The following is a 230,686-nucleotide window of genomic DNA, read 5'->3' as shown; positions in this document are numbered from 1 at the left end:
ACCACGCCGGCGGCGACCAGGCTCTCGTAGCCGGAGCGGCGCAGCTGGTCCTGCACCATCTCGAAGATTTCCTCGTAACGCGCCTGCACGCTCTGCGCGAGCGATTGCCGTGCCAGCCGGCGCGGCGGACGATCACCAACGCTGGGCACCTGGATGGTTTCCTCGGCATGCGCCAGTCCGGTCTGCGCGCAGGCGTACTTGATCTTGATTTCCTCGGCATGCGCGGTCGGCGTGTGCACGCCATAGGCGATGTCGCTGGTGACCTGGTCACCACCCACCGGCAACGAGGCGGTGTAGCGGATCGAACCCTGGGTGTAGATCGCGATATCGGTAGTGCCTGCGCCGATATCGACCAGGCACACGCCAAGCTCGCGCTCGTCGTCGGTCAGCACGGCCTTGGCACTGGCCAGCGCCGAGGGCACCAGCTCGTCCACCGACAGACCGCAGCGCTGGATGCACTTGGTGATGTTCTGCACCGCCGCAGCCGCTCCGGTGACCAGATGCACATTTGCCTCCAGCCGCACGCCGCTCATGCCTACCGGGAAGCGAATGCCGTCCTGGCCGTCGATGCGGTATTCCTGCGACTCCTTGTAGAGCACCTTGCGGTCGGCCGGGATCGCCACTGCACTGGCCGCCTCCAGCACCTGCTCCAGGTCGCCGGCGGTTACCTCGCGGTCGCGGATCGCCGCGTTGCCATGCGAGTTGCGGGTTTCCAAGTGGCTGCCGGAGATCGAGGCGTACACCGAGCGGATGTCGCAGCCGGCCATCAGCTCGGCCTCTTCCACGGCGCGCTGGATCGAGTGCACGGTCGATTCGATGTCGACCACCGAGCCGCGCTTCATGCCGCGCGATACGTGGGTGCCGATGCCGATCACGGTGATCGGCTCGCCCGGCTCGTATTCGCCGACGATCGCCACCACCTTCGAGGTGCCGATATCGAGCCCCACTACCAATTGCTTGTCGTTGCGGGTCTTCATGTGCGGGGCGAACCTCCAGCGTTGGCGGCGGCCGCTTGTGGCCAGCGCACGGCAAATCCATTGGTGTAGCGAAGATCGGCATAGGCGAAGCCATCGGCATGGCCTGCCACCAGCTGCGGATAGACATCCAGGAAGCGGCGCAGGCGATGGCCAGCCTGCTCGCGATCACCAATCACGATCTGCGCGCCGCTGGCCGTGGTGACGCTCCAGCTGCCACGCTCGGTCAGCGCGACGCCCGTGATCTGCAGATGAGTGCCGGCGAAAGCCTTCTGCGTGTCCGCATAGAAACTCACTACCTCGGCCAGTCGTGCATCCGGCCCGCGCAGGCTCGGCAGGCTGCCGGTGTCATCCGTTGCCGGCGCGTCGAATACCAGGCCCTGGCGGCTGATCAGTTGCTTGTCGTTCCAGCGTGCAAACGGCTGGCGCTCGTAGATGCGCAGCAGCAAGGTGTCCGGCCAGCGCTTGCGCGCCTCGGCCGATTCCACCCACGGCAACGCCGCTACCGCCTTCTGCACGGCATCGAGATCCAGTGCGAAGAAGCCCTTGCCCAGGCGCGGCAGCACGGCCGCACGTACCTCGTCCGGACTGACATGCTTGAACTCGGCCTGCACCGTCAGCTGGGTCACCGGCCACCGGCCAGCGGCAAACCAACCGCGCAGCACGCCCACGATCGGCAGCGCGACCAGCGCGATGGCCAGGCACCAGGCAACAAGACGGACGGCTCCCTTCACGCGCCCTCCCGGAAACTGGTTTCCAGCACGCGCCAGCAAAGTTCCTGATAGTCGATGCCAGCCACCGCGGCAGCCTTCGGCACCAGCGAGTGCGAGGTCATGCCCGGCGCGGTATTCACTTCCAGCAGCCAGTTGCGGCCATTGCGATCGCGCATCACGTCGACCCGACCCCAGCCGGCGCAGCCAAGCGCATCGAACGCGGCCAGCGACAACGCGCGCAGCTCTTCCTCGGCCACGCCTTCCAGGCCCGGGCAGATGTACTGGGTGTCCTCGGCCACGTACTTGGCGTTGTAGTCGTAGAACGCAGCCTTCGGCACGATGTGGATGCTGGGCAATACCTCGCGGCCCAGAATGGCTACAGTGAGTTCGTCACCCTCGATCAGGGTTTCCATCAGCAGGTCGCCCGGGTACTTCGCCGCCAGTGCAACCGCTGCATCCAGGTCCTTTTCGGCGAACACGCGCGTCACGCCGACGCTCGAACCTTCGCAGGCCGGCTTCACGATCAACGGGAAACCAACCCGTTGCGCCGCCGCATGCACATCCGAACCACGCGGCAATGCCACGAAGGTCGGCGTCGAAAGACCCAGCGACTGCCACACGCGCTTGGAACGCGTCTTGTCCATCGAGAGCGCCGAACCCAGCACGCCCGAACCGGTGTAGGGCACGTTGAGCGATTCCAGTGCACCCTGCAGCACGCCATCCTCGCCACCGCCATGCTGGCCGTGCAGGATGTTGAACACGCGGGCGAAGTGACCGGCGCGCAATGCATCCAGCAACGCCGGGATGCCGTCGATCGCGTGGGCATCGATGCCGCGCGCGCGCAGTGCCGCCAGCACGTTGCGGCCAGAGTCGAGTGACACCTCGCGTTCCGCCGAGCTGCCACCCATCACCACGGCGACGCGGCCGAACTGGGCGGGGTCATTGATCTTGTTCACGATGGTACTCACTTGCCTGTCCTCAGATGGCCGGCCTGTGCCAGCTCCACTGCTGCCGTGCCGATATCGCCGGCACCCAGCAGCAACAGCAGATCGCCGTCGCGCAGCAGCGCCGGCAGCGCTTCCTTCAAATCTCGCGGATGCTCGACCAGTACCGGGTCGACCTTGCCGCGTGCACGCACCGCACGCGCCAGCGCGCGGCCGTCGGCACCGGCGATCGGTGCCTCGCCAGCGGGATAGACGTCGGTCAGCACCAGCACATCGGCCTCCGCCAGCACGTTGGCGAAGTCGTCGAGCAGGTCACGCGTGCGGCTGTAGCGATGCGGCTGGAAGCCGACCACCAGGCGCCGATCCGGCCAGCCACCACGGGCAGCGTCGAACACCGCCGCGAGTTCGCGCGGGTGATGGCCGTAGTCGTCGACCAGCAGCGCACTGCCCTGATCGAGCGCAATCTCGCCGCGCCGATGGAAACGGCGGCCGACGCCCTGGAAATGTTCGAGCGCATGCGCCAATGCCTCGGCCTCGACACCGAGCTGCCAGCCAATCGTGGCAGCAGCCAGAGCATTCAAAACGTTGTGCCGGCCCGGCAGATTCAGCTTCACCGGCAACGCGTCATTGCGGTTCGGCAGCAGCAGGTCGAAATGCATCTCGAAGCCATGCTGGGTGAGATTCACTGCGCGCACGTCGGCATCCGCCGTGTCGATGCCATACGTCATCACGCGACGCGTGGTGGATTTCGCCAGCTCGGCGACTTCCGGGTCGTCCACGCACAGCACTGCCAGCCCATAGAACGGCAGCCGGTGCAGGAAGTCGGCGAAAGCCTTTTTCACCTCGGCGAAATCGCCGTGATAGTTCTCCAGGTGGTCGGCATCGATGTTGGTGACTGCAGCGATCACCGGCGACAGCAGCAGGAACGAACCGTCGGATTCATCAGCTTCCGCCACCAGGTACTGACCGGTGCCCAGTCGCGCATTCGCGCCGGCCGCATTCAGCTGACCACCGATCACGAAGGTCGGGTCGTAACCAGCCTCGGCCAGCACGCTGGCGGTGAGGCTGGTGGTGGTGGTCTTGCCATGCGTGCCGGCGATCGCCACGCCGCGGCGGAAGCGCATCAGCTCGCCGAGCATCTCCGCGCGCGGGATTACCGGGATGCGCGCGGTACGAGCGGCGACCAGCTCCGGGTTGTCCTGCTTGATCGCACTGGAAGTCACAACCACGTCGGCATCGCCAATGTGTTCAGCGGCATGTCCGACATGCACGTCGATACCCAACTGCTGCAGACGCTGTGCCGTTGATGAATTCGCACGATCCGAGCCGGACACCGCATAGCCGAGGTTGTGCAGTACCTCGGCGATGCCGCTCATGCCGACGCCACCGATACCGATGAAGTGCACGCGACGGAACGTGCTCATCAGATCCTCGTGCGCATGCAGGCGACGCGGCGTCATGCGGCCACCTCCAGGCAGGCAGCGGCAATCACGTCAGCCGCGTCGGGCTTGGCCAGCGTGCGTGCCGCTTCGGCCATGGCCAGCAGCTGCGTGCGGTTGCCCAGCAGCGATTCCAGCTGCTGAGCCAAATTCTGTACGTCCAGATCTCGCTCCTGAATCACAACGGCGGCGCCTGCGGCCACCAATACTTCTGCATTGCGCGTCTGGTGGTCGTCCACCGCATGCGGGAACGGCACCAGCACGGCGCCAAGTCCAGCCGCGGTCAGCTCGGCCAGGGTCAACGCGCCAGCGCGGCAGATCACCAGATCAGCCCAGCCATAACTGGCGGCCATGTCATCGATGAATGGCACCACCTGTGCCTCGACACCATTTTTCGCGTATGCCTCGCGCGCCTCGTCGAGGCCGCGCGTACCGGACTGGTGTAGCACCTCGGGGCGCTGCTCCGGCGTGAGCTGGGCCAGTGCCTGTGGCAAGGCCAGATTCAGGGCACGCGCACCGAGGCTGCCGCCGAGCACCAGCAAACGCGGCCTGTCATTGCGCGACGCCATGCGCTGTGCCGGCGCGGGCAAGACTGCAATCGCAGCGCGCACCGGATTGCCAACCCACTCGGCCTGCGGCAACGCATCGGTAAAACCAGCCAGCACGCGCTTCGCCAATCCGGCCAGCTTGCGGTTGGTGAAGCCGGCCACGCGATTCTGTTCGTGCACCAGCAACGGACGGCGCAGCAGCCATGCGGCGAGGCCACCGGGACCAGCCACATAGCCACCCATCGACAACACGCTGCGCGGCTTCACCTGGCGCAGCACAGCCAGCGATGCAATCAGCGCGCGCAGCAGCATCAACGGTGCCAGCAATCGGGTCTTCAGGCCCTTGCCGCGCAGACCACCGACCGCCACCGTGTGCAGCTCGATGCGATGCGCGGGCACCACTTTCGTTTCCATGCCACCGGCCGCGCCCAGCCAGACCACGGGCACGCCTTGCGCGCGCAGGCAGTCGGCCACCGCCAGCCCGGGGAAGATGTGGCCGCCGGTACCACCGGCCATGATCAGCACAGGTGCCTGTGTCGTCATGCAGGCACCGCCTCGCGCGGTGGCGCCGCGACATTCGCATCGACCGCGGCCACGGCCGCCGGCATGCGCGTGGTCATCTGCCGCGCATCCAGCGCACGGTTGACCTCGAACGTCGCACGCAGCAGCACGCCGGCCATCGCGCAGGTCAGCACCATCGACGAGCCGCCGTAGCTGATCAGCGGCAGGGTCAGTCCCTTGGTCGGCAGCGCACCGAGATTCACGCCGACCGAGACGATCGCCTGCATCGCCAGCATCAGCGACGTACCGAAGGCGACATAGCCTGCAAAGCGCTGGCCGATCTCGACACCCTTCAGGCCCAGATACAGGCCGCGGCCCACTGCCAGTGCGAACAACCCCATCACCAGCAGCACGCCGGCCAGGCCAAGTTCCTCGCCGATCACCGCGAAGATGAAGTCGGTATGCGCCTCAGGCAGGTAGGACAGTTTCAGCACGCTGGAACCCAGTCCCACGCCGTCCCACTCGCCACGCCCGATCGCCATCAGCGATTGGGTCAGCTGGAAGCCGTCGTTGAACGGATCCTTCCACGGATCCATGAACGAGGTCAGCCGCTTCATGCGGTAGCTCTCGCCGGTCGCCGCGATGTACAGCAGCGGCATCAACGGCAGGCCCATGATGAACAGGAAGATCGGCCGCGCGCCACCGAGCCAGACCATCGCAATGGTCACTGCAATCACCAGCGTGGCCGAGCCGAAGTCCGGCTGCGCCAGCAGCAACAGCACGACGACACCCGCCACCGCGATCGGCTTGATCAGGCCAAGGAACCGCGTTTCCACATTCTCGCGATGGCGCACCAGGTAGCTGGCGATGTACACCACGAGGATCAGCTTTACCGCCTCGACCGGCTGGAAGCTGGTCACCAGCAGGTTCAGCCAGCGCCGGGCGCCATTGATGCGCATGCCCAGGTGCGGCACGAACACCGCCAGCAGCAGCACGAACGCGAGCGCCAGCAACGGGAACGCGTATTTTTCCAGCAGCTTCAACTCGGTGCGCATCGCCATGCCTGCCGCGAACATGCCCAGACCAAGGAAGAGCAGATGCTTCTTGAGAAAATAGAACGCGCCCAGATGCTGGCTGTCGGCCACCGCGATCGAGCTAGACGTCACCATCACCACACCGATGCTGGCCAGCCCGACCAACGCAACCAGCAGCCATAGATCGAAGCTGCCGCGCGGACCCTGCCGGCGTTTTGCCTGGGTGGTGTCGAAGCCGAACATCAGCGCACCTTCAACGTGGCAAGACCGACCAGCACCAGCACCACGCTGATGATCCAGAAGCGCACGATCACCCGCGGCTCCGGCCAGCCTTTCAATTCGAAGTGGTGATGGATCGGCGCCATCCGGAACACGCGCTTGCCGGTGAGCTTGAAGCTGGCGACCTGGATCATCACCGAGGCGGTTTCCATCACGAACACGCCGCCCATCACCAGCAGCACGATTTCCTGGCGCACGATCACCGCAACGCAGCCGAGCGCGGCACCCATCGCCAGCGCACCGACATCACCCATGAACACCTGTGCCGGATAGGTGTTGAACCACAGGAAGCCCAGCCCCGCGCCGGCCAACGCGCCACAGAAGATCGAAAGCTCGCCAGCGCCCGGGATCGAGGGAATACCGAGATACTCCGAAAACAGCTTGTTGCCGGCGAGGTACGCGAACACACCCAGCGCACCGGAGACCAGCACGGTCGGCATGATCGCCAGCCCATCCAGACCGTCGGTTAGGTTCACCGCGTTGGAGAAACCGACAATCATGAAATAGGTCACCACCACGAACAGCAACCCCAGCGGCAGCACCACGTGCTTGAACAGCGGCACGTACAGCGCGGTCTCCGCCACCGGCAGGCCAGCGACCGCCGCCGGCGCGCTGTAGTACAGGAACAGCGCCGCGCCCAGGCCGAACACCGATTGCCAGAAATATTTCCAGCGACTGGCCAGCCCACGGCTGTCCTTCAGCACCAGCTTGCGGTAGTCGTCGTAGAAGCCGATCGCGCCATACGCCAGCATCACCGCCAGCACTACCCATACATAGCGGTTGCGCAAATCGGCCCACAGCAGCGTGGCCACACTGACCGAGAGCAGGATCATCACGCCGCCCATGGTCGGCGTGCCGGCCTTGACCAGATGCGTCTGCGGACCATCGCTGCGCACCACCTGGCCGGCCTTCAGTGCAGCCAGCCGATTGATCAGCCATGGCCCGCACAGCAGCGACATCGCCAGCGCCGTGAGCGCAGCCATGATCGTACGGAAGGTGATGTACTGGAACAGATGCAGCGCAGTGAAATGCCGCGCCATCCAGTCCGCCAGTTCAAGCAGCATCGGCTGCACCTCCCTTGTTCTTGTCGGCGTGACCTGGATGGCCGCCAAGCGCCGCCACGACCTGCTCCATGGCCGCCGAACGCGAGCCCTTCACCAGGCAGGTGACACCACCGCGCAGTTGCGCTTTCAGTGCGGCGATCAACGCCGGCTTGTCCGTGAAATGTTCGCCATGCGCACCAAACGCCTCGACCGTGGCCGCACCCAGCGGGCCGACCGCAAACAGGCGGTCGACGCCACGCTCGCGGGCACGGGCACCGATGCCTGCATGCAGCGCCCGCGCATCCGGGCCCAGCTCGGCCATGTCGCCCAGTACCAACCAGCGTTCGTCGCCCGCCAGCAGCAAGGTATCGATCGCCGCCGCCATCGAACTCGGGTTCGCGTTGTAGCTGTCATCGATCAACGTCCAGCCGCCTGCAGTCACTTCGCGGCGCAACCGGCCGGCCACGCCGGCCGCGGCCTCCAGTCCGGCGACGATGGTGTCCAGCGGCACCTCCAGGGCCAGACCGACCGCCGCTGCCGCCAGTGCGTTGGCAATGTTGTGACGACCCGGCAAGGGCAGCGCCACTTCGGCATCGCCGCCTGGCGTGCTGAGCACGAAGCGTGAACCGTCGACACGCTGCTCGATGATGTCCGCACCGACATCCGCCGAATGATCGAGGCCGAAGCGCAGCCGCTTGCGCGCACCGGCGAGGCCACCGAAGAAACTGGCAAAGCCGTCGTCGGCGTTGATGATCGCGATACCGTCAGCCGGCAGCGCCTGATACAACGCCCCCTTGGTCTCGGCCACGCCCTCGATGCTGCCCATCCGCTCAAGATGCGCCGGCGCAATGAGCGTGACGAGGCCGATATCGGGCCGCGCGATGGCAGCCAGATACTCAATGTCACCCGGTTTGCCTGCGCCCATCTCGAAGACTGCGTATTCGGCGTCCTGCGGCATCGCCAGCAGGCTCAGCGGCAGGCCTAGCTCGTTGTTGTAATTGCCAGCACTGACATGCGTGCGGCCATGCCGCGACAGGATCGATGCGACCAGCGTCTTCACGGTGGTCTTGCCGTTGGAGCCGGTGATGCCGACCACGCGAGTGTCACGCTGTGCACGCACCGCACTGGCCAGATCGCCCAGCGCCAACCCGGTGTCATCCACCAGCACCTGCGGCAATTCGCTGTCGACCTTGCGGGTCACCAGCGCAGCCACTGCGCCATGTGCAGCAGCTTCGGCCAGATAGTCATGGCCATCCACCCGTTCGCCCCTGATGGCCACGAACAAATCGCCAGGCTTCAGCTTGCGGGTGTCGATCCCGACACCGGTGACTTCGACATCACTGCCGTACAACTGCCCGTGAGTCCACACGGCAATGGCGCTCAGCGGCATCATGCGCGCGGCTCCCGGCCGATCCGTTCCAGCGCTGCATGCGCTACTGCCAGATCGTCAAACGGACGCTTGCCGGCCGCGCCTTCCTGATAAGTCTCATGTCCCTTGCCGGCGATCAGCACGACATCGCCTGGCTGCGCGATCTGCAGCGCCTGGCCAATCGCGGTGGCGCGATCGCGCTCGACCGTCATCGCAGGCGATGCCGTCATGCCGGCGACGATCTGCGCCACGATGGCATCACCATCCTCGCCACGCGGGTTGTCGTCGGTGACGATCGCGACGTCCGCCAGCGTTGCGGCGATGGCACCCATCAGCGGGCGCTTGCCGGCATCGCGCTCGCCACCGCAACCGAACACGCAGATCAGCTTGCCCGTGCAATGCGCCCGCACGGCAGTCAACGCCTGCTCCAGCGCGTCCGGCGTATGCGCGTAATCGACCACCACCAGCGGCCGACCCTGCCGTCCGCCGAGCCGGCTCATGCGGCCGCTGACCGGCTGCAGTTGCTCGACCGCGGTCACGATGCGTTCGAATGGCTCACCCAGCGCACCGAGGCAAGCCACCACGACAAGCAGGTTCGCCACGTTGAAGCGACCCAGCAGATGGCTGTTCAGCACTTGCGAACCCCACGGCGTGCGCAGGCGCAACGACAGCCCTTCCGCCGACGTGACGATGGCGCTGGCGGCAATTTCGGCCTCGGCACCACCGGCCGTGCTGAAGCGCAGCGGCTTCACGCCGGACGGCAGCTGCGCTGCCAGTTCACGCCCGAACGCATCGTCGATATTGATCACCGCAGCCTGCAGCCCCGGCCATGCGAACAGCTTCGCCTTGGCCGCGCCATACGCTTCCATGCTGCCGTGATAGTCCAGATGGTCGCGGGTGAGATTGGTGAAGGCTGCCACCTCGAAATCCACCGCCGCCACGCGGCCCTGCTGCAACGCGTGCGACGACACTTCCATCGCCACATGGCTGGCACCGGCCTCGCGGAATTCCGCCAGCAATTCCTGGACCGTCACGGCGTCGGGCGTGGTGCGCTCGCCTTCGCGCAGCTGGCCGTGCAGGCCGGCGCCAAGCGTGCCGATGGTCGCTGCGCGATGACCGAGCAAACTCAGCGCCTGCGCGAGAAGCTGCACGCAGGAAGTCTTGCCATTGGTGCCGGTGATGCCGACCACACGCATGGCCTCGGCGGGGCGATCGTAGAAACGCGCGGCGATTTCGCCGACCTGGGCATGCAGGTCATCGATCCACAGCAAAGGCACGTCGAGCGGCGGCGCCTCGACGACCGGCGCTTCGGCCAGCACCACCTGAGCGCCGCGTAGTACTGCGCCAGCAGCAAACTCGATGCCATGACCCTGCGTACCACGCAGTGCGAAAAAAGCGTCGCCGCGGCGCACGCGGCGCGAGTCGAGCGTCAACCCGGACAACACGATGTGGCCAACGCCCGGCATAGCAGCTATCTGCGCATCGGCAATCCCCAGCAGCAGTTGATCGAGGTGGCCAGTACTCATGGCGTCGCATCCTCGCCCGGCGCATCCTCGATGTTCGGTGCGGTCGGCGGCTTGCTGCCGGTCAGACCGTCCGGGGACTGCAGGGGGCCGCCGACGTACCAGCGACCGATGTTGTCGGGCGGGATGTCGAGCAGGCGCAGCGCACCAGCCATGACCTTGGCGAACACCGGCCCTGACACCAGGCCGCCGTAGTAACTGCCCTTGCGAGGATTGTCGACCACCACCGCCGCGACCAGCTGCGGATTGGTCGCCGGCACCATACCGGCGAACGCGGCGCCGTAGTTGTCCTTCGAATAACCGCCCACGCTCGCCTTGTGCGCAGTGCCGGTCTTGCCGGCCACCGTGTAATTGGCGATCCACGCATACGGCGCCGCGGTGCCGCCCGGCTGGGTGGTGGTCTCCAGCATGCCGACCAGTTCGTGCGCGATCTGCGGATCGATGATCACCTTGGCATCGTTGTCGCCGCCCTTGATGAAGGTCGGCGAATGCATGACACCGCCATCGGCAATCGTCGCGTAGGCGTTGGCCAGCTGCAGCACGGTCACGTTGAGACCGTAGCCGTAGCCCAGGATCGCCTTTTCCAGCGGCCGCCACTTGACCCCGACCTGCATATAGCCGGAGGCCTCACCGGGAAAACCGCTGTTGGTGCTGTTGCCGAACCCGAACGCGCGGTAGGTGTCGTACATCAGATTCGTGTCGAGCGTCATGGCGATGTGCGCGGCGCCGACGTTGCTCGACTTGGTGATCACACCGGTCGGCGACAGCAATCCGTAGTTGTGCGTGTCGTGGATGTCGTGACCCTGGAAAAACCAGTGGCCGCCGGTGGTATCGATCAGCGGGCCAGTCGGCGTGTACTTGCCGCTGGAAAGCGCCGCCGCCATCAGGATCGGCTTGATCGTCGAGCCCGGCTCGAGCACGTCGGTCATCGAGCGGTTGCGCCGCTGGCTGGGCTGGCTGCCGGTGACCGCGTTCGGGTTGTAGGTCGGCAGATTGACCATCGCCAGCACTTCGCCGGTTTTCACGTCGAGGATGACCATCGAACCGGAATCGGCTTGCGACTTCTCCAGCGTGCTCTTCAATTCGTTGTAGGCAAGGAACTGGATGCGTCGGTCTATGCTGAGCGTGAGATTCTGCCCCGGCTTCGGCGCACGCACCTGCTCGACGTCCTCCACCACATGCCCCATGCGATCGCGGATCACGCGCTTGGCACCCGGCTTGCCGGCCAGCCAGTCGTCGTAGGCCAGTTCCAGGCCTTCCTGGCCGTGATCGTCGATATTGGTGAAGCCGAGCACGTGCGCGGTCACCTCACCGGAAGGGTAATAGCGCTTGAACTCGCGCTGGCCGTTGATGCCGGGAACATTCAGGTCCAGCACGGACTGCGCCGCTGCCGGCGACATCTGCCGGCGCAGATAGACGAACTCGCGATCCGTGCGTTGCTCGAGATACTGCTTGATGGTGTCCGGATCAGCACCCAGCGCCTTGGCCAGCGCCGGAATGCGCTCGGCGTTGTCCAGCACCTCGGCCGGATTCGCCCAGATCGACATCACCGGCGTCGATACCGCCAGCGGCTCGCCGTTTCGGTCGAAGATGGTGCCGCGCGACACCTTGATCTCCATCTCGCGCAGGAAACGCGCATCACCCTGGCGCTGGTAAAACTGCTTGCGCACCACTTGCAGGTCGAACGCACGCGCGATCAGACCGAGCGAAGCCAGGCCCAGCAGACCCACCACCACCACCATGCGCTTGCGCGCACTGGGACCGGCATGGTGACGGCGACCTTGCCGCGAGGGCGTGCTGTGATCGCGCCAGCCCATCAGTGCAGCAACCTGATGTCTTGCGGGCGCGGATCGACCATGCCCAGCCGCTGGCGCGCCTCATCGTCGATACGTCGCGGCTCGGCATAGGTGGCCTGCTCCAGTTCGAGTTGGCCGTACTCGATATTCAATTCGTCGCGCTGGTTTTGCAGCGCGGTCAGGTTGACGAACAGCACCCGGCTCTCGTGGCGCGTCCACACCACGCCGAGCGCACTGGCCAGCACGGCCGCCAGCAGGATCAGCATGAACAGGCCGCCGATCACCTTCATGCGAGCCCTCCCTGCGACTGTCCCTGGTCGGCCAACTTTTCCGCCACGCGCAGCACGGCCGAACGCGAGCGCGGATTCACCGCGATCTCCGCATCCGACGGGAACTGCGCCTTGCCGACCGCCACCAGGCGCGCCGGCACCGCTAGCACCGGCGGCCCGCGCCGGCTGTTCTGAACGCGGCCGGAGTGATCGCGGATGAACAGCTTCACCGCGCGGTCTTCCAGCGAATGAAAACTGATCACCGACAAGCGGCCGCCGGGCTTGAGCCGTTCCAGCGCGGCATTCAAACCTTGCTGCAGCGCATCCAGCTCGCCATTCACGCGGATGCGCAGTGCCTGGAAGCTGCGCGTGGCCGGGTGCTTGCCCGGTTCGCGGCGACCCGCCACGCGCTCGATCAGCGCAGCCAGCTGGCCAGTACGGGTGAACGGCGTGGTGGTGCGATCCTCGACGATCGCACGGGCGATGCGCCGGCTGTGGCGCTCCTCGCCATAGGTCCACAACACATCGGCGATTTCGCGCTCGTCGGCGTGCGCCAGGAAATCCGCAGCGCTCTCGCCCTGCGTGGTGTCCATGCGCATGTCCAGCGGCGCATCCGCCATGAAGCTGAAGCCACGCGCGACTTCGTCGAGCTGCGGCGAGGACACGCCGAGATCGAGCAGCACGCCGTCGAGGCCGGCCGCCGTTTCGTCCCACTCGCCCAGCGTGGAAAAATTGGCATGGCGGATCGACACCCGCGGGTCGTCGGCGAATTCGGCCTGCGCGGCGGCAATCGCAGTCGGGTCGCGATCCATCAGCAGCAGCCTGCCGTCGGGGCCGAGGCGCGACAGTACGGCGCGGGCGTGGCCACCGCGTCCGAACGTACCATCGAGATAACGCCCGTCAGACTGCACGGACAGACCCTCCACTGCTTCACCCAGCATCACCGGGATATGCCGCAACTGCTCGGCCATGCTGCACTCCCGCTCCCGTCCCACCGTCAAGGCATCCGCGCCTTACAGGCGCAGATCCGCCATGTCGTCACTGATTTCGTCTTCGCCGATGGTCTGGCGGATCTTGGCCAGATGAGCCTGTTCGCTCCACAGCTCGAACTTGTTGCCCATGCCCAGCAGCACCGCTTTTTTCTCGATGCCCGTGGTCGCACGCTGACTGGCCGGCAGCAGGATGCGCGCCACGCCATCGGGCTCGACCACCGCTGCGGCACCGACGATCTTCATCTGCAAGTCACGATGAACCTTCTTGACCTTGGGCAATGCATTGATCTGATCACGCACCTGCTCCCACTCGGCATGCGGGAACAGCCAGAGGCAGCCCTGCTCGAACGGGTTGTAGGTGATCACCAGACGATTGCCGCACTCGCCCGACACCAACTCGCGATAGGCGGTCGGAATGGCCAGGCGGCCCTTGTCGTCGACGGTGATGGCGGTTTCGCCCTGGAACACGGTCAGATAACTCCACTAAAACCCACGATTTCACACCGGAACCCACGATAATCTCGCCCCATGAGACTGTCAAGGGAAATCGCTTGTGAATCAAAGAGAAAGGCGAAGTTGTGACTGTAATTCCAGCGCTTTCTCATAAACCTCTTCAAGGTGTTTGAAAGCAGGGGATTTTTTATTTCAGCACTTGCGCCAGAAAAGCATCTGACCCGAGGTTTCAGCGGGTTTCGGGCAAGCCGGGGATGAATCTGTGTTCATCCCGCGCATTCCACACATCGCCCCGACGCGGATGTCACCGCGCGGGGGATGTTCGGAATAGGTGGAGTCGGCCTGTAAGCCGGGTTCTGTACGTCTTGCGACGCGACAGTCATTCCTCTCGGCCAGACGTCGCCGTCTGGCTCCAGCAACCTACCCGGGAACAACGCGGGCCGCGTTATCGTTCCCCTATTTGGTCTTGCTCCGAGTGGGGTTTACCGTGCCGTACGACGTTAGCCTCGTACGCGGTGCGCTCTTACCGCACCCTTTCACCCTTACCACGCGCATCCGGAGATGCCGTTCGGCGGTCTGCTCTCTGTTGCACTGGCCGTCAGCTCACGCTGCCCAGGAGTTACCTGGCACTCTGCCCTATGGAGCCCGGACTTTCCTCGATGCACTTGCGTGCGACGCGACTGCCCGGCCGACTCCACTGACGATTGTACCCTACGCAGGCCTCAGCCCTCGTAGAGCAGCTTGCGCGGCGCGCCAGTGATCGCTGCGGCCATCTTGGCCGCCTTGGCCGGCGGCAGTTCCTCGCGCAGGATCGCGAAGATGCGCTGACCTTCGGCAAGCTTGGCATCGGCCTCCTCGCCGCGACCCGCGACCAGGATCACGCATTCGCCGCGCTGCTGGTCCGGATCGGCTGCGACCCGTGCGGCCAGTTCCGCCAGCGGCTCGCCAAGCACTGTCTCGAACATCTTGGTCAGTTCGCGCGCCAGCACGGCTTCACGCTCGGCACCAAAGACATCGCGCATATCGGCCAGACTTTCGGCCACGCGATGCGACGACTCATAGAAGATGACCGTGCGCGCGTCGCCGGCCAGTTCCTGCAAACGGCTGCGCCGTGCCGCCGCCTTCGGCGGCAGGAAACCCTCGAACACAAAGCGGTCGCTGGGCAGCCCCGCCACCGATAGTGCGGCAATTGCCGCACAGGCACCTGGCACGGGAATGCAGCGAACACCGACGACACGCGCGGCACGCACAAGGCGAAAACCCGGGTCACTGATCAGCGGCGTGCCGGCGTCAGAAATCAGCGCGACCGAATCGCCGCCCTGCAGTCGCCTCACAATCGTCTCTACCGCCTCACGCTCGTTGTGCTCGTGCAGGGCGATCAAGGGCGTGTCGATATTGTGATGAACCAGCAAGGGTCGGCTGTGTCGGGTGTCCTCCGCAGCGACCACCGTGACTGCGCGCAAAGTCTCGATGGCGCGCGCAGACAGGTCATCACGATGACCGATCGGTGTGGCAACCACCCACAGACAGCCTGGCTGAACTGATGACATTTCGGGAACTCCTGCACCACGAGGCGACAATCCAATCCGCTATGATCGCGCATTGACGACCATGACGAACAAGGGATCTCCCATGCGCCTCATGCGCACCGCCACGACTGGATTGCTGTTTGCCCTTGTGCTGGCCGCCTGCGTGCCGATGAACGTCCAGCGCTCGCCGGCGGAAATCGCAGCTGCCCAGAATGCCGCCAACCTGATGCAGCAAGGTCAGTTCGACCAAGCCGCGCAGGCTTACCTGACGCTGGCCACGCAATCCTCCAGCCAAGCCGACAGCTATCGCCTGCAGGCTGCCGAAGCGTGGCGTCAGGAAGGCCAGATCGAACGCGCCGGGCCCACCCTGGACAGCATCAAGCGCCAGCGACTGAGTGGCGACGAGCCATTGCAGTTCGACCTGCTGCGCGCCGAGCTGGCGCTCAACCAGCACGATGCGCAAACCGCACTGCAACTCACCACACAACCGAATGTCACGGTGCCGGCCGGCATGCAACTGCGCTTCCTCGAACTGCGCGCCCGCGCCATGCAGGCCAGCGGCGACAACTGGGGCGCGGCACGTACCCGCGTGCAGATGGATGACCAGCTGAATGGCTTCGATCACACCCAGAACCGTCGGCAGATCCTCGACCTGCTCGGCAAGGTGAACGTCGATTCGCTCAAGCAGCGCGCCGCCGCGATGAAACCCGGCGACCGCATGCTGCCGTGGGTCAACGAGGCGCTGAGTCGGCAAGGCGTCGCTGTGGCGAGTCCACAACCGGAACTGCAGCAACCCGTCGGCACCCTGCTGCCCGGTGCCAACGCGAACGTGCGCGAAGGCTACAAGGCGCCTGCCCAACTGGCCCTGTTGCTGCCCAGCGACGGCAATTACGCGGCCGCAAGCACACCGATCCGTGAAGGCTTCTTCGCCGCCTACCTCGATGCAGGACGCAATCATGCACCACGTCCGGTAGTACGCGTGTATGACAGTCAAGGCACTGCCGATGGCGCCGTCAAGGCCTACCAGCAGGCAGTCAGCGACGGCGCCAACCTGGTGGTTGGCCCGCTGACCCGTGGTGAAGTCTCCGCCATCTTCGGCCAGACGCAGCTGCCGGTGCCGCTGCTGGCACTCAATCATCCCGACGACCGCCAGCTGCCCGCCAGTGGCACCAGTGAATTCGGCCTGTTGCCGGAGACCGAAGGCGCCCAGACCGCCGACCACATGATCGAACGCGGCCTGCATCATGCCTACGTACTCGTCTCCAACGACGATTTCGCGCAGCGCGCCGCCACGGCGTTCAAGGCCGAGCTGGCAGCCCGCGGCGGCCAGCTCGACGGCATGGTGACCCTGACCAGCTTCACCAATGCAGTCAGCGGGCTCAACATTCCCCATGGCAATCCCGCCCCCGCTGCCGGCGCCACCGCACCAACACCAGCGGACACGGATACAGGCAACGACACCGGCATCTTCATCAGCATGCGGCCGAACCAGGCACGCATGCTGATACCGCAACTGCAGATCGCGAACATCCACCTGCCGGTATTCGCCACTTCGCATGTCTACGCCGGCAGCGACGACGCCACCGCGAATCGTGATCTCGACGGCGTGGAGTTCTGCGACGCACCGTGGCTGTTTGACGCTCAACCGGGCTTGCCGAACCACGACGACATCGCCGCCCAGTTGCCCTCAGCCAACGGAGGCGCCGCGCGTCTGTTCGCGTTCGGCATGGACGCGTGGAACCTGGTGCCATATCTCGACTGGCTGCGCACTCACCCGGGCAGTTACATGCCCGGCGCCAGCGGCCAACTCACCGCCGACCAGTTCGGCCGCATCCGCCGCGTACTGATCTGGGCGAAATTCCAGGATGGCCTGGCACGACCACTGAGCGGCAGCCTGCAAACGGATGATGTGCCATCCAGCGCACCACCCGCCAACACCGCACCCGAACCAGCCAGCTCTGCGCCGGCAAGCGCTTCGTCGAGCGGCGTCATCCCCAGCTGATGCGCGCCGCCGGCGACGCCTTCGAGCAACGCGCCTGCGTCGAACTCGAACGCGCCGGACTGACCCTGCTGGCACGCAACTACAACACCCGCCACGGCGAACTGGATCTGGTGATGCGTGATGGCGACACCGTCGTGTTCGTCGAAGTACGCTATCGCCGCAGCGCCAGTCACGGCGACGCCATCGCATCGATCACCGCCAGCAAGCAGGCCAGACTGATCCTCGCTGCGCAGCACTGGCTCGCTGCCCATCCGCAACACGCGCGACGCCCCTGCCGCTTCGATGTGATGAGTTATGACGGGCCACCTGATGCGGCGCATGGCGAGTGGTTGCGAAGCGCATTCGACGCGGGTTGATGCAAACTTCCAACGAAGTATCGCTTGTATCAAGGCAACCGCAATCGTCCTGATCGGCCCAACGTTGAAGCGAAAATCCCTGTGGTCCCTGACAACTCTGCCATGCGACCGTTGGCTTACGTTACCCGCCTCGACCACGGATACGCGAGTGACGTCGTCACTCCATCATCAAGCTCGCATGTAGGCATCGGCCTACACTAAACAGCGTACTTCAATCGTCATCTTCGAGTGAGACCCTACTGAAAAACATGAAGGGCTTGCCGTACATTTTCATTTCGAAAATTTGAGACGCGTTTGGCAGAAACTTTCATTTTCTGCATGACACCATCGAGGCAGTCGCCGCGAAGAACGAATGAGCTGGCGGCACAGGGGCACAAGCAAGATGGATGCATGGACTGGAGCACAAGTTTCCGCTTGTACTCCACGTCGTGTCGAATCAAGTTCGGGGGCGCTGTTTGCCGAGCCATCCGGACAAGGAGCGTGAATGGAATCGAGACTTTGGCGTGCGGGAGCCTTCCTTCCCCACCCTGATTGCGATGAAACAGGGAGTTCCGACAGATATCCGGTCGAGCAGATTCGCGCATCCGACTCAGATTTGTTACAGCATTTGTTGCAACACCAAGACACGCGCCCATTCGACACTGCCAATAGCGGCGGTGACCTTGGCCTGCCTGATGACATCGCGGATGTTTCTTTCATCGCGAACCCGGTCATTTCAATTCCTCTCCCGCGGACAAACCAGTGAACAAGGATTCCTTGAACCGAACCCTGGGCGGTGCCCTGATGCTTGCGTCTCTTGCATTGGCAGGCTGCGGGACACCACCGGCGAAGAACTTCGGCGGCCCCTGGAAACCGGTCAATCAATTCCGGGATCAACCTGCCGAAATACCGTTGAATCCGACCTATACGTTTTACGCCTCGCCGATGGACGAGACGCTCAAGACCATGCTCACACGCTGGGCGAAGGACTCCGGCAGAGGCCTGTCCTACCAGCTGGCATTCGACGTCACCCTGTACAAACCGGTTTCCGGAATCCGTACGCCGGATATCCAGTCCGCCGCCGCGCAACTGAACTCCATTTATGCAGCACAAGGTGTTTTCGTCGTCGCCAATGACCGACAGATCCTGGTAGAGCCGGCCTCTGCCATCAGCCCTGCTGCGACGACTGACAACGGCGCATCCGAAACATCGAAACCTGCTACCCCGAAGAGCAGCAAATGAAAAAGACACGAACCCATGGTCTGACAGCCAGTGTGGGCTTTCACTGATGGCCGACAGGAAATCATCCAGCCGCCGCGTTGACGAAACCGTCGGCAAGTCCGTCAACTTCGAGTTGACCATTGCAGATATCGCCAAACGCAGCGAACGCCGTGCATGGTGGGTCGCGTTTTCCGCCATCACCATGGCGTTGATCCTTGCGGGCGGCTATTTCTTCATGCTTCCGCTCAAGCAGAAAGTGCCTTACCTCGTCATGGCCGATGCCTACACCGGCACCAGCACGGTGGCCCAGCTCACGGAAGACATGAGCAACCGCAGGATCAGCTCCAGCGAAGCCATCAATCGCAGCAATGTCGCCCACTTCGTGATGGCACGCGAATCCTACGACGTGGCGATGTTGAATCTGCACGACTGGGCCACGGTGCAGACCATGTCCTCGTCCGGGGTCAAAGCCGCCTATACAAACCTTTACTCACCGCAGAACCCCGACAGCCTCTACAAGACCTACGGCAAGGACAAGGCCATACGTATCAAGCTGCTGAGCATCGTCCTGCTTGGCGGCGGTCCCGGCGTAACTCCCAAGGGCGCCACCGTGCGTTTTCAGCGCAGCCTCTACGACAAGCTGACCGGCGTGACCCATCCCATGGACAACAAGATCGCAACCATGGCATTCACTTACAAGACGAATCTGGAGATGGACGACCAGAGCCGGATCGAGAACCCGCTGGGTTTCTGGGTAACCGATTATCGTGTGGACAATGATTACGCATCGTCTGCGCCGGATGAAATCCAGGGGACGCCGCTTGCTCCGCCAGGCGCGCAGAATCCGGCCCAGCCAGCTCCAGATGGCCCAGCCTCGGCCGCATCTTCAAATGCCGGGCTGCCCCTGTCGAATCCGATTCCCCCATCGCCTGTTCCCGAACAGCAACCCGGCGGCGCCGGCACGGCGCCCGCTGCGCCCGTGGCACGGCCCGCACAGGCGCCAGGAAATTCCGCAATTGGAGTGGGTCACCCATGAACAGACCAAGCCTATGGGGCCTGGCGGCAGTCTTGTGCATGGCGGCAGCCAGCATTCCGACTCCCGTGCACGCGCAGGTCGTGGAGCAATACGAATACCAGCCGGACCGTATCTACCCGGTACGCACTGGTCTCGGCATCACCACACAGATCGAGCTCAGCCCGAACGAGAAAATCCTGGACTACAGCACGGGTTTCAGTGGCGGCTGGGAACTCACCAGGCGCGAGAACGTGTTCTATCTCAAGCCCAAGAACGTCGATGTGGATACCAACATGATGATCCGCACGGCCACCCACTCCTACATCTTCGAGCTGAAGGTCGTGGCCACCGACTGGAAGACCCTGGATCAGGCCAAGCGCGCGGGCGTCGAATACAAGATCGTCTTCACGTATCCGGCCGATGCCAGCTTCTCGAAAGAATTGAAAAAAGAAGCCGACGTGTCTGCGCAGAGCACGGCGCTGGTCGCCGGGCGCAGCTACAACTTCAATTATGACTATGCGACGAAAAGCAAAAACGCACCCTGGCTGGTGCCCGTCAATGTCTATGACGATGGCCGCTTCACCTACATAAAGATGAGCGACATGAAGCAATTCCCGACCGGGGATTTCCCCGCGGTCTTCATGCGCGAGACCGAACATGGCGAGGACTCGCTGGTCAACACGACGGTGGAAGGCAACACGATCATCGTCCATGGCACGTATTCCTATCTGGTCATTCGCCACGGCGACAACGTCGTGGGTCTGCGAAGGAACACCCAAAAGTGAGCACCAACACTCCCAATCACCCTGGCGACGGCACCGATCCACTGGCCAACAATCCTTACTCCACCCAGTATCAGCGCTCAGCTGCGCCCGACCTGGATGCAGCTGCGCCCCAGTTGAGGTCCAACGACCTCAGGCGCATGAACCAGCGTGCATTGCTTCTTCTGGGGGCAGTGGTGGTGCTCCTGCTGTTCGTCGCGTACTGGATGATCAGCAGCGCCGGCAAGCGCAGCGAGGCGCCCAAGCCACGCGAAGAAAAGGTAACCGTGGCCGAAGCTCCTCGCCCAGTGCCACTGCCGCCGTTGCCGCAGCGGCAACCCGAACCCATTCCACTCGCACAGCAGCCCCTGCCTCCGCTGCCAACACAGACACCGCCTCCCGCGCCGACTCCGCAAGTATCACGCGAAGCAAGCCTTCTGCAGCGACGAATTGTCAGCGATGACGCTGCCGCCGTCGGCCAGCAGGAGGCACCTACTGCCCAGCCATCACAACAAGCCAAGGGGCCGCAAGTCGCGGGCATTGATGCATCAAACATCACCAGCGCACAGCCACTGACCCATCCCGATACGTTGATGCAGCGAGGCACCTATATCCGTTGCGTGCTCGAAACACATATCGTGTCGGACGTCCCGGGTTTCACCACGTGTCTGGTTACCGAACCGGTCTATTCATTCAACGGTCACCGCCTGCTTTTGCCCAAAGGCTCCAAAATACTTGGCTCTTACCAGCGCGATGGAGATGTGGCGACTGCACGGCGCGTCGGGGTGGTATGGGACCGCATCATCACCCCAACCGGCATCGACGTGAACATGGCCAGTCCGGGCATCGACAATCTGGGCGGCGCTGGCCTTCCCGGTCATTACGACGCCCACTGGCCCCAGCGCATCAGTTCGGCACTGCTGATCAGCATGCTCAGCGATGCTTTCAAGTACGAGGCCGCCGAGCATGGGCCGAAAAGCACCACCATCACCAATGGTGTGGTGACGCAAGAGCCATTTGAAAGCAACACAGCCCAGACGGTACAGAACCTTTCCAATCAGGCAGTCGCTGCCTCCGCCAACCGCTTGCCGACGATAACGATCAATCAGGGCACGATCATCTACGTCTACGTCGCCAAGGATGTGGACTTCAGTGGTGTCGTGGCCCGTTTCGGATCATGAGCGCCCTGTAAGCCATGGAAGATCTCGTTGCCCAGGTTTCCAACGAATTCCTCGACTACCAGTATGAGGTGCTGGGCGTGCGTGAGTTCATGGCTTCGCCGGATGTCACCGAGATCTGCATCAACCGCCCCGGTGAGCTGTATCTGGAAAGCCGCGGCGCCTGGCGCCGGGTGGAAGTCCCGGCGCTGACGTTCGAGCGCGCCCGCCAGTTCTGTACGGCCGTCGTCAACGAGAGCAACACCGGCCAACGCATCACCGATACCGACCCGGTGGTATCGCTGACCTTCCCTACCGGTCAGCGCGCGCAATTCGTCATTCCGCCGGCCTGCGAAGCGCAGCATGTGTCGATCACCATCCGCCTGCCTTCCAGGCAGATGAAGACACTCGAGCAATATCAGCAGGACGGCTTCTTCGACGAAATTCTCGAGGTCGGTCACGGTATCAGCGAATCCGACCGCGAGCTGCTGGATTTGCGTGCAACCCGTCGTTATGCCGACTTCTTCAGGAAGGCGGTGCTCAACAAGAAGAACATCGTGGTCTCCGGCGCCACTGGCAGCGGCAAGACCACCTTCATGAAATCGCTGGTCCACCATATTCCCGCCGACGAGCGGTTGGTGACCATCGAAGATGCGCGCGAATTGTTCATCGAGCAGCCCAATGTGGTGCACCTCCTCTATTCCAAGGGCGGTCAGAGTGCCAGCAACGTCACCGCCAAGAGCTGCATGGAAGCCTGCCTGCGCATGAAGCCGGACCGCATCATCCTGGCCGAGCTGCGCGGCGACGAATCGTTCTACTTCATCCGCAATTGCGCCTCGGGTCATCCGGGCTCGATCACCAGCTGCCATTCGGGCAGCACGGAACAGACCTGGGACCAGCTCGCGCTGATGGTAAAGGCATCCACCGAAGGCGCCGGGCTGGAGTTCGCCACCATCAAGCGTCTGCTGATGATGACCATCGACATCGTCGTGCACATCAAGGCGCATGCCGGGCGCCGCTGCATCACCGGTATCGATTTCGATCCCGCCCGCAGTTTTTCCGCGGGTTGACCAACACCTTCACGCTACGCGCATACCGATACAGGGGCTCGCAACATGTTTACCGGAATGGAATTGATGGCATGCCAGAACCTTGCCGTATCGGCCGAGGTGATGCAGCACATCGTCCATGTTGAATCCGGTTCCAACCCCTATGCCATCGGCGTGGTCGGTGGTCAGCTGATGCGTCAGCCGCAGAACCTGGGCGAAGCCGTGGCCACCGTGCAGATGCTCGATGCGAAGGGTTACAACTATTCGCTGGGCGTAGCCCAGGTGAACCGTACCAACCTCGGCAGGTACGGGCTCGATTCCTATGAAAAAGCATTCGAGGTCTGCCCCAATCTGGCGGCCGGTGCGCGCATCCTCGCTGCCTGCTACGCCAGCTCGGGTGGCGACTGGGGCAAAGCGTTCAGTTGCTACTACTCGGGCAATTTCGTCACTGGCTACCGCGACGGCTATGTGCAGAAAGTGTACGACTCGATCAATCGCAGCGCGAACGTCGCCGACGGCAACCGTGCCGAGGCGATACCTCTGCTGGCCACGCCGAATGAGCCTCGCAGCGGCAGCAAGGTGAACATGACGATCATGCCGGCAGATAGTTCCGCCTATCGCGTGGCGTTGCGCAGCGTGGTTCTCGATACGGCGCTTGCAGCTACGGTTCCCGTCGCCGCTGCACTGGTACACGGAGCGAATGACACAGCGCAAACCGCGACGCAGCCGCAGGCTGCATCGGCACCCGCCGCAACAACGATACCGGCCCCCATCGCCACCATACCCAAGCCGACTGCGACTGAGGCAGCGAGCGCGACCACTACTGCCGCAGCGGCCGACATCTTCGTGCCGCAAGTACGCGGCCCGAACGATCCACCCTCGACGTCTGCGCCGGCTGCTCCAACCGAGTCGGCGCAAATTGCGGCAACGTCAGGCCCTTCACAACCAGCTGCCGACAAGGCCGATCTGCGCCAGGAGAGTCGCGATGCCGCGTTCGTATTCTGAGAACAGGGCCTGCTATTTGCCGCACACGCGCCCTGTCTCGCTGGCAGGCACCTCCGGCACCTGCCCCCGACGGCCACTTGGCCGCAGCCGTGCCTCGAACCCTTCGAGGCATCCCGAGTGAAACGCACTGCGTTCAACGCAGTCGAGCTTGACGTGGCCATCACCAGATAGCCGCAACCACCAATCAATCGCAACTGTTTCAATCATCCACAAGGAGCCCAAGATGACACCGAACCTGATTACCAACAGCATCTGCAACGCCAGCCGCGCCCGTCTGGGCATGTTCCTGTATCTGGCCGTGCTCCTCGCACTGATCGTTCCCAGCATTGCGTTTGGTCAGGACGCCACTGAGACCATCACTACCACTTGCGGCTTTGCCACCAATATCAAATCGATTCTGAATGCACTTTCGATCGTCGTGGTGACCATCGCGGTGATTTTCGCTGGCTACCAGATCGCCTTTGCACACAAGCGCATTTCCGATGTGGCGCCCGTCTTGATCGGTGGCATCCTCATCGGCGCTGCTGGTCAGATTGCCAGCATGTTCCTGAAGACCAGTGCCGGTAGCGGCGCCTGCTAAACAAGCCCGATGGCACGCACACTAAATCACCATGCATAAAAACGCATTGTTCCGCGGCTGTACCCGCCCGCCTATGTTCCTCGGTGTGCCCTACGTGCCGTTCTTCCTGGTGGCGGGCGGGTGCTTGTTGCTGTCGATGTATTTCAACTTGTTCTACCTGCTGCTCATTCCGCCGGTGATCTTCGTGATGCGCCAGATGGCTCGTCGCGACGAAATGATCTTCCGGTTGCTCGGGCTGCGCCTGCAGTTCCGAACCAGGGTGAGAAACCTGCAGGAAAACGACGGCATGTGGGTGTTCACTCCCAACAGCTATCGCGGCCAGTCAAAAGAAAAGTCGTAAGCCCATCAAGACGCCCTGGCACCCCTGCCAGGGCGTCGATCCGGATCAAGATCATGCCAAAACCCAGTTTCGTTCCCGACACCGCCATTGGCGAATTCATCCCCTTGTCCACCCACGTGTCGCCGACCGTGCTCAAGACAACGGGCGGTGATTTTCTGATGACATGGCGGCTGGGTGGTCTGCCCTTCGTGGGGCGGGAAGAGTGGGACCTCGAGCATCGTCACAACACGTTCAACCGCATGCTGCAGACCCTACGCGCACCGGACTTCGTCAACGTGGCGTTCTGGGTGCATGACGTGCGTCGTCGGCGAAAGCTGAAAGAAAAGAGCCGGTTCGCGCAGACGTTCAACCAGAGCATGTCGGACTCCTACTACGAGGCGTTGTCCGCACAGAAGCTGATGCAAAACGAGCTCTACCTCACCCTGATCTACCGCCCGGTGGTCAGTGGCAAGCGCTTCGCCGAGAAATCGAGCGATATCGCCCGGCTGGAGTCTGAACAATTGCAGGCCATCACCACCATCCTGGAACTGGCCGGCAACGTCGAGGCAGTATTGAAGGATTACGCGCCCTATCGACTGGGCATGTACGAAGCCAGCAACGGCGTCGTGTTCTCCGAGACACTGGAGTTCTTCGGCTACCTGCTCAACCGCATCGACGAGCCGGTACCGGTATTGCCCGCACCGGTCTACAACTACCTGCCCGTGAGCAAGCAGCGCTTCTCTGCCAAGACCGGCGACTTCGTCATCACCACACCAGACGGCATCAACCAGTTCGGCGCCATCCTCAATATCAAGGAATACACCGATGGCACCTACCCAGGCATCCTCAACGGGCTGAAGTACCTGGACTTCGAGTATGTCGTCACCCACTCGTTCAGCCCGATGGGCCGGCAGGATGCGCTCAAGGCGCTGGACCGCACGAAGGGCATGATGATCTCCTCGGGCGACAAGGCGTTCAGCCAGATCGCCGAGCTGGACCAGGCCATGGACCAGCTCGCCTCGGGCAATTTCGTGCTGGGTGAATACCATTTCACCATCGCGGTCTATGCACCCAGCCAGGAAGCACTCTCCCAGCAGATCGCGACGACACGCGCTGAACTCTCCAACGCCGGCTTCGTCTCGGTGAAGGAGGATCTGGCTGTCACCGCCTCGTTCTATTCGCAGCTTCCCGCCAACTGGAAATACCGTACCCGACTGGCCAATGTCAGCTCGCTCAATTTCCTGGGCCTGTCGCCGTTGCATAACTTCGCAACCGGCAAGAAAGAGAACAATCCCTGGGGCGATCATGTCACCACCCTGCAGACCACCAACGGGCAGGCCTACTACTTCAACTTCCACGCCACTCACCCGGCGGAGAACTCGCTCGGCGAAAAAGCCATCGCCAACACCATGGTGATCGGTAAATCCGGCACCGGCAAAACCGCACTGATCAACTTCCTGCTCAGCCAGGTACAAAAACTCACCCCATCGCCCACCATCTTCTTCTTCGACAAGGATCGTGGTGCCGAGATCTTCGTGCGCGCCTGTGGCGGCAACTACCTGGCACTGGAAAACGGCCAACCCACCGGGTTCAACCCGTTCCATTGCGAACGCAACGAAGCCAACACCCAGTTCCTGGCCGAGCTGATCAAGGTGCTTGCCGGCAAGAGCGTCTACAGCTCGCGCGAGGAAGAGGACATCTTCCGCGCCGTCGAGAACATGCTCGACACGCCGATGCGCCTGCGCAACATGACCAACTTCCAGAAGAGCCTGCCCAACATGGGCGATGACGGCCTATTCATCCGCATGCGCAAGTGGACTGCGGGCAACTCGCTGGGCTGGGTGTTCGACAACCCGGTCGACACCATCGACCTGCAAAAAGCCAACATCATCGGCTTCGACTACACCGACATCATCGACAACCCGGAAGTGCGTGTGCCGGTGATCAACTACCTGCTGCACCGGCTGGAGGCACTGATTGACGGTCGTCCGTTGATCTACGTGATGGACGAGTTCTGGAAGATCCTCGATGGCAAGGGCGGCCTGAAGGAATTCGCCAAGAACAAGCAAAAAACCATCCGCAAACAGAACGGCCTGGGCATCTTCGCCACCCAGAGTCCGGAAGACGCCCTGGCCAGCGACATCGCAGCCTCGCTGATCGAGCAGACCGCCACGATGATCCTGCTACCCAACCCCAACGCCAGCCGCGAGGACTACGTCGGTGGGCTGAAGCTGACAGACGCCGAGTACCAAGTCGTTGTAAGTTTGGACGAACGCTCGCGCTGCTTCCTAGTCAAGCAGGGTCATGCCAGTTCGGTATGCCAGCTGAATCTGCGCGGCATGGACGATGCCCTCGCCGTGATCTCCGCCTCTACCGACAACATCGAGATCATGCACGAGGTGATGCGCCATCGCGCAACGGCAGAAGGCGTATCAGTGGACGAGTTGCGACCAGAGCAGTGGATCAACGATTTCTATGAAAACCGCAAGGGCAGCGGAAAGTCCAGACCCAAGCCGCCGTCCATCAGCAGCACCACGCGCACAGCGGCGCGCTAACCCGTTCGTCATACCTACCTACGACAAGTACGAGAGGAATCAGCCATGACCAACTCGCCTATTCGCCCGACGCCCTCATGCACACGCCATATCGCCATTGCACTGGCTCTTTCGGCCGGGCTTTTCACTGGCACCGCCAGCGCCCAAGTCCTTGTTACCGACCAGTCCTCCATTGCTTCCAATCAGGAAGGCTTCAAATCGCAGTTGGCGCAAACCGTGTCGCAATACGTCAAACAGGGCTTGCAGTACGAAAAACAGATCCAACAATATTTACAACAAGTGCAGCAGTACGAGCAGATGCTCACGTCCATCCAAGGCTTGGCCACTGGAGGTATCAATCTCACTGGTGGACAGCTTCAGCAAATCACAGATGCAAGCAATCTCATTCAGCAGTCCTGCCCTGGGGCCGGTGGGGGCGGCATATTGGGCGACATGACATCCATTGTCACATCGTCCTTCAGCCAGTCCATCACTACCACCCAACAAAACATCTGTGCGCAGATCGTGCTGGCCCAAGTCCACAAATACAACGCAACAGTCAAAGTGGTCAACGATACCCAGCAGTTCGGTCAGGAGCTGCAGCAGATCACATCCAAACTAGGCAGTATGACCTCACAAGGTGATTCAGACCGGATCGCTGCAAATGCATCGGCGCATAACGACCAGATTGCCTCGGAGATGGTGGATTGGCAAAGCCAGATGGCAAAAGATGACGCTGTCATTGCTACGTTGCAGCAGCAGCAAGGCATTCTGGCAAAAGTGGCCCTGAATGGTAGCAACACCGTATTGGGCAATGTGGTGCAAGCGTCGGCATTCGCAGCGGCATTCCACTGACACAAACAGCGGATTAGCAGCGGGACAGATCGATAGAGCGTTCCGCGACTTCGCAGGGGATCACGAGCACCATGGTTTACTTCGTCCTTATCTACAATTGGCTTCATAGCAGGATCGACAGCTTCGGGGCCAACCTGATGGGCGCTGTAACGTCCTGGATGACGGCTATCGCCTTGGTGCTGGTCACCATCTGGATCATGATCCAAGGCTATCGCATGATCACCGGCCAGTCGCGCGAATCGATGATGGGGTTGGTGTCCAACATGGTGCGGGTGGTGGTGATCGTCACCGTCGCTACCGCTATAGGCGTGGTCGGTCCCAACCTGCATACACTCGTCACCACCGAGCTGAGCACCGACATCAATCAGCTGTTTACCGGCGACGACACCACGCTGGCCCAAACCATCGATCAGAACCTCGCCGAGACCCAGCTGGCCATGGCCGCTATCGACACTGTGCAGGTGCCCCCAGGCGACAGCGAAAGCGCCGCCAGCAAGGCTCGTGCCCAAGCCTTCGCCACCTTCGGAACTGCCAGCCCGCCCATGGCCGCGGCCGCCATGCTGCTGCTCTACGAGATCACCTTGGCCCTGGTGATCGGCTTGGCCCCGCTGTTCATCATGTGCCTTATCTTCGAGCAGACCAAGGGACTGTTCCAGAAGTGGTTGCTCTACGGTATTGGCACGCTGTTTTCGATGGGCGTACTGGCCTTTATCAGCTCGCTGGTACTGCAACTCACCCTGAAGGTGGCCGAGGCACTGTGGGCATCCAGCATCATCAACGGCATCACCGGTATGGGCGCCGAAGGTTTCACCAACCAGTCGATGCAGCAAGGCGGAATCGGCCTGCTGATGACCGTGCTGATCATCTCCACGCCTCCGATGGCGGCCATGTTCTTCCAAGGCACCGTAGGTCAGTTCATGCATTTCTCGCCCTTTGCCGGTGGCATGATCAGTCGACCGGGGCCACAGGGGCAACCGCCGGGGTCGTATGGGTATGGTGGATATGGTGGGGGGGGATACGCACCACCAGCATCAAGTACGGCGCAGTCCGCCAATCTTGGATCTCGTTCAGGTGGCGATGCCTATGGCAATCCTGGCGCCACCACACGCCTTTCAGGTGCGCCCACCTCTGTTTACGCCGATGCCATCAGACCGGCACCCACACCACCGACAACGGGAGGTGCACGATGAAAGACTACCGCTGCTTATTGTTCGGACTGCTCTTGCTATTGGGCAAGATGGCCCATGCTGAGGGCGGCTGCCCACCCGGAATGATTCCTGCCAGCGGCACGGACATCAATTCATGCGTCCCCATTCCTCCGGGCTATTACAACAACCAACAGCAGGCGCAACCTCAGCCACCGCCACCGCCACCGCAATGGACTAGCCAATGGGGGGCGATTGCAACCGACGGCCCTGGCGGGCATCTCGGAGTAGCCACGAACCTCTCTAGCAAGGACGACGCGGAGCAAGTAGCTATAACTGACTGCCAGGCAAAGGGGGGAGTACCGTGTGCAATCGAGGTTGCGTATGACAATGAATGCGCCGCAATGGTAGTGGGTCACACGGAACATAGCTCAAACGCCGCAGCGTCATTAGATGAAGCAATTCATTTAGGCATGTTGACCTGCAATAACGCCGGAGATACCAACTGCCACGTTTACTACTCCGCCTGCAGCCTGCCGGTGAGAATTCAATAGCCTCACCCTTGGCCCATGCACTCGTTCCGTCCTTGAGGCACGTCACACGCCCATACATCGGAGGTATGCCATGAAACTTCGCGCCCTTTTTGCCACTATTGCCCTCGGCGCAGGTAGTCTGATCTGCGCTCCCACCCATGCCCAGAGCGTCGACCCATGCGCGGTCTACACCTGCATGGCCGGCATCTCAGGTGCAGGTGCCAGCGGCGGCCCCGCCTGCACCCCGGCCACCACCTACTTTTTCAGTCTCCAAATCTGGGATCCCTACTTCGACGCGAGTGCCACCTCTGCGCTGCGCAGGAGTTATCTGATGACCTGCCCTGGTGCCCAGGTCGCTACCAACGCCGCCCTGCTCGACGCCATCATCACTGAGTGGGGCTCGGTGCCCTGACTGATGATCGCACTGCACTGGTCGCATGTGGATTTTGAATCCGTTTGAAGAAGGCCGCGTCGCCTCCCCATCTCGCACCGCGGTTGAACCTCATGACCACAAAAGCACGACGAACACTCAGAAGGCTTTACTGCTCCCCAGCGTCGGTGACTCTGCCGTCATGAAAATTTTTCATTCAAACTGCTTTTTTTCGCTGTGTCTGCTATTCGTCGCACCCCATGCTTTTTCCGCCAGCTTCGACTGCCGCAAGGCCGTGAGCGCCACGGAAAAACTGATCTGCAACGATGCCGGAACGTCCACGCTTGACGACAAACTGAAACAGACCTACACGACGGCACTTGCGATGATCTCCCCGTCCAGCAAGAAGGCACTCATCGAAGAGCAGCATCACTGGATTACGTACACACGGGATGTTTGCCAGGACGAGGCCTGCCTCCAACGGGCTTATACGGCACGCATTACGGTGCTGGGGCGCAACGAGAAGTACGTCATCGACGATTCATCGTGCGAACCATCGGGCGACGGTGGCACATGTGTGAACGTGGTGACTTACCGTGACCCCAGCATCCGGATCGCCTCGTTCAACAAGTCCTTGGTGCAGCAAAAGCAGAGCGGCAAGATCATCAGCTGCAGCCGTCTCATCAACCTGCCGGTGGGTACAGCAAACAGCAACAACAGCTACGGCGGCGTGTGTACTTTGCAGGACGGCACGCAGCGCAAGGCCGTGGAGATCTGCAACGACGATATGTTCGGGCATTTCGCGATGCAGTTATTCAGCACACCGGATGCTTCAAACAAAGCCCTGCTCGGCTTCACTCATGGGCAGTGTTTCGGCGGCTGATGTGCCAGGAACGAATCCAAGGAACACGTCATGCCGAATAACGCCACTATCACGACCCAGCAGCGGCGGTAGCGTCCTGCTTTCCACGGAACTTGGAGAATCGTCGTGCGTCTGATCAATTCTGTGATATTTGCAGTTTTTCTCGCTGCCAGTGCAGCAACGCCGGCACAAAATACTCCATCGCCAAGTCTCACCAACCATGAAGCGCCCGGCAACCTTGAGTCCACACAACCGCTCGGCTGCAATCTGGACAATATAAACCCAAGCTACACACCGGCCGATATCTATCCAGGCGTTGCGGCTTGCATCCAGCAGGGGAAAGACGATGACGGAGTCGCCTTGTACATCATCGCAGGAGCTTACGGCCAATACGATACGTTGCGGGTAACGGACGAAACCGCGCACGATGCTCCCGCGCTCTTGAGGCTCCAGGCTTTCAAGCCCATTGATGTGGAGAGGATGAAGGTTTTTCAGGAGCAGATACTGTCGGAGTTGCAGAAGGAGAAACCACACTCGGACCTATGCAATCTGCTGCTGGATCTGGGGCCGCCGAGATATTACCCGCGCTACATGGTCCAGCACGGCATGGACGCTTTCCTGAAGCCAAAGGCTTCGGACCTGGCGCCAAACTTCGACTCCGCCAGCCACTGGCTTGTTGTCATGAAGGACTACCTGAAATGCGATGTCGTCGTGCAGAAGCCGTGACGCGGACTTCGTTTCGTCGAGTAATTGGGTTCGAATGCATGACCCTTGAAGCCAAGCACTGGAAAGCAAATCCATGAATCCGAACTACGCTACTGCACTAGTCGCCACCCTTCTTGGCATGTATTCGCTGCCATCGTTCGCAGCGGATACAGTCAACACCTTGTGTGCTTCGACGGACAAGGTCGTTTTCTCGTGCCCGCTGGGTAACAACCAAAAGGTCGTGTCAATGTGCGCCTCCGGCGATGCGAAACATTTCTACTATGCCTACGGACGATCCGCCGCACCGGAGTTGGTCTACCCTCCAAGAGGTCAATCATCGGACGGCGCATTCATGCGGTCCCACCTTGTCTACGGCGGGGCCTCGGGCGGAGTCGCCTATTCCTTCGTCAAGCAAGGTTACAAATACATTGTGTACTCGATTTCCGGAACCGGCCTCCAGGATGGTGGTGTCATCGTGCAGCGACTGGGCAATACCGGAGTCGTGAAGAAGATGCAGTGTCAGTCGTCGAAGATCATCGAATCGCAGGACGATGGTGTCATCGACGCGACGCTCAAATGGAAAAGCGATTCACAAATTAAAGTGAACGGCCTGCCCGGCTCGCATTGATCCAACCATTCTTCACAGATTTTGATGGAGGAAGCCAGGTCATGTCATCCAAGGACAATGCTGATTACCTGATGCAGGTCGCCACGGCGAACGGAATCCAGGAGTACCGGGAACTGGGCAATTTCATGGGACAGATGCAAGTCGAGTCCGGTGGTTTTGCGAGCATGAACGAGAATCTCCACTACTCGGGCGAGCGCCTGCTGGCAGTGTTCCCCGGTCGCAACGGCATGAGTGATCTCAAGAAGGCCAATGAGATCGCCGCTGGTGGCCCAGAGGCCATCGCCAACGAAATCTATGGCGGACGGTGGGGCAAGGTGAACCTTGGCAACACCGAGCCCGGCGATGGCTGGAAGTATCACGGCCGTGGCTACGTCCAGCTGACTGGGCGCGCCAACTACGAACAGATCGGCACGGAGATGGGCTTGGATCTGGTCAACCATCCAGAGTTGGCGGAAAACCGCGAGATCGCCGCCAAGATCGCTGTGCACTACTGGGAGGCGCGCGTCGTTGCCAACCACGATCAGTGGAATGTCACCGCAGCATGTCGTGATATCAATGGCGGCACCAACGGCCTGGCTGACCGAGAGACCGCAGCGGCAGCATGGAGCCAGAAGATCGCCCATGGCTACGCGCCCGGCGCTACCGAAACCTCGGTGCATGCCCACGCAAATTCGAACCAGAGCAATCGCCACGTGCAGGAGCTGTTGAATCAACACAGCTATCGCGATGCGTCAGGCCATCCACTGACGGTCGATGGCGATTACGGTGCGCAGACAAAAAAAGCAGTCGAGGCATTCCAGCGAGAACAGCACCTGAAGGTGGACGGTGTGGCAGGCCCCAATACGTTGCATCGATTAGAAGCACTGACCCAAACACAGGCCGGCGCCGCACAACCCGCACCGGCTGCCACGCTGCACACCGCTCCACCTCGATTGAATGATCCGTCGCACCCCGACCATGCGCTGTACCTTCAAGCGCTCGACGGCGTGCACAAGATCGACAACAGCATGGGCCGAACCTCCGACCAGTACAGCGCCAATCTTGCGGCTGCTCTCACCGTGGCTGCCAAGACCCAGGGTTTGACTCGAATCGATGCGGTCGCACTCAGCGAAGACGGCTCGCACACCTTCGCGGCGCAGAACAGTTCTCCACTCAGAAAACTTGCCGACGTGGCAACCGCCCAGGCCGTCAGCACGCCCATCGAACAGAGCAACATCGCTGCGCATACCGTTCAACCCGGGGAGCATCCCATCCTCGTGCCGCACATGCTGCCGATGAATCAACAGCAATCCACGCAGCAGACCGGCCCGAACCTTTAACGACGAGCGTGACCCGTCTTGAATCAATACGCCGCCATCAGTTTTCTCGTTACGTGCTTACCGGCAACGAACAATGTGAACGGTGTCGCTCAATTGAACGATGGAATTCATATAACCATGTACATGTATATGTACGTTAGTGACGGCGATGCCGGCAACCCTGCTTGTTTTCCCCTGTCCCGTCTGCAGCCAGCCGCTGCAGCCTCAAGAACCGAGCAGATCATATGAGCCGAACCACCATGCCGACTCGCCTGACCTCCTCCCTGATCCTGTCCTTGGCTCTGATCACTTCTGCCTGTGGGTCCTCCATGAAAACGCCCGACATCAAACAAAACCCGCATCCCAAAATGCGCTACGAAATCACCATGACGATCGACGGGGCCCCGGGACCATTTGATTCGGTAACCGCCTTCGTGCAGTACAAGGTGTCGAATGATCGGTGCGTACCTCTGCAGCCCATCAGTGGCGCCACCCTTGCACCGGAAGACAGCGTGCCACTTGACCTCACCAAGATCAGCGACAAGGTCTATACCGGACATCTTTATGTCGACCTGTTGCAAGACGAGGACTACTACGGCCTGGGCGTTTGCCATTGGGAAGTGGTGGCTGCCACGGCAGTCCTGCAAGTCAAGAACGTAGGTTTCAGCCCCGGCTTGTTCAAGGCTGATGTCCTGGCACAGAGATCTGCGACTCGTTATTTTTTGGAACGCGACTATTTCGATGCTCACGCGGGCAAAGAAAACATGTTCCCATCTGATCCAGGCGAATCCAGCCCGTCCGTCTACAAAGCCGAATTTCAGGGGCATTTGTTCTCGGCCACACTCGTTGCCAAGGAAGATTTCCTATGAGCATCGACACAGAAACTTATGCCCTGCTGTCCCAAGACTCCTACAACACTCACAAGCCTCATCAAGTCGTCACGATCGCCGGAGTCGATTACAAGGTTCTAGATCAGACAAGCGACCCGGTCACGGGCTATCAGGGTGTCGCGTACAGGCGCGACGATACTGGCGAAGTTGTGATCGCTCATCGTGGCACGGAGCAGATCATTCGCGACGGTGTTCTGACAGATGGTGGCATGGTCTTCACCGGAACCAATCTGCAAACCCATGACGCCATGGCATTCACCCAACGCGTGATCGAAGAGGCAAAAAGAAAATCCGAAGAAAGGGACCAACCACTCAACGTCACCGTCACCGGCCACTCCCTTGGCGGCACGTTGGCCGAGATCACCGCATACAAATACGGGCTGCATGGCGAGACTTTCAATGCCTACGGCGCTGCCGGGCTGATGCAGGGCATCCCCGAAGGTGGCCATCAGGTGATCGACCATGTTCGCGCCACCGATGTGGTCAGCGCGGCCAGTCGGCACTTCGGCACGGTCCATATCTATGCGACGCAGGAAGATATCGATCACTTGCAGAAGGCAGGCTATCGCGACGACGGCACCCTCTTGACCCCGCGCAACCCGCTCAAGGCGGTCGATCTCGGCGCCCACGGGATCGACAATTTCGTGCCCGACAGCAAACTCCTTGGCCACTCGATCATCAGTCCGGAAAACGAGGCGCGCTACCGCGCACATCACGGCATGATCGATCGTTACCGCAGCGATGTGCTGGATTTGCGCACGGGATTATCGGCTACATGGGAAGTGCCCATAACGGTAGGCGAGAAAATCATCGAAGGTGCGCAGGTTATCGAGCATGGGGCCCAGCACGTTACTCACGTGATTGGAGAAAAAGGTTCGCAGGCGGCCCATGCTGCCGAGCGTGCCGCGCAGGCCGTGGTGGTCGAAGCCTCCTATGCCTATGAAGCCACCCGCCAAGGCATCGTGCATGGCACGCAGGCGACCGAGCATGTGATCTCGCAGGGTGTGCACGCCGCAGAACATGCCGTCTCGCAGGGTGTCCACGCCACCGAACATGTAGCACACACCCTGGCCAATGACGCTTCGCAGGCCTGGAACACACTGAGCCATCCGGGCTCGTGGTTCGACAGCAAGCCAGCTGCATCGCCAACCACCTCACCACGCCTGGACCAGACTGCACACCCGGATCACGCGCTCTATGAGCAGGCACGCAGCGCCGTACATCGACTGGACGCCACGCATCAACGCACACCGGATCAGCACAGTGACAATCTGGCTGCAGCCCTGGTCGTGGCCGCCCGACGTGACGGATTGAGCCAGATCCATCATGCGGTACTCAGCGATGATGCCTCTCACACCTTTGCTGTGCAGGGTGAGTTGAACTCACCGCTGCGGCAATTCGCCCATGTGCAAACTGTGCAGGCGATCAATACGCCGATTGAACAGAGCAGCGTTGCCTGGCAACAAGTAGCGTCGTCGAGACAGGAGCACGCGCAGACGCAGCAACCCGTTTCGCACCTCCAGGAACAACAGGCCCAACACACCCATCCCGCGGCGGGCATGTAGGACCTGGTTGCATGGCGACATGTGGCGCGGATCGGGCAACTGAACGCTGGCATGCGGACCATGCCGGATATGCCGCGATCGCATTGCCCAGCCAACCCGTCATCACGATGCGTGGTCCAGGACGTATCGAAAATCGCGTAACTTCTCCAAGATCCGGTTCCCGTTCGGGGACATGAGCACAGGGCAGTGTTCCATGAGCAAAGGTAAATGGTATTGGGTAAGCGGCTCCCTTCTTGCCGCCCTGGTGGCAGGTGAATATTTTTCGGGCTTTCTGAGCCTGCTTTTCCTCAAGTTGAATTCGAATCAACTCGGATGGGATACCTATTGGGATTATCTGCGCGCACTGGATATGCCGCAGGTACAAGCCTATGCCGGCCGGATCAAAGCCGCGGGCTATATCGGCTTCGGCTTGCCTATGGCTGGCTGGCTGGCTTTGCTTTACTTCCTGGCAAGAAAGAAGAAGCCGTCACTGCACGGTGATGCGCGTTTCGCCAGAGCAGCGGACTTGAGCAAGCACGGCATGTTCAAGGCAACCGACAACGGCATCCTGGTCGGCAAGTTCAAGGGCGAGCTGGTCAGGCTGAGTGGGCAGCAGTTCGTGATACTCGCCGCGCCGACACGCTCGGGCAAGGGCGTCGGCGTGGTTGTACCGAACCTGCTCGAATATCAGGAATCGGTCGTCGTCCTGGATATCAAGCAGGAGAATTACGAACTGACCAGCGGCTGGCGCGCCAGCCAGGGGCAGGAGATCTACCTGTTCAACCCGTTTGCCGAGGACCGCCGCACCCATCGCTGGAACCCGCTCAGTTACGTGTCGAAAGACCCCGCGTTCCGGGTTTCGGATCTGATGAGCATCGCGGCCATGCTTTACCCGGATGGAGCGGATGACCAGAAGTTCTGGGTCAGCCAGGCACGCAATGCGTTCATGGCCTTTACGCTGTTTCTGTTCGAGAAGGAGGAATACGACGAGAAGCGGAGCGTGCCTTTGCAACTCCGGGACAAGCCGACGCTCGGGGCCGTCTATCGGCTCTCATCCGGTGACGGTTCCGATCTGAAGCAGTTCTATCAGTTGCTGGCCCAGCAGCCCTTCCTGAGCGGCAACGCACAATCCGCGTTTGCCAATCTGCTGTCGCAGGCGAACGAGACGTTCGCCTCGATCCTCGGCTCGTTCAAGGAACCCCTGAACGCATGGATCAATCCCGTGCTGGATGCGGCCACCAGCGACGACGACTTCCTGCTGACTGATGTGCGCAAGAAGAAGATGACGATCTACATCGGCATCCAGCCGAACAAGCTGGCAGAAAGCCGGCTTATCGTGAACCTTTTCTTCAGCCAGCTGATCAATCTGAACACCAAGGAATTGCCGCAGAACAATCCGGCGCTGAAGCATCAATGCCTGTTGCTGATGGATGAGTTCACCTCGATCGGAAGGGTGGAAATCATCGCCTCGGCGGTGGCGTACATGGCCGGCTACAACATCCGCCTGCTGCCCATCATCCAGAGCATGGCCCAGCTGGACGCCACATACGGGAAAGACGTCTCGCGCACCATGATCACCAATCACGCCCTGCAGATCGTCTTCGCGCCGCGCGAGCAGCAGGATGCCAACGACTACTCCGACATGCTGGGCTACACCACCGTGCGCAAGCAGAACATAACGCGCGGGCGAACCCGTGGAGACGTCTCGCGCAGCCATTCGGAGGAACGTCGCGCCCTGATGCTGCCGCAGGAACTGAAGGCCATGGGGACGGAGAAGGAGGTCTTTCTGTATGAGGGCATACCTCATCCGGTGATGTGCGAAAAGATCCGCTATTACCAGGACAGGTATTTCACGGCGCGCCTTCTGCCAAAGGTCGTGATACCCATGCTGGCCATGCAGGGAACCTCGAAAACCACGTCATGACGTCATTCATGCGAAGACCGGAATCGCTCTGAAATTAATAGAGCGGAGCTGGTTATTCACTGGTACCTCTTCCTGCAACGCGATTCCGGTCTTGACCGGAATGACGACCGGGTTGCGCGAAGTACCCTGTTGGCATGCCCTCATGCATGCAGCGGGCCCACCATCGGTTCGGCGCTAGACTGGTCATATGACGCTGCCATCCGCCCTGCTCGACAACCTTCGCGCCATCTTTGCCGCCGATGCGCTTGCCATCGGCGAAGCCGAACGGATTGCCTACTCGTACGACAACTCGCGCCTGCATGCGTTGCCCGATGCGGTGGCGTTTCCCACCGAACATGCGCAGGTCGAGGCGTTGGTGCAGGCCTGTCGTGCGCACAAGGTGCCGGTGATTGCGCGCGGGCGTGGCAGCAATACCACCGGCGCCACGGTACCGGTGGACGGTGGCGTGGTGGTGAGTTTCGAGCGGATGAATCGCATCCTGCGCATCGATCCGGACAATCGCCTCGCGGTGGTCGAGCCGGGCGTGTTGAATGGCGACCTGCAGCAGGCGCTGGCGCCACACGGTTTTTTCTGGCCGCCCGATCCGTCGTCCGCACCCTGGTGCAGCATTGGCGGCAACCTTGCCTGCAATTCGGCGGGCCCGCGCACGGTGAAATATGGCAGTCCGCGCGAGAACACGCTGGGCCTGCGCGCGGTCGCCGGCAGCGGCGAGGGTTTCCGCTGCGGCACTTACACCAGCAAGGGTGCCACTGGTTACGACCTGACCCGCTTGCTGATCGGTTCGGAAGGCACGCTGGCGCTGATCACCGAGGCCACCCTGAAACTCACGCCGAAACCGTCGGCGGTGCGCACCTTGCGTGCCACCTATCGTGATGTCGGCGCAGCGGCACGCGCGGTGGCGCGGATCATGGCGCAGCCGGTGACGCCGTGCGCGCTGGAGTTCATCGACGACGTGGCGTTGAAGCTGGCGCATGCGCATGGCGGCGACAGCGTGCCGCTGGCCGGCGCGATGCTGATGATCGAAGTCGATGGCGAAGCGGAGACGCTGCCTTCGGCGGTCGCTGCCGTTTCACAGGCTGCGCGTGGTGACGGCCTGGAGGAGCTGCGCATCGCCGAAAGCGCCGCGGAGACCAGCGCGCTGTGGTCGGCACGCAAGGCGCTGTCGCCGGCGCAACGGACGATTTCGCCGAACAAGATCAACGAGGACGTAGTGGTGCCGGTGAGTCACCTGCCCGAGCTGGTCGATGGCATCAAGCAGCTGTCGGCGAAGCATGACGTGCTGATCGTCACCTTTGGCCACGCGGGCAACGGCAACCTGCACGTGAACCTGCTGCCGCGCGACGACGCCGAACGCGATCGGGCGCATGCCTGCCTCGCCGAGGTGTTTGCGCTGGTGATCCGGCTGGAAGGCACGCTTTCCGGCGAGCATGGCATCGGCATGGTCAAGCGCGAATTCATGCCGTTGGCCTTGTCCTCGAACACACTGGGCCTGATGCGCAACATCAAGGCTGCCTTCGATCCGGACGGCATCCTCAATCCGGGCAAATTGCTGCCTTGATCGGGAGTCGACATGTCTGATCGCCTCGGCCCATTGCTCACCGAAATCCGTGCCTGCCGGATCTGCGCGGCGCATCTCCCGTTGGGCCCGCGACCGGTGCTGCAGGCATCGTCGACTGCTAGGTTGCTGATCGTCAGCCAGGCGCCGGGGCACAAGGTGCACGAGACCGGCATCCCGTTCAACGACGTCAGCGGCGAGCGCTTGCGCGAGTGGCTGGGCATCGATCGCGAGACGTTCTACGACGCCAGCCGCATTGCAATCGTGCCGATGGGTTTCTGTTTCCCCGGCACCGGGCGAGGTGGCGACCTGCCGCCGCGGCCGGAATGCGCACCGACCTGGCATCCACGACTGTTGCCGCTGCTGAAACAGGTTCGGCTGACCCTGGTGATCGGGCAGTACGCGCAGGCCGGCATCCTCGGCGTGCCGCGTGGCACGCGCCTCACCGACACCGTGCAGGGATGGCGCGAGCATCTTGCGCACGGCCGGCTGCCACTGCCGCATCCGAGCCCACGCAACCGGTTGTGGCTGGTGCGCAATCCGTGGTTCGAGACGGAGCTGCTGCCGGTGCTGCGCGAGCGCGTAGGCGCTGCCTTGGCTTGAAGCGCCGCGAGTGGAGCGACTTCAGTCGCGGCCAGCCCCATGCAGGCCGTTACCTTGCGGTCGCGGCTGAAGCCGCTCCTACACAGGGCGCACAGCAATCCGGTTTCTTGTGGAACGCGCCCCGTGCGCGATGCTCTTCGCACGATTGACACCAGAGCATCGCGCACGACCGTAGGAAGTCCCCTCTTGTGGACAGGGTGGGCTCCTACCAATAAATTCGGGGTGCTCGCGATGGGAGCGACGGATGATCTTTGCGGCTGGTGACGGATGGTCGCTGCAGCGCGCCTTGCCGGTTCGCCGCAGCTTCCTCTAACCTGCCCCGGCTGGTGGCCACGGGGCAGTTCCCTCGGCTGCGTCAGGGGACATACATGCCGGATACCTGCCCGTGAATCTGAAGCTTCGCCTGATCGTGATGAACTTCATGCAGTACTACATCTGGGGCGCCTGGTTGCTGACCATCGGCACGTGGTGGTTCCAGACCTTGCACTGGTCGGGCACCAGCTTCGGCGCGATCTTCTCGACGATGGGCATCGCCTCGCTGTTCATGCCTTCGCTGGCGGGCATCGTGGCGGACAAGTGGGTCAATGCCGAACGCCTGTACGGGCTGTTCCACATCCTGGGTGCGGCGGTGTTGCTCGCGATTCCGTTTGCAAACGATCCGCAGCAGATGTTCTGGGTGGTGCTGCTGTACATGTGTTTCTACATGCCCACCATCTCGCTCGCCATCGCGGTGGCGTACAACGCGCTGAAGCAGGATGGGCTGGACGTGGTGAGTACCTATCCACCGATCCGCGTGTGGGGCACCGTCGGCTTCATCGCCGCCACCTGGACAACCAGCCTGCTGGGTTTCAAGGCCTCCGCCGCGCAGTTCCACGTGGCCGCGGGCGCTTCGCTGCTGCTGGGCCTGTACGCCTTCACCCTGCCCAAGTGCCCGCCGAAGCTCGATGCTGCGCACAGCCGCAGCGTGATGGATCGGCTCGGCCTCACCTCGTTCGTGCTGTTCAAGAACCGCAACATGGCGGTGTTCTTCATCTTCGCCATGCTGCTGGGTGCGGCGCTGCAGCTCACCAACGCCTACGGTGACGCCTTCCTCAGCGACTTCGTCAAGGTGCCGGCCTACGCCAACCTGCTGACGGTGAAGTACTCCACCATCATCATCTCCATCTCGCAGTTCTCCGAAACCGCGTTCATCCTCACCATCCCGTTCTTCCTCAAGCGCTTCGGCATCAAGGCGGTGATGACGATGAGCATGCTGGCCTGGGTGCTGCGCTTCGGCCTGTTCGGGCTTGGCAATCCGGCCGGCGGCCTGTGGATGATCGTGCTCTCCTGCATCATCTACGGCATGGCGTTCGACTTCTTCAACATCTCGGGCTCGCTGTTCGTGGAGAGCCAGGCCGACCCGAAGATCCGCGCCAGCGCGCAGGGCCTGTTCATGCTGATGACCAATGGCGTAGGCGCGGTGCTGGGCAGCCTGATCGCGGGCTGGATGATCGACCGCTTCTTCACCAACCACGCCTGCGACGACACCGTCGCCATCTGCAAGGACTGGCACGGCATCTGGCTGGCCTTTGCCGGATATTCGCTGGTCATGGCGCTCCTGTTCGTGCCGCTGTTCAGGCACAAGCACCAGGCGCAGCCGCTGCGGCTCCTGCCGACGCATTGACACCGCCGGGCTCGCAGCGGCCCGGCCGGCTACAATGCGCGGATGCGCATCGGCCCTTACCTCATCGACCCGCCCGTGGTACTCGCTCCGATGGCGGGTGTCACCGACAAGCCGTTCCGCCTGCTGTGCAAGCGGCTCGGCGCGGGGCTGGCCGTGTCGGAAATGACCAATGCCGATCCGCGCCTGTGGCATACGCGCAAATCGTTGCAGCGGATGGACCACGTCGGCGAACCCGAACCGGTGAGCGTGCAGATCGCCGGCTATGACCCGGCCATGCTGGCCGAGGCGGCACGTTTCAACGTCGCCAACGGCGCGCAGCTGATCGACATCAACATGGGCTGCCCCGCCAAGAAGGTCTGCAACGTGTGGTCGGGCTCGGCCCTGCTGCAGGACGAACCGCTGGTGGCGCGCATCGTCAAGGCCGTCGTCGATGCCGTCGAGGTGCCGGTGACTTTGAAGATCCGCACCGGCTGGGATCGGCAGAACAAGAACGCACTGAACATCGCGCACATTGCCCAGGACAACGGCATCGCGGCGCTGGCCGTGCATGGGCGCACTCGCGCCGACAAATACGAAGGCGACGCCGAGTACGACACCATCACGGCGGTGAAGGCAGCCGTGCGCATCCCGGTGCTGGCGAACGGTGACGTCAGTACGCCGCAGCAGGCGCGCCACGTACTCGACATCACCGGTGCCGATGCACTGATGATCGGGCGTGGCGCGCAGGGACGACCGTGGATCTTCCGCGAAATCGCGCACTATCTGGCTACCGGTGAGCTGCTGCCCGAACCGGGACCGACCGAGGTCGGCACGATCCTGCTGGGCCATCTCGAACAGCTCTACGCGTTCTATGGCGAACTGGCCGGCGTGCGCATCGCGCGCAAGCACCTGGGCTGGTATGCCAAGGATCGGCCGGAAAATGCCGCATTCCGGCAGGTCGTCAATCGCGCCGAATCGGCCGAGGCGCAGCTGCGCCTGACCCGCGACTACTTCGCCGCACTCGCCGCCGGCGAGCAGCTGGCCGCCTGAGCCACGATCGCCCTGCGTGACCGCCGGTCGATTCGATCGTTAGCGAGCGGTCAATTGGCAGCAAGCCGACTCGCTGCTCCTGCATCACCTGACCCTGGTTTGACTTCGGACGTCCATACGGCTAATTTTCGCCACGCTGATGGTAATTATCTCTTCATGCGAATAAAGAGATAACTCAAGGGAAGCCGGTGTGAATCCGGCGCTGCCCCGCAGCGGTATGTGGAAACGACCTCCGTTACATGCACTGGACGTGATGCGCCCGGGAAGCGACGGACAGTAGGCCGAGCTGTACGTCCACGAGCCCGAATACCTGCCTCAGCCGGAAGCGTGCGTTTGCGCTTCTGTCCGACCTGGCGTTTCCGCGGGGGAACACCGGAGCCAGTGCGCTGCCTGTCGCCATGTGCGGCAGACGCGCTGGTTTCGCTTGCCCTGCGGCAGTGCCGGCTCGCCCGCGGGGGCGAAGGTCAAAGGCACAGCGATCATGCTGGTCACCCTTCGTTCCTCTTTGCCCATTGCAAGAGGAATTTTCATGTCACTCGTTACCTATTCAGGCTTTCCGCGCATCGGCCTCAAGCGCGAACTCAAGCGCTCGCTTGAATCACACTGGCGCGGCGAAATCAGTGCAGAAGCACTCTCCGACACCGCCAGCATGCTGCGTCGACGGCATTGGCAGCTAGCCAGGGACGCTGGCGCCAATGTCGTGCCGTGCAACGATTTCAGTCTGTATGACCATGTACTCGACACGGCCGTGTTGTTTGACGCCATCCCGTCACGCTATCGACCGGTGTTCGCCAAAAATCCCCTGGACTGCTATTTCGCGATGGCTCGCGGACACAAGCGCGACGGCCACGACCTGCATGCGCTGGAAATGACCAAGTGGTTCGATACCAACTACCACTACCTGGTGCCGGAACTGGAGACTGGTCAGCGTTTCGCGCTCAACGGCGACAAGCCACTCGCCGAATTCCGCGAAGCGCAGGCACAAGGGCATCAGGCGCGACCGGTGCTGCTCGGTCCGGTTTCATTCCTGCTGCTCTCCAAGACGGTCGACGGCAGCGACCGCCTGGACTTGCTCGATGCGCTGCTGCCCGTCTACATCGAATTGCTTGGACAACTGGCTGACGCCGGTGCCGACTGGGTGCAACTGGACGAGCCTTGCCTGGTGCTCGATCAGGACGGCGATGACCACGCCGCCTATCGGCACGCCTATGCGGCCCTGGCCCCAGCGCATACGCCACGGCTGCTGCTGGCGAGCTACTTCGGTGCCTTGGGCGACAACCTGAAACTGGCGACTACGCTGCCGGTGGATGGGCTGCACATCGATCTGGTGCGTGCGCCGGAACAGCTCGACAGCGTGCTGGATGCGCTGCCGGCCAGCCACATCCTCAGTGTCGGCGTGGTCGATGGGCGCAACATCTGGCGCAGCCAGCCCGAGCGCGTGTTACCGCTATTGCACAAGGCACAGGCGCGCATCGGCAACGAACGCCTGTGGCTCGCACCCTCCTGCTCGTTGCTGCACGTGCCGATCGATCTCGCGGCGGAAACCGCACTCGATCCATCGCGCCTCGCGCCCATGGCGTTTGCCCGGCAGAAAATCGAGGAGCTGCGGGTATATGCCGACGCACTCGCCGGGCTGCCGGAAGCCGATGCCGCGTTGGCGGCGCAGCAGGCCCTGCTGACCGCACAGGCGCAAGCGCTTGGCGTCATCGACACCGGGGTTCGCAGCCGCCTGCGCACGCTCAACCCGCAAGCGACCTTGCGCCGCTCCGGCTATGCCATACGCCAGCTGACACAGTCCGAGACCTTGGCATTGCCGCCGCTGCCCACCACCACGATCGGCTCCTTCCCGCAAACCGACGAGTTGCGCAAGGCACGGGCCGCCTATCGTGCCGGCAAGCTGGACGATGCCGCCTACAACGCCCTGCTGGAAGCCGAAGTCGAACGTGTGGTGCGTTTCCAGGAACACATCGGTCTGGACGTCCTGGTGCACGGCGAGCCCGAACGCAACGACATGGTCGAATACTTCGGCGAGCAACTGGACGGCTATCTGTTCACCAGGCTTGGCTGGGTGCAGAGCTACGGTTCGCGCTGCGTGAAGCCGCCGGTGATCTATGGCGACATCGCCCGCCGCGCACCGATGACCGTGCACTGGTCGAGCTATGCGCAATCGCTGACCGAAAAGCCGATGAAGGGCATGCTGACCGGCCCGGTGACGATGCTTCAATGGTCGTTCGTGCGCGATGATCTGCCGCGCGAGACCGTCTGCCGGCAGATCGCGCTGGCCTTGCGCGACGAAGTGCATGACCTGGAAGCCGCCGGCATCCGCGTGATCCAGATCGACGAGCCGGCGCTGCGCGAAGGCCTGCCGCTGCGCCGCAACGAATGGCCAAGCTATCTGGCATGGGCGGTGGAATGCTTCCGCATCACCGCCGGCGGCGTGCGCGACGCCACGCAGATCCACACCCATATGTGCTACTCGGAGTTCAACGACATCATCGATGCGGTGGCGGCGATGGATGCCGATGTGATCTCGATCGAGACCAGCCGCTCGCGGATGGAATTGCTCGACGCGTTCGTGCGCTTCCGCTACCCCAACGGCATCGGTCCGGGCGTGTACGACATCCACTCGCCACGCGTGCCTGAATCCGCCGAAATGCTCGACCTGCTGCACAAGGCGCTCGACGTACTGCAACCGGACCAGCTGTGGATCAACCCCGATTGCGGGCTGAAGACCCGTGGCTGGCCCGAGGTGGAACTGGCGCTGCGCCACATGGTTGGCACCGCGCAGCAGTTGCGCAGCGAACTGGCACTCCCCGCGTAACCGATCGAACGCCTCCCTGCCGTGACAGGGAGGTATCGACGGGGAGCGCCACCTCACCCGTTTTCACCAATAGCCGTCAAAGCTGCCGCCCCTGAAAAACCGCACTGTCACATGGATACGGCACCCTGACAGCCGTCCAAACGGCTGAACATGCGCCTAACCTTGCGGGCGCCAGAATCGGCCCGGGCTGCAAAACCGGGCGCGGCGATGTATCATGTCGGGCTTCTTTATCTCTCTATCCGCACGAAAGGATATATACCGCGATGTCCAACTACCTGTTCACCTCCGAATCGGTCTCCGAAGGCCATCCGGACAAAGTCGCCGACCAGATCTCCGACGCCGTGCTCGACGCGATCGTCGCGCAGGATCCGCGTGCCCGTGTTGCCTGCGAAACCATGGTCAAGACCGGCGTGGCGATCGTCGCTGGTGAAATCACCACCGATGCATGGATCGACCTGGAAGCGATCACCCGCAAGGTCATCGTCGACATCGGCTACGACTCCAGCGACGTCGGCTTCGACGGCGCTACCTGCGGCGTGATCAACCTGATCGGCAAGCAGTCGCCGGACATCAACCAGGGCGTGGACCGCAAGAAGCCGGAAGAACAGGGCGCGGGCGACCAGGGCCTGATGTTCGGCTACGCCACCAACGAAACCAAGGACATGATGCCGGCGGCGATCTACTACTCGCACCGCCTGGTCGAGCAGCAGGCCAAGGTCCGCAAGAAGAAGAACTCGCCGCTGCCGTGGCTGCGCCCGGATGCCAAGAGCCAGGTCACTTTGCGCTACGAGAACGGCGTGGCCACCGCCATCGACGCCGTGGTGCTGTCGACCCAGCACGATCCGGACGTGAAGCAGAAAGACCTGATCGAGGCCGTGCGCGAGTACATCCTCAAGCCGGTGCTGCCGGCCAAGTTGCTGCACAAGGGCACCAAGTTCCACATCAACCCGACCGGCAAGTTCGTGATCGGCGGACCGGTGGGCGACTGCGGCCTGACCGGCCGCAAGATCATCGTCGACACCTACGGCGGCTGGGCTCGTCATGGTGGCGGTGCGTTCTCCGGCAAGGATCCATCCAAGGTCGACCGCTCGGCCGCCTATGCCGCACGCTACGTGGCTAAGAACATCGTCGCCGCCGGCATTGCCGACCGCTGCGAGGTGCAGGTCAGCTATGCGATCGGCGTGGCGCATCCGACCTCGATCTCGGTCACCACGTTCGGCACCGGCAAGATCAGCGACGAGAAGATCGAGAAGCTGATCCGCAAGCACTTCGACCTGCGCCCGTACGGCATCCTGCAGATGCTCGACCTGATCCACCCGATGTACCAGCAGACTGCCAGTTACGGTCACTTCGGCCGCACCCCGCACCAGATGAAGGACGCCAACGGCAACGCCTTCACCGCGTTCTCGTGGGAGCTGACCGACCGCGCCGAGGCACTGCGCAAGGACGCCGGGCTGAAGTAAGCCCGCGTTGCTGCGTTACATGGAAACGGGCCGCCTCGAGCGGCCCGTTTCCGTTTGGCGAGAACTCCAGGCGCGGCATCGTACTGGCCGGTCAGCGCTGGCGGGTGTGACCAGTGACGGGTGACATGGGGCGAGTACTCTGCAACCATCGAGCTCTTTTGGCGCAACTGGCGCCCGTACAGGAGCTCTGCATGTCCTCATCCAGTCCGATCCGCCGCGACGTCGGCCCATTCGCCCTGATGCTCACCGGCCTGGGCTCGATCATCGGCTCCGGCTGGCTGTTCGGTGCGTGGAAGGCCGCCGGCCTGGCCGGCCCGGGTGCGGTGTGGGCCTGGGTGCTGGGTGCTGCGATCATCATGACGATCGCGCTGACTTACGCCGAACTGGGCGCGATGTTTCCGGAATCCGGCGGCATGGTGCGCTACAGCCACTACTCGCACGGTTCGCTGGTCGGCTTCATCGGCGCGTGGGCGAACTGGATCGCGATCGTTTCGGTGATCCCGGTCGAGGCCGAGGCTTCGGTGCAGTACATGGCCTCATGGCCCTGGCAATGGGCGCACGATCTGTACATGCACATGCCCGACGGTCACGGCGAGCTGAGCGTGATCGGCCTGTCGATCGCCGCCGTGCTGGTGATCATCTATTTCCTGCTGAATTTCTGGAGCGTGAAGCTGTTCGCGCATTCCAATACGGCAATCACCGTGTTCAAGCTGGTGGTGCCGGCATTCACTGGCGTGGCCTTGATCGCCAGCGGTTTCCATCGCGAAAACTTCTCCGTCGGCATTCATGGCGGCTCGCACGCCACCGATTTCGCGGCGATCCTCACCGCGGTCGCCACCGCCGGCATCGTGTTCAGCTTCAACGGTTTCCAGAGCCCGGTGAATCTGGCGGGCGAGGCGCGCAATCCGGGCAAGAGCATCCCGTTCGCCATCGTCGGCTCGATCCTGCTGGCCACCGTGGTCTACATCATCCTGCAGGTCGCCTATATCGGCGCGGTGCCGCCGGATCTGCTGGCCAAGACCGGCTGGCACGGCATAGACTTCCGCTCGCCGTTCGCCGAGCTGGCGATCATCGTCAACCTGCACTGGCTGGCGATGCTGCTGTACATAGACGCGTTCATCAGCCCCAGCGGCACCGGCATGACCTATACCGCCACCACCGCGCGGATGATCTACGGCATGGAGCGCAACGGCACCTTGCCGAAGATACTCGGCCGCGTGCATCCGAAGTGGGGCGTGCCGCGTCCCGCGATGTGGCTGAACCTCGCGGTGTCGTTCCTGTTCCTGTTCTTCTTCCGCGGCTGGGGTACGCTGGCAGCAGTGATCTCGGTGGCGACGATCATTTCCTACCTGACCGGTCCGGTCAGCGTGATGACGTTGCGCCGCACCGCACCGGGACTGCACCGCCCGCTGCGATTGGCTGGCCTGCCGGTGCTCGCCGGCATCGCCTTCATCATGTCGACCGAGCTGCTGTACTGGGCGAAGTGGCCACTCACCGGCGAGATCATCCTGCTGATGGTAGTGGCACTGCCGGTGTACCTGTACTACCAGGCCAAAAGTGGATGGCACGACTTTGGCCGCCAGATGAAGGGGGCCTGGTGGCTGGTGTGCTATCTACCGACGCTGGCTTTCGTCTCGTGGGCCGGCAGTACCACCTTCGGTGGTCAGGGCTACCTGTCCTACGGCGTGGATCTGGGCGTGGTCGCGGTGATCGGCCTGGCGTTCTATCTGTGGGGCGTGAAGTCCGGCTGGCGCACGCCGTCGGTGGAAGCGGCGCAACTGGAAGCACACATCGATCCGAACGCACCGCTGGTGCCGCCGGATGAGGAAACTTCCGAACGCATCACCGGGCATTGAGTCCCGGCCCGTATCGCGCACCGGGATTTGCCACACGAATTCAGGCCAGCGCGAGCACGTCACCCAGCAAAGCCTGCGCGGTCACTTCCGGCCCTGCGCCTGGTCCCTGGATCACCAGCGGCTGCGTGTTGTAGCGGGTGGTGGTGAGGGCGAACTGGTTGTCGGTGCCATACAGGCGCGCGGCGGGATGGGTCAGCGGCACTTCGACCAGACCGACGCGGGCGCGGCCGCGCTGGTTGAGACGGGCCAGGAAGCGCAATACGTTGCCACGGGATTTCGCTTGGGCATGCAGCTTGGCGAGCGGCTCGTCCAGTTCCTCCAGTCGGGCCAGGAAGGATTCCGTATCCAGCGCACGCAACGGCTCGGGCACCAGTCCCTGCACATCCACCTCGTCGGTGCCCAGCGCGAAACCTGCATTGCGGGCGATGATCAGCAGCTTGCGCGCCACGTCCTCGCCGGAAAGGTCCGAGCGTGGATCGGGCTCGGTATAGCCGAGCTTGCGCGCTTCAGACAGCAGCGCGGAAAACGGGCGGCTGCCGTCGTACTGGTTGAACAGCCATGACAGCGAACCGGAGAACACGCCTTCCAGCGTGAGTAGCGCATCACCGCAGCTGCGCAGGCGACGCAGGGTGGACAGTACCGGCAAGCCGGCACCGACCGTGGCCGAATCGCCGTAACGACCGCCGTTGACGACCGCCGCCTGCAGCGCACGCCAGCCGGGCAGCTCGCCGCCAGCCAGCGCCTTGTTTGCGGTGACCACATGATAACCACGCCCCAGCCACTCGGCGTGACGCGATGCCAGCGGCGCACTGGCGGTGGCATCGACGATGACCTTCACTGCCGCGCCACTGGCATCCAGCGCCGCCAGCAGGCCGGCGTTGTCGCGCGCATCGCCCTGGCTGTTGTTCAATTGCTCGCGCAGGTTGCGGTTGGCGAGGCTGGCCGCAACGGTCTGCTGCCGACGTGAATTGGCCGCGCCTACCAGTCGCACACTGACAGCGGCAGGCGTGTTGAGCAGCTTCAGCAGCGCGCCGCCGACCACGCCGGTACCCAGCAGCACGATCGCGATGGTTGTTGTAGCAGCGGCTTCAGCCGCGACCACCGTACGCAGCGCTGTCGCGACTGAAGTCGCTCCTGCAGTGGCATCAACATCCAGCACCGCGCTCATGCGATCACCCGGCGTTTCGATTTGTCCACGACGCTGGCGCGCAGCAGGGCCGCATCGAGATCACGCAGCAGGTCATCGCCATCCTCGATGCCCACCGACAGCCGCAGCAGGCTGTCGGCGATGCCAGCGGCGCGGCGCGCCTCCACTGCCATCGCCGAATGCGTCATCGATGCCGGATGCGCGATCAGGCTTTCCACACCGCCGAGCGACTCGGCCAGCGAGAAATACTGCAAGCCGTCGACGAAAGCCTCGATCTGGGTCACGTCGCCTTCCAGCTCGAAACTGAGCATGGCGCCAAAGCCTTGCTGCTGGCGCGCGGCCAGGGCATGGCCGGCATGGCTGGCGAGGCCGGGGTAATACACCTTGCGTACGGCCGGATGGGCATCCAGCTGCGCGGCAATGCGTTCGGCATTTTCCTGGTGCTGACGCAGGCGAACCGACAAGGTACGCAAGCCGCGCAAGGTGAGATAGCTGTCGAACGGCGCGCCGGTGAGACCGTTGCAGTTGGCCCACCATTTCAGCTGCTCGAACACGGCCGGCTCGCGCGCCACCACCGCGCCACCGACCACATCACTATGGCCATTGATGTACTTGGTGGTCGAGTGGACCACCACGTCCGCGCCGAGCAGCAACGGCTGCTGCAGTGCCGGCGACAGGAAGGTATTGTCGACCACCACCAGCGCGCCGACCGCATGTGCAGCCTGCGCCACGTGGCGAATGTCGGTGATCCGCAGCAAGGGGTTGGATGGCGTCTCCACCCAGACCAGCGCAGGCTTCTGCGCCAAACCAGTGGCGAGCGACACGCTGTCGGTCAGGTCGGCGAACTCGACGCTGAAACGACCTTTCTTCGCCCACGCATCCAGCAAGCGCCAAGTGCCACCGTAGCAATCGTGCGCAGCCAGCACCTTCGCCCCGGCTGGCACCAGTTCCAGCGCCAGCGCCACCGCCGACATGCCGCTGGAGGTCACCACCGCGCCGGCGCCCTGCTCCAGCTCCGCCAGCGCATTGCCGAGCAGGTCACGGGTGGGATTGCCGCTGCGCGAATAGTCGTACGGCCGCTTCCCGCCCAGGCCTTGAAAGCTGTAATTGGTCGACAGGTGCAGTGGCGGCACCACCGCGCCGTGCTGGGTGTCGCTTTCGATGCCGGCGCGCACGGCGCGGGTACAGGGGGCAGACTCGCTCATGATGGATCTCCGGCTCTTGCTTGCAATGAATGAGGTCGTGAATCAGGCCAGCGCTTCGCGCAACAGCGGCGCGAGCTGCTCGGGTTCCTTGAGGAAGGCGTCGTGGCCGTACGGCGACTCGACCACTTCCAGCGTGGCCGGGCCATGCAGGCGGCGCTGCAACTCGCACAGGTCGGCCAGCGGCACCAGCCGGTCGGACGGGAAACCGATCAGAGTGGCCGGCGTCGGAATCTGCTCCGGCGTCACGTCATGCAGGTCGATCGATTCGGATAACGCAAGGAAGCGATCCGCATCGAAGCGCTCGACGAAGCGCCGCCCCTGGTGCTCCAGATAGTCCTCGACCGGGAAATGGAAGCGCTCGTCGCGCCATTCAGGCCCCCCGGCAAAGCGCCGGCCGAATTCACCGCTACCACGGTAGGTGGTGATCGCCAGCTGGCGCGCCAGCGCCAGCGCCTCGTCGACCCGACCGGTCGACTGGCCGAGCCGCACGATGCCGCGCTGCACGCTGCGCTGCGCGGTAGCCAGCGGATGGGGTCGGTGCGCGCCGGCCAGCAGCAGCAGCCGATCGACGCGGCGCGGATGACGCGCCGCGAAGGCCAGCGCCACCATCGCGCCGTACGAGGAACCGACGAAGGCATGCGCATGCGGGATCGCCAGCGCCTGCAGCAGCGCGGCCAGCGCATCGGCCTGATCCTCGCTGGATACCGAGTCGACGCCCAGCTCGGCCGGGGTCAACCAGTCGATCGCCAGCACGCGCCAGCGATCCAGATCGATCGCCGCACCGGTGCCAACCAGCGTCTGCCACCAGCCCGGAGTGCTGTCGCCGTCCAATGCGGTGATGTCGCGACTCGCCGAGATGCCACCCTGCACGATCAGCGTCGGTGCATCCGGCGCGCCGCACCACAGGTAGCGCACCTCGACCTCGCGCGGGCCGCTGCCGTATTTCGGAGTGAGCTGCAGCCGCCGCGTACTGCGCTGAGCGGTCAGCTGCGGTCGCGCGTGTCGCGACTCCAGACCATCGACAAACCCTGCCTGGCTGGTCTCGATATAGCGTGTTTCGGGCAGGAAGGTCATCTCGCTCTCCGGTAGGCATCGCCCTGCGCAGTACCGGAAAGGTCGCCATATCCGGAATCGGCAGCGGATAGCTGCGTACGGATGACGCCCATCTACCGGTCAGTGCCGAAGCACCTCCGCAGGAGTTGGCACCGTGGCGGAAACGCTCCGCAGGTTGCCCCGGCTTCAAAGGGCCTGTCCCTCAGCCGGTCTCGATGAGTGAAGCGGATATTGAACGTCTCTACATCATGTGTCAATAGACGTCTAAACATCTAAACGTATATATACCCTTTCGTCATATGAATCATGCAGTGGTCACGGATGCGTCACAAACGGCCTCCTGGCTCTTCAAGCCGTCATTCGGGGGATTTCATGAACCCCGAACCCGGCAATACCATCCCGACCTCACCGGCAACCCGTTCATTTCCACGGCTGCGCCGGCAGCCATGGGCAGGGAGCCCAGCTCCCGAAAAGCATGGCCTGGCTTGCCGCGTTCGTTTCGCGCCGGCTACAGACAAATTCGACGGCAGTAACACTCGACTACCCGCCTCATGGACGAACTGACACCATCTGCCTCCTGTCGAACCAGCGCCGCTTCAGCCTAGTCCTGCTAACGTATTCGCATGCCCTCCTCTCCCGATACGTCCACCCTGCACAACCAGCTGCAGCACGATGGCTTTGCCTTCGCCACCGCCGAGCACATGCGTGACCTGCTGCAGGCCCCGTCGGCGCTGAGCGACTGGGCTGTCTTCGCTGCCAGCTGGAATGACCTGGCACCCGACACCTACCTCGCCACGCGCGGCCGCTACCGCCGCCGCCGCCATGCCGTGTTCTCTGCCGACGCCACTGGCGAAATCCGTCGCGAGCCGCACCAGCCGCACTACCAGAGCCTCAACTACAACCCTTTGCAAGGTGACATCCAGCGCTGGTTTGAACCGGTACATCCGACCACCGCTGACGGAACCAGCCTGCATCGCATCCTGGCCTTCAGCCGGGAACTGTTCGGCACCCTGGCGCCGGCAACCCGTCGCTGGCATATCGAAGTGCACCAGTTCCGCATCGAGGCCCGCGCCGACGAAGCCGGTGAACCGACCCCGGAAGGCGTGCACCGCGATGGTGTCGACTATGTGCTGGTGCTGCTGATCGATCGCAGCAACATCGAGAGCGGCACCACCACCATCCACGCCCACGACGGCACCTTGCTGGGCAGCTTCACGCTGACCCATGCACTGGACGCTGCCCTGGTCGACGATGCCCGTGTCTACCACGGCGTTACCGCGGTGACACCGCTCGATCCCACCAAGCCGGCACACCGCGACGTGCTGGTGGTGACGTTCAAGGCGGCGAACTAACCCGCGCCGCCAGCACCAGCTTCTCACTGGTGCCAGCAGGCAGGCCCGCTTTCGCGACGGCGGCCAACATTCCTGTTACCTACGATCACGTAAGATGAATGTCTGATCATTCGCCAGGCCATGTCATGTCCCTCGATTCATCACATCGCGGGGACTCCTCTGCCGACTCGCTACCAGCTGATGCCCATGCTGATCGATTGGGTGAGCGGCTGAAGTTCAGCGGTGACAATTCGTTCCATCGCGAACTGCGGCGCCGCGTCGATGCCGAGTTCAAGCACAGCGGCACCCGCCAGCGCGACAGCGCACAGATGTATCTGAAGACGACAGTCATCCTCGCCACGTTCGCGCTGGCCTATGTCGCGCTGGTGTTCTTTGCCGGGACGTGGTGGCAGGCACTGCCGTTGGCTCTCGTGCTGGGCGCGGCAATGGCCGGAATCGGCTTCAACATCATGCACGACGGTGGCCATCAGGCGTATTCGGAGCGCCGCTGGATCAATCGGCTGATGGCGATGACGCTGGATCTGGTCGGCGGCAGCTCGTACATCTGGCAGTGGAAGCACGCACGCTTCCACCATACCTGGGTCAACGTCGCCGGCCACGACAGCGACATTGACCTTGGCGTGCTTGGACGCCTCTCGCCCCAACAGCCGCGGCGGACCTGGCACCGCTGGCAGCATATCTATCTGTGGGTGCTGTACGGCGTCACCGCGATCCGCTGGCATCTGTATGGTGACTTCCGCGACATGATCACCGGCACCATCGGCGAACGTCCGTTCGCGCGCCCGCGCGGCGGGGATCTGGTTGTGTTCTTGGTCGGCAAGCTGGCGTTCTTCACCCTTGCGTTCGGACTGCCGCTGGTCTTCCATTCGATCGGCGCCGTGCTGCTGTTCTACACGGTGACCGCCGCCGTCGCCGGCGTGCTGCTGGCGCTGGTGTTCCAGATGGCGCACGTGGTGGAAGAAGCCGCATTTCCCGTACCCAAGGAAGGCGGCCAGCAGATGGACACGCCATGGGCGATCCATCAGCTGGAAACCACGGTGGATTTCGCACGCGGCAACCGCGTACTCGGCTGGCTGATCGGCGGCCTGAATTTTCAGGTGGAGCACCACCTGTTTCCGCGCATCTCGCACGTGCACTACCCACAGGTCGCGCGCGTGGTGGAGGACACCTGCCGCGAGTACGGTGTGACCTATCGCGAGCATCGCACGTTCGCTGCCGGCATCGCCTCGCACTATCGCTGGCTGCGGCAATTGGGCAGGCCGGTTGTCGCCGCCACGATTACTCCCACGCTGACACCCGCATCTGTGCTGCGCGGTTGAACGTGTCACAAACACCTCGCAAGCGACAAATCGCATATCCGCGCTAGCAACCGCGCCAGCGTTTGCGATGCATCGAAACGGCTGCGACACTTCACGGCACGACGCCGGAGCACCTGGCGTTGCCACTCGCCTTCCTGGGGAACCTGCGTCATGTCCATCGCCGCCAATGTCGTGATCGCCCTGATTGCCCTGATGCACGTGTGGTTCCTGATCCTGGAAATGTTCCTGTGGACCAGGCCCTCCGGTCGTCGCGCATTTGGCCTTACCGCGGAATTTGCCGAACAGTCGAAGGCGCTGGCTGCCAACCAGGGGCTCTACAATGGCTTCCTTGCCGCAGGACTGGTCTGGGGCCTGTACCTCGGCAGCACCGGCTTCGGCGTGAAAGTGTTCTTCCTCGGCTGTGTGCTGGTGGCCGGCATCTTCGGCGGCCTGACCGCGAGTCGGAAGATCCTGTGGATTCAGGCGCTGCCGGCGGCGCTCGGGTTGGCGCTGGTCCTGCTGGCCTGAGCCTGCGCGGCGCCGCACCCTCAAGATTCGGACTGCGCATGACGACCAACCCGCGCGAAGCTGTCGGCACCCGTTTCGACCCCATCCTGATGCAGCGAGCCCGCGAGCGTAGCTGGGCTGCCCTGCAAGGCATCCGCGAGTACATGCAGCCGGGCATCAGCGAGGACGAGGCAAAAGCCGCCGCGGACGAGGTGTTTCGCCGGCTAGGCTTCGAGCGTTTGTGGCATCCGACGTATATCCGCATCGGATCGAACACCACCAAGACCTATCGTCAGCGCTCTGACCCGAACGTGCGGCTGGGCGAGAATGACAGTTACTTCATCGACCTCGGACTGGTGTTCGACGGGCATGAGGGTGACGTCGGTGACACTTTCGTCATCGGCCACGCACCGGAACGCCAGGCTTGCGCAGACGCGGCGCGGGCACTGCTCCGGGAAGTCGCTGCGGCATGGCGCACACAGGGGCTGAGCGGCCAGGCGCTCTATGCGCTGGCCGGTGAACGTGCCCACGCGATGGGCTGGCGACTCAACCACGCGATCAAGGGCCATCGGGTCAGCGACTTTCCGCACGCCGTGCACAAGGCCGGCGACCTGGGCGACCTGGATGGGCCTCCAGCCAGCGGGCTGTGGATCCTGGAGATCCAGATCGCGCACCCAAGCGAGCCGTTCGGCGCATTCCATGAGGACATGTTGAGCCTGGACACCCCGGACTGACGCCATCACCCGGCAGAATGTGACGCCACGGGTCCGCATGGCGCTCCCGGCGGACGATCGCCCCCGACCAGACTCCGACTTGCCCAACACCGAACCAGCCCCGCAACCTCACCGTTTCACCGGGAAAGTCGCGCGTCCGACGCAATTTCCGCATGGCTGGCACCGCTCTTGCTCGGACTTTCGTCAACGGGCAGCGGATCGACGCATTCCGCGGAGGATTGGCACATGCTGGCGAATACAGAGATTCCGTACAAGGCAGTGGACCGGTTTGCATCCACCTTGCGGACGTTTCACGAACACGCCGGCGCCATCGCCTCAGGCAGGGCCGAAGGCGATGCTTTCACCTGGTTTCTCGCCTCCGAGTACGAGTGGGAAATGGAAATGGCCTGCACGTGGCTGGTCGAATCACCGGAAAGCCGCCTGTCCGATGCCGAGAAGGCCACACTGAGCCACTTCCTCGGGATCATGCCCGAGGTGAGGGACGCGATCGTTGCCGGCCGGAAGCAGGCTTCAGACCGGGGCCTGCAGTCCGCGGAGCCCGAGTGGGCCGACTGGCTGGAAATCGCCGCCCTGCCGAGCTGGAACAACTTCACCGTGCGTACCGCCATCCTGCTGAGCCAGCTGGGCAGCCCGGCCTGGAACGACACCCACTTCGACGCCGATCAGGGCTGAGGCGGCCGCCGACGCCCTGAAACCGCGCGCAACAGCCGGCAGGACAATCCGGCCACGAATGGCCGCGCGAACAAGGCCATTCGCACCAGCTAGCCGATGGCCATGTCGAAACCGCGCGAATCGATGGGGCATCTCCGCGCGCCGTCACTGCCGTGCGCCGTGCCCGGCACGGGAGTCTGACGGCTTTATCGGTTATCTTGTCACGCCTTTCGCACCCTGCCTGCCCGGACTGACGTCACTCGCCCCCGGCCGCCGGCACATTGAAAAACACCTCAATGGACAGCATTTGTGCTGCCCATCTCACGTTTGCCTGACACGACAACTCTCCGGAATCCAGACTGTGGCCCGCCAAAAACCCCTGAACCTCTACCGCAACATCGGCATCATTGCGCACATCGACGCCGGCAAGACCACCACCACCGAGCGCGTGCTGTATTACACGGGCAAGAAGCACCAGATCATCGACGTGCATGACACCAAGGACGGCAAGGGCTCGACCACCACCGACTACATGGAGCAGGAGCGCAAGCGCGGCATCACCATCCAGTCGGCCGCCGTGTCCGCCGAATGGAAGGGTCACCAGATCAACGTGATCGACACCCCGGGACACGTCGACTTCACCATCGAAGTGAACCGTTCGCTGCGCGTGCTCGACGGCGCCGTGGTGGTATTCGACGGTGTGGCCGGTGTGGAGCCGCAGACCGAAACCAACTGGCGCCTGGCCGACCAGTACAACGTGCCTCGCGTGTGCTACATCAACAAGATGGATCGCATCGGCGCCAGCTTCGCGCATTGCGTGAAAGGCATCCGCGAGCGCCTGAATGCGCCGGCCCTGCTGTGCCAGGTTCCGCTGGGCAGCAGCGACGAGTTCTGCGGCATGGCCGACCTGGTCGCCAACGTGGCCTACATCTGGCACTCCGACGACAAGGACAGCAAGTGGGAAACCGTCTCCTTCGAGGAGGCGAAGAACCGCCTGAAGTTCGGCTCCACCGTGGATAACGACTGGGTCGCCCAGCTGCCGAAGCTGCGCGAGGAAATGATCGAGCACGCGCTGGCGATGGACGACGCAGCCTTCGAGCACCTGATCGAGACCGGCGAACACGACCCCGCGAAGCTGAAGGAATGCATCCGCAAGGGTTGCGTCACCGGCAAGCTGGTGCCGGTGTTCTGCGGCTCCTCGTACAAGAACAAGGGCGTGCAGCAGCTGCTCGACGCCGTGGTCGACTACATGCCGTATCCGGGCGAGAACGGCGGCATCGCGATGGTCGACGAGGACGGCAACGTCATCGGCGAACAGGCCGTGACCGACGACGCGCCGGCGCGCGCGCTGGCGTTCAAGGTGATCAACGACCAGTTCGGCACGCTGACCTTCTGCCGCATCTATTCGGGCGTGATCAAGAAGGGGGACACGCTGCAGAACGTCACCCGCGGCAAGAAGGAGCGTGTGGGCCGCATCGTGGAAGTGCAGGCCAACGCCACCAAGGAAATCGACGAGGTTCGCGCCGGCGACATCTGCGCCTTCGTCTCGATGAAGGACACCGAGACAGGCGATTCGCTGAGCGACCCGGCGCACCCGGCCCTGCTCGAGCGCATGCGCTTCCCGGATCCCGTCATCAGCGTGTCGGTCGAGCCGAAGAGCCGCAACGACGTCGACAAGATGTCGACCGCGCTCTACAAGATGGTCAAGGCCGATCCGTCGCTGCGCATGGAAGTGGATCAGGAAACCGGCCAGACCGTGCTCAAGGGCATGGGCGAGCTGCATCTGGAAATCACCATCGACCGCATGCGCACCGAGCTGGGCGTGGAAGCCAACATGGGCAAGCCCAAGGTCAGCTTCCGCGAGGCGTTCGGCAAGACCGTCGAACACACCTACACGCACAAGAAGCAGACCGGCGGCACGGGTCAGTTCGCCGAAGTGAAGATCATCTTCGAGCCGGGCGAACCGGGCAGCGGCGTGGTGTTCTCCGACGAAGTGGTCGGTGGTCGCGTGCCGCGCGAGTACATCCCGGCGGTGGAGCAGGCCATCACGAAGGAGTCCCGCCAGGGCCAGGTCGCCGGCTACCAGGTGCTGGACTTCAAGGCACGCCTGATCGACGGCAAGTTCCACGACGTTGACTCCTCGGCGCTCGCCTTCGAAATCGCCACTCGCGCCTGCTTCCGCGAGGCGCAGAAGATGTCCAAGCCGAAGCTGCTCGAACCGGTGATGAAGCTGGAAGTGGTCACCGAAGCGACCTACCTCGGCGACGTGATCGGCGACATGAACCGTCGTCGCGGCTCGATCACCGAACAGGGCCAGAAAGGTGCGAATGCCTTCGTGCAGGGCTTCGTGCCGCTGGCCGAAATGTTCGGTTACATCAACTTCCTGCGCTCGGCCACCAGCGGCCGCGGCAACTTCACGATGATCTTCGATCATTACGAGGAAGTGCCGGCCAGCATGGTCGAGAAGTTGATGGAGAAGGAGGCGAAGTAACCCTTCGCTTTCATGTTCGCGCTGGCCTGACGGTCGGCGCGAAACCAACGGAACCCGGGGAGCGATCTCCGGGTTCCTTTTGGGCAGTTCGCGACCGGTCCGGCCGTGCAGCAGAGGTGGGCGATCCGAATCTCGATTACGATCCTCTGCGGGGACTGCACCGACACTTTCTTGAGCGATCCATGACGATGCCGAATACGATCTATCCGCGACCGCCACGCAAGCGCCCGACATTTGCCCATTGGCTCGCTCCGTTCCTGGTCGGCTGGACGTGTGCCCTCGCCTGCTCCATCGGCCTGGCGCAGAAAGCAATGGCACCGGTCGAAGTGCGCAATCCCTGGCCACCCGAAATCGTCATGGGGAGCGATGGGCACGCACACCTCGCCTACGAACTCCACGTCAGCAACTTCTACGGCGACACCGGCGTGCTGCGCTTGCGCCAGCTGACCGTGTTTGCCGACGACTCGACGACGCCACTGGCAACGTTCGACGGCGCTGCACTCGGGGATATGGTTTCCCCGCATCTCGCCGAAGGCGCCAAGGCCGGGGACAACCTCGCCATCAAGGCTGGCGCACGCGCAATCGTCTTTGTCTGGCTTACATTGTCCGACCGCCGGTCGCCGGCGAGATTGCTGCGCCACCGTCTCGAATTCGAGAATGCGCAGGGTGGTACTGAGCTGGTCGATGGCGCACGCGTTGCCGTCGATGCCACGCCGGCAGTCGTCATCGGGCCACCGCTGCGCGGTCTCTGGCTAGCCACTGAAGGACCGGGCAACTCGAATTCGCATCACTGGGGCAGCTTGGTGGCCGTCAACGGACAGCTGACCATCCCACAGCGCTACGCACTCGACCTGATCGGCGTGGATGTTCGCGGTCATGCGCTCCACGCTGGAGTCGCCGATTATCGGCAATCGCAGCTCACCGACTGGATCGGCTTCGGCACGGACGTGCTGGCGGTGGCTGATGGCATCGTGCTCGGCGCACGTGACGGCGAGGCGGACCACAAACCGCTGGCGCCACAGCCGGAACCTTCGTCGCTCACTGCCAACGGGCTTTACGGCAACTATGTGGTATTGCAAATCGCGCCGAACCGTTTCGTTCATTACGCGCACCTGCAGCGTGGCAGCGTGACCGTCAAACCCGGCGACAAGGTGCATCGCGGCGATGTGCTGGGACACGTCGGCCAGTCCGGCATGTCCGGCGGCCCTCACCTGCATTTCCAGGTTTCCAACGCACCCACCTTCGAGGGTTCCGAGGGGGTGCCCTTCGTCTTCGACACCTTCTCGTCACCGGGCGCCTGGTCGGTCAGTCAGGCGATCGACCCGGACGCGAAACTGCCACCGACCGATGCAGCAAGCGACCGGCGTCGACAGGCCATGCCGCTGGACAACGACCTGGTCGGATTTCCAGCCGCGACGCCATCCACGCCTAAATCTTGAAGTTGGAGTGGAATCGGGCCGTGCTCATCCTGATCCCGCACGGAGCCGCAAATCGGCTGAACCAAGTAACCGGTTGATCCAAGCTATAATTATCGGTTCGCGTCCCAGCCGATCTGTTTCCATGTCCACCCATCTGTCCACCCATCTGCAAGAAACCCGCCGCCGCCGTACCTTCGCCATCGTCAGCCATCCCGACGCAGGCAAGACCACGCTGACCGAAAAGCTGCTGCTGTTCGGTGGCGCGATCCAGATGGCCGGCTCGGTGAAGGGGCGCAAGGCGGCGCGACATGCGACGTCCGACTGGATGGCGCTGGAAAAAGAGCGCGGTATCTCGGTGACCTCGTCGGTGATGCAGTTCCCGTACGAGGGCAAGATCATCAACCTGCTCGACACACCGGGACATGCGGACTTCTCCGAGGACACCTACCGCGTGCTCACCGCAGTGGATTCCGCGCTGATGGTGATCGACTGCGCCAAGGGCGTGGAGGAGCGCACGATCAAGCTGATGGAAGTCTGCCGGCTGCGCGACACCCCGATCATGACCTTCATCAACAAGCTCGACCGTGAAGGCCGCTCACCGATCGAGTTGCTGGACGAAGTGGAGTCGGTGCTCGGCATCGCCTGCGCGCCGGTGACCTGGCCGATCGGCATGGGCAAGCGACTTAAGGGCGTGTACCACCTGGTGCTGGACGAAGTGCACATCTTCGAGCCGGGCAAGAATTTCACCCGCCAGGATTCGACCATCTTCAAGGGCCTCGATGCGCCCGGCCTGCTGGAAAAAGTCGGCGACGAGGCGATGCGCGAACTGCGGGAGGAACTGGAACTGGTGCAAGGCGCAGCGCCCGCGTTCGACATGGACGAGTACCTCGCCGGCCGGCAGACGCCGGTGTTCTTCGGCTCGGCGGTGAACAATTTCGGTGTGCAGCTGCTGCTGGACTTCTTCGTCGAGCATGCGCCCTCGCCACGCCCACGCGGCACGCTGGGGCGCGAGGTGCAACCTGAGGAAGAGAAACTGACCGGTTTCGTGTTCAAGATCCAGGCGAACATGGACCCGGCGCACCGCGATCGCGTGGCGTTCATGCGCGTGTGCTCGGGCACCTATAGTGCCGGCATGAAGATGGTGCAGACACGCACCGGCAAGGACATCCGCATTGCCAACGCGCTGACCTTCATGGCCAGCGATCGCGAGATCGTGGAGACCGCCTACCCCGGTGACGTGATCGGCCTGCACAACCACGGCACGATCACCATCGGCGACACCTTCACCGAGGGCGAGTTGGTCAACTTCACCGGCATCCCGAACTTCGCCCCGGAACTGTTCCGTCGCGCGCGGCTGCGCGATCCGCTGAAGATGAAGGCGCTGCAGAAGGGTCTGGCCCAGCTGTCCGAGGAAGGTGCCACCCAGTTCTTCCGTCCGCTGATGTCGAACGACCTGATCCTCGGCGCGGTCGGCGTGCTGCAGTTCGATGTGGTGGCGTACCGACTCAAGGACGAATACAACGTCGATGCCAGCTTCGAGCCGGTGACGGTGACTACCGCGCGCTGGGTGCACTGCGACGATGAAAAGAAGATGGCCGAGTTCCGCGAGAAGAATGCGATGAACCTGGCGATCGACGGTGCCGGTGAGCTGGTCTACATTGCCCCGACGCGGGTGAACCTGCAGCTGGCGCAGGAGCGTTGGCCACAGGTGCGCTTTTCCAACACGCGCGAGCACGCGGCCTCGGTCGAACTTTAGCGCCCGGACGCGTGACTTGTGGCCTTGGGGACAGGGCGATGGCACTGCTAGCCTGTCGGCCTCACCTCGCACGGATTGACGCATGCAGACCGGACAGCTCGCCTTCGCCACACCCTCGAGCGTGCCGGGCTGGCAGCGCTGGCTGGTGCTCTCGCCCGCCGCACGGATCATCTTCTTCGCCGCGATGCTGATCGGCTCCGGCATGATCACGCGCGCTGCCGTGGTCGCGTTGGGCTGGACCCTGAAAACCGCCGATCCGCTGCACCATGCGCTGGCAACCCTGAGCATGCAACTGCTGCCGGTGCTGTTCGGCTACGCGATCCTGGTTCGCCTGATCGAACGGCGACCAATGCAGGAACTGTCGCCACGCGCCATCCCGACATGGGGTCTGGCTGGCCTCGCCACCGGCACCGTGCTGTTCAGCGTGGTGGTCGGCGTGCTGTGGCTGGCCGGCAGTTACCACGTCACCGGCACGGATCCGCAGGTGGACTGGCTGCCGGGCGTGCTGGTGGCCGGCATCGGTGCCGGCATCGGCGAGGAGATCATCGCCCGCGGCGTGATCTTCCGCATTGTCGAGGAAGGACTCGGCACCTGGTGGGCGCTGGTGATCTCCGCGTTGTTCTTCGGCGCTGCGCACATCTTCAACCCCGGCGCCACGTTGTGGAGCTCGGCGGCGATCGCGATCGAGGCCGGCCTGCTGCTGGCCATGATCTATCACGTCACCCGTTCGCTGTGGGCCTGCATCGGCCTGCACGCGGCATGGAACATCATGCAGGGCACGGTCTACGGCATCCCCGTTTCCGGGGGTGCCAGCAAGGGTTGGCTGATCTCCCACCGCACCGGGCCGGACTGGCTGAGCGGCGGCGTGTTCGGTGCGGAGGCCTCGGTGGTCGCACTTGCCGTCTGCTCGCTGCTTACGGTGGCCCTGCTGATCGTCGCATGGCGCCGCGGCTCGATGCTGCCATGCGCACCCTGGCAACGACTGCGGCAGGGGTCACACCACCGCTGAACCACTCCCCTGGCAACCGGCACTGCGGCCCGGCGGTTGCGCCAACCACCCTGTCAAGGACAGGATGACCTTCTGGCGCTCCCGAGACATATCGCCCCTCGAACCGCGATGGCCGTGCATGCAACCGACTCATTCGAAATTCTCCTGGCTCGCCGACCAGCCACTGCAGCGCAAGATCCTGCTTGCGATTGTGCTGCTGCTTGGCCTGTTCCTGCTCACCAGCGTGATAACGCTGCACTCGCTCCGCCGGCAGGAAAGCGACCGCTATTGGACAGTCCACACTTACCAGGTGCTGCTTGAGCTGGATCAGGTGCAGCATGCCTTGCAGACCAGCCAGCTCGGCGCACGCGGCTACGTGCTGACGCAACGGGCGGACCAGCGCGCCATGTTCGACAGCGGTGCCAGCGACCTGCATGACCGCATGATCCAGTTGCGCCAGCTGACCGTGGACAATGCGCTGCAGCAGTCGCGCATCGACAACCTGGAGATCCTGGCCGCGCAATGGCGGCGCGAAGTCATCACGAATGCGCTCGACCCGATCAGCCGGGTGAAGACTGGCGATCCGGCGGCCATGGCACTCGAGCTCCAGCGCATCCAGTCGAACTACCTGGAAAAGCGCACGGTTCGCGTCGAAGATCTGAACGACGCGATCGACCAGATGATCGGCGAGGAACATCAACTGCTCGCCACGCGCAGCCAGGAGCTGAGCAGCACACTGGGCAGAACCCAGGCCATCAATGTCATCTCGGCCCTGCTGTGCATCCTGCTCGGGCTCGCGATCATCGCGCTGACCGCACGCCTGGTCACACGACCGCTGCGGCGCCTGACCGACCTGATGACCCGACTGGCCAATCACGATCACGAATTCGACATCGGTCAACTCGACCGGCGCGACGAGGTCGGTAAAATCGCCCGGGCGCTGCAGGTATTCAAGCAGATGGTGATGGATACCGAGACGCAGACCTGGATCAAGACCCAGGTCTCGGGTATTTCCCATCTGCTGCAACAAGCCACCACCCACAAGGAATTCGCGCAGTGGCTGACCAGCGAACTGGTACCGCTGTTCAAGTCAGGGGTCGGGCTGTTCTATTCATTTGACGACGCACGCCACCGGCTCGACCTGCTGGGCAGCTACGGTCTGCGCCTGAGCAACCGTACCGCCGAGCACTATATGCCGGGCGAAGGCCTGGTGGGTCAATGCGCGATCGAGCGCAAGCCGATCATGCTCGATGACGTACCGGAAAATTACCTGCACATCGATTCCGGCTCCGGCGAAGCGCTGCCCCGCCACGTCGCGATCCTGCCGGTGCTCTATCGCGACACGCTGATCGGCGTGCTTGAGCTCGCCAGCTTCAGGGCACTCGGTCCGCTTCAGCTGATGCTGCTGGAAGAGCTGCTGCCGATCGTCGGGCTGGCGCTGGAGAACCTCAACCGTGCCACCAGCACGCAGAACCTTCTGCTGCAGACTCAGGAACAGGCCGACGAACTGCGCGTGTCTGAACTGGTGATGCGGCAACAGAAGGAGGTGCTCCGCGACAACAACGAGGCTCTGCAGGCCAAGACCGCGGAGCTGGAGGAACAGTCCGAACGGCTGGTCGCCTCGGAGGAGGAATTGCGCTTGCAGGCCGAGGAGCTGCAGGCATCCAACGAGGAACTGCGCGAGAAGACCGACAGCCTGAACCGCCAGAAGCACGTGCTGGAGGAGTTGCAGCAGGAGACGGCGGACAAGGCCGCCGAACTCGCGCGGGCCAGTCAATACAAGTCCGAATTCCTCGCCAACATGTCGCATGAACTGCGCACGCCACTGAACAGCCTGCTGATCCTCTCGCGCAACCTGGCCGACAACGACAGCGGCAATCTCGACGAGGAGCAGATCGAATCGGCGCACATCATCCATGATGCCGGTACCAGCCTGCTGCATCTGATCAACGACATCCTCGACCTGTCGAAGATCGAGGCGGGCAAGATGGAGCTGGTGATCGACGAGCTGCTGCTGGCCAGCCTGGAACAACGACTGAGACGCACGTTTGCGCACGTCGCCGAAGAAAAGAAGCTCGGCTTCACGCTGGACATCGAGCCCGGTCTGCCCGACATGCTGCGGACCGACAGCACCAAGCTCGAGCAGATCGCCAACAACCTGCTCAGCAATGCATTCAAGTTCACCGCGCGCGGCAGCGTCAGCGTGCACATCGGCCGCCCTACCAGCGAAATCATGGTGCCCCTCGCGCTGCAGGAGCAGTCGCTGATCGCGTTGACGATCACCGATACCGGCATCGGCATCCCGGCCGACAAGTTCCAGCGCATCTTCAATGCGTTCGAGCAGGTCGATGCCGGCACCAGCCGGCAGTTTGGCGGCACCGGGCTCGGGCTGGCGATTTCGCGACGGATGGCCATGCTGCTGGGTGGCGACATCACCTTGCATAGCGAGAGCGGCCATGGCAGCCGCTTTACCGTACTGTTGCCCGAAGTACCACCCGAGCCGACGCGCGATGCAAATGAAAGCGCACCGTCCATCCAACCGAAACCACTTGCACGGCCGGCATCCCCATACCTGCTGCCGGATGCCATCGACGACGATCGAGGCTCGTTGCTGCCGGGCCAGACCACGATCCTGGTGATCGAGGACGACCCGGCCTTCGCGCGCATCCTGATCGACATGATCCATCGCAAGGGTTATCGCGCACTGGCGGCAGGCGATGGCGAGACCGGCCTGCTGCTGGCCCGCGAACACCATCCCACCGGCATCCTGCTCGACGTGATGCTGCCGACAATGGATGGCTGGACGGTAATCGACCAGTTGAAGGCCGACGAGGTCACACGGGCGATTCCGGTGCATTTCATTTCCGCAACCGACGATGCCACACGAGGGCTCGAACACGGTGCAGTCGGCTTCCTGACCAAGCCGGTCAGCCGCGCTGCGATCGACACCGCGTTCAAGCGCCTGCTGCATTTTGCCGAAGGCCATCAGCGGCATCTGCTGATCGTCGATGATGAGGCCGACGCGCGTACCGCGGTGCGCACCATGCTGTCCGCCGACAATGTGCTGATCGACGAGGCTGGCACGGCCGAGGATGCACTGCAGAAAACCTCGCATACCCGCTATGACTGCATCGTGCTCGACCTGGGCCTGCCTGGCATGTCCGGCCTGGAGCTGCTTGAGCAGCTGTCGAAGCAGCCTGGTGGCGTGCCACCGGTGGTGGTGTACTCCGGTCGCGATCTGAGTCGCGAGGAAAACCTGTTGCTGCGCCAGTACACCGATTCGATCGTCGTGAAAGGCGCACGCTCGCCGGAACGACTGCTCGACGAGGTCAGCTTGTTCCTGCACAGCATCCAGCACGCACCACGCCGCACCACTGCGACGGCGCCGACCGCCGAACTGGCCGGCCGCAGGGTTCTGCTGGTGGACGACGACATGCGCAACCTGTTTGCACTGTCCCGGGTGCTGCGCGGCTGGGGGCTGGTCGTCGGCATGGCACAGGATGGCCACAAGGCGCTCAAGGCGCTGGCGGATGACGAGGCGCCGGAACTGGTGCTGATGGACATCATGATGCCGGGGATGGACGGTTACGAGACGATCCGGGCGATCCGCGCACAGCCGTGCTTCGCCGCGCTGCCGATCATCGCACTGACCGCCAAGGCGATGCGCGGCGACCGCGAGAAATGCCTGGAGATGGGCGCCAGCGATTACCTGTCCAAGCCGATCGACATCGACAAACTGGCGTCGATGATGCGCGTCTGGCTGCATCGCTGATCACCATGCCGGCACCGTCGCTCAATGTCGAACTGGAACGCGCCGAATTGGAACGGGCCGAACTGGAACAGATTGAGCTGGACCTGTTCGTGCAGGCGCTCAAGCGCCGCCATGGCCATGACTTCAGCCAGTATGCCCCGGCGTCGCTGACCCGACGCGTGCGTCAGCTGGTGCATGCCCACCATTGCAGCAGCATCACTGGACTCACCGCGCGCCTGCTGCACGAGCCGGATTTCCTGCCGCTGGTGATCAAGGGGCTCTCGGTGCCGGTGTCGGAGATGTTCCGCGACCCGCAGGTATTTCTCGCCTTGCGCGAACACGTGCTGCCGGTGCTGGCGTCGTATCCGCAGATCACCGTGTGGCAGGCCGGCTGTGCGCAGGGACAGGAGGTTTATTCACTGGCGATCATGCTGGAGGAAGCCGGGTTGTACGAGCGCAGCCATATCTTCGCGACCGACTTCAATCCCGATGCACTGCAGCGCGCACAGGAGGGCATCTATCCGGCCAGAGACGCCCAGCTGTGGTCACGCAACTACCTGCTGGCCGGCGGCAGCCAGTCATTGGCCAGCTATTACAGTGCCCGCTACGACTTCATCAAGCTGGACCAGCGATTGCGCCGGAACATCACGTTCGCCAACCATAACCTGGTGACCGACAAGGTGTTCTGCGAAGCACACCTGGTGCTTTGCCGCAATGTGCTGATCTATTTCTCCAACCCGCTGCAGAACCACACGTTGACTCTTTTTCGCGACAGCCTGGTGCGAGGTGGCCATCTCTGCCTGGGATTGCGCGAATCGCTGGATTTTGCCCCCGTGGCGGCTGATTTCAGTGCCGTCGATGCGAACCTGCGACTGTATCGACGCAGCAGTCAGCTTATGGCGGAGGCACGTGATGGCGCAGCCTGAGGCGATCGCGATCGGCTGTTCGAAGGGTGGCTTCAACGCACTCAAGCTGCTGCTGGGCGCGCTGGACCCGCGGCTGCCGCAGACCGTACTGGTGTGCTGCCATACCGCCAGCGGTACTGGCGTGCTGTCCGGCCTGCTCGCCAGCCATTCGGCGCTTCCCGTCGTCGAAGCGGTCGAAAGACAGCCGGCCGCTGCCGGCACCGTCCATATTGCACCGGGTGGTTATCACCTGCTGCTGGAGCATGACCAGCACTTCGCGCTGTCGGTGGATGAGCCAGTGTGCTTTTCGCGGCCATCCATCGACGTCTTGTTCAGCTCCGCAGCCGATGTCTATCACACAGGATTGATCGGCGTGGTGTTAACTGGTGCCAATCGCGACGGTGCCCATGGCCTCGCGCAGATCCGCGACCACGGCGGCATCGCGGTGGTGCAAGCGCCTGCGAATGCCGAAGCGGCAACGATGCCACAAGCCGCACTCGACATTTCTGGCGCCGACTACTGCCTGCCGCTGGAAAAAATTGCTCAGTTGCTCAACCACCTTTGCCTGACATGAACACGATGCTGCCGAAAATCCTGGTCGTCGACGATACCCACGCCAACCTGGTCGCGATGCGTCGCCTGCTGGCGCAGAGCGGCTCACAGATCCTCGAGGCTCGCAACGGCAACGAGGCACTGGCACTGTGCCTGGATCATCAATTCGCGCTGATCCTGCTCGACGTCAACATGCCCGACATGGACGGTTTCGAAGTGGCGCAGTTGCTCGGCGAAGCCGAGCAACTGCGCGAGACGCCGATCATCTTCGTCACCGCCGCCTATGCCGACGATCTGAATCGGCTGAGAGGTTACCGCTCCGGCGCCGTGGACTACATTGCCAAACCCATCAACGACGTGATCCTGCAGTCCAAGGTGCGCGTGTTCCTGGAGTTGCATGCGGCACGCACCGAACTGCAGCTGACCATGGCCGAGCTGGCCGAACGCAATCAGCAGCTGATCCGGGAGATGGCCGAACGCGAACTGGTCGAAGCGAAGGTCCGCCATCAGGCCAGTCATGACATGCTGACCGGGCTGCCCAACCGCATGCTGTTCCATGACCGGCTGCTCGGTGCGATCCAGCGTGCGCATCGCCATCACGACCACTTCGCGCTGGCCTGCATCGACATCGACGGCTTCAAGGGCGTCAACGATACCCATGGCCATCCTGCCGGCGACGCGCTGCTGCAGGAAATCGCCGCGCGGCTGTCGGCACACCTGCGCAGCAACGACACGGTAGCCCGGCTGGGCGGTGACGAATTCGCATTGATCCTCGAGGAGATCGGAGATGCGCAGCTGGCCATGCAGCTGTGCCAGAAGCTGTGCTCGGCGCTCGGCGAGCCTTATACATTGCGCGTCAACGAGCGTTTGATCGATGTCCGGATCGGCGCAAGCATCGGCATCGCGCCCTACCTGCCCAACGATCGCTCCGATGCCGACGAGCAGCTGATCCAGACCGCCGACCACGCCATGTACGAGGCCAAGCGTGCTGGCAAGAACTGCTGCGTGCTGGCCGGCTGATCATGGCACTACAGCCATGCAGCACGTTCAGTCGCGTTTGCGCGGCGATACCCACATCATCACGCGAGCGCGGAACACCGCTTCGCCGGCCACATCGGTGACCTGCACTGCGACCGGCCATTCATAGCCATCATTCGAAGTTCGCGCTGCAGTCTCCGGCGTGGCAACTCCGTGCAGGGCACCAACCGCCTTTTTCAGGTACTCGACACTCATGCCCTTGGGAATCCAGCGCATGTCGGACGGAATCGTCGCGTCGGTCATCACGCCGGCACTGAGCTCGGCCAGGTTGCACAGCGCGATCGCATGCACGGTGCCGATGTGATTGTGCACACGGCGGCGATCACGGATGCGCACCTCGCAGCGGCCCGGCTCCAGTGCCACGAAGCGCGGCGCGATGGTGGCGAAGTACGGCGCCTTCAGGCAGATCAGGCGCGAGAAGATCCAGTGCCCCGCCGGCCAGCGCGTGATACGGCGGTATAGCGACAACACCGATGCACTCATCGACCCATCCTCGAAAAAAGCCCGGCCCGCAGAACGGGCCGGATTGTCCAGTTCGATTACACCGCGTTGGCTGAGCCTGTCGCATCGGCTCGCGTCTTGAACGCACGCAGCTCATCGGTATCGAAGTCGTCCACCGAGATGAACTCGAACACGCCTTCGCGCACGCGCCTGAGCAGGTCGGCCTCGGCCGCGGAAATCACCCCGGCCTGCTGCGCCTCGGCGAGCTGGCCGAGGTAGTCGTGCGACTTGAACTGGCCGGACTTCAGCGCCTTGCCGAACTTGCGGTCGACCGGCTCGGCGGCGATCACGTCGGGCAACAGCGCTTTCATGCGGCCGATCGTGTTGTTCGCCGTCGGCGTGGTGTAGACCCAGTCAGTGAGACGATCGAGCGCATCATTCGGTGCCGTGAGCAGCGCGGCGACGCGCCGGCCGAGACGGTCGGATGGCGGCACTTCGCGACGACCCAGCGGGAACACCAGCGCACGCAACAGCCACGCCACGGGACGCACGGGGAAATTGCGGATGGCGCCGTCCAGCGCGTTCTGGATCAGCCACATGCACTCGTGGAAGCCCCACGCCAGGAACGGACGATCCGCTTCCGGCCGGCCGGTGTCCTCGTAGCGCTTGAGCATGCTGCTGGCAATGTACAGATAGCTCAGCACATCACCCAGACGCGCCGACAACTTCTCCTTGAACTTCAGCTTGCCGCCGAGCACACCCATGAACACGTCGGCACACAACGCCAGTGCGGCGGAATAGCGGTCAAGCTTGCGGTAGTAGCGACGGGTATAGGCATCGCCAGCAGTCTCGCCGATGCGCGCACCGGTCAGGCCCATCGTGAGACTGCGCACCGCGTTGGAGATACCGAAACCGATATGGCCGAACAGCAGGCGGTCGAATGTCTTCAGCTGCTCGCCGCGGTCGGCGATCGACAATGCCTGCATTTCCTTCAGCACGTACGGATGGCAGCGGATCGCACCCTGGCCGAAGATCATCAGGCTGCGCGTCATGATGTTCGCGCCTTCCACCGTGATCGCGATCGGCACACTGGACCAGCCGCGGCCGGCGTAGTTCTTCGGCCCCAGCTGCACCGCCTTGCCGCCGTGCACATCCATGGTGTCGCTGGCGATCTGCCGCGCCCATTCGGTGGCGTGATACTTGGCGATCGCCGACGGCACCGCCGGCTTCTCGCCGCGGTCGACTGCCGCCGCCGTGGCGCGCGATAGCGCCGCAGTGGCGTAAGTGAGGCCGCCGATGCGCGCCAGCGCCTCCTCGACGCCTTCGAAGCGAGCCACTGCCAAACCGAATTGCTTGCGCATGCGCGCATACGTGCCGGTGGCCAGCGCCGAGGCGCGCATGCCGCCGGTGGCGTTGGACGGCAGCGAGATCGCGCGTCCCACCGACAGGCACTCGACCAGCATGCGCCAGCCGTGGCCGGCCATCTGCGGGCCGCCGATCAGCACCGACAGCGGCGCAAAGACATCCTTGCCGTGAATCGGGCCATTCTGGAACGGGATGTTCAGCGGGAAGTGACGACGGCCGATCTGCAGCCCCGGAGTGGAACGTGGCAGCAGCGCCAGGGTAATGCCGAGATCCTCCTTGTCGCCGAGCAGGTGCTCGGGGTCGTACATGCGGAAGGCCAGCCCGACTACCGTGGCGACCGGCGCCAGCGTGATATAGCGCTTGTCGAAGGTCAGCTTGATGCCGAGCGTCTCGACGCCATCGACGACCCGCCTGCAGACGATGCCGATGTCGGGGATCGAGGTGGCGTCGGAGCCGGCATACGGGCCGGTCAGCGCAAAGCAGGGAATTTCCTCGCCCACGGCCAGGCGCGGCAGGTAGTGGCTCTTCTGCTCGTCGCTGCCGTAGTGCAGCAGCAGCTCGGCCGGCCCGAGCGAGTTCGGCACCGCCACCGTCGAGGCCACCGTGGCCGACATGCTGTTGAGTTTCTGCAGCACCGCCGAATGCGCCAGCGCGGAGAATTGCAGGCCGCCGTACTGCTTCGGGATGATCATGCCGAAGAAGCGATTTTTCTTGATGAAGTCCCACACGTTCGGCGGCAGGTCGGCCAGCTCGTGGGTGATCTGCCAATCGTCGATCATCCCGCACAGCTCTTCCACCGGACCATCGAGAAAGGCCTGTTCCTCCACGCTCAGCTCGGGCTTCGGCTGCTTCAGCAGCTCGTGCCAGTCCGGCTTGCCGGAGAACAGCTCACCCTCGAAACCGACCGTGCCCGCCTCCAGGGCGGTCTGCTCGGTCTCCGACAGCTTCGGCGTGACCTTGGCAAACATTTTCAGCAGGGGCGCGCTGATCTGGCGGCGACGGAAATCCGGCAGCAGCAGCGGAACGGCAATCGCCGCCTCGACGATCAGCAGGATGAGCATTGTCCATATCGCTCCGGCCAGCAGGCCGACCACCAGCGTGGCTGCGATCGTGGCGATCGCCCAGATGCGCAGGCTGGTGCGGTGGTAGGCACAGGCACCGGTGGCTATCAGCGCCGCCAGCAGGGTCAGTATCACGGACATCTCAGCACCTCATCACGGTTGAACAGCGCCGGCACGCAACCGGTCAGCTGATGGATCCAGACTTTGCACGAAGCGCACGACTTCGCGCGTGAACGCATCATTCGCATCGCCCGCCACCATGTGGGTGGCATGCGACAGTTCCACATGCTGCGCATGCGGCACCAATTGCAGGAATTCGTCGACGGTGGTGCGCGACACCACATCGCTGCGCGCGCCAGACAGCAGCAGCACGGGCACATCGATTTTCGCCGCCGCCGCCTGCAGGAGCGGCTGGTAACGTTCGCTCTCCTGCACCAGGTCGCCGGCCAGCAGGGCCGGGTCCCAGTGCCAGCGCAGGCGGCCATCGGCGCCTTCGCGCAGCAGCGGGCGCAATTGTTCCTCGCTCTTGCGCTCACGCCGCTGTGGCAGATAGGCCGCAATCTGTTCGGAAGCCTCGGCGTAATCGGCAAAGCCGTCCGGATGCGCCTGCATGAAGGCAAGGATGCGTTCCACCCCGGCGGTTTCCCAGCGCGGCGTGATGTCGACCAGTACCAGCGCTCTGAATGGTGCCGGGCGCACCTCGCCGGCGATCACGATCCCGAGCAGGCCACCCATCGAGGCACCGACCAGGATCGGCGGCTCCGGCTGCGCCGCGGCCAGCCGTTGCAAGTCGTCGGCAAACTGATCCATGTGGTAACCGCTGTGAGGATCCGCGCCACCAGGTACACGGTCGCTTTCGCCATGACCGCGGCTGTCGAACGTCACGCAGCGGCAGCCTGCGGCAGCCAGCGCCGTGGCTGCACCATTCCAGGCACCACGGGTCTGGCCGAAACCATGCGCAAACAGCAGTGTCGGGCTGCCGTCCGGGCGACGCGTCTCCACCGCCAGATTCAGGTCGGCAACTGGGAAACGGCTGAGGACAGCCGAGGCGTGAGTCGGGTTAACCATACGGTTGAGTATGGATCGCCCCGGCAAGCGCCGTCAATACGTGCGCGTCGCGACCACCTTGTTCGCGGCAAATAGCCATGTATTTCAAACACCTTGCCCTGTGCAGATTACAAACCCGCAGGGTATCGCTACCATACGCAAATGAATGTCAGCAGCAAGCCAGAACGCACCCGCCTGTCGGCCGAAGATTGGGAACTCGCCGCCCTCAACCTGATCGCCGAACAAGGCGTGGGCGCCTTGGCCGTGGAGGCCCTGGCACGCCAACTGGGCGTGACCAAGGGCAGCTTCTACTGGCACTTCCGCACCCGCGAAGCCCTGCTGCAAGCCGCGCTGGAACGCTGGGAGCAATACGGTGAACGCGAGGTACTCGGCCAGATCGAACAGATCGCCGATCCGCGCAAGCGCCTGCCCGAATTGTTCCGCCGCGTTGCGCACGAGCTACAGCCACATCGAGTCTATGCCGCGCTATTGAAGGCGCTGGATCATCCGCAGGTGGTGCCGGTGATGGCGCGCGTGTCGCAACGGCGCATGGAGTTTCTGGATACCGCTTACCGCGAGGCTGGCCTGCCCGCAGCCCAGGCACTGAACCGGGCACGGCTGACCTATGCCGCCTATGTCGGCTTCCTGCAGTTGAACTTCACGCTGGGGCTGCCGCGGATCAACCACGAGGAATTCGACGCCTACGTCGAGCACATGATCGCGACCCTGATCCCAGCCTGATAGCGACACTTCCGCGATTGCATCCGAACGGCGCCAGATGGCGCCGTTTTTGCGACCTCCACCCCCGACCGCCGCCTTTCGAGCCTTCGCCGGCACGATGTCAAAAATCGCTCCCGGCGATTTTTGTTGCGTGGAACCTTGCAATACCAGTTGCTGTAAACTACCGTTCCAGTTCTTTTTTTTCCTAAGACCTTAGAGGAATACGATGGCGAGCAAGCTGGAAGCACTTGAGCACTGGGTGAATGAGGTGGCGGCTCTGACGCGCCCCAAGGAGATTCATTGGTGCGATGGCTCGGATGCCGAATACCGGTCGCTCGTGCAGCAGATGCTGGCCGATGGCACCCTGATCGAGCTGAACCAGCAAACCCATCCGGGCTGCTATCTGCATCGTTCCCATTCCACCGACGTTGCTCGCGTCGAACACCTCACCCTGGTCTGTCACCCGCAACAGGAAGATGCCGGCCCGAACAACCACTGGATGGATCCGATCGAGGCGCACGCGAAGATCGACGCACTATTCGACGGTTGCATGGAAGGCCGCACGATGTACGTGATCCCCTACTGCATGGGGCCGATCGATTCACCGCTGGCCCGCTGCGGCGTGGAGATCACCGACAGCCCGTACGTGGTCGCCAACATGAAGATCATGACGCGCATGGGCGCTGCCGCGCAGGCGCGCATCGAGCGCGAGGGACTGCTCTCGAGCGGCACGTTCATCAAGGGCCTGCATTCCACCGGCGAACTCGATCCCGAACGCCGCTTCATCATGCACTTCCCGGCCGAACTCTCGATCAAGTCCTACGGTTCCGGCTACGGCGGCAACGCGCTGCTGGGCAAGAAATGCCATGCACTGCGCATCGCCAGCCACCAGGCGCGCAGCGAAGGCTGGTTGGCCGAACACATGCTTATCGTCGGTATCGAAAACCCGCAAGGCGAAACGCATTACATCGCCGCCGCCTTCCCGTCCGCCTGCGGCAAGACCAACCTCGCCATGCTGATACCGCCGGAAGGCTATCGCGAGGACGGCTGGAAGGTCTGGACGGTCGGCGACGACATCTGCTGGATGCGCCCCGGAGCGGATGGACGGCTATACGCGATCAACCCGGAGGCCGGCTTCTTCGGTGTGGCACCGGGTACCAGCGATGGCACCAATCCGAACGCGCTGAAAAGCATCTCGCACGACACCATCTTCACCAATGTCGCCGTCACCGCCGACAACCAGCCGTGGTGGGAAGGCCTGCCCGGCACCCCGGTCACCGACTGGCAGGGCCGTGCGTACGATCCGGCCCATGGCCCGGCTGCGCATCCGAATTCCCGCTTTACCGTCAGCGCGAAGCAGTGCCCGACCTGGTCGGAACAGGCCGAAGCACCGCAGGGTGTGCCGATCAGCGCGATCGTGTTCGGTGGCCGCCGCCCGTCTTTGCTGCCGCTGGTGATGGAGGCCCGCGACTGGACGCATGGCGTGCTGATGGGCGCCGCGATGGGTTCGGAAACCACTGCCGCCGCCACCGGTGCAGTCGGCGTGCTGCGCCGCGACTCGATGGCGATGAAGCCGTTCTGCGGCTATCACTACGGCGACTACTTCGCCCACTGGCTGTCGTTTGACCAACCCGGCGCCAAGCTGCCGAAGGTGTTCCACGTCAACTGGTTCCGCAAGGGCAAGGACGGCAAGTTCCTGTGGCCGGGTTTCGGCGACAACCTGCGCGTGCTGGAGTGGATGATCAACCGCGTCGAGGATCGCGTGACCGGCGTCGAAACGCCGATCGGCACCCTGCCGGCCGCTGCCGAACTGAAGCTGGACGGAGTCACGCTCGATCGCGCCCACCTCGGCGAATTGCTCGATGTGGACAATGCCGGCTGGCAGGCCGAACTTGCTGCCATCGGCTCCTATCTCGACAGCTTCACGCCGCAGCTGCCCGAACGCCTGCGCAAGGAGCAGCAGCGGGTGGCCAGTGCGCTCGCCAACGACGTGCAACCGCAGCGCGAAACCGCAGCCTCCTGATCGAACGCCGGCACGGCGCGGGTTCCCGCGACCCGCACGTGCCGGCGTGATGACATCGCCCCGCGGCCACGATGCAAACCCTTTCGCGCAACGGCGCATCCAAGCTGGCAAGATGATCACCGCCTGCCCTGCCATTGGAAGCTCCATGTCGCCTGCCCCGCCGGGAGCCAACGACACCGATGACGTGCACGCCGCGGCTGCCGGTGATCGCCACGCGTTCCAGCGACTGTACCGGCTGCACGTCGGTCGTGTGCATGGTGCGGTCTACCGGCTGGCCGGCTACGACCATGCCCGCGCCGAGGACCTGACCCAGGACGCCTTCATCCGGGCGTGGCAGAAGCTGCCGGGATTTCGTCACGAGAGCGCGTTCGGCACGTGGCTGTACCGGCTTGCGGTGAACGTGGCACTGATGGACATCCGTGCGCGCGGCGCCGATCCGGTCAGCATGCTCGACGACGAACAGCTGCCGGACCCCGGCGAAACCCCGTTCTGCGCTGCCGAGCGCGAAGAACTGGAGCGTGCGATCAGCCGACTGCCGCCGCGCGCGCGCGCCGTGCTGGTACTGCACGATATCGAGGGTTGGCGACATGAGGATATCGGCAGCGAACTGGACATGGCGGTCGGCACGTCGAAGGCGCAACTGCACCGCGCCCGTGGCCTGCTGCGCAAGGCATTGGGAGAAAGCTCATGAACGAATTCGAATGGCACCGGCAATTGCGCGACCTGCGCCAGCCACTCGCGCCACAGCACGACCTGTGGGCCGCGATCGAGACCGCACTGGATGACGTCAACGCCACCAGGTCACCCGCTACACCCGTACATCCGCGTGCACGCCCGGCGCGCTGGGTGGTGGCCGCCAGCCTTGCGGCGTCGCTGCTGCTGGCCGGCAGCATCGGCTGGCATCTGCGACATGCACCGGCGGCAACCCCGCTGGCCGATGCCGCAGCGACACCCTGGAAGCCTGCAGATCCGCGTTTTGCGGGTGCCGCGGTCGAGCTGGACGCTGCACGCATGGAATTGCAGCTCGCGATCCAGCAGGCCCCCGACTCACCCGCATTGCAGCGCCTGCTCGACCGTACCGAACATCAGCAGACACAACTGCGCCAACTGGCCGGACAGGCCGGCTGAACCCCAGGAATGATCATGAAGACCGCCCGCTACGCTCCCCTGCTGCTCTGCCTTTGCGTCGGCCACGCTCTGGCCGGCACGCCGATCCAACTGAACCACGACGCCACACCGAACGTCCAGGTCAGTGTCAGCAATATCGCCGGTACCGTGACCGTGACTGCATGGGATCGCAACGAGGTGCAGGTTGGCGGTCAGCTCGGCGAAGGCGCCAAGCCGCTGGCAATCACCGGCAACAACGGAAACCTCACCATCAAGGTCGAACCGCAGGGCGGCTCCGGCTGGTTCAACTGGAGCGGCGACAACCGCATGGGACCCACCACGCTGGAATTGCACGTGCCCCGGGGCGCCTCGCTCGACATTGGTGTGATCAGCGCACCACTGGTGATCGACGGCATCGATGGCGGCACGATCAAGGTCAACACAGTCAGCGGCAGGGCGCGCATCAATGCACGCACGCCAGCACTGAAAGTCGACAGCGTCAGCGGTGGTATCGAGCTGGCCGGGCATGCCGAGCAGGCCGACCTGCAGACCGTCAGTGGCGACATCCTGGCGCCTGCACTCGGCAGCGACGTGAAATTGCAGACCATTTCCGGTCGCATCCAGGCCGATGGCGGCCCGTGGAAGAAACTCACGCTCAGCACGGTATCCGGCAATGTGCAGCTGAGCGGTGCGATCACTGCCGGTGGCACGCTGGGCATCGACAGCATGAGCGGCAACGTGCAACTGCAACTGCCTGCAAACACCTCCGGCAGCCTGCACGCCAGCAGTTTCAGTGGCGACCTGCGCAGTGATTTCGGTACGCTGGAGAAACCCGAGCACGGCCCCGGCAGCAGCCTGGATGCACGCCTCGGCGATGGCCGCGGCACCATCAACGTCGAAACCTTCAGTGGTGACTTGCGCATCCGCAGGCAGGACTAGGCACAAGCCTAGTCAGGCATCACAAACGAAAACGCCGTCGCGGCAGCGACGGCGTCAGCAAACCGGCAGCCCGGCAATCCGTGGATCAGAGATCCTGGTGATATTGCACGTAGGGTGTACGCGACTGATCCGGCTCGGGGCCTGCAGGCGTGTTGGCAGGCGTGCCGGAAGACCACAGGTTCTGCGCACCGACGCTCAGCGAACCGCGCCACGGCAGGCGCCAGGTCACACCGAGATCAATGCTGTTCCAGCGCCGATCTGCATTCAGGCTGCCTGGAATGCTGGCATCCGGCTGCACGGTGCGACCAATCAGGACCCCGCTCAATGAGCCATGATCGACGCCAAAACTCAGCGCCTTCTGATCCAGCGTATTGACGCCGAGCAGGTTGCCCGGCAGCAGATGGATGCGACCGACGCTGGCACCCAGATCGATTCCGCTGCTGCTGTCCAGAGCAAGCCGACCACGTGCATTCAATTGCGAACTGTTGTCGAAACCGCTCAGGCCGTCGACACCTGGAACGACGCCGGGCAGTACCCGCGGCAGCAACGCGCTGCCGTTGTCAGGCGTGCTGTTGGCGCCGACGCTCACGCCAAGGCTGTAACGCCCGGCCGCATAGGTAGCGCCCACTTCGCTGCTGATGATGCGTAACGGCTGGTTGACCCACGAATGCTGGCTGACTTCGGCATGAGCCTGCAGATTCGGAGCCAATCCGTACTGCAGCCCCGTCGTCGTGACCGTTGCCGCATCAACGGCGCGCAGCGCCAGCGGTGCATTCTGGATCTGGGCATCCGCACCGAGGCTGCGGTCAGCCTTCAGCGTCAGCAGGCGACCATCCGTACCACGCCACAGTGGCACCGTGCCGGGCGCGACTTTCGACGGTTGCGTCAGTAGTTGTTGCGCCACCGCGTTATCGCCGCCCACGGACTGCCCGGCCGCAACAAGCGGCAACAGGAAGATCAGCAGGGCGCAGAGACGACGCATGACTTGGAAGAGCCACTCATTCAAGAACGGAAACAGGCACGCAGTATATCTCGTTTTACATTTTACTAACACCCCCAAATCGGCCCCAACGCACAAAAAAAGGTCCTTGTACGATGCTTCGACCAGTACGACCTTGCGCAGGTTCCTGATCCTGGTGCCGGATCGCTGGCGACAGGGTCGACTTACACGTTATAAAGGCTTTTGACATCGATCCTGCCGGATTGTCCCGGAAACGACCACAGCCCGATGAGCGCCACTCCGACGATACGCCCATCTCAGCCCCCTCCGGTGGCGCGGGATCTTGCGGCCTTGTACGGAGCTGTCGAACAACTGTTCGAGGCAGCCGATGCTGCCAGCGTGATGGAAATCTGCGAGCAGATGCTCGGCAATCTCGGCATCCACGGCCGGCTGCACTGGCGTCGCATGGATGAACAAGCTGACCACCTGCCCGGCGGCAGCCAGCTCGACCTGGCAGAGGATCCCCAGGGGCCGCGGATGCTTTCGCTGGAAACCACCGCCGGGCTGCCGCTGCCTGACGGTGTGCGTGGCCCGCTGTCCTGGCTGGGGCGCCTGGCTGATACCCGGCTGCGCCAGCTTGCCGAGACCAGCCGTCTGTACGAGGCCATTTCGCGTCTGGCGCTGGCCGAGCGGTTGCAGCGCGCTCTCTATGCGATTGCCGAACAGGCTGGCGCCGGGCACGACACGCCCGAGATGATGCATTCGCTGCACGCCATCGTCAGCAGCCTGATGTATGCCGAAAATTTCTACATCGTGCTGTACGACACGGCCACCGACAGCATCCGCTTTCCCTATTACGTCGACATCGCCGACACCGACCCGCCGCCGCCTGATCAGGATCTGCCGCTGCGCGACATGCTGCACAGCCTGACCTGGAACCTGCTGAAGGAAGGTCGGCCGCTGCTGGGCTCGATCGACGAGTTGAGGCAGCAGCTCGGCGACCATTTCATGCTGGTCGGCCCGAGCTGCGAACACTGGCTGGGCGTGCCGCTGTTGCGCGGCGGCAGCGTGGTGGGTGGCATCGTGGTGCAAAGCTATCGCGCCGACACCCATTATTCGCAGCAGGATCTGGAGCTGCTGAACTACGTCGCCCAGCACGTGCAGACTGCGCTGGAACGGCGCGAGGCACATATCGAGCTGGGCCGCCGGGTGACTGATCGCACTGCAGCGCTGCGCGAGGCCAATCGTGTGCTGCGCCAGCAGGTCCTGCAACGCCAGCGCGGCGAGCGGCTGCAGGCTGCGTTGTTCCGCATTGCCGAGCTGGCCAACACTTCGGAGAGCCTGGAAAAATTCTACGCGACCATGCACCAGGTGATCAGCGGCCTGCTGTACGCGCGCAATTTCTACATCGCGCTGCTCGATGAGGAAAGCGGACAACTGACCTTCCCCTACTCGGTGGACGATGTCGACAGCGTGCGGCCGCCACGCGCGCACGGTCGCGGCGCCACCGAATATGTGCTGCGCCACGCCAGGCCCTTGCTGGCCCACCCGCAGGACATTGCCCGTCTGGTGGCGGCAGGTGAGATCAGCCATTTCGGCTCGCCCTCGGTGTGCTGGCTGGGCGTGCCGCTGGTATGGGGCGGCAAGGCAATGGGCGTGCTGGCGTTGCAGAGCTATTCGCCCGAGCACACCTACAGCGAGCGCGACCAGGAACTGCTGACTTTCGTCAGTTACCACATCGCCAATGCACTGCAGCGCAAACAGGCGGCGTCATCGCTGCGGCAGGCCTATGCCGGTCTGGAGCGCCGCGTCACCGAACGCACCCGCGCACTGGCGTTGGCCAATCGCGACCTGCGCGAACAGATCGCCGAGCGCGAGCGCGTCGAGCGCCGGCTGAAATACGAGACGCTGCATGACTCGCTGACCGGACTGCCCAATCGCACCCTGCTGCTGCAGCGACTGGAACACGCCATGCAGCGCTGTGTCGCTAACCCGGGCGAGCAGTTCGCCGTGCTGTTCATCGACCTGGACCGTTTCAAGGTGATCAACGATTCAGTGGGACACCTGGTCGGCGATGATCTGCTGTTCCAGGTCGGCGGCCGCATCCGCGCCTGCCTGAAGACCCGCGATGTGGTCGCGCGCCTGGGCGGCGACGAATTCGCGGTGCTGCTTGAAGGCATCAGTAACACCGGCAAGGCCACGCTGATTGCCGAACGCATCATCAACGAGCTGCAGACGCCGTTCCGGCTTGGCACCAAGGAGATCTTCACCTCCGCATCGATAGGCATTGCGCTGTCCGGCGCGCACTACCGGCAACCGGAGGAACTGCTGCGCGATGCGGATGCGGCGATGTACAACGCGAAGGATGGCGGCCGTCATCGCGCGGCACTGTTCGACGATCGCCTTCGTCGCGAGGCACTATCGTTGCTCGACATGGAGAGTGATCTTCGCCATGCGCTCAGTCGCAACGAATTCGAACCGTTCTACCAGCCCATCGTCGAGCTCGACGACCGTCGCGTCGTCGGCTACGAGGCATTGCTGCGCTGGCATCATCCCGAACGCGGCCTGCTGACACCGCACGACTTCCTGCTGATCGCCGAGGAATGTGGCTGTGCCGAGGCCATCGACTGGCAGATCTTCGAACAGGTCTGCACCCAAGCCGTACGTCTGATCGGCACCGAGGGCTTCATCAGCATCAACGTCTCCGGCCGGCATTTTCGCTCGGTCGACCTCGACCAGCGGCTGCTTGCCTTGTTCGAGCAATACGCCGTGCCGCCCCATTGCATCCGCATCGAGGTCACCGAGCACGCCCTGCTTGAGAACCCCACCCAGGTCAAGCAGATGCTGAAAAACCTGCGCAGCCACGGCATCGGCATCGCGCTCGACGATTTCGGCACGGGCTATTCCTCGCTCAGCTATCTGCATCAGTACCCGTTCGAGACGCTGAAGATCGACCGATCTTTCATCACCGAGCTGCCGCAAGGCGACGAGGAAACCCAGGGACTGGCGCTGGTACGTGCCATCCAGGTATTGGCCGACTCGTTGCAGATGAAAGTGATCGCCGAAGGCATCGAGGAGGAATCGCAGCGACAAGCCCTGCTACGGGTCGGCTGTCGCTATGGTCAGGGCTTCCTGTTTGCCACACCCCAGCCGGCCCGAACCTGGCTGGGCAAGGACAACCCGCTACTGCGAGCCTGAGCGTCGGTGAATCCGGTCGTCGGAGCACCTTACTGCGATCACTGCGTGGTATCCGGCACGACTGGCGTCACGCCCTCTCCAAGCAGAAGCTCGGCATCGATGCGATCGAAGTGATAACGCTGCGCGCAGAATTCGCAGACCACCTCGATCTCGTCACCACGCGCTGCCAGCGCTGCCTCGACTTCGTCGCGACCGAGCGAACGCAGCATCCCGGCCACCCGTTCGCGGCTGCAGCTGCAGCCGAATGCCAGTACGCGCGGCTCGAACAGGCGCACCGACTCCTCATGATAGAGCCGGTACAGCAGTTGCTCCGGCGCACTGGCCAGCAGCTCGTCGCGACCCAGCGTGGCAGTCAGATGCACGACGCGACTCCAGGCATCGTCGTCCTGCGCGGCGGCATGGCCACCTTCGTCCGGCAGCTTCTGCAACATCAGGCCGACGGCATGTTCGCCGTCGGCCGCAAGCAGGATGCGTGCAGGCAGCTGTTCGGACTGGATGAAGTAATTCTCCAGCGCCGCGGCCACGTCCGCATGGCACAGGTCGACCAGGCCCTGGTAGCGCTGACCACGCTCCACGTTGCCGATGGTGATTGCCATGCTGGCGTCGGGCAGCCCGTCCAGCATCAGTGGCGCGGGCAACGGATCGTTCCAGCGTGCCAGACCACGCAGGCGGCCCTGATCGCTGCATTCGGCAAACAGCAGGCGCAGCGCACCGCTGCTCTTCACTTCCACCGACAGCGCGCCGTCCAGCTTGATGTTGCCGGTCAGCAGCGCGCTGGCCGCCAGCGTCTCGCCCAGCATCGCCTGCAATGCCGGCGGATACTCCGCGCGGCCGGCCACTTCACGCCACGCCGGACCCAGCCGCACCAGCACACCGCGCACGCCGGCGCGTTCAAGCAGGAATCGGTGCAGCACATCGTCGACGGGCAGGTTTTCCACGGCTAGTGTCCTCTTGGGGTCAGCCGGCACAGATGGGGGCGTAATGCGGCCGGGACAACACTCTTATACTGCCGGCATCCCTCTTCGCGTACCGCCATGCCGCTGCCATTTCGTCGACCGTTGCTGAATCGCCTGCTGCGCCCGCTGGCGATCCTTGCGCTGGCGTGGCTGGCACTCAGCTGGCTGGCGGTGATCGTGCTGCGCTTCGTGCCGCCGTGGACGTCGGCGATGATGCTCGAGCGCCAGCTCGGCGCGTGGATCCACGGCGAGAAGGATTTCCACCTGCAGCAGCACTGGGTGCCGTGGCCGCAGGTATCGCCTTACGTGCCGCTGGCGATGGTGGCCGGCGAGGACCAGAAGTTTCCGTATCACCACGGCTTCGACTTCGATTCCATCCAGAGTGCAGTGGATGCGGCCGACGACGGCAAACGCCTGCGCGGCGCCAGCACGATCAGCCAGCAGACCGCCAAGAACCTGTTCCTGTGGAACGGTCGCAGCTTCGTGCGCAAGGGGCTGGAAGCATATTTCACCGTGCTGATCGAACTGACCTGGCCGAAGCAGCGCATTCTCGAGGTCTACATGAACATCGCCGAGCTGGGCAACGGCATCTATGGCGTGGGCGCAGCCAGCGACGTCTATTTCCATGCCTCACCGGCACGACTCGATCCGGCACAGGCGGCACGGCTGGCGGCGGTGCTGCCCAACCCGCGGCGGCTGCGCGCGGATCGCCCCAGCGCCTATGTGCTGCGGCGCGCCGGCTGGATCCAGCAGCAGATGAATCAGCTTGGCGGCCCGGCGTATATCGAGGGTCATGCGCCACCACGCCGGCCGCATTGAACGACGCCCTCGCCCCGACACGGGCAGTTGGTTAGCATGAAGTCCAATCTCGCGGGTCCTGCCCATGCCGCAACTCACCGTCGTTGTTCCCGCCTATAACGAATCCGCCGTACTGGCGCTGTTCCATCAGCGGCTGCGCAAGGTACTCGATGCGTTGCCGCTCGATGCCCGCGTGCTCTATGTCGACGACGGCAGTCGCGACGACACCTGGTCGATCATCGAATCGCTGGTCGCGACCGATCCGCGCACCGGCGCACTCAAGCTGTCGCGCAACTTCGGCAAGGAGGCCGCACTGACCGCCGGCCTCGACGCCGTCACCGCCGATGCGGCCGTGGTGATAGACGCCGATCTGCAGGACCCGCCCGAGCTGATCCCCGCGCTGGTCGAGCAATGGCAGGCCGGGTACGACGTGGTGTATGCCACCCGCAGTGCGCGCCAGGGCGAGAGCGGCTTCAAGCGATTCACCGCCGCGGCGTTCTATCGCAGCATGGAGCGACTGTCCGATACGACGATACCGCGCGATACCGGCGATTTCCGCCTGCTCTCGCGGCGCGCGCTGGACGCACTGGGCCAGTTGCGCGAACGCCAGCGCTTCATGAAAGGTCTGTTCAGCTGGATCGGGTATCGGCAAACCTCCGTGCAATATCTGCGCGATCCGCGTCTTGCCGGCCAGACAAAATGGAACTACTGGCGGCTGGGCCAACTGGCGATCGAGGGCATTACTTCATTCTCCACGGCGCCGCTGCGGCTGGCCACCTGGGTCGGGCTGGCCTCCGCCATGCTCGCCTTCGTCTATGGCGCCTGGGTACTGATTCATGCGCTGCGGTACGGCGACCAGGTACGCGGCTATCCCACCTTGATGCTGGTGATCCTGTTCCTCGGTGGCGTGCAGTTGCTGGCGCTCGGCGTGATCGGCGAATACCTCGGCCGCAACTACGCCGAGAGCAAGCAGCGACCACTGTATTTCGTCGAGGAACAACGGTTGCCGCGCGACCCGCGCTGAGCGTCGCATTCGCGCCACGGCTTCACGGCTTTACTACACCCCGGGCCGATGCCCGCGCTAGACTCGCCACAGACGGCCCGCCCGGGGGCCGGCGGAGATCCAGGCATGAGTCAGGTCAAGCATCTGCTGGAAAGCAAGGGCAGCACGATCTTCAGCATTGCGCCGGAAGCACCGGTACTCGAAGCCATCAAGCGCATGGCGGAACACCGGGTGGGTGCCTTGCTGGTGATGCGTGGCGAGCGACTGGTCGGCGTGGTGTCGGAACGCGACTATGCACGCAAGGTGATCCTGCAGGGTCGATCGTCATCGCAGACCGCCGTATCCGACATCATGAGCAGCGAACCGGTGACCGTCGGCCCGGATACCGATGTGTTCGACTGCATGCGCCTGTGCACCGACAGTCGAATTCGCCATCTGCCGGTCGTGCAGGGCAATGCAGTAGTCGGGGTGATCTCGATCGGCGACCTGGTCAAGGCGGTGATCGACGCGCAAGCCGAACAGATCGAGCATTTGCAGCGGTATATCACCAGTTGAAGCGCTACGGGGGACTCTGGTTCACTGAGCCGCCGGGAAAGCAGCGACTCAAACCGGTGCCTTCGCACCCTTGCCGACGTGCGTGTGTTCGTCCGGCGCCAGATCCGGCGACCAGCCGGCGCGCCGTGCTACCACGGCCGCCAGCGCAGCGACACCGGCGCCCAGCAACGCCAACCCACCAACGCCCCAACCCAGCGTGCGCAAGCCACTGACGGCGCTGGTGACCACCACATCGCCAAACCGCCATACCGCGGTTTCGACGAAATTCTTGCCCTTGTAGCGCGTCTCGCGCGGTACCCGCGTATACAGCGCATCCACGGCTGGTTTGGTCATGCCATAGGCGAAGCCACGCGTGATCACCAGCATCACCGCCAGCAGCAGTGGCACGCTGTAACCGAAGAAGCTGACGTTGCCACCACCGATCAGCGCCACCACGGCCAACAGGGCCAGATTCACCAGCGATGGCAGGACCAGTCCCCAGCCGGCGCCGCGACGCACCAATAACCACGGCGTCACGCTCAGCTGCAGCGCCGCGCCAAGCAAGTTGGTCGCCAGATCCAGGTCGTTGTAGAACGAAGTGCGCGCGACCGTGCTGATGAAATGCGCCTTGGCATAGTCGGCCACCAGCGCATAAGCCAGCGTGCCGATGCCGTCGCCGAACAACATCAGCAAAGCCATGTAGCGCAGGAACGGGCGCGACCACAGCTCCCTGATGCCGGCCCACAGCGAGCCGCCGATCGCCTCGTCACCACGACTGCCCGCCTGCCGATCGTGCTGCGCGGAAAGTCGCAGCAGCAGCACCAGTGCCAGCGTCAACGCCAATGCCGATACCACCAGCAGCGGTGCCACGCCGATCAGCTGCACCAGCAGCTTGGTCACCAGCGGGCCGAAGATCGCCCCGGCCATGCCGCCCAAGGCGATCAGTGAAAACACCCGCCGCGCCTGGCCGCTGTTGAAGATGTCGGCCATGAAGCTCCAGAACAGCGACACCACGAACAGGTTGAACACGCTGACCCAGACAAAGAACACCACACCCAGCTCGCGCGCGCCGATGCGGTCCTGCGCAACGAACGCGGGCACGAAGGCGAACAGGCAGACGATGAAGAAGCTGTAGCTCCAGCCCAGCAGCTGCTTTCGCGGAAAGCGCGCGACCAGCAGGCCGAACACTGGCGTCAGCAGCAACATCACCGCGAAGACCGCGCCATAGAACAGCGGCAGCGATTGCGAACCGACCGCGCCGCTCAACTGATCCCTTACCGGGCGCACGATGTAGTAGGAAGTCATCACGAAAAAAAACGCCAGCGCGGACAGCGTCGGCGCGGCAGCTTGTTCCACAACGGCTTGGCGGGGCAGACTCACGGGCACATCCAGCGTAGGGCGCGGCAAGCCTAGCATGCGTCTGCTGCATGGCGTGGCGAGCCTGCACGTGGTCGATGCCTCGGTGATGCCACACCGCCTGCCGGCAACACCAGCGTGCCACCATGATCGCTGAGCGAGCGGATTGATCCTCGGCGAAAATCGAGCTCGTCTACAGGAGTGCGCCCTGTGCGCGATGCTCTTGGGCCAGATCAGCTTCAAGGCAATCGCACCCAGAGTGAGCTCCTACGGAGTTGTCGTGAAGGGTAGCGGCGCGAATCCGGGGCAGCTGCCGCCGGTGCCGGGCGACAGTGCCTGCATCCAGTCGAGCAATGGCGGAAATAGGCGATCGGTGCGCATCGGCAAGTCCAAATGTCCCTGCTCCGACACTTCCACATAGCTCGCACGCGGCGAGCGCCGGGCCAGCTCGCGCAATGCATCACCCGCGATAAGGTTGTCCTCGGCGCCGCGCAGGATCAATGCGCATGACGGCGTGTGCGCCAGCGCATCGCCCGGATCAATCTGAGTCAGGTCAACGCCCAGCTGTCGGCTCGCACGCTGGATCGCATGATCCATTTCACGCGGGCGGATCCATGAGGCCAGCCAGCGATAACCGAACAGACCGCTGGCCGGTGCACGACGGATGACCGCCGCCGCATTGGCGTAAGGCTCGAGCGCGATCACTCCATGCACGTCCGCCAGCTTCGGCGAGGCGAACAGCGCGACCGTGCCACCGTAGGAAACCCCGAACAGATACAGCGGCCCCGGTAGCCGGTTTGCTGCACGCAGATCGTGCACCAGATCGACGATATCATCCGCCTCGCGCGGACCATAGCCCACCGGCGCATCGTCCGACTCGCCATGGCTGCGCAGGTCGGGCATCACCACCGTATAGCCGGCGCTGGCGAACAGCAGCGCCCAGGTCGTCAGCGCCGAGCCTTCCATGCCCCAGGGATGCAGCAGGATTACGCTGCCGCGCGCAGGCAAGAAGGGCGCCTTGGCTGGCTCGCCACCGAACTTGTAATCGAACTTGAGGCTGTAGTGATGATCCTTGCGCTGCTCCTGCACGTTGGCACTGAAGTCATACGCGCGCGGCTGGCCGTACCAGTAGGCCATGCGCACAGCTTGCCGTGTGTGCATGGCGTCGAACTGGAAATCGGCTCGCTTCAGCTCCTGTCGGAACCACGCCAACTGCGCCCGGTTGTCGTGCCCCGGTCGCTCGATCTGACGCGCCACAAACGTTGTGCAACCGCCCAACGCGAACACCAGCAACACCATCAGCCATCGTCCCTGACGCATCCCTGCCTCCTGCAACGTTCAACCCATGTCGATCATAACTCGCGCAACGCCGTAGTCACCGGCAACCGTGCCGCACGCACGGCGGGAAACAGGCCCCCGACGAAACCGATCGTGAGCGCCCACAACAGGCCGACCCACAACAGCTCCGCGGAAACCTTGAGTTCGAAACTGAGCTTGCCGACCGTGCCAGCCGCCAGCGTGGAGGCGCTGTAGCCATTGAAGACCAGCCACGCGAGTACGCCGCCGATCAAGCCACCGAGCAACGCCAGCAGCATGGTTTCCAGCATCACCGCCACCACCACCGGCAGCCCGCGGAAACCGATCGCGCGCAGCGTGGCGATCTCGCGCGCACGTGCCGCGACTGCGGCAAACATGCAGTTGAGTGCGCCGAAGATCGCGCCGATCGCCATGATCGAGCCCACCACGATACCGATCACGGTGAGGAAGGTGCTCATGCCTTCGGACTGCTTGCTGAAATAGTCCAGCGTGGTGCTGACATCCACCTTGAGTTGCGGATTCGCTTCCAGCTCGGTCTTGAAGGCATCGAACGCCTTGGGATCGGCCAGCTTCACGGTCACCGACGCGCGGCTGCTGCCGCGGCGATACGTGTCGGCCACCACGCCCGCGTCACCCCATACCTCGGAATCCATCGCGTCGCCGGAGGCGAACACGCCGACCACGGTCCACATCTGGCTGCCGAGACGGATCTCGTGACCCGGCTCCAGTCCGGCAAACTGCTTCGCCGCGCCCTTGCCGACAATCAACTCGCGCATGCCGGGAGTGAACTTGCGGCCCTCGATGATCTTCAGGTTCGGTCGCACCGCCCAGGCCTGCTCACCGACACCACGCAACTGCACGCTGCCCTCGTCGTCCGCGCTGCCTCCTTTCAGCGGCAGGTTGGCCGCGACCACCAGCTCGGGCGAGGCGATCGGCTGCCCCTTCGCATCCTTCGCGATGCCGACGGCCTGCGGGATCAGGGTGACGCTGTCGTGATCAAGTACCGACATCACTTCGGAGGCGGAGGCGCCACGCATCACGATGGCGGTATCGGCACTGCCGGTCTTGTTCAGTGTCTCGCGGTAGCCGTCGCTCATCGCCAGCAACGCGACCAAGACGGCTACCACGCCGGCGATACCCACCACGATCACCGACGACATGCCGAGTCGCTGCCTGAGCGTGCTGATGCCGACCGACGTGATCGAAACTGCCTGCCTGCCCTGCCGGGTCAGCAGCATCCAGATCGCCAGGAAAACCGCCGACACCAGCGCGAGGGTGGAAAACAACAACATCAGAAAGTGCAGGAACATGCTCGTTCTCCTCAGCGGCCGGCCAGTGCATCGACGATATTCAGACGCATCGCGCGGATCGCCGGCAACGCGCCGACCAGCAGGCCGACCGCGATCATCAGCAGCAACCCGTGCATCCAGATGCCCGCATCCAGCGGTGCCATCGGTATCGCGCCACCCATCTTCGACTGGATACCGCCCACCATCAGCATCGCCAGGCCAAGGCCCAGCACGCCGCCGAGCAACAGCAGCAGCACCGATTCGGCCAGCACCATCGCCAGCACGCTTTGGCTGGAAAAGCCGATCGTCTTCAGCACCGCCAGTTCGGAGGTACGCTCGCGTACCGCCTGCATCATGGTGTTGCCCGACAGCAGCAGCAGGGTGAAGAACACCGCGCCCATGATCGAGCTGACAATCAGGCCGATGTCGGCCAGCTGCTTCATCCATGATGCGGTAGCCGCGGCCTCGGTCTGCGTGCGCGTCTCGTGATCGGAGTTGGCCGAAATCGCATCGATCGCCTTGGCCACCCGATCGGCCTGATTCACGTCGGTAACACGCGTAACATACCAGCCCACGGTGCCGCGGTTGTATGGCGTGGTCTCGTCGAAGTACTTCCAGTTCAGCAGGAACATCTGGTCGTAGAAACCGCCGGCCTTCTTGTCCTTCGAATGCAGGATGCCGACGATGTCGAACGTCCAGTTCTTGCTGCCCTCGTGGTTCGGAAAGATCGTCGACTGCATCGGGATCTTGTCACCCACCTTCCAGTGGAATCGCTCAGCCAGCTTTTCGCCGACCAGTGCACCGGTACGGGTATCGTCGAACGCCTTGCGCTCGGCAGGGCTCACTTCCATCTCCGGATAAAGATCGAGATAGTTCGGCTCCACCGCAAAGCTGAAGACCTGGTTGTGCGGGTCCTGGTAGGCACCCCCGAACCAGTTCGCATAGGTCACCATCTTCACACCCGGCACCTTGGCAATCTGCGCCTCCAGCGACTGCGGCAAGGTCTGGATGAAGGAGAGCCGGGAGCCGGTCTGCAGCCGTTCGGCGCCATTCGCGCTGTTGCCGGCCTGGTCGAATCCCGTGCGCACTGCATCGAGCATGCCGAACAGCAGGAACGCCGCAATGATCGACACCAAGGTGAGTATCGTGCGGGTCTTGCGCCGGAACAGCGCCGCCCAGATCAGATGAAGGTATTTCATCGTCGTCTCCTCACGCCGTTGTCTGTTCGACCAAAGTACCCTTGTCCAGATGCAGTGTATGGCTGGCGTATTCTGCTGCCTTCGGATCGTGGGTGACCATCACGATGGTCTTGCCGTGATCTCGATTGAGCTGCTGCAGCAGGCCGAGTACGTCCTCGGCGGACTGGCGATCCAGATCACCGGTCGGCTCGTCGCAGACCAGCAGGGTGGGATCGGAGACGATCGCGCGGGCAATCGCCACACGCTGCTGTTGACCGCCCGACAGCTCGCTCGGCTTGTGCGAGGCACGATCGGCCAGTCCCACCAGTTGCAGCGCGATCGACGCGTTCTTCCTGCGCTGGGCGCCGGAGAGCTTGGTCAGCAGGAGGGGAAGTTCCACATTGCGCTGCGCCGAAAGCATCGGCATCAGGTTGTAGAATTGGAAGACGAAGCCGACATTCGATGCACGCCATTTCGCCAGCGCGCCACCACCGAGCTGGTCGATGCGCTGGCTGCCCACGGTGATGCTGCCGGCACTTGGCGTATCGAGGCCACCGATCAGGTTCAGCAAGGTGGTCTTGCCGGAGCCGGATGGCCCCATCAACGCCAGGAAATCGCCTTCGGCAATTGCGAGGTTGACGTGGTGGAGCACCTCGACTTTCTGCTTGCCGCGCTCATAGGTCTTGGCGAGGTTCTGGATATCGATCAGTGTGCCCATCATGTTTCTCCAATGAAGATAGAAATCTGTTGACTCGACCAGATATCGACGAATGAGACGCCGACTGATCGACGAGGCGTCATGATTTGCCTTGTTCGACCTGGACGTCCGAACCGTCGTGCAACCCTGCCGGTGGCGACACCACCACGCTGTCACCCGGTTTCACCGCCATCGGCAGCAGACGCAGCTCGCCATAGGCTTGCGCCGCCGGATTCACGACACGCTGCTGCACGTGGCCACCTTCGACCACGAACACCACGCTGTGACCATCCCTCTGCACGATCGCTGACGCCGGTACCAGTACACCCTGCGGTGCCTGCGCACCGGCCTGCGGTTTCACTTCAAGAAACGACACCCGCACACCCATGTCGGGCACGATGCGCGCGTCCTTCTGCTCCAGCGCCACGCGCACCTTGATGGTGGCCTTGCCGCGATCGGCGGTCGGCACGATGGCGATCACGTGGGCCGGAATCTTCCAGTCCGGATAGGCGTCCAGCACCGCCTCGGCCGACATGTCCGGCTTGACCCGGCCGATATATGCCTCATTGACGTCGACGTCGACTTCCAGCGAATCCATGTCGACGATCGTGCCCACGCCGGTGCGGGTGAAGCCGCCACCGGCGGAGAACGGCGAAATGATCTCGCCGACCTGCGCATCCTTGGTCGTGATCACGCCGGTGAACGGCGCGCGCACCACGCAGTAATCGAAATTGACCTGGGCCTCGGTGACCTGCGCATCGGCGGATAGGGCGTTCTTCTGCTGCGAAACGAGCATCGCGCGCGTGCTGTCGGCCAGCGTGACCGCCTGCTCGGCGGACTGCTTCGATACCAGCCCCTGCGCAGCCAGCGACTGCTGGCGCGTTGCGTCGCGCAGGTTCTGCGCCAGCTGGGCCTGATATTGCGTCACCAGCGCATGGGCGGCGGCGGCCTGCGCCTTGGCTGTGTCTAGCGCCGCCTTGTAGGCACTGTCGTCCAGCCGCGCCAGCACCTGATCCTGCTTGACGTGATCACCTTCCTCGATCAGCACCGCGGTCAGTGTGCCGGTGATCTGTGCGGAGACGGTTGCCTGGCGCCGTGCGGTGACGTAACCGGTGGCCTGCAGTACCGCGCCCGCGTCCCTGTCCGACGCGGATGTGACCGCGACAGCGGTCTGCACCGGCAACGGTCGATGTCCCAGCAGCATCCAGCCGGCGCCAGCCAGCAGCAACAGGACCACGACGATCGCGCCGACGATCCACGGCCAGCGGCCACCACCGCCATCGTGGTCGTCGCGCTGATGGCGCTCGATGCGCAGTTCCTTCAACAGATCGGCGTTGCTCACCCTGACTCCCTGCCCGGCCTGGCCGGCTGCTCGACAAGTACAAGAATGGCGGATCGGCTGCAGCGTCCATCAGGGTGCAGCATCAGCCATCGTCAATGACAGCTGTCACCCGCGCAAGCCCCGTCACCCTCATGATCAGTTTGGTACGCTTGCCGGCATGACCTACACGATTGCGCCACCTGCCCTTCCCAGCCTGCCGATCATCGGCAGCGACCAGCGCTTCCCGATCCGCAGGGTATTCTGCATCGGCCGCAACTATGCCGAGCATGCCCGCGAAATGGGCGCCAGCGTGGACAAGTCCGCGCCAATGTTCTTCTGCAAGCCAGCCGACGCCGTGATCAGTGACGGCGCCGATGTGCCCTACCCCTCGGCCACCAGCGACCTGCATCACGAAGTGGAAATGGTGGTCGCACTTGGCCGCGGTGGCCATGACCTTGCCCCTGAGCAGGCTGGCTCACTGGTATGGGGTTATGGCGTGGGCCTCGACCTGACCCGCCGCGACCTGCAGGCGCAGGCCAAGGCCAAGGGCCATCCATGGGATGTGGCCAAGGCGTTCGATCATTCCGCCCCGGTTTCCGCGCTACGCCCCGCAACTGACGTGAGCCTGACTGCAGACACCGTGCTGCGCCTGAGCGTCAACGACGCGCTGCGCCAGCAGACCGCGCTGAGTGAAATGGTTCACGACGTGCCGCACATTCTTGCGGCGCTGTCCACGTTGTTCGAGCTGAAAGCAGGCGATCTGGTGTTCACCGGCACCCCCGCCGGCGTTGCTGCACTAAAGCGCGGCGACCGCTTCCACGCCGAGCTAGTGGGAGTCGCCACGCTGGATGGCCGGATCGTCTGAATTCAGCGGTTTCCCACTGTGCGCATCGACATGCCTGCGTTAAAGTCCATGGGCCATTCGGCACAATCTGGGAGGAAAAGGCATGAGCATGCTGCAGGAATTCAAGGCTTTCGCCATGCGCGGCAGCGTCGTTGACTTGGCGGTCGGTGTCGTCATCGGTGGTGCCTTTGGCAAGATCGTCAGCTCGCTGGTCGACAAGATCATCATGCCGCCGATCGGCATGCTCACCGGCGGCATCGATTTCAGTCAGCTGAAATGGGTACTCAAGCCGGGCGATGACAGCGATCCCAAACACAAGATCGCGGAAGTGGCGATTGGTTATGGCGACTTCATCAATACCGTGATCACTTTCCTCATCATTGCTGCGGCGATCTTCATCGTAGTCAAGGGCATCAACAGCATGCAGAAGAAGCAGGAAGAAGCGCCGGCAGCGCCACCAGCCGATGTGGCACTGCTTACCGAGATCCGCGACCTGCTGAAGAACAAAGCGTAAGGCGACACCGCGCTCAAGGGCTGGACCATTCCCGGATGGTCCGGACCTTGTCGCTTCCACGACAGACATGACTTCCGGCCTAAGCGATACCTGACTTCAGCGCCATAATCGGGGTTTACCCTGCGGAGTCCCCCCGATGCGCCGTCTTCCCCTTACCCTCCTCGCTGCCAGCCTGCTGCTGGCCACCGGCATGGCCAGCGCCACCAGCCCCACCGCCATTCCTGCTGCAGCCGTAAAGACGGCCGAACAATTGCGTGACAAGGCGATGCGGGACGATACCGGCTACCGGATCGTCGAATCGCTGACCACCAAGATCGGTCCGCGCATGGCCGGCAGCGATGCCGACCAGCGCGCGCGCGACTGGGCAGTCGCCAAGTTCAAGGCACTCGGCTATGACAAGGTCTATACCGAGGCGGTCACCTTCCCGCTGTGGGAGCGTCACAGCGAACACGGCGCGATCGTGACGCCGTTCCCGCAATCGCTGGTGCTGACCGCACTGGGCTATTCACCCGGCACGCCGAAAGGTGGCCTCACCGCACAGATCGTGCAATTCGCCAGCCTCGACGCACTGAAGGCTGCCGACCCGGCCAGCGTGAAGGGCAAGATCGTCTACATCGGCTACCGCATGCAGCGCCACAAGGATGGCCACGACTACGGCATGGGCTCGGCGGTGCGTACCGCCGGCCCGGTGATCGCCGAAGCGAAGGGCGCCGCCGGTTACCTGCTGCGTTCGGCCGGCACCGATGCGAACCAGCGCATCGCGCATACCGGCGTGACCGGCTTTCATGGGAGCGACAAAGGCATTCCTGCCGCTGCGTTGTCCAACCCCGATGCCGACCAGCTCGAGCGCGTGCTGGCCTACGGCAAACCGGTCAGCGTGAAGCTCGATCTGGATTGCGGCATCGTCGGCCAGTACACCGGCGCGAACGTGATCGGCGAGATCACCGGGCGCAAGCACCCCGACCAGGTGGTCGCGATCGGCGGCCATCTGGATTCCTGGGACCCGGGCACCGGCGCGATCGACGACGGCGCCGGCGTGGCGATCGCGATGGCTGCCGGCAAGCTGATCCACGACCTGCCGCAACGCCCCGACCGCACGATCCGCGTGATCGCGTTCGCCAACGAGGAAATGGGCCTGTGGGGCGGCAAGGCCTACGCCGAGAAACACGCGGCCGAAGTCGGCAAGTTCCAGCTCGGTACCGAATCCGATTTCGGCGCCGGCCCGGTCTGGCGCATGAGCGCCAGCGTGAAGCCCGAGGCACGCGACGCGATCGGCCAGATCGCCAAGGTGCTCGCGCCGATCGGTGTGGCCTACGACCCGCAGCATCCGGGTGGCGGCGGTTCGGATCTGTCGCAGATGCACGGCAAGGGCATGGCCGCATTGTCGCTGACCCAGGACGGCACCTATTACTTCGACTGGCACCACACGTCCAACGACACGCTGGACAAGATCGACCCGAAGCAGCTGGCGCAGAACGTGGCGGTGTACGCCACGTTCTCGTACATGGCGGCTCAGGCGGACGGCGACTTCGGTTCCGCACCTGGCGCGTTTGCCGGCGACGGAGCCGGTGAATGATCGTTGGCGCATGAGCCTATGACGAAGAAGGCGGCCCGTGGACCGCCTTCTTCGTCTCGGATCACGTCAAGCCTCTATCGCGTAGTCAGTCAGCAGGCGCCGCCAGCGGCTTGCCGTGATGGCTGGCAAAACGCCGCTGCAGGCGATCCATGTAAATGTAGATCACCGGCGTCAGGTACAGCGTGAGCACCTGCGAAACGACCAGTCCGCCGACCACCGCCAGACCCAGCGAACGCCGCGTATCGGCACCGGCGCCGATGCCCAGCGCGATCGGCAAGGTGCCGGCGAAGGCAGCCATGGTGGTCATCATGATCGGGCGGAAACGCACCTTGCAGGCTTCAAAGATCGCCTCGGCCGGTGCCATGTTCTCGACATTCTGCCGTTCCAGCGCGAAGTCGATCAACATGATCGCGTTCTTCTTGACGATGCCGACCAGCATCACGATGCCGACGAAAGCGAACAGATCCAGCGACGCGTGGAACAACACCAGGGTGAGCAGCGCCCCCACGCCGGCGGCCGGCAGGCCGGAAAGAATGGTCAGCGGATGGATGAAGCTTTCATACAGGATGCCCAGCACCAGGTAGATCACGAACACCGCCAGCAGCAGCAACAGCCCCATGCCCTGCATGGACTGCTGGAAGGCCTGGGCGGTGCCCTGCACGCTGCCGGTGATCGTCGCCGGCAATCCGATCCCGGTCATCGCGGCATTCATGCTGGCTACTGCATCACTCAGCGAGACACCCGCGGCGAGATTGAACGATACCGTCACCGCTGGCAACTGGCCCTGATGGTTTACCGTGAGTACCTGCGCTTCACGATCGAACGTGGCCACCGTGGACAAAGGCACTAGCGTGCCGCTGCTCGACGTCACATAGAGTTTCGACAGCACGGCCGGATCGTTCTGCATCGGCCGGTCGACCTGCATGATCACCCAGTACTGGGTCGCCGAGCCGTAGATGGTGGAAATCTGGTTGGCGCCAAAGGCAATGCCGAGTGCCGACTGCACCTGCGCCATGGTCAGGCCCAGCGGCGCCAGCTTCTCGCGGTTCACCTTGACGTCGATCGACGGACTGTTGATGTCCAGATCGCTGGTGACGTCCCGGAACCCCGGCAGCTGCTGGAACGCCGTCGTCACCTTGCCGCTCCAGCTGTTCAGCGCATCCAGATCGGTCGATTGCAGCGTGTACTGGTACTGCGAATTGGACTGGCGGCCGCCGATCTGGATTGCCGGCGGATTCTGGATGTACGCCTTGATGCCGGGTACCTGGGCGAACTTCTTGCGCAGCTCGCTGATGATCTCGTCCGGCGTCAGCCGCTCGCTGGCCGGCTTGAGTACCAGCAACAGCGAGCCGTTGTTGACCGTCGCACGCGAACCGCCGGCACCGATCGACGACATGTACGAATCGACGTTCGGATCCTTGCTGGCGATCTCCGCCAGCCGCTGCTGCAACACCACCATCTCGTCGAACGAGGCGCCATCCGCGGCCTGCGTGTTCACGCGAAGCTGGCCGCTGTCGCCGGCCGGAATGAAATCCATCGGCGTCACATAGAACAACAGCACCGTCACGCCGATGCTCAGCGCAAACAGCACCAGGACCGCACGTGGCCGTTGCATGCTCCAGCGCAGGCTGCGCGTATAGCCGGTCTGCACGGCATTGAAGCCGCGATCGAAGCGGGCGATCAACCAGTTCTTTTTCTCATGGTCGTGCGCCTTGACGAAACGGCTGCACAGCATCGGCGTCAGTGTCACCGCCACCACGCCGGAAACCAGAATGGACACGCTGATGGTCACCGCAAACTCGTGGAACAGGCGTCCCACGATGCCGCCCATGAACATCACCGGGATGAACACCGCGATCAGTGACAAGGTCATCGAGATGATCGTGAAGCCGATCTCGTTGGCTCCCTTCACCGATGCCTCGAACGGCGTCAGGCCGGTCTCCATGTGTCGGACGATGTTCTCCAGCATCACGATCGCATCGTCCACCACGAAGCCCACCGCCAGCGTCAAAGCCAGCAGGGAAAGATTGTCGAGGCTGTAACCCAGCGCAAACATCACGCCGAACGTGCCGATCACCGAGATCGGCAGCGCCACCGCCGGAATCAGCATGGCGGAGAGATTGCCCAGGAACAGGTAGATCACCAGCACCACCAGCACACCAGCCAGCAGCAGGGTGAACTGCACGTCGTCCACCGAGGCGCGGATCGACTGCGAGCGGTCATACAGCACGTCGAGTTTGACCGAGGGCGGCAAGGTGGCCGCGAAGCCGGGCAGCAACGTCTTGATCCGATCCACCGTGTCCACCGTGTTTGCCCCCGGCTGGCGCTGTATCGCCAGCAGGATCGAGCGCTGTCCGTTGTACCAGCTGGCCACCTGATCGTTCTGCACGCTGTCGTCTGCATGCCCGACGTTGCCCAGCCGCACCGGAGCGCCGTTGCGATAGGACACGACCACGTTGTTGTATGCCGCCGCGCGCATCAACTGGCCGTCGCTGCTGACCGGCAGCTGCTGCCGCGTGCCATACAGCGAACCGGTCGACTGGTTGACGTTGGCTGCCGCAATCGCGTTCTGCACCTGATCGATGCCGATGCCTGCCGCCGCGAGCTTGTCCGGATTGACGTTGATGCGCACGGCGTATTTCTGCGAACCGTAGACGCTCACCTGGGCCACGCCGTTGACCATCGACAGTTGCTGGGCAAGCTCGGTCTCGCCGTAGTCGTCCACCGTCGAAAGCGGCAGCGTCGACGAGGTCACCGCGATGTACAGGATCGGTGCATCGGCCGGGTTCACCTTGCGGAACGTCGGCGGTGTCGGCATCTGCGTAGGCAGCTGGCGTTGCGCCGCAGAGATGGCCGCCTGCACGTCCTGCGCCGCACCGTCGATGCTGCGGTCCAGCTCGAACGTGAGCGTGATCGTGGTGGAACCCAATGCGCTGGTCGAGCTCATCGAGCTGATGCCGGCAATCGTCGACAGCTGCGATTCCAGCGGTGTCGCCACGGCCGATGCCATGGTCTGCGGCGAAGCACCTGGAAGGCTGGCCGAAATGCTGATGGTGGGAAAGTCGACGTTCGGCAGTTCGTTGACCGGCAGCTGCGGATACGACACCACGCCGAACACCAGCAGTGCTGCCATCAGCAGCGTGGTCATCACCGGGCGGCGGATACAAAGTTCCGGCAGATTCACGGGCGCCCCTCAGTTGGCGCTGATGCGCGCATGGCTGCCGTCGACCAGCAGCATCTGGCCCTCGACGACCACCTGCTCGCCTGCAGCGACGCCCTTGTCGATGACGGTTCGCTCAACCGTCGTGGTGCCCACGGTCACCGGGCGCTGCTTGATCGTGCCATCGGGCTTGTAGACGAACACGAACGTACCCGTGCTCGAATTCTGCAAGGCAATGACCGGGACCGAGACGGCGTTGGCGATGCGGGCTGTAGGCAGGGTCACGTTGACGAACTGGCCGGGAATCAGCTGATCGTCCTTGTTGTCGAAACGCGCCTTGAGCGTGATCGTGCTGGTCGTGGTGTCGACGGCATTGTTGATGAACTCCAGCGTGCCGTTGATCGGCTTGCTGCCGGCGCCATCCGGTTGTGCCTGCACGCTGATGGCACCACGCGCCTGCGCCTGCCTTACCGCAGGCAGACTGTCCTGCGGCAAGGCGAACGTCACCCGGACCGGTTCGATCTGGTTGAGCACCACGATGCCGGTGGAGTTGGCGGTGACGACCGCGCCGGGGTACACCAGCGGCGCGCCGAGCACGCCGTCGAACGGCGCCACGATCCGCGTGTAATTGAGCTGGGTTTGCGCCAGCTCCCGCGCGGCGCGATCGGATTGCAGCGCTGCCTGGGCCACACCGAGATTGGCCTTGTAGGTATCGATGTCACTCTGCGCGACATAGCCCTGGGCGAGCAACGGCGAATAACGCCCCAGGTCGGCCTTGGCCTTGACCAGGTTGGCCTCGTCGCGCGCCACGTTGCCTATGGCTTGGTCCAACTGCGCCTGCAGCGGCCGCGGATCGATCCGGGCCAGCAGGTCGCCCTTGCGCACGTGGGCGCCCGGTACGAAGGCCAGCGACTGGATCTGGCCATCCACCTGCGAACTTACCGTGACCGTCGAATAGGCCTCGACGCTGCCTATCTGCCTGAGCGAGACATCGACATCGCCCTGTGTGGCGGTAGCCACCTTGACCGGCACCACGGCCGCCGTCGCCGCATGTTTGCCAGCGGACTCGTGATGATGCCTGTACCAGGACACGGACAACGCAGACAGGCCAAGCACAACGACAACCAGCAAAAGTTTTTTCAGTGGCATGCGACAGGTACTCGTCGTTCCGTTCCGCGAATCCGCGGAGCATCAAGCGATGTGCTGAATCCATGGAGCGTGACCGCCGACGCTGACGTTCGGCAACCCAACGAGGTCAAATACCGCAGCAACGTTGCGGTTTACCTGTCACGACATGATCCGCACTATGCCTTCTCGATGCCCTGCGTGGACCGGGACCGATGGCACTGGTCATCCGGGATCTGGCGATTCAGAGCCAGCCGCTCCGGCGTCATCCGGCATCTGCTCCAGCGCCAGCAGGTTGTCCTTCATCCGGCTGATCACCGCCAGCGCCTGCTGCAGCTCGTCATAGCCGATGCCGCGGGTGGCGTCCTTGCGCAGGTCGCGCGCGATCAGCTCCATGTCGCCGACGATCACCCGCGCCTGCTCGGTGGTATGCAGCCGCCATGCGCGGCGGTCCTTCGGATCGGGGCGACGCTCGACGAAGCCGGCAGCCTGCAGCCGATCAATCACGCGCCCCACGGCGATCGGCTCCATTTCCAGAAATTCGGCCAGCTCGGTTTGCCGCAGACCCTCGCGGTGGTACAACACCTTCGTCGCGCGCCACTGTGCGCGGGTCAGCCCGAATTTCACCGCTCGCCGGTCGAAGTGCTTGCGAAACAGCAAGGTCACGTCGCTGAGCAGATAGCCGAAGGAAATGTCTTCCGTTTTCGCCATGATCCGTTGAAACCTCGTCGCCCATAGGGCGTCGCCTGAAAGCATACGGCGCCGCCAGCACCGAAGCCATGCCCATCCAGGCCATCACCGCCGATATCACCCGATTACGGGTAGACGCCATCGTCAACGCAGCCAATCCCGGCTTGCTGGGCGGCGGCGGCGTGGATGGGGCGATCCATCGCACCGCCGGACCGGCGCTGCTGGAAGCCTGCCGCCAGTTGCCCGAATCCGCCCCCGGCGTGCGCTGCCCGACCGGCGAGGCGTGCATCACACCCGGTTTCGCGCTACCCGCGCGTTACGTGATCCACACGGTCGGACCGGTCTGGCACGGCGGCGGCCAAGGCGAGGTGTTGCTGCTGGAGCGGTGCTACCACAACGCCATGCGCATGCTGCGGAGATACGGACTGCACACAATTGCGTTCCCGGCGATCAGTTGCGGTGTATACGGCTACCCGCCTGCGCAGGCCGCCAGGGTGGCCGTGGACACGTTGCGGGATGAGCTGGCCGATGACGCCTCGATCGACGTCACCTTGTGCTGCTTCAGTGACGCCATGCATGCCGTGTTCCAGCACGCGCTCACCGCCGCCTGACGTGATCAGTGCAGCTTGAACGGATACAGCGGCGGCAGGCCTGCATCCGCGTCGCTGGCACCGACGGATCGCCACACGAAGCCGCCGCGAAATGCCTCGACCAGTGACACGCCACCCCCAGTAATTGGCGCACTCGCGTAATGGCGCTGCTGCAGGGTGGCGATCGCTTCACGCTGCGGTTCGTCGCCCAGCGCGGCAGCCAGTTCGCCCAGATGCTGGATCGCGGGACGTTCGGCGCGGGCCCATGCCAGCAGGCTGCGTACCTGGGCTGCTGAGTCGCTGCCGCGGGCAGCTGCGAGGAAGGCCAGCTGGCATTGTCGCGCCGAGGTGCGCGCCACTACCGGCACAGTGGCCACCACCGTCACCGCGCGTCGTCGCCACAGCCACCACGCGAGTACGCTGAGCAGCCACAGGCCGATGCTGGCCAGGGCAATCCAGCGCCATGGTACGGTCAGTGCCTTGCTCCCCGGCATCGCTGTTGCCGGCGCAATGTTCGCGGCAGCCGCCGCGGTTGATGCTGTTGCAGCCGGGGAAGCCACGGCAGCGCCAAGTGCCGGCAGGATCGTGATGCTGTGTGCCGGAATCTCTGCCGTCTCCAGGCGGTCAGTCAGCACGTTCCACCATTTCAGGGTGGTGGCGGGGATGGTCAGCGTGCCGGCACGCTCCGGCACGATCGCAAACGCCTGCTGTCGCCAGCCGTTGATCCACTGGCCATCCTGGCGATTGCCGGTAGCCGGCTTGTCCGGATACACCGTGGCACCATCCAGCGGCGGCAGGCTCAACGCCGGCAGCACCTCATAAGACAGGCCAGCCGCTTCCATGCGCATGGTGAGATTCAACGGCTGACCCACGCGCGGTGAATCCTGTGCCGTCGGCAGGCCATCCAGAGTCAGCGTCAACTGGCGCGCCGGCAGCCACGCGCTCTGGCCCCAGTCGGCGGGGGCTGCCTGCACATCGACCGTCAGTGCCGGCGCACTGGCCGAGACCGGCAGGCTGGCACCGAAGAAACTGTTGGGATCGTTGGGATCGATCGCTGCGCCCTGAAAAGCCACCGCGGGAATCTCGAGATGTCCGGCGTGCTGAGGGATCAACGCATAGCGTTGTTCGAGCACATGGTAATTGCGGCCATCGCGCTCGGCATCGTAGTTCAGGCCGTTGCCGAGCGGGTTGACCTGCGCGCCATCGACCTGCGGCGGCGCGGGCGCATCGCCAGTGATGCGATTCGCGTAGTAAAGCCGCACCACGTAACTCAGTTGCTGGCCGACGTAGCCATGCGCCGGCTCGACCTGCGCCTCCATGAAGACGTCCTTGCGCTCGGCCGCAGCGGTCGCGGGGGCGGGGGCGGCTACCTGCAATTGCAGCGGCGCGGTCTGGCTGCCGGCTACGGTCAGCGCCGGAATCTGCAGAGTGCCGACATGCCTGGGGCGCAGCGCGATGCCAAACGTCATCGATGATGTCGCCGCGCCGTTGACGATGCTGAGGCTGCTGTTCTGTGAACTGCCGAGTATCTCGAAGTCCTTGTTCAAGGCCCCCAGATCGGGGGCGTCGACGTTGCCGGCATGACCATCGACGCGCAGGTTCAGCGTCACGGTCTCGCCCAGTTGCACGCTGTTGCGATCCAGGCTCGCCGTCACGTCGGCAGCACGGCCGAGCGTGGGAATCAGCACCAGCACCAGCAAGCAATGGGCAATGAGTCGTCGGAACATCACGGCTGATCATCCTCGTTCGGTGCACCGCCGTGGCGCTGCAGGTATTCCAGTTCGAACTTGCGCCGCAGCAGCGCACCGGGATCGTCCGGCACCCGCTGCAGGGCCTGGCGCAGATCGGCGGGCAGCTTCGATTGCGGATCGTCCTGCGCCATCGCGCCGAGCTGATGAGTCTCTTGGCCCGGCTGATCCTTCGGCTTGCCGGCCAGGGCCCGATCCATCTGTTGCTGCAAGGCCTTCTGCGCCTGTTCGGCCTGCGCCTTCTGTTCGGCCTGCTGCTGTGGCGTCAATGGCTTGGGCTGGCCGCCTGCCTGGTCCTTGCCGGAACGATCCTTGCCCTGCTGATCCTGCGCCTGCGATGGATCGTCCTTGCCACCTTGGTCGGACGGCTTGCCGGCATCTTGCTTCGACTGTTGATCCTGCGGCTTGCCTGTCTTGTTGTCCTTGTCCTGCCCATCGGACGAGGACTTGTCCTTGTCGCCGTTCTGACCCGACTGCTGCTCCTGCTGTTGTTGCTTGTCCTGTGGCTGCTTCTGCTGTTGCTGGCGCAGCCAGTCCTCGACTGCCTGGCGATTCGCCTTGGCGTCGGCATTGCCCGGATCGAGTTTCAGTGCACGATCGTAGGCAGCGATGGCCTGTTGATACTGGGTTTGTTTGGCCAGCGCATTGCCGAGGTTGTATGCCGCATCGCTGCCGGGCGCTTGCTGCAGGGCCTGCGCCGCACTGGGGTAATCGCCGGCACGGTACGCTGCCGCACCACGCAAGACCGGATCATGGGCGAGCTGTTGTGCCTGCTTCGCATCGCCATTGCGCAACGCCTGCGCCGCCTGCTGATCGGGGCGTTGCCACAGGTCGTGCCAGCTCATCGCCTCGGCGGTCGCAGGCATCAGTGGTAGCAACACCAACGGCAACAGCAATAACCAGCCACGTCGGAACGCCAACGCCACGATCGGCAGCAAGGGCAACAGCAGCCACGGGCCGCGATCCTGCCATTCGTCACTGGCCTGTCCGTTTGCGCTGGCGACCGACCCGGCGCGCAGCTGCGCATGCAGCGCGTCGATATCTCCGTGACCCGCCTGCATCGGCACGTAGCTACCGCCGCCGGCTGCTGCCAGCGTGGCGAGCGCGCTGTCATCGCGACGGGCCAATGTCATCTGCCCTTGCGCATCGTGCAGGAAGCCGCCATCGGGCAGTGGCACCGGGCCACCCTGTGGCGTGCCGATGCCAAGCACCGATACGCGCACGCCGGCAGCGCTCGCCTTGCGTGCCGCGGCGTCCGCAGCGGCATCGGCCTGATCGGTGATCAGCACCAGCGAGCCGCCATGGACCTTGGCGTCGTGGATCAATGCAGCGCCGCGCTCGATCGCCCGTGCCGCATTGTTGCCATCCACCGGCATGGTATCCGGCGCCATCGCATCGAGCAGGTCGTCCAGGCTGTTCGCGTCGGAGGTCAGCGGCGCCACCACGAAGGCTTCCCCGGCATAGCCGATCAACGCATTGAGCCCGTCGTGATTGCTGGCCAGCAAATCGTGCGCCTTGTAGCGTGCGCGATCGAGCCGGCTCGGCGCCATGTCACGTGCCAGCATGTGCTGCGACAACGAAATGGCCACCACCTGCGCTGCGCGGCTCGCGTACAACGGCTGCATGACACGGTTCCAGCTCGGACCGGCCAGCGCGAACGTGCATAGCGTCCAGCCCACAGCAAACAACCATAGCGGCAAGGTTCGATGGCCGGCATGGCCACGCAACAGATGCGGCAGCAGACTGGCATCGACCAGCCGCAGCAGCTCCCGTTGCGCCACATCGCGTCGCGTGCCAAGCCAACCAAGCAACGGCAGCAACACCAGTCCAAGCAGCCACCACGGCCGCAGGAAATGAAACTGTTGCAGCGCCTCGCTCATGCGGGCTGCTCCGCTGCACCACCGAACCGGCGCGGCACGATGACCAGCATCAACAGCACGATCGCGGCCAACAACGGCCAGTGGAACAGCTCATGCCGCGGCCGCAGTGTCGGTCCGTGCTGTGGCATCGGTTCCAGTGCGTCGATCGCACGATAGGCATCGGCCAGTTCATTGCTGTCGGTGGCGCGAAAGAACTGGCCGCCGGTTTCCCTGGCGATGGCGGTGAGCATGTCCGCATCCAGATCCGCCGAGGGATTGATCAGCTGGCTGCCGAAGAATCCCGGCACGCGCATCCGGGTGGCGCCGATGCCGATGGTGTAGATGCGCACGCCGGCAGCCTTCGCTGCACGGGCTGCCTCACGCGGCGAGATGCTGCCGGCGTTGTTGACTCCGTCGGTCAGCAGCACCAGCACGCGCTCCGGTTCCGGCAGCGCCGACAACCGCTTCACTGCCACCGCAATGGCATCGCCGATCGCGGTCTCGGTGCCGGCCAGCCCCACCACCGCGCCCTGCAATTGCGCACGCACGGCAGACAGATCGTAGGTCAGCGGAGTCACCAGGAAGGCCTGACTACCGAACAGGACCAGGCCCATCTCGTCGCCGCTGCGGCGATCGATGAAGTCACCGGCAATCGCCTCGACCGCACCGAACCGACTGATCGGATGCCCTGCCAGTTCCATATCCTCGGTGTGCATGCTGCCGGACAGATCCACTGCCAGCATCACGGCGCGTCCGCTGCGTTGTTGCGCCTGCGGCGGACCGACCCATTGCGGGCGGGCGGCAGCGGCCAGCAGGCACAGCCATGCCAGCGCCAGCAACCATGGCACGATGCCATGCGTGGCGTTGCCACTCACCGTGGTCAGTTGCAATCCCGGCTGCGGCAGATGCAGTGCCTGCCCCGGTGCCGCCGGTCGCAGCCAGCGCCGCAGCAGCCACGGCAGCGGCAGGAGCACGATTACCCAGGGCCACGCAAACTCAGGCATGGGTTCCCTCCGTCACTGCCGCCTTCCATGTCGCCGGCTTCAATGCCAGAGAGAGCCATTGCCGCACGGCCGCCACGGCGGCTGCGTGATCGAACGAAGGCAGCGGGTGATAGATCGCCTGTTCCAGCGCCAGCAGCCGGTCCAGCGTGCCCGCATTGACAGGCACCCGCGCCAACGTCTGCCGCCATGCGGTGCCGCGTTGCTGTGCGGCCCTGACATCGTGCTGTCGCGCCACTCGCCGCAACAACTGGTGCAGGCCGCTCGCCAGCGCCGGCTGATCGCCATCACGCTGGTATTGGAGTGCCAATCCATCGAGCTCATGCAGCACCTGTTCGCGCTGACGAATTCCGTGGCGATGCCGTCGCCACCACCAGGTACCCAGCAGCAAGGCCAGCAGCAACAAGGCAGCCAGCCCCCACCAGCCTGGTGCCGGCGGCCACCATGGAGGTGCGGGTGGCAGATGGATATCACGCAAATTCGGACCCGTGGGCGCGGCAGGCGCTGTGGCCGGGATGGGCAAGGCGCTCATCGCGCCAACCTCGCAACACCGAACAGGCCGGTGACCGATGACAACGGATCGGCCACGGTATCGATCTGGCTGCAGCGCAGGTTCAGCGATTGCGCCAGTTCGCCCAGTCGCGCCGGACCAGCGCCGAGTGCGCGCTGGAATTCACGGCGCTGACGCTCGGACTGCAGCACGACTTCGCTGCGTTCGCCCGCGTATTCCAGCGGATAACGCCCGGGTGGCACCAGTGCGAGCTCCAGCGCGTCGGCGACCACCAGCACAGTGACGCTGGCGTGGCGGGTGAGATCGAGCAGTCGCTGTCGGGCCGACGCATCGCAACTGAAGCCGTCGCTGATCAGCAGCACGCGGCTGGCGCCATGCAGCACGCGGCTGGCGCGGATCAACGCATCGGCCAGTGCCTCGACCTTGTTCGATGCAGGCAGTGCATCCCACTCGGCCAGCGCACCGCATACCGCCAGCGCACCGTGAGAGCCGGCTTGCGGACGCAGCAACTGCTCCGCGTGGCCGAACGCCATTACCCCAACCCGCTCGCCAGCACGCGCGGCATACCAGGCAGCGCAGGCTGCTGCTCGCGCGGCCTGCACCGACTTGAAGCGCACCTGCGTGCCAAAGCGCATGCTGGCGTGGGTATCCAGCAGGATCAGCAGGCTGCCCTCGCGATCCTCCTGGAACAACTTGGTATGCAGCCTGCCGCTGCGCGCCGTCAGTCGCCAGTCGAGCCGGCGCACATCATCGCCGGCCATGTAGACGCGCGACTCGGCGTAATCCATCCCACGCCCATATAGACGGCTGGACTGCTGACCGCTGTGCGCGGAACGACTTGGCAGCGGTGCCATGCGGACACGACCAACCCGCGCACGCAGCGCAATCAGTTCGGCCAGCGACACCTGGCCTCGGCCATCGCCATCCACCCGAGGTTGCTCGAAAGCGTTCACGGCAGCGGCACGAGATCCAGCAGGCGGTCGATCACCCGATCCGGCCGCACACCCTCGGCTTCCGCCTCGTAACTGAGCAGCACTCGATGGCGCAAGACTTCGTGGACGATGGCATGCACGTCCTCCGGCAACACGTAGTCGCGTCCGGACAGCCATGCCTTCGCACGTGCGCAACGATCCAGCGCAATGGTTGCGCGCGGGCTGCCGCCCCAGGCGATCCAGCGCTTGAGTTCGGCCCCGTAGCGACCGGCATCACGCGTGGCCAACACCAACTGGGTCAGGTATTCCTCCAGCGCCGGTGCCATGTGCACCGCCATCGCCGCGTCGCGCGCGGCAAACACATCGGCCTGACTCAGCAGGGCCTGCGGTGCAGCCAGCGGATGCACTCGTTGGCTGGCCTGCTCGCGCGCCAACCGGAGTATCGCCAGTTCGGCGACCGCATCGGGATAGCCGATCGTCACGTGCATCAGGAAACGATCGAGCTGGGCTTCCGGCAGCGCGAACGTGCCTTCCTGCTCGATCGGATTCTGCGTCGCCATGACCATGAACAACTCGGGCAGTTGCCAGGTGCTGCGGCCTACCGTGATCTGCCGCTCGGCCATCGCCTCCAGCAGCGCCGACTGCACTTTCGCCGGCGCACGATTGATCTCGTCGGCCAGCACGATGTTGTGGAACAACGGGCCACGTTCGAATTCGAAACTGCCGGACTGCGGGCGGAACACATCGGTGCCGGTGAGATCCGCCGGCAGCAGGTCCGGGGTGAACTGCACCCGGTGGAAATCCGCCCTGATCCGTGCTGCCAATGCCTTCACTGCCGTGGTCTTGGCCAGACCGGGGGCGCCCTCGACCAGCAGATGGCCATCGGCCAGAAGCGCCACCAGCAGGCATTCGATCAGGTGTGGCTGACCGATGACGCAGGCTTGCAGCTCATCGCGCAATCGCGCAAAGGCCTGTTGCAAGCTGCTCTGGGAGGGGATGTCAGGCATATCCATGTTCGGTTTCCGTGGTCGACGTGGTGCTGACCGGATTCGGTGTGTCATTCGGGCGCAGGATCCGGCCGCGTGCTACTGACCATAATCTGCGCCGGAAGTTTAGCCGGCAGGCCATGACCTTCGACACAGCAAAAAAAGAGGCGGCCGAAGCCGCCTCTTTTTCATCGCAAACTTTGGCGTTTACTGCAACGTGTCGCTGAGCACGCGCGGCGTCACGAAGATGAGCAGTTCGGCCTTGGTATCGCCACGTTGCGTCTGCCGGAACAGGATGCCGATACCGGGGATATCGCCCAGACCAGGTACCTTCGTGATCGTGTTGGTCTTGTCGATCTCGTAGATGCCGCCAAGCACCACAGTCTGTCCGTTGTCCACCAGCACCGAGGTATTGATCGAGCGAGTGTCGATATTCGGCACCTGACCGCTGCCGGGCACCTGGGTGTAGCCTGCCAGCGCATCCTTGGTCACGTTGATCGCGAGATACACGCGACCATCGGCCGTGATCGTCGGCGTCACCTTCAGTTCCAGTACCGCGTCCTTGAAAGCCACCGTGGCGGTACCGCTGCCAGCACTGCCACTGGTGTTCTGGAACGTGACGTAGCCGATTTCCTGACCCTGGCGGATCACGGCCTCGACATTGTTGGCGGTGATCACACGCGGGCTGGAGATCACCTCACTGCGACCTTCGGTCTGTGCCGCGGACAGCTCCAGATCCAGCGAGTAGTTCGCACCAAGAAGGGCCAGGCCGAAACTTCCGCTTGGCGTTGTAGCGGGAAGATTCACGTTGAGCCCGGTGGTCCCAGTTCCTGCAGCGTTGAGACCGCCGCCGATGGAAACGACGTTGCCACCGCCAACCCCTGTGGCCAAGCTGCTTGCAGCCGTAGTGGAATTCTGGAACTGAGTGTTGTTCTTGCTGCCACTGACACCGAACTTTGCACCCAGTTCGCGGGTGAAATCATCGGTGGCGATCACGATGCGCGACTCGATCAGCACCTGCTGTACCGGTTTGTCCAGCACCGCGATCAGAGCACGCAGCTGCTTGATCTTGTCCGGCGTGTCGTTCAGCAGCAACGTGTTGGTACGCACATCGTAGGAGGCGCTGCCACGTGTCGACAGGAAACCGCGCTGGACATTGGCACCGCTACCACCGCCGGCGCTCTGCGCTTGCAGGCTGCCCGTGGTCAGCAGTTTGGCGATATCCGCGGCCTTGCCATAGCTGACCGGAACATACGCAGTCTCCAGCTCGGCGGTGTCCTGCGCCTTCAGCTTGGCGTCGGCAATATCCTGCTCGTACTTGGCCAGTTCGGCCTGCGGCGCAACCCAGATCACGTTGCCGTTGCGACGCTTGTCCAGGGTCTTGGCGCGCAGGATCACGTCCAGCGCCTGATCCCACGGAACGTTGACCAACCGCAGGGTAACGCTGCCGCCAACGCTGTCCGAAGCGACCAGGTTGAGCTTGGATACGTCGGCAATCAGCTGCAACGCCGAGCGCACCGGGATGTCCTGGAAATTGAAAGTGACGCGCGAGCCGCTGTAGCTCGGCTCCTGGCCAAGCTTGGCCAGCATCGCCGCCTTGGAGGTGTCGGCTTTCTTTGGCGCCACTTCGACCACGTATTGATCAGGAGTCTGATAGGCCGAAGTATCGACATCACCCTTGATCGCGATTTCCATGCGTGCACCACCGCCCACCCCGGCATGGGTGACGATGGATTGCACCGGGGTGGCGAAGTCCAGCGTATCAAGTCGTTGTGCGAGATTGGGTGGCAGGTTCGCGTGATCGATCGTGACCAGCACCTTGTCACCGTTGCGGGTCATTTCGGCATTCGCGCCGCTGCCACTGAAGCTGATCAGCACGCGGCCTTCGCCGTTCGTACCACGGCGGAAATCGATATTGGAGATTGATGGGCCATTCGAAGCCGAGGGCAATGCCTTGCTCGGGTCGACGGTGGCGGCCGTGGTCAGGGACTGGTCCGACGAGCCGTTGTTGATGGTCAGCACCAGGCTGTTGCCCTCGACCCGGGAACGGTAACTGGACTCACGCATCAGCTCGACCACCACGCGGGTGCGGCCGCCCGCAGCAACCGCAGAGACACCGGAAGTCGAACCCTGGCCGATATCCAGATGGCGCGCGGCCGCATTGTCGGTATCGGTAAAATCGATCGCGATGCGCGGTGGATTGCCGGTGGTGAATATTCGCGGCTGTGGCACCGGGCCGCTGCCGAAATCCATGCGCAGCTGAACCTGGCCACCTGGCGAGGTGTCGAAGCTGATGTTCTTGAGCGTGCTGCTGGCCGCCATCGCAGCGCTGCTCCAGGTGGCAGCAGCGAGCAACAGGCCCATCAGCATGTAACGGCTTGCATGGCGCATGACACGGCCCCGGACGGATTGGATTTGGTTGGTCATTGCATCAGCCCCTGTCTACCTATTTCGCGTCAAGCGCGATGCTGGCCGGACGTTCCATCCAGCCGCCATTACCGTTGGATACCAGCTCGACCAGATCGATATGGTCATCGCTGATGGCCGTGACGTGGCCGTAGTTCAAGCCCATGTATTCACCGACGCGGACGCGATGGATCACGCCCCCCGGATCCTTCACCAGCACCTCCAGGCCCGACCCCGCACCAAGCGTTCCGACCATCTTCAAGGTGTCGAGCGCGAACATTTCCAGTGGCTGCTTTGCCCGGTTGGCATCGGGTCGCGGACCGCTGTTGCTGGTACTCGCCTGCAGTTCGGCCGTACTTGGACTGAACGGGTCGCGCCGATCCTGATCGTCGTACTTGAACGTCTCGAACGTCTTGATCACCGGCAATGGAGGAATGGGGGCGCCTCTCTTGGCCTTTTCCTGGGCGACCCAGTCGCGCAGATCGGACATGCCGCGGGTACATCCACCCAAAACCAGGGCGGCTCCCAAGATCAGCAGCGCACGCATCACGTGGGCAGGCCTGATGGCAGCAAACTTGTTCATTTCTGCCCCCCTGCCTTGACCTTGGCATTCTTCTTGGTCGCGGCGGCGCTCTCTTCGTCGTCCAGATAACGATAAGTCTTCACCGTACCTTGCAGCACCAGTTGTCCATCATCCGGAGCAGCACTGCCCTTGGCGGGTTTCGCTGGAGTGAGGGATACGTCATGCAAAGTCAGGATCACGACCCGTGGCAGCGAGGCCACGCCGCTGATGAAGGTGCCGAACTGGTGATAGGTGCCAGTCATGCGCAAGGTGATGGGTTTCTCCGCATAGAAGTCCTTGGGCACTTCCGGGCCGGGCTGGAACAGTCCGGTGTCAAGCCCGGCCGCCTGGGCGGTCTGCGAGATGTCGGTCAGTAATTCCGGCATCTCGGTCTTGCTGGGCAGCTGGCGCAGCAGCTGGCGCAGCATGTCCTGCATCTCGTCGAGCTGCTGCTGCAGGGCCTCCAGGTTGACCGACTTGGCCTGCTTGGTGGAGAACTCCTGCTTGAGGCTCTCTTCCTTGCTGGCCAGCGAAGTCAGACTGTCCTGCTGGTCACTCACGAAGAAGTACCAGCCGATCAGCAGGACAACCGCAAATACCAGTACGGTGAAGAAGATCTTGACCGATTGCGGCCAGCCGCCGACGTTGTTTCTATCCAGACTGCGGATATCGTCGAGGAACTTCATGGCGTGGTCCCTCCCGCAGCAGGCACGCTTCTTGGCGTGATTTCGGGCTTGGCTTCCGACTTGACGGCTGCAGGCACGCTGGCCGATTTCGCGGGAGTGCCTGTAACGGCCTTGGCCGCCGCCCCAATTACAGTCGGTACGGAGGCCGCGGATGGACCTGATGCACTGCCGGCTGCGGCGGGAGCCGCACCGTCTTCACCCATTGCATCGTCCGTCTTCGGACGGCTCAGCGATACGTCCAGACCGAAGGTATAAGGCATGCGGGAAGCGTCATGGCTGTTTTCGGTCTTGCGCAGGTCGGCGTGCCCCATCCAGGGTGATACCTCGATGTTGCGCATGTATTCGGCGACGCTGGCATTGGACTGCGCCACGCCATCGAGCGACATCGACTGACCATTCTGCTTGAGCCCGGTCAGACGCGCGCTGGTAGGGATCGTCTTCACCAGCTCATCGAACAGATGCACCATCTGCGAGCGGTCCGCCTGCAGCTGCTCGATGATCTGCTTGCGTGCCAGCAGGTGCGAACGGACCGTCTCCAGATCCTTGATCTTGGCGATGCGCACGTCGAGCTGCTTGATCTCGGTCTGCAGGTAGGTGTTGCGCTCGTTCTGGTTGTCGATGCGCTGGTTCATCCAGAACACCCACAGCAGCAACACGCCGACTGACGCCAGAAAAGCGGCACCCAGCTGCATGTAGAACTCGCGTTCGCGCTGCTTGCGCCGTTCGGCGCGCCACGGAAGTAGGTTGACGTGTGCCATCAGTCGAAGCTCCTCATGGCGAGGCCGACCGCGATCATCAAGGCGGGCGCATCCTGGGCCAGCGACTGCGCCTGCACCCTTGGTGAAAGCGACATGCGGGCCAGCGGGTTGGCGACGACGCAGGGAACGCCGAGCTGCTCTTCCAGCATCGGACCGAGCCCCTCGATCGAGGCGCAACCACCCGCCAGCACCACCTGATCAACCTTGCTGTATTCACTGCCAGCAAAGAAGAACTGCAGCAGGCGGCTGATCTGCTGGATCAGCGACTCCTTGAACGGCTCCAGCGCTTCGGTTTCGTACGACTCGGGCAGGCCACCCTTGCGCTTGGCGCGACCGGCCTCCTCATAGGAAAGACCGAAGCGGCGCATGATCTCGTCGGTCAGCTGCTTGCCGCCGAAAACCTGTTCGCGTGAATAGATGGTGCGCTGGTTGCGCAGCACCGACAGCGTGGTCATGGTGGCGCCGATGTCGACCACCGCCACCAGGGCGTCACGCCCGACGTTGAGCTGATCGGCGACCATCGCGAAGGCGTTCTCCATCGCGAACGCCTCGACGTCGATCACGCTGGCGGTGAGTCCGCCCAGATCCAGCGCCGCCACGCGCATGTCGACGTTCTCGGTACGCGAGGCCGCCAGCAGCACGTTGTTCATGTCGGGGTTGTCGCGTACCGGCCCGATCACCTCGTAGTCCAGGCTGACTTCGTCGATCGGATACGGGATGTACTGGTTCGCCTCGACCTGGATCTGGCCCTCCAGATCGTCGTCGGAAAGCTCGCTGGTCATCGGAATGATGCGGGTGATCACCGCCGACCCGGCCACCGCGGCGGATGCGTGTTTGAGCTTGGAGCCCGAACGCGCCAGCGCGCGGCGGATCGCATCGCCGACTGCCTCGACCTCGACGATGTTCTTTTCGACCACGGCATTGGGTGGCAATGGCTCGACCGCGTAATGCTCCACGCGATAGCGGCCACCCGCTTGGCTTAGCTGCAGCAGCTTGACGGCAGTCGAACTGATGTCGACACCAATCAGCGCCGGCTTCTTGGGTGTAAAGAGCCCCACGGTGTTTCCCCCTTGCCGCTGACGCCCTGACCAGAATCCTGGCGGGATGCGCAGTGGCATTAAATCGAAAAATTAACGCAATGGCAACGGTCTACGGAAACTTTCTCAAGTAATTGGCGTGATGTCCAACACATTTACGGAAGCGCTCTATTTGGCGCAACCCTTGCTTTGGTCGACCACGCCGCATGCAGCAGATACTGCTACATCTATACTCTGGCATGTTTTGACTCAGGTCTCGCTATCCCCCACACCATGCGAATTTTCAAGCGTTTGTTGCGCTGGGCATTGATCCTGGCCTTTAGCGGTTTGCTGCTGGCAGTCATTGCCGTTGGTGTAGCGTACTGGCTGGTCGCTCCAAGACTCCCGTCGGTGGCCGTCCTCAAGGACTACCACATGCAGGTACCGCTGCGCGTACTGAGCGCCGATGGCAAGCTGATTGCCAGCTTTGGCGAGACGCGGCGCATCCCGGTGGCCATCAACGATGTACCGGACCTGCTCAAGCATGCCGTGCTGTCGGCCGAGGATGCAGAGTTCTACCATCATCCCGGCGTGGATTGGCGCGGCATCGTCCGCGCCGGCTGGCACGTTGTGGTGACCGGTGGCGACAAGGGCCCTGGCGGTTCGACGATCACCCAGCAGGTCGCGCGGAACATCTTCCTCAGCCCTGAAAAGCTGTACTCGCGCAAACTTACCGAGATCTTCATCGCCTTGCGCATCGAGCACGAGCTCAGCAAGGACCAGATTCTCGAGCTGTATCTCAACAAGATGTTCCTCGGCCATCGCTCCTATGGCGTGGCCGCTGCCGCCGAGTATTACTACGGCAAGACGCTCGACCAGCTGACCGTGGCCGAGTGTGCACTGATTGCCTCGACCTTCCAGCTGCCCTCGGTGGCCAATCCGCTCAACAGCCCGAAGCGCGCCATTGCCCGACGCAACTGGGTACTCGGCGAGATGCTGAGGCATGGCTACATCACCAGACCGGTTTACGAGCAGGCGATCGTCGAACCGAACCATGCCATTCCGCACGAACAGCCGATCGAGGTGGACGCGCCGTATATGGCGGAAATGGTGCGCCGGCAGGTGCTTGATCGACTGGGCAATGAGGCGCTTACCGAGGGCTACGTGGTCAAGACCACGCTGCAGAGCAGCCGCCAGCAGATCGCGGTGGAAGCGTTGCGCAATGGCCTGATCACCTACGATCACCGGCATGGCTGGCGTGGCCCGGAAGCGCATCAGGATCTCCCCGCGCAGGCCAGTGACCAGGTTTGTGACGACGTGCTGTCCGGCTACGTCACCATCTCGGGCCTGCAGCCGGGTGTGGTCACCGCCAGCAGTGCGCAGGAAGCCACGATCTATCTGGCCAGCCACGAAAGCGTGAAGCTCGATCTTGCTGCACTCAGCTGGGCTCGTCCGCATATCGACGAAAACCGCGTCGGCGCAGTTCCGCGCAGTGTCGACAGTGTGCTGAAGCGTGGCGATATCGTGCGGCTGTCGCGCAACGACAAGGGTGACTGGCAACTCGACCAGATTCCGGCCGCCCAGGCAGCGCTGGCCTCGATCAGTCCGGAGGATGGTTCGATCCAGGCGCTGGTCGGCGGCTTCAATTTCGGCCGCAGCAAGTTCAACCGCGCCGTGATGGCGGCGCGCCAGCCGGGCTCCAGCTTCAAGCCGTACCTGTATTCGGCGGCCTTCGAACGTGGCTTCACGCCGTCCTCGATCATCAACGACGCACCACTGGCTCTGCCCGATCCATCGAGCCCCGGCGGCTTGTGGACACCATCCAATGACGACGGCAAGTTCGCCGGACCCATGCGCCTGCGCGAGGCCCTGCTGCAGTCGAAGAACCTGGTCTCGGTGCGCCTGCTCGATGCCATGGGTCTGCGCTTCGCGCGCCAGTACGTCACCCGTTTCGGCTTCCCGCTGGATGCGCTGCCACCCAACCTTTCGCTGGCTCTCGGTACGGCCTCGGTTTCGCCGATGGGTATGGCGCGCGGTTACGCCGTGTTCGCCAACGGTGGCTATCTGGTCACACCGTATTTCATCAGCGAGATCGACGACCGCAACGGCAAGCCGGTGTACCTGGCCAATCCCGCCCGAGCCTGCAGCGACTGCCAGGAACGCCTGCTCGACACGAGTCCCCCGGGCCCACCACCGGCCGACATGCTGAAGACCCCGGCCAATGACATCGCCGTGACCGGCACCACCCAGGCGCCAGCCGAAGCCAGCAGCATCGATGGCGCGGGCGTCGCAGCGCTGCCTGCGGATATCCATGGCGAAAAAAGCCACCCGCCCGTACTCGCCCCACGCGTAATCGATCCGCGCAACGACTATCTGGTCACCTCGCTGATGAAGGACGTGATCGCCAGTCCCCGCGGTACCGGCTACGCCGCCAAGGCACTGAATCGTGCCGACCTGGCGGGCAAGACCGGCTCCACCAACGATCATCGCGATGCCTGGTTCGTCGGCTTCAATGGCGACGTTTCGACCGCGGTATGGGTCGGCTTCGACGATTTCAGTGCACTAGGCAAATCCAACGGCGTCGGCGAATTCGGTGCCCAGGCCGCGTTGCCGATCTGGATGGATTACATGGGCGCCGTGCTGAAGGGGTTGCCGGAGAACACCTTGCCAATGCCGCCCGGCATCAGCACGGTCCTGATCAATCGCGAGAGCGGCCTGCCTACCTCGGCAGACGATCCCGACAGCATGAACGAAATCTTCAAGGTGGAGGACGTCGATCGCCTGCGCACCCAGGCCAGCCAGCAGAAAGAGCAGGACCAGCAGCACGCCTACGATATCTTCTGACCACGGATCGTCCGACCCGGATCTGCCGCCCCATGACCGGCTGCTTCAGGTAAGGTGGAGGCCGCCGGTTACCGAACGACGAGGAACACGCCATGTCGCGAGGCGAACATCACCGTATCCATGCGCATGACCGCGTACAGCGCAATCGACTGCGCATCGCCCAGGAGGCTGCACGCCTGATGAGCGAGCACGGCATCCGCGACTTTCATCACGCCAAGCTGAAGGCTGCAGAACGGCTAGGCATCCTCGACACCCAGGCGTTGCCGCGCAACCTGGAAATCGAACAGGCGCTGCGCGAGCACCAGCGCCTGTTTCATGCCGACAGCCAGCCCCAGCTGTTGCGCCAGCGACGGGAGGCCGCGGTCGGGGCCATGCGCTTTCTCGCCCGATTCGAACCACGTCTGGTCGGTGCCGTGCTCGAGGGCACCGCCGACACACATTCGGCCGTATGCCTGCATGTATTCAGCGACGATCCTGCCGCAGTCGAGTTGTACCTGCGCGAACACGGTGTGCCGGTCGAGACCCAGGTGCGGCGGCTGCGCTACAACCGCGACGAGCAGCCTGAGTACCCAGTGCTGCTGTTTGCAGCCGACGAGTTGCCATTCGACCTGACCGTGTTGCCACGTGACGCCCTGCGCCGGGCACCCATGGACCGGACCGACGACCGCCCCATGCGCCGCGCTGCGCTGGCCCAGGTTGAAATCCTGCTGGCGGAAGATGACAACGACGAATTCGAGCAGTGCCTTTCTGCCGCGTTGCGCTGATTCGACAATCACTACCCCATAAACAAGAACGCCCCGGTAACCGGGGCGTTCTTGTTGCATCAGATGGAACAGTCGATCAGCGCTTGTCGCCAGGCGTGTAATTGCGCACATCGGCACCGGTATAGATCTGGCGCGGACGACCAATGCGCGATCCCGGCGTTTCGTGCTGCTCGATCCAGTGCGCGATCCAGCCGGAGGTACGTGCAATCGCGAACATCACGGTGAACATCTCGGTCGGGATGCCCAGCGCCTTGTAGATGATGCCGGAATAGAAATCGACGTTCGGGTACAGCTTGCGCTCGACGAAGTAGTCGTCCTTCAGCGCCGCCTCTTCCAGCTTCATCGCTACATCGAGCAGCGGATCGTTGACGCCCAGCTCGGCGAGCACCTTGTGGCACATCTCGCGGATGATCTTCGCGCGCGGGTCGAAATTCTTGTACACGCGATGACCGAAGCCCATCAGGCGGAAGCTGTCGTTCTTGTCCTTCGCGCGCTTGACCGCGGTCTCGACATTGTCGGGCGTCCCGATTTCCTTGAGCTGCTTGAGCACCGCCTCGTTGGCACCGCCGTGGGCAGGGCCCCACAGCGCGGTGATGCCCGCGGCGATCGACGCGTACGGATTGGCACCGGTGGAACCAACCAGGCGCACGGTCGAGGTGGATGCATTCTGCTCGTGATCGGCGTGCAGGATGAACAGCAGGTCCAGCGCCTTGGCCGCCACCGGATTCAGCTGCAGCGGCTCACTTGGCACCTCGAACATCATGTGCAGGAAACGATCGACGTATTCGAGGTTGTTGCGCGGGTAGCGCATCGGCCAGCCGATCGAATAGCGGAAGCAGGCGGCAGCAATCGTGGGCATCTTCGCGATCAGGCGGATCGCCGCCATCTTGCGGTCAGCCGGATTCTCCACGTCGAGATCGTCGTGATAGAACGCCGACAACGAAGCCACCGCCGCGGCGAGCATCGCCATCGGGTGTGCGTCGTGGTGGAAGCCCTGGAAGAAGTTCTTCTGCGCCTCGTGCATCATCGTGTGATGCGTGATGTCGTGCTCGAACGTGGCGAACTCGGCCGGCTTCGGCAGTTCGCCATTGAGCAGCAGATAGGCCACCTCGAGGAAACTGGATTTCTCCGCCAGCTGCTCGATCGGGTAACCGCGATACAGCAGCACGCCCTCATCACCATCGATGTAGGTGATCGCACTCTTGGTGCTGGCGGTGCTGCCGTAGCCGGGGTCGTAGGTGAAGTGGCCGGTGTCCTTGTACAGCGTGCCGATGTCGATGCAGGCCGGTCCGAGCGTGCCGCTGATCAGTGGCAGCTCGCTGCTGCGGTTGCTCGACTCATCCACGAGTTTGACGATCTTGGAATCGGACACGGAAACCTCCTTACATGTGGGTCACTACCGGCGACAACCGTCATGACGGTGCCGTCCGGCGGGGGAGTGCTGGCATCGCACGCCGGGGAAACATGCAATGCAACGGACGCCAAAGGCGTCTTGCTTTCACCATTATCGCATAAGGCCTCATGTGCATTCGATGGCGAATGGTCGAATGGCGGCCACGAAAAGACACGGGGCGAGCCTAGGCTCGCCCCGTGTCTTGAATCGGGTCCGGCCAGCCATCAAGAGAAGATGGCTGGCCGGACAGCCGCTTATTCCTTGGCAGCGCCCGCGTAACGACGACGGAACTTGTCGACGCGACCGCCGACATCCAGCGACTTCTGCTTGCCGGTATAGAACGGGTGCGAATGGCTGGAGATATCCACCTTGATCAGCGGGTACTCATTGCCGTCTTCCCACTTGATGGTTTCCTTGCTGGACATGGTCGACTTGGTCAGGAACGAGAAGTCGGACGACAGGTCCTGGAACACCACCGGGTTGTAGTTCGGATGGATATCAGGCTTCATGACAGGCTCTAAAGCGGTGGTGAAAAGAGCGGCATTGTACCGAGTAACCAGCCGCCACCGCAAGTCTGGTCAGTCAGGCACGGAACGACCCTCGGGCGGCAAGCCTGCGACGGATCAGCTTTCCGCGCCCAACGCACGCCGCACCATCGCGGCAAAGCGGGCCTGATCCACTTCCAGCACGATGTTCGCCTGTGCCGGGCGGCCCAGCCGCGCCGCCCAATCGACCACCGTTGCGCCGCGGGTAAGCCGGCCATCCAACTCGACTGCCACCGCACGCGTCTCACTGCGAGTGACGATCGAGGGGTCGAGCGCCACAGCCATCGCCAGCGCGTCGGCCGCAATCACCCCACTGCGATCATGCTTGGCGTTATAGCGCCGCGCGGTGGCAACGATCTGCCCGAAAAACTCCGCACGCCGGTCACCGGCCGCCAGCCAGCGATCGAATTCGACATCGTCGAACGCATGCCGCAAGGTGACCTCCCAGTCGACCAGATCGAACGACGGGAAGGCCTCGAACACCACGTGTGCCGCCTCCGGATCAAAACCGACGTTGAATTCCGCCGGGACCCGCCCGGTATTGCCATGGCCGGTCACCGCACCACCCATCACCACCAGCCGTGCCACCCGCTCGGGCAGCGTGGGATCCAGCCGCAACGCCAATGCCAGATTGGTCAGGGGTGCCAGCGCCACCAGGGTCAGCTCGCCGGGACGCTCGCGGGTCAGCCGCAGCAAGGCCAGCGCGGCCGACTCGTCCATCAGCTTGGCCTTCGGTTCGGGAAAACCGATATCGCCGAAACCGTCCTCACCATGCACGAACGCGGCATCCTCATCCGGCGCACGCACCAGTGGCGTGGTACAGCCGGCAAATACCGGCGTGCCGGCACCAAGCACATCGACCAGGGTGCGAGCATTGCGCACGGTATGGCCGAGTCCCACGTTGCCGGCAGCAATGCTCAGACCTGCGATATCGGCATGTGCATGCGCCATGAGGATCGCCAGCGCGTCGTCGACGCCGGGGTCGGTATCAATCAGGAGTTGCGGTCGAGTCATGGCGTATCGTCGTTGTCCAATCGCCCAGTGTATGGGACGGGAATGCGGAATCGCAAAGCCTGAAGCACCACGTGATGACGCGCCCATTCTCAACGTCAACTCGCTGCACTCAGGCATTCACGTAGCGTGCGGCACCCCCAATCCAGCGTTCGATCAGTCGTTCGGTGTGCTGCGGATGCTTGCCCAGCATCTGCTCGCCAACCTGCTGCACGGCCGGAAGCAGGTGCGCGTCGCGGGCCAGGTCGGCAATGCGGAAAGCGAGTTGGCCAGTCTGACGGGTACCCAGCACCTCGCCGGGACCGCGCAACTCCAGATCCTTTTCGGCAATACGGAAACCGTCATTGGTGTCGCGCATCACCTGCAGCCGTTCGCGCGCCAGCTGACCCAGCGGTGGCTGGTACAGCAGCAAGCAGTTCGACGCTAACGCACCACGACCGACCCGGCCGCGCAGCTGATGCAGTTGGGCCAGTCCGAGCCGCTCGCTGTTCTCGATCACCATCAGGCTGGCCCTGGGCACGTCCACGCCGACTTCGATGACGGTGGTCGCCACCAGCACCGACAACTCGCCAGCCTTGAACGCATCCATCACCGCCTGCTTTTCCTTCGGCTTCATGCGGCCGTGAATCAGGCCAATCCTGAAATCCGCCAACGCGGCGGAAAGTTCGGCATGCGCCACTTCGGCCGCCTGTGCGCGCAACTGCTCGGACTCCTCGATCAAGGTACAGACCCAGTACACTTGCCGCCCTTCGCCGCAAGCCGCGCGAATGCGCTCGATCACCTCGAGCCGCCGCGCATTCGATATCGCGATGGTCTGCACTGGCGTACGCCCCGGCGGCAGTTCATCGATGGATGACACGTCCAGATCGGCATAAGCACTCATTGCCAGCGTGCGCGGAATCGGCGTCGCCGTCAGCACCAGCTGGTGTGGCACCAACTCACCGTCCCGACCCTTGTCGCGCAAAGCCAGTCGCTGTTGCACGCCGAAGCGGTGCTGCTCGTCGACGATCACCAGTCCGAGCCGCGCAAACACGACGCCCTCCTGCATCAAGGCATGCGTGCCGATCACCACAGGCGCGTCAGCAGCAACCCTTTCCAGCGCCAGCTTGCGCGTCTTGCCGGTCAGCTTGCCGGCGAGCCACTCCACTTCGATGCCGAGCGGCTGCAGCCAGTGCCGGAAATTGCGCAGGTGCTGTTCGGCCAGCAGTTCGGTCGGCGCCATCAACGCGACCTGATAGCCCGACTCGACTGCGGCCAGCGCCGCCAGCGCCGCCACCACCGTCTTGCCACTGCCAACATCGCCCTGCACCAGCCGCAACATCGGCTTGGACTGTGCCAGATCCCATGCGACTTCTGCACTGACGCGCTGCTGTGCCGCAGTCAACTCGAACGACAAGCCGGCAAGCAATCGCCGCTGCAAATTCCCCGTGCCGCCCAGCGCCGGCGCATGCCGACGGCGCACTGCCGCACGCATGCGCTTAAGACTCAGGTGCTGGGTCAGCAGCTCTTCGAACGCCAGTCGTTGCTGCGCCGGGTGGTGGCCGAGCGTGAGCTGGCCGAGATGCGCATCCGGTGGTGGCCGATGCACGTACAGCAACGCATCTCGCAGCGAGGTGAGTCCGTGCTCGGCGCATAATTCAGGCGGGATCAATTCCAGCTGTTCCGCGGGTGGCAACAGCGCCAACGCCTTGCCGATCACACCAGCCAGCCGCTTCTGGCCCAGACCCTCGGTGGTCGGGTAAATCGGACTGAGCAGCTCATCGACGACCACCTCATCGTCGCCACTCAGGCGCTGATACTGCGGATGCACCATCTCCAGCCCCTGCGTGCCGTGGCGCACCTCGCCAAAACAGAGCAGGCGGGTACCGGGATGCAGTTGCTCGGCCTGCGCGCGGTTGAAATGGAAAAAGCGCAGCAGCAGGGTCTGCCGGCTGGCATCGCCGATCGCCACCTTCAATTGCGGGCGATAGCGGAATCCGCGCTCGACCGCCTCGACCATGCCTTCGACCTGCGCCCGCTCCCCCACATGCAGATCCGCGATGGCGGTGACCCGGGTCTTGTCCTCGTAGCGCAGCGGCAGGTGGAACCACAGATCCTGCACCCGTTCCAGCCCGAGCCGTGCCAGCGATGCGACCAGTGCGGGACCGACACCGGGCAACGTACTGACCGGGGCGATACCCGGATCAGTGTCAGCGACGGGAATGGGGCGAGGGGTGCGAACGGCCATGACATGCAAGCCTAACCGAGCACCGCCTCGCATCGTAAGCCGGACACCAATGCAGACTGTCGGCGCAGGCCGCGCGGAGAATCAGCCCATCCCCATCAAAGCAGCCCCATCACGACAACACCATCACCGCGTCGACCTCGACCTGTGCCGCCTTCGGCAGGCCGGACACCTCGATGGTGGAGCGCGCCGGATACGGTGGCTGGAAGTATTCCGCCATCACCGCGTTGACCGCGGCAAAGTTTGCCAGGTCGGTGACATAGATGCCCACGCGCACCACCTGCGCCAGCGAACCACCAGCGGCCTGCGCCACGGCGGCAAGGTTGTCGAACACCCGCCGCGTCTGCATCGTTATGTCACCATCGACCAGCGACGCGGTGACCGGATCGAGCGGGATCTGACCCGAGAAGTAAACGGTATTGCCGGCACGCACGGCTTGCGAATACGGGCCGATCGCGGCTGGCGCCAGCTCAGTGGTGATGATGCTGCGGGGCATGGAAAACCTCGTACGGGCAAAGACGTGATTGTAGGAGCGCACCCTGTGCGCGAATAGCCGACAGAACGGAGACGACGTGTCTTTATCGTGCACGATCGAACGGAATCCCCTGTGGACAACGTGCACTCCTACAGCGGGTAGCGGTATGCCCCACTGACCACACCAGTGCGGCGCACGCGACGGATCACGTCGGCCAGATGCTTGCGGTTTCTCACTTCCAGGGCAAACAATAGGGTCGCCGCCGCCGCATCGCGTTCGACGTATTCCACATTCTCGATATTCGAGTCGGCCGCGGCGATCGCAGCCGCCACGGTAGCCAGCACGCCGGGCCGATTGACGACCTCGATGCGCAGCTCGGCACGGTAATCGCCTTCCACGTCATGGTCCCACTCGATCGCCACGCAGCGCTCCGGCGACTTGCGCAGCTCGATCACGTTCGGGCACTCCTCGCGATGCACCACGATGCCCTTGCCCGAGGACAGATAGCCGATGATGTCGTCCCCTGGCAATGGATGGCAGCAGTTGGCGAAACTCAGCACGCCGCGTTCGGCGCCGGTGATGCGGATCTTCTCATGCACATGCGGAGATGCCTGTGTCGGGATACCACCCCGTCGTTTGCCGCGTGACGCCAGCAATTGACTGGCCACCACGTCGGGCATGCGATTACCCAGTGCAATGTCGGACAGCAGTTCTTCCAGCCGCTTCAGCTTGGAAGCCTCCAGGAAACGATCCAGTACGGCGGCCGGAATGGCATCCAGGCTGCTGCCCTGTGCATCCAGTGCGCGGTCGAGCATGCGATGGCCGAAATCGACCGCATCCTCGTGCTGCAGGTGCTTCAGGTACTGACGAATGGCGGTGCGCGCCTTGCCGGTAACCACCACCTCGAGCCACGCCGGGTTCGGCACCGCCGACGGCGCCGTGATGATTTCCACCAGCTGGCCCGACTCCAGCCGCGTGCGCAGTGGCAGCAGCTTCTTGTCGACACGTGCCGCCACGGCATGATCGCCGACATCGGTATGCACGGCGTAGGCGAAGTCCAGCGCGGTGGCGTTGCGCGGCAGCGACAGGATGTCGCCGCGCGGAGTGAACAGATAGACCTCGTCGGGGAACAGGTCGATCTTGACGTTCTCGATGAACTCCGACGACGAGGCCGTGTTCGCCGAACTGTCGACCAGCGACGACAGCCATTCCCGCGCACGTGCCTGTGCGCTGTTGGCCGGACCGCTGTCCGTCTTGTACGCCCAGTGTGCGGCGACTCCGCTTTCGGCCACCGAATCCATCTCGGCGGTACGGATCTGTACCTCGATCGGCGCACCGAACGGCCCCAGCAGCACGGTGTGCAGCGACTGGTAGCCGTTGGCCTTCGGGATCGCGATGAAATCCTTGAACCGCTTGTCCACCGGTTTGTACAGCGCATGGACCGCGCCCAACGCCATGTAGCAGCTCATGGCGTTGTCGACGACCACGCGGAAGCCGTAGACATCCATCAACTGGGTGAAGCTCTTGTGCTCGCCACGCATCTTCGAATAGATGCTCCACGGCGATTTGATCCGGCCAACTACGCGCGAGGCCAGGTGATCGGTCGCCAGCCGTGCGGTCAGCGCTGTCTCGATCCTGCCCATCGCCTCGCGGCGGTTGCCCAGCGCGGCGCGGATGCGCTCGCTGATCACCCGGTAGCGATCCGGGTACAACGCGCGGAAGCCCAGATCCTGCAACTCCGCCTTGATCTTGTTCATGCCCAGGCGTTGCGCGATCGGTGCGTAGATCTCCAGCGTTTCACGCGCGATGCGGCGACGCGAGGGTGCGTCCTTGGCACCCAGTGTACGCATGTTGTGCAAACGGTCGGCCAGCTTGATCAGGATCACGCGCAGGTCGCGCGCCATCGCCAACAGCATCTTGCGGAAACTTTCCGCATCGGCTTCCTGGCGGCTGCCGAAGCGCATCTTGTCGAGTTTGGTGACGCCATCGACCAGCTCGGCCACGACTTCGCCGAATTCGAGCGCGAGTGCCTCGCGCGTGAGTTCAGTGTCTTCCAGCGTGTCGTGCAGGATCGCGGCAATGATCGTTTCGGCATCCAGCCGAAGTTCGGCCAGAATCCCGGCCACCGCCACCGGATGGGTGATGTACGGTTCGCCGCTCTTGCGTTCCTGCCCCGCATGCGCCTTGGCACCGATCAGGAAGGCGCGCAGCACGCGCTCGACCTGCAGCTCCGGCAGATAGGCAATGCGCTCCTTGAGTGCCAGTACATACGGCGGCAACACGGAGAGGTCGACGGAGCTGGCGGACGCGACTACGGTCATCGATGCCGGCGCCGTTTCAGGCGCACACCCCATCGGCGGGAGAACAGTCAGCGACTGGGCACGCGCATCCTCTCACCCCGGACACGCCGGTGTGATGGATACGCGTCATACAGCCGCCGCCATCCATATCAGTCGTCGCCACCCTTGGAAAGGTCGTCGTCCACTTCGGCAGCGGCCCATTCCAGCGCCTCGCGCTCGGCGCGCTCGCGCTCGGCCTTGTCGATCTGGTCGATCGTGGCCTGGTCGATGCGGCGCGCGGCGATTTCGCGCAATGCCAGCACGGTCGGCTTGTCATGGTCGGGATTGACAGCCGGTTCGGCACCCTTTTCCAGCTGACGTGCGCGCTTGGTCGCCATCAGCACCAGCTCGAAACGGTTGTCGACTACCTCGAGGCAGTCTTCCACGGTAATGCGTGCCATGCGAAATCCTTAGGGAATAAATAACTTATATGGTCTGACAGTGTAGCCAGCAGGTGCTTGGCTGGCAATGCGAGGGGCGCGTATGATGGCCGGCTGCGATACCCTCGGCATCCTGCCTGCGAAAGCGCACCGAAAGTCGTGCAAGATATAAAACCAGACAGTACAATTATACTGCTCCCGTCCCCGCCGCGAACTTCCTGCATCCCATGCCCCCATTGCCGCGCCTCCCCGCACTGAGCCGTTGCCTGCCCCTGCTCGCCATGGCGTTGCTGGCCGGCTGCACGATCGCCAAGCCGCGCACCGACGATCCGCTGCAGAAGTACAACCGTCAGGCCTACAAATTCACCAACACCGTGGACAAGGCAGTGATCCGCCCGGTCGCAGTGGGCTACCGCGATGTGACCAATGCCCCGGTGCGCCGTTCGATCAGCGACTTCTTCACCAATATCCGCATGCCGATCACGGTCGCCAACGACCTGCTGCAGGCGCGCCCGAAGCAGGCCCTGCAGAGCAGTGGCCGCTTCCTGGTCAACCTGACCCTGGGTATCGGCGGCTTCTTCGACCCGGCCAGCCAGCTCGGCCTGCCTCTGGAGGACAACGACTTTGGCATCACGCTGGCCCGCTGGGGTGCGCCCGAGGGCGATTACCTGTTCGTCCCGCTGGTCGGCCCGAGCACGATGCGCGATATCTGGCACCTGCCGGTTGACAGCTATTTCTTCGACCCGTTGAGCATTTATGCCAGCAGCCACAGCTACCACGGCCTGGAATACCTGCCCGAGGTGATGTATCTGGTGACCTTGCGTTCGCGCGCGATCGACGCGGAAAGCTTCCTGCAGTCGGCCTACGATCCTTACGTTTTCATCCGTGACGCCTACCGGCAACAGCGCCTGTACGCCATCTACGACGGCAACCCGCCCACCGAGGTCATCCAGCAGATGCAGGGGCTGGACGACAAGAACTTCGACCCTGACGAGTTGCTGGACCAGCAACACCAGTGGGAAAACAAGCATCCGGACCAGTCCAACCCGAAGCAATGAAGACGACGGCAGGCTGAGATCAATCACATGAAGAAGGGGCCGCAGGGGCCCCTTCTTTGTTGCGGACACCACGAAACCTGATCGATCAGCCTATCAACTGATCCACCTCGCAGACGCTGGCCAGCGCCTGCATGTCCGCCGGCATGTGGATGACCTGCAATTTCCGGCCATGCCTCGCAGCTTCGGCAACAGCCGCCACCACGCAGGCGAGCCCCGCACTGTCGCAACGGCTGACGCCAGCCAGGTCGAGTCGGGTCGACTGACTGGCGGCCAGCGCGGACCGGATCGCCTGCAGGGCCGGCGCCGCCGTTTCAAAGTCCAGCAGACCGGCCACGCCAAGCGTCGCCGGTGCGTCGTTCAACAACCGGAATCCGTTGTCCGGGCCGGTCGTCACTGCGCGCCCTTGCTGTCCTGGTCCATCGCCTTCAGCGCATTCTCGCCCTGGGTCTCGAGATTCTTGATCAGCTGCTCGATGCCAACCTTGCGGATTTCCGCATCCACCTGGTTGCGGTAGTTGGTGATGTAGGAAATGCCCTCGATGATCACGTCGTAGGCCTTCCAGTCGCCGCTGCGACTCTTGCGGAACGCGTAGTCGATCGAGACCAGCTTGCCATCATCCAGCACGACCTGGGTGCGCACCACGGTGCGCTTGTCGTTGAGGTCGCCGTTGAACGGCAGCACCTTGACGCGACCGCGCGTGTAGTCGAGCAACCCCTGCGCATAACGATGGGTAATCGAGTTGTAGAACGCCTTGGCGAAACGCTCGCGCTGTTCGGGCGTCGCTTCGCGGGCGTGCTGGCCTAGCACCAGGATCGAGGCGTAATCGATATCGAAGTGCGGCAGGAACACCTCGTCGATGATGCTGATCAATTTGTCCTGGTTGCGCTTCAGCTCGTCGCGATGGCCATCGATGTCGTTGGCCAGCTGATCGGCAATACCTTGCACGATCTGTTCCGGTGCCTGCCCGGCAGCGGCCGCCGGCGCGGCCGCCTGGGCGAAAGTCGGGGCGGCCACGATGGTGCCGAACGCAAGGGCGGTGGCAAGAGCCAGTCTGCGCAACATGGGTAACTCCTTGAGCTGAACCGGCTCAGTGCTTGCCGGCGGGGGGAATGTCTGATTTGCCGTTGCCGGCAGACTTGGTGTCGCTGGACGAACCGTTGACCAGGAACTTGCCGATCAGGTCTTCCAGCTGCATCGCAGACTGGGTCAGGACCATCTCGTCACCGTCCTTGAGCGCGTCGGGCGAACCGCCGGGCTGGATCGCAACATACTGGCTGCCGATCAAACCGCTGGTGAACACTGCCGCGGAGGAATCGTCCGGAATCGCGTTGTAGCGCTTGTCGATCGCCAGCGTGACCTTCGCATCCAGCTTGACCGGATCGGCGACCACCGTCTGCACCGTGCCGATCGCCACGCCGGCCATCTTCACCGGTGCGCCCACGGATAGCGTGCCGACATTGCTGAAGTCCGCCTTCACCGTATAGGTGCCGCCGATGTTGTCCGACACGCCACCGGCGCCAAAGAATTTACCCAGCATCTCCTCCAGCGGCTGCGAGGACTTGGTCCGCGCCAGCGTGCCACCGTTCGCCACAAACTGCTGCGAGCTGCCGTAATCGATGCCGACGTACTGGTCGCCGAGCAGGCCGCTGGTGAAGATGGTCACGACCGAATCCTGCGGAATCCGGTCGTAGCTCTTGTCGATCGTCAGCTTCACATCGGCCACCTCCTGTCCTGGCGGCAACGTGATCGACTGCACCTGGCCAATGCGAACGCCGGCGATCTTCACCGGTGCGCGCTCCTTCAGCGCGCCAATGTTGGTGAAGTGCGCGTCGACGGTATAGCTGGCGCCCTGATGCACGTTCGCGACCGAACTGGTCTGCGTCGCCAGATAGGCCAGCGCGGCAAAACCAAGCACGATGAACAGACCGGTGCCGACGGCATAGGAACTTCTCTGTTGGCTCACGGCACAATCCTCAATGGGTGGTACGGCTATTCGAAATGGAATGCATGACAGTCACATCAGGAAGGCGGTCAGCACGAAGTCCAGCGCCAGGATGGCAATCGACGAAGCGACCACGGTACGGGTGGTGGCATAGGCCACGCCCTCGCTGGTCGGCGGGGTGGTAAAGCCCTGGAATACCGCGATCAGCGACACCACCGCACCGAACACCAGGCTCTTGAACAGCACGCCGTTGACGATGTCGGTGTGCACGACCACCACGGCGGTCATGTTCGACCAGAACGTGCCGTTGTCGATGCCGAGCCAGGTCACGCCGACCAGATGGCCGCCGAAGATCGCCATCGCGCAGAACACGCAGCACAGCAGCGGCATCGCGATCAGTCCGGCCAGGAAACGCGGCGTGGCGACGTAGGCAATCGGGTCGACCGCCATCATCTCCATCGCGTCGATCTGGTCGGTGGCGCGCATCAGGCCGATTTCGGCGGTGATCGAGGTGCCCGCGCGTCCGGCGAACAACAGCGCGGTCACCACCGGCCCCAGTTCCCGATAGACCGCCAGCGCCACCACCATGCCGCTGGCCGAGGTGCTGCCGAAGATCGACAGCACGTTGTACAGCTGCAGCATCAGCACCATGCCGATGAACAGGCCGCAGACCATGATGATGGTCAGGCTCATCGCACCGACGAACCACAGCTGGCGGATCGTCTCGCGCACGTGGCGGAAGCTGCGCGGAATCGCCACCAGCAGGGTCAGCAGGAACAGGCCGCAGTTGCCGATCTGCGCCAGCGACTGGACCACCACGTTGTTGTGCTGGGATGCGCGCACGTTCATTTCGCCGCTCCGGCAAAGCCAAGCGCCTGCGCGTAATCGCCGGCGGGATACTGAAACGGCACCGGGCCATCCGCTTCACCGCCGAAGAACTGCCGCGTCCACGGCGAACCGTCGTTCGCGATGGTCTTCGGGTCACCCTGCGCCACCACCTTGCCATTCGCGATCAGGAAGACATGGTCAGCGACCTGCTTGACCGCCTCCAGCTCGTGCGCCACCAGCACACTGGTGATGCCAAGTGTCTGGTTGAGCGTGCGGATCAGTTTCAATACCTGGTTCAGGGCCACCGGATCTAGCCCGACGAACGGCTCGTCGTACAGGATCAGCATCGGGTCGAACACGATCGCGCGTGCCAGCGCCACACGCCGCGCCATGCCGCCGGACAGCTCGTTCGGCATCAACCGCGCGGCACCGCGCAAACCCACCGCCTGCAGCTTCAGCAGTACCAGGTTGCGGATCAGCACTTCCGGCAGCTTCGTGTGCTGGCGCAGCGGAAACGCCACGTTCTCGAACACGTCGAAGTCGGTCAGCAGCGCCGAATTCTGGAACAGGTAGCCGATCCCCTCGCGCAGCTTGTAAAGCTGTTCGCGTGACAACTCCGGCACGTTCTGACCGTTGACATGGATCTTGCCCGCATCGGGACGCATCTGCCCGGTGATGTGCTTGAGCAGGGTGGTCTTGCCGGTACCGCTGGGACCCATGATCGCGGTGACCTTGCCGCGCGGAATATCCAGATCCAACGCATCGAAGATGGTCTTGCCATTGAGTACCGTGGTCAGCCCACGGATCTGTACCAGGGTGCTGTCATCGGGCGTGGCGCGAACGGTGTCGGTCATGGGCAGAAGCAGCAACTCTGGATAAGCAAACAAGGTAGCCCAAGCACGCCGCGAAGGCCATGCGCGGGCAACGTCCGGCTCAAGTCCCGGCGGCCAGCAATTCGGTAATCAAGGCTTCATGCCGTTGCCACTGCAGCGAGCTGCGCAGGCGCACGGCACGCACGATCGCCTGCAGGTCAGCCAGCGCATCCTCGAACGCGTCGTTGACCAGGATGTAGTCGAATTCATGCGCATGTGCGATCTCGCCACGCGAATTGCGCAAACGGCGCTCGATCACCTCGGCGCTGTCCGAACCTCGACCACGCAGCCGGCGTTCAAGTTCCGTCCGCGACGGTGGCAGGATGAACACGCTGATGCAATCGGGCTTGCTTCGGCGGATCTGTTCCGCACCTTGCCAGTCGATCTCCAGCAGTACGTCCCGACCTTGCGTCAGCAGGGTTTGCACCGTGGTGCGCGAGGTGCCGTACAGGTTGCCATGCACTTCGGCATGCTCGAGAAAAATGCCCTCGGCTATCTCCCGCTCGAACTCGCCTCGCTCGACGAAATAATAATGCCGTCCGTACAACTCGCCTGTACGCGGCGGTCGTGTCGTATGCGATACCGACAACGAGATCGTCGGCTCGCGCTCGAGCAAGGCATTGACCAAGGTCGATTTTCCCGCACCCGAAGGCGCGGCCACCACGAACAGGGTGCCCTCAAGGTGGGTATTCATTCCATTGCATCCGGACGCGCGACGCGGCCGACAAATCGTGCCATGCCCATTTTCTGCCGATGCACTTTGGCGTACAGGCATGAGCATGGGTGCAACAAATAGGGTGGACCAGCTTCCATCTGCAGAAGTATAGCGGGTGACCACCGCCAGACTGCATGGATGCCACGACAATGCACGCATGGAACACGGAGCCAAGACAAGGGGAACCCCTTGCGCGGTCGCCGCGGGGTTTGCACGGAGAATGGCATCGCGCAGTCGACCGATCCCTCGGACAGCTCCTGACTCTCGTGATCATCTTCCGATGTCGGCGAGGAAGGATCTTGCGAAGGACCCATGGAAACCGTGATCAGGACTCGATTGCCGCGTGGGCCGGACCCTCAGGCTCTGGTCTCCGGGCTGCTCTCCCGCAAGCTCGGCGAGCGTGAATTGCGTCGCCCGTCATTAGATCTATCGAACCCTTGGAGAGTTCGATTCGCACCCCAAGTCTCGGGTGCCGTGGCATGCCTTGAATTGCCCTTCAGGCGGCCACGGCACTTTCCCGAGCCGCAGGCTTGGCATACCTCGCCAGAAGGGTCATGCCAACAGGGCAGATCATCACGACAAGGACTGCGATCCCCGTGTCATCGTGTGTCGCACGACCCAGGCCCCGTGCTGTCCGTATGGCAGAACCCAAGCTCAATTGCGTCACCACGGGATCGGCATCACGGCACACATTCCATGATCCGTCAGCCCCTTCCTTGACCTTGATTACGATACTCACGTCGACGACTCCTTCGCTTGATCGGACCAGTGCATCCTTCGCAGACCTGTGCTTGCACCATCCGGGCCGCACCGTCAGATGGGGATGCCTTCAAACGAGGCCCTAATGTGGTATGCCTGTTGATTCTGTCTCTGGAAGCTGGAGCGCGCGCCGTGTCTGATCATCCAACTCGATCCACAAGGCCAGCACAGGCTCGCCATCGATCAACTGCGGTGGTCCGACACGGTGCGCATGCATGCCGATGCTTCTGAGAATCCTTTCCACACCCATGGCCGTGAAGGTGATCAACCGGGAAGCGCCCTGCTCTATGGCCGCCTCGACCACTGCAGCAAACAATGCGCAGAAGCGCCTTCTGGCCTCCTCGCGGGGAGGGGTGCCTTCTTCAGCGATGGCCTTCGTGGAAAACCGCGACAACTCCCAGGCATCCGGTGCGTGAGGTGCAGGTGCACCGTTCATGAGACCTGGAAAGACTTCATCAAGTAGATATGGCCGGGTCGTGGGCAACAACCGGGCACATCCGCATACCGATCCACGCGCGTCCCGTGCAATGACGTACAACGTATCCGGCCGATCGAATTGATCGCGTTCCAGTCCATTTTCAACCGGCAACTGCCAGTGCAGCGTCTCTATAAACACTTCGTATCTGTAAGTGGCGAGCGCCACCTCGAGGTCAGGTGAAAGTTGACTCCCCCTGCCAGCCGTCATCGTCAACATTTGCCGTAGCTCCGCCAATTCGGAATAACGGCATTGAAGGATGATTTTTACCGGACGATAACTGTAGGCTTCTACAGTTGTGACTATAGAAAGTTCAGCGTACGGAACTTCCCGGACGAAATCGGGCGGCGTACTGCAATGGTCGGCAACGTCATCGACAATGCCTGCCCAAGAGGAGCTATCGCATGGCTCGGAAGCCATGCTCGATTTCGTCGTTTTGCCAGCTTTCGCCAGACAACCATGCACGCAACAGTTCATCGGTCCTGTGCGTGCCAAGGTCGTAACTGGCCTGCGTTACGAGCATGACATTGCTGCTTATCCCGCCGGGCGCAATAAACCGTCGCCCATCGGCTACCCCGAACCAGGCCCATCCGATGCTGACCGGAAGCGCGCCATCGGTCGCCCACTCGCAATACCCCGCGCAGGAGGCAGGAACATCCTCTACGATAAGGTCCTGCTGAAGATCCTTGTCTTCCCATGCCAGCTTCCGCCGGAAATGCAGACTCGAAAACGCATCAAACGTAAGGCGTATATAGCCATCAAGCGAGTTTTCCGGAGAAATAGCACACGAAAATAATGAGCTCACGGCACTTCCTATAAAGATTTCAGTGACCCCCGAGGCCTACCGTAACCCCAGCCTCGCAAGACGACCAACTGTCAGTTTTTGCAGATGACACAGGGCTATAAAAGTGAATGCTTGGCGCGAAGATTGCCTGAATCGACTCACTTCATCGGCGGGATCATCCGCCGATGTTCTGAGAGAACTTGCTGTCATCGTCAACGACCTGGGCTTCGAATATTGCTCTTACGTCCTGCGCGTACCCTTTCCCTTGTCACGTCCAGGTGTCACATGGGCCAGCACATATCCTGCGCATTGGCTGGAGCACTATTTCGCGAATCAATATCTTGAAATCGACCCGCTCATCCAACGGGCATCGCAGGAGCTGTCTCCTGTAGTTTGGAAGGCCGATCTCTTCGATAGCCAACCAGCCTTCTGGGAAGAGGCACGTGCCCATGGAATACGGCACGGCTGGGCGCTGGCCACTCACGGCAAGCACATGACGACCGGGATGCTTTCTCTGGCACGATCACATGAGACAGTGACCTCATCCGAACTGGCCGAGACGGAAATGCAACTGGTCTGGCTATCGCATGTCATCCATGGATTGATCGGGACTGCAGAAATCCAAAAACTCGTGCCTGAACACGGCTGCGAGCTGACAGCCCGTGAAAGCGAAGTGCTGCGATGGAGTGCCGCGGGGAAAACGGCCGATGCGATCGGGCAGATCTTGGGCATCTCCGAACGCACGGTAACGTTCCATATCGCAAGCAGCCTGACCAAACTCAACGTCGCCAACAAGACGCAGGCCGTTGCGAAAGCCCTGCTGCTGGGAATCCTCTGATCAGTTCGATGTGTACTGGCAAATCCCGGCTCAGCAAATCAACTGGTAGATCCTACAGGTTTACCTGAGGAACCATCCCGATAACCTTCTCATCAGGTTGCTCAAGCCGGCTGGATGCCCCGGCAGCATGGCCAGTGCGGCGTGCCGCGTGGAATGGAGACACCGGGCAACCTCGTGCGTATCACCGAAAGGACTCACCTTGGCGCCCATACGGGCGCCATTTTCTTTTTCATCTTCCTGCCGACGTTGCGCGTATCAACCGGAAGTAGGCAGCCTGACGGCAGCGACCTGCGACATCATTCGATGTTCTGCACCTGTTCGCGCATCTGCTCGATCAGCACCTTCAACTCGACCGCGGCATTGGTGCTGCGCGCATCGACCGACTTGGATCCGAGGGTGTTAGCCTCGCGGTTGAATTCCTGCATCAGGAAATCCAGCCGGCGGCCGACCGGCTCCTTCAACCCCAGTACCCGCCGCGTTTCGCCAATATGCGTGGTGAGGCGATCCAGCTCTTCGTCCACATCGGTGCGCGTGATCTGCAATACCAGTTCCTGCTCCAACCGACCCGGCTCTACCGGTTGCTTGAGGTCGGCGAGGCGCGTGTCCAGCCGCGTGCGCAATGCGGCGCGGATCTCCGGCATCCAGCTGCGCACGTCGGCGACCACGCGCTCGATGGCATCCAGCTTGTCGCGCAGGATCTCGCCCAGCTTCTCGCCCTCGCGTTCGCGGGTGGCGGTAAGTGCATCGAGAGCGCGATCGAGAACATCGAACAAGGCGGCCTGTTGCGCTTCCGGATCCAGTTCGGCCTGCTGCATTACGCCGGGGAAACGCAGCAACTCCGTGAATTGCACCTGCATGCCGGGAAAGCGCGCAAGCATGTCCAGATTCAGTTCCGACAAGCGGGACAGCAGCGCGTTGTTGATCTGCAGCGATTCGCTGCGCGCATCGCCGGTGCGGCGCACCGTGATGTCGAGCTTGCCGCGCGACAGCTTCGCCGCGATCCGCTCGCGCAACTGCGACTCGAAACTGCGCAGATCATCCGGCAGGCGCGGGCTCAGCTCCAGATAACGGTGGTTGACCGTGCGCAGCTCGCAGCTGAGCGTGCCGGCGGGACCGGTGGTTTCGGCACTGGCATAAGCCGTCATGCTGCGGATCATTGTGGCGCCGTCCGGACGTGGGGAAAGAGCGCAATGGTAAACTCTCCCGTCCCGCCTTGCCCAATCCGGCCAAGCGACGCCAGGAACCACCCCCATGAATTCCGTCACCCGCCCCAGTGGTCGCGCCAGCGACCAACTGCGCACCGTCAGCATCGAACGCCATTACACCCGCCACGCCGAAGGTTCGGTGCTGGTGAGCTTCGGCGACACTCGCGTGCTGTGCACGGCCAGCATCGAGGATCGCGCGCCGGCATGGCTGCGCGGCAAGGGTGAAGGCTGGGTTACCGCCGAATACGGCATGCTGCCACGGGCCACCAACACCCGCATGCAGCGTGAAGCCGCGCGCGGCGGCCAGGGCGGCCGCACGATGGAAATCCAGCGCCTGATCGGCCGCAGCCTGCGTGCCTGCGTCAACCGTCAGGCATTGGGCGAACGCGTGATCACGCTGGATTGCGATGTGCTGCAGGCCGACGGCGGCACCCGTACCGCAGCGATCACCGGCGCCTATGTGGCCCTGGCCGATGCGGTGAGCCTGCTGATGAAGCGCGAGAACCTCAAGCGCAACCCGATCATCGGCGCGGTGGCCGCGGTCTCGGTCGGCATCTATCAGGGCATGCCGGTGCTCGACCTGGATTACGTCGAAGACTCCGGCTGCGACACCGACATGAACGTGGTGATGAACGACGGCGGCGGTTTCATCGAGGTGCAGGGCACCGCCGAGGGCCACGCCTTCCGCCGCGACGAGATGGATGCCCTGCTGGCACTGGCCGAGAAAGGCATCGGCGAACTGGTGGTGGCACAGCGCGCAGCACTGGCGCAGGGCTGAGCACGATGCCGCGCATCGTCCTAGCCAGCAGCAACCCGGGCAAGCTCAAGGAATTCGGCGCCCTACTGGCCGACAGTGGCCTCGAAGTCATTCCCCAGGCCAGCCTGGGCATAGAAGACGCCGAGGAAACCGGCCTGACCTTCGTCGAGAACGCCCTGCTCAAGGCACGCCACGCCGCGCAGGCCAGCGGCCTGCCTGCGCTGGCGGATGACTCGGGCCTGTGCGTGGACCATTTGCACGGCGCGCCGGGGCTGTACTCGGCGCGCTACAACGGCGGCCACGGCGATGCGGCGGCAAACAACGCCAAGTTGCTGCGCGAACTCGATGGCGTGCCAACGGCACAGCGCGGCGCGTTCTTCATCTGCGTGCTGGTGTTGCTGCAACACGCCAACGACCCGGCCCCGCTGATCGCCGAAGCACGCTGGCACGGCCGTATCCTCGCCGAAGGACGCGGCAGCGGCGGCTTCGGCTACAACCCGGTGTTCCTGCCCGAAGGCTGCGCACAGAGCGTGGCCGAGATGGACGACGCGCTGAAGAACAAGCTCAGCCATCGCGGACAGGCCCTCGCCTTGCTGCACGCTCGGCTGCGCGAACTGCGCGCATGAGCCTCGTCGCGCCACCGCTGTCGCTGTACATCCACATGCCATGGTGCGTGAAGAAGTGTCCGTACTGCGATTTCAATTCGCACGGCCTGCGCAGCGAGCCGCCACCGTACGCCGATTACATCGATCACCTGCTCGCCGATCTGGATGCCGACCGCGCCGACTTTGGCGCGGCGCTCGTAGGGCGACCGATTGTCAGTATCTTCTTCGGCGGCGGCACACCGAGCCTGTTCGCGCCCGAACTGATCGCGCGCCTGCTCGATGGCGTGCGCGAGCGCCTGCCGCTGGCTGATGACGCCGAGATCACCCTGGAGACCAACCCGGGCACGATCGAGCACGGTCGTTTCGACGGTTACCTGGCTGCGGGCGTCAACCGCATCTCGTTCGGCGTGCAGAGCTTCGACGACGACAAGCTGAGGCGACTCGGCCGCATTCATTCGTCTGGCGAAGCCGAGGCCGCGGTGAAGTCGGCGCAGGACGCCGGCTACGCCAACATCAACCTCGACCTGATGTACGCGCTGCCGCAGCAGACGCTGGATGGCGCGCTGGCGGACGTGGAACGCGCGGTCGCGCTCAAGCCCACGCACATCTCGCACTACCAGCTGACGGTGGAGCCGAACACCGCGTTCGCCGCCAACCCACCGCCACTACCGGACGACGATCACGCCTGGGCCATGCAGGAAGCCTGCGAAGCCCGCCTCGCCACCGCCGGCTACGGCCAGTACGAAATCTCCGCGTATGCCCTGCCTGGCCGGCGCTGCACGCACAACCTCAATTACTGGCGCTTCGGGGATTACCTCGGCATCGGTGCCGGTGCACACGGCAAGCTGAGCGATGCCACCAGCGGCCAGGTGCACCGGCGCTGGAAAGCCCGCCATCCGCGCGCTTACCTGGATGCGGCTGGCGGTGCGGCACGCATCGGGGGTGACAGCGTGGTCAGCGCGGCCGAGTTGCCGTTCGAGTACATGCTCAATGCCTTGCGCCTGATCGACGGCGTGCCGACGGCGGACTTCGCAGAGCGCACCGGCTTGGCGCCGGATCACATCGCCGCATCACTGGCTGCAGGCCGGCAGCGCGGCTGGCTGCACGACAATCCGCAGCAACTGCGCACCACCGCACTGGGCCAGCGTTTTCTCAACGACGTGATCGCCAGTTTTCTCGATTGAGCCCACCGCGAGCGGCGATGGCATACCCGTGGCAACCGGCATAGACTTGCGACATCGGGGGATATAGACGGGTTCTTTCATGGATGTCGGACAGGATCGACGCGGCTCGCCTGCGTCCCATCAGGTTGCCCGCCTGACCAGCGGACACTGGCCTGCGCGTGCGCAGCGGCTGCTCGAGGAAAGCTTCAAGCTCTGCGTGGATGGCCTGCACGAGCCGTTGCGGCGCTGCCTGGGCGATTTCGAACAACAGCTGTTCGCGCAGGCCGAACGTGCGCGCCAGCATGTCCAGCAGCAGGACTTCTACGGCAGCCGGCAACGCGTGCTGCAGGACCGAACCCAGTTCGAACAGCGATTCCTCGTCAGGCTCGCTGCGGCCTTCAACGCACTGGAGGAGGCCCATGCTGCAGTGCCAGCCTCCTCGGACGCTGCCAGCAAGAAGTCCTGGCAGTCGCTCGAGTTGCTCGATCCAGTCGAACAGGAGCTGACGATGGCGGTGGATCAGCTGGGTGCGCGTGGCGAAGCGCGCCACAGCAGCGTGCTGTACGAACTCGGTTATCGACTGGCCGTGCTGGTCGGCACGCCGCCACTGGAAGGAGCCAAGCTGCCACTGGGGCCGCATGCGCTGAGCCTGGCGTTTCACGAGGCCAGTGCCGAGCTGCAGTTGCCGCCGGCACATCAGTTACTGCTGCTGCAAAGTTTTGACCAGTGGTTGATCCAGCCGTTGATCCCCCTTTACGACAACATCAATGCGCAACTGCAGGCCGATGGCATCCTGCCGCAACTGCGCAGCATCCCCATTCCACGAAGCATCACCAAACGGACAGGCCCTCGGACTGCTCCCACGGAAACAGAGGCCACAGTCGAAACGGCACATACCACCAGCGGAGCTGGCAGCAGCAGCGGCTCCGGCGGCTCGATCGAAGTACTGGAGTCATTGCGCGACCTGCTGGCGCAGCAGCGCGCCAATCAGGGCAACCTCGCCGGGCAACTTGGCGGACAGCTCGCCAGCCCGGACGAACTGCAATCCGCGCTGGGGGCATTGCAGCAACATCTGGCCCAGGTCACCGGTCAGGCCAGTCGCGAGCTGCGCAGTGCCCAGCGCCTGCGCGAGGAACTGCTGATCCAGCTCAATCTCGGCAAGCCCAGCGGCGCCCCGCATACCCAGCTGACCGGCGAACAGGGCGATACCGTGGAACTGGTCGCAATGTTGTTCGAGCAGCTCGGCCAGCAACTCCAGCAAGGTGGCAATGCGCACAACCTGCTCGGCGACTTGCAGTTGCCGGTGCTGCGCATGGCGGTTGCCGACAAGGGCTTCTTCGAAAAGCGCGAGCATCCGGCACGCAAGTTGCTGGACACGGTGACCGCCGCCGCCAACGACTGGCTCGACGGCAGCGACGACGAAAGCAATCGGCCGCTGGCGAACAAGCTCGAGCAGCTGGTCGCCCGCGCCAGCCAGGAACCGCCGAGCGCCGGCCTGTACACCACCTTGCTCGCCGACATCGAGCACCATCTGGCCCTGCTCGCGCGCAAGGCGCAGGCAGCAGAACGCCGCCATGTCGAAGCCGCACAAGGGCGCGAGCGACTGGACCAGGCACGCCATCGTGCTGGCGAACTGATGGCCGAACGCTTCGCGCTGGCGCCGCCACGCGGCTTGCTGCGTGCCCTGCTGGACCGCGCCTGGTCGGACGTGTTGGCACTGACCCTGCTGCGCCATGGCGAGGACAGCGAGGCCTTCGGCAAGCAGCTCGTGATCACCGACCAGCTGCTCGGCCGCCTGCCAACAGGTGACCGGCTGCAGTTGCAGCAGAACGTGGAGAACGGTCTGCAGCAGATCGGCATGCACGCCGAGGAAGCGGAACAGGTAGCGCAACGGCTGCTCGGGACGGAGAAGCCCGATCCGCCGACCGACCTGCCCAGCGCCACCGATCTTGCGCTCCGTCTGAAGCAGCACCAGCGCCTCGGCGAGCAGCATTCGACCCAGCAACCCGCACCACATCCAGACCCGCACCCCGGCTCATCGGCGCCCCCGACCGAATCCAAGCACTCCGCTCCGCATGAGGCAGCCACTGCCCATCCTGCAAGAACACCGGAACCGAGTCCGCGCGATCGCCGCATCGAGAAGCGTCTCAGCGAATTGCCGTTCGGCAGCTGGTTTGAATTCGTCGACCCAGTCAGCGGCCAGCTCGCAAGACGCAAGCTGGCCTGGTATTCGAAGATGTCCGGTCGCTGCTTGCTGGTCAGCCGACGCGGCCAGCGTGGCGAGGAAATGAGCCTGTCCGAGCTGGCCCACCAGATAGCCATCGGCCAAGCCTGCGAAGTACCCGTGCAGCGCGAAGGCCTGCTCGACCGCGCCTGGCGCAGCCTGACCGGCAACCTGCGCCAGTCGGCCAGCGCACATCATCCCGTTCCGCAGGAGCCCGGCCAACGATGAGTCCGCCGAACAACATCAGCAACCAACGCCGTGCCGAGCGCAAACATGCCGCCGTCACAGCCATCGTGACCGACGTGATCAGTGGCCTGCCGATCGGCCACCTGGGCAATCTCTCCAGCACCGGCATGCTGCTGATCTGTGCGCAGGCACCGCGCAGCGAGGCGATCTACCAAGTCAGCATGAGTCTGCCCGGATCAGGCCGGATGCTGACGCAATCGCAGCCGATCGAAGCCGGCATCCAGGAACAATGGCATGAGGCCGCTGCCAGTTCCGGACAGATCTGGGCCGGCTACCGCATCGTGGCGATCAGCGACAGCGACGCCGCCCGGCTCGAGAGCTGGCTGGCACAGAACTGACACTGGCAGTGACAACGACGGCGCGCGATCATGAACGCCGTCGCCCCCATCCCACACCATTAGAGGCAGTCCGGGCACGGCGTGAGAGTGCCTGCACGGCAGATGTCCCTGCCGCTGCCCCCGCATCCACGACCAGCACCGCCACTGCTGCAGGAACCCGCATGCACGATCAGCTCGCCGCGTCTTATCCCTCGCATCTGGCCACTCTGCGCGAACGCGCCGACCGCACACTCGTGCTTGGCGGTTTCGACCATCTGCTGATCGCCGCCGGTACCCCGCTACGCAAATTTCTGGATGACCAGGACTACCCGTTCGTCGCCAATCCGCATTTCAGGCACTGGCTGCCGCTGACCGACGCGCCGGGCAGCTGGATTGCCTACACGCCAGGCCAGAAACCGCGGCTGATTTTCGTGCAGCCGCGCGACTATTGGCACGTGGTACCGGCCGCGCCACATGGTTACTGGGTCGAACACTTCGACATCACCATCGTGCGCAGCGCAGCGGAAGCCATCGTGCTATTGCCAGACGGCAGTCGCGCGGTAATCGCCGCGGCCTGCCCCGGCATCGACAGCCTGGAGACCAGCAACCCGCAACCGGTGCTCGACTATCTGCACTGGCATCGAAGCTACAAGACACCTTACGAACTGGCACTGATGCGCGAGGCCAGCCGCATCGGTGCGCGCGCGCATCGTGCAGCCGAAGCTGCCTTCCGTGCCGGCCGCAGCGAGTTCGGCATCCACCTGACCTATCTTGCCGCCGCGCGCCAGACCGATGCCGAATTGCCGTACTCGAGCATCGTCGCGCTCAACCAACACGGCGCGGTGCTGCACTACACGCATTTCGACCGCACGCCGCCGGCACATAGCCGCTCGTTCCTGATCGATGCCGGCGCCAGCGCAGCCGGTTACGCCAGCGACATCACGCGTACTTACGCCGCGCCGCAGGCGGCGGAATTCCAGGCACTGATCGACAGCGTCGATGCCGCCCAGCAAGGCTTCGTCGCCATGGTGCGCGCCGGGCAGAGCTATCCCGAACTGCACATCCACGCTCACCACGTGCTCGCCGGGGTGCTGCGCGAGCACGGCTTCATCCGCATGAGTGCAGAGAGCGCGGTGGAGTCAGGCGTGAGCAGCGCGTTCTTCCCGCACGGCCTCGGCCATCCGATCGGCCTGCAGGTGCACGACGTCGCCGGCTTCCAGCAGAGCGAGCACGGTGGCAGCATTGCACGCCCGGAGGGTCACCCATACCTGCGCATGACCCGCGTGCTGGAACCGGGCATGGTGGTGACGATCGAACCGGGCCTGTACTTCATCGACATGCTGCTGGCCGAACTGCGCGACAAGCCGGTATCGGCCGACATCGACTGGGCGAAAGTCGATGCGTTCCGCCAGTACGGCGGCATCCGCATCGAGGACGATGTGGTGTGTACCGGTGGCGCGCCGGAGAACCTTACCCGTGATGCGTTCGCCCATCACGGCTGACCGGGCCTGGCGACCTCAGGATCAACGATCCTCCTGACCGACGAGCCACTACTTCAGGTAGGCGAGGACACGCTGCTGGTGCGGGTCGGCCATGCATCCGACCAGGCCGTCTGGCATGGGCTGCGTCGCGGGATTGCGCAGATTGACGCAGGCTGCGGCATTACTGCGCACGACAGTGACGCAAGCTGAGCGTATTCTCGGTAAACATGTGATGCACGGGGTCGCCGCATGTCCATATCGTCTATCGAACCGGATCGCCACGTTCTGCCGCGCCGCCCGTTACCCCGGCTAACGCTGGAGCTGTTTGGCGTCATTGCACTGAAGATCGCCTTGCTGATGCTGATCTGGTGGGTGGCGTTCGCACCGCAACCGAAACCCGACACCAGTCCGGACGCGATCGCGCACCGGCTGGCACCCACCGCGCAAACACCATATGCAGGTCACCCATGATCATCGATACCGATGTCGTCACGCTGTCGCGCCTGCAGTTCGCGCTGACCGCGCTGTACCACTTCCTGTTCGTGCCGCTGACGCTGGGCCTGGTGTGGATGCTCGCCATCATGGAGAGCATCTACGTGATGACCGGGCGCGAGGTGTGGAAGCGCATGGTGCAGTTCTGGGGCGTGCTGTTCGGCATCAACTTCGCGATGGGCGTGGCCACCGGCGTGACGATGGAGTTCCAGTTCGGCATGAACTGGGCGTACTACTCGCATTACGTCGGCGACGTGTTTGGTGCGCCTCTGGCGATCGAAGGGCTGATGGCGTTCTTCCTCGAAGCGACCCTGGTCGGCGTGTTCTTCATGGGCTGGGAGCGCATCTCGCGGATCAAGCATCTGCTGGTGACCTGGTTCCTCGCACTGGGCACCAGCCTATCGGCGCTGTGGATCCTGGTCGCGAACGCGTGGATGCAGCATCCGGTCGGCGCAGCATTCAACCCACAGACGATGCGGATGGAAGTGACCTCGTTCTCCGATGTGCTGTTCAACCCGGTGGCGCAGGACAAGTTCGTGCACACGGTGAGCGCCGGCTACGTGATGGGCGCGATGTTCGTGCTGTCAATCAGCGCCTGGTATCTGCTGCGTGGGCGCAACGTGGATTTCGCCAAACGCTCGATGACGGTGGCAGCGAGTTTCGGCCTGGCGGCGGCGCTGTCGGTGGTGGTGCTGGGCGACGCATCCGGCTACACCGTGTCGCTGAACCAGAAGATGAAGATGGCCGCGATCGAGGCGATGTGGCACACCGAGCCGGCGCCGGCGTCGTTCACCCTGGTCGGCATCCCTGACGTGCAGCAACGCACTACCCACTTTGCGGTGAAGATTCCCTGGGTGATGGGCCTGATCGGCACCCATTCGACCGACCAGACGATGCCCGGTATCGCAGAGCTGGTGGATACCGCCAAAGACCGTATCGGCAACGGCATCCAGGCCTACGACGCGATGCTGATGCTGCGCCAGGACAAGGACAACGCGCAGGCCAAGGCCACTCTCGCCGCTCATGATCAGGACCTGGGCTACGCCCTGCTGCTGAAGAAGTACGTCGACGACCCGCGACAGGCGACGTTAGCGGATATCCAGCAGGCGGCCGACAGCACCATCCCGAATGTGCCGGTGTTGTTCTGGTCGTTCCGCATCATGGTCGGCTGCGGTTTCTATTTCATCGCGCTGTTCGCGTTCTCGTTCTGGAAGGCGAGCAAGCGCCAGCTGGACAGCCAGCGCTGGTATCTGCGCTTGGCGCTGTGGAGCCTGCCGCTGCCATGGCTGGCGGTCGAGCTGGGCTGGATCGTCGCCGAATACGGCCGCCAGCCGTGGGCGATTGAAGGTGTCTTGCCGACCGCGCTCGGCGTGTCCTCGGTCAGTGCCGGTCAGGTACTCACTTCGCTGGGCGGCTTCGTGCTGTTTTACACCGCACTGGCGATCGTCGACGTGATGCTGATTCGGAAATTCATCCGCAAGGGGCCGGACGGCCTGGGCATCTGGCCGCCCATCGTCCCACCCACCGTTACCGCCCATTGAGGACACCACCATGCTCGACTACACCACGCTGCGGGTGATCTGGTGGGCGCTGCTCGGCACCCTGCTGATCGGCTTCGCGATCATGGACGGCTTCGATTTCGGCGTCGCCGGCCTGCTCAAGGTCCTGGGTCGCGACAACGAGGAACGGCTGGTGCTGCTGGAAGGCATCGAGCCGACCTGGGAAGGCAACCAGGTGTGGTTCATCCTGGCCGGCGGTGCGACGTTCGCGGCGTGGCCGATGCTTTATGCGGTGTCGTTTTCAGGCATGTATCTGGCAATCGCGCTGGTGCTGCTGGCCTTCATCCTGCGCCCGGTCGGCTTCAATTTCCGCGGCAAGATCCACGACCCGCGCTGGGCATCGTTGTGGGACTGGGTGCTCACCGGCTCCGGCGTGGTCGTCATGCTGATTGCGGGTGTCGCATTCGGCAACCTGTTCCTCGGCGTGCCGTTCCAGTTCGACGACGACCTGCGCATGAGCTGGCATGGCGGTTTCTTCGAGCTATTGCATCCATTCGCGCTGCTGTGCGGTCTGGTCTCGCTGAGCATGCTGCTGGCGCACGGCGCCTGCTGGGCGGCGTTGAAGGCCGACCACGCGATCGCGGCGCGCGCGGTGAAGATCTCCCGCTGGATGACGCTGATCTATGCCGTCCTCTACGTGCTGGCCGGCGTGTGGGTGGCTTATGACCTTCCCGGCTACGCGATCGCCGGCCCGGCGCTGACCGACGGTGCCTCCAACCCGCTGTGCAAGCAGGTGGCCGTCGGCGGCAGCTGGTTTGCCAGCTACATGCTCTATCCGTGGTTCTGGATCGCGCCGGTGCTGGCGCTGGTTTCGGCTGTCGGCGTACAGGCGTTGATCGGCCGGCGCAGCGTTGCCGGCTTCATCGCCAGCAGCCTGATGGTGGGCAGCACGATCGCGTCGGCCGGCTTCGCGCTGTTCCCGTTCCTGCTGCCGTCCAGCCTCGATCCGCGTTCCAGCCTCACCGTGTGGGACGCTTCCTCCAGCCACGGCACCTTGCAGCTGATGCTGATCGTCACTGCCGTGTTGCTGCCAATCGTGATGCTCTATACCAGCTGGGTGTACCGCGTGATGCGCGGACGCGTCACCCTGGAACAGGTGCGCAAGGTGCACGGTGGCTATTGAATTGTCACAACTCGTATGACTGGGGAATCGCGGCTGAAGCCGCTCCTACAACAGCTGGCACGATTGGAGGTTTGCTGACATGTGGTATTTCTCTTGGATTCTTGGATTGGGACTGGCCTGTGCCTTCGCCATCCTCAATGCGATGTGGTACGAGGTGCATGCCACCGATGAGGCGAATCGGCAACGCGGCGATGCCGAGTTGCCGGATGAGCTGAGCTAGCGCGCGGCCAGCAGCGCCTCGATCGCTTCGGCCTGTTTCGGCATCGCTTCGGTGAGTACCTCGTTGCCGTCGCGAGTCACCGCCACATCGTCCTCGATGCGGATGCCGATGCCGCGCCAGCGCTCGGCCACGCTTCGATCGTCCGGCGCCACATACAGGCCCGGTTCCACCGTCAGCACCATGTCCGGTTCGAGCAGGCGCGACTCGCCGTCGACACGGTAATCACCGACATCATGCACGTCCAGCCCGAGCCAGTGACCGGTCTTGGCTGGAAAGAAACGCTGGTAGCTGCCTTCGGCGATCACCGTGTCGGCATCGCCCCTGAGCAGGCCAAGCTGGCACAGGCCTTCGGCCAGCACCCGCACCGCCGCCGTGTGCGCGGCACTGAATGGGCGACCGGGCCGCACCTCGTCGATCGCCGCCAGCTGCGCGGTCAACACGACGTCATACAACGCGCGCTGCTCGCGACTGTAGCGTCCTTTCACCGGAAACGTGCGGCTGATGTCGGACGCATAGCAGTCCAGCTCGGCACCGGCATCGATCAGCAGCAGATCACCGTCCCTGAGCAACGCGCGATTGGCCTGGTAATGCATCACACAGGCATTCGCGCCGCTGGCAACGATCGGCGCAAACGCCGGCACCGCGCCGCGGCCGCGCATCACCCGCAGCAATTCGGCCTCGACCTCGTATTCATGGCGCCCGGGTGTGGCCGCCTGCAGTGCTGCCAGATGCGCCTCGACCGCGATCGCGGCGGACGCGCGCATCAGCTTCAGTTCGGCGCGCGATTTGTACAGTCGCAGATCGTGCAGCAGATGCCCCAGCGCGACGAACTCCTTCGGCACCACGCCGCCGCCACGCAACTGGCGCAGCTTGCGCATCCACCCAAGCAGCTGTGCATCGAATTCCGGTTCACGACCGAAGTGGCAGTAAACGCGACCGCGGCCCTCGATCATCCCGGGCAGGATGTCGTCGATGTCCTCGATCGGGAACGCGTCATCCATGCCGTATTCGGCCACCGCGCGTTCGGTACCGATCGTCTGGCCGTGCCAGCGTTCTCGTGCTGGATCACGTTCACGGCAAAACAGCACCGCCTCACCGTGCTTGCGGCCAGGCAGCAGCGCCAGCACCGCATCGGCTTCGGGAAAACCACCGAGATAGTGGAAGTCCGAGTCCTGTCGATACGGCCACGCCGCGTCGGCATTGCGCATGCGCTCGGTCGCCGCAGCGATCAGCACCACTGCGTCCTCGCCAGCCATCTGCATCAGCTGACGCCGGCGACGCGCGAACTCGTCCGGCGCGATCGCCAGCGCAGCCAGCCCGAGTGCGGTCGGAATCAATGCACGGTGTCGCTGGCAGACCCATCATGCGCGGTACATTCCGTATGCAGCAGCATGGCACCGACCCGCACGAACTCCTGCACCTCGATCAGCGAATCCTCATCTTCCTCTTCGCTGCCGAAGTCGAACGACGAGCCGGCAATGGTGCCCAGGTCACGCAGGATCTCCTGTGCCTCCTCCGACAGTTGCGCATGTGCTGATGTGCCAGCCAGGCCGAAGCCGCCGAGAAACCCCCGGCACCAGTCGACCATCGCCTCGGCCCGTTCGGCCAGCGGGCGATCATCCTCCGGCAGCAGCGGCTCGAAGCCGAGCTCGGGATCAGCCAGCTCGGTCGCGCATTGCCGGGCGAGGCGCTCCAGCAGCGCCTCGTCGCTCGCCGACGGCTCGGTGACCTCGCCGTCGAGCTGCAGCGCGGCCAGCACGGAGGTCCCGTGCAGGGAGCCGCCGCCGGCCAGATAGCCGCACAGCGAACCATGCAGTTCGCTGGCCTCGGTACCCAGCTGCAAGCGCATGATCAGCGCATCGATATCGTCGTGGCCGACAGGCCCGGTAGCCGTCATGGCGGTGCTCCTTCAAGGAATGTCCGCCAGTTTAATGCAGCCACCATGCCTCTCACCCGACCATGTCACCGACCGGCTGACTTCCGTCGGCGTCCTGTTATAGTTTCGTGCATGAGCACGCCCGATCACGTCCAGTCCGGCCAGGTCCATCAGGAGCTGGCTACCTTGAGTCAGCAGCTTGACCGGCTGCTCGATGCCGTGCGGCGCCTTACCGAGGAAAACCGCAGCCTGCGCCAGAGCCAGGAGCAATTGTCCGGTGAACGCGCAGGCCTGCTGGCGCGCAACGAGCAGGCACGCAGCCGCGTCGAAGCCATGATCCAGCGGCTGAAATCGCTAGAGAGCAACGGTTGATGAACACACCTGTCAGTGAACCTGTCGCGCTGCGGCTGATCGATCGTGAATTCCTGATTGCCTGCGCACCCGAAGAGCGCGAAGGGCTACTCGAGGCAGCCGGTTTTCTCGACCGCAAGATGCGCGAACTGCGTGCGAACGCCAGGGCGCCCAGTTTCGAGCGCCTCGCCGTGCTGACCGCGATCAGCGTCACCCATGAATTCCTGGCCCTGCGCAAGCAGCACGATGGCCAGGAACAACGCCTCAGCGAAGGCCTTGCGACATTGCGACGCAAGCTGGACGCCGCACTCGACAGCGAACGCTGAGTCGCTGAACAGACGACACGATGGAGTGACCACGACACATCCATCAGTGGCGCATTTCAGGCCAAGAGCCTAGAATGATCTCCGGCGTTTTCTGTGATGTGCGCCAGCACACTCTTACATTTGCCTTGTTCCTAAATACGGCCCCGGGTCGGCTTCACATCGGTTGTTGTGCATGTCCGCCACGTGCGGAAAGCCTTGAGACCATGTAGCTCTCCCACCTGATCCATCTTGGATCAAGGTCGTTTGGTGGGCAGCGGCATCGCGGTTGACGCCACTCATTCCCCGCCCCGTTCGTCCCGCGATGAACGGGGCGGCTTTTCGATGGAGACGCGCGAAACGTGGACGCCACCGCCCAACGACGCGAGCTTCGCCAGCGCCTGGCCGACCAGCGTCGCGCCCTCAAGCCGCCCGAGCGCATCGCCGCCGCCCAGGGCCTGCGCCGCAGCCTTGAACAGCTGCCTGAATACCTCACCGATGCCCGTGTGGCGGGCTACTGGGCCAGCCATGGCGAGCTGCCGCTGAACCTGGTGATCCCGCCGCTGGCCACGCGCGGCCAGCAGTTCCTGCTGCCGGTGATCGGCAAGGGGAAGCGCCTGCGCTTCGCGCCGTGGCAGTCCGGCGAGGAGGTGCAGCCAAACCGTTACGGCATCCCCGAGCCGGTCGCGCCACGCGAACTGCTGGAGCCGTTTCAGCTCGATCTGGTGCTGGTGCCTCTGCTCGGCTTCGACCGGCTCGGCAACCGGCTCGGCCACGGCGGTGGCTATTACGACCGCAGCTTCGCGTTTCTCAACGAGCAGGTGCGCCCGACCGAGCCGCTGCTGGTCGGTATCGCCTACGCGTTCCAGGAATTGCCGCAAGTCGAAGAAGAAGCCTGGGACGTCCCGCTCGATTTCGTCGCCACCGAACGCGAACTGATCGACTGCACCCTCGCCCGTCAAAACAGTGAGACCAAACCATGAACCACTGGCTGATGAAATCCGAGCCCGATGCGTTCTCTATCGACGACCTGAAGCGCAAAAAGCGCGAAGCCTGGGACGGCGTGCGCAACTACCAGGCGCGCAACTACATGCGCGACGGCATGCGTCCCGGCGACAAGGTGTTCTTCTACCACTCCAACTGCGCCACGCCCGGCATCGTCGGCATCGCCGAGGTCGCCACCGATGCATACCCCGATCCCAGCCAGTTCGATCCCAAGAGCAAGTACTTCGATCCGGGCAGCTCGCGCGACAATCCGCGCTGGATGCTGGTCGACGTGAAATTCGTCAAGAAACTCAAGCGCACGATCAGCCTGGACGAACTCAAGGGCCACGATGCACTGGTCGAGATGCCACTGTTGCGCAAGGGCAACCGGCTGTCGGTGATGCCGGTCGACGCCGCCGACTGGACATACATCCTCGCGCTGGAATAAGCAGAACCTGCTGCCGCGTCCTGCACAAAACCACCTTACGGAACCGATCTCATGAGCAACCCGAACGAAAAACGCCAGGCCGGTGAGGCTGCGATCCGCTACGTCGAGGACGGCGCCATCGTCGGCGTCGGTACCGGTTCCACCGTGGCGTTCTTCATCGAGGCGCTGGCCGACCTGAAGGATCGCATCCAGGGCGCGGTATCCAGCTCGGAGCAGTCCACCGCGCAGCTGAAGCGGCTGGGCATTCCGGTGCTCGACCTCAACAGCGCCGGCCCGCTGACGATCTACATCGACGGCGCCGACGAGTGCGACCCGTACAAGCGCCTGATCAAGGGCGGCGGTGCCGCGCTGACCCGCGAGAAGATCGTCGCCGCGGCGAGCGAGAAATTCGTCTGCATCATCGACTCCAGCAAGCGGGTCGACCTGCTCGGCAAGTTCCCGGTACCGATCGAGGTGATCCCGATGGCGCGCAGCCTGATCGGCCGCGAGATCGTCAAGCGCGGCGGCCAGCCGGTATGGCGCGACGGCGTGGTCACCGACAACGGTAACTGGATCATCGACGTGCACGGCTGGCAGATCGCCGATCCGGCCGCGCTGGAGAGCGAGCTCAACCAGCTGCCCGGCATCGTCACCGTGGGCCTGTTTGCGCGCCGACCGGCCGATGTGGTGCTGATCGGCGACCAGGTGATGTAAGCCGGCGGCCGCGCGCCGCCATCACGAAAAACGGCCCATATGGGCCGTTTTTCATTTCTGCTGGATAGCTCTCGCGGAATTACGCCACGGGACGCGGCTTCAGGCCATCGCGGAAGCGCAGATGACGGGAAGACTTGCGTGCCTCGCGCAGACGACGGCCATGCGCGGACAGCAGGTCACCGCGGGTGATGATGCCGATCAGCGTATGCGGCTCGTCCTTGCTCAGCACGACCAGTCGGCCCACGCTCTCGGCCACCATGTGGTCGGCCGCCTCGCGCAATGAATGGCTCTCGTTCACCGCAATCAACGGCCGCGTCATCAACTCGCCCAGGGTCAAGGTGTAATGCCATTGCGGATCTAGCAGGGTCCGACGGGTCAGCACACCTTGCACGCGATCATTCTCGTCCAGCACCGGATAGCCTTGGTGCTGCGTCTCCGGCGCCTCTTCGGCCAGCCAGCGGCGCACTTCGGCCAACGCCTGGGTGGAGCGCAGGGTCACCACATCGCGCGTGCAGGCCTCGCCCACGCCGACCTGGTCGAGGTAGTCGGCCACATATTCGGACGGCACGCGCACCCCACGACGAACGATCTTCTCGGTCATGATGGTGTTGCGCATCATCAGTGCCGAGATCAGGTAGGCCGCGGTGCAGCCGCCGAGCAGTGGCAGCAGACCGGCCGGCTGGCCGGTGGTCTCAAACGCGAACACCACGGCGGTAAGCAGCGCCCGCGAGGCACCGGCGAAAATCGCCGCCATGCCGACCAGCGCAGCAATGCGCGGATCCACGCCAAACTGCGGTGCCACCGCCACGATGCCGAGGCCGATCAAGGCACCCAGCGCACCGCCAATGGTGAACAGCGGCGCCAGCGTACCGCCCGAGGTACCGCTGCCCAGCGCGATCGACCACGACACAAACTTCATCATGCACAGGAAGGCCAGTGTCGCCAGGGTCAGCCGGCCATTGATGATGTTCTCGATATTGGTATAGCCCACGCCCAGCGTCAGCGGCGCGTAGTAACCGATCAGGCCCACCACCAGGCCGCCGAGCGCCGGCCACCACATCCAATGGATCGGCAGTTTCTCGAACAGGTCCTCGATGCCGTACACGACTCGCGTGGTCCACACGCTGACCACGCCGATGATCGCGCCAATGATCACGTAGAGCAGCAACGCCATGCCGCCGGGCGCGGCCAGTACCGGCATCTGGAACACCGGCGCCGATCCCTGCAGCGCGTAACGTACGCCGGTGGCAGCCACACAGGCCAGCGCCACCGGGATCAGCGAGCGCGGGCGCAGCTCGAACAGCAGCAACTCGACCGCCAGCACCACCGCCGCGATCGGCGCGGAGAACACCGCTGCCATACCGGCCGCCGCACCGGCCGCCAAAAGCACCTTGCGCTCGCTGCCGGTCACCTTCAGCACTTGGCCGACGAACGAGCCCAGCGCACCGCCAGTGGCGATGATCGGGCCCTCGGCACCAAACGGACCACCGGTGCCGATCGCGATCGCCGAGGAGATCGGCTTCAGGAAGGTGATCCGCGGCGGGATCTTCGATTCGTTGAGCAACACCTGCTCCATCGCCTCGGGGATGCCGTGGCCGCGGATCGCGCGCGAGCCCCAGCGCGCCATCACGCCCACGATCACGCCACCGACCGCCGGAATGACCACCACCCACCAACCCAGGTGCGGCACCGCATCGGCCGGCGACGAGAATGCGGTGGACCAGCGGCCGTAGAACGCCAGGTTCGTCACCAGCCCGATCAATGCGGTCAGCAGTTTCGCGATCAGCGCCGCCAGTGCACCCAACACCACCGATACGGCGGTGATCCGCAACACGCGCCTGTCCACCAGGGTCGAGCGGCGCGGCATGCGTGCCGCCTCCAGGCTTGCGCTCATCGAAGGTGCCAGCGGCAGTGCGTCCGTGCTGCCCTCGGTGCGCACCTCCGGATGACCGGGTTCGTTCTCGTTCGCAGCAGCCATCCGTCCACTCGACGCGTCAAAGGTGGAAATTTTACGCTGCTGCGCTGCAGAACCGAAGGGCAGAAACCCCTGATTCAGCGCGAAATATCTTGCAACCGCATGCCATCGACAGAAACGAAAAAGCCCGCCGGAAGGCGGGCTTTTTGCCGTATCACCATGCATCACTGCGTGGTGTCGGGATCGGGATGTGGCAGCCCCGGATGGATTCGAACCACCGATGCCTGAGTCAGAGTCAGGTGCCTTACCGCTTGGCGACGGGGCTATGAAGCTGAGTTTAGCGCTTCGAGAACTGCGTGGCGCGACGTGCCTTGTGCAGACCGACCTTCTTGCGCTCGACTTCACGAGCGTCACGGGTCACGAAACCGGCCTTGCGCAGCGGCGACTTCAGGCTTTCGTCGTACTCGATCAGCGCGCGGGCGATACCCAGGCGGATTGCGCCGGCCTGACCGGTGATGCCGCCACCGGCGACCGTCACCTTGATGTCGAACTTGCCGGTGCTCTCGGTCAGCTCGAGCGGCTGGCGCACGATCATGCACGAGGTCTCGCGACCAAAGAACTGCTCGAGCGACTTGCCGTTGACTTCAATTGCGCCGGTGCCCTTGCGCAGGAACACGCGTGCGGCGGAGGTCTTGCGGCGGCCGGTGCCGTAATTCTGCTGGATCGTCATGATGATTCCTTAGAGTTCCAGCGCCTGCGGCTGCTGTGCGGTATGCGGATGCTCGGCACCGCCGTAGACCTTGAGCTTGCGGTACATCTCGCGGCCCAGCGGGTTCTTCGGCAGCATGCCCTTGACGGCGATCTCGATCACACGCTCCGGGTAGGTCGCCAGCAGGTCCTTCAGACTGGTGGTCTTCAGGTTGCCGATGTAACCGGTGAAGCGGTGGTACTTCTTGTCGTCCAGCTTGGCACCGGTGACGGCCACCTTCTGCGCGTTGATCACCACGATATAATCGCCGGTGTCGCAATGCGGGGTGTATTCCGGCTTGTGCTTGCCGCGCAGACGACGAGCGATTTCAGTCGACAGGCGACCGAGCGTCTTGTTCGTGGCATCAACCACGAACCAGTCGCGCTTGACGTTGTCTGCATTGGCGCTAAACGTTTTCATTTCAGAATACCTGTCTGCCGCCGTGAGGCGGTACGCATGGTTCAAGTGAGCATGCTTCGGTGGAACAAAGGCGCGAGATGATAGCGGAGCTGTCACCCATGGCGCAAGCCCACCGACCGGCGGGCTGTGAGCTGGCAATGATAGCATGATGACCATGCCGCTTGAAAAGTCCCCCATGCACGGACCCGCCGGCCGCGTTGCCATACTGGCCGATCAATGCGTGCAGTGCGGGCTGTGCCTGCCCGTTTGCCCCACCTATGCGCTGGACCGGAACGAAGCGGAGTCGCCGCGCGGCCGCATCGCGATCGCCTCCGCGCTGGCACGTGGACTGGCTGAACCGACGCGGGAACTGCGCGAGCACCTGGATCACTGCCTGGGCTGCCTGAACTGCGAAAAGGCATGTCCTGCCAACGTGAAGTATGGCGAACTGCTGATCGAAACTCGCGCCCTGCTGGGACCAGCACCACAACGCCCCCGCCAATTACTGAACCTGGCCGTGCGCCCCGTCCTGATGCGCATCTTGCGCCGGATCGCTGGATGGCTGGCACTGCCTCGCTGGAAAGGCTGGCTGGCGCGGCAACTGCCGGAAGCCTCGCCCTGGCATGCAGCCCTGTTGATCATGTCGGCCGACGCGCCGGCACCACCGGTGCAATCCGACAACCGGAACACGGGCCAGCCACGGCTGGCCCTGTTCCCCGGTTGCGTAGCCAGCGTCGATGATGCCGAGGCGCAGCAGGCAGCGGTCACCCTGCTGCAGGCCGTCGGCTTTCAGGTCAGCGTGCTGCCGGCCTTCTGCTGTGGCGCGATGGACCTGCACGGCGGCGCAACGCAGGGCGCCGAACAGGCCGCACGACGCGTGCGCCAGGCATGGGACACCAGCAGCGCGACCCAGCTGGTGTCGGTGACACCCGGCTGCCTCGGCACGCTGCGACGCGCGCTGCCGGGCGTGCCCGTGGCCGATCCGCTGGCGTTGCTGGCCACGCGCACCGAATCGCTGCAGTTCCGGCCATTGGCACAACGGGTCGCCGTGCATCTGCCCTGCACCCAGATCAACGTGGCGCGCAGTGACAGCACCCTGCTGCAGCTGCTGCGACGCGTACCCGAACTTGACGTGATGCCCATGCCACGACCGCCACACTGTTGCGGCGCAGCCGGCAGCCATCTGCTGGAATTTCCCGAGCGCGCCGCGCAATTGCGCGGCGCGACGCTGCAACAGGCCAGCACGCTGGATCCGCAGCAACTGTTGTCGTCCAATATTGGTTGTCGCCTGCATCTGGCCGCCGGCATCGAGGAACACGGCCTGCCTTGGCCTACCCGGCACCCGCTGAGCTTGCTGGCCCAGCAGCTGATCACCACCGAACCGAAACAGGAAAGCCCATGAATGTGCGTACGCTGACCCCGCTCGACCGCCTGCTGGCCGGCTGCGAACGTGCGCTGGAGGCGATTGCCGGGGCACCGCCGGCACAGCGCCCCTCGCCCGCCGCCGGCATCGCCGAAGTGGAGCTGGACGATGCCGAGCGCCGGCATGCCGCCGGCCTGATGCGGATCAACCACACCGGCGAGGTCTGCGCGCAGGCGCTGTATTTCGGCCAGGCCGCGCTGGCGCGCAACGCCGACAATCGCGAGCACCTGCTGCACGCCGCTGCTGAGGAAACCGACCACCTTGCCTGGTGCATGCAACGCCTGCAGCAGCTGGACAGCCGCCCCAGCCTGCTCAACCCGCTGTGGTACCTCGGCAGCTATGTGATCGGCGCGGCCGCCGCACTGGCCGGCGATCCGGTCAGCCTCGGCTTCGTGGTGGAAACCGAGCGTCAGGTGGAAGCGCACCTGGCCGAACACCTGGAAAAACTGCCCGCGCAGGACGAACGCTCGCGCGCCGTGCTGAGCCAGATGCAGGTCGATGAAATACGCCATGCGCAGGCGGCGCAGCAACGTGGTGGCACCGAACTGCCGTTCCCGCTGCCGCAGCTGATGCACTTCAGTTCGACGGTCATGAAGACGGTTGCATATCGCGTGTAGGAGCGCACCCTGTGCGCGATGCTCTGATGTTGATCGGAGCAAACAGCATCGCGCGCAAGGTGCGCTCCTATAAAAAAGGTCCAAGAAAAACCCGCCTTTCGGCGGGTTTTTCGTTACATCAGGTTGCGGCCGTGGAACAGTTCCTCGATCTCGCGTCGCAACAGCGACTCGATGCGCTGGCGCTCCTTGAACGACAGGTCATCGGCGTGCGAGTCGAACAGGTACGTATCCAGGTCGAAGTCCTTGATATGCATCTTCGTGTGGAACATGTTTTCCTGGTACACGTTGACGTCGAACATCTCGTACTTCTGGCGGATGTGCTTGGCCAGATAGTCCTGTACCGAATTGATCTTGTGGTCGATGAAATGCTTCTTGCCCTTGACGTCGCGGGTGAAGCCGCGCACGCGGTAGTCGCACACCACGATGTCCGACTCGAAGCTGTCGATCAGGTAGTTCAGGGCCTTCAGCGGCGAGATCACGCCGCAGGTGGCCACGTCGATATCCGCACGAAAGGTGGCGATGCCGTTGTGCGGATGCGTTTCCGGATAGGTGTGGACGGTGATGTGGCTCTTGTCCATGTGGGCAACCACGGCACCGGAGATGGTGTCGCGGCCGAGCTTCTCCAGCACCGGCTCCTCGGAGATCAGCATCGTCACCGAGGCGCCCTGCGGATCGTAGTCCTGGCGAGCGATGTTCAGGATGTTCGCGCCGATGATCTCGGCCACGTCGGTGAGGATCTGGGTCAGGCGGTCGGCGTCGTACTGGTCATCGATGTACTCGATGTAGTTGCGGCGCTGGTCTTCCGACACCGCGTAGCAGATGTCGTAGATGTTGAAGCTCAACGCCTTGGTCAGGTTGTTGAAACCCTGCAGGCGCAGACGGGGAAGCGGTTTGACCACGGCGGCTCTCCATGACCGGGCATCCGGTCAGCAGTAGAGGCGGGTTAGCGACAAGGGTCCCCGCAGAATGGTGTGAAGCACAGGCAGGTAGCCTGCACGACCCTTGTGAACGGCATGCGACAGATTCATCGCCGCCGGAAGACTGCGTAGTATGCGGCAAAACAATATGAAATTGAACCTTCGGTGAGCCGTCCGGGTTTGCCATAATGCCTCACTACAGGGGGGTTCACTGAGGCGTCTGCTGCGATTGCGGTGATCGCGGCGGTCAAGACAACCAATTCGGGGATAATCGTGGCGCAACTCAAATACCAGCTCCAACAGGCTTTCGAGCGTTCGCAGGCACCACTCGGTTTTGCGCCCGACCCAGCCTCGATGGAGCGATTTCTGGCGCTTTGCCATCGCCGCCGCTATCCCGGCAAGACCGCGATCATCCGCCCTGGCGACCCGGCCAATACGCTGTATTACGTCATCGAAGGCTCGCTGGCGGTATGCACCGAGGACGAACAGGGACGCGAGCTGATCCTTGCCTACATCAGCCGCGGCCAGTTCATCGGCGAGATGGGCCTGTTCGTGGAGCAGGCGCAGCGTGAATCGATGGTGCGCACGCGCACGGCCTGTGAAATGGCCGAAGTCAGCTACGAACGCCTGTTCCAGCTGATGGAGGGCCCGCTGCGCGAGGAGTGCCCGAAGATCCTGTTCGCGATCGGCTCGCAGCTCACCAACCGCCTGCTGCGCACCTCACGCCAAGTCAGCCGAATGGCGTTCATGGACGTCACCAACCGCATCTCGCGCACCCTGCTCGACCTGTGCCAGGAGCCGGACGCCATGACCCATCCGGACGGCACCCAGATCCGCATCTCGCGCCAGGAAGTGAGCCGCATCGTCGGCTGCTCGCGCGAAATGGTCGGCCGCGTGCTCAAGCAGCTGGAAGAGCAGCGGATGATCGATGTCTCCGGCAAGACCATCGTGGTACGCGGTACCCGCTAGAGATGCCCTGGCCTCACTGGGGTTGACGCGCCGGCGCAGCATCCTGTCCCGGCGCGTAGACCATGTAGACGTCCGCACGCGCATAGTGCGAACCGGCGCGCACCGTCGGTTGCAGCACGAAGCCGGCCTGCTCGTACATGTGCAGTGCCGTCTTCAGGCTGCTGTTGGACTCAAGGAACAGGGTATGACCGCAGCGCTGGTGGAATTCGGCGATCGCCGCATGCAGCAGCAGCCGGCCAGCACCCAGGCCACGAAACGACTCGTCCACGCCCATCTTGGAAAGTTCGTAGACGCCTGGCGCCTCGTGCAGCAGTGCGCAGGTGCCGATCACTGCGTCGCGCAGCCGGGCGAAGAAGATCGCCCCGCCGGGTGCCAGCACCGCATGCTCCGGATCGCGCAATACCTGCTCGTCGATCGGTTCGATCACGAAGTGCTTCTGCAGCCACGCTGCATTGAGCGTGTAGAAATACTCGCGCAGGCTCGGCTCGAACGGCACGATCTCGATCTGTGACGGCATCAACGTGGTGTGCATGGCCGGAATCTTCGGATGCAGCGGCAATGAACCTCAGAACCACTCGACGCGGGTGACCGCACGGCCGAGCGCCTTCTCGATCTTCTTGCACAACGTGGGCGTACCGTTGACCAGCACGGCTTCGGCGGCCAGCTTCAGCATCGGTGCGTCGTACATCGAATCGCCGTACGCCACCTGCCAGGCCGTGAGTCCGTGCTGCGCCAGCTTCTCGACCTTGCGCCGCCCCACGTTGTGCCACTGCGGCCGCATGCCAAGCCATCCACGACGCAACTGCGAGGCGAGCACTTCCAGGTCGACCAGCCCCAGCTGCTGCAGGATGCCGCTCACCAGTGCGTGCTCGCAACCAGTCACCACGATCACCCGGTCCCCGGCCACCTGATGACGGCGCAACGCCTGCAGGCCGTCACGGCAGAATTGCCGCGACCGTTGCACCAGGATGGCAGCGAACGCATTCGCGGCAGCCTGATAACGTTTCTCGCCCATCCCGAGCAGTGCAATGCGCACCAGTGTACGCAGCGGCAGGCGACGAGAGAGCGGCAGCTGCAGCAGCAATAGCGGTGAGCACAGCACGGCCAGCAATACTCGCCACGGCGCGCGCTTGTAACGCTCGCGCACGAACAGGTAGAACGCATCGCCGTGGATCAGCACGCCGTCGAAATCGAACAACACCACCCGCTGCGTCACCACTTCTGCGGTCACCACCTCCATCTCCCCCGTTGGCATGATGGTCACGGCGTGGCGAACAACCGTCGCAGCTCGCTGCCGGGATCCTCGGCACGCATGAACGCCTCGCCGATCAGGAACGCCTGGATGCCGCCTTCGCGCAGGCGCGCCACGTCTTCCGGTGTGTGGATGCCCGATTCGGCGACCAGCACGCGGTCGTACTCGATCATGGCCTGCAGTGCCAGCGAGGTTTCCAGCGAGGTCTCGAAGTTGCGCAGGTTGCGGTTGTTGACGCCGATCAGCGGCACCGGCAACGCCAGCGCGCGCTCCATCTCTTCCTCGTTGTGCACTTCGCACAGCACGTCCAGATCGAGTTCGGCCGCCAGCAGCGACAGCTGCAGCAGCGCATCGTCTTCCAGTGCGGCAACGATCAGCAGGATGCAGTCGGCACCAATCGCGCGCGCCTCGTACACCTGGTACGGATCGATGATGAAGTCCTTGCGCAGCAGCGGCAGCGAACACGCCGCGTGTGCCTGCTGCAGGAAGGCCTCGCTGCCCTGGAAGAAATCACTGTCGGTCAGCACCGACAGGCAGGCGGCACCAGCGGCCTCATAGCTCTTCGCGATGGCGGTGGGGTCGAAGTCTGCACGGATCACCCCCTTGCTCGGGCTGGCTTTCTTCACCTCGGCGATCACGGCCGGCAAGCCTGCAGCGATCTTCGCCTCGATCGCCGCAGCGAAACCACGGGTATCGGGCTGCTCGGCAATGCGCGCCATCAGTTCGGTCAACGGCAGCTTGGCCTGGCGTTCGGCAATCTCTTCCGCCTTGCGGGCAAGAATGCGATTGAGGATGTCGGTCATGGCATCTCGCTCGTTCGTGTAGAAGCGCATCCTATGCGCGATTGCGATGTCGTGTCGTCAACGCGATGAACACGCCCTCTTCAGCGTGCCGTCACTTCGATCCGGCAAGCCGCCGGGTGACCGCCACAAAGGCCTGCATTTTCGCATGCGCGGCGCCGCTGGCAATCGTGACACGGGCAAGCTCGATGCCATCGTCAATGGACGGCACGACATCGGCTGCATAAAGTGCTGCACCGGCGTTCAGGCAGACGATGTCGTGAGGTATGCCGCGGCGGCCTTCCAGCGCTTCCAGCAGCATCGCCTTCGACTCGTCCACGTTCTCCACCCGCAGGTTGCGGCTGGAGGCCATTGCCAGCCCGAAATCCTCCGGCTCGAGCTCGTACTCATGCACCACGCCATGGCGCAGCTCGCCGACCAGGGTGGCCGCACCCAGCGAAACCTCGTCCATGCCGTCGCGCCCCCACACCACCAGCGCATGTTGTGCGCCAAGCTGCTGCAACACGCGCACCTGGATGCCGACCAGGTCGGGGTGGAACACGCCCATCAGGATGTTCGGTGCATTGGCCGGGTTGGTCAGCGGGCCGAGGATGTTGAACAGCGTGCGCACGCCCATTTCCTTGCGCACGGGTGCCACCACCTTCATCGCCGGATGATGGTTCGGCGCGAACATGAAGCCGATCCCGGTCTCGGCCATGCATTCGGCCACCTGCGCCGGCTTCAGGTCGATCGACGCACCGAGCACCTCCAGCACGTCCGCACTGCCGGACTTCGACGACACGCTGCGGCCGCCATGTTTGGCGACGCGCGCCCCCGCCGCCGCCGCGACAAACATCGACGCGGTCGAGATGTTGAAGCTGGAGGCTCCGTCACCGCCGGTGCCGACGATATCCAGCAGATGCTCGTTGCTACCGGTGACCGGCACCTTCTCGGACAGCTCGCGCATCACGCGCGCCGCGCCGGTGATCTCGCCCACGGTTTCCTTCTTCACGCGCAGGCCGGTCATGATCGCCGCGGTCATCAGCGGGCTCACCTCACCGCGCATGATCTGACGCATCAGCGCGATCATCTCGTCGTGGAAGATCTCGCGGTGCTCGATCGTGCGCTGCAGGGCTTCCTGCGGCGTGATCGTGATGTCACGGCCGCCTTTGCCAGTCACATCCGCGCTCATGCTGCCAGCTTCAGCGGCAGGCCGAGGAAATTGCGCAGCAAGTCGTGGCCATGCTGGGTGAGGATCGATTCGGGATGGAACTGCACGCCCTCGACCGGCAACGCCTTGTGGCGCAGGCCCATGATCTCGTCGATCGAGCCGTCCGGATTCTCCGTCCAGGCGGTAACCTCAAGACAGTCCGGCAGCGACGACTGCTCGACCACCAGCGAGTGGTAGCGCGTCGCCTCGAACGGATCCGGCAAGCCGGTAAACACACCCTGCCCGCGATGACGCACCGGCGAGGTTTTGCCGTGCATGATCTGCTTGGCGCGAATCACCTTGCCGCCGAAGACCTGGCCGATCGCCTGGTGGCCGAGGCATACGCCGAACACCGGAATCTCGCCGGCCAGCTCGCTCAGCACACTCAGCGACACGCCCGAGTCGTCCGGTGTGCCCGGCCCCGGCGAGATCATGATGTGCGAGGGCTTCAGCGCACGGATGCCCGCTATATCCAGCGCATCATTGCGCACCACCTTCACCTGCTGCCCCAGTTCACCCAGGTACTGCACGAGGTTGAAGGTGAAGCTGTCGTAGTTGTCGATCATTAGCAGCATTTGCGATGCATCCAATTGACTTATATAGTTATTTATCTTCGGATATCACACCAATACCCGCACGGATACCCTCAAATTCTGTTGATACCGCGAGCAGATCCCAGGAACGCGCTAGGCGCCCATTTTTGCATGTATCGATGCCTTGTCGAACAAAGCAGCAGTTGGTCGCATCGCCAAGCAGGTCCCTTCATTCACCTATGAAATCGGGCCACTACCAGAACGCCGAGCGATGCAGCAGCAGCGGGCCAGCGACCTGCGCCGCACACCGCCCAGCACTGGTGCATCTTCGACAACACGGCGCTGGGGCATGCGACGTCCAATGCGCTGGACATGATCGATTACTTGTGGAACGACGAACCGACGGCCTGACGTTCACCTCGCATCGGCGCCACGGGTCGCACAGTTCTTCCCACGACGTCGGAGAGAGTCATGCCGGAAGGCCCGTCCATATGGATTCTGCGTGAAGAAGCGGCGGCATTCGCCGGTCAGACCATCCGTCGCGCGTTGAACCAAGATCCACCCTAGAACTCGGCCCTTGCTCACAGCCGAAAGATGTCAACTTCAGAGCCGACCACATTGGCACCGCACTAACGCGCGGTGCGGAAGCCGTTGGATAGAGGGCGCCCCTTGAACGACTCATCGGCCAACAAATCCAAGCCATCTCTACTGCGAAAATTGAGCGCGGGCTTGATCACAGGGGCAGCGGACGATGATCCAAGCGGGATTGCCACTTACTCGCAAGTCGGTGCTGCCTTCGGCTATGCCACGATCTGGAGCCTCTTCCTTGCGATGCCGCTGATGATCGCCATTCAGGCGATCAGCGCGCGGATTGGCTGCGCCACGGGCAAGGGATTGTCCAGCAGCATGCGCAAGTACTACCCACGCCCTTGGGCGTATGGGCTGGTGTTCTCTGTATTGGTCGCCAATGTGATCAACCTGGCCGCCGACATCGGTGCGATGGGAGCGGCGCTGAAACTGCTGATCGGCGGCCCGGCCGTGTTGTATGCGGCAGGTTTCGCGATTGTGTCTTTGCTGCTGCAGATGTATGTGCCGTTCTCCCGGTATTCGCCCATCCTCAAAGTTCTCACACTTAGTCTTTTCGCCTATGTGGCGACCGTCTTCGTCATCCATGTGCCCTGGGGTGACGTGGTGAAAGGTATCGTTGTGCCGAAGGTGCGACTCAACGCCAAGTACGCCGTCGCTATCGTTGCCGTGCTCGGCACAACCATCAGCCCCTATCTTTTCTTCTGGCAAGCGGCTCAGGAGGCCGAGGAAATCCGCGATGACGATGACCGCCATTCATTAAAGGCGGATCCATCGAAAGGCCCCGAACAAATCGAACGTATTACCGTCGACACGACGATCGGGATGGTGTTCTCCAACATCGTGGCTATTTTCATCATCTTGACGGCCTCCGTCGTACTGCATGCGCACGGAAAGACGGACATTCAGTCAGCATCGGACGCTGCCCAAGCACTGCGCCCCCTCGCCGGGCGATTTGCCTTTGGACTGTTTGCTGCGGGCATTATTGGCACAGGCCTCCTTGCCGTGCCCGTCCTTGCGGGATCTTCCGCCTTCGCGGCCGCAGGTGCTCTGGGGTACCGCAGTGGGCTTGAGTACAAGCCACATGAAGCCAAGTTCTTTTATGGCGTTCTCGTCTTCGCTAGCCTCGTGGGTATCGCGCTCAATTTCACGCCCATAGATCCCATCAAGGCGCTCTATTGGTGCGCCGTGATCAATGGCGTCGCGGCCGTGCCGATGATGATCATGATCATGCTGCTGGCCATGAATAAAAAGGTGATGGGCCAATTCACCCTCAACACATCGCTCAAAGTGTGGGGGTGGATCGCCACGGGAGTGATGACAGCGGCCGCAGTCGTGATGTTCGTCACGTGGGGCCAATGAGTGAATCGATACGCAACAATGATTGTTGCGACAGTTGTTGTATCCGCCTGCATGAGCGATGCGTCTGCCGACGACGTCACGTATTTTGTGCCGCAGTTGCTCGGCGCGCAGTACACGTTCATCACACAGATCCAAAACAGCTTGCACTCTCCCTATAGCGGTCCCCTCAGCCTCAATCCGCGAGGAGATCATGCTCGTTCCCACACGTTTGGCGCCTACTTTGGGGTGCCAATGACCTCGCGTTTCGCGGCGTACCTGGACGTTGAAATGTTCCGGGGTGAAGCTGTCAGCCACAGCACAGGACTGGCCGGCTTGACCAATGGCGATGTGATCCGCGGTGGTGGTGGCACTCTCGGGCGCGGGGCTTACGTTGCGCGTGCCTTCCTTACGTACGACATCCCACTTGGGGATAAAACCACGAAGGTCAAACGGAAGATGGATCAATTACCGGGCGATCAGGCTGACGATCGCCTGAGCTTCAAGTTGGGGCTCATGGCGGTAAACGACGACTTCGACCAAAGCCGATATGGAAATTCGACGCGAACCCAGTTCATGAACTGGAGCCTGTTTAACAGTCCAGCTTGGGATTTCGCGGCTGACACGCGTGGTTACACCGTCGGTGGTCTCGTGACTTACGTGACCGGCCCCTGGACTTGGCGCTACGGCGTGTATCAGATGCCCACGCAGGCCAACGGGCCAAACTTGGAAGGTCCCATCGGTCGGGCAAATGGCCAGAACGCGCAGGTGACTTGGCAGCATGATCCCAAAAGTGCCAGCGTGTGGCTGCTCGCATTTCAAAATAAGGCACGGATGGGCATCTACGACGACGCTTTGCTTCGAGCTGAAGAAACGGGCAGCGTTCCAAACATCCGCGCGGATGACCAAAACGGTCGGTATAAATACGGAGCAGCGGCCGGCATTGATGTTCCACTCGCCGACGATGGAGACACGGGTCTGTTCGGACGTGTCGCGTGGAACGACGGAAAGACGGAGTCATTCGCCTTCACCGAAGCGGACCGCAGTGCCAGCATGGGCGTACAGCTTGCCGGAACAGAGTGGGATCGTCCAAAGGATCGAGTTGCGATTGCCTTTGCGGTGAACGGGCTTTCGCCGGAGCATCGAAACTACCTGGCAGCAGGTGGATCCGGCTTCACCTTGGGAGACGGGCGATTGAACTACAGCACCGAGCAGATCGGAGAGGCGTACTACGATCTTGCAGTCACATCCTTTGCGTTCGTGACGGCAGATATCCAACTTATTCACAATCCCGGATACAACCGAGACCGAGGACCAGCGCGGGTTGTGGGTTTGCGTGTCCATTTGGAGTACTGATCGATCGAAACGACGGTATGAATCCCTGACTACATAGGCCGACTTTCACCCGCACGTTGCGCGACAGAATGGCCTCCTACTCTTCGCAAGGAGACTTCTGCAGTTGAACTGATGGCTACGGCACACTGTCATAGCAGTCTCCGAGACTAGGGCTGTTCAAGGCGTAGCGTAGCTCAGCCGTCCGCGCACGATGCGTGCAGGTGATGTCATGGGATGTATGACCTCATGTCTTGCGTCAAGGATGTGCACGACCGCAATACCGCGCACGCATAGCGCGTCGGCGATCATCGAGCGATGACAGCGCCACCAGACCGCTTCCGCACACATGACGGCGCTGCGCGCGTGGCTCGCCAACTCCAGCAACTGCATCAGGCCCTGCGCGAATTCGGGACTGGCCATGTAGTCGGCATAGCCGCGAAACGACGCATTTCGCCAAGCTGTATTGAGCGAGTCGGCCGATGCACCTCGACGGCCGCCAAGCGCCTCTAGCCAGTGATAACCGATCGCGTGTTCCGCGAGCGTCAGCGCGAGCGCCTGATTGCCATATTGCGGATTTTTCCTCGAACCGGGGAAGCGACGCACGTCGACGATAGTCTCGATGCGGTATTCGTCGAGCAAACATAGAAACTCATCGATCGGCCGCGTTGAATGCCCAATCGTCCAGATCGTCGCGACGGCCGCCATCTTCGTAGCTGCTTTTTTCCGCACGACTGTGCGTTTGATGGGTGTGATCGCCTTCGAGCGAGCAGTCATTTTCCCGACGGCCGATCTCTGTCCGGAAACAGCCTTTTTCCTGACGGAAGACACCCCGCTGGCGTTGTCCTGTTGGCTGATCGAACGCAACATGGGCTCTCAGCTGATCTTGTGCAGTGCCGCGCCCTTATGCATGGCAATGTGTTCGGTCTTGTCGCTCTTGATCTCGTACTGCGGTTCGTCGACGCTGGCGTGATGCGTATAACCCTTGTAGTCAGTGTCCTTCGTGTGGACGTTGATGATTTTTCCGCTCACGTGCCCCGTTTCCGAATTCCAGCGTACGTGGTTACCTACCTTGAATGTCGTGGCCATTCGAATGAATCCTCCTCAGGTTATTCAAGACTTGAAACGGACGCTTGCATCGTAGGACCCCGCGTTACGCGCATGCCAAGATAGGCCTTGATCGCAGCGATCGACAGCGGTACGGCGCCGAAGATGATGAACACCAGGTCGCCCGGGAGACGCAGCCATTCGATCAGGCGTGCCGTGTCGGTGCCGGTATAGGCGAGGCTGCGTGCGTGCCAGTAACCGTGTTGCACCACATCCCACACCTGCAGCACGCCGCCGGGGAACATGCTCAGCGCCACCATCAGCAACAGGCCGATATTGGTGCCCCAGAAGCCGACCTTGATGTATTTCTCGATGCCGGGCCAGCGAGTGTCATCGGTGGTCTGGCGAAGCACGAACACCATCAGGGCGATCGCCAGCATGCCGAACACGCCCATCATCGCGGCGTGGCCATGGTTGGGCGTGAGGATGGTGCCGACTTCGTAATAGCTGATGATCGGCAGGTTGATCAGGAAGCCGAACACGCCGGCACCGAGGAAATTCCAGAAACCCACCGCAATAAGGAAATAAAACGTCCATTTGTGCGGCACGGCGATCGACCGGTCGCAGATGTCGCAGTCGCCGCGAGTGGTGCGCACGAAATCCCAGGCATCCAATGTCAGTAAGGTCAGCGGCACCACTTCGAGTACCGAGAACATCGCCGACATCGCCATGTTGATCTGGCTCTGGCCGGTGAAGTACCAGTGGTGGCCGGTACCGATGAGACCGCCACCGAAATACAGGATGGCATCCAGGTAAATCACCCGAAGCGCGGTGTTGCGCCGGGTCAGGCCGAGCTGGAAGAACGTCAGTGCGACTACCGTAGTGGCGAAGAACTCGAAGAAGCCTTCCACCCATAGATGGATGATCCAGAAGCGCCAGGTGTCGACCACCGTGAAGTTGGTCTTGGCACCAAAGAACAGCGCCGGCAGATAGAACATCGGAATTGCCAGTGCCGCGTAGAGGAACATCCGCGCCAGCGGTCTTGCCTCTGGATTGGCTACCGTGCGTGGCCGTGCCAGCCACCACAGCATGGCGAACCAGCCGAGTAGCCCGACCACCATGAGGTATTGCCAGAAGCGGCCGATTTCCAGGTATTCCCAGCCCTGATTGCCGAACCAGAACCACCAGTTGCCCAACCATCCGGACAGGCCGGCCCATTCTCCAAGCAGGCTGGCGCCAATGACCAGCACAAACGCGGCAAACAGCACGTGGATGGCGGGCGCCAGCCAGCGTGGCTCATCGGCGCGCAGCGAACGCCCCAGAAATAGTGCAGCTGCGACGTAGGCCGTGGCGATCCAGAAAATGGCCGTCTGCAGATGCCAGATGCGCAACAGATTGCTGGGGAAGATCTTCTCCAGTTGGAAGCCATAGAAGCTGACTGGGTCGGCGCGAAAATGCGCGACCGCTCCGCCCACCAAGGTCTGCATCAGGAACAGCAGCATCACCACCACGAAAAACTTCACCAGCGCCCGTTGACCGTGACTGGCCTGTCCCGGAATCACCTGTGGGTGCACATGATGGCCACGGGTAACCCAGCCCAGATAATCGAATTTGCCGAAGGCCAGCAGTACCGCACCAATGCCACCCAGCAGCACCACGAGACTCAATGCGCTCCACAGCAAAGCCCCCGGTGGTGGCCGATTGCCGACCTCGGGGTCATAGGGAAAGTTATTGGTATAGGAGTAGTTGCTACCCGGCCGATCGGCGACCGAGGCCCATGCCGCCCAGGTAATGAACGCAGTGAGCTGGTGCAACTCGACCGGATCGGTGATCAGGTCAGGCTTAAGTCCACCATTCCCTGCCGGATCGTGAAAATAGTCCTTCCAGTGGGCGATCTGCTGGCGATAGGCGGCTGCTTCCGCTGCGGTTACCTGCAGCGTGTCGCTGGCAGCGTCAAAGCGGTTGGTCTTCAGCGTCACCGCGACTTGCGCGCGGGTCGCTGCGGTCTGCATCGGCGTCAACTCGGCCAGCGGCTTGCCATATTGCTGCTGCGCCAGCGCGGTGGCGGTGTCGTCACCGATCTCGTGCAGTGCCTCGGCAGAATAGTCGGGCCCGAGATAGGCACCGTGCCCCCAGATCGTGCCGTTGTCCATCAAACCGTAGCGCAGGAACAGCGCCTGGCCGTTGCTGATGTCATTGCCGGTGAACAGTGTGGTGCCGCTGGGATCCTTTACCTGACCGGGTACCGGCGGTGCGTTGCGATAAGCCAGTAGGGTGATTGCAAGCAAGGCAGCAAAGCCGAACACCAGCACGATCAATACCGAACGAACCCACCAGGGCGATAGTGGGGATTCTTCGGGTTCGTTCTTCGGCTGCGCGGCTTCGGCCATGGCCATGATCATTCCCCCAGACGGATTGGAAGTATCGTGGCGTGTCGAGTCTGACTCGCTTGGCGATGCTGCAACCTGTTGAGGTTACTTCGGAACTATGTGACGACGGCGTGCAGCCTATAGGTTACATCAGCGATCGACGAACTTAAGGTCAGCTCGGCAGTGATGCGTTGGACTCACGTCTATTGTACGGCCTAGTTGCGTATGACGAATTGCTTAAGTACGCGAACACATAGATCTCAGCAATTGATGTATCAAGTGACTACATCTGCGCCTCCATGTCCTTAGGGAGAGATGTGCAAGGACAGTCCTGCCGATCGAATGCAATTTCAGACCTATCAGCGCATGGAGAGTAGCGAAAAGTCCTCTCGATAGAGCTGATGCCTTCATTCTCAGAATAGTCGTTGCAGTGATGCATTGAGAAGGTTTCAACGTAGATCTCGCGCATCCGTCTTAGGTATCGCGCTGCTCGGTCGAGTTGCTCCATGGATTCACGTGGGCTCCTGCGTGGTGACAGCCTGTAGACTGCAATCCCGCATTCTTTGCTCTAAACCCAGAAAGGACCATTGATGGCAATCGATCTAAAGTCGCTGTCGCCGAAAGAACTCCAAGCCCTCATCGCAGGCGCGCACGCCCAGATGCAGGAAGCCCGCGGCAATATGATTCAAGATGTTCGAAAAAAAATTGATGCTCTGCTAAAGCTCAGTGGCTTGAGCCTAGCCGAGGTTTATCCAACCCTTGGTGGCAAGAAAACGTCCAGCAAGAAAGGGATCGGCTCGGTTGCACCAAAGTATCGCAACCCTTCTGGTCCTTCCGAGACCTGGTCTGGTCGAGGTCGGCAACCACTCTGGTTTGCCGAGGCCATCAAGAAACGGGGTGTGACGGCAGAAAGCTTACTGATAGGCAGCGCACCGAAGGCTGCCCCAACCGCAAAGGCCTCCAAAAAGATGGCCAAAAAGTCTGCTCGAAAGAAAGTCTCGAAAGGCTAACGACCAAGTCTAACCGTGATCAACAAGCCCCCAGGAACCTTTCCTTGTGGGGCTTTTCTTTGACCTATGTCGGAGACGCTGTTCATAGCGCTCCATAGCCATCGTCTTCAGTGACGTTCAGAGCGAACCCTTGTTCGACCGGCGCGAGGATCTGACGGCGCAATCGGTGACCCTCTGCATTGAGCATGAAGCAGGCGTTGGCGCACAACAGCCAAGACCTGAAGAGTCTGTGTGCCGCTCCACTTGGCCAGGTCGCCTCAGTTAACAGAATACTCTGGCGCGTAATCGCACCCGCTTCTGCACTGACAGCTCGACGAAAAGCTCGACACCGCCGTTCTGCCGCAGGTCGAGGATGAGTGCGTTGGTTCCGGCCAGCAGCGACACGACCGAGTCATATGCAGCGCCGACCACTTCCGCGTGACCGAAGCCACGAAGATCCAGATAGCTCACGTGCGGCTGATTCCAAAACTCTCGCTGGCCATGGCTGGCCGTAGCTCCGCAATATGTTTGACGAGTGCTACTTTGTCTTCCTGTCGCGGCGCAAGCGGAAAACCCGGTGCGAAGTTAACCCGAAGATGCCGGTCTTTGCCGATGGACTCCAAGTCCATGCTCAACGCCTCGGCAAATGCCGTCATAGTGTTGGCTCTGCGGTAATCGCCGTGCGCATCCTTGGCCGCGAGCGCAGCAGCTGTACGGGTGGCGACGTCCGGGAAGCGTGGCGGTGGGTCATATTCGCCGCGCTGAGCCAACAGCAGGGAGCGAGCTTCTTCACTCCTCACCCCTCCACCCGCAAAAACCTACCCCTTCGGTTCTTCAAACCGCCAGCGTAAAATCCCCGCTTTCACCTCGCGATAAACCAATGACCTCCGAAACTGACAAGCCGGCGGCCCCTCCGGGCGTGCGCCTAGAAGGCAGCACCGATGCCTTACCACTGTCACCTTCGCTGGGCGTGACGCTCGACGCCACGCGCATGCCACGCCGCTCCACCCTGGTGGATCGTCGCGTATTGCGCATCACCGTGGTGGCCGTGCTGCTGGGCATCGCCGCTGCCTTCATCGCACGACTCCTCACTTCGCTGATCGGGCTGGTAACGAACCTGGCGTTCTACGGCCGGCTGTCGACGACATTCAGCTCGCCAGCCGATAACCATCTGGGACTGTGGGTGATCGCGGTGCCGGTGATCGGTGGCCTGATCGTCGGCGTGATGGCGCGCTGGGGTTCGCGTGCGATCCGCGGCCACGGCATCCCGGAGGCGATGGAGCAGGTGCTGCTGAATGAGTCGAAGATCCCGCCGCGGATCACGTTCCTGAAGCCGATTTCCTCGGCGATCGCGATCGGTACCGGCGGCCCGTTCGGTGCGGAAGGCCCGATTATCGCCACCGGTGGCGCGCTTGGTTCGTTCGTCGGCCAGTTGTTGCATGTGACTGGCGCCGAACGCAAGGTGCTACTGGCCGCCGGTGCGGCGGCGGGCATGGCGGCGGTGTTCGGTTCGCCGATTGCGGCGGTGGTGCTGGCCATTGAATTGCTGCTGTTCGAGCTGCGTCCGCGCTCGCTGATCCCGGTGGCGCTGGCTTGTGTTGCCGCTACTGGCGTGCGCTATGCCACGGTAGGTTCGGCACCGGTATTCGCGATGCCCACACTGGCTGCACCGGGTCTCATGGCGTTGCTTTCCTATGTTGTCATCGGCGCGTTGCTGGGTCTTATCAGCGTGGGCGTGACGCGGATCGTCTACGGCATCGAGGATGTGTTCGAGAAGCTGCCGATCCACTGGATGTGGTGGCCGGCGATCGGTGGTGTCGCGGTGGGCGTGATCGGCTATTTCGCGCCGCTGACGCTGGGTGTGGGCTACAGCAACATCGAGGACATCGTGTCCGGCCAACTCACCCTGCATGCGCTGGCATTTCTGTGCGTGATGAAGTTCCTGTCGTGGTCGATTGCGCTGGGCAGCGGCACCTCCGGCGGAACGTTGGCGCCGTTATTCACCATCGGCGGTGCGCTGGGTGCGCTGATCGGCATGGGTCTCGCCGTGCTGGCGCCGCAGTTCGGCGTCGACCCGCGCATCGCCGCCCTGGTCGGCATGGCGGCGATCTTCGCCGGCTCCGCGCGTGCGCTGCTCACCGCGGTGGTGTTCGCGTTCGAGACCACCGGCCAGCCGGCGGGCCTGCTGCCGCTGCTCGGCGGCTGCACCGCGGCCTACCTGATCTCCGCGTTGCTGATGCGCAATACCATCATGACCGAGAAAATCGCCCGTCGCGGTGTGCGCGTGCCGGCCGAATATGCGGCCGATTATCTCGATCAGGTGGTGGTTCGCGATGCCTGCACGCACGAGGTGGTGACTCTGAGTACCACGCAGACGCTGGCCGAGGTGCGCCGCTGGTTCAACGAAGGCCTGCCCGACATGCAGCACCAAGGCTATCCGGTCATCGACGACAAGGGTCATGTGCGTGGCGTGCTGACCCGTCGCACGCTGCTGGATCCGCAGTGGCACTACACGTTGTCGCTGGGCGAGCTGGTGCTGCGCGAACCGATCGTGGTGAAGGAAAACCATTCGCTGCGCGAGGCCGCCGATCACATGGTGGCGCACAACGTCGGCCGCCTGATCGTGGTGGGCGACGAGGCGCCGCACGCGCTGGTCGGCATCCTCACCCGTGGCGATATTCTCACGGCGCATGGGCAACGCCTGCAGGAAGCACGCAAGTCTGGGCGCTATCTGCATTTCCGCAAGGGGCGTGTGGTGAAGCGTCCGGTCAAGCCGGCAGGCGTCTGAGCGTTTACAGGCGGCGTCGGTCGTTGACTGACGCCGCGGTGATCACATCTCGCGGTCGCCGATCAGCACCACATCGGCCGGCCGCCGCGCGAACAGGCCGACGGTGACAATGCCGGGCAGCTGGTTGAGTTCGCTTTCCAGTGCGGCCGGGTCGACGATCTGCCAGCCGTGCACGTCGATTGTCGCTTCGCGGCTCGGCTAAATTCAGCCGATGAAACTCGCCCGGCAGAGGGAACGAACTGTCGCGCCGATCCTTTTCGAGGGATTCCAGACGATCGACGTATTCGGTCCACTGGATGCTTTCGATGCGGCCAACTCACTGGTGCCCGGCAGTTACCGCTTTCAGTTATGGAGCCTCGGACGAGGTCGTGCGTGCCGAGAACGGCGTACGCGCAATGGCCGATCGTTGCGTGCACGCCATGCTTGAGTTCGCGCTTCGCGCCGATCGAAAAGAATCTGAGATCTATATCACCAGAGGGAGAGCAGAAGGCTGTTCTCGCGAAAGGGCCGATGTCGTCGACCCTGTCACTCATCCCATGGAGATCGTCTTGATGTACAACTATCCTGTGCTCGAAAGCCTTGTGGCGTTTGCGATCGTATTCCTGATCGGCTTTCTGGTTGCCAATAACAGCCGTCGCGGAGATGCCGTCGCATCGAAAAGCGGGGTGGCTCGCACATGACCACCTCATGCCCCCGTTGCCACACGGCGTTCGTCGTCCCTCGACGTCGCGCGCAAACCGCGGCAGCCGCCATCGGTGGTGTCGCTGGTGCTATTCAGGGCGCCTCAAGCGCAATGGCGGACGCGAAGCACAACTGTGATGATCCGCTGGGTGTCATTGCTAGCGCGATCCTCGGCGGCTTGCTCAGCGGTGCAGCAGGCTGCGTGGCCGGTTCGGCTATCGGCGCACCCATTGACCAGGCCCTTCCCGGCAGCTTCCGTTGCCAGGCCTGCGGGTATGTCTTTAATAGCGACCGCATTGATCCCTGTCTGACGTAGCGCCGCACGAGTCAGCTGTACCGAACCTTCCCTGTTCCATATCCCTCGTTTTTTCATCTTTCCTCGCGACTTCGCAAGAGCCCGGCCTTACCGCCGGGCTCTATGCGCTTGCGTCGCCCAAAAGGAGTTTGTCATGAAGGTTCATCGAACATTGGCCTATGCCCGCTACAAGCTTGGCAGCGACGCATCAGAGCAAGATGTACTCGCCGCAGCCGAAGGTATCTTGAAGGAAAGGCTAGAACGACAAGGCAGCATTGGCAGCCCGACCGATGCCTCGGAGTTCCTTCGCGTGCGCCTTGGCGCCCTACTTCACGAAGAATTTCACGTCTTGTGGCTGGACAACCGACACCGCATTCTCGACTGTCAGAAGCTCTTCACCGGCACGATAGACGGCGCCAGCATCTACCCTCGCGAGGTTGTGCGGGCAGCCTTAAGAATTAATGCCAGCGCAGCCATCCTTGCGCATAACCACCCCAGCGGAGTCGCGGAGCCCAGTGCCGCAGACCGGGCCATCACCAACGAACTCCGCAACGCCCTCGGGCTGATTGGTGTCCGGATTCTTGACCACATCGTTGTAGGCGAGGAGTGCGTCAGCATGGTTGGACGAGGACTTCTTTAGGCAAACAAGTTACGAAGCTACCAGCGCCCTGCCGATATCCGTAAAGCAAAAAGCGGACGCCAGCGTCAGAAGCCGCCGACAGACACGTTATGCCTATCATGAGATAAAGGACTCGTTGGGAAGTCCAGGCGCCGCAAGGATGCCGACGCTCAACCAGGCCGCACCCACCAGGGCGGCCTGTTTTATTTCTTAGCCTGCAACTTTCGCTTCATCAAGGCACTCGCCGGCTTCATGCCCGCTGCGATCCGTCTGTCAAGCTCAGAGATGACGGCTGGCCAGTCTGCACCGTAGGCGATCACGAGATCCCGCACGACGAGCAGATCCAGGCCACGCGCGCCGGTTTCCATCTTTGACACCCCGGCTTGGGCGATGCCGACGTGAGTGGCCGCCTCTACCTGGGTCAGGTTGGCTGCCAGCCTCAACTCTCGCAGCAGCTGTGCCAGCACCGCATGTTCCGGACGGTGAACGGACGTGGGCTTCGGCTTGGGCTTTGCAGGTGGTTTGGCCATGCCCGCCAAGCTATGCGCCGAACGTGGTTATTCGGTTTCCTTATATTCATGCGTTTTTCGTATATTAGAGCCGACTCAGGCCTCCCGCCTGCGACAGGGGAAATCTCATGGCGCAACGACTCGGCTTTGGCGTGGCATCGCATCCCGGATGAGGCCTGTGTTCGCCCTCGCAATTTCGATTTCTGCCGGCTCCGCCGGCGCAAACGTCCGCGGCTCGACCATGAGCGCTTAGCTAACTCACTCACAGAATTTATGCATCTGAAGGCTAGCAGCCGAAGGCCGCTCGAACTGGCTCAGACGGGTCCGATTGCTTCCGGCCTTCAGAAGACACGTGTTGCTTCGACGTTCGATTGGAGTGCACGCCATTCACCATTTCACACACCACGACTAGGGAGCACCGATGAACGTAGCTAAAGGGACTTTGTGGGCACCACTGATCGCAGCTGTTGCACTGTGCCTACATGGATGCAGCCGTCCAGTACTGGATTACCGAAACGTCCAGATCGTCAATGGCAAGATCTTCGCAGGTGATGCCGACAAGCCGTTCTCCGGGACCGTTACAAACTTCCCGGACAACGAGCTTCTCGCCCCGCAGCGTGGATTTAATGCGTTCGCCTACGCGATCACGCATGTAAATACGGCCCCCGCGACCGCGGTGACTCAGAACTTGGGCTTTGGTGCGGCAATGATGTTCAGCCAGACGAGCTCGTACTGCACTGTTGTTGTAGACGATGGGCTGCCAGACGGTGCTGCGAAATGTGCCCCAGCCAATTCAGACGTTTCAGGCACCGAGATGAAATTCTCGAAGGGCGCCCTCGACGGGGATATTACCTATTTCAATTTCGACCACAGTCAATACCCCATCTCAGAAGGATCGTTCGATGGTGGCAGGCCCAATGGCAAGCAGAAGATCTACAGCATGAAGACCGGGAAGCTCGTCCACACACTCAATTGGGATGATGGAGCGGTCTCGGGCACCGAGGAGGGGTACGACGAACAGACAGATAAATTGATTGTTCGCGCCAACAATGAGAAAGGCCGCCTTGACGGTGACGTGGATAGCTACGACGGACAAACCGGCGAACACACCTATCACGGCCAATACGTCGATGGAAAGCCAGATGGCATGCACCAGTGGTGGGACGCGTCCGGAAAATTGACCGAACAGAGACTCTTCAAAGACGGAGTCTTGGTGAGGGAAGTGTCTCCAAACGTTGCTCAGGTGGATACACCTGCGACGCCGCCCACGAACAATGCCGCCGCCGAAACGCCCACAACACAGGCTGCAGCCGCGACTCCACCCCCGCTCCCCGCCCCGCCGTCTACGGTCGCTATTGCCGCGCCGGCGCAGAGTGTGGCCCCACCTGTAGTCACACCGGCATCAACAAATGTAGGAAATGCGGGCGAAGTCAGTCCCACCAAAGTCGCTCACACCTACCAGCCTGGCTTCGATTGTGCCAAGGCTCAGAGTGCGGCAGAACTGACGATTTGCGCCGACCCGTTGCTAAGCGCTCTTGATTCCGATGTCGCTGCTCAGTACCACGCCCTGGCTCAACAGGCTGATCCTTCGCAGAAGAGTGCCCTCTTGTCGACACAACGTGAATACATTGGCGCTCGCAGCATCTGTGGAAGCGACCGTGCCTGCGTGGAGCGACAGACTCGTAGTCGACTCCATGACCTACGTCAGCAAGCTGCGCGAACGCCTGGAGTTCTGATTGCAACACTAAAAAGCGATCACTTGTCAGAACCGTGAAGGGAAATCTGCTTAACCACCACCGGTTCGAGCGAGCCGTTAGACGGCATGCGTGCACACGATTGGGCAGACTCAGCAGCGCCGGCCTTGTGGGTATTCCGTGATATGAAAAGCAACTTAGACAGGATCTACTTCGTTCAGGCGGCTTCGGTGGAAATGCTAGTGCGCGTTGCAGGATCCAAAAGCTTCGGCAGTCCAAAAGATCCCTGATCCGCTTCACAACTGGTTAGACCCACAAGGCCCGGCATGTCCGGGCCTTGTGCATTTGTGCCCCCAACCAACGAGGAAACGACAATGCATCTGGTTGAAACGATGGCCTATGCCGGCGAAAAGCCATGGCACGGTCTTGGCAACAAATTGGCCCCGCAGCAACCCATCGACACTTGGAAGCAGCAGGCGGGTATGGACTGGCAAATCGAGGCCTCCGAGGTCCGTTACATCTCCGGCAACGGCCATGTGGGTGTTATCAATGCCTTTCCGGAGCAAAAGGTGCTGTACCGATCGGATACCAAGGCACCACTGGCCGTTGTGAGCAAGCGATTCCAAGTAGTTCAGCCAGGCGAGATCCTGGAGTTCTACCGCGACTTGACCGCCTGCAACGGCTTCGAGCTGGAAACGGCTGGCGTGCTGCGTGAAGGTCGCAAGTTCTGGGCGTTGGCACGCACCGGCCAGAGCACCTCGCTCAAAGGTCGAGACCGCGTCGATGGCTATTTGCTACTGGCCACCGCTTGTGACGGCACGCTGGCGACTACGGCACAGTTCACCTCGGTGCGTGTGGTCTGCAACAACACCCTGTCCATTGCGCTGGGGAACGCCAGTGGTGCGATCAAGGTGCCGCACCGCAGTCGGTTTGATCCGGATGCGGTCAAGCGCCAGTTGGGCATCACCGTGTCTTCGTGGGATGGCTTCGTTGCCAGCATGAGGGCGCTGGTGGAGCGGCCGTTCGACCCCGATACGGTCGAATGCATGTTGCGTCGGGTACTTACCTACGCCGCGCCAGACGGTAAGGCCATGGTGGTCAACGAGCAGGCGCTCGCCACTGTCCGCTCACTGTACGAAGGGGGTGGCCGCGGTGCATTGATGGCATCCAGCCGAGGTACGGCGTGGGGTTTGGTCAACAGCGTGACCGAGTACGTCGACCACCACCGTCGTGCGCGTAGTGACGACCATCGTCGCGATGCGGCGTGGTTCGGCCAAGGGGCGCAGATCAAACGGCGTGCCTGGGACGAAGCGATGAACCTGGTGGCCTGACGGAGACCCGTGATGTAACGGGCCCGCGCACATACCGGGGATAAACAGCAATAGCACACCAAACAGCCTTCCAGGGCGGCCAGAGGAGAAAATCGATCGGCTTGGGACTGCTCGAACAGACAGATGCATGCGCGGAGGTGGGCGAATGCCCCTGCCGCGCGTGTGATCTTTTTTGGCATTCGAAAAGAAATGTGGCCGCGACGACGTCGCACCAACGGTGCACATCCGCCCCGTTAGGTGGCTAGCTAACTGTAAGAGGGCAACATGGCCTCTAAGCTAGAAGAAGTCGGGGTTATGCTCGCCACCGGCCCTAAGGAGACCGTTTCCATTTCGCTGATTTGGGTAGATCATAGAAGTTGATCCGGTGTGCGCCGAAACGACGCAACCGAGGAATGTGACGTACACGTCCGCAATGGGTGCGTAGGGGGAGTCATGTTCACTAAGACAAGAGGCTTTGTCGCGCCAATCGTTCTGTCGATGGCCATCCTGCAATGCCTAATGGGTTGCTCACGTGTCCTTCCACGCGCGGCGTCGTTGGCCAGCCCACCCACGTTGTATGTTTGGCCCGAAACCACCTGCCCGGCCAACGGGGGTAACGCTGGGGAGTTCGGCTCCTCGCTCATCAATCTGATCGGCGGGGATACCATCGGCACGATCGCCGGGCTATTCGCATCGTCTCTGACCGCCGCCGCTGCTGCTGACAAGTCCGGCTTCCAGGCGACCGGAAACCGTGCCGAGTTCTACGCGTACGCACAATGGGATAGGGATAAAAAAAGCTACAGCATTAGCGAGCCAATGTGCTATGTCATTGCGCTGACGCGGCCGATCGAGTCCGGTGACCCGGGCGTCAGAGATGCGGCGGGGAACACGATCACAGACTGGTGCGGCGATCCGGAATTTGCTGCATCGGTGGGCGCGAGCTGTACCGATGGTCGAGCTATCGTGACGCGGATCAGTCAGTCGAGCGGGCCGCCGGAGACCCCGACAGGCAGGTTGACATTGGTCAAACCGAGCTTCTATGCGGAAATCGAGCTACAAAGCTCGCAGTTCGCGGGCAATGCCACCAGCTATACCGTCGTGCTGCCGACCGTGGCTTCGATCTACTATCCCAAGTCACTTCTCGGCGGGTGGTTCGAAAACAGCAAGAGCAAGCATCTCTCGCTGGCAATCACCTTTACCAACCCTGCCCCAGTGAGCGGGAGTGTCGATTATTTCAAAGCGGCCGCTGTCGCTGTGGATATCTTCGACATCACGCCCGGTGCAACCGTCGACCTAGCCGTGGTGAACCGCCACCTGCAGACTTATTGGACACTGGTACCCATCGAATCGATGCCGCTCCATGTCGTCTACAACGAAACGGGACAGAAGGACCCGATATCGGGTCCTTTCCGCCCGATCAACATTACATCCAGCCTGCATGAAGTTGGCGACCCCAGCGCTTTCCTGCAGTCGCTGGCCGCAGCGTTTGCATCGTCCAGTTCAACGCAGGCGCTGTCAACGGCAGTGAGCAATGCAGTGTTGCCACAAGGCCAGCTCTTGAGCGCCCAAAATGAGAGCGCGTTCCAGAGCGCCGTCGGGAAATACTATTCAGCCATGGCCACGTACCAGACGGACTGCGAAACCCTCAAGACCGACTTGGGTTCCCCTGCTAGCGCAGCAAAGCTGCCGGCCGATCGAGCCAACCTCACCGGGGCCAAGTTCGCGGCGCAATCGGCGTTCACGGCGATCGAAGCAGCCCAACTGCAAAGTCCCGGCAACGCGATGCCGACGAACCAAACACTGTCATGCCCCGGGACTTGAGTGTGCGCTGGTGTCCATCGCAGACAGGTGGTCGGTGCAGCAACGCGCTGATTGCTGCACGGGTGTGCCTGCTTGTGTTGGCGCTACCCGTTTTCGGACAGTCGATCGATACCACTTCATCGTCCAAAGCCCAGACGGCGGCCCAGCAAGCGCTGAAAGAATCCGCTCGACTGTTTCCAAAGGACTCTCCGGCGTTTACGGCAGCCTTGCGCAGCAGTATGAAAAAGGCAGCTGAAACAGCGGCTCCGAAATCCAAAAATACGTCCCTCCAGCTGGATCCGTCTACCATCGCTCCCACTAAACTGGATCAGGATCCACGATACCGATCGGCCCTGATATCGATCTTTGAATCCGCGGCGCATGGTGTATCGGTTGCAGCCCAAACTGTCTACCACGGCAGGTTCGATATACTCAATCAGTATCCAGATGTCGTCCTGCTGCTCGGCCCCAAAGACCAAATCTGTTCGGGTGTGATCATTGCCAGCGGCGTCGTTCTGACGGCACTGCATTGCATCTGCGACGGCTTCGACACCAAGGTCGGCGTGCCGAACAATGCCGGCGACCTCGATGTGAAGCCGACGGTCAACGTGCCCCTCCAAATGAAGGTGTGCAACAAGGTAGGTCCGGCCGATATCGGCATCGTTTTCGTGCCGCCGTCGTTGCACCCTACGGCAGGTCAGCCGCGATTTGCCACATCGGCACAGTTGAGCGCGGCTAAGATGGGCATCATTGTCGGGTTTGGTAACACCGACGTCGGTCGAACAGGAGCTAGTCACGGTAAACGTGGCTATGGTGGTGTTGCCATCGTCACGCCGCGTTGTTCGGCCACCGATATTCAGTTCGGTTGTAATCCGGCCTACGAATTCTTCGCTGGTCCAACCAGCGACGCCAAAAGCAGCCTGTCGAGCGACGAATGTCATGGCGACAGCGGCGGCCCGATGTATATCGACACTGCCGACGGCTCGGCAATCGCGGGCATCGCGTCACGCCCAGACGCCCAGTCCTTTGCTGCTGGCTGTGGGCAGGGTGGCATCTACGAAAGAATTGATGGCGACGCGGGAGCTTGGATTGCAAGCGTCATCGCGCAAAAGCGCTCGTAAATAGCGCCTCGGGTTGAAGACTTTTTCCGAATTTAACCTGTAGCTCCTGACAGCAATAGGCCATTCGCACCTGGTCAGCACCAACAGAGTGTTCAACGTTCGCCAGAAGCGATGTTCAACCTGACCGGAATCTGCACGTGAGAGGGCTTGCCCGCATCGAGCGTCGCTTCGGCTAGCACCTGAAGGAATCGTCTTCGCCAAACCGCACATGCAGCCAGACGAGATACCAGAAAGGCCCGGAGATCAGCTGTGGTTTAAGCATCCCGGGCGCAGATCAGATTCACTAGCCAGGTTTCGAACGGATGCGCTCTGTTATGTGGATTGTGATAGCTCCAATCGACGTGGCCTCTGAAGGTAAAGTCCTTGCGATTTTCCATGGTTCAATCCAACCCCATGAGTCCACGTTGAAGACTGATCTACCGGTAACTGTCCGCCGCTCCGTCCGCGAAAGCCTTCGCCTTCAACTCACGCAGGTAATCAGCCAGCATCTCGCTATAGGCCGCGTCATTACCACGCTCCTTCCAGGATGCGGTTTTTTTTAATGATGAAGCCAACGGCTGCAAGTCATACCACGCCATGGAAATTCTCACGGACCTGTCCATCGTCTCAAGTGTCAACGTGTCAACTGGGAGCAAGGTACGGAAACCCGGGATATAGCTGCCCCGGATATCTTTGAGCTGGCCCCAAGAGTAAAACCGGCCGTAGTGCATGCCCTCACGATAAATGCCGATGCGGCTGCGCGTAAGAGCAAACACAGCCAACCGCTTGCGCTTTATTTCGTAAAGAAGTTGATCCATACGCATCGCATCCCTGAGAACGGGAACCATGAGACCGCGATCGAAGCAGTACCGTCAAGCTGAAATAGCGGCGGAGGAAGTATCAATCAATTCGGTGTCAATCCCTCATGCCTTCGCACCACTGGTGCAGCATACGCGACCCCACCTGGCCTTGATGGGGTTTCCATGTCAGAGGCTGCCTAGATAGGGGTGCCGATTTCCCGCATTGCCGCGCGTCAATCAAGATACGAGTGCAGGCGTATTGAGCTCTGCACATTGTTGCTCGACTTTCACCTGCAAACGATCACGCTGCAGCAGCAGAGCGCAAGCCAGTGATCTGGATTCCAAAAGCCCCCATTGTCGTGACAGACCTGAGGCGGTCTTCGATGATTTTCTGGATGTCGGTGTTGCTCGATTCTCCAACAACGTAGATGTCGCAATCCTCGCGTGTCGCGGCAGCGAAATCGGCGGCGAAGTTCCCTCCCTCCGGATCGATGAGCGCTACAAGCAGGCTGAAGTTTCCTGGCACACTCAGCCGCTTTTCGGCTTCCGCGAGTAAAAGATCATGCCAAACCACTAGAGAGCCAGACTCAGACTCTGAAGACGTACCCTGTTTGCAGGGAAGCTCGACGTCATCCAACCGAACAACTCGAAACACACCATTGCCTGATCTCGGTAAAGCGTCGGCATGGAAAGTTTGTTCGATATGCTCGGCAAGCGCGCTTTGAAACTCAATAGGCGTGCCTGCGGCGGCTAGTTTCGAGAAGAGGTCGAGAACGCTTGAAGTTTTCATATTGCTCCAGTGTAGCGCTGAGCATCAGCGCCAAGCCTAGCAGGCCGTTGAGAAGCACGCTCCCGCATCGACCTTCATAGCTTTGGCCTATGCATCCGTTGTCGAGTGTGAGTCACAGGGCGCAATTTTCAGCCCTGCGGACGCACGTCTCCCGTGGTCGCTCACGTCGGCGATGGATCCCACCACTCGCCGATGCCGCCCAACCTGGATCAGGTTGCAGGCAGCAAAGGTCCAGGTGACCCAGCCACGCACGGCGGCCATGCCGACCAACGGCAGCCTGCGGTGCCCACCGATCGTCTTGATCCATCCGAAGCCCTGTTCGATGCGTTTGCGCACCCGTGGCTGATGCCATGCCACGGGTGCAGCCGGTACGACGCTCTTGCGGCCATTGCCAGTGTTACGCGCGATGTGTGGTGCGATCCGCCGAGAAGGAAAAGGTGTCAGGGACAATTTGGGGTAGCCGCTGTAGTGTTGATTTCCGCCGAAAACTGAGCCGGGATTTTCATCGAAAAGTGAGCCACCGGTTCGTGCTTCAGGTTAGCTCAGATCGGGGTTGAGGTCGGGGTCTTGGTCTCCTTCTTGATGTCAGTGCCATGGTTCCGGAAGCGGTAGCTGTCGTTTCCGGTTTCCAGGATGTGGCAGCGATGCGTGAGCCGATCGAGCAGCGCCATGGTCATCTTGGCATCACCAAAGACAGCCGCCCATTCGGCAAGCTAACCGAGTCAGAGTCACTTATTCTAGGTCGAGGCAACATAGCAGGCGGGATTGTTCGGCTCATCCATGAGCCTCACCCCTTCGCGCTGCGCGCTACGGGGCCAGCCTGCGGCTGTCCAAATTCGTTCCAGACGAATTTGTCGAACCGGTGGGTTCTCATCCCAGTCGTCACCATCAGAAAAGCAAAACGCCCCACATGGGGGCGTTTTGCTTTTCTGGCGGGAGAGTGACATCCATATCGAAGCTGCCAAGCCACAGTACACAAGGGCTTTGTAGATATGGCGAATATTGATACCAACAGATGTGCCAACGGTTTCTACCACCACTCAGCTCAGTGCAACATGATTTCATCGGTGAACAACCACGCGTTGTGGCCAGCACCCGCACTGTCGGGCGGCAGGGGGCCATAGTTCTCCGCCTTGACGCGGACATAGCGTGCACTGATCGGTACGGGACTGCTGAACTCGATGCGTTGCACCAGCGGATGCGCATCCCCGGCGTCGACCTTGAGCGTCCTTGCATAGAGTTGCGACCAGTGCTGGCCGTCGGACGACACGTAGAACGTCACCTGCTTTGGCAACAGCACCCATGAGCCACTCTGCTGAATGAAATCCACCGCGATGCCGTGCAGTCGGGTCGGCTGCTGCAGGTCGATGCTGGCATCCAGATCGCCACCTTCCCAGCCGACCCATTGGCCGTCGTGGAAGTTGTCGCTGCCGAGCAGTCCATCGTCCAGCGTGTTGGCCGCACCGCTGTAGTGCGGGCTCGGTGGCCGTGCGTAGGTGATCGGCTTGCCTGCCGCCAGGTTGCCGACCGTGGTAAAGCGGGTCGCCAGGTCCATCGCGCGGCCGTGGCGGAACGGCATCACCTGCAGCGTGCCGGCATGTTGGATCGCCAGCGTGTCGGTGAATTCGGGAGAACCCTGCGTCGGGTCGCTGCCGTCAGTGGTGTAGTGGAAGACCAGACCAGGCAGCCCGCTGGTGGTCTGCAGCAGCCAACCACCGTGCAAACCGGGCGCAATATGGAACGTGGCCAGATCCTGGTCTTCCTGGCCATAGTTCACTTCCCGGGCATCGAGCCAGGGGTATTGCGCCTGCAGGCGGCGCTCGAAATCGGCATAGTTGCGCGGGCCGTCGTTCCAGGTGATTTCGGCGAACGCCAGCATGCGCGGATACAGTTTGCTTTCCGCGTTCAGCGGCGTGGCACGCTCGCTCCACAACGGCGCCTCGGCACCGAGGAACAACCCGGTCGGTGCATCGGCATAACCCTGGCGGGGATCGGTCGCGTAGATCTTCTTCACGCCGAGCCCTGCAGTGGGCGAGTCCAGATAGAACGGTCCGGCGTTGATGATGCGGTTGCCACTGGCGAGCGCCTTGCGGCCCTCGGCCTCGCCGCGCCAGATCTCGATGATGGCGTTCCTGTCGGCACCGCCTTCGAGGATCTCGTCCCAGCCGATCAGGGTACGATGCTTGCCGGCGAGGTATTTCTGAATGCGTTTGATGAAGTAGCTCTGCAGTCCGTCCTCGTCGGCCAGTCCCTGCGCGTGCATCAACGTCTGACAGGAATCACAAGCCTTCCAGCGGTCCTTCGGCGTCTCGTCGCCACCAATGTGCACGTAGGGCGCAGGAAACAGGCCAACCACCTCGTCGAGCACGTGCTGCAGGAAAGTGAAGGTGGCCTCGTTGCCGACGCAATAGATATCCTTGAACACGCCCCAGGTGATCGCGACCTGCACGGGCTGCCTAGTGCATGAGAGTTGTGGATAGGCGGCCAATGCCGCCGAGCTGTGGCCCGGCATCTCGATTTCCGGTACCACGGTGATGTTGCGCAAGCGCGCGTATTCGACCACCTCGCGGATCTGCTGCTGCGTATAGAAGCCGCCATAACGGCTGCCATCGGCTTCGGTGCGCCAAGCTCCCACGGCGGTGAGCCGAGGATAGCGCTCGATGGCGATACGCCAGCCCTGGTCCTCGGTGAGATGCCAGTGGAAGGTGTTGATCTTGTAGTAGCTGAGCAGGTCGAGCTGCTTCTCGATGAAGGACACCGGATAGAAGTGCCGGCCGACGTCCAGCATCATCCCGCGCCACGCCATGCTCGGTGCATCCTCGATATGCAACGCCGGAATATCCGCCATGCCCGCATGCCGCAGTGGCAGCAACTGGCGTAGTGTTTGCACGCCCCAGAACAGGCCCTGATCAGTAGCAGCACTGATCGTGATGCCCTTCGCCGTCACCACGAGTCGATACGCTTCGTCGCCGTGGACGGACGGATCCAGCTTCAGCCCGATGCCTTGCGCGGATCCGCCGCGGGACAGCTGGATGCCGGTCTGCGCATGCACCGCCTCGCGCAGGAAGGCGACAATCTCGCGCGCACGCGCATCGCCCGGAGCGTCAACCGTCGTATGCGCATCCAGCCGATAGCTGCCCTGATCGATCACCAGCTGCTGCGGTTTCGGAATGATCGCGATGGCGCTCGCAGCGCAGACTCCCGGCAGCACAAGCAGCAGGGAAAGACAGCACCGCGCGGAAAACTTTGGCATCAGGCAGACTCCAGCGGATGAATCGTGCACTGCCTGAGGGGCAGGCCTGAAGGGTTGCGCAGCAACCCTGGTTATCCGTGCGCGGCCGATCCACGGCCCGCGCGATGGCCCAGCGCACGCGACATCCAAACCGTGTGCGCCGGATGAACGAGGTGGCTTCGACGATCACCGAAGCCACCTCGGCGCAGCGATGGATCAGTCGAACTTGTAGTCGAACGTCAGGAACAATTCGCGGCCGTTGTATTCACTGCCGGTCTGCCCCGTCGTGACGAATTCGAAGCCGCCGGCGTAGTACGGGATCGAAGAGACCCTGTTGAAGATGTTGGACACGGTGAAGCTCAGCTTGGTGTCCGGGTTGATCTGCCAGCCAATCGAGCCGTTCCAGGTGATCCACGTCGGCACATGGCCGTAGTACACGGTGTCGGCGACGTTTGCCCCGCCGATCTGGCAGACGCCGGTATCGACCGTCGTCCCGTCGGGGCTGACGATAGTCACCGGGCTCGGCTGGATGCCATTGGGCAGTGTGTTGCAGTTGCCGTAGCCTGGCGCGCGCATGCGGCCATCGCGCACACCGGAGAGCGACGCGTTCCAGTCGCCCTTCTGCCAGGTGCCGATCCAGGTGACCCTGCTCGCCACATTGTTGTAGCGAGTGTTCAGCAACGGGTCGGAAGCCAGCACGCGCTGCTTGTACGCGAGGTTGTCGGTGTAGTTGACGCTGGTGGTGAAATTGCCGTAATCCTCGGTATTCAGCCTGTACTGCAGCGAGGCATCGATACCGCTCACGTACAGCGAGGCCTCGTTGATCGGTCCGGATTGCACTGAGGTGATTTGGCCTGCCGCATTGCGCTGCACATCCGCTATCACCATCTGGCAATACGCCGATCCCGCTGCGTGCGCGGTGTACGGCGACAAACCCGTTGAGCCGTCCGCCTGATAGCCGGTAAGGCAGCCAGCCTCGTCCTGGAGCACGGTACTCTGGTTGATGTACTCGATGGCGTTGTCCACGCCCATGTGCCAGTAGTCGGCAGACACCGACAGACCCTCCACGCCCGGAACCTGCCACACGAAACCATAGGTCCAGGAGTGGCCGGTCTCCGGCACCAGGTCCGGGCCGCCGACCGTTCTTTGCTGGTACCACTGCGACTGGGGACGTTGAATAACGCCGTTGCACCAGGTGCTCGAAGTGTTGCCCGCCTTGATGGCGTTGATGCACTGCAGATTATCCTCGTAAATGCCTTGTGGTACGACGGAGCCGCCTTGGTAGATCGCCGCCATGTCCGGCGCCTTGAAATTGGTGCCGTAGCTGCCGCGGATCAGCAGGCTGTCGAACGGACGCCATTCGAGGCCGGTGCCCCAGGTGCGGGCAATGTCGGCGCTGCTGGCGTCGTGGTACTTGTCGAGGCGGCCGGAGATGGTCCAGGTCAGTGAGTTCACGATCGGCACGCGGAACTCGGTGCCCAGCGAAAAGCGCTGGCGGCTGCCGCCGCCAAAGTTGTCGTTATAGAACGGATCCACGAAGGTGGCGGAGTTGGCCTCGCGCGGATCCGGCGACAGCAGGAAATCGTTGTCTGCAGCTTCCAGCACGGCTGCCCAACCTACCGACTCGTCCACCCACGGGAACTTGAACAGGTCGCCGTTGACGCGGAACTGCGCCTGGTTCAGCGACGACTCCGCCGTGTTCTCGCCATTGACCGCGAACTGGGTGTATTGCTGCTGCGTGATGGGGTTCCAGAAGCGCTGCCAGTTGATGGCATAGATGGGCAGCCCACCGGCGGTGGTTCCCGTCTGCTGGCCGAGGAAGAAGTTGTTCATGGCCGCCTGGTCCATGCCCGTAAAGTCCTCGCGTACGATGTACTTCTGGCTATTGAGGCTGAAGTCCCAGTTGAATTTGCCGTCGAACATGGTGCCACGCAGGCCGGCCGTGATGTTCCAGTTCTGCTCGCGGTCATGGGTATTGGCGGACGTGCCGATTTCCTGCGCGGTCAGCTGGCGGTCGAGCGCATTGATGGTTTGCCCCGTGGTCGAGTCATAGAACGGGCTGCCGTAGCCAAAGAAGGGCAACTGGGTCTGGGAGATACCCACCGAGTCGTACAGGGCCGCCGAGCCGTAGAGTTGCAGGCCATTGCTGAAATCGTATTCGCCGGCCAGGTAACCGTTGTTGGTGCGGCTGCCCGGCGTCAGCACCCAGTTCTGGAACAGGTTGGGCTGCGAGCAGAAGGAACCGTTGTCGGTCGTCCCGGTGATCTGGGTGCCGCTGGTGCTGACGCTGTGCGACTGGCTCAACTGCGAGTTGCTGAACTTGCCGCAGGTGCCCGTCGGCGGCGTGATGTACTGGCCATTGCCGTTCGTCGCGGAGAGGGCGATGGCGCCGGACGCATCGTACTGGTAGCCGAACATGCGGTCGGCCGGGTTCCAGGCACCGTAGCCTGCATCGGACACCGAATCCTGGTACGGACGATCGCTGCCCCACAAGGCCGTGCGGTTGGACTTCTCCACGTTGTAGAGAATGTGCCAGTTTTCGCCGGACTTGCCGCCGAAGAAGTTGATGTCGCCATAGGAACGGCCGCCACGGGTGGCGCCGCCGCCAGTCACCTGCAGATCGTCACCCTGATAGTTCTTCTTCAGGATCACGTTGACCACGCCCGCCACCGCATCCGAACCGTAGATCGACGAGGCACCGGAGGCCAGGATCTCGACATGGTCGATCATGCCGCTAGGCAGGTTTGCGTAGTTCTGGAAGCTGCTCTGCGCGCCCAGCGGCTGCGGGTAATCCACCACGCGCACGCCGTTAATCAGCAGCAGGCTGAAGCCCGCACCCAGGTTGCGCAGATTCACCGGGCGCGCATTCACCGCGGTGGCCCCCCAACTGGCCGGATCCTGCGGCGGCTGGCCCATCTGCGGCAGCGAATCCAGGAATTCCCACAGCGTGGTGAAGCCCTGCTGCTTGATCTGCAAGCCGGTAATGGAAATCACGGGGGTCGGCCCTTCGATCTCCACGCGTGGAATCATCGAGCCGGTGACGGTGACTGCCTGTAGTTTAGTGGCCTTCTTTGACGATTCGTCCCGCTGGCCTTGTTGCGTATTCGATGGTGGCGTAGTCGACGCATCCTGCGTCGATGTCTGCGCGTATGCCTGCGGCCCGAACAGTGCCAGTGCCAGTGCACTGGCCAATATGCTTCGATGAAAACGGATCTTGCTCATGGTTGCCCTCTCCCCGTTGAAACTGATCTGTGATGTGAAACCCCGGGTCCCCAAACCCGGAGCCGATAAACCACCTGCTGCCACCTTCCACTCGACGCATCCGGATCTTCGACGGAAGGCCTCATGAACATCTGCATCGATCCAAATCAAACGCCGCCTTCAACCCTCCTCCACGCCCTCGGTTACTGCTGTCTGGATGAAGATGCCGAACTGGCCTGAGACGAACGACGCCGGGTTGCAGGTAATTCATCCCAAATCTGCGGATCTTCCGCTCCCAGTACCCAGGAACAGAATCCCTGCAGGTCGTACTGCTTCACCACTGCATAGCGATCGCGGAAAGCATGCGCATCGGGTAAGAAGACCCATTCGCGCATCTGGTCGCGATAGAAGTAGAACCAGGATTCGTGTTCGACCGGATCCCACTGCACCGTGGCGCCGTATTGTTTGGCCAGCGGCAGTGATTCATCGGCGTCGATGTAGTCGGCCGAAATGTTCGACGACTCCTTGCCATCCGCGCGGACCGGGTCGCCGGCGTACCAGTGGTAGCCATACAGCGGGATGCCCAGCGAGAGCTTGTCCTTCGGCACCACCGCAAGTGCGTACTCCAGGTGCTGCATGGTCCATGGCATGCCGGCCACCGGGCCGGGCGTGGTCCAGCGCGTGTGCTGGTCGTAGGTCATCAGGCAGACCAGGTCCAGCACCTTGGCAAGCGCCTTCAGATCGTAGGCACCACGCCAGTATTCCCACATCCATTTGCTGAAGGCGCCGCGACCGGCGTAGCCAGGTGCATTGGGCACCACCGCCATCGACAACTGCAGGCCGTCCTTGTGCAGTGCCTCGGCCGTCTGTTTCGTCAACAACGTCAGCGCGTCGCGATCAGTCCAGGCGATGTTCTCGAAATCGAACTGGAAGCCGCTGAAGCCGTGTAGTGTGGCCTGCTCGATCAGCGAGGCGATCATCGCCTGCTTGGCCTTCTCGTCGCCCAGCAATTGATGAAACTTCGCACGATCGCCGCCCCCAGAAACGATCGGCATAACCGTCACACCGTTCGTTTTGGCGACCTGCATCACGTAGGGATTGGGCTGTCCGGAGACCAGACCGTTCTCGTCCACGTTGTACCAGGTCGGCGCCAGCACATCGATCTTGTCGGCGTGATGCACGAACGAGTCGATCGATTTCTGCGAGTCCAGCATGTAGAACAGCGCACTCGGCGCCTGTGCGGATGCGCCGAACGGCAGGATCAGGCACAGCAGGACGAACAGGTGTTTCATCATGGTCGTAAGTATCCGCATCAGAGACTTTCCATTCCGATGCGATACACATAGGCATGCACGCCGGCCGGCTGTGCCGGCAAATCGAGGCGCAGGCCGTCGGGCTGTTGTTTGAATACGACTGGCTTGCCGGTCGCCAACGATGTCACCGAGGCGACCTTCATCGCCGGGCCGATCGAATGGATCAGCGCATGGCCCGTCGCCGGCCACGCCATCTCGATGGCGTACAGTTGCGAGCCTTTCGTGGTGAAGCGGAAATCCTCCGCGGTGTACGGCTTGGTCTTGGTGTCCTCCATCGTGCCGGCAACCACCTGGGTCGGACCTTCGCCGAAGCGCCGCCACGGCCGTGTTCCGTAGATCGCGTCGCCGTTGGCGCGCAGCCACTGGCCGACCGCCTCCAGGATGTGCGTTGCCTGCGGCGGGATGGTGCCGTCGGCCTTGGGACCGATGTTGAGCAGCAGGTTGCCGTTCTTGCTGACCACATCGGCGAGCAACTGCACGATCTCGTCAGGCGACTTGTAGGTATCGCCTTCGGCGTATCCCCACGAATCGGGACTGACCGAGGTTTCGGTCTGCCACGGCTCCTGGCGGATATCCGCCGCCTGCCCGCGCTCGATGTTCATCGTGCCGGTGCCGGGACGCATGTCGTCGAGCTTGTAGAACTGCACGACCGGCTGCTTCCGCGCTGCCGCCTGGTTGTAGTAGAACGCGACGAACTCGGTCAGGGCCCCGCGAAAACGCGGCTGGCCGACCCACCAGTCGAAGTACATCAGGTCCGGGTGATAGTCCTGCACGATCTCGGACGAACGAGCCAGCCAGTCGTCGAGATAGGCGTCGGACACAAACGTCCAATCCACATCCTGACCGTCTTCGCCCTTGGCCGATTCCGACGGATGCGCCGGACCGTACAGCGCGGCGTAGCGCGGATCGTTGACGTCGGAATTGAAGGTGCGTCCGTATTCGTAGAACCAGTCGTGCTCGGCCCGATGCGATGACAGACCCAGTTTCATGCCCTGCGCGCGGATCGCCTTGGCCAGTTCGCCGATCACGTCGCGGTGCGGCCCCATCTTCACTGCGGTCCAGTCGGATAGTTTCGAGTCGTACATGGCGAAGCCATCGTGGTGCTCGGCAACCGGCACCACGTAGCGCGCACCGGCCTCACGGAACAACTTTGCCCAGGCCTGCGGATCGAAATGCTCGGCCTTGAAGCGCGGGATCAGATCCTTGTAGCCGACCTGGGGCATCGGCCCATAGGTAGCCACCTGATGCTGGTAATAGTTGGCGTACTCGCCGGTGCGCTCGTAGGCATGGCGCGGATACCACTCGCCTTTGTAAGCCGCCACCGAATACACGCCCCAGTGGATGAAGATGCCGAACTTGGCGTCCCGATACCATTCGGGCGTGCTGTATCCGGTCAGGCTCTGCCAATCCGGTTGCATCGGCCCTTGCCAGGCAATCTTGTGCGTCTGTGCAAGGATGGCCTGGCGTGCATTGTCGTAGGGACGGTTGGCCGCCACCCATTGGTGTTCGATCGTCGCCGCATCCGGTGGGGTCACGGCATGCGTGCCATCGGCAGCCACGGCGACCGTCATGCCGCAGCACGCAACAACGAAGCCTAGGCATAGGCCGACACGGCGCAGCTTGCGCACATGCGTAGTCATCGATATTCCCGAAAGCTTCTTGCTCATGCGGTTTTGCCCTCTGCTTCGCGAATCATCAGCCAACTCGCCGCGCCGATGACACCGAGCTGCGCGTGATCCACCACGTGGACGGGAATGGTTTGCAGAAACGGGCGCATCACGCCCTTGTCGAGAAAACGACTGGTGAACGTGCTCTTTTCAACAAACGCGGTCATGCGCGAAAGAAACCCTCCCGCGAGGTAGATGCCGCCGGTGGCGCCATACAGCATCGCCAAATCGCCGAGGAAAGAACCGAGCCATCCACAGAACAGCTGCAAGGTCTCCACCGCCACCGCATTCGTGCCGGCACATGCCGCGGCAGTGATCGCGGCGGGTTCGTGGAACACGACGGGTAATTGCTTGATACGGCATAACGCGCCATACAGGCGCAACAGCCCGGGACCGGACAACACATGGTCATAGGGGACATGCGTGTCGTCTTGCGTCAGCTCGGCCAGCACCCGCTGCTCGCGTCCCACGCGAGCAGCCAGCTGGATATGCCCCGCTTCTGTCGCCAACACCTTCAGCTGTGCACCGGGCAAACGCACCGCTACGCCCAGCCCGGTACCGGGGCCGACGATGACCACAGAACCTGTGGCTGTTTCTTCTTCCCGGCGCGGGTTATGCAGCGGGGTGACACTGCCCGCATCCAGGTAGGCCGTACCGTAGGCCAGCGCTTCAAAATCGTTGAGCACTATGATGTCACGCAGACCCGCCGCCTTTTCGAGCGCAGCGGGTACGATCGGCCACTGCAGGTTGCTGTTGACCACGTTGCCTTCATGCAAAAAGCCCGCGCAAGCGAGCACAAGGCGGTACGCCTTGGCCGCCGTCTCATCGCAGAACACGCGCACGATGGCTTCCAGGCCCGCGTATTCGGCACACTTGTACACGTGGTAGGCAAGCACAACGGGCGTGGATTGACCCGGCCGAAACGCCATTAGCCCTATGCGCGCGTGGGTCCCGCCTACGTCGGCGGCAAGGAAGGGTTCGCCGGAAAACGAAACCGTCGTTCCCAATGACTTTGCTGCTTCCTGCGTAGCGCCGAACGACATGGAATAGGCATCCCCGGCCGGGCTATAACGCTGGCAGCAGCGTTTCATGCGCAATGCGTTCCGCTGCCGTGACATGACAGAACCGTTGCATCGTGACCCAGCTTGATCAGGCTCTGCATTTCCTCTCCCGGTGGTCCCAACGGCTGCCTGGGGTCATCCCCAGCGCACGCTCCTATTTCATAGGTGAATATCTAATTCATATTTAGGTGGAAAGAGCTTATAGGCCGAATTTAGATCGAGGCAAGTCGCACCGCAACAGAAATTTTCAAATCACGGCCCATTGCGCCGCGATTGTCTGTAAGTCATTGTTTTAAAGAGGCGCTTCGAGATCCCCGCGCCCGACTTAATTAAGGGTCAGTGCGGGTGCAGAAGAGCTTCAGCAGGCCGTCGTGATCGTCGCGTCCTGCAAGTCAAAAGAGGAGACACAACCGATACGAATCATAGTTCGTGGGGATCCAGAACCACGTGTGCAATGCGCAACCGCTTCCACGTGTAAGTAATGTGCACTATCCCGGCACTGGTCTGGATGATCGCCGGATAGGAAAACTCGGCCCGGGAATTCGTTTCCAGTGTCAGTACACGCTTCCAATGCTCGCCATCGCTGGAGATGGCGACAGCAAGCACACCCCGTCCATCCCACCAATTTTTCCCGTGCGTGGTGGGGTTGTAGACAAGCAGTGCGCGACCGTCGGCCAGCAGCACGGCATCGATGCCTGAATTTGGATTCGGCACATCCAGCAGCTTCAGCACAGACCACGTGTGCCCGTTATCTTTAGAGCGTGTCGTGAAAAGACTGTCCTGCCGGGTACGACCTATCGCTTGAAGATCGCCATCATGCCATGGCAGCAAGCTCGGCTGGATGGCTTCGATGCCATCGGGATTGTCGATCGGCAGATTGCGCAACCACGCTTTACCCAGATCAGTCGAACGCTCGAAATGAATGCGCCAATCACCCTGCTCCGTGCTCGATGGACTGACGATGCTGCCATCGGCAAGTTGCACAGGCTTGTTCTTGATCGGGCCCAGCACATCGTGCGGAAGCCGTTGTGCGTTGGACCAATGTACTCCGTTATCGGTCGATGTCATGAGCATGCCCCACCAATGCTGTGGATCGGGGCCGACCTTGTAAAAGAGCATCAATGGCCCGCTGTGGGGGCGGAATAAGACGGGATTCCAGGCAGGCTCGCGTCGTCCCGCGGGTTGTTGGCCGTCGGCCACTTCGACTGGCACGCTCCAACGCCCCTTCGTTTGTCGTGCGATCCAGACACCAACGCCTGGGTCGCGCTCCTGCTCGCCACCAAACCATGCCACGACAAGCCCTTCAGGCGTTTCGACAATCGTCGATGCATGGCTCTGTCGGGTTGGTGGAGATGTGCTGATGAACTCGCGAAGAAGAACAGGATCGGAATTTGCTGCAAACCCAAACGCGGGAATTCCGAGCATTCCCAAACCGAATTGAATGACCCTTCGGGATACCTTCATGTGCCTAACTCGCTGGCTTCGACCAAAGCGGCTGCACGAGGCCGCGCAGCACGGGACGTCGCAGCGCGCGCAGGTCGAAAACCACTACGGTGTTATCGCCTCGTTTGAGCCATGGTGCTGGAAGATACAGTGAGCGCTGCGGACCGATGTCCCAGGTACGGCCGAGGTTATGCCCGTTAACCCATATGAATCCCTTGCTGAAGGCGGAGACATCCAGATAGGTATCGGCGAGAACCACCTCACTGAAACGACCACGATGAAATGCAGGGCCATCCACTGCTTGAGTTTTCCATCCGCGAAGCGCGTCAGGTGAGCGCATCGGCAGCGGATAAACTTGCCAGCCATGCAGTACGTTGCCATTTAATAACACCGGATCGACAAGACCGGCACGGCCGTCTTCAAGGTGCGGTCCGTAGTTGACGCGGCCCGTGTTTTCGACCAGCACATCGATCGTATGCGGGCCGGCGCCAATCGTGGTCTCCACGGCGACTTGCTTGAGACGCCGATCGACGGTGCCGATCAGTTTCTGATCGACATAGACCGTAGCGTAGTCGCGCACCTCACCAAGATAGAGCTGTCCGGTAACTGGGCCACTGATCTGCGTGCGATAAAGGATGTAACCGTAATCCTGGCCGAAGTGCTCCATCGACTGTGGCTGGTCAGCTGCCAGCGGCGCCGGGAGGTTGTCCCATAGTGATGCCGACTCCTCCAGCGTGAATTCGGGCACCTGCATGAAGGGTATGGGCGGCGGTAGCGGTGGTGGCGTGATGCCCGTAACCTTGGAGATGAGGTCGCGGAATTGCGCGAACTTCGGCGTAGGCCGCCCTGCCTCGTCCAGCGCCGCGTCATAGTCGTAACTAGTGGTCTGCGGCGCGTAGTGATCGGCAGGATCACTCTGGAAGTTGGCGCCATTCATAAAGCCGAAGGTGGTACCGCCTTCGAACATATAGATGTTTACCGAATAGCCATGCCCAAGCATCCAGGCCAGTTCTTTGGCCTGTATTTCAGCATCCGTGTGTGTATGTGTCCCTCCCCAGTGATCGAACCAGCCGGCCCAATATTCACCGGCCATCATCGGTTGACCTGGGCGAAATTTCTCAAGCTTCGGGAACTCGTTTTTGGCCTCACCCGTACCGAAGTTGATCACGGCCAGCACACCCGGCAGCGCATCGTTACTCAGTTCGTCGGCACCGTCGGAGGTAAACATCAGATCACCGCCCAGACCAGCGCGGATCAATGCGTGACGAATATCCTCCATGTAAAGCCGATCGTTGCCATATGAGCCATATTCGTTTTCAATCTGCACGGCGATGATCGGTCCGCCATGGATGGCCAACCATGGTGCGACTTCCCTGCCAAGGCGCTGGAAGTAATTGTCGACTGCTTTCAAGAACGCCGGGGCCTGTGTACGCACATGAAGGTGCGGATCGGCGAATAGCCATGACGGAAATCCGCCCGCCTCCCACTCTGCACAGACATACGGACCAGGGCGAAGAATGACATCCAGACCCTGTTCCTGCGCCAGGCGAATAAAGGCCACGATGTCATTGCGTCCACTGAAATCGAATTGCCCCGGCTGCTGCTCGATCGCATTCCAGTACACGTACGTAGTGATCGTGTTCAAGCCCATGGCTCGCGCTTTTTGAAGGCGGTCGCGCCAATACGCACGCGGTATGCGCTGGAAATCCATCGATCCGGAAATGATCTGGTGCGGTTTTTCCGCCTGCACAAAATGATTGCCTTCGATGGTGACGGGTGTCGTGGCCATCGCGATGACCGGTATGTCCGGCAAAACCACCACGCCAAAAATCCATGCGCCCATCACACAGGCCGTCTTGCGCACGTTCTCCCAAGCAACATGCTCGACGTTCAATGGGAGACTGCCTCATGGCCAGTCACGGTAAATGCAGTAGCGACGCCCTGGCCATCCCCAGGTTGGCTGCCACCGACAAACAGACGGTAATGGCCAGCCTCCACGGCACGGTCACCCTTTGCATCGACACTGCTTAGCTGGCGTGGGGCAAGCTCGAAGCTCACACGCTGGCTTTCACCAGCAGCCAGGTGTACGCGACGAAAGCCCACCAGGGCGTGGCGAGGGGCCAGCGCGGAATCCACTGCACCCAGATAAACCTGCACGACTTCGTCGCCAGCGTGCATGCCTTCATTGCGAACAGTCGCGCTGACTGTCAGCGATGCGCCCGCACGCAATTCGGTGGTCGACACCTCGGGCTTGCCATACGTGAAGTGCGTGTAGCTCAAGCCGTAACCGAACGGATAAAGCGGCGTGCCCGTGAAGTAGCGGTAAGTGCGCCCCTGCATGGCATAGCTGACGAATGGCGGCAGATCGTTGGTCGAACGGTAGAACGTCACCGGCAAGCGACCGCCCGGGTTGTAGTCGCCAGCCAGAGTCTGGGCAACCGCAAGGCCACCCGATTCACCGGGATACCAGGCGACGAGGATCGCATCGGCGTGGGCTTTCGCCCAATTCAGTGCCACCGCGCTGCCCGACATCAAGACCACCACCAACGGCTTGCCACTGGCAGCCACCTGCTCAAGCAGGTTCCGCTGAAGTACTGGCAAGGCAATGTCGGTACGGTCACCGCCGCTGAAGCCCGGCGCGTCGATCTTCAGCTCCTCGCCTTCGACATCCGGCGAGAGCCCGACAAAGGCGACGACGGCATCCGCACGTTGCACGACGGCTTCTGCTTCGGCCAGTTGCGCCTGGGCAGGCGCCAGCCATTGCAGGCGTATGCCCTGGTCCTGTCCGCTATGCACGAGTTCCAGGCGAACAGCGTGGGGATGGGTGTCGGCGAAATGCAGCGTCGCCTGCATGTGTTTGTCGTCACCGGCATCATCGATCGCCAGGCGGCCATCGATATACAGACGTACGGGATCGTGCCCTGTGCAATCAAAGCAACGATCGACGTGCACCGCCAAGGTGTAATCGCCGGATCCCGGAGGAGCCAGTTCACCACTCCAGCGTACGGCGTAGCGATCGGCACGCATGCCGTCCGCGGGCGCCACATGGTCCCAATCGAAATCGATGACACGATCGGTACGGGTCACCTGTGGCGTACCGCTGAAATCAAGGCGGTCGAAGTACTCGCCCAGCAGACCGGTTTCCGCGTGCGCCGTCGTGCGTAACGCGGTTTCTGGAATCGGCACCGGTACGCCATCGGCGATCGGGGCACCCTGCGCGTAGCCGATGTACTGCGCGCCGAAGCGCTGGCGCAAACCCTGCAGCGGTGTCATGGGCGCGCGCGAGGTGCCGTGGTAATTCGCCTCGAGGGTCTCCAGGGTGTCGGCGTTGGGGCCGATCACGGCCAGATGCACCCCATCGCGTAACGGCAACGTGCCATGCGCATTTTTCAGCAACACCATCGATTCGAGTGCCGCCTGCAAGGCGAGCTGGCGATGTGCCGAACTGTCCACCTGACCGGGACCGATACTCGCATACGGATCGATGCCGTTCGCACCCCACTCACCCAGTTTGTAGCGTGCGGCAAACAACCGTGTGAGTGCCGTGTCGATGACCGACTCCTTGACGTAGCCCCTGGATACGGCGTCAAGCAGTTCGGCATAGGCGCTACCGCAATCGAGATCGGTACCGGCCTGGATGGCGGCCGCGGACGACTCGGCGTTGTCGGATTTGAAATAGTGAAACCTGGTCATGTCGTCGACTGCATCGCAGTCGGATACGACATAACCCTTGAAGCCCCAATCGTGGCGCAACAGTGTGCTCAACAGCATGTCGTCGGCGCACACGGGAACGCCGTGCAAAGCGTTGTACGCGCACATGACGGAACCCGCATGTCCCTCGGTCATCGCTGCACGAAAGGCGGGTGTATACGTCGACGCGAAATCGTAGGGCGAAACATCGACGTCGAAGCCGTGACGACCGGATTCCGGCCCACTGTGCACGACCAGGTGCTTGGGTGTGGCGATCGCGCGCGGATGGTCTGGATCATCGCCCTGGATTCCGCGAATGAACCCTGCGGCAAGCTGGCCGGTGAGATACGGATCCTCGCCGTACGTCTCCTGCCCCCGGCCCCAACGCGGATCGCGAAAGATATTGATGTTGGGCGACCAGATGGTCAGGCCCTGGTAGCGGGCATGGTCGCGCATCGCACCCACCGCATTGAATTTGGCCCGTGCCTCGACAGAAATCGTGGCCCCGACCTGATTCAGAAGACTGGAATCCCAACTCGCGGCGAGGCCAATCGCCTGCGGAAATACAGTGGCATAGCCGTTGCGAGCGATACCGTGCAAACCCTCGCTCCACCAATCGTAGGCCGCGACGCCAAGTCGAGGTATGGCAGGTGCGCTGCTCTGCGTTTGCGAAATCTTTTCCGCCAAAGTCATCTTTGCGATCAGTGCTTCGGCCTGCGCATGACCATCCTCGACCAAAGGAAATGCATGCGTACCGAACACTGCCACGCCACCTGTCCCCAGCAGCACGCGCAAGATCAAGGTGACACGGAAAGTTTTCATGGTCAGTACTGTGCCACAGGCAGTTCGTCCCAGACTTTCGGATCTAATGCGCAAAAAAACACCGATCGCGACCAATAGCGAGGGAGCTGATCGGCCGCGATCGGCAGGGGGAACTAAAGCCTGAAACCATCGACATCGACTCGGTTATCGAGATGCCAGCTGGCGGCACCGATGACACCGTGTCGACCGCGCTCCATGACGCGAATAGGTACCTTTTGCAAAAACGGGCGCATCACACCCTTGTCGAGGAACCGATCGGTGAAGGGACTCCCTTGCAAGAAATCGATCATTTGCGAAAGAAGACCACCAACCAGACAGATGCCACCCGTCGCGCCGTAGAGCATGGCCAGATCCGCCGCAAAGGACCCGAGCCAACCACAAAACAAAGTGAGTGCCTCGCGGGCGATGTCGTCGCCACCGGCGAGTGCTGCGGATGTAACGGCAACGGGTTCGTCAATGGACGGGTAGCGGTCGCGTATAGCGCACAGTGCGACATAGATGCGATGCAGGCCTGGACCAGAAAGCACCGCTTCGTAGGACACGTGACTGTCAGCCTGCGCCAATTGCGCCAGCACCTGCTGTTCGATACCCACTCGCGCAGCCAGTTGGATCTGACCAGCCTCGGTCGTCATTACGCGCGGCGGTTGCCCTGGAAACCATACGGCAGCGCCAAGCCCGGTACCCGGGCCAAGGATGACGATGGGACCCGCTTCCCGCACGGACATCATCGGTGCCTTCAGAGTCGTCGCGCCGCGGCAATCAATGTGCCCAACTGCGTAAGCAAGTGCTTCGAGATCGTTGATGAGGGTGACGCTATCGAGCTCCAGCGCCTCTTTCATCATCCGAGGCATTACGGGCCATGGGAGATTCTTGTTGATCACGGACCCGGCATGCATATAGCCAGCGCATGCGAGCACCAGTACTCGTGGCTGCACGCCAAATTCTTCGCAGAAGCAGCGGGCGATGTCCTCCATGTGCGGATGGTCGTTGCAGCGATAGGTCCGATAGGCAAGGATCTCGGGCTTGCCCTCCTTCGCATTTGGCGCGACAAGCCCCAGGCGCGCATGCGTGCCTCCCACGTCCGCCGCAAGAAACGCTCTTTCGCGGGTAGATGCGGATGGGCCCATCGAAGCGCCATCCAGATCGTCCGATCCATGGTCAAAGGGACCCGCGAGCGGCGGCATGGCCGCAGACATCTCAAGCATGCGGCTGAACCCCTGACCGATCTGAACCCTGGACGGATGGGACTCTCCCGGTTGGTCCGGCTTTTTCATTGGTAATGACATGTGCGCGCACCTGTATCTGCTGCGAGTCAAACCGCTCGAACCGACGGATCTGGTCTAGATGACCTAGCCAGTGTTCATCAGCGAAATCATATTTCATATATGTTTTAGATCGTGATAAATCAAAATGCAATCTTTTTTTCGATGCGTCTTGCAGCCTCGCAAACGGCACCTGTGAATTCAATGTTTATATATACACAGCAAAGCAGATGCGCGATCATGTGCAAATACGTCTTGACAGGAGATGGGAAGCCACCTCAAAAGGCGGCTTCCGAGGTCAGCGCGAGGGCGGCATGACGCAAGCGACAACCAGGCCGGATCCGGACACCGCCAGAGATCGACGGCGGGGTGAACTGTGGTCACCGTTGTCATTCGGCGGTGCGCCAGTCGGCAACCTGTACGAGTCGATGAACGACGATGTGGCCGTGGCGACCATTGCGCATGCATGGCAACGAGGCATCCGACACTTCGATACCGCACCCTACTACGGCTACGGCCTGAGCGAGAGCCGGCTAGGAGCTGCGCTGGGTCGTCTGCCGCGCGACAGCTTTACGCTGTCAACCAAGGTCGGCCGCATCATCGACATCGATCACCGCCATACAAGCCACGCCGATGGCTTCATCGTCGATGGTCGAAACGCCCATTTCGATTACAGCAGTGACGGCATCCTGCGTTCGCTCGAGGCAAGCCTGAGTCGTCTGCGCACCGATCATGTCGACGTCCTGCTGCTTCACGATATCGGCGTGCTGACGCACGGAGCGAATCATGCTTGCGTGCTGCGTCAGGCACTGGATGAAGCACTGCCAGCGATGGCGGAATTGCGTGCGCAAGGCGTCTGTGATGCCATCGGCATCGGCGTCAACGAAGAGGCGGTGTGCCTTGAGGTGATGCCGCGATTCCCGCTGGACACCATCATGCTGGCCGGACGTTACACGCTGTTCGAACAGCAACACAGCGAAGGCGTGATGACGCAAGCGCAGGCGCGCGGTGTCGCCATTCTCGCCGCAGGCCCTTACAACTCGGGCCTGCTTGGCGGAACGGATGGTCCGGGCAATTTCTACAACTACGCGCTCGCCGATGACGCCACTCTCGAAAAAGCACAACGCTTCTACGAAATCCTTGCCCGCACCCATACCGAGGTGGGTGCAGCGGCGTTGCAATTTCCGCTGGCACATCCTGCCGTGGCGAGTGTGGTATGCGGCTTGCGCTCCGTGGCGGAAGTCGACAGCGCCAGTGCCCGCATGCAAGCCACTGTGCCTGCCGAAGCATGGCGCGCCTTGCGCGAGGCCGGCTTGATCCTGAGTGGCAGTCCCACGCCATGACCAACGCCATGACGGTTGTCGATGCGCATCAACACTATTGGCAGCCAGCACGCGGCGATTACGCCTGGCTGGCGCAGGCGCCAATGGCATTGCGCCAGGCTTTTCTGCCGGTCGACCTATGCGCGCAACGGGAAGCTGCAGGCGTCAAGTTCAGCGTGCTCATGCAAGCCGCACCCACCGAAGAAGAAACACGCTACCTGTTTGAATTGGCGCGTCTCGACCCCGCCGTCGCCGGCGTTGTCGGCTGGGTCGATCTGGAAGCTCCCGACGTAGGCGCTCGCATCGATGCCCTGATTCGTGACGGTGACGGACTGTTATGTGGATTGCGCCCGATGACCCAGGACATCGCCGATCCGGACTGGCTGGCAAAGCCGTCGCTCGATCGCGCTTTCGATTGCATGCAGGATCGCGGCCTGGCCTTCGATGCACTGGTCGGCATACCACAATTGCCCGCGCTTCGTCGCCGACTGCAACGAAACCCGCAATTGAGTGTCGTACTCGACCACGCAGGCAAGCCAGCCATTGCCAGCGGCGGATTCGATCCGTGGGTCCGCTGGATCGATGAGTTGGCCCAGCACCCTCAGCTTCACTGCAAGCTATCGGGCCTGCTCACGCTTCTGGACGAACACATCCATGACGACGCGATAGAACCGTATGTAGACGCTCTGTTTGCGCACTTCGGCTCGAAACGCCTGATCTGGGGCAGCGACTGGCCTGTGCTCACCACGCGTGCCGACTTTGGCCACTGGCTTCATATGGCCTTGATGCTGACCGAGCGCCACGCACCGGGCTCGCAGGCGGATGTCTTCGCCGCCAACGCCGTGCGTTTTTACGCACTGGATATCGACTCTCCCGTTCCGGACCACATGTAGGAGTACCGCCATGATCTTGCCTGCCACATCGTTTCGCATCCGGGATAAAAGCGATGCCAAAGGAGATGCCGCATGAGTGGGCGTCTATCCGGCAAGCACGCACTTGTCACGGCGGCGGGCGCCGGCATCGGTCGTGCAACTGCCCTCGCCTTTGCGCAGGCCGGCGCCCAGGTTCTCGCCACTGATATCGATACGAACGCGCTCGCCAGCCTGATGGCAGAGCATCCATCGCTCGCCACCAAGGTATTGGACGTGACCCATGCGGACAGCGTCGAAGCATTGGTCAATACATCCGGTCCATTCGATGTGTTGTTCAACTGTGCCGGCTACGTACACGCGGGAAGCATCCTGGATACCGACGAGGCAAGCTGGCGTCGCTCGTTCACGATCAATGTCGACAGCATGTTCCATCTGTGCAAAGCCGTGCTTCCGGGCATGCTCGGGCGCAGCAAGGGCAGCATCATCAACATGGCATCGGTCGCCTCCAGCGTCAAAGGCGTACCGAACCGTTTTGCCTATGGCGCCACCAAGGGCGCCGTGATCGGCCTGACCCGTTCAATCGCTGCGGATTTCGTCGCGCGCGGCGTGCGCTGCAATGCGATTTGTCCGGGCACGGTGAAAACACCGTCGCTGGCCGGGCGCGTTCGCGCGCTCGGCGGCGACGAAGCGGCTCACTGGCGAAGCTTCGCCGAACGCCAACCAATGGGACGTCTGGGTGAACCCGAGGAAATCGCTGCACTGGCGTTGTATCTGGCATCCGACGAATCCGCCTTCACCACCGGCACCATCCACGTCGTAGACGGTGGCTGGTCCAACTGAGCACAAGAGGCACATGCATGAAACTGGTACGTTACGGTGCTCCCCGCGAGGAAAAGCCCGGCCTCATTGACGAAGCAGGCACGCTTCGGGATCTCTCATCCATCATCAACGATATCGATGGGCAGGCACTCGGCCGCGATGTGCTGACGCGCATCGCGGCAATTGATCCGCATACGCTGCCGCCTGTCGCCGGACAACCTCGCTACGGCACGCCCATCGCACATGTCGGCAAGATGATCTGCGTCGGCATGAACTACGCCGAACATGCTGCGGAAACCAACACGCCCGTGCCCGAGCAGCCCGTGCTTTTCATGAAAGCCACCAGCGCGATCATCGGCCCCAACGACGACGTGATCATTCCGCAAGGCTCCGCCAAGACCGACTGGGAAGTGGAGCTGGGTGTTGTCATCGGCGAGACAGCCCGCAGCGTCTCGGTCGAGAACGCACTCGCGCATGTCGCCGGCTATCTCGTGGTGAACGACTTATCCGAGCGCACGTTCCAATTCGATCATGGCGGCCAATGGGTCAAAGGCAAAAGCTGCGATACCTTCGGGCCGCTCGGCCCATGCCTGGTGACTACCGATGAGGTTCCCGATCCGCAGAATCTCCACCTTTGGCTGGAGGTCAACGGGCACCGTTATCAGAACGGGCATACACGTACGATGATCTTCAACGTGGCCACACTGGTGAGCCACATCAGCCGCTATATGACGTTGTTGCCTGGTGATGTCATCAGCACCGGTACGCCGTCAGGCGTGGGTCTTGGACAAAAGCCGCAAATCTATCTGCGTCCCGGCGACGTGATCGAACTCGGCATCGACGGACTCGGCCGACAGCGTCAGCAGGTTCGAGCGCATATCGGCGACGACCATGCGGCATGACCGTCGTGACGTCGCACCATTTTTATTCGAGAAAGGTCATGGCATGACAAAGATCACAGCATTTGAGACTTACGATGTCCGCTTTCCGACCTCACGGGAGCTGGATGGCTCGGATGCGATGAATCCCGACCCGGACTACTCGGCTGCCTACGTCGTCATGCGCACCGATCAACCCGGCATGGACGGTTACGGCTTTGCGTTCACCATCGGCCGCGGCAACGATGTACAGAAAGTAGCCATCGACGCGCTGGCTCATCATGTTCTGGGGCTCGACCTCGACGTAGTCATCGGCGATCTGGGCGGCTTCGCAAAGCGCCTGGTCGGCGACTCCCAATTGCGCTGGCTCGGCCCTGAAAAGGGCGTGATGCACATGGCCATCGGTGCCGTGATCAACGCCGCCTGGGATCTCGCCGCGCGCATGGCAGGCAAGCCGCTATGGCGCTTCATCGCGGACATGACGCCCGAGCAGTTGGTCGCGACCATCGATTTCCGATATCTCACCGACGCGCTCACGCCGGATGAGGCACTGGCCATGCTCCACGCCGCGGCCACCAGCAAGACACAACGCATTGCGCAGTTGCTTGCCGAAGGCTATCCGGCCTACACCACCTCGCCGGGCTGGTTGGGTTATGCCGACGAAAAAATGCAGCGCCTCGCACGCGAGGCGGTTGCCGCGGGCTTTCGTACCATCAAGCTCAAGGTAGGCATGAGTGTGGAAGACGACGTGCGCCGTTGCCGGCTCGCGCGCGAAACGGTTGGGCCCGACATTGGCATCGCCATCGACGCCAACCAGCGCTGGGATGTGCGTGACGCCATTGCGTGGCTGCAACGCCTGTCGGACGTGCGCATCGCATGGGCCGAGGAGCCGACCAGCCCGGACGACATACTCGGCCATGCCGCGATCCGCCGCACCGTCGCGTCGGTACCGATTTCGACCGGCGAGCATACCCACAACCGTGTCATGTTCAAGCAGCTGTTCCAGGCCGGCGCAGTCGACCTCGTGCAGATCGACGCCGCCCGCGTCGGTGGTGTCAACGAAAACCTGGCCATCCTGCTGCTGGCCGCCAAATTCGGCGTGCGCGTGTTCCCGCACGCTGGCGGCGTCGGCTTGTGCGAACTGGTGCAACACCTGGCGATGGCCGACTTCGTAGCGATCAGCGGCAAAAAGGACGATCGCGCGATCGAGTTCGTCGATCATCTGCACGAGCATTTCGTCGACCCTGTGGTCATTCGCCATGGCTGTTATATCGCACCTGAGTCGCCGGGCTTTTCCGCGAAAATGCATGCGAGCACGCTGGCGCACTATCGTTACCCGGATGGTCCTGCGTGGCGCGAACCGATCGATGTGTCGAGGGCACAATGACGACTCCCATCACCAGCGTTGCCGATTTGCGTGAACTGGCCAGGCGCCGCGTTCCGCGTGCCTTCTTCGAGTACGCCGATCGCGGCTCGTACGAAGAAACCACCTTGCGGGCAAATCACGCAGCACTGGCACTGATAAGCCTGCGGCAACGGGTAATGCACAACGTCGATAACCGGTCTCTGACGACCGACATTGTCGGCCAGCCGGTATCGATGCCGCTGGCGATCGCCCCGACCGGCCTCACCGGCCTGCAACGCGGTGGCGGCGAGATCCTCGGCGCACGCGCCGCTGCGAAGGCCGGCATCCCGTTTTGCCTGAGTACGGTGTCGATCTGCTCGATCGAACAAGTGCATGACGCGGTGAAGACCCCGTTCTGGTTCCAGGTGTACGTCATGCGCGATCGCGGCTTTACGCGCGAATTGATCGAGCGCGCCAAGGCCGCCGGTTGCAGTGCGCTGATGCTGACCGTGGACCTTACCGTGCAAGGCCAACGTCATCGCGAGATCAAGAACGGCTTGTCGGTGCCACCGCGGATTACCTTGCGCAATCTGTTCGACATGCTCAGCAAGCCACGCTGGGCCTGGAGCATGTTGCACGCGCCCAGTCGTTCGTTCGGCAACTTGAAGGGGCGTATTGAGAATACCGACAGCCTTTCCACGCTGGCGCAATGGATCGCCAAGCAGTTCGATCCGACTCTGACCTGGGAAGACCTCGAATGGATCCGCGCGCTGTGGCCCGGCAAGTTGATCATCAAAGGCATACTCGATCCGGAAGATGCCCGTATCGCAGCGGGCCATGGCGTCGATGCCATCGTCGTGTCCAATCACGGCGGCCGCCAGCTGGATGGTGCGCCGGCCAGCATCGAGGTGCTGCCCTACATCGTGCAGGCGGTCGGCGATCGCCTGCAGGTGCTGTTCGATGGCGGCATCCTCAGCGGCCAGGACTTGCTCAAGGCTTTGGCCTGCGGGGCGCATGCCGGGTTGATCGGCAAAGCCTTTCTTTATGGCCTGGGTGCGAACGGTGAGGCCGGCGTGACGCAGGCGATCGAACTGATTCGCCGCGAGTTGAGCGTGAGCATGGCCTTGACCGGGCAGACCGATGTACGTGCCATTTCGGCCGACGTGATCTGGCGCGGCGATGCAGGAATGCGCTGAAATCGGCCGTATCCGCAGCTGAGCGGCGAATTTCCAATCATTCCTGGGAAGCCGGAAGGACGACGAAACCCGGTTGAATCTCGACGCGAATCAGCACGAGATATGCCTGCCAACCATGTCGGGATTCGCTGTGCTCATTCCATCGACATCAGCGAAAAAATGCGCGTCATGGGCACCCACTTCTGCCCTGCCTCAGCCCACGGCAAGCGCTGCTGATAGCGATCCATCAGCCCCTCCCACGCTTGCGTTTTCGAATCGTCCGCATCGCGCGTGGCCGATGCGTCGTAGCCATCCGCTACCTGCACCACCATCACCAACCGATTCCCGGTACGAAAGATTTCCATCTCCTCAATCCCCGACGCACGGATCGAAGCGATGATCTCCGGCCAGACATTTTCCGGTCGATGCAAGCGCTCGTATTCGGCTATGGCGGCGGCATCGTCGCGCAAATCCAGCGCATAGTAATGACGTAGCATCAGCCGCTTCCCTCCATGGGATGGAGACGTCGCTGCCAGGCGAACAACAGCACCACAATGAAACTGCACGCCGGCACGGTCATCGCCCACGCCATGCTGCTCAGGTCGGATACCGCCCCCATCAGCGCGGTAAGCACAGCACCGCCAATAATGGTCATGACGAGCAACGCCGAACCGAGTTTGCGCTCGTCGTCGCCGCGTCCTTCCACGCCCAGGGCAAACACCGTCGGGTACATCACCGACATGAAAAAGCTGCACGCCACCAGCGCATAGGCGCCGTGGCTGCCCGGCTGGAACACGGCAAACAGAGTCAGTGCGATGTTCACTGCGGCGAACGCCATCAACAACCGCACCGGGGCCAGATACTTCATCAGCGCGGTACCCGCAAAACGCCCCACCATGAAACACACCAGCCCCGCGGTGAGGAAATTGGCGGCATCCCTGGATGACGTACCCGGCATCGTGGCCTGCACATAACGAATGGTGTAACTCCACACACCTACCTGCGCGCCGACGTAGAAGAACTGCGCGAACAACGCACCGACGAAACGTCGGTCGCGCAGCAACGTGCGCAGCACCCCGCCCCCGCCCGCCGCTGCTGACGCGCCGTGGGTCGCCGTCGTCCTTGGAAAGCGTGTGAGCAGGATCAGCATCGCCCAACCCAACACCACGACACCGATGACCAGATACGGCCATTGCACGGCTCGCGTCTCGGTGGCGTAGTAGGCCGTACGCGCCGCGACGTTCATCGCCGCCAGCTGTGCAGACGAATGATCGACCCCCGAAAAGATGAAATGCTGGCCGATCAGGATGCCCGCGATCGAACCCAGCGGGTTGAAGGCCTGGGCCAGGTTGAGCCGACGCGTCGCCGTTTCTCGCGGGCCGAGCAAGGTGACGAAGGGATTGGCCGATGTCTCCAGAAAGGCCAGTCCACCGGCAATCACGAACAAGGCGACCAGAAACAGGCCATAGATGGACGACGCCGCGGCCGGCCAGAACAACAGCGCACCCACACCGTAAAGCGCGAGCCCGAATACCACGGCGCTTTTGTAGCCGAAGCGACGCATGTACATGCCCGCCGGCATCGCGACCAGGAAGTAGCCGAGGTAGAACGCGCTCTGCACCAGCCCGGCACGAAAATCACTGAGTACGAACGCTTTCTTGAATTGCGCGATTAGCACATCGTTGAGATTGTTCGCGCCACCCCAGAGAAAGAACAGGCTGACGACCAGGATCAGTGGCAACCAGGATGGGCGGTCGGTTGGCGCAGCGCCGGCCATCGGCATGGTGTGGTCTTCTGAAAACGTCTGCACAGCCACCCTCTTCTCCCATCGGCGCGCACGAGCGCGAATTGCGGAACCAGCGTGACGGCATGACCGACATGTGCAAATATGAAATGATTATTCACCTGCAAGACAAGACGCGCCGCAACATATTCGCCTGATCGTCAAGGCAAGATACGTGAAGGCGTCGTACTACAGGCGGCAAGCTGCCGCTACAACGGAAGGAAAGTCATGCCGACTGAGACCCCCAAATACCGCGCGCCCGCGCTCGACAAAGGGCTGGACATACTCGAGCTATTGGCGGGTGCCCACAAGCCGCTAAGCATCGCCGAGATTTCCGAAGGTGTCGGTCGCTCGCGCGGCGAAATTTTTCGCATGCTGCTGGTACTCGAAGAGCGTGACTACATCACGCGTGGCGAGGGCGACTCCGGCTATTCGGTCACCACGCGGCTGTTCCGCCTGGGCATGGAGCAGCCACCAGTAAAAAGCATGATCGAAGCGGCGCTGCCAGTCATGCACCAATTGGCGGACATCAGTGGACAGGCATGCCATCTGGTCGTGCCCTCGCACGAACAGATCGTGGTGATCACCCGTGTGGACCCGCCGGGCGAGATCGCCCTGGTCGTGCGTGTCGGGCACCGTCGGCCCATGTCCCAATCCACGTCGGGTCACGTGTTGCTCGCCTTCCAGGACGATGCGGTGCGTGAGCGCTGGCTGGACATGATCGTCAAATACGAGCCGACGCTGGACCGCAAGAAGCTGACCAAGCTGCTGGTCAAACTGCGCGAACGTGGTTACGCCAGCGAGCCGAGCCAAGTCGTCGATGCGGTTACCGATCTTTCCGCGCCGGTGCTGCAACATGGGCGCGCTGTGTGCGCGCTCACCATTCCATTCATCGCGCGGCTAACCGAAGCGCGGACCACCATGGACGACGTGATCGCCGAACTCCACCGCGCGACAAAGGAAATTTCCGACGCAATGCACTTCGGGGCCGCCGCTCGTCCCGACTGAGCGATGGCCCGCCACGAATCAGCCATGCCAAGTGCCTGATGCCTTGGCTGAGGTTCGACATCAACCAGGGAAACATCAACGCAGGACCAGAAAACATGCGGATAGGTTTACGCATCATCTTCGCCTTCGCGGCCGGTATCACATGTGTCACCAGCGCTTCCTTGGCGCAGAATTTCGTCGATATCAAGCCATCGCCGCAGCAGGTGCATTGGCAGGATCTGGAATTCGGCGTGATCGTGCATTTTGGCACCAACACCTTCCTCGACCGTGAATGGGGCGATGGCACGGCCAGTCCCAAGGTATTCAATCCCGACCATGTCGATCCGGCGCAATGGGCTCGCGCCGCCAAGTCCGCTGGCGCCACGTATCTCGTGCTGGTCGCCAAACATCACGACGGTTTTGCATTGTGGCCGACGGAGCAAAGCGACTACTCCGTCAAAAACAGCCCGTGGATGGATGGCAAGGGCAATCTGGTGCAAATGACGGAGCAAGCCGTCCGCAAGGAAGGCATGGGGTTCGGCATCTATTTGTCGCCGTGGGACCGTCATGAGCCGCGCTATGCCGATGCAGCGGCCTACGATAAATATTATCTCGCGCAGATGGATGAGCTGGTCCAGAGCTATGGACCACTGACCGAATGGTGGCTGGACGGTGCCGGCAGCGCAGGCCATGTCTACGATTTCAAGAAATATATCGAAGAGCTGAGGACCTACCAGTCGAACACGATGGTTTTCGCCGATGTGGCCCTGTTCGACTACGGCGACATTCGCTGGGTCGGAAGCGAAGACGGCCATATCCACGACGAAAACTGGAATGCGATCGACCGCCACGGCGAGTTGCGCTGGCGTCCGGTGGAAGTGGATACACCGTTGCACACACTGCAATGGTTCTGGCATCCGGATAGCGACAAGACCTTGAAAAGCGTCGATGAGCTGGTCGACATCTGGGAAAACAGCGTTGGACGCGGTGGCCAGCTGATGCTGGGCATCGCACCGAATCGACACGGCGTACTGCCCGATGCCGACGTGGCGCGCCTCAAGGAATTCGGTGCAGCGCTTCAAGCACGCTACGGCATCGACAAGGATCTGGCCCGGCAGCATGCCGCCACCGACACGAATGCCTCGGCGGCCCTGGATGGCAATCCCGATACCTTCTGGTCAGCAGCGGAAGGCTCGCATCACGCGACGCTTGAAGTCGATTTCGCGAAACCCGTCACCATCGATCATGCCCTCACCATGGAGTGGCTTAACGACGGTCAATGCGTGCAGAAGTACGCGATCGAAGTATGGGCCCACGATACATGGACGCCCGTGGCCAAAGCCGAAGCCATCGGTCACATGAAGATCGATCGCTTCGCGCCGGCGACCACCACCAAGGTTCGCCTGAATATTCTGTCCAGTGTTTGCACGGCGCGCATTCGCGAATTTCAGCTATTCAACGTGGCCGGTGGCTGATCTTCCAAAAGATGAGCCAGCCAGGTCACCTGCCGCTAGGGAACTGGCTGGACAGCCACGGAAGCACGTGGCAATGCGCTCAGGCGGAATGACGGCTCTCTGAGACGGCGATGCTCGCCGTCTCAGAGAAGCACGCATGATCCTGTATCCGCGCCGGCATCACTTCGTCGCCGTCGAGTCGAAACTCGCGTACCTGTCTGCGTGGTACTTATGCCGCGTCAACGGAAACCGCCGCAGTAGCCGGCATGCCGAAGGCGGGCGGACGATCCGCCGGATCGGCGCCAAATTGCCGGTTCGGTGTAGCACCCATGTGGAACTCCAGCGTGCCGCCAGCAACCAGTTCGGAGTGACTGATCCAGCTGCGCGTCCATGGCTTGCCGTTCCACGTCATGGACTGGATATACGGATGGTCCGGGCCATTGTTGATGGTACGGATCTCCAACTTGCGGCCGCCGGCCAGGTCGATCTCCGCCTTGTCCAGCAACGGGCTGCCGAAGACATAGTTGGTGCTGACCGGATCGACCGAATACAAGCCCAGTGCGCTCATGATGTACCACGCGCTCATCTGGCCGCAGTCTTCGTTGCCGGCCAGGCCATCGGGTTCCGGCGGATACATGGTGACGGTCAGCATGCGCACGCGCGCCTGCGTCTTGTAGTGCGAGCCCGTGTACGCATAGAGATACGCCATGTGATGGCCAGGCTCATTGCCGTGCGAATACTGGCCAACCATGCCGGCGATATCCGGTGGCGCATCCGACGGCAACTTGGAGCTGGTGGTGAACAGCTCATCCAGCTTGCGCTCGAACGCGTCCTGGCCCCCAAACAAATCCATATAGGCGTACAGGTCGTGCTGGTTGAGGAAGGTGGCTTCCCAGGAATTGGATTCGGTAAAGTCGCGCCACTGTTTTGAATGGCCCATGCCGCGTGGATCGAACGGTTCCAGCCACTCACCATTCACACCGCGCGGGCGCACGAAGTTCATCTTCTTGTCGAACACATTGCGATAGTTGCGCGAGCGCTGGCGCAGTGTTTCGGCCAATTGCTTTTCGCCCGCCGCATCGGCCAGATGCGCGACCGCCCAATCGTCATAGGCGTATTCCAACGTCTTGCTGACCGCTTCCCAATCCTTGTCGCTGGGGATGTAGCCGAGCTTGCGGTAATGAGGCAGGCCGCGATAGTCGTCATCCATCGCGCGCTTGCGATAGATCGGCCAGGCCTTGTCGTAATCAATGCCGGTAAAACCCTTGGCCTGCGCTTCCGCAATAAGCACCACGGAGTGGTAGCCGATCATACAGCCCGTTTCGACGCCTTGCAGCGGCCACACCGGCGGGCCTTCCGGGCTTTCCTCGGCCATGCGCACCAGGCAATTGACGAAATCCGGCACGCGCTCGGATTGATACAGCGTCAGCAGCGGCGCTTGCGCGCGATAGATATCCCACAGCGAATAGGTGCTGTAGTTGTTCTGGCCTTCCGGCACCTGGTGGATCTTCAGATCCATGCCCCGATAGCGGCCATCGACATCACTGAACAACGTCGGCGCCAGCATCGTGTGGTACAGCGAGGTATAGAACACACGCATGTCGCGGCTCGAGGACGTTTCGACGCGAATGCGGCTGAGTTCGCGCTCCCACGTTTCAGCTACTGTTTGCTGCAGCTGGTCGAAATCCCAGGCGGGCATTTCCGTTTCCAGATTGCGCAGGGCGCCGTCGATGTCCACGGCGGAAATGCCGACCTTCACCAGCACCGGCTCGCGCGCGACATCGTCGATATGCAACGCTGCCTTCAGATGCGTGCCCTTCAGTTCGCTAGTGCCATTGGGCGCCGCGGCGTCTTCCGAATACAGCGTCGCCTGCGAGAACGGACGCGACACCTTCATCGCGAAATAGATATGCCGACCATCCGCCCATTGATGCACGTGGCGGCTGCCCACCAAGGTGTCATTGCCGATTACGCGCAGTTGCGCATCGGTGACTTTGCAGGGCGTTTTATAGTCGTCATGGAAACCGTGCGCCAGATCCACCAGCAGATGGCCATCGCCCTTGCCATGGAACGTGTAGCGATGCATGCCGGCGCGCATGCTGGTAGTCAGTTCCGCAAGAATATCGTGATCGGTCAGGCGTACCGTGTAATAGCCGGGCCGTGCGTGCTCAGACGCGCGATCGAAGCGTGAACGGTAACCGTTGCCAGGCTGCGCCTTGCTGTTCGCCGTAAGCTGCGGCCCGGGACCCGGCGCACCGTCGAACTGCGAGTGGTAATTCACATCCGGCAAGCCGCGCGCGCCTGGCTGCAGCAAGACCGGACCCTGCGCCGGCATTACCAGCACATCGAGCATGTCGGCCGCACCGGTACCGCTCAGATGCGTATGCGAGAAGCCCATGATCGAGCCGTCGGCTTGGTGATAGCCCGACGATGCATCCCAGCCCGCGTCATTCGTATCGGGGCTCAGCTGCACCATGCCGAATGGCATCGATGCACCCGGATAGGTGTGACCGTGACCACCGGTGCCGATAAACAGATCGACATATTGCGATACACCACCGGCTAGCGGTGACAATCCACCCGCATGTTTCTGTACGCCCGTGGCATCTGCAAACCGCGTGGCAAAGGCCGGTAGCGGACTACCCAGCACGGCAAGCGCACCCATGCCTTGCAGGAATTGTCGGCGGGACACCATGCGGGCTTCTCCGTGAATTGAACGCTGTGATTGATGGAGGCGGAAGCGCCCGCGACAGGCTCGGGGTGAGTGGTCGTCCCGATCATGTGCTGAGCGCACCCAACCGTTGTGGCGAAACTGGGTCAGAGATCCATACCGCGACTGTAATCGAAAATTTGTCACGATCCAAATTTATTTTCAAGACACACAACATATTGATTAACTTATATTTATTTAGAATTTCCGTTGCGTCGCGAAAAGTACGTTGGTGCACTCGAAATCGCTCCCGGTATCGCTGCCGCAGGCTGCGGATGCCGCTTGCGCATTCAGCCGCGCAGCAGCTCGGGATGCTTGCGATACACATCGACGATGAGTTCCCCGAACAAGGTGTTCGCCCAGGCGAACCAGCCGCGGGTGAAGCGCGATGGATCGTCCTGATCGAACGCCTCGTGCATGAAGCCGGTTCCCGCATCGGTGTCGCGCAACCATGTCAGGCACTGACGGATCTGCGTCTGATCGTCGCTGCTTTGCGCGTACATCATGATGGACATCGGCCAGATCATGCGCAGGCCTTCATGCGGACCGCCGATGCCTTCGGCGGCCCTGCCCTTGAAGAAATATGGATTGCGCGCGCTCCACACGAGCTCGCGGGTATGGCGATATGCGGGATCCTCGCGATCGCAGCAGCCGAGGTAAGCCAAGCTGAGCAGGCCTGGCGCATTGGCGTCGTCCATGAACAGCTGATTGCCGAAGCCGTCTATTTCATAGGCCCAGTACGCGCGACCGTCGGCATCGTGCATGCGACCATCCCGGTGTACGGCCTGCTCGACTTCAGTCGCCAGCGCCTCGCAGTCCGAGGCAAACGCATCGTCGTGATGGAGCGCGCGGCTCATCTGCGCGAGCTGGCGCAGGCTGACCACAGCGAACAGGTTGGCCGGCACGAACAGCGGGTACACGCATGCGTCGTCCGACGGACGGAACATCGAATGGATCATGCCGTTCGGACGCGTCGGGTTGCCATAACCGTCGAGGAATTGGGTCTCGGTCGGCACTTCGGACGTGCGCTGAAAATGATAAGGCCCGCGATCGCGCTTGCGCTGCTGCTCGCGGAAAGTCTGGAGCACGAGCCGCATCGCCGTGCGCCAGTCGTCGTCGAACGGCTCGGTATCCACCGTGGCTTGCCAGTAGGCATGGGCCATGCGGATCGGATAGCACAGCGAATCGATTTCCCATTTGCGCTCACCGATACCGGGCTTCATGTCGGTGCTGTCATGCTGCGCCCAGATCAGTGGCGGCGCATGCGGATCGGGCATGAAGGCGTTGGCATACGGATCGATCCGGATGCAGCGTGCCTGCCGCCGTATCAGGCCACGGAACAGTCGCTGCAAGGCGGGATCGTTCTTCGCCAACGGAATATAGGAAACTACCTGCGCCGACGAATCGCGCAGCCACATGGCGTCGATGTCGCCAGTGATGACAAACGTGTCCGGCTTGCCGTCGAGTCTCCCGAGTTCGACGGTCGTATCCAGCGTGTTCGGATAGCAATTCTCGAACATCCAGGCGAGCTTCGGATCAGCGATGGCCGACTTCACCGTTGCCAGCTGGCGTTCCACTGCGGCGCTGACAAACTTGCGCTTGCCCACCGGCGGACGTTTGCTGACATACGGCGGCGACAACGTGGCCGCCGTAGCCATGTTCGGCATGTGGGCCGCCACCACGCCCCAGGCCACCGCCGCACCAGACCATTTCAGGATGTCGCGACGCGTCGGCATGGCGAGGGAGATGTCGTCCGATGGTACTGGCATCAGTTCACTGCCCTCCGCATCACATCCGCCAGGTTCTGTACTTGCAGCGCATGCTGCAGTTCGTCGAGCGTGGCCTTGCTGCGTACCACCAGGGTCACACTCTGCCCTGGCAGGATATCGAAAGCGTTGTCGGATACCTCGGCATCGTGATCGCCAAATGAAACCCACACGTCACGCGCCAGCTTGCCTGCCGTCAGCGTCAGCGCGTAGCCCTGCCCAGCTATCTGGAGCTGCGTGCGAATCTGCGGCGCGGGCAGCTGCAGATTCTTCGCTTCGTCGAAGAACACCCTATTGCGTGAGACGACTTTATCGCCGTCGACAAGCTCGAACACGGCGAATGACGTATGCGGGTCAGCACTCTGCAGAAGCTGCGCATCGGTGTAGCTGGCAACCTTGGTGCTCGTCAACGCCAGCAAGGTGGCAGCTTGCTCATGCTCACTCAGCACGTTGCCGGCGAAATCCATCACACGCATGCGCCAATGTGCAGCCAGCGACGTCGTGCGATCGGAGACCAGCGAAACGGTGGTAGTGCCACCGTTCCGCAGTGCGGCGATCAGCAATGGCGCATAGAAACGACGGGCATGGAACTGCAACGCCTTCCAGCGACCGTAGTAGTCGATGCTGGACCAGGACGCGCCGGGCCAGACATCGTTGAGCTGCCAGTACAGCGAGCCCATCGATTGCGGGCGCGATGCACGCAGGTGCTCGGCAGCCAACTGGATGCCATCGGCCTGCATGATCTCGCTGAGATAGACAAAGGCCGGGAAGTCGCGGGGCTCGCCATAACTACGCGTGATGTAGAGCAACAGGCGTTTGTTGCCGTTGCCGCTGTCGTATTTCTGATGGGCGCGCATCACCGGCGATTCCGACTCCAGATCGCCCTGTCCGGCAAACGCGCGGATGGTGCGCATCACCGGAAATGACTGCAGGCCGTATTCGGACTGGAAACGCGGCGTGACATTGAGGTACTCGGTAACCGGCTTGGCGTCACCCGACCACACGTCCCAATAGTGATAGTCGCCGTCGCCGAGCACATTGGCCGGTCCGTCGTAATCGGTGCTCGGCGAACTGGCCCAATACGGTACGTCGACGTCGTAGCGAGTCACCACATTGCGCAGCACATTGCCGAACAGATTGACCATGCCTGCGGCGATGCGCTCGCGCTCGTCTGCCGAAATCGCTTTCTTGAAAGCTTCGCGATCGGACCAGGTTTCCCAACCCGTCTGCACCTCGTTGTTGCCACACCACAGCACGATGCTGGGATGGTCGCGCAGCCGTTTGACCTGCTCGATCGCTTCCTGCCGCACGTTCTCGGTATAGGCCACGTCGTTCGGCGGTATCGCACCACCGAACATGAATTCCTGCCAGATCATGATGCCCAGGCGATCAGCCATCTCGTAGAATCGATCCGACTCGTAATAGCCGCCACCCCACATGCGCAGCATGTTCATGTTGGCGTCCCGCGCGGACGCCAGGACATGACGCATCTGCGCATCCGTGACGCGCGTCGGGAAGCTGTCGAACGGAATCAGGTTGGCTCCCTTGGCGAAAACCGGGATGCCGTTGATGACAAACTCGAAGCTCCTGCCCCACTGATCCTTCTGCCGGCGCAATTCGATGGTGCGCAAGCCAGTAGCCTGCCGGGCTTCGTACAGTTCACCAGCGGCGTCATGAATGCTGGCCTTGAAGGTATACATGTCCTGTGCGCCATACCCGGATGGATACCACAGCTTAGGGGCAGCGATGCGCAGCGGCAGGCTGACCTGGTTGCTGCCGGGATTAACATGGATATCGCGCTCGATGCGACCCACCGGCTTGCCATCCGGCCCGATCACATCAACGCTCACGTAAAGCGACTCCCTGACGTCGGCCTCCATGTCGAACTGTGCGCTGACCTGCGCAGCCGACTTGGTAATGTGCGTCTGCTCCACATGGAAATCGGCGACACGCGTCGCATCCCAACTGTCCAGGTGGACGCCCTTCCAGATACCTTCGGTAACGATACGCGGACCCCAATCCCAACCGTACTGGTAGTTGGCCTTGCGTATGTAATTGGCCGTCTGTTTGCCCTTGGGCTCGTCGCCGAACGCCGAATCGAACTCGCCCGGCAGCGCGTAGGGCTGTTTGAGCAGCCACGGTTGCAGCCGCTTGATCGGCGAGTACAACCGCACCTCCAGCGTATTCGCGCCTTCCTGAAGCAGCGATGCCACCGGCACCCGCCAGCGACGAAACATGTTGTCGGCGGCGATCAGCTTCTTGCCGTTCAAATAAACGTCGGCAAAGGTATCCAGGCCATCCAGCACCAGCTCGACGTGTTGGCGCGTGAGCGTGGCATGGTCGACGTTGAAGGACGTTCGATACTGCCAGTCAGATAGGCCGACCCACTGGATCTGCGTTTCGTTATCGCGGTAGAACGGATCGGCGACCAGCTTCGCCGCCATCAGATCGGTCTGCACCGTCCCCGGCACCGTAGCGAGTTGCCACAAAGCGGCTTTCGGGTAAACCGTGGCATGACTGTCGCCGGGGGCGAGGCGGAACTGCCAGCCGCTGTCCAGCATTTGCGTCGTCAATGGCGCCGCCGTACCCAACATCGGTAGCATGAGTGTCAGCAGCAGGCCGACCGACTGGACCAGGTAGCGCTTCGTACTTGATCGATGCGTATCTGATCGATTCGCAAGTGATCTGGCCAAGCTGATCGGTGCAGTCATGTGGATACCTGTATGCGGCGGTATGGATTCGTGGTGACGCAGCAGACGGGTATTCAAGTGCCGGGTTCAGAACATGAAACATGCGCGCAACAGTGACTTCCACCGGAGCGGCGTTGTCATGTGTCTTGTTCCGCCCCAAACATCACCGGCAGGCTCCGGACCGCCAGTGCGAGCGATACGGAATGTTTCACTACTCCCCAGGATTTAGATCGATCCATATCACACGTTAGCATTCGCCTCGTGACGATGCATGCCGCGTTGCAATATGCCATTACACGTTCCAATTTCGGTTACATTTGGATCGTTCCAATCCCAGATTCGACCATGGCTATGGAAAGCACTGCCCCTGTCCATCGCAAGACCACACTCAGCGATATCGCCGCTGGATGTGGCGTGTCACGGGCCACCGTCTCACTGGTACTACGCGGCAGCCCGCTGGTGAACAAACTCACCCAGGCCAAGGTAGAAAAAGAACTGCGTCGGCAGGACTACGTCTACAACCGCGCCGCGGCCAACCTACGCCGGCGCACCTCATCCAGCATCGCGTTGATCTTGAACGACCTGGCCAATCCTTTCTTCGCCGAATTCGCATCCGGGGTCGATGAGAAGCTGGGCGAGGCCGGTTACGTCACACTGCTTGGCAGCACCGGCGAATCGAGCGAGCGCGAGCAGGCGGTGCTTCGATCGCTGATAGAACATGGGCCGGCAGGCATCATCCTGTCGCCCGCCGAAGGTAGCGATGTCACGCACGTTCTGGCGGCGGTGGGCGCACAGACGCCGTTGCTGCTGTTCAACCGCGAATTGGGCGGCAACGCACCAAAAAGTGCGCATTGGGATCGGCTGATGCTGGACAACCGGCGCGGCGCCCGGCTCGCCACCGAACACCTGATCACGCTGGGCCATCGGCATATCGCCTTCTTCGGCGGCCATCGCGACTCCAGTTCCTGCCGCGAGCGCTTCGCCGGTTACACCGAGGCGATGCGGGTGGCTGGCTTGCGCATCAAGCCTCACTGGCGCGTCGAGTGCGCACCGAACCGAGTGGATGCAGTAGTGCAATGCCCCGCCTTGTTTGCCGGCAGCCCCGCACCGACGGCAGCGGTCTGCTACAACGACGCGGTAGCGCTCGGCCTGATGCTTGGCTTGTGTCAACGCGGCATGCAACCAGGCCACGACTTCGCGCTTACCGGCTTCGACAACATCGCCGAAGCCGCGCTGGGTATGCCTCCGTTGACCACGCTGGCGGTCGCTCCACGCGAACGTGGGCGACAAGCAGCGGAGCTGATCCTGCAACGACTGCACGAACCGCTGTCGGCAGCACGCTACATCATCAGCCCGGTCCAACTGGTGGTGCGCGCTAGCAGTGGCGCGCTAGCGACGACCTGACTACACATGGGAATCGGCATGGCTGTTGCTGTGCCGCTTATCGTCGAGGCAAACATAAGTGGGTCAGAGCAACTTACTTAAGTTATAGGCCCGCGCGGCAGCATGGCAGGCGGGATTGCTTGGCTCATCCTGAGCCTCACCCCTTCGCGCTGCGCGCTACGAGGCCAGCTTTTGGCTGTCCAATTTTGTTCCGGACAAAATTGTCGAACCCGGGTGGGTTCTCACCCAGTCATCACCACTAGAAAAGCAAAACGCCCCACTCGGGGGCGTTTTGCTTTTCTGGCGGAGAGAGTGTCTGTCTACCCAGAGTTCAGCCGTGTCCAATCGAGTACAATGAAATGGCTTAGCTACGCCATCTAAGGCGGATACGTGTACAAACGTGTCCATACCCATCCAATCAAATCCAGCGTATTATCATGGGTAGAACCATGGGTAGCTTATGGCACGCGCATTCGAAAAATTGTCCGATCTGAAGGTCCGCAAGGTCAAAACCGCAGGCTACCTAGGTGATGGCGGCGGGCTCTACCTGCAAGTGTCCCCTTCTCTCTCCAAATCATGGGTGTTCCGCTACCAAGTCAACGGTCGCACCCGAGAAATGGGCTTGGGGAGCTTCAACACCTTCGGGCTACGTGACGCACGCGACCGTGCGACCGGTTGCCGAAAGCTCCTGGCAGACGGAATCGATCCGATCGAGCAGCGAAACGCAGCCCATCAGAGGAAGCAGCTCTCTGACGCGCGCGTAATGACGTTTGGCCAATGCTGCGAGAAGTACATAGAGGCGCATCGCAGCGGCTGGAAAAACGTCAAACATGCTAGCCAATGGGATGCCACCCTACGTACATACTGCACTCTGCTGTGGCCGCTGGACGTCGCCGCGATAGATACCGTCCTAGTGATGAAGAGCCTGGAACCGATCTGGAAAGTGAAGACCGAAACCGCAAGCCGAGTGCGCGGTCGCATTGAGTCGGTTCTTGCTTGGGCAACGGTCCGGAAATTCCGGACTGGCGACAATCCCGCAGCATGGCGCAACCATCTCGATCAACTGTTGCCCAAACGCAGCAAGGTTCAGAAGGTGGAACACCGCGCCGCCCTTCCCTACTCCGACATCCCACAGTTCATGACGAAGTTGCGTCTACGCCAAGGTCTATCTGCGCGGGCGCTTGAACTGCAGATTCTCACCGCGACGCGGCCAGGTGAGGCGGCCGGTGCGCAATGGGAAGAATTCAACGTACCCGCCGCCACGTGGATCATTCCCGCCGAGCGCATGAAAGCGGGTAAAGAGCACCGCGTACCGCTGTCGCAGACCGCGGTGGGGCTGCTACGGTCGCTCATTCCAAGCGCACCGACGGGAAAGCTATTGCACGTCGTCGGCCACGTGTTTCCGGGTGTGAAAGATCGCCCTCTGACCACTGCCGCAGCGATGAATCTGCTCAAAGATTTGCACCCTGACATCACTGCCCATGGTTTTCGGTCGACGTTCCGCGACTGGGCCGCGGAAACCACGAAGCACCCGCGTGAAGTGATCGAGGCGGCGATGGCGCACCGACTCAAGGACAAGTCAGAGGCTGCGTATCAACGTGGTGACCTACTAATTCGGCGCGCCAGGTTGATGAACGATTGGGATCGCCACTGTAGGTCCGCGGGGTAATCCATTTGCTACCTATTTCGGAGAAGGACGGCCTACAGGTCGGCGCGCCTGCAGCTAATTGGCTACTCGGTCCTATAGATGCAAGATGACCAGGCCCCGCAAGTCTGGCCCATTCGGCAGGTGTCAGGCGTTTGCCGACGCTGCAACGTCTGGTGGAACCGACGATACGGGGAATTTCTAAACACCCCGATGCGACATGCTTGGCTCCGATCTCCTGTATTTCCGAGGAATGTTGCGAACCAAGATCAGTCACGCTAAGCCATTGGGAGCTTCGGATCTGGCCCTCAAGGCTTCGTAAAGCTGCGCTGGCCCCAGCAGGATGTCCTTCAACCCGTCGCGCACCCGCTCTGAGCCCAGCGCCTGGGTGCTCATGGTCGAGTGTGCTTCCAGGGCATCCATAATCGCGTGCATCAACGCATCTTTCAGATCCGGTGAATTGGCAAACTGCTCCTTGCTGTTGCTGCTGGCTTGTTGCATCAGTGTTTCGTTTTCCAGCAGCTTGCCCTTGATGGCACCATTGACGTAGTGCAGCTGATCGCCGTCGGTAAGCTGCCCCTCGAACAAGCCGTTGACCTTCTGGATGATCTCAGCCAGCAAGGCCTGCTGCTTGTCCTGTACCGCACCGCTTCCCACGGCATCCAGCGGCGGCAGTTTGTAGCTGCCTTTGCCGTCATCCTTGAGATTGATCGGCTGGCGTCCTGCACTGCGCAGGGTGTGGTGGGTCAGCACGACTTTGGACAGATCGACCGTGTCCCGCTCGCGCCCGAACTCCAGCAACGGGATCAGCCGCTTGTAGAAAATGAAGCGCTTCTCGATGTCGGTGTTGCCGTAGTCGAATACCTGCGACAGGAACGCATACAACCGCACGTAGGCGCCCATGTCGTTCTTGAACAATACCAGCGCATCCAGCACGTCCTTGTTGGCCTCGGCTGCCTTGTCGTCGCCATCGGCCAGCGCGCTGGAGCGTGCCTGCTGCGCTGCCTTGTAGCGCTTGAGCAGGCGATCCGCGACGGGAGCGATGGCGCTGCTGAGCTGCGCTTGCGTGCCGCTCGGGTCAGTCTCCACCTTGGCGACGCGCTCCACCTCGAAGTCGTCGTAGTGCCCACTGGCGTCCAGCTTCTGGCGCAGGTCGAAGACTAGGTGCGGATCGGTGGTCGCCTCCAACTCGGCAGTGGCATAGTAGGTCTTGAACGCCGTAAGGATTTCCGCGGCGTCGTTGACGAAGTCGAGGATGTAGGTCGTGTCCTTGCCCGGATGGGCGCGATTCAATCGCGACAGCGTCTGCACTGCCTGGATGCCGCCGAGCTTCTTGTCGACGTACATGCCGCACAGCAGCGGCTGGTCGAAGCCGGTCTGGAACTTGTTGGCGACCAGCAGCAGGTGATACTCGGGTCTGGCGAATGCATCGCGGATGTCGCGGCCCTTCAAACCGGGATTGAGGTCCGCACTTGTCTCGCTCACCGCCCGCGGGTAGCTGTCCGGATCATTCACCTCGCCGGAGAACGCCACCAGCACACCCAGCGCATAATTCTGCCGGGCGATGTAGTCACGTATGGCCATTTGCCAGCGCACCGCCTCCTTGCGGCTGGCGACCACCACCATCGCCTTGGCCTTGCCGGCCAGCAGTGACTGCACGTTCTCGCGGTAGTGCTCCACCACGATCTGCACCTTGGCGGCAATGTTGTACGGGTGCAGGCGAACCCACTGCATGATCCCCTTCATCGCCGCGCTGCGTTCCACCTCGGTCTCGTCGTAATCCTTGCCGTCGTGGGCCAGACGGAAGGCGAGCTTATACGGCGTGTAGTTCTCCAGTACGTCGAGGATGAATCCTTCCTCGATCGCTTGGCGCATCGAGTACACATGGAACGGCTGCGGCAAGCCGTCTTCACCGGGCCGCCCGAAAAGCTCCAGCGTCTTCTGCTTGGGTGTGGCGGTGAACGCCACATAAGTCAGACCCTTGTTGCCACCGGCGCGTGCAGCCATGCCGGCGGCCAGCAAGGCCTCGGTGTCGATCTCGCCGCCATCCTGCAGCTCGGCCCATTCCTCCGCACTCAGCAGTTGCTTGAGCTTGGCCGCGGCCTCGCCCGTCTGCGAGCTGTGCGCCTCATCGGCGATCACCGCGAAACACTTGCCCTCGGTCGCGGCCAGTTCCTGCACTGCCTGCAGCGCGAACGGAAAGGTCTGGATGGTGCAGACGATAATCTTCTTCCCGTCCTTCAGCGCCTGACCCAGCTGCGCGCTCTTGCTGCCGTGCTCACTGGTGATCGTCTCCACCACGCCGGTGGTGCGCTCGAAGTCGAAGATCGCTTCCTGCAGCTGCGCATCGAGCACGTTGCGGTCGGACACCACCAGCACGCTGTCGAACAACTTCTTGTGCCTAGCGTCGTGCAAGTCGGCCAGGAAGTGCGCGCTCCAGGCGATCGAGTTGGTCTTGCCCGAGCCGGCAGAATGCTGGATCAGATAGCGCTGGCCCGCGCCCTGCGCCAGCACGTCGGCCACCAGCTTCCGCGTCGCGTCGAGCTGGTGATAGCGTGGAAAGATCACTTGGGTCAGCCGCTTCTTGTCATCGCGCTTGCCGATCAGGTAGCGCCCCAGAATTTCCAGCCAGCTGTCGCGTGCCCATACCTCTTCCCACAGATAGGCCGTGGCAAAACCGTACGGATTGGGTGCGTTGCCCGCTGCACCGTGGTTGCCGCGATTGAACGGCAGGAAGCGTGTGGCCGGCCCCGCCAGCCGCGTGGTCATCATCACCTCGGACTGGCTCACCGCAAAATGCACCAGCGCCCCGCTGGGAAAGCTCAGCAGCGGCTCGACATGCCCGCCCTTGGGCTGCGGGTGGCGGTCGAAACGGTACTGGTCCACCGCATCACCGACGCTCTGGGTGAAGTCGGACTTCAGCTCCGACGTGGCCACCGCGATGCCGTTGACGAACAGCACCAGGTCCAGCGCGTCCTTGGGGTTGTTCGGCGAGTGCCGCACCTGTCGCACCACGCGCAGCCGGTTGGCCGCATAGTGCTGCTGGATCACCGGGTTGATCGCCAGCGCCGGCTTGAACTGCACCAGCGACAGCGGTTCCTTCAACCCCAGCATCTCCACACCGCGGCGCAGCACCTCCAGCGTGCCGCGCTCGTTGAGGTTCTTGCGCACCCGCTCGGCGATACGTTCGCCAACGGTCGGGCCGTGAGTCTTGGTGAGGCGCTGCCAGCTGTCCGGCTGGGTCGCTTCGATCCAGGCCAGTAGGTCGGGCATATACAGGCCGTGGCTGCGGTCGTAGTGCTCGGCGTCGCTTTCGGCGTAGAGCCAGCCGTGAGCGGCGAGGTAGTCGCAGATCTCGCGCTCAAAATGATGCTCGCGATGAAGATTCATTCGCACCCTTCCCTTTTTGATGTGCGTATCGCGTCCATATCAACCGCCATCGCGTGCAGAGTCATTGATCGCACGCCAGTCCGGAGACATCGCCAACATCGCATCCTCGGCACCACCGCATCGATAGGCAGGATAGCCATCCCTCAGGCGCGTCAAGTTGAGATACGCATGCAACCCGAAGTTGCCATCGGACTGCTTCACATAAACCCCGTAACGCAGCCCATCCGTCACGATCAATCGAAGGCAGCCTTCCCGTTGATCCGCATAACCGGTTGCCTGAAGGCGTGCGGCAAGGCATGCGCGCCCCAACTTCTTGGCCTCAACAACGACAGACATATTGTCACCAGCACGAGGCAGCGATTCAAACAGGGCAACATCCACCTTGTTCCACTCCACTGCCATGCGCTGCGGGGTCCACCCCAACGCACGAAGCAGCGGAACAACCAGATAAGCCACTGTCTCGTGTTCGGAAGGCCGATTAGGATGTTGGTCGCCGTCGGAGCCATCCTTGCTTGAACGCTCGTACCATCTCGCAATGCGCGTCAGCTCCCCAATCTCAGTCATTAAATACGCAATGGATGCACTGGCCACTCCGCGGTCGAACAAAAAGTCCGATATTCGATCAAACCCGATCTCCCCTGCATCTTTTTGGCTTGGCAATTCAGGCAGGTCCAGCGGTTTCAGCTCATCTACTTTCAAGCTTGCCACCCAGTCCCATACCTCACCGGGGTTGAGACGCTGCGTGGTATCACCCCACTTGATTGCGTAGGCGTCAAACTCCTTTGGCTGCTCTCCAACCCAGGCCCACCTCACTCTTCGGACATGCTCCAGATCCCAGCCGTCCACATCACCAAAAGCATCATTCCATTCGTAATCGCCGACGATCACGCCTACCGCCGGAACCAGCTTTGTGCCGAGACGAAGAACCACCACGTCGCCGGCGCGCATGTCTTCACAGAAACGCCGAAGATCACTCAGTTTCTTGGGCCGTCTGTTCTTTCCCACGACCTCATCCATCTGCGCAGGCCACGGTCCAGCGCGGCCCGGGCCATTAAGAATGACGCCATTCTGGATGCAGACATCTACGTAGTCGCGATCCGTATCACCAGCAGCGTGCTGCCAGATAGTCCGTCCGTTCAAGTTCATCCCCCCCTCAGCTCTCGCCGTAGCTGCGTTCAATCAGCGGCTTTGCTCGTTCAAAATCAGCCACCGTTCGCAGGCAGAGTTCGAGATCGCCCGTGCCCCAGGTACCGATGTTGCGCACGTCGCGGCTGAAGCCTGCTTCCAGCGCAACCGTATCGGGGTTCAGCTTGAGCATGACCAACAGCTTGTCCTTGTACGGAATCACGCAGGCGAAGTTCTTCAGCCGGCGGAATGCGACATACAGTTTCAGGTGCTTTTCCTGCACGTCGTCGCCCAGCGCCAGCAACTGGCTGGACAGCACTTCGTAAAGGGCGCGAATTTCTGGTTGTGCATGTTCCAGCTGTTCCTCGGCCGTCTTGTCCTTGCCCACCGGCTTGGCCTTGGCTGGCGACGTGCCATCCACCACCTTGTCCTTGACCGTCGTGGCGTCATCCACCGTCACCGCATTGACCAGATCAAGCAGCAACAAGTCGTCACCGAACAGCTTGTAACGGATCAGTTCGATGTTGCGCGGAATCTGCTGCACGGCGTGCTGGTCGTAGCGGGTGAAGTCGGCCGCGATGCAGAGCAGCCGGGTGCCGGTCCAGTCGATCTCATTGGCCACGTCCTTGCCCAGCTTTTCCATCACCAGCCATTGGAACTCGGCGCGGTGATCGAGCAGCCAGTCCAGGTAGAACAGACCCTGGCTCATCACGTTCTCGTTGCTGTGGCGCTTGTATTCGATGATGACCGGGCAGCCGTTCTCGTCCAGGCCCAGCGAATCGATACGGCCACGATGCGTCTTGCCGGTGGCGTATTCGCTGGCGAGGAAACGCACGCCGAGGAAGGTCGGCATCTGCGCCTCGATCAGCGACTGCAGATCCTTCTCGATGGCCGCAGCGCGGCTGGACAGTTCCACCGCATCGCCGCCGGTCAGGCGGAACAACTGGATATCGCTCATTCCCTTCCCCACCCAAAGTCCTGAAGTAAAAATGAAAGTGCACTCACTGCCAGATCAGCGTCCAAACGCGAGACTGGTCGCGTTCCACGACTAGCTGCGGCGTTAGCTTTTGCCCGACTGTGAAGGCGGTTGATCAGGTTGCCGGCGGAGCTACACGACAACTTTTTATTTAGCGTGAGCCAGTCCACCAGCTTGCCGAGATCCTCCTTGCCATCCGGGTTGGACACAGGAAACTTCGCGCTGATCAGATGGCAGGCCGCATTCCTGCAGGCATCAATGACGGACTGAGGCGCCTGAATTGAAGCCGCATCGACAACAGCATCCAACGAGCTCAGGGCATCGCGCCTGTTGGATTCCGGAATTTGATCTGGAAGTAGTTCAGGAAGCACACCGAACAACGTTTTCGACTTGATGGTGACATAGTGCCCCTCAAGGCCCGTTCTTTCTGATAGAACAACGATCCAGCGTGACGTTGCGCCGTTGTCTCCGAGTTCAATTTCATCCCCAGGCCCGATCTGGACATCCGCCGTCTTGTACGAACGGTTGACGTTGAAGAGATCTGCCGCGTTCTGTAGGTCACGATTAGGGAAACGCGAAACGACACTAGCAGGCCAACTGTTGCGATCGTCCTTCTCAAACAACCGTCCTCGGCGAATGCGTGTCGCAGAGTTGAAATAGTCTTCGAGGAACAACAGCTCTCGACCTGCAGATTTTCCCATGACTGCGAAGGGAAGAACCATTGGATGGCCTTGAATCCGGCGCAACCACGATTGGCTTCCTTCGTACCAGAGTCCTTGGGCTTCGGCGATGTACTGGATCATGCGATGTCCGTCACGTCGATCTTGCCCGTGACGATGGCAGCGATCAGGGCGCTGCGGCGATCTTTGAGGAGCGCAATGCCGATTTCTGCCTCTTCCTTTAGGACATCGAACTTGCTGAGCTTGGCGTCGACAAAGGTAATGATTTCAGACTGCTCATGCAAAGGTGGGAGCGCGACTTTTCTTGACGCCATCACACCAAGAGGCATTCGAGAGCGCGTAGTACCTGTTGCCATTATTCCTGCATCAAAAGCGGCTCCGGCGCTCAACTGCATTGCAACGAAATGAGGTAACGCCTTTTCTTCGCGAAGCCGGAATCTAAAGCAGTCTGCCTTGACCAGGGCAGCTCCCAGCCCATCTGGAGCGACGCACGCGCGACCGAGGAGGTTATTTTCGTCGCCTAAACCGGCAACAAGTAAATCGCCTCCGACAACTTCATGCCCTCTTAGCGATGTCTCGAAATATCCCCGATCCAAGTACACGGGCTCGCCGATATTGAAGGCATACGCGCGAATGTTTTGAAGTCGTACAACAAGGGCGCCTTCTTCGGTGTAATGATCAGACTTGATGCCGGAACCGAATGGGCCATCGCATCGACTTACAGAAATGCGCCCCAAAGAAGTAATTTCCCAATGCGCCGGCACTTCGCCCAGCCACCGCACGCCGGAGTCTTTCATCGGAGCGTTGGGACTGAGGCCGCGGGTGACGGCGTGGGAGATGGTGGCCTGGCGCTTTTCGGCCAGCAGGGTCAGCAGCTTTTCCTGCTCGGCAATCAGCGCATCGATCTTGCCGGTTTCGCGGTCGAGGAATGCGGCGATGGCGGATTGCTCACTCCGACTTGGCAGCACTAACGGAAAAATCCCTATCTGTCCCTCGTTCAAAGACGGAACGGCACCTGGATTTGCGATCAGATCGAACCGAACAAGATTGAGCGCATAACTGACAAATGCGACATCCACGTCATCGTTATTGACGACCAATCCCATCATGTTGTTGTCGATGCACGCTGCTTCACCAAGAATTCGAATTCTTCCGAGCAAGAGCGCAGCACCGACTTTCGCGAAAACCAAAGCGTGCGCGGGGAAAATGTAGGCTCCAAGTCGCTCAGCAGTCACGCGGGAGATATTGTTTTCGCTTCCCCGCAACACACCATCGCTACCAGCACGACCTAGCGCATTGACCTTGTGGAACGGCAGTTCTTCTGTTTCATGTCCCTGCTCGACGTGCGGAAATCCTGCACCACCCTTCAGCTTTCCCAAATGCTTAACGGGTGTAACAAGCCAATGCGAAGGCACGTCGCCCAACCAAGCCACCCCACTGTCTTTGTACTCCGCATACCTAGGCAAACTCATTCCGCCAACTCCCCCAGCATCGCCATGATCCGAGCCGACACACCCTTCAACTCCTCGTCGATGGTGTGTAGATCACGCGGCGGCTCGAACACGTAGAAGTGGCGGTTGAACGGGATCTCGTAGCCGACCTTGCTCTTGGCTTCGTCGATCCATGCGTCGGATGCGTGCGGCAGCACTTCGCGCTTGAAGTAGGCCTTGATGTCCTCGCCCAGCGGGACGTTCTCGGTGTCGCGCAGTGAGCTGTCCGGCTGCGGCTTGCCCTTGAGTTTGCCTTTCTGGCCCAGCACCAGCTTGCCCTGATCGTCGCGCAGCGGGCGTTCGACGGTGAGGGTGGTGTAGCCGAAGTCCTCGTTCTTGAAGATGCGCGCGATCGGCGCGATCTTCACCTTGCCGCCTTCAGGCGGTTCGGGCGCGAACTCGGCGGCGGCGATCACCTGGCGGCTAACTTCCTTGCCTGCGGCATCAAACACGGTGGCCTGTTCGGCTTCGGCGAAGTCGCCGAACAATCGGGTGATGGTGGCGATGTGTTCGTCGCTCATCTGCTTGCGCTTGCTGCCGAGGCTCTTGCGCATCTTCTGCCAGAAGCTGCCGGCGTCGATCAGTTGCAGGTAGCCCTTGCGGTCGGCGGGTTTCTTGTTGGAGATGATCCACACGTAGGTGGCGATGCCGGTGTTGTAGAACATGTCGGTGGGCAGGCCGATGATGGCTTCCACCAGGTCGTTCTCCAGCACGTAGCGGCGGATCTCGCTTTCGCCACTGCCCGCGCCGCCGGTAAACAGCGGCGAGCCGTTGAGCACGATGCCGAATCGGCTGCCACCGTCTACCGCCGGGCGCATCTTGGCGATCAGGTGCATGAGAAAAAGCATGGAGCCATCGGATACGCGCGGCAGGCCGGGGCCGAAGCGGCCGTCGAAGCCTTTCTCCTCGTGCTCCTTGCGCACCACCTTCTCGACCTTTTTCCACTCCACGCCGAACGGTGGATTGGACAGCATGTAGTCGAACTTGCGTCCGCTGTGGCCGTCCTCGCTGAGCGTGTTGCCGGCGACCATGTTGCCTACGTCCTGCCCGCGGATCAGCATGTCGGCCTTGCAGATGGCGTAGGACTCGTCGTTCAACTCCTGTCCGTACAGGGTGAGCCGTGCATCGGGATTGTGCAGCAGCAGGTGCTCGGCCGAGACCGAAAGCATGCCGCCGGTGCCGGCGGTCGGATCGTAGATGGTGCGCACCACGGCATTGCCGGGCGCCAGCACGTCATCGTCTTCGATGAAGATGAGGTTGACCATCAGCCGGATCACCTCGCGCGGGGTGAAGTGCTCACCGGCGGTTTCGTTGGAGATTTCCGCGAACTTGCGGATCAGCTCCTCGAACACCAGACCCATCTGCGCGTTGTCGACCGTGTCCGGATGCAGGTCAATGTTGGCGAACTTCTCGGTAACCAGAAACAGCAAATCGGCCTTGGCCAGCCGCTCGACCTGGGTATAGAAATCGAAGCGCTCGAAGATGTCGCGCGCTTCCGGCGAGAAACCCTGCACATAGGCGTAGAGGTTCTGACGGATATGGTCCTGGTCCCCCAGCAAGCGCGGCAGATCGAGTGGCGATGCGTTGAAGAACGACTTGTTGCCCGCCTTGCGCAGAAGAAACGGCTCGGGATTGAGGCCAGCCTTGGTCTTGGCCTCGAACTCGGCCAGCACGGCCTTCTTGGTCGGTTCCAGCACGCAGTCCAGACGGCGCAGCACGGTGAACGGAAGGATCACGCGGCCGTATTCGGACTGCTTGTAGTCACCGCGCAGCAGATCGGCAACGGACCAGATCAGGGCGGACAGGGAAGCTTGATTCATAACTACCAGTGGATCCTTGATGGAGGGTTCTGGCCCTGCGAACTGGCGCGAAACCGCGAAGGGAAGAACCCTGGCGCCTGCGCACTTTACAGGGCGCAGTCGCCGTCTATTGAAAACAATTTCAGCTCTATATCACTCCATAGAGAGCAGTGGATAGCTCTCGCAGAAGGGCCGATTTCGTCGGCACCAACACTTACCCTGTGGAGAATACCGCGATGTACAACTTTCCAGCTCTAGAATGCCTTGTAGCTTTTGCCATCGTCTTCTCGATCGGCTACCTGGTCGCCGACAATGGTGGCCGGAAGGTTAGCGTGGCTCCCCGCACCGGGGTAGCGCGCACATGACCCTGTCGTGCCCACGCTGCCATACCGCATTCGTCGTCCCTCGACGCCGCGCGCAAACCACGGCGACCGCCATCGGTGGCGTCGCTGGCGCTATCCAGGGGGCCTCCAGCGCCATGACGGAGGCAAAGGGCGGTGATCCCATGGGTGTCATTGCCAGTGCGATCTTCGGCGGATTGCTCGGCGGTGCTGCGGGCTGTGCGGCAGGTGCGGTGATCGGTGCGCCGATTGACCAAGTTCTGCCCGATAGCTTTCGCTGCCAAGCCTGCGGCTATGTCTTTGATGCCAGTCGGACGGATCCGGCGCTGACATAGCTCCACACGACTCAGCTGTACCGAGCCTTCCCGGCTCGAATTAGCTCGTTTTCTTCATCTTTTCTCGCGACAGCGCATAGCGCCCGGCCTCACGGCCGGGCGCTATGCGTTTGTGCCGCTCACAAGGACTACTCATGAAAGTTATTCGATCAACGGCCTACACCCGCTACAAACTCGACAGCGAAACGTCGGAGCAAGACGTGCTCGCCGCGGCCGAAGGCATTCTCAAAGGAAGGCTTGAACGTCAGGGCAGCCTCCACAGTCCGACCGATGCCACCAGCTTCCTGCGCATACGTCTAGGTACGCTGTTACACGAAGAATTTCACGTCCTGTGGCTGGACAACCGGCATCGCATCATCGACTGCCAAAAACTCTTCACCGGCACCGTCGATGGCGCCAACATCTATCCCCGGGAAGTCGTGCGGGCCGCGTTGAGCATTAATGCCAGCGCCGCCATTCTCGCGCACAACCACCCCAGCGGCGTTGCGGAACCTAGTGCCGCAGACCGTGCAATTACCCACGAGCTCCGCGACGCATTGAGGCTGGTCGGCGTGCGCATTCTGGACCACATCGTGGTGGGTGCCGAGTGCGTCAGCATGGCCGGCAGAGGGCTGATGTGATGCAGATGCTCACTGCTGCCCTACCCTTTGCTGGGTTCTACGGTTCCCAGCACGATGCTGAGCTGGACTACGCCATGACGGC

The 230,686-nt window shown here is 62.5% G+C and carries 197 protein-coding genes, 1 tRNA gene, 2 other RNA genes, 2 pseudogenes and 2 riboswitches (1 of these 204 cut by a window edge); of the genes and pseudogenes, 101 read left to right on the top strand and 101 right to left on the bottom strand.

From position 1 onward, the window contains the following. The 15 genes from ftsA to rsmI form a co-directional block, all read right to left on the bottom strand. Positions 1-977, bottom strand: the 5' portion of a protein-coding gene (ftsA, locus tag B0E50_RS10240) for a cell division protein FtsA (RefSeq protein WP_077441097.1). Its footprint begins 256 nt before the window's first position; the window shows 977 of its 1,233 coding nt (coding positions 1-977); it begins with the start codon at positions 975-977; its stop codon lies beyond the left edge, outside the window. Continuing rightward, positions 974-1,708 (bottom strand): cell division protein FtsQ/DivIB, encoded by a 735-nt coding sequence (locus tag B0E50_RS10235; protein WP_077441096.1) that lies wholly within the window; start codon positions 1,706-1,708, stop codon positions 974-976. The genes ftsA and B0E50_RS10235 overlap by 4 nt, the downstream gene beginning before the upstream one ends. After that, on the bottom strand, positions 1,705-2,646 hold the full coding sequence (locus B0E50_RS10230; protein WP_139350846.1) for a D-alanine--D-alanine ligase: 942 nt from the start codon (positions 2,644-2,646) through the stop codon (positions 1,705-1,707). Before B0E50_RS10230 ends, B0E50_RS10235 begins: the two co-directional genes overlap by 4 nt. A gap of 5 nt (positions 2,647-2,651) precedes the next feature. Then, positions 2,652-4,091, bottom strand: a complete 1,440-nt coding sequence (murC, locus tag B0E50_RS10225) for a UDP-N-acetylmuramate--L-alanine ligase (protein WP_077441095.1) — start codon at positions 4,089-4,091, stop codon at positions 2,652-2,654. Continuing rightward, the gene (gene murG / locus B0E50_RS10220) at positions 4,088-5,161 is read right to left on the bottom strand and encodes an undecaprenyldiphospho-muramoylpentapeptide beta-N-acetylglucosaminyltransferase (RefSeq protein ID WP_077441094.1); all 1,074 of its coding nucleotides are present in this window, start codon (positions 5,159-5,161) and stop codon (positions 4,088-4,090) included. The genes murC and murG overlap by 4 nt, the downstream gene beginning before the upstream one ends. After that, on the bottom strand, positions 5,158-6,396 hold the full coding sequence (ftsW, locus tag B0E50_RS10215; protein ID WP_077441093.1) for a putative lipid II flippase FtsW: 1,239 nt from the start codon (positions 6,394-6,396) through the stop codon (positions 5,158-5,160). Before ftsW ends, murG begins: the two co-directional genes overlap by 4 nt. Then, entirely contained in the window at positions 6,396-7,496 is a 1,101-nt protein-coding gene (mraY, locus tag B0E50_RS10210; protein ID WP_077441353.1) for a phospho-N-acetylmuramoyl-pentapeptide-transferase, read from the bottom strand. The genes ftsW and mraY overlap by 1 nt, the downstream gene beginning before the upstream one ends. Continuing rightward, a complete protein-coding gene (gene murF / locus B0E50_RS10205; protein ID WP_077441092.1) occupies positions 7,486-8,868 on the bottom strand; it encodes a UDP-N-acetylmuramoyl-tripeptide--D-alanyl-D-alanine ligase in 1,383 nt (460 codons plus the stop codon). Before murF ends, mraY begins: the two co-directional genes overlap by 11 nt. Next, the gene (locus B0E50_RS10200; RefSeq protein WP_077441091.1) at positions 8,865-10,370 is read right to left on the bottom strand and encodes a UDP-N-acetylmuramoyl-L-alanyl-D-glutamate--2,6-diaminopimelate ligase; all 1,506 of its coding nucleotides are present in this window, start codon (positions 10,368-10,370) and stop codon (positions 8,865-8,867) included. Before B0E50_RS10200 ends, murF begins: the two co-directional genes overlap by 4 nt. Continuing rightward, the gene (locus B0E50_RS10195; protein ID WP_077441090.1) at positions 10,367-12,184 is read right to left on the bottom strand and encodes a penicillin-binding protein 2; all 1,818 of its coding nucleotides are present in this window, start codon (positions 12,182-12,184) and stop codon (positions 10,367-10,369) included. Before B0E50_RS10195 ends, B0E50_RS10200 begins: the two co-directional genes overlap by 4 nt. Then, on the bottom strand, positions 12,184-12,444 hold the full coding sequence (gene ftsL, locus B0E50_RS10190) for a cell division protein FtsL (protein ID WP_168170861.1): 261 nt from the start codon (positions 12,442-12,444) through the stop codon (positions 12,184-12,186). Before ftsL ends, B0E50_RS10195 begins: the two co-directional genes overlap by 1 nt. 5 nt (positions 12,445-12,449) lie before the next feature. Continuing rightward, positions 12,450-13,403: a 16S rRNA (cytosine(1402)-N(4))-methyltransferase RsmH gene (rsmH, locus tag B0E50_RS10185; protein ID WP_077441088.1), complete on the bottom strand. Its 954-nt coding sequence runs from the start codon at positions 13,401-13,403 to the stop codon at positions 12,450-12,452. A 42-nt stretch (positions 13,404-13,445) separates the two neighbouring features. Further along, positions 13,446-13,892: a division/cell wall cluster transcriptional repressor MraZ gene (gene mraZ, locus B0E50_RS10180; RefSeq protein WP_077441087.1), complete on the bottom strand. Its 447-nt coding sequence runs from the start codon at positions 13,890-13,892 to the stop codon at positions 13,446-13,448. Positions 13,893-14,206: 314 nt separating this feature from the next. Further along, positions 14,207-14,573: RNase P RNA component class A (gene rnpB, locus B0E50_RS10175), an RNA gene on the bottom strand. Positions 14,574-14,599: 26 nt separating this feature from the next. Then, on the bottom strand, positions 14,600-15,427 hold the full coding sequence (gene rsmI, locus B0E50_RS10170) for a 16S rRNA (cytidine(1402)-2'-O)-methyltransferase (protein WP_077441086.1): 828 nt from the start codon (positions 15,425-15,427) through the stop codon (positions 14,600-14,602). 82 nt (positions 15,428-15,509) lie between these two features. Between rsmI and B0E50_RS10165 the strand changes: the two genes are divergently transcribed. From B0E50_RS10165 to B0E50_RS10025, 30 genes are all read left to right on the top strand, one after another. Further along, positions 15,510-17,408: a penicillin-binding protein activator gene (locus B0E50_RS10165; RefSeq protein ID WP_077441085.1), complete on the top strand. Its 1,899-nt coding sequence runs from the start codon at positions 15,510-15,512 to the stop codon at positions 17,406-17,408. Beyond that, entirely contained in the window at positions 17,408-17,764 is a 357-nt protein-coding gene (locus B0E50_RS10160; RefSeq protein WP_077441084.1) for a YraN family protein, read from the top strand. Before B0E50_RS10165 ends, B0E50_RS10160 begins: the two co-directional genes overlap by 1 nt. Before the next feature lie 484 nt (positions 17,765-18,248). Beyond that, positions 18,249-18,509: a hypothetical protein gene (locus B0E50_RS18000; protein WP_139350830.1), complete on the top strand. Its 261-nt coding sequence runs from the start codon at positions 18,249-18,251 to the stop codon at positions 18,507-18,509. Between the two features lie 38 nt (positions 18,510-18,547). Then, positions 18,548-18,985: a hypothetical protein gene (locus B0E50_RS10155; RefSeq protein ID WP_077441352.1), complete on the top strand. Its 438-nt coding sequence runs from the start codon at positions 18,548-18,550 to the stop codon at positions 18,983-18,985. Between the two features lie 46 nt (positions 18,986-19,031). Further along, positions 19,032-20,000 (top strand): type IV secretion system protein, encoded by a 969-nt coding sequence (locus B0E50_RS10150; RefSeq protein ID WP_077441083.1) that lies wholly within the window; start codon positions 19,032-19,034, stop codon positions 19,998-20,000. A 38-nt stretch (positions 20,001-20,038) separates the two neighbouring features. Next, entirely contained in the window at positions 20,039-20,764 is a 726-nt protein-coding gene (locus B0E50_RS10145; RefSeq protein ID WP_254427257.1) for a TrbG/VirB9 family P-type conjugative transfer protein, read from the top strand. Beyond that, positions 20,761-21,921, top strand: coding sequence for a TrbI/VirB10 family protein (locus B0E50_RS10140; protein WP_077441081.1), 1,161 nt, complete (start codon positions 20,761-20,763; stop codon positions 21,919-21,921). Before B0E50_RS10145 ends, B0E50_RS10140 begins: the two co-directional genes overlap by 4 nt. Positions 21,922-21,935: 14 nt before the next feature. After that, complete coding sequence (gene virB11, locus B0E50_RS10135; protein ID WP_077441080.1) at positions 21,936-22,967, top strand: P-type DNA transfer ATPase VirB11; 1,032 nt, start codon at positions 21,936-21,938, stop codon at positions 22,965-22,967. Between the two features lie 57 nt (positions 22,968-23,024). Beyond that, positions 23,025-23,951 (top strand): lytic transglycosylase domain-containing protein, encoded by a 927-nt coding sequence (locus B0E50_RS18470; protein WP_174575042.1) that lies wholly within the window; start codon positions 23,025-23,027, stop codon positions 23,949-23,951. A gap of 223 nt (positions 23,952-24,174) precedes the next feature. Next, positions 24,175-24,531: a TrbC/VirB2 family protein gene (locus B0E50_RS10125; RefSeq protein WP_077441078.1), complete on the top strand. Its 357-nt coding sequence runs from the start codon at positions 24,175-24,177 to the stop codon at positions 24,529-24,531. Positions 24,532-24,562: 31 nt separating this feature from the next. Next, positions 24,563-24,871: a VirB3 family type IV secretion system protein gene (locus B0E50_RS10120; protein WP_077441077.1), complete on the top strand. Its 309-nt coding sequence runs from the start codon at positions 24,563-24,565 to the stop codon at positions 24,869-24,871. A 53-nt stretch (positions 24,872-24,924) separates the two neighbouring features. Next, on the top strand, positions 24,925-27,405 hold the full coding sequence (locus tag B0E50_RS10115) for a VirB4 family type IV secretion/conjugal transfer ATPase (RefSeq protein ID WP_077441076.1): 2,481 nt from the start codon (positions 24,925-24,927) through the stop codon (positions 27,403-27,405). 45 nt (positions 27,406-27,450) lie between these two features. Continuing rightward, entirely contained in the window at positions 27,451-28,239 is a 789-nt protein-coding gene (locus tag B0E50_RS10110; protein ID WP_077441075.1) for a hypothetical protein, read from the top strand. Between the two features lie 71 nt (positions 28,240-28,310). Continuing rightward, positions 28,311-29,429, top strand: a complete 1,119-nt coding sequence (locus tag B0E50_RS10105) for a type IV secretion system protein (protein ID WP_254427245.1) — start codon at positions 28,311-28,313, stop codon at positions 29,427-29,429. Beyond that, on the top strand, positions 29,426-29,938 hold the full coding sequence (locus tag B0E50_RS10100) for a DUF4189 domain-containing protein (protein WP_077441074.1): 513 nt from the start codon (positions 29,426-29,428) through the stop codon (positions 29,936-29,938). The genes B0E50_RS10105 and B0E50_RS10100 overlap by 4 nt, the downstream gene beginning before the upstream one ends. 70 nt (positions 29,939-30,008) lie before the next feature. Next, positions 30,009-30,329, top strand: a complete 321-nt coding sequence (locus B0E50_RS10095; protein ID WP_077441073.1) for a hypothetical protein — start codon at positions 30,009-30,011, stop codon at positions 30,327-30,329. Positions 30,330-30,354: 25 nt separating this feature from the next. Further along, positions 30,355-31,170, top strand: coding sequence for a lysozyme inhibitor LprI family protein (locus B0E50_RS10090; protein ID WP_217343270.1), 816 nt, complete (start codon positions 30,355-30,357; stop codon positions 31,168-31,170). A 105-nt stretch (positions 31,171-31,275) separates the two neighbouring features. Next, positions 31,276-31,875, top strand: coding sequence for a hypothetical protein (locus B0E50_RS17995; RefSeq protein ID WP_139350828.1), 600 nt, complete (start codon positions 31,276-31,278; stop codon positions 31,873-31,875). A gap of 73 nt (positions 31,876-31,948) precedes the next feature. Then, positions 31,949-32,482, top strand: coding sequence for a hypothetical protein (locus B0E50_RS10080; RefSeq protein ID WP_077441070.1), 534 nt, complete (start codon positions 31,949-31,951; stop codon positions 32,480-32,482). Then, positions 32,479-33,801, top strand: coding sequence for an XVIPCD domain-containing protein (locus B0E50_RS10075; RefSeq protein ID WP_139350827.1), 1,323 nt, complete (start codon positions 32,479-32,481; stop codon positions 33,799-33,801). Before B0E50_RS10080 ends, B0E50_RS10075 begins: the two co-directional genes overlap by 4 nt. Positions 33,802-34,025: 224 nt before the next feature. Then, a complete protein-coding gene (locus tag B0E50_RS10070; RefSeq protein WP_139350826.1) occupies positions 34,026-34,649 on the top strand; it encodes a hypothetical protein in 624 nt (207 codons plus the stop codon). Further along, on the top strand, positions 34,646-36,235 hold the full coding sequence (locus B0E50_RS10065; RefSeq protein ID WP_077441067.1) for an XVIPCD domain-containing protein: 1,590 nt from the start codon (positions 34,646-34,648) through the stop codon (positions 36,233-36,235). The genes B0E50_RS10070 and B0E50_RS10065 overlap by 4 nt, the downstream gene beginning before the upstream one ends. Before the next feature lie 193 nt (positions 36,236-36,428). Beyond that, complete coding sequence (locus tag B0E50_RS10060; protein WP_077441066.1) at positions 36,429-38,138, top strand: type IV secretory system conjugative DNA transfer family protein; 1,710 nt, start codon at positions 36,429-36,431, stop codon at positions 38,136-38,138. Between the two features lie 187 nt (positions 38,139-38,325). Further along, complete coding sequence (locus tag B0E50_RS10055) at positions 38,326-39,696, top strand: FAD-linked oxidase C-terminal domain-containing protein (RefSeq protein ID WP_077441065.1); 1,371 nt, start codon at positions 38,326-38,328, stop codon at positions 39,694-39,696. A 12-nt stretch (positions 39,697-39,708) separates the two neighbouring features. Beyond that, a complete protein-coding gene (locus B0E50_RS10050) occupies positions 39,709-40,296 on the top strand; it encodes a uracil-DNA glycosylase family protein (RefSeq protein WP_077441064.1) in 588 nt (195 codons plus the stop codon). A gap of 385 nt (positions 40,297-40,681) precedes the next feature. Further along, positions 40,682-41,959, top strand: a complete 1,278-nt coding sequence (locus B0E50_RS10045; protein WP_077441063.1) for a nucleoside permease — start codon at positions 40,682-40,684, stop codon at positions 41,957-41,959. Positions 41,960-42,001: 42 nt separating this feature from the next. Further along, complete coding sequence (gene dusB / locus B0E50_RS10040; protein WP_077441062.1) at positions 42,002-42,988, top strand: tRNA dihydrouridine synthase DusB; 987 nt, start codon at positions 42,002-42,004, stop codon at positions 42,986-42,988. Positions 42,989-43,111: 123 nt separating this feature from the next. Further along, a riboswitch (cobalamin riboswitch) is annotated at positions 43,112-43,320 on the top strand. A 197-nt stretch (positions 43,321-43,517) separates the two neighbouring features. Beyond that, complete coding sequence (gene metE / locus B0E50_RS10035; RefSeq protein ID WP_077441061.1) at positions 43,518-45,809, top strand: 5-methyltetrahydropteroyltriglutamate--homocysteine S-methyltransferase; 2,292 nt, start codon at positions 43,518-43,520, stop codon at positions 45,807-45,809. A 263-nt stretch (positions 45,810-46,072) separates the two neighbouring features. Next, complete coding sequence (metK, locus tag B0E50_RS10030; protein ID WP_077441060.1) at positions 46,073-47,272, top strand: methionine adenosyltransferase; 1,200 nt, start codon at positions 46,073-46,075, stop codon at positions 47,270-47,272. A 191-nt stretch (positions 47,273-47,463) separates the two neighbouring features. After that, positions 47,464-49,128, top strand: a complete 1,665-nt coding sequence (locus B0E50_RS10025; protein WP_077441350.1) for an APC family permease — start codon at positions 47,464-47,466, stop codon at positions 49,126-49,128. Positions 49,129-49,168: 40 nt separating this feature from the next. On the opposite strand, the gene B0E50_RS10020 is transcribed toward B0E50_RS10025, so the two are convergent. From B0E50_RS10020 to B0E50_RS10010, 3 genes are read right to left on the bottom strand one after another with little or no spacing between them, the layout of a single operon-like run. Continuing rightward, entirely contained in the window at positions 49,169-50,296 is a 1,128-nt protein-coding gene (locus tag B0E50_RS10020) for a homoserine dehydrogenase (protein ID WP_077441059.1), read from the bottom strand. Continuing rightward, the gene (gene metB / locus B0E50_RS10015; protein WP_077441058.1) at positions 50,293-51,480 is read right to left on the bottom strand and encodes a cystathionine gamma-synthase; all 1,188 of its coding nucleotides are present in this window, start codon (positions 51,478-51,480) and stop codon (positions 50,293-50,295) included. Before metB ends, B0E50_RS10020 begins: the two co-directional genes overlap by 4 nt. 42 nt (positions 51,481-51,522) lie before the next feature. Continuing rightward, a complete protein-coding gene (locus B0E50_RS10010; RefSeq protein WP_077441057.1) occupies positions 51,523-52,554 on the bottom strand; it encodes a homoserine O-succinyltransferase in 1,032 nt (343 codons plus the stop codon). 85 nt (positions 52,555-52,639) lie between these two features. Next, positions 52,640-52,755, bottom strand: a riboswitch (SAM riboswitch). A 401-nt stretch (positions 52,756-53,156) separates the two neighbouring features. Here B0E50_RS10010 and B0E50_RS10005 point away from each other — a divergent pair. From B0E50_RS10005 to B0E50_RS09945, 13 genes are all read left to right on the top strand, one after another. Continuing rightward, positions 53,157-53,885, top strand: a complete 729-nt coding sequence (locus B0E50_RS10005; RefSeq protein WP_077441056.1) for a 2OG-Fe dioxygenase family protein — start codon at positions 53,157-53,159, stop codon at positions 53,883-53,885. 125 nt (positions 53,886-54,010) lie between these two features. Further along, the gene (locus B0E50_RS10000; RefSeq protein ID WP_077441055.1) at positions 54,011-55,204 is read left to right on the top strand and encodes an acyl-CoA desaturase; all 1,194 of its coding nucleotides are present in this window, start codon (positions 54,011-54,013) and stop codon (positions 55,202-55,204) included. Positions 55,205-55,354: 150 nt separating this feature from the next. Then, a complete protein-coding gene (locus B0E50_RS09995) occupies positions 55,355-55,711 on the top strand; it encodes a DUF1304 domain-containing protein (RefSeq protein ID WP_077441054.1) in 357 nt (118 codons plus the stop codon). 38 nt (positions 55,712-55,749) lie between these two features. Then, positions 55,750-56,424 (top strand): M24 family metallopeptidase, encoded by a 675-nt coding sequence (locus B0E50_RS09990; protein WP_077441053.1) that lies wholly within the window; start codon positions 55,750-55,752, stop codon positions 56,422-56,424. A 225-nt stretch (positions 56,425-56,649) separates the two neighbouring features. Next, positions 56,650-57,096 carry a hypothetical protein gene (locus B0E50_RS09985; RefSeq protein WP_077441052.1) on the top strand — a complete coding sequence of 149 codons (447 nt, stop codon included), beginning with the start codon at positions 56,650-56,652 and terminating at the stop codon, positions 57,094-57,096. 340 nt (positions 57,097-57,436) lie between these two features. Then, positions 57,437-59,566 carry an elongation factor G gene (gene fusA, locus B0E50_RS09980; protein ID WP_077441051.1) on the top strand — a complete coding sequence of 710 codons (2,130 nt, stop codon included), beginning with the start codon at positions 57,437-57,439 and terminating at the stop codon, positions 59,564-59,566. A 182-nt stretch (positions 59,567-59,748) separates the two neighbouring features. Next, on the top strand, positions 59,749-61,005 hold the full coding sequence (locus tag B0E50_RS09975; protein ID WP_077441050.1) for a M23 family metallopeptidase: 1,257 nt from the start codon (positions 59,749-59,751) through the stop codon (positions 61,003-61,005). A 121-nt stretch (positions 61,006-61,126) separates the two neighbouring features. Continuing rightward, positions 61,127-62,740, top strand: coding sequence for a peptide chain release factor 3 (locus tag B0E50_RS09970; RefSeq protein ID WP_139350825.1), 1,614 nt, complete (start codon positions 61,127-61,129; stop codon positions 62,738-62,740). A gap of 82 nt (positions 62,741-62,822) precedes the next feature. After that, a complete protein-coding gene (locus tag B0E50_RS09965) occupies positions 62,823-63,749 on the top strand; it encodes a type II CAAX endopeptidase family protein (protein ID WP_077441049.1) in 927 nt (308 codons plus the stop codon). 118 nt (positions 63,750-63,867) lie between these two features. Beyond that, positions 63,868-67,500, top strand: coding sequence for a response regulator (locus B0E50_RS09960; RefSeq protein WP_077441048.1), 3,633 nt, complete (start codon positions 63,868-63,870; stop codon positions 67,498-67,500). Between the two features lie 5 nt (positions 67,501-67,505). After that, positions 67,506-68,405, top strand: a complete 900-nt coding sequence (locus tag B0E50_RS09955; RefSeq protein WP_077441047.1) for a CheR family methyltransferase — start codon at positions 67,506-67,508, stop codon at positions 68,403-68,405. Then, positions 68,392-68,958 (top strand): chemotaxis protein CheB, encoded by a 567-nt coding sequence (locus tag B0E50_RS09950; RefSeq protein ID WP_077441046.1) that lies wholly within the window; start codon positions 68,392-68,394, stop codon positions 68,956-68,958. The genes B0E50_RS09955 and B0E50_RS09950 overlap by 14 nt, the downstream gene beginning before the upstream one ends. Positions 68,959-68,963: 5 nt before the next feature. After that, complete coding sequence (locus tag B0E50_RS09945) at positions 68,964-69,956, top strand: diguanylate cyclase (RefSeq protein WP_077441348.1); 993 nt, start codon at positions 68,964-68,966, stop codon at positions 69,954-69,956. A 27-nt stretch (positions 69,957-69,983) separates the two neighbouring features. Here B0E50_RS09945 and B0E50_RS09940 read toward each other — a convergent pair whose 3' ends face one another. The 3 genes from B0E50_RS09940 to B0E50_RS09930 are packed head-to-tail and all read right to left on the bottom strand — an operon-like array spanning position 69,984 to position 73,909. After that, positions 69,984-70,457, bottom strand: a complete 474-nt coding sequence (locus B0E50_RS09940; RefSeq protein ID WP_077441045.1) for a hotdog fold domain-containing protein — start codon at positions 70,455-70,457, stop codon at positions 69,984-69,986. 56 nt (positions 70,458-70,513) lie between these two features. Next, a complete protein-coding gene (locus B0E50_RS09935) occupies positions 70,514-72,982 on the bottom strand; it encodes an acyl-CoA dehydrogenase (protein ID WP_077441044.1) in 2,469 nt (822 codons plus the stop codon). Between the two features lie 12 nt (positions 72,983-72,994). Further along, on the bottom strand, positions 72,995-73,909 hold the full coding sequence (locus B0E50_RS09930; RefSeq protein ID WP_077441043.1) for an alpha/beta hydrolase: 915 nt from the start codon (positions 73,907-73,909) through the stop codon (positions 72,995-72,997). 141 nt (positions 73,910-74,050) lie between these two features. On the opposite strand from B0E50_RS09930, the gene B0E50_RS09925 reads away from it, so the two are divergent. The 5 genes from B0E50_RS09925 to B0E50_RS09905 all read left to right on the top strand — a co-directional run bounded on the left by B0E50_RS09925 (position 74,051) and on the right by B0E50_RS09905 (position 78,677). Beyond that, positions 74,051-74,629 (top strand): TetR/AcrR family transcriptional regulator, encoded by a 579-nt coding sequence (locus B0E50_RS09925; RefSeq protein WP_077441042.1) that lies wholly within the window; start codon positions 74,051-74,053, stop codon positions 74,627-74,629. 205 nt (positions 74,630-74,834) lie between these two features. Continuing rightward, positions 74,835-76,631: a phosphoenolpyruvate carboxykinase (GTP) gene (locus tag B0E50_RS09920; RefSeq protein ID WP_077441041.1), complete on the top strand. Its 1,797-nt coding sequence runs from the start codon at positions 74,835-74,837 to the stop codon at positions 76,629-76,631. A gap of 145 nt (positions 76,632-76,776) precedes the next feature. Beyond that, positions 76,777-77,322, top strand: coding sequence for a sigma-70 family RNA polymerase sigma factor (locus B0E50_RS09915; protein WP_077441347.1), 546 nt, complete (start codon positions 76,777-76,779; stop codon positions 77,320-77,322). Beyond that, positions 77,319-77,759: a hypothetical protein gene (locus B0E50_RS09910; protein WP_077441040.1), complete on the top strand. Its 441-nt coding sequence runs from the start codon at positions 77,319-77,321 to the stop codon at positions 77,757-77,759. Before B0E50_RS09915 ends, B0E50_RS09910 begins: the two co-directional genes overlap by 4 nt. 15 nt (positions 77,760-77,774) lie before the next feature. Further along, positions 77,775-78,677: a DUF4097 family beta strand repeat-containing protein gene (locus B0E50_RS09905; RefSeq protein WP_077441346.1), complete on the top strand. Its 903-nt coding sequence runs from the start codon at positions 77,775-77,777 to the stop codon at positions 78,675-78,677. 85 nt (positions 78,678-78,762) lie between these two features. On the opposite strand, the gene B0E50_RS09900 is transcribed toward B0E50_RS09905, so the two are convergent. Beyond that, positions 78,763-79,659 (bottom strand): hypothetical protein, encoded by an 897-nt coding sequence (locus B0E50_RS09900; RefSeq protein ID WP_077441039.1) that lies wholly within the window; start codon positions 79,657-79,659, stop codon positions 78,763-78,765. 246 nt (positions 79,660-79,905) lie between these two features. On the opposite strand from B0E50_RS09900, the gene B0E50_RS09895 reads away from it, so the two are divergent. Further along, a complete protein-coding gene (locus tag B0E50_RS09895; RefSeq protein WP_077441038.1) occupies positions 79,906-82,815 on the top strand; it encodes an EAL domain-containing protein in 2,910 nt (969 codons plus the stop codon). A gap of 38 nt (positions 82,816-82,853) precedes the next feature. Here B0E50_RS09895 and B0E50_RS09890 read toward each other — a convergent pair whose 3' ends face one another. Continuing rightward, entirely contained in the window at positions 82,854-83,753 is a 900-nt protein-coding gene (locus tag B0E50_RS09890; protein WP_077441037.1) for an Hsp33 family molecular chaperone HslO, read from the bottom strand. A 96-nt stretch (positions 83,754-83,849) separates the two neighbouring features. Between B0E50_RS09890 and mtgA the strand changes: the two genes are divergently transcribed. The 3 genes from mtgA to B0E50_RS09875 all read left to right on the top strand — a co-directional run bounded on the left by mtgA (position 83,850) and on the right by B0E50_RS09875 (position 86,127). Further along, the gene (mtgA, locus tag B0E50_RS09885; RefSeq protein WP_077441036.1) at positions 83,850-84,590 is read left to right on the top strand and encodes a monofunctional biosynthetic peptidoglycan transglycosylase; all 741 of its coding nucleotides are present in this window, start codon (positions 83,850-83,852) and stop codon (positions 84,588-84,590) included. Between the two features lie 64 nt (positions 84,591-84,654). Then, positions 84,655-85,593, top strand: a complete 939-nt coding sequence (locus tag B0E50_RS09880; protein WP_077441035.1) for a glycosyltransferase family 2 protein — start codon at positions 84,655-84,657, stop codon at positions 85,591-85,593. 105 nt (positions 85,594-85,698) lie between these two features. Beyond that, positions 85,699-86,127 carry a CBS domain-containing protein gene (locus B0E50_RS09875; protein WP_077441034.1) on the top strand — a complete coding sequence of 143 codons (429 nt, stop codon included), beginning with the start codon at positions 85,699-85,701 and terminating at the stop codon, positions 86,125-86,127. 48 nt (positions 86,128-86,175) lie between these two features. Here the strand turns inward: B0E50_RS09875 and B0E50_RS09870 are convergent, their stop codons facing one another. The 6 genes from B0E50_RS09870 to B0E50_RS09845 all read right to left on the bottom strand — a co-directional run bounded on the left by B0E50_RS09870 (position 86,176) and on the right by B0E50_RS09845 (position 93,285). Then, positions 86,176-87,486 (bottom strand): MFS transporter, encoded by a 1,311-nt coding sequence (locus B0E50_RS09870; protein ID WP_254427244.1) that lies wholly within the window; start codon positions 87,484-87,486, stop codon positions 86,176-86,178. 243 nt (positions 87,487-87,729) lie between these two features. Continuing rightward, positions 87,730-88,782, bottom strand: a complete 1,053-nt coding sequence (locus B0E50_RS09865; protein WP_077441032.1) for an alpha/beta hydrolase — start codon at positions 88,780-88,782, stop codon at positions 87,730-87,732. 32 nt (positions 88,783-88,814) lie between these two features. Next, entirely contained in the window at positions 88,815-90,071 is a 1,257-nt protein-coding gene (locus B0E50_RS09860; protein WP_254427256.1) for an ABC transporter permease, read from the bottom strand. A gap of 29 nt (positions 90,072-90,100) precedes the next feature. Next, a complete protein-coding gene (locus tag B0E50_RS09855) occupies positions 90,101-91,267 on the bottom strand; it encodes an ABC transporter permease (RefSeq protein ID WP_077441030.1) in 1,167 nt (388 codons plus the stop codon). Between the two features lie 10 nt (positions 91,268-91,277). Beyond that, a complete protein-coding gene (locus B0E50_RS09850) occupies positions 91,278-91,964 on the bottom strand; it encodes an ABC transporter ATP-binding protein (protein ID WP_077441029.1) in 687 nt (228 codons plus the stop codon). 79 nt (positions 91,965-92,043) lie between these two features. Then, positions 92,044-93,285: an efflux RND transporter periplasmic adaptor subunit gene (locus B0E50_RS09845; protein ID WP_077441028.1), complete on the bottom strand. Its 1,242-nt coding sequence runs from the start codon at positions 93,283-93,285 to the stop codon at positions 92,044-92,046. A gap of 157 nt (positions 93,286-93,442) precedes the next feature. On the opposite strand from B0E50_RS09845, the gene B0E50_RS09840 reads away from it, so the two are divergent. From B0E50_RS09840 to B0E50_RS09830, 3 genes are all read left to right on the top strand, one after another. After that, positions 93,443-94,129, top strand: coding sequence for a fumarylacetoacetate hydrolase family protein (locus tag B0E50_RS09840; protein WP_077441027.1), 687 nt, complete (start codon positions 93,443-93,445; stop codon positions 94,127-94,129). 82 nt (positions 94,130-94,211) lie between these two features. Then, the gene (gene mscL, locus B0E50_RS09835) at positions 94,212-94,622 is read left to right on the top strand and encodes a large-conductance mechanosensitive channel protein MscL (RefSeq protein WP_077441026.1); all 411 of its coding nucleotides are present in this window, start codon (positions 94,212-94,214) and stop codon (positions 94,620-94,622) included. A 136-nt stretch (positions 94,623-94,758) separates the two neighbouring features. Further along, entirely contained in the window at positions 94,759-96,198 is a 1,440-nt protein-coding gene (locus tag B0E50_RS09830) for a M20/M25/M40 family metallo-hydrolase (RefSeq protein ID WP_077441025.1), read from the top strand. 85 nt (positions 96,199-96,283) lie between these two features. On the opposite strand, the gene B0E50_RS09825 is transcribed toward B0E50_RS09830, so the two are convergent. The 3 genes from B0E50_RS09825 to B0E50_RS09815 all read right to left on the bottom strand — a co-directional run bounded on the left by B0E50_RS09825 (position 96,284) and on the right by B0E50_RS09815 (position 101,194). Continuing rightward, on the bottom strand, positions 96,284-99,382 hold the full coding sequence (locus tag B0E50_RS09825) for an efflux RND transporter permease subunit (RefSeq protein WP_077441024.1): 3,099 nt from the start codon (positions 99,380-99,382) through the stop codon (positions 96,284-96,286). A gap of 9 nt (positions 99,383-99,391) precedes the next feature. Next, entirely contained in the window at positions 99,392-100,507 is a 1,116-nt protein-coding gene (locus tag B0E50_RS09820) for an efflux RND transporter periplasmic adaptor subunit (RefSeq protein WP_077441023.1), read from the bottom strand. Between the two features lie 201 nt (positions 100,508-100,708). Beyond that, on the bottom strand, positions 100,709-101,194 hold the full coding sequence (locus tag B0E50_RS09815) for a MarR family transcriptional regulator (protein ID WP_077441022.1): 486 nt from the start codon (positions 101,192-101,194) through the stop codon (positions 100,709-100,711). 68 nt (positions 101,195-101,262) lie between these two features. On the opposite strand from B0E50_RS09815, the gene B0E50_RS09810 reads away from it, so the two are divergent. Continuing rightward, a complete protein-coding gene (locus B0E50_RS09810; protein ID WP_077441021.1) occupies positions 101,263-101,784 on the top strand; it encodes an O-acetyl-ADP-ribose deacetylase in 522 nt (173 codons plus the stop codon). Positions 101,785-101,789: 5 nt separating this feature from the next. On the opposite strand, the gene B0E50_RS09805 is transcribed toward B0E50_RS09810, so the two are convergent. From B0E50_RS09805 to B0E50_RS09755, 11 genes are all read right to left on the bottom strand, one after another. Beyond that, positions 101,790-103,490, bottom strand: coding sequence for a BatD family protein (locus B0E50_RS09805; RefSeq protein ID WP_077441020.1), 1,701 nt, complete (start codon positions 103,488-103,490; stop codon positions 101,790-101,792). Further along, a complete protein-coding gene (locus tag B0E50_RS09800) occupies positions 103,490-105,391 on the bottom strand; it encodes a tetratricopeptide repeat protein (RefSeq protein ID WP_077441019.1) in 1,902 nt (633 codons plus the stop codon). The genes B0E50_RS09805 and B0E50_RS09800 overlap by 1 nt, the downstream gene beginning before the upstream one ends. After that, on the bottom strand, positions 105,388-106,374 hold the full coding sequence (locus B0E50_RS09795; protein WP_077441018.1) for a VWA domain-containing protein: 987 nt from the start codon (positions 106,372-106,374) through the stop codon (positions 105,388-105,390). Before B0E50_RS09795 ends, B0E50_RS09800 begins: the two co-directional genes overlap by 4 nt. Next, positions 106,367-106,903 (bottom strand): DUF4381 family protein, encoded by a 537-nt coding sequence (locus B0E50_RS09790; RefSeq protein WP_254427243.1) that lies wholly within the window; start codon positions 106,901-106,903, stop codon positions 106,367-106,369. Before B0E50_RS09790 ends, B0E50_RS09795 begins: the two co-directional genes overlap by 8 nt. Continuing rightward, positions 106,900-107,835 carry a DUF58 domain-containing protein gene (locus tag B0E50_RS09785; RefSeq protein WP_077441017.1) on the bottom strand — a complete coding sequence of 312 codons (936 nt, stop codon included), beginning with the start codon at positions 107,833-107,835 and terminating at the stop codon, positions 106,900-106,902. Before B0E50_RS09785 ends, B0E50_RS09790 begins: the two co-directional genes overlap by 4 nt. Further along, on the bottom strand, positions 107,832-108,827 hold the full coding sequence (locus tag B0E50_RS09780; protein ID WP_077441016.1) for a MoxR family ATPase: 996 nt from the start codon (positions 108,825-108,827) through the stop codon (positions 107,832-107,834). The genes B0E50_RS09785 and B0E50_RS09780 overlap by 4 nt, the downstream gene beginning before the upstream one ends. 180 nt (positions 108,828-109,007) lie before the next feature. After that, positions 109,008-111,191 carry a type IV pilus secretin PilQ gene (locus tag B0E50_RS09775; protein WP_077441015.1) on the bottom strand — a complete coding sequence of 728 codons (2,184 nt, stop codon included), beginning with the start codon at positions 111,189-111,191 and terminating at the stop codon, positions 109,008-109,010. 55 nt (positions 111,192-111,246) lie between these two features. Continuing rightward, a complete protein-coding gene (locus B0E50_RS09770) occupies positions 111,247-111,789 on the bottom strand; it encodes a pilus assembly protein PilP (protein ID WP_077441014.1) in 543 nt (180 codons plus the stop codon). Next, complete coding sequence (gene pilO, locus B0E50_RS09765) at positions 111,786-112,454, bottom strand: type 4a pilus biogenesis protein PilO (protein ID WP_077441013.1); 669 nt, start codon at positions 112,452-112,454, stop codon at positions 111,786-111,788. The genes B0E50_RS09770 and pilO overlap by 4 nt, the downstream gene beginning before the upstream one ends. Beyond that, the gene (locus B0E50_RS09760; protein ID WP_077441012.1) at positions 112,451-113,212 is read right to left on the bottom strand and encodes a PilN domain-containing protein; all 762 of its coding nucleotides are present in this window, start codon (positions 113,210-113,212) and stop codon (positions 112,451-112,453) included. Before B0E50_RS09760 ends, pilO begins: the two co-directional genes overlap by 4 nt. Further along, positions 113,212-114,270 carry a pilus assembly protein PilM gene (locus tag B0E50_RS09755; RefSeq protein WP_077441011.1) on the bottom strand — a complete coding sequence of 353 codons (1,059 nt, stop codon included), beginning with the start codon at positions 114,268-114,270 and terminating at the stop codon, positions 113,212-113,214. Before B0E50_RS09755 ends, B0E50_RS09760 begins: the two co-directional genes overlap by 1 nt. Before the next feature lie 252 nt (positions 114,271-114,522). On the opposite strand from B0E50_RS09755, the gene B0E50_RS09750 reads away from it, so the two are divergent. After that, positions 114,523-117,072: a penicillin-binding protein 1A gene (locus B0E50_RS09750; RefSeq protein WP_077441010.1), complete on the top strand. Its 2,550-nt coding sequence runs from the start codon at positions 114,523-114,525 to the stop codon at positions 117,070-117,072. A 92-nt stretch (positions 117,073-117,164) separates the two neighbouring features. Further along, positions 117,165-117,836, top strand: coding sequence for a hypothetical protein (locus B0E50_RS09745; RefSeq protein ID WP_077441009.1), 672 nt, complete (start codon positions 117,165-117,167; stop codon positions 117,834-117,836). 76 nt (positions 117,837-117,912) lie between these two features. Here B0E50_RS09745 and B0E50_RS09740 read toward each other — a convergent pair whose 3' ends face one another. The 7 genes from B0E50_RS09740 to rpoZ all read right to left on the bottom strand — a co-directional run bounded on the left by B0E50_RS09740 (position 117,913) and on the right by rpoZ (position 126,224). After that, positions 117,913-119,208, bottom strand: a complete 1,296-nt coding sequence (locus B0E50_RS09740) for a citrate synthase (RefSeq protein ID WP_077441008.1) — start codon at positions 119,206-119,208, stop codon at positions 117,913-117,915. Positions 119,209-119,483: 275 nt separating this feature from the next. After that, positions 119,484-119,738 carry a type B 50S ribosomal protein L31 gene (locus B0E50_RS09735; protein ID WP_077441007.1) on the bottom strand — a complete coding sequence of 85 codons (255 nt, stop codon included), beginning with the start codon at positions 119,736-119,738 and terminating at the stop codon, positions 119,484-119,486. A 114-nt stretch (positions 119,739-119,852) separates the two neighbouring features. Next, a complete protein-coding gene (locus tag B0E50_RS09730) occupies positions 119,853-120,788 on the bottom strand; it encodes a nucleoside hydrolase (protein ID WP_077441006.1) in 936 nt (311 codons plus the stop codon). A gap of 109 nt (positions 120,789-120,897) precedes the next feature. Further along, on the bottom strand, positions 120,898-123,012 hold the full coding sequence (recG, locus tag B0E50_RS09725) for an ATP-dependent DNA helicase RecG (protein WP_077441005.1): 2,115 nt from the start codon (positions 123,010-123,012) through the stop codon (positions 120,898-120,900). A 109-nt stretch (positions 123,013-123,121) separates the two neighbouring features. Then, entirely contained in the window at positions 123,122-123,505 is a 384-nt protein-coding gene (locus B0E50_RS09720; RefSeq protein WP_077441004.1) for a Rid family detoxifying hydrolase, read from the bottom strand. Positions 123,506-123,633: 128 nt separating this feature from the next. Then, positions 123,634-125,805: a bifunctional (p)ppGpp synthetase/guanosine-3',5'-bis(diphosphate) 3'-pyrophosphohydrolase gene (locus B0E50_RS09715; RefSeq protein ID WP_077441003.1), complete on the bottom strand. Its 2,172-nt coding sequence runs from the start codon at positions 125,803-125,805 to the stop codon at positions 123,634-123,636. Positions 125,806-125,933: 128 nt separating this feature from the next. Continuing rightward, the gene (gene rpoZ, locus B0E50_RS09710; RefSeq protein WP_007509529.1) at positions 125,934-126,224 is read right to left on the bottom strand and encodes a DNA-directed RNA polymerase subunit omega; all 291 of its coding nucleotides are present in this window, start codon (positions 126,222-126,224) and stop codon (positions 125,934-125,936) included. Between the two features lie 206 nt (positions 126,225-126,430). On the opposite strand from rpoZ, the gene B0E50_RS09705 reads away from it, so the two are divergent. Beyond that, positions 126,431-127,261 carry a VacJ family lipoprotein gene (locus B0E50_RS09705; RefSeq protein WP_077441002.1) on the top strand — a complete coding sequence of 277 codons (831 nt, stop codon included), beginning with the start codon at positions 126,431-126,433 and terminating at the stop codon, positions 127,259-127,261. An 85-nt stretch (positions 127,262-127,346) separates the two neighbouring features. On the opposite strand, the gene B0E50_RS09700 is transcribed toward B0E50_RS09705, so the two are convergent. From B0E50_RS09700 to B0E50_RS09665, 8 genes are all read right to left on the bottom strand, one after another. Continuing rightward, positions 127,347-127,622 carry an STAS domain-containing protein gene (locus tag B0E50_RS09700; protein WP_254427242.1) on the bottom strand — a complete coding sequence of 92 codons (276 nt, stop codon included), beginning with the start codon at positions 127,620-127,622 and terminating at the stop codon, positions 127,347-127,349. Positions 127,623-127,651: 29 nt separating this feature from the next. Then, the gene (locus B0E50_RS09695; RefSeq protein ID WP_077441000.1) at positions 127,652-128,323 is read right to left on the bottom strand and encodes an ABC transporter substrate-binding protein; all 672 of its coding nucleotides are present in this window, start codon (positions 128,321-128,323) and stop codon (positions 127,652-127,654) included. A 25-nt stretch (positions 128,324-128,348) separates the two neighbouring features. Then, positions 128,349-129,224, bottom strand: coding sequence for an outer membrane lipid asymmetry maintenance protein MlaD (gene mlaD / locus B0E50_RS09690; protein ID WP_077440999.1), 876 nt, complete (start codon positions 129,222-129,224; stop codon positions 128,349-128,351). Positions 129,225-129,275: 51 nt separating this feature from the next. Further along, a complete protein-coding gene (gene mlaE / locus B0E50_RS09685) occupies positions 129,276-130,052 on the bottom strand; it encodes a lipid asymmetry maintenance ABC transporter permease subunit MlaE (protein ID WP_077440998.1) in 777 nt (258 codons plus the stop codon). Next, positions 130,049-130,885: an ABC transporter ATP-binding protein gene (locus tag B0E50_RS09680; RefSeq protein ID WP_077441344.1), complete on the bottom strand. Its 837-nt coding sequence runs from the start codon at positions 130,883-130,885 to the stop codon at positions 130,049-130,051. The genes mlaE and B0E50_RS09680 overlap by 4 nt, the downstream gene beginning before the upstream one ends. Positions 130,886-130,964: 79 nt before the next feature. Further along, on the bottom strand, positions 130,965-131,597 hold the full coding sequence (gene gmk, locus B0E50_RS09675) for a guanylate kinase (RefSeq protein WP_077440997.1): 633 nt from the start codon (positions 131,595-131,597) through the stop codon (positions 130,965-130,967). Positions 131,598-132,459: 862 nt separating this feature from the next. Further along, complete coding sequence (locus tag B0E50_RS09670) at positions 132,460-133,272, bottom strand: acyl-homoserine-lactone synthase (protein WP_305775356.1); 813 nt, start codon at positions 133,270-133,272, stop codon at positions 132,460-132,462. After that, complete coding sequence (locus B0E50_RS09665) at positions 133,250-133,657, bottom strand: DUF4902 domain-containing protein (protein WP_168170856.1); 408 nt, start codon at positions 133,655-133,657, stop codon at positions 133,250-133,252. The genes B0E50_RS09670 and B0E50_RS09665 overlap by 23 nt, the downstream gene beginning before the upstream one ends. Positions 133,658-133,760: 103 nt before the next feature. On the opposite strand from B0E50_RS09665, the gene B0E50_RS09660 reads away from it, so the two are divergent. Then, positions 133,761-134,474 carry an autoinducer binding domain-containing protein gene (locus B0E50_RS09660; RefSeq protein ID WP_077440994.1) on the top strand — a complete coding sequence of 238 codons (714 nt, stop codon included), beginning with the start codon at positions 133,761-133,763 and terminating at the stop codon, positions 134,472-134,474. A 296-nt stretch (positions 134,475-134,770) separates the two neighbouring features. Here B0E50_RS09660 and B0E50_RS09655 read toward each other — a convergent pair whose 3' ends face one another. Next, positions 134,771-135,631, bottom strand: coding sequence for a YicC/YloC family endoribonuclease (locus B0E50_RS09655; protein WP_077440993.1), 861 nt, complete (start codon positions 135,629-135,631; stop codon positions 134,771-134,773). Positions 135,632-135,725: 94 nt separating this feature from the next. Here B0E50_RS09655 and rph point away from each other — a divergent pair, with 94 nt between their 5' ends. From rph to cydX, 10 genes are all read left to right on the top strand, one after another. Further along, positions 135,726-136,457, top strand: coding sequence for a ribonuclease PH (gene rph, locus B0E50_RS09650; protein ID WP_077440992.1), 732 nt, complete (start codon positions 135,726-135,728; stop codon positions 136,455-136,457). A gap of 5 nt (positions 136,458-136,462) precedes the next feature. Then, entirely contained in the window at positions 136,463-137,062 is a 600-nt protein-coding gene (rdgB, locus tag B0E50_RS09645) for an RdgB/HAM1 family non-canonical purine NTP pyrophosphatase (RefSeq protein WP_077440991.1), read from the top strand. Next, a complete protein-coding gene (hemW, locus tag B0E50_RS09640) occupies positions 137,059-138,225 on the top strand; it encodes a radical SAM family heme chaperone HemW (protein ID WP_077440990.1) in 1,167 nt (388 codons plus the stop codon). The genes rdgB and hemW overlap by 4 nt, the downstream gene beginning before the upstream one ends. Before the next feature lie 79 nt (positions 138,226-138,304). Continuing rightward, positions 138,305-140,656: a DUF1631 family protein gene (locus B0E50_RS09635; protein ID WP_077440989.1), complete on the top strand. Its 2,352-nt coding sequence runs from the start codon at positions 138,305-138,307 to the stop codon at positions 140,654-140,656. Next, the gene (locus tag B0E50_RS09630; RefSeq protein WP_077440988.1) at positions 140,653-141,012 is read left to right on the top strand and encodes a pilus assembly protein PilZ; all 360 of its coding nucleotides are present in this window, start codon (positions 140,653-140,655) and stop codon (positions 141,010-141,012) included. The genes B0E50_RS09635 and B0E50_RS09630 overlap by 4 nt, the downstream gene beginning before the upstream one ends. Positions 141,013-141,173: 161 nt before the next feature. Beyond that, the gene (gene pepQ / locus B0E50_RS09625) at positions 141,174-142,493 is read left to right on the top strand and encodes a Xaa-Pro dipeptidase (RefSeq protein ID WP_077440987.1); all 1,320 of its coding nucleotides are present in this window, start codon (positions 141,174-141,176) and stop codon (positions 142,491-142,493) included. Positions 142,494-142,721: 228 nt separating this feature from the next. Continuing rightward, positions 142,722-142,943, top strand: coding sequence for a cytochrome oxidase putative small subunit CydP (cydP, locus tag B0E50_RS09620; protein WP_077440986.1), 222 nt, complete (start codon positions 142,722-142,724; stop codon positions 142,941-142,943). Beyond that, positions 142,940-144,505, top strand: coding sequence for a cytochrome ubiquinol oxidase subunit I (locus B0E50_RS09615; protein ID WP_077440985.1), 1,566 nt, complete (start codon positions 142,940-142,942; stop codon positions 144,503-144,505). The genes cydP and B0E50_RS09615 overlap by 4 nt, the downstream gene beginning before the upstream one ends. 10 nt (positions 144,506-144,515) lie before the next feature. Beyond that, positions 144,516-145,646, top strand: a complete 1,131-nt coding sequence (cydB, locus tag B0E50_RS09610; protein ID WP_077440984.1) for a cytochrome d ubiquinol oxidase subunit II — start codon at positions 144,516-144,518, stop codon at positions 145,644-145,646. A gap of 79 nt (positions 145,647-145,725) precedes the next feature. Continuing rightward, positions 145,726-145,866: a cytochrome bd-I oxidase subunit CydX gene (gene cydX, locus B0E50_RS09605; RefSeq protein ID WP_077440983.1), complete on the top strand. Its 141-nt coding sequence runs from the start codon at positions 145,726-145,728 to the stop codon at positions 145,864-145,866. On the opposite strand, the gene B0E50_RS09600 is transcribed toward cydX, so the two are convergent. Further along, positions 145,863-147,203 (bottom strand): aminopeptidase P N-terminal domain-containing protein, encoded by a 1,341-nt coding sequence (locus B0E50_RS09600; protein WP_077440982.1) that lies wholly within the window; start codon positions 147,201-147,203, stop codon positions 145,863-145,865. The genes cydX and B0E50_RS09600 overlap by 4 nt on opposite strands. Then, on the bottom strand, positions 147,200-147,763 hold the full coding sequence (locus B0E50_RS09595) for a UPF0149 family protein (RefSeq protein WP_077440981.1): 564 nt from the start codon (positions 147,761-147,763) through the stop codon (positions 147,200-147,202). The genes B0E50_RS09600 and B0E50_RS09595 overlap by 4 nt, the downstream gene beginning before the upstream one ends. A 111-nt stretch (positions 147,764-147,874) precedes the next feature. Here B0E50_RS09595 and B0E50_RS09590 point away from each other — a divergent pair, with 111 nt between their 5' ends. From B0E50_RS09590 to rpiA, 6 genes are all read left to right on the top strand, one after another. After that, positions 147,875-148,114, top strand: coding sequence for a TIGR02449 family protein (locus B0E50_RS09590; RefSeq protein WP_077440980.1), 240 nt, complete (start codon positions 147,875-147,877; stop codon positions 148,112-148,114). Then, positions 148,114-148,419: a cell division protein ZapA gene (gene zapA / locus B0E50_RS09585; protein WP_077440979.1), complete on the top strand. Its 306-nt coding sequence runs from the start codon at positions 148,114-148,116 to the stop codon at positions 148,417-148,419. The genes B0E50_RS09590 and zapA overlap by 1 nt, the downstream gene beginning before the upstream one ends. Before the next feature lie 85 nt (positions 148,420-148,504). Then, a non-coding RNA gene (gene ssrS / locus B0E50_RS09580) (6S RNA) lies at positions 148,505-148,691 on the top strand. Positions 148,692-148,757: 66 nt separating this feature from the next. After that, on the top strand, positions 148,758-149,378 hold the full coding sequence (locus B0E50_RS09575) for a 5-formyltetrahydrofolate cyclo-ligase (protein ID WP_077440978.1): 621 nt from the start codon (positions 148,758-148,760) through the stop codon (positions 149,376-149,378). Then, positions 149,375-149,827 carry an EVE domain-containing protein gene (locus B0E50_RS09570; protein WP_077440977.1) on the top strand — a complete coding sequence of 151 codons (453 nt, stop codon included), beginning with the start codon at positions 149,375-149,377 and terminating at the stop codon, positions 149,825-149,827. Before B0E50_RS09575 ends, B0E50_RS09570 begins: the two co-directional genes overlap by 4 nt. Positions 149,828-149,878: 51 nt before the next feature. Next, the gene (gene rpiA / locus B0E50_RS09565; protein WP_077440976.1) at positions 149,879-150,520 is read left to right on the top strand and encodes a ribose-5-phosphate isomerase RpiA; all 642 of its coding nucleotides are present in this window, start codon (positions 149,879-149,881) and stop codon (positions 150,518-150,520) included. A gap of 79 nt (positions 150,521-150,599) precedes the next feature. On the opposite strand, the gene B0E50_RS09560 is transcribed toward rpiA, so the two are convergent. The 4 genes from B0E50_RS09560 to rplM form a co-directional block, all read right to left on the bottom strand. Further along, positions 150,600-152,498, bottom strand: a complete 1,899-nt coding sequence (locus B0E50_RS09560; RefSeq protein ID WP_077440975.1) for a chloride channel protein — start codon at positions 152,496-152,498, stop codon at positions 150,600-150,602. Positions 152,499-152,686: 188 nt separating this feature from the next. Beyond that, a tRNA-Gln gene (locus B0E50_RS09555) sits at positions 152,687-152,760 on the bottom strand. 12 nt (positions 152,761-152,772) lie between these two features. Further along, complete coding sequence (gene rpsI / locus B0E50_RS09550; protein WP_077440974.1) at positions 152,773-153,165, bottom strand: 30S ribosomal protein S9; 393 nt, start codon at positions 153,163-153,165, stop codon at positions 152,773-152,775. A gap of 9 nt (positions 153,166-153,174) precedes the next feature. Then, positions 153,175-153,603, bottom strand: coding sequence for a 50S ribosomal protein L13 (rplM, locus tag B0E50_RS09545; RefSeq protein WP_077440973.1), 429 nt, complete (start codon positions 153,601-153,603; stop codon positions 153,175-153,177). A gap of 175 nt (positions 153,604-153,778) precedes the next feature. Here rplM and B0E50_RS09540 point away from each other — a divergent pair, with 175 nt between their 5' ends. Further along, the gene (locus B0E50_RS09540; RefSeq protein WP_254427241.1) at positions 153,779-154,984 is read left to right on the top strand and encodes a (Fe-S)-binding protein; all 1,206 of its coding nucleotides are present in this window, start codon (positions 153,779-153,781) and stop codon (positions 154,982-154,984) included. Further along, positions 154,981-155,622: a 2-polyprenyl-3-methyl-6-methoxy-1,4-benzoquinone monooxygenase gene (gene coq7, locus B0E50_RS09535; protein WP_077440971.1), complete on the top strand. Its 642-nt coding sequence runs from the start codon at positions 154,981-154,983 to the stop codon at positions 155,620-155,622. Before B0E50_RS09540 ends, coq7 begins: the two co-directional genes overlap by 4 nt. 113 nt (positions 155,623-155,735) lie before the next feature. Here the strand turns inward: coq7 and speD are convergent, their stop codons facing one another. Then, complete coding sequence (gene speD, locus B0E50_RS09530) at positions 155,736-156,521, bottom strand: adenosylmethionine decarboxylase (protein ID WP_077440970.1); 786 nt, start codon at positions 156,519-156,521, stop codon at positions 155,736-155,738. A 285-nt stretch (positions 156,522-156,806) separates the two neighbouring features. Between speD and crp the strand changes: the two genes are divergently transcribed. Then, complete coding sequence (gene crp / locus B0E50_RS09525) at positions 156,807-157,508, top strand: cAMP-activated global transcriptional regulator CRP (RefSeq protein WP_174575040.1); 702 nt, start codon at positions 156,807-156,809, stop codon at positions 157,506-157,508. Between the two features lie 13 nt (positions 157,509-157,521). Here crp and B0E50_RS09520 read toward each other — a convergent pair whose 3' ends face one another. The 5 genes from B0E50_RS09520 to B0E50_RS09500 all read right to left on the bottom strand — a co-directional run bounded on the left by B0E50_RS09520 (position 157,522) and on the right by B0E50_RS09500 (position 161,324). Further along, positions 157,522-158,040, bottom strand: a complete 519-nt coding sequence (locus tag B0E50_RS09520; protein WP_077440969.1) for a GNAT family N-acetyltransferase — start codon at positions 158,038-158,040, stop codon at positions 157,522-157,524. A 33-nt stretch (positions 158,041-158,073) separates the two neighbouring features. Continuing rightward, positions 158,074-158,748, bottom strand: coding sequence for an HAD family hydrolase (locus B0E50_RS09515; protein ID WP_254427254.1), 675 nt, complete (start codon positions 158,746-158,748; stop codon positions 158,074-158,076). A gap of 20 nt (positions 158,749-158,768) precedes the next feature. Continuing rightward, positions 158,769-159,563 (bottom strand): indole-3-glycerol phosphate synthase TrpC, encoded by a 795-nt coding sequence (gene trpC / locus B0E50_RS09510; RefSeq protein WP_077441341.1) that lies wholly within the window; start codon positions 159,561-159,563, stop codon positions 158,769-158,771. 91 nt (positions 159,564-159,654) lie between these two features. Next, positions 159,655-160,731: an anthranilate phosphoribosyltransferase gene (trpD, locus tag B0E50_RS09505; protein WP_077440968.1), complete on the bottom strand. Its 1,077-nt coding sequence runs from the start codon at positions 160,729-160,731 to the stop codon at positions 159,655-159,657. Beyond that, positions 160,728-161,324 (bottom strand): aminodeoxychorismate/anthranilate synthase component II, encoded by a 597-nt coding sequence (locus tag B0E50_RS09500; RefSeq protein WP_077440967.1) that lies wholly within the window; start codon positions 161,322-161,324, stop codon positions 160,728-160,730. Before B0E50_RS09500 ends, trpD begins: the two co-directional genes overlap by 4 nt. Before the next feature lie 627 nt (positions 161,325-161,951). Between B0E50_RS09500 and B0E50_RS09495 the strand changes: the two genes are divergently transcribed. Both B0E50_RS09495 and B0E50_RS09490 read left to right on the top strand, forming a co-directional pair. Next, the gene (locus B0E50_RS09495) at positions 161,952-163,229 is read left to right on the top strand and encodes a divalent metal cation transporter (protein WP_077440966.1); all 1,278 of its coding nucleotides are present in this window, start codon (positions 161,952-161,954) and stop codon (positions 163,227-163,229) included. 18 nt (positions 163,230-163,247) lie between these two features. Further along, positions 163,248-164,561 carry a carbohydrate porin gene (locus B0E50_RS09490; protein WP_077440965.1) on the top strand — a complete coding sequence of 438 codons (1,314 nt, stop codon included), beginning with the start codon at positions 163,248-163,250 and terminating at the stop codon, positions 164,559-164,561. 156 nt (positions 164,562-164,717) lie between these two features. Here the strand turns inward: B0E50_RS09490 and B0E50_RS09485 are convergent, their stop codons facing one another. The 3 genes from B0E50_RS09485 to B0E50_RS09475 are packed head-to-tail and all read right to left on the bottom strand — an operon-like array spanning position 164,718 to position 167,980. Further along, complete coding sequence (locus B0E50_RS09485; RefSeq protein WP_254427240.1) at positions 164,718-165,407, bottom strand: DUF488 domain-containing protein; 690 nt, start codon at positions 165,405-165,407, stop codon at positions 164,718-164,720. Between the two features lie 6 nt (positions 165,408-165,413). Further along, positions 165,414-165,626 carry a DUF2945 domain-containing protein gene (locus B0E50_RS09480; protein ID WP_077440963.1) on the bottom strand — a complete coding sequence of 71 codons (213 nt, stop codon included), beginning with the start codon at positions 165,624-165,626 and terminating at the stop codon, positions 165,414-165,416. A gap of 20 nt (positions 165,627-165,646) precedes the next feature. Continuing rightward, positions 165,647-167,980 carry a cbb3-type cytochrome c oxidase subunit I gene (locus tag B0E50_RS09475; RefSeq protein ID WP_254427239.1) on the bottom strand — a complete coding sequence of 778 codons (2,334 nt, stop codon included), beginning with the start codon at positions 167,978-167,980 and terminating at the stop codon, positions 165,647-165,649. A gap of 563 nt (positions 167,981-168,543) precedes the next feature. Here B0E50_RS09475 and B0E50_RS09465 point away from each other — a divergent pair. Continuing rightward, positions 168,544-168,963, top strand: a complete 420-nt coding sequence (locus B0E50_RS09465; protein ID WP_077440961.1) for an H-NS histone family protein — start codon at positions 168,544-168,546, stop codon at positions 168,961-168,963. A gap of 261 nt (positions 168,964-169,224) precedes the next feature. On the opposite strand, the gene B0E50_RS09460 is transcribed toward B0E50_RS09465, so the two are convergent. Both B0E50_RS09460 and B0E50_RS09455 read right to left on the bottom strand, forming a co-directional pair. Further along, positions 169,225-169,413 (bottom strand): hypothetical protein, encoded by a 189-nt coding sequence (locus tag B0E50_RS09460; RefSeq protein WP_077440960.1) that lies wholly within the window; start codon positions 169,411-169,413, stop codon positions 169,225-169,227. Then, a complete protein-coding gene (locus B0E50_RS09455) occupies positions 169,410-169,742 on the bottom strand; it encodes a hypothetical protein (protein WP_077440959.1) in 333 nt (110 codons plus the stop codon). Before B0E50_RS09455 ends, B0E50_RS09460 begins: the two co-directional genes overlap by 4 nt. Before the next feature lie 80 nt (positions 169,743-169,822). On the opposite strand from B0E50_RS09455, the gene B0E50_RS09450 reads away from it, so the two are divergent. Then, complete coding sequence (locus tag B0E50_RS09450; protein WP_077440958.1) at positions 169,823-171,730, top strand: chloride channel protein; 1,908 nt, start codon at positions 169,823-169,825, stop codon at positions 171,728-171,730. Positions 171,731-171,772: 42 nt separating this feature from the next. Here B0E50_RS09450 and B0E50_RS09445 read toward each other — a convergent pair. Next, positions 171,773-171,910, bottom strand: a pseudogene (locus B0E50_RS09445) (ribose-5-phosphate isomerase A); the annotation flags it as partial. Between the two features lie 188 nt (positions 171,911-172,098). Between B0E50_RS09445 and B0E50_RS17985 the strand changes: the two are divergent. Continuing rightward, a complete protein-coding gene (locus B0E50_RS17985) occupies positions 172,099-172,410 on the top strand; it encodes a hypothetical protein (protein WP_139350824.1) in 312 nt (103 codons plus the stop codon). Between the two features lie 450 nt (positions 172,411-172,860). Then, the gene (locus B0E50_RS09435; protein WP_077440956.1) at positions 172,861-173,346 is read left to right on the top strand and encodes a JAB domain-containing protein; all 486 of its coding nucleotides are present in this window, start codon (positions 172,861-172,863) and stop codon (positions 173,344-173,346) included. Positions 173,347-173,528: 182 nt separating this feature from the next. On the opposite strand, the gene B0E50_RS09430 is transcribed toward B0E50_RS09435, so the two are convergent. Further along, on the bottom strand, positions 173,529-173,855 hold the full coding sequence (locus B0E50_RS09430; RefSeq protein ID WP_077440955.1) for a helix-turn-helix transcriptional regulator: 327 nt from the start codon (positions 173,853-173,855) through the stop codon (positions 173,529-173,531). A 400-nt stretch (positions 173,856-174,255) separates the two neighbouring features. On the opposite strand from B0E50_RS09430, the gene B0E50_RS09425 reads away from it, so the two are divergent. The 4 genes from B0E50_RS09425 (at position 174,256) to B0E50_RS09410 (ending at position 179,759) form a co-directional block, all read left to right on the top strand. Beyond that, positions 174,256-175,608 (top strand): lysozyme inhibitor LprI family protein, encoded by a 1,353-nt coding sequence (locus B0E50_RS09425; protein ID WP_077440954.1) that lies wholly within the window; start codon positions 174,256-174,258, stop codon positions 175,606-175,608. Positions 175,609-175,902: 294 nt separating this feature from the next. Continuing rightward, a complete protein-coding gene (locus tag B0E50_RS09420; protein WP_077440953.1) occupies positions 175,903-176,859 on the top strand; it encodes a DUF932 domain-containing protein in 957 nt (318 codons plus the stop codon). Positions 176,860-177,291: 432 nt separating this feature from the next. After that, the gene (locus B0E50_RS09415) at positions 177,292-178,659 is read left to right on the top strand and encodes a hypothetical protein (RefSeq protein ID WP_077440952.1); all 1,368 of its coding nucleotides are present in this window, start codon (positions 177,292-177,294) and stop codon (positions 178,657-178,659) included. Next, entirely contained in the window at positions 178,644-179,759 is a 1,116-nt protein-coding gene (locus B0E50_RS09410; protein WP_077440951.1) for a trypsin-like serine protease, read from the top strand. The genes B0E50_RS09415 and B0E50_RS09410 overlap by 16 nt, the downstream gene beginning before the upstream one ends. Positions 179,760-180,175: 416 nt before the next feature. Here B0E50_RS09410 and B0E50_RS09405 read toward each other — a convergent pair whose 3' ends face one another. The 12 genes and pseudogenes from B0E50_RS09405 to B0E50_RS09350 all read right to left on the bottom strand — a co-directional run bounded on the left by B0E50_RS09405 (position 180,176) and on the right by B0E50_RS09350 (position 199,043). Then, on the bottom strand, positions 180,176-180,556 hold the full coding sequence (locus B0E50_RS09405) for a hypothetical protein (protein ID WP_139350823.1): 381 nt from the start codon (positions 180,554-180,556) through the stop codon (positions 180,176-180,178). Positions 180,557-180,839: 283 nt separating this feature from the next. Further along, positions 180,840-181,328, bottom strand: a complete 489-nt coding sequence (locus B0E50_RS09400; RefSeq protein ID WP_077440949.1) for a hypothetical protein — start codon at positions 181,326-181,328, stop codon at positions 180,840-180,842. A gap of 542 nt (positions 181,329-181,870) precedes the next feature. Continuing rightward, positions 181,871-182,038: pseudogene (locus B0E50_RS09395) on the bottom strand (ATP-binding protein); the annotation flags it as partial. Positions 182,039-182,373: 335 nt separating this feature from the next. Next, on the bottom strand, positions 182,374-184,581 hold the full coding sequence (locus B0E50_RS09390; protein ID WP_077440948.1) for a family 20 glycosylhydrolase: 2,208 nt from the start codon (positions 184,579-184,581) through the stop codon (positions 182,374-182,376). A 195-nt stretch (positions 184,582-184,776) separates the two neighbouring features. Then, positions 184,777-187,782 carry a TonB-dependent receptor gene (locus B0E50_RS09385; protein ID WP_077440947.1) on the bottom strand — a complete coding sequence of 1,002 codons (3,006 nt, stop codon included), beginning with the start codon at positions 187,780-187,782 and terminating at the stop codon, positions 184,777-184,779. Positions 187,783-187,964: 182 nt separating this feature from the next. Beyond that, positions 187,965-189,068: a glycosyl hydrolase family 18 protein gene (locus B0E50_RS09380; RefSeq protein ID WP_077441339.1), complete on the bottom strand. Its 1,104-nt coding sequence runs from the start codon at positions 189,066-189,068 to the stop codon at positions 187,965-187,967. A 5-nt stretch (positions 189,069-189,073) separates the two neighbouring features. Further along, positions 189,074-190,741 (bottom strand): alpha-L-fucosidase, encoded by a 1,668-nt coding sequence (locus tag B0E50_RS09375; protein ID WP_254427238.1) that lies wholly within the window; start codon positions 190,739-190,741, stop codon positions 189,074-189,076. Next, on the bottom strand, positions 190,738-191,784 hold the full coding sequence (locus B0E50_RS09370) for a glucokinase (protein WP_077441338.1): 1,047 nt from the start codon (positions 191,782-191,784) through the stop codon (positions 190,738-190,740). The genes B0E50_RS09375 and B0E50_RS09370 overlap by 4 nt, the downstream gene beginning before the upstream one ends. A 438-nt stretch (positions 191,785-192,222) precedes the next feature. Continuing rightward, the gene (locus B0E50_RS09365) at positions 192,223-193,266 is read right to left on the bottom strand and encodes a sialidase family protein (RefSeq protein WP_077440945.1); all 1,044 of its coding nucleotides are present in this window, start codon (positions 193,264-193,266) and stop codon (positions 192,223-192,225) included. Between the two features lie 4 nt (positions 193,267-193,270). Continuing rightward, on the bottom strand, positions 193,271-195,088 hold the full coding sequence (locus B0E50_RS09360; protein WP_077441337.1) for a beta-galactosidase: 1,818 nt from the start codon (positions 195,086-195,088) through the stop codon (positions 193,271-193,273). A 47-nt stretch (positions 195,089-195,135) separates the two neighbouring features. After that, positions 195,136-197,757 carry a glycoside hydrolase family 3 C-terminal domain-containing protein gene (locus tag B0E50_RS09355; protein ID WP_077440944.1) on the bottom strand — a complete coding sequence of 874 codons (2,622 nt, stop codon included), beginning with the start codon at positions 197,755-197,757 and terminating at the stop codon, positions 195,136-195,138. 113 nt (positions 197,758-197,870) lie between these two features. Beyond that, positions 197,871-199,043, bottom strand: coding sequence for a glucokinase (locus B0E50_RS09350; protein ID WP_077440943.1), 1,173 nt, complete (start codon positions 199,041-199,043; stop codon positions 197,871-197,873). A 290-nt stretch (positions 199,044-199,333) separates the two neighbouring features. Between B0E50_RS09350 and B0E50_RS09345 the strand changes: the two genes are divergently transcribed. From B0E50_RS09345 to B0E50_RS09320, 6 genes are all read left to right on the top strand, one after another. Beyond that, entirely contained in the window at positions 199,334-200,362 is a 1,029-nt protein-coding gene (locus B0E50_RS09345; protein ID WP_077440942.1) for an aldo/keto reductase, read from the top strand. 8 nt (positions 200,363-200,370) lie between these two features. After that, positions 200,371-201,234: an amidohydrolase family protein gene (locus B0E50_RS09340; protein ID WP_077441336.1), complete on the top strand. Its 864-nt coding sequence runs from the start codon at positions 200,371-200,373 to the stop codon at positions 201,232-201,234. A gap of 72 nt (positions 201,235-201,306) precedes the next feature. Beyond that, complete coding sequence (locus B0E50_RS09335) at positions 201,307-202,053, top strand: SDR family oxidoreductase (protein ID WP_077440941.1); 747 nt, start codon at positions 201,307-201,309, stop codon at positions 202,051-202,053. Between the two features lie 17 nt (positions 202,054-202,070). Continuing rightward, the gene (locus B0E50_RS09330; RefSeq protein ID WP_077440940.1) at positions 202,071-202,934 is read left to right on the top strand and encodes a fumarylacetoacetate hydrolase family protein; all 864 of its coding nucleotides are present in this window, start codon (positions 202,071-202,073) and stop codon (positions 202,932-202,934) included. 43 nt (positions 202,935-202,977) lie between these two features. After that, positions 202,978-204,297 carry an L-fuconate dehydratase gene (locus B0E50_RS09325; protein WP_077440939.1) on the top strand — a complete coding sequence of 440 codons (1,320 nt, stop codon included), beginning with the start codon at positions 202,978-202,980 and terminating at the stop codon, positions 204,295-204,297. Beyond that, on the top strand, positions 204,294-205,451 hold the full coding sequence (locus B0E50_RS09320; protein WP_077440938.1) for an alpha-hydroxy acid oxidase: 1,158 nt from the start codon (positions 204,294-204,296) through the stop codon (positions 205,449-205,451). The genes B0E50_RS09325 and B0E50_RS09320 overlap by 4 nt, the downstream gene beginning before the upstream one ends. Positions 205,452-205,585: 134 nt before the next feature. Here B0E50_RS09320 and B0E50_RS09315 read toward each other — a convergent pair whose 3' ends face one another. Together B0E50_RS09315 and fucP are read right to left on the bottom strand one after the other, a co-directional pair. Then, entirely contained in the window at positions 205,586-205,927 is a 342-nt protein-coding gene (locus B0E50_RS09315) for an L-rhamnose mutarotase (RefSeq protein WP_077440937.1), read from the bottom strand. After that, positions 205,927-207,213, bottom strand: a complete 1,287-nt coding sequence (fucP, locus tag B0E50_RS09310; RefSeq protein WP_077440936.1) for an L-fucose:H+ symporter permease — start codon at positions 207,211-207,213, stop codon at positions 205,927-205,929. Before fucP ends, B0E50_RS09315 begins: the two co-directional genes overlap by 1 nt. Before the next feature lie 228 nt (positions 207,214-207,441). Here fucP and B0E50_RS09305 point away from each other — a divergent pair, with 228 nt between their 5' ends. Continuing rightward, positions 207,442-208,221 carry an IclR family transcriptional regulator gene (locus B0E50_RS09305; protein WP_077440935.1) on the top strand — a complete coding sequence of 260 codons (780 nt, stop codon included), beginning with the start codon at positions 207,442-207,444 and terminating at the stop codon, positions 208,219-208,221. A 161-nt stretch (positions 208,222-208,382) separates the two neighbouring features. Continuing rightward, a complete protein-coding gene (locus B0E50_RS09300) occupies positions 208,383-209,675 on the top strand; it encodes an alpha-L-fucosidase (RefSeq protein WP_254427237.1) in 1,293 nt (430 codons plus the stop codon). 208 nt (positions 209,676-209,883) lie between these two features. Here B0E50_RS09300 and B0E50_RS09295 read toward each other — a convergent pair whose 3' ends face one another. The 3 genes from B0E50_RS09295 to B0E50_RS09285 all read right to left on the bottom strand — a co-directional run bounded on the left by B0E50_RS09295 (position 209,884) and on the right by B0E50_RS09285 (position 216,733). Then, complete coding sequence (locus B0E50_RS09295) at positions 209,884-212,349, bottom strand: GH92 family glycosyl hydrolase (protein ID WP_077440934.1); 2,466 nt, start codon at positions 212,347-212,349, stop codon at positions 209,884-209,886. Between the two features lie 305 nt (positions 212,350-212,654). After that, on the bottom strand, positions 212,655-214,100 hold the full coding sequence (locus B0E50_RS09290) for a glycoside hydrolase family 125 protein (RefSeq protein ID WP_077440933.1): 1,446 nt from the start codon (positions 214,098-214,100) through the stop codon (positions 212,655-212,657). Between the two features lie 32 nt (positions 214,101-214,132). Beyond that, the gene (locus B0E50_RS09285) at positions 214,133-216,733 is read right to left on the bottom strand and encodes a glycoside hydrolase family 2 protein (protein WP_139350820.1); all 2,601 of its coding nucleotides are present in this window, start codon (positions 216,731-216,733) and stop codon (positions 214,133-214,135) included. A gap of 438 nt (positions 216,734-217,171) precedes the next feature. Here B0E50_RS09285 and B0E50_RS09280 point away from each other — a divergent pair, with 438 nt between their 5' ends. Next, complete coding sequence (locus B0E50_RS09280) at positions 217,172-218,224, top strand: LacI family DNA-binding transcriptional regulator (RefSeq protein WP_139350841.1); 1,053 nt, start codon at positions 217,172-217,174, stop codon at positions 218,222-218,224. Positions 218,225-218,663: 439 nt separating this feature from the next. After that, positions 218,664-219,872 carry a site-specific integrase gene (locus tag B0E50_RS09275; RefSeq protein WP_077440931.1) on the top strand — a complete coding sequence of 403 codons (1,209 nt, stop codon included), beginning with the start codon at positions 218,664-218,666 and terminating at the stop codon, positions 219,870-219,872. A gap of 249 nt (positions 219,873-220,121) precedes the next feature. Here B0E50_RS09275 and B0E50_RS09270 read toward each other — a convergent pair whose 3' ends face one another. The 6 genes from B0E50_RS09270 to B0E50_RS09245 are packed head-to-tail and all read right to left on the bottom strand — an operon-like array spanning position 220,122 to position 229,329. Next, the gene (locus tag B0E50_RS09270) at positions 220,122-223,238 is read right to left on the bottom strand and encodes a DEAD/DEAH box helicase family protein (RefSeq protein WP_077440930.1); all 3,117 of its coding nucleotides are present in this window, start codon (positions 223,236-223,238) and stop codon (positions 220,122-220,124) included. Positions 223,239-223,277: 39 nt separating this feature from the next. After that, on the bottom strand, positions 223,278-224,384 hold the full coding sequence (locus tag B0E50_RS09265) for a hypothetical protein (protein WP_139350819.1): 1,107 nt from the start codon (positions 224,382-224,384) through the stop codon (positions 223,278-223,280). Between the two features lie 7 nt (positions 224,385-224,391). After that, complete coding sequence (locus tag B0E50_RS09260) at positions 224,392-225,321, bottom strand: DUF5655 domain-containing protein (protein WP_077440928.1); 930 nt, start codon at positions 225,319-225,321, stop codon at positions 224,392-224,394. Then, entirely contained in the window at positions 225,318-226,142 is an 825-nt protein-coding gene (locus B0E50_RS09255; RefSeq protein ID WP_077440927.1) for a hypothetical protein, read from the bottom strand. Before B0E50_RS09255 ends, B0E50_RS09260 begins: the two co-directional genes overlap by 4 nt. Continuing rightward, the gene (locus B0E50_RS09250) at positions 226,139-227,491 is read right to left on the bottom strand and encodes a restriction endonuclease subunit S (RefSeq protein WP_077440926.1); all 1,353 of its coding nucleotides are present in this window, start codon (positions 227,489-227,491) and stop codon (positions 226,139-226,141) included. The genes B0E50_RS09255 and B0E50_RS09250 overlap by 4 nt, the downstream gene beginning before the upstream one ends. Further along, positions 227,488-229,329, bottom strand: a complete 1,842-nt coding sequence (locus tag B0E50_RS09245; protein WP_077440925.1) for a class I SAM-dependent DNA methyltransferase — start codon at positions 229,327-229,329, stop codon at positions 227,488-227,490. Before B0E50_RS09245 ends, B0E50_RS09250 begins: the two co-directional genes overlap by 4 nt. A gap of 340 nt (positions 229,330-229,669) precedes the next feature. Between B0E50_RS09245 and B0E50_RS18275 the strand changes: the two genes are divergently transcribed. Both B0E50_RS18275 and B0E50_RS09240 read left to right on the top strand, forming a co-directional pair. Continuing rightward, positions 229,670-229,984 carry a hypothetical protein gene (locus B0E50_RS18275; RefSeq protein ID WP_217343267.1) on the top strand — a complete coding sequence of 105 codons (315 nt, stop codon included), beginning with the start codon at positions 229,670-229,672 and terminating at the stop codon, positions 229,982-229,984. A gap of 134 nt (positions 229,985-230,118) precedes the next feature. Next, entirely contained in the window at positions 230,119-230,604 is a 486-nt protein-coding gene (locus B0E50_RS09240) for a JAB domain-containing protein (RefSeq protein WP_139350818.1), read from the top strand. Positions 230,605-230,686: the final 82 nt, after the last annotated feature.

The sequence above is a fragment of the Rhodanobacter sp. C01 genome (assembly GCF_002001045.1).
In the GTDB taxonomy this organism is placed as follows: Bacteria; Pseudomonadota; Gammaproteobacteria; order Xanthomonadales; family Rhodanobacteraceae; genus Rhodanobacter.
The sequence above is the reverse complement of the archived record's forward strand: the minus strand, read 5'-3'. Positions and strand labels throughout refer to the sequence as shown.

What these genes read in the sequence shown, in the direction of transcription:
- B0E50_RS09840 (WP_077441027.1), top strand. Translation starts at nt 93,443, where the DNA reads ATGACCTACACGATTGCGCCACCTGCCCTTCCCAGCCTGCCGATCATC.
- B0E50_RS09240 (WP_139350818.1), top strand. Translation starts at nt 230,119, where the DNA reads ATGAAAGTTATTCGATCAACGGCCTACACCCGCTACAAACTCGACAGC.
- B0E50_RS10095 (WP_077441073.1), top strand. Translation starts at nt 30,009, where the DNA reads ATGAAACTTCGCGCCCTTTTTGCCACTATTGCCCTCGGCGCAGGTAGT.
- B0E50_RS09465 (WP_077440961.1), top strand. Translation starts at nt 168,544, where the DNA reads ATGGCAATCGATCTAAAGTCGCTGTCGCCGAAAGAACTCCAAGCCCTC.
- rph (WP_077440992.1), top strand. Translation starts at nt 135,726, where the DNA reads ATGAATTCCGTCACCCGCCCCAGTGGTCGCGCCAGCGACCAACTGCGC.
- B0E50_RS09280 (WP_139350841.1), top strand. Translation starts at nt 217,172, where the DNA reads ATGGAAAGCACTGCCCCTGTCCATCGCAAGACCACACTCAGCGATATC.
- metK (WP_077441060.1), top strand. Translation starts at nt 46,073, where the DNA reads ATGTCCAACTACCTGTTCACCTCCGAATCGGTCTCCGAAGGCCATCCG.
- rpoZ (WP_007509529.1), bottom strand. Translation starts at nt 126,224, where the DNA reads ATGGCACGCATTACCGTGGAAGACTGCCTCGAGGTAGTCGACAACCGT.
- B0E50_RS10065 (WP_077441067.1), top strand. Translation starts at nt 34,646, where the DNA reads ATGAGCATCGACACAGAAACTTATGCCCTGCTGTCCCAAGACTCCTAC.
- B0E50_RS09930 (WP_077441043.1), bottom strand. Translation starts at nt 73,909, where the DNA reads ATGGTTAACCCGACTCACGCCTCGGCTGTCCTCAGCCGTTTCCCAGTT.
- B0E50_RS09945 (WP_077441348.1), top strand. Translation starts at nt 68,964, where the DNA reads ATGCTGCCGAAAATCCTGGTCGTCGACGATACCCACGCCAACCTGGTC.
- B0E50_RS09655 (WP_077440993.1), bottom strand. Translation starts at nt 135,631, where the DNA reads ATGATCCGCAGCATGACGGCTTATGCCAGTGCCGAAACCACCGGTCCC.
- B0E50_RS18275 (WP_217343267.1), top strand. Translation starts at nt 229,670, where the DNA reads ATGACCCTGTCGTGCCCACGCTGCCATACCGCATTCGTCGTCCCTCGA.
- B0E50_RS09815 (WP_077441022.1), bottom strand. Translation starts at nt 101,194, where the DNA reads ATGGCGAAAACGGAAGACATTTCCTTCGGCTATCTGCTCAGCGACGTG.
- B0E50_RS10010 (WP_077441057.1), bottom strand. Translation starts at nt 52,554, where the DNA reads ATGACCTTCCTGCCCGAAACACGCTATATCGAGACCAGCCAGGCAGGG.
- rdgB (WP_077440991.1), top strand. Translation starts at nt 136,463, where the DNA reads ATGCCGCGCATCGTCCTAGCCAGCAGCAACCCGGGCAAGCTCAAGGAA.
- B0E50_RS09820 (WP_077441023.1), bottom strand. Translation starts at nt 100,507, where the DNA reads ATGCCACTGAAAAAACTTTTGCTGGTTGTCGTTGTGCTTGGCCTGTCT.
- B0E50_RS09425 (WP_077440954.1), top strand. Translation starts at nt 174,256, where the DNA reads ATGAACGTAGCTAAAGGGACTTTGTGGGCACCACTGATCGCAGCTGTT.
- B0E50_RS10125 (WP_077441078.1), top strand. Translation starts at nt 24,175, where the DNA reads ATGACACCGAACCTGATTACCAACAGCATCTGCAACGCCAGCCGCGCC.
- B0E50_RS09985 (WP_077441052.1), top strand. Translation starts at nt 56,650, where the DNA reads ATGCTGGCGAATACAGAGATTCCGTACAAGGCAGTGGACCGGTTTGCA.
- B0E50_RS09810 (WP_077441021.1), top strand. Translation starts at nt 101,263, where the DNA reads ATGCCCATCCAGGCCATCACCGCCGATATCACCCGATTACGGGTAGAC.
- B0E50_RS09855 (WP_077441030.1), bottom strand. Translation starts at nt 91,267, where the DNA reads ATGAAATACCTTCATCTGATCTGGGCGGCGCTGTTCCGGCGCAAGACC.
- B0E50_RS10165 (WP_077441085.1), top strand. Translation starts at nt 15,510, where the DNA reads ATGCGCCTCATGCGCACCGCCACGACTGGATTGCTGTTTGCCCTTGTG.
- B0E50_RS09305 (WP_077440935.1), top strand. Translation starts at nt 207,442, where the DNA reads ATGCCGACTGAGACCCCCAAATACCGCGCGCCCGCGCTCGACAAAGGG.
- rpsI (WP_077440974.1), bottom strand. Translation starts at nt 153,165, where the DNA reads ATGACGATCCAGCAGAATTACGGCACCGGCCGCCGCAAGACCTCCGCC.
- B0E50_RS09875 (WP_077441034.1), top strand. Translation starts at nt 85,699, where the DNA reads ATGAGTCAGGTCAAGCATCTGCTGGAAAGCAAGGGCAGCACGATCTTC.
- B0E50_RS09410 (WP_077440951.1), top strand. Translation starts at nt 178,644, where the DNA reads ATGCCCCGGGACTTGAGTGTGCGCTGGTGTCCATCGCAGACAGGTGGT.
- B0E50_RS09345 (WP_077440942.1), top strand. Translation starts at nt 199,334, where the DNA reads ATGACGCAAGCGACAACCAGGCCGGATCCGGACACCGCCAGAGATCGA.
- B0E50_RS09680 (WP_077441344.1), bottom strand. Translation starts at nt 130,885, where the DNA reads ATGACCGACACCGTTCGCGCCACGCCCGATGACAGCACCCTGGTACAG.
- B0E50_RS09285 (WP_139350820.1), bottom strand. Translation starts at nt 216,733, where the DNA reads ATGCTACCGATGTTGGGTACGGCGGCGCCATTGACGACGCAAATGCTG.
- recG (WP_077441005.1), bottom strand. Translation starts at nt 123,012, where the DNA reads ATGGCCGTTCGCACCCCTCGCCCCATTCCCGTCGCTGACACTGATCCG.
- B0E50_RS09275 (WP_077440931.1), top strand. Translation starts at nt 218,664, where the DNA reads ATGGCACGCGCATTCGAAAAATTGTCCGATCTGAAGGTCCGCAAGGTC.
- B0E50_RS09270 (WP_077440930.1), bottom strand. Translation starts at nt 223,238, where the DNA reads ATGAATCTTCATCGCGAGCATCATTTTGAGCGCGAGATCTGCGACTAC.
- B0E50_RS09935 (WP_077441044.1), bottom strand. Translation starts at nt 72,982, where the DNA reads ATGTCCGTGATACTGACCCTGCTGGCGGCGCTGATAGCCACCGGTGCC.
- B0E50_RS09260 (WP_077440928.1), bottom strand. Translation starts at nt 225,321, where the DNA reads ATGAGCGATATCCAGTTGTTCCGCCTGACCGGCGGCGATGCGGTGGAA.
- B0E50_RS09595 (WP_077440981.1), bottom strand. Translation starts at nt 147,763, where the DNA reads ATGACGGCTACCGGGCCTGTCGGCCACGACGATATCGATGCGCTGATC.
- B0E50_RS09730 (WP_077441006.1), bottom strand. Translation starts at nt 120,788, where the DNA reads ATGACTCGACCGCAACTCCTGATTGATACCGACCCCGGCGTCGACGAC.
- B0E50_RS09780 (WP_077441016.1), bottom strand. Translation starts at nt 108,827, where the DNA reads ATGGATATGCCTGACATCCCCTCCCAGAGCAGCTTGCAACAGGCCTTT.
- B0E50_RS09420 (WP_077440953.1), top strand. Translation starts at nt 175,903, where the DNA reads ATGCATCTGGTTGAAACGATGGCCTATGCCGGCGAAAAGCCATGGCAC.
- B0E50_RS09965 (WP_077441049.1), top strand. Translation starts at nt 62,823, where the DNA reads ATGCAGACCGGACAGCTCGCCTTCGCCACACCCTCGAGCGTGCCGGGC.
- B0E50_RS09375 (WP_254427238.1), bottom strand. Translation starts at nt 190,741, where the DNA reads ATGAGCAAGAAGCTTTCGGGAATATCGATGACTACGCATGTGCGCAAG.
- B0E50_RS09435 (WP_077440956.1), top strand. Translation starts at nt 172,861, where the DNA reads ATGAAGGTTCATCGAACATTGGCCTATGCCCGCTACAAGCTTGGCAGC.
- B0E50_RS09695 (WP_077441000.1), bottom strand. Translation starts at nt 128,323, where the DNA reads ATGTTGCGCAGACTGGCTCTTGCCACCGCCCTTGCGTTCGGCACCATC.
- hemW (WP_077440990.1), top strand. Translation starts at nt 137,059, where the DNA reads ATGAGCCTCGTCGCGCCACCGCTGTCGCTGTACATCCACATGCCATGG.
- B0E50_RS10155 (WP_077441352.1), top strand. Translation starts at nt 18,548, where the DNA reads ATGCTTGCGTCTCTTGCATTGGCAGGCTGCGGGACACCACCGGCGAAG.
- B0E50_RS09715 (WP_077441003.1), bottom strand. Translation starts at nt 125,805, where the DNA reads ATGACCGTAGTCGCGTCCGCCAGCTCCGTCGACCTCTCCGTGTTGCCG.
- B0E50_RS09975 (WP_077441050.1), top strand. Translation starts at nt 59,749, where the DNA reads ATGACGATGCCGAATACGATCTATCCGCGACCGCCACGCAAGCGCCCG.
- dusB (WP_077441062.1), top strand. Translation starts at nt 42,002, where the DNA reads ATGCGCATCGGCCCTTACCTCATCGACCCGCCCGTGGTACTCGCTCCG.
- B0E50_RS09370 (WP_077441338.1), bottom strand. Translation starts at nt 191,784, where the DNA reads ATGTCGTTCGGCGCTACGCAGGAAGCAGCAAAGTCATTGGGAACGACG.
- B0E50_RS09570 (WP_077440977.1), top strand. Translation starts at nt 149,375, where the DNA reads ATGAACCACTGGCTGATGAAATCCGAGCCCGATGCGTTCTCTATCGAC.
- B0E50_RS18000 (WP_139350830.1), top strand. Translation starts at nt 18,249, where the DNA reads ATGGAATCGAGACTTTGGCGTGCGGGAGCCTTCCTTCCCCACCCTGAT.
- B0E50_RS09830 (WP_077441025.1), top strand. Translation starts at nt 94,759, where the DNA reads ATGCGCCGTCTTCCCCTTACCCTCCTCGCTGCCAGCCTGCTGCTGGCC.
- B0E50_RS09920 (WP_077441041.1), top strand. Translation starts at nt 74,835, where the DNA reads ATGGCGAGCAAGCTGGAAGCACTTGAGCACTGGGTGAATGAGGTGGCG.
- B0E50_RS09800 (WP_077441019.1), bottom strand. Translation starts at nt 105,391, where the DNA reads ATGAGCGAGGCGCTGCAACAGTTTCATTTCCTGCGGCCGTGGTGGCTG.
- B0E50_RS09720 (WP_077441004.1), bottom strand. Translation starts at nt 123,505, where the DNA reads ATGCCCCGCAGCATCATCACCACTGAGCTGGCGCCAGCCGCGATCGGC.
- B0E50_RS09365 (WP_077440945.1), bottom strand. Translation starts at nt 193,266, where the DNA reads ATGAAGGTATCCCGAAGGGTCATTCAATTCGGTTTGGGAATGCTCGGA.
- B0E50_RS09590 (WP_077440980.1), top strand. Translation starts at nt 147,875, where the DNA reads ATGAGCACGCCCGATCACGTCCAGTCCGGCCAGGTCCATCAGGAGCTG.
- B0E50_RS09485 (WP_254427240.1), bottom strand. Translation starts at nt 165,407, where the DNA reads ATGTTGCGTTCGATCAGCCAACAGGACAACGCCAGCGGGGTGTCTTCC.
- B0E50_RS09250 (WP_077440926.1), bottom strand. Translation starts at nt 227,491, where the DNA reads ATGAGTTTGCCTAGGTATGCGGAGTACAAAGACAGTGGGGTGGCTTGG.
- B0E50_RS09850 (WP_077441029.1), bottom strand. Translation starts at nt 91,964, where the DNA reads ATGGGCACACTGATCGATATCCAGAACCTCGCCAAGACCTATGAGCGC.
- B0E50_RS09385 (WP_077440947.1), bottom strand. Translation starts at nt 187,782, where the DNA reads ATGAGCAAGATCCGTTTTCATCGAAGCATATTGGCCAGTGCACTGGCA.
- B0E50_RS09330 (WP_077440940.1), top strand. Translation starts at nt 202,071, where the DNA reads ATGAAACTGGTACGTTACGGTGCTCCCCGCGAGGAAAAGCCCGGCCTC.
- B0E50_RS10115 (WP_077441076.1), top strand. Translation starts at nt 24,925, where the DNA reads ATGCCAAAACCCAGTTTCGTTCCCGACACCGCCATTGGCGAATTCATC.
- mscL (WP_077441026.1), top strand. Translation starts at nt 94,212, where the DNA reads ATGAGCATGCTGCAGGAATTCAAGGCTTTCGCCATGCGCGGCAGCGTC.
- B0E50_RS10090 (WP_217343270.1), top strand. Translation starts at nt 30,355, where the DNA reads ATGTGGATTTTGAATCCGTTTGAAGAAGGCCGCGTCGCCTCCCCATCT.
- B0E50_RS09405 (WP_139350823.1), bottom strand. Translation starts at nt 180,556, where the DNA reads ATGGATCAACTTCTTTACGAAATAAAGCGCAAGCGGTTGGCTGTGTTT.
- B0E50_RS10050 (WP_077441064.1), top strand. Translation starts at nt 39,709, where the DNA reads ATGTCTGATCGCCTCGGCCCATTGCTCACCGAAATCCGTGCCTGCCGG.
- B0E50_RS09900 (WP_077441039.1), bottom strand. Translation starts at nt 79,659, where the DNA reads ATGCGTCGTCTCTGCGCCCTGCTGATCTTCCTGTTGCCGCTTGTTGCG.
- B0E50_RS10000 (WP_077441055.1), top strand. Translation starts at nt 54,011, where the DNA reads ATGTCCCTCGATTCATCACATCGCGGGGACTCCTCTGCCGACTCGCTA.
- rpiA (WP_077440976.1), top strand. Translation starts at nt 149,879, where the DNA reads ATGAGCAACCCGAACGAAAAACGCCAGGCCGGTGAGGCTGCGATCCGC.
- rsmH (WP_077441088.1), bottom strand. Translation starts at nt 13,403, where the DNA reads ATGGCCGAGCAGTTGCGGCATATCCCGGTGATGCTGGGTGAAGCAGTG.
- murF (WP_077441092.1), bottom strand. Translation starts at nt 8,868, where the DNA reads ATGATGCCGCTGAGCGCCATTGCCGTGTGGACTCACGGGCAGTTGTAC.
- fucP (WP_077440936.1), bottom strand. Translation starts at nt 207,213, where the DNA reads ATGCCGATGGCCGGCGCTGCGCCAACCGACCGCCCATCCTGGTTGCCA.
- B0E50_RS10195 (WP_077441090.1), bottom strand. Translation starts at nt 12,184, where the DNA reads ATGGGCTGGCGCGATCACAGCACGCCCTCGCGGCAAGGTCGCCGTCAC.
- B0E50_RS09915 (WP_077441347.1), top strand. Translation starts at nt 76,777, where the DNA reads ATGTCGCCTGCCCCGCCGGGAGCCAACGACACCGATGACGTGCACGCC.
- B0E50_RS09795 (WP_077441018.1), bottom strand. Translation starts at nt 106,374, where the DNA reads ATGCCTGAGTTTGCGTGGCCCTGGGTAATCGTGCTCCTGCCGCTGCCG.
- B0E50_RS09865 (WP_077441032.1), bottom strand. Translation starts at nt 88,782, where the DNA reads ATGCGTCAGGGACGATGGCTGATGGTGTTGCTGGTGTTCGCGTTGGGC.
- B0E50_RS09775 (WP_077441015.1), bottom strand. Translation starts at nt 111,191, where the DNA reads ATGCGCCATGCAAGCCGTTACATGCTGATGGGCCTGTTGCTCGCTGCT.
- B0E50_RS10120 (WP_077441077.1), top strand. Translation starts at nt 24,563, where the DNA reads ATGCATAAAAACGCATTGTTCCGCGGCTGTACCCGCCCGCCTATGTTC.
- rplM (WP_077440973.1), bottom strand. Translation starts at nt 153,603, where the DNA reads ATGAAAACGTTTAGCGCCAATGCAGACAACGTCAAGCGCGACTGGTTC.
- B0E50_RS09925 (WP_077441042.1), top strand. Translation starts at nt 74,051, where the DNA reads ATGAATGTCAGCAGCAAGCCAGAACGCACCCGCCTGTCGGCCGAAGAT.
- coq7 (WP_077440971.1), top strand. Translation starts at nt 154,981, where the DNA reads ATGAATGTGCGTACGCTGACCCCGCTCGACCGCCTGCTGGCCGGCTGC.
- B0E50_RS10200 (WP_077441091.1), bottom strand. Translation starts at nt 10,370, where the DNA reads ATGAGTACTGGCCACCTCGATCAACTGCTGCTGGGGATTGCCGATGCG.
- trpD (WP_077440968.1), bottom strand. Translation starts at nt 160,731, where the DNA reads ATGAGCGCGGATGTGACTGGCAAAGGCGGCCGTGACATCACGATCACG.
- B0E50_RS10005 (WP_077441056.1), top strand. Translation starts at nt 53,157, where the DNA reads ATGCCCTCCTCTCCCGATACGTCCACCCTGCACAACCAGCTGCAGCAC.
- B0E50_RS18470 (WP_174575042.1), top strand. Translation starts at nt 23,025, where the DNA reads ATGGAATTGATGGCATGCCAGAACCTTGCCGTATCGGCCGAGGTGATG.
- B0E50_RS09955 (WP_077441047.1), top strand. Translation starts at nt 67,506, where the DNA reads ATGCCGGCACCGTCGCTCAATGTCGAACTGGAACGCGCCGAATTGGAA.
- B0E50_RS09245 (WP_077440925.1), bottom strand. Translation starts at nt 229,329, where the DNA reads ATGAATCAAGCTTCCCTGTCCGCCCTGATCTGGTCCGTTGCCGATCTG.
- B0E50_RS09350 (WP_077440943.1), bottom strand. Translation starts at nt 199,043, where the DNA reads ATGTCATTACCAATGAAAAAGCCGGACCAACCGGGAGAGTCCCATCCG.
- B0E50_RS09325 (WP_077440939.1), top strand. Translation starts at nt 202,978, where the DNA reads ATGACAAAGATCACAGCATTTGAGACTTACGATGTCCGCTTTCCGACC.
- B0E50_RS09415 (WP_077440952.1), top strand. Translation starts at nt 177,292, where the DNA reads ATGTTCACTAAGACAAGAGGCTTTGTCGCGCCAATCGTTCTGTCGATG.
- B0E50_RS10105 (WP_254427245.1), top strand. Translation starts at nt 28,311, where the DNA reads ATGGTTTACTTCGTCCTTATCTACAATTGGCTTCATAGCAGGATCGAC.
- B0E50_RS09540 (WP_254427241.1), top strand. Translation starts at nt 153,779, where the DNA reads ATGCACGGACCCGCCGGCCGCGTTGCCATACTGGCCGATCAATGCGTG.
- B0E50_RS09340 (WP_077441336.1), top strand. Translation starts at nt 200,371, where the DNA reads ATGACGGTTGTCGATGCGCATCAACACTATTGGCAGCCAGCACGCGGC.
- pepQ (WP_077440987.1), top strand. Translation starts at nt 141,174, where the DNA reads ATGCACGATCAGCTCGCCGCGTCTTATCCCTCGCATCTGGCCACTCTG.
- B0E50_RS10055 (WP_077441065.1), top strand. Translation starts at nt 38,326, where the DNA reads ATGACGCTGCCATCCGCCCTGCTCGACAACCTTCGCGCCATCTTTGCC.
- B0E50_RS09315 (WP_077440937.1), bottom strand. Translation starts at nt 205,927, where the DNA reads ATGCTACGTCATTACTATGCGCTGGATTTGCGCGACGATGCCGCCGCC.
- cydB (WP_077440984.1), top strand. Translation starts at nt 144,516, where the DNA reads ATGCTCGACTACACCACGCTGCGGGTGATCTGGTGGGCGCTGCTCGGC.
- mlaE (WP_077440998.1), bottom strand. Translation starts at nt 130,052, where the DNA reads ATGAACGTGCGCGCATCCCAGCACAACAACGTGGTGGTCCAGTCGCTG.
- B0E50_RS09560 (WP_077440975.1), bottom strand. Translation starts at nt 152,498, where the DNA reads ATGGCTGCTGCGAACGAGAACGAACCCGGTCATCCGGAGGTGCGCACC.
- B0E50_RS09995 (WP_077441054.1), top strand. Translation starts at nt 55,355, where the DNA reads ATGTCCATCGCCGCCAATGTCGTGATCGCCCTGATTGCCCTGATGCAC.
- B0E50_RS09790 (WP_254427243.1), bottom strand. Translation starts at nt 106,903, where the DNA reads ATGAGCGCCTTGCCCATCCCGGCCACAGCGCCTGCCGCGCCCACGGGT.
- metB (WP_077441058.1), bottom strand. Translation starts at nt 51,480, where the DNA reads ATGAGCGAGTCTGCCCCCTGTACCCGCGCCGTGCGCGCCGGCATCGAA.
- rsmI (WP_077441086.1), bottom strand. Translation starts at nt 15,427, where the DNA reads ATGTCATCAGTTCAGCCAGGCTGTCTGTGGGTGGTTGCCACACCGATC.
- B0E50_RS09735 (WP_077441007.1), bottom strand. Translation starts at nt 119,738, where the DNA reads ATGAAGCCTGATATCCATCCGAACTACAACCCGGTGGTGTTCCAGGAC.
- B0E50_RS10100 (WP_077441074.1), top strand. Translation starts at nt 29,426, where the DNA reads ATGAAAGACTACCGCTGCTTATTGTTCGGACTGCTCTTGCTATTGGGC.
- B0E50_RS09960 (WP_077441048.1), top strand. Translation starts at nt 63,868, where the DNA reads ATGCAACCGACTCATTCGAAATTCTCCTGGCTCGCCGACCAGCCACTG.
- pilO (WP_077441013.1), bottom strand. Translation starts at nt 112,454, where the DNA reads ATGAAGTTCCTCGACGATATCCGCAGTCTGGATAGAAACAACGTCGGC.
- B0E50_RS09475 (WP_254427239.1), bottom strand. Translation starts at nt 167,980, where the DNA reads ATGGCCATGGCCGAAGCCGCGCAGCCGAAGAACGAACCCGAAGAATCC.
- B0E50_RS09805 (WP_077441020.1), bottom strand. Translation starts at nt 103,490, where the DNA reads ATGTTCCGACGACTCATTGCCCATTGCTTGCTGGTGCTGGTGCTGATT.
- B0E50_RS09770 (WP_077441014.1), bottom strand. Translation starts at nt 111,789, where the DNA reads ATGAACAAGTTTGCTGCCATCAGGCCTGCCCACGTGATGCGTGCGCTG.
- gmk (WP_077440997.1), bottom strand. Translation starts at nt 131,597, where the DNA reads ATGAATACCCACCTTGAGGGCACCCTGTTCGTGGTGGCCGCGCCTTCG.
- B0E50_RS09950 (WP_077441046.1), top strand. Translation starts at nt 68,392, where the DNA reads ATGGCGCAGCCTGAGGCGATCGCGATCGGCTGTTCGAAGGGTGGCTTC.
- B0E50_RS09390 (WP_077440948.1), bottom strand. Translation starts at nt 184,581, where the DNA reads ATGCCAAAGTTTTCCGCGCGGTGCTGTCTTTCCCTGCTGCTTGTGCTG.
- B0E50_RS09450 (WP_077440958.1), top strand. Translation starts at nt 169,823, where the DNA reads ATGACCTCCGAAACTGACAAGCCGGCGGCCCCTCCGGGCGTGCGCCTA.
- B0E50_RS09400 (WP_077440949.1), bottom strand. Translation starts at nt 181,328, where the DNA reads ATGAAAACTTCAAGCGTTCTCGACCTCTTCTCGAAACTAGCCGCCGCA.
- B0E50_RS09295 (WP_077440934.1), bottom strand. Translation starts at nt 212,349, where the DNA reads ATGGTGTCCCGCCGACAATTCCTGCAAGGCATGGGTGCGCTTGCCGTG.
- B0E50_RS10145 (WP_254427257.1), top strand. Translation starts at nt 20,039, where the DNA reads ATGGCGGCAGCCAGCATTCCGACTCCCGTGCACGCGCAGGTCGTGGAG.
- B0E50_RS09705 (WP_077441002.1), top strand. Translation starts at nt 126,431, where the DNA reads ATGCCCCCATTGCCGCGCCTCCCCGCACTGAGCCGTTGCCTGCCCCTG.
- zapA (WP_077440979.1), top strand. Translation starts at nt 148,114, where the DNA reads ATGAACACACCTGTCAGTGAACCTGTCGCGCTGCGGCTGATCGATCGT.
- B0E50_RS09860 (WP_254427256.1), bottom strand. Translation starts at nt 90,071, where the DNA reads ATGTTGTTGTTTTCCACCCTCGCGCTGGTGTCGGCGGTTTTCCTGGCG.
- B0E50_RS09335 (WP_077440941.1), top strand. Translation starts at nt 201,307, where the DNA reads ATGAGTGGGCGTCTATCCGGCAAGCACGCACTTGTCACGGCGGCGGGC.
- B0E50_RS09320 (WP_077440938.1), top strand. Translation starts at nt 204,294, where the DNA reads ATGACGACTCCCATCACCAGCGTTGCCGATTTGCGTGAACTGGCCAGG.
- B0E50_RS09760 (WP_077441012.1), bottom strand. Translation starts at nt 113,212, where the DNA reads ATGGCACACGTCAACCTACTTCCGTGGCGCGCCGAACGGCGCAAGCAG.
- B0E50_RS09990 (WP_077441053.1), top strand. Translation starts at nt 55,750, where the DNA reads ATGACGACCAACCCGCGCGAAGCTGTCGGCACCCGTTTCGACCCCATC.
- B0E50_RS09490 (WP_077440965.1), top strand. Translation starts at nt 163,248, where the DNA reads ATGATTGTTGCGACAGTTGTTGTATCCGCCTGCATGAGCGATGCGTCT.
- B0E50_RS09630 (WP_077440988.1), top strand. Translation starts at nt 140,653, where the DNA reads ATGAGTCCGCCGAACAACATCAGCAACCAACGCCGTGCCGAGCGCAAA.
- B0E50_RS09750 (WP_077441010.1), top strand. Translation starts at nt 114,523, where the DNA reads ATGCGAATTTTCAAGCGTTTGTTGCGCTGGGCATTGATCCTGGCCTTT.
- murC (WP_077441095.1), bottom strand. Translation starts at nt 4,091, where the DNA reads ATGACGCCGCGTCGCCTGCATGCGCACGAGGATCTGATGAGCACGTTC.
- B0E50_RS10160 (WP_077441084.1), top strand. Translation starts at nt 17,408, where the DNA reads ATGCGCGCCGCCGGCGACGCCTTCGAGCAACGCGCCTGCGTCGAACTC.
- trpC (WP_077441341.1), bottom strand. Translation starts at nt 159,563, where the DNA reads ATGACCGACATCCTCAATCGCATTCTTGCCCGCAAGGCGGAAGAGATT.
- B0E50_RS09635 (WP_077440989.1), top strand. Translation starts at nt 138,305, where the DNA reads ATGGATGTCGGACAGGATCGACGCGGCTCGCCTGCGTCCCATCAGGTT.
- B0E50_RS10070 (WP_139350826.1), top strand. Translation starts at nt 34,026, where the DNA reads ATGAGCCGAACCACCATGCCGACTCGCCTGACCTCCTCCCTGATCCTG.
- B0E50_RS10025 (WP_077441350.1), top strand. Translation starts at nt 47,464, where the DNA reads ATGTCCTCATCCAGTCCGATCCGCCGCGACGTCGGCCCATTCGCCCTG.
- B0E50_RS09520 (WP_077440969.1), bottom strand. Translation starts at nt 158,040, where the DNA reads ATGCACACCACGTTGATGCCGTCACAGATCGAGATCGTGCCGTTCGAG.
- B0E50_RS09430 (WP_077440955.1), bottom strand. Translation starts at nt 173,855, where the DNA reads ATGGCCAAACCACCTGCAAAGCCCAAGCCGAAGCCCACGTCCGTTCAC.
- B0E50_RS09255 (WP_077440927.1), bottom strand. Translation starts at nt 226,142, where the DNA reads ATGATCCAGTACATCGCCGAAGCCCAAGGACTCTGGTACGAAGGAAGC.
- B0E50_RS10110 (WP_077441075.1), top strand. Translation starts at nt 27,451, where the DNA reads ATGACCAACTCGCCTATTCGCCCGACGCCCTCATGCACACGCCATATC.
- B0E50_RS10080 (WP_077441070.1), top strand. Translation starts at nt 31,949, where the DNA reads ATGAATCCGAACTACGCTACTGCACTAGTCGCCACCCTTCTTGGCATG.
- B0E50_RS10150 (WP_077441083.1), top strand. Translation starts at nt 19,032, where the DNA reads ATGGCCGACAGGAAATCATCCAGCCGCCGCGTTGACGAAACCGTCGGC.
- B0E50_RS09670 (WP_305775356.1), bottom strand. Translation starts at nt 133,272, where the DNA reads ATGGCTTCCGAGCCATGCGATAGCTCCTCTTGGGCAGGCATTGTCGAT.
- B0E50_RS09905 (WP_077441346.1), top strand. Translation starts at nt 77,775, where the DNA reads ATGAAGACCGCCCGCTACGCTCCCCTGCTGCTCTGCCTTTGCGTCGGC.
- mtgA (WP_077441036.1), top strand. Translation starts at nt 83,850, where the DNA reads ATGCCGCTGCCATTTCGTCGACCGTTGCTGAATCGCCTGCTGCGCCCG.
- B0E50_RS09500 (WP_077440967.1), bottom strand. Translation starts at nt 161,324, where the DNA reads ATGCTGCTAATGATCGACAACTACGACAGCTTCACCTTCAACCTCGTG.
- B0E50_RS09940 (WP_077441045.1), bottom strand. Translation starts at nt 70,457, where the DNA reads ATGAGTGCATCGGTGTTGTCGCTATACCGCCGTATCACGCGCTGGCCG.
- cydP (WP_077440986.1), top strand. Translation starts at nt 142,722, where the DNA reads ATGTCCATATCGTCTATCGAACCGGATCGCCACGTTCTGCCGCGCCGC.
- B0E50_RS09895 (WP_077441038.1), top strand. Translation starts at nt 79,906, where the DNA reads ATGAGCGCCACTCCGACGATACGCCCATCTCAGCCCCCTCCGGTGGCG.
- B0E50_RS09880 (WP_077441035.1), top strand. Translation starts at nt 84,655, where the DNA reads ATGCCGCAACTCACCGTCGTTGTTCCCGCCTATAACGAATCCGCCGTA.
- virB11 (WP_077441080.1), top strand. Translation starts at nt 21,936, where the DNA reads ATGGAAGATCTCGTTGCCCAGGTTTCCAACGAATTCCTCGACTACCAG.
- B0E50_RS09290 (WP_077440933.1), bottom strand. Translation starts at nt 214,100, where the DNA reads ATGCCGACGCGTCGCGACATCCTGAAATGGTCTGGTGCGGCGGTGGCC.
- B0E50_RS09360 (WP_077441337.1), bottom strand. Translation starts at nt 195,088, where the DNA reads ATGGGCGCATGGATTTTTGGCGTGGTGGTTTTGCCGGACATACCGGTC.
- murG (WP_077441094.1), bottom strand. Translation starts at nt 5,161, where the DNA reads ATGACGACACAGGCACCTGTGCTGATCATGGCCGGTGGTACCGGCGGC.
- B0E50_RS09615 (WP_077440985.1), top strand. Translation starts at nt 142,940, where the DNA reads ATGATCATCGATACCGATGTCGTCACGCTGTCGCGCCTGCAGTTCGCG.
- mraY (WP_077441353.1), bottom strand. Translation starts at nt 7,496, where the DNA reads ATGCTGCTTGAACTGGCGGACTGGATGGCGCGGCATTTCACTGCGCTG.
- B0E50_RS09515 (WP_254427254.1), bottom strand. Translation starts at nt 158,748, where the DNA reads ATGGAGGTGGTGACCGCAGAAGTGGTGACGCAGCGGGTGGTGTTGTTC.
- B0E50_RS10060 (WP_077441066.1), top strand. Translation starts at nt 36,429, where the DNA reads ATGAGCAAAGGTAAATGGTATTGGGTAAGCGGCTCCCTTCTTGCCGCC.
- metE (WP_077441061.1), top strand. Translation starts at nt 43,518, where the DNA reads ATGTCACTCGTTACCTATTCAGGCTTTCCGCGCATCGGCCTCAAGCGC.
- B0E50_RS10020 (WP_077441059.1), bottom strand. Translation starts at nt 50,296, where the DNA reads ATGAGCGCGGTGCTGGATGTTGATGCCACTGCAGGAGCGACTTCAGTC.
- B0E50_RS09970 (WP_139350825.1), top strand. Translation starts at nt 61,127, where the DNA reads ATGTCCACCCATCTGTCCACCCATCTGCAAGAAACCCGCCGCCGCCGT.
- B0E50_RS09265 (WP_139350819.1), bottom strand. Translation starts at nt 224,384, where the DNA reads ATGAACTTGAACGGACGGACTATCTGGCAGCACGCTGCTGGTGATACG.
- ftsW (WP_077441093.1), bottom strand. Translation starts at nt 6,396, where the DNA reads ATGTTCGGCTTCGACACCACCCAGGCAAAACGCCGGCAGGGTCCGCGC.
- cydX (WP_077440983.1), top strand. Translation starts at nt 145,726, where the DNA reads ATGTGGTATTTCTCTTGGATTCTTGGATTGGGACTGGCCTGTGCCTTC.
- B0E50_RS09355 (WP_077440944.1), bottom strand. Translation starts at nt 197,757, where the DNA reads ATGAAAACTTTCCGTGTCACCTTGATCTTGCGCGTGCTGCTGGGGACA.
- B0E50_RS09745 (WP_077441009.1), top strand. Translation starts at nt 117,165, where the DNA reads ATGTCGCGAGGCGAACATCACCGTATCCATGCGCATGACCGCGTACAG.
- B0E50_RS09910 (WP_077441040.1), top strand. Translation starts at nt 77,319, where the DNA reads ATGAACGAATTCGAATGGCACCGGCAATTGCGCGACCTGCGCCAGCCA.
- B0E50_RS09480 (WP_077440963.1), bottom strand. Translation starts at nt 165,626, where the DNA reads ATGGCCACGACATTCAAGGTAGGTAACCACGTACGCTGGAATTCGGAA.